Genomic DNA, 230,686 nt, shown 5'->3' with positions numbered 1-230,686 from the left:
GTCGGGCTCCTCCTTTATAACAGGCCGTCATTACATTTATAACAGTAGCCGGGTCTTCATGATAGAATAAGGGAACTAAACCTGTTTCCTTAAATATTAAAGCTATTTCGGGTCTTGAATATATTTTCATAATTTCTTTTATCTGCTAATTCGTCCGGAAATATCTCCTTCCATTAATTTAACCACCTCTTCTTTTGAAACTCTGTTGATATCGCCATATATAGAATGTTTTATACAGGAAGCAGCTGTTGCAAAATCTAAGGCTTGTTGATCTTCGTAATGCTGAAGCCCATACAATAAAGCTCCCATAAAACTATCTCCGGTTCCTACTCTATCTACAATTGGAAAAATATCATATTCTGTTGAATTTAATATCGTTTTTCCATTATACAAATTGGCTGACCATTTATGATGTGAAGCATTCATCTCAATGCGATTGGTAATTGCAATTTTTTCCAGTTTTGGAAACTTTTGGGTGAGTTCTTCAAAAAGTTCAAGGTTAGATGAATTCTGGGTTTGAATACCAAAAAACTGCTTGCAGGCATATCCGCCTGCTAACAGGACATTACTTTTTGAAACCAAGTTCGTCATTATCTCTTCAGGAATCACATCATATTGCCATAAGTTCCCTCTGTAATTTAAATCTGCAGATATGGATATTCCCATTTTTTCGGCAGTTTCCACGGCTTCTAAACATACCTCAGCTGCTGCTTTTGAAATGGCCGGAGTGATGCCAGACCAATGAAATTGATTGCAATTCTTTAAAATATCTTCCCAATCAAACCATTCACTCTTCACTTCAGCAAAAGAAGAATTAGCACGATCGTATATTACCTTGCTTCCTCTATTTACCGCTCCTTTTTCCAAAAAATAAAGACCCAAACGCTTGCCTCTAAAAACGATATTATCTGTCCCTACCTTACTTATTTTCAACTCTGCAAGCGATGCATTTCCAAAATCAGTATGAGGTACTACACTTACAAAATCAACCGACATTCCAAAGTTAGAAGCACTAATAGCTACATTAGCCTCGCTCCCCCCGTAAACAACATTGAAAGTGTGTGCCTGGGAAAACCTGAGATGATCCTCACAAGATAACCGCATTAATATCTCCCCAAATGTGACTAATTTTCGCTTCATTTAAATCTTATTTCTGGCTAACAGCCTCTGGGAAATTAAAATATTCCTTTGCATTATAATAGCATATATCCTGAATAATTTTTCCAATCCACTCTATATCTTCCGGCAATTCTTTCTTCTGAATATCATTTCCGAATAAATTACAAAGAATTCTTCTAAAATATTCGTGCCTCGGCATAGAAAGCAAACTTCGACTATCGGTAAGCATCCCCACAAAACAACTTATCAAGCCCATATTTGAGATGGTATTAAGGTGTTTCTCTATTCCGTCTTTCTGATCTAAAAACCACCATGCCGCACCATGCTGCACCTTCCCTTTTTGAGTATTTCCCATAAAATTTCCGGCCATAGTTGCCATCACTTCATTATCAGCCGGGTTTAGATTATACAGAATAGTTTTTGGTAAGGAATTTTCACTGTTTAATGAGTCTAAAAACTTTGCGAGAGGTTTCGCCTGTTCAAAATCTCCGATGCTATCAACACCGGCATTTAATCCTATTTTTTTCAACATACGAGTATTGGTATCCCTTAATGGTCCTAGATGCAATTGCATTGTCCAGTTTTTTGAGGCATACAGCTTACCCAAATGGAATAATAAACCTGACTTATAAACCTTAATTTGTATATCGTCTAACTTTTCATTCCTTAGTTTTTTCTTGAAAATGATATCTAAGCTTTCCGGTGTAAAATTTTCTGAAAAAGCACGATCCAGTCCATGATCAGATAATCTGCATCCATGCGCATGGAAATATTCAATTCTGCTTTCAATCGCCTTTAGCAACGAACTGAAATCGTCTATTTCAATACTTGTCTTTTCTGAAATTATCTTTAGATAGCTATTAAAATTGTCTTCCTCAATTCCTAATAAGCTATCTGGTCTAAAGGTGGGAAGGATCTTAACTTCAAAATTATCATCAGCAATTTGCTTGTGGTAATTTAGATCATCGGCCGGATCGTCGGTAGTGCACACCACTTCGACGTTCATTTTCTTCAATAAATTTCTTGCAGAAAATGCCGGCGTAGCAATGAGATCGTTGCACTGATTGTATATTTTTATGGCATTCGACTCATTTAGCGTTGTTGTTATTCCAAAATACCTCTGAAGTTCTAAATGCGTCCAATGATATAGTGGATTTCTTAAGGTATACGGAATGGTTGCAGCCCATTTTTCAAATTTTTCCTTAGCGGTGCTGGTGCCCGTAATGTACTTTTCCTGAATTCCCAAGGTTCGCATTGCCCTCCATTTATAGTGATCACCTTCTATCCAAAGTTCACTAAGGTTTGAAAACTTTCTATCATTTGCAATTTCCTCAACTGAAAGGTGACAGTGATAATCAATTATGGGTAAGGATTTCGCGTAATCATGATAAAGCTTTTGGGCATATTCTGTTTCCAACAGGAAATTATCGTCTATAAAGTTTTTCATTTTTTAATGTAATGCTAAGTAATAAGGTTTGTGGGCTTAATTTAAAATGAAGCTAGCATCTTTTAATTGTGGAACACCTAGTTCCACACTGCGTTTCCCTGGGCTGGACCCTCCAATATAAACTTTGAACTCCCCTTTTTCAAGTACTCTTTCCCCTTTATTATTAACGAGTTCCATCATGCTTGAGATGATCTCAAATTCTACACTCTTTGAAGATCCAGCTTCAAGTTCTACATTCTTTATTCCAACAAGTTGATATTTAGGAGCATCTACTGAAGTTTTTACATCTGAGATATATAGTTGTACTACTTCTTCCGCTTTAGATGAACCCGTATTCTTTAGATTGATCTTTGCCTTCAAAGATTTTCCTTTTTTAATCTTATTAGCCGAAAGTGCAATATCAGAATATTCAAAATCAGCATAGCTTAAACCATATCCAAAAGGATACATAGGAGCAACCTCCATATATTTATAGGTTCTGCCCTTCATACTATAATCTTCATATGGCGGAAGGTCCTCCAGAGATTTTGGAAAAGTAATAGGTAATCTTCCTGAAGGCGAAACCTTTCCAAAAACAATGTCGGCAACTGCATTTCCTCCTTCTTCCCCCGGATACCACACTAAAAGCACCGCATCTGCAAGTTCATGTACTTCTTCCAGATTCATTGGGCTTCCTCCGGTAATTACTGCCACTAATGGTTTATCTCCCGCCGCTGCTTTTAATTTTCTAAGATATTCTAGTTGATTTTCTGGTAGATTATAATCCAATCTATCCCCAAAAGTTGTAGATGCAATAGATTCTCCCTCCTCTCCTTCTAAAACTCCGGAAATCCCTAAAACAACAATAGTTGCATCGCTATTTCCCGCATTGGGAGAAGCCCAGTCCTGCGGATTGGCATTGGGTCGATCTAATAAAGTTCCCTGACGATACTGTAACTGACTCTGAGGCTCGATTCCTCCTGCAATACCTTCTAAGATGGTTACCAAATTAGAATTCACACCATGATAATTCCCTAGTAGAATTTCTATACTCGATGCATTTGGTCCCGTAATAAAATACTTAGAAAGGTTATTCTTTAAAGGCAAAACCCCATTATTCTTCAGCAGAACAATAGATTTTTGTGCAGTTTTTCTTGCCAATGCTCTATGCTTTGCGGTATTTAAATTCTCGGCGGAAAGCTTAGCATATGGATTTTGATCATCTGAATCAAAAAGTCCCAATTTGAATTTGGTTCTTAAAAGTACCGCCAATTGCTCATCGATTTCCTTTTCAGTTACGAGCCCATCATCTACTGCTTTAACCAAAGCAGAATAAGTATTCCCACAATTTAAATTCACACCGCTTTTAATTCCAAGAGCCGCGGCTTCTTCTGCCGTTGCAACCACTTTATGCCCTTCATAAAAATCTACAAGCGCCCAGCAATCACTTACTATATGCCCTTGAAAGTTCCATTTTTCTCGTAAAACATCTTTTATAAGATATTTGTTTGCACAGCAGGGCTCTCCGTTCGTACTATTATAGGCACACATAATTGTTTCAACATTAGCATCTACCAAAGCTTTAAAAGCAGGCAAATACGTTTCCCACAAATCTTTTTGCGAAGCCTCAGCATTAAATTCATGTCTTAGTTTCTCCGGGCCACTATGTACTGCATAGTGCTTGGCAGCTGCTGCTGTTTTTAAATATTTTGAATCATCTCCCTGCAAACCTCTTACAAAGGCAGCACCCAGTTGTGAGGTCAAATAAGGGTCTTCACCGTAGGTTTCCTGGCCTCGCCCCCATCGCGGATCTCTAAATATGTTGATATTAGGAGTCCAGAAAGTCAACCCACTATATTGTTTTCTATACCCATTTTTTACGGCAGTATTGTGCATGGCTCTGGCTTCATCGGAAATTACTGAAGCAACCTCATAGATCAGGTTTTCATCAAAAGTTGCTCCCATACCAATTGCTTGAGGAAAAACAGTGGCCACTCCAGAGCGACCTATGCCGTGTAACGCCTCATTCCACCAATTATATTCAGGTATCTCCAATCTTTCTATAGCCGGACTATTGTGCATCATCTGCAGCGCTTTTTCCTCTAGGCTAAGGCGACCTATTAAATCGATTATTCTATCATCCATATTTAACTTCATATCATTAAATGGATACTCATTCTTGCCTACGTCTTGAGCATTCAAAAAGTTAAAGGGAGCTATAAGAAATAACACTAAAATAGACCTTATTGCATGGATTTTCATAATATTTTATTTATATGATTGAGATATCGAAAAAAATCTATATCATTTTTCATGATTACACTAACAAATAAAGACTAAAATTAAATTAAACGCAACCGATTGCGCGTAAAATTTTGTTTAACTGGTTTTTTTGTCTAATTTCCCGTTCGCAATCGTTTGTAATAAACCCCGCTAAACTTATAAATGAACTTATGAGCTTAAAAAACATATTTCTTACTCTACTTATTGGATGTTTCCCTTTCATAATGTTTTCCGGCAACGGATACGATCTGTGGTTACGTTACGATAAAATAACTGATGTGCATCTTAAACAATCCTATTTAAATAATTTAAGTTCTGTATATAAATTTGGAGCCTCTCCTAGTCTGGATGTTGCTACAAAAGAGTTAGTAACAGGCTTTCATGGTTTTTTTGAAGCGCAAATAAGTAAAGCTGCTAAGATTGAGAAGAATGCTATTGTGTTAGGAACTAAAGAGAATTTACCACAGGAACTGCTATCAATTTTAAACTCCGATTTCGAAAAAATTAATGAGGAAGGCTATATTTTGAAGAAGGTTACTTACCAAGGGAAAAAGATTACAATTATAACTGCAAAGACCGATGTTGGGATAGTGTACGGCACATTCCGACTTTTAAAGGAAATTCAACTTCATCACGAGATTTCAGCACTCGATATTCAAGATTCTCCAAAGATTCAAAAAAGAGTACTCAACCATTGGGACAACCTGGACCGAACTGTGGAGCGTGGTTATGCCGGATTTTCGATATGGGATTGGCATCATTTACCCGATTTAATAAAAACTGAATACATCGATTATGCAAGGGCAAATGCCTCCATCGGTATAAATGGGACTGTACTTACAAACGTAAATGCCAATGCCTTGGTTTTAACAGAACAATATATTACAAAGGTGAAAGCGCTGGCTGATGTTTTTCGGCCATTCGGAATTCAAGTATATCTAACAGCTAGATTTTCTGCCCCTATGGAAATAGGTGGATTAAAAACCGCAGATCCTTTAGCCCCTGAAGTAAGAGCTTGGTGGAGTAAAAAAACAAATGAAATTTATGCTGAGATCCCCGATTTTGGAGGATTTGTTGTCAAAGCAAATTCAGAGGGACAACCCGGCCCAAGAAATTATGATAGAAGTCATGTAGATGGGGCAAATATGCTGGCAGATGCTTTAGCTCCACATAAGGGGATAGTGATGTGGCGTGCATTTGTATATTCTGAAGAGAATCCAGATGATCGTGCCAAGCAGGCCTATTCAGAATTTGTTCCTGTTGATGGCGATTTCAGAGAGAATGTTCTATTACAAGTAAAAAACGGAGCGATCGATTTTCAGCCAAGAGAACCCTTTCATCCTCTTTTTGGAGCAATGCCCGACACTAATATCATGATGGAATTCCAAATTACTCAAGAATATCTAGGGTTCAGTTCACATTTAGTTTTTCTTCCTAAAATGTGGGAAGAAGTTCTAAATGAAGACACCTTTACTCATGGTGAAAATGCAACAGTAGCCAAAGTTATAGACGGTTCCCTATCAAATAGGAAACTTACAGGAATGGCAGGGGTTGCAAATATTGGAACTGAAAAAAATTGGACTGGACACCCTTTTGGCCAGGCTAATTGGTATGGTTTCGGGCGACTCGCATGGGATCCTTATTTAGATTCAAAAACCATAACCAAAGATTGGTTACAAATGACTTTTACTAATGATGATGGATTTGTAACGCCAATGGCCGAGCTGATGATTGATTCCCGAGAAGCTGTTGTAAATTATATGACTCCCTTAGGGCTTCACCATATCATGGATGCAGGTCATCATTATGGGCCAGGCCCATGGATAAAAGATATGCCACGAGCAGATTGGACTTCAGTATATTACCATAAAGCCGATTCTCTCGGGATTGGATTTGACAGAACCGTTTCAGGAAGTGATGCCTTATCTCAATACGCACTTCAAATTCAGAAAAAATATGATTCTCCAGAAACAATCCCTCAAAAATACTTGCTTTGGTTCCATCATCTTCCATGGAATTACAAAATGGAAAACGGACAAAACCTCTGGATCAATTTAGCCTCAAAATATCAGGAAGGTGTAGAGGAAGTAGAAAAAATGAACACCACCTGGAGTAAAATGAAACCATTTGTGGATAATGAAAGGTTCAATAAAGTAGCGTCCCTTTTAAAAATTCAACTTAAAGAAGCGAAATGGTGGCGAGATGCTTGCTTGCTTTATTTTCAGCAATTCTCTAAAATGGAACTACCACAATTCATTCCAACCCCTGAACACAATTTAGAATATTACCAATCCCTCAAGTCGCCTTATGCCCCGGGAATAAAGCCGTCTTGGAATTAATTAATACTATGAAAAAAAATAAAACAGCAATAGTTACAGGAGGAAATGCCGGCCTAGGTTATGCCACTGCAAAAAAATTCTGTGATCAAGGTATTACAACTTATGTAATTGGACGTAATAAAGATAAAACAATCAAAGCCTGCCAAGAGTTAGGAGAGAATGCCAAACCATTTATTCTGGACTTAGATGATCTAGACAAAATACCGGATGCAATTTCGCAAATTGTAAAACAAACTGGCTCTATAGATATCTTGGTTAACAATGCCGGAATCAACATGAAAAAAGATTTTTTGGAAGTAACCTCAGAAGAGTTCCAGGCTATCATGCACACCAATGTAACCAGTGTGTTTGTAATGAGTCGCGAGGTTGCGAAAGTAATGAAGGAGAATGGTGAAGGGAGTATAATTAACATAAGCTCTATGGCTGCCCAGTATGGCATTCCTAAGGTAATAGCATATTCGGCGAGTAAAACTGCTATAGAGGGAATGACAAGAGCTATGGCAGTAGATCTAGCCGGTTATGGGATACGGGTTAATTGTGTAGCTCCCGGATTTATTAAAACAAATATGTCGAGTAAAGCACTAGATAGCGATCCAGAACGTAAGAATAAGGTTTTATCAAGAACCCCTATGGCGAAATTAGGTGACCCTGCCGATGTGGCCAACGCGGTTTACTATTATGCTTCAACTGACTCTAAATTCACAACCGGAACCATATTACCAATTGATGGCGGAAATTCAATAGGATTTTAAGATGAGCTATAAAATGAAACAAACCATGCGCTGGTATGGACCGAATGATATTCTCTCTTTAGAAGATCTAAAACAAGCCGGAATTACAGGTATTGTAACTGCTTTACATGAAATTCCGGTAGGAGAAGTATGGCCTGAAGCCGCTATTCTTGAAAGAAAACAACTCATAGAAAATACAGGCTTAGAATGGAGTGTTATAGAAAGTCTGCCGGTTCATGATGACATTAAGAAAAAGTCTGGCAACTACAAGCGCTTTATACAAAATTATAAGACAAGTCTTGAAAATGTTGCCAAATGCGGAATTAAGGTAGTAGCATATAACTTTATGCCCATATTAGATTGGGTAAGAACAGATCATTATTATAAAAATGAGCAGGGAGCCTATGTTTTGAAGTACGATCCTGTAGAATTTGCATTTTTCGATATATTTTTATTAAAGCGAAAAGCTGCAGAAGATGATTATACCGAACAAGTAATAAAAGAAGCTACAGAACTGGGTAAGGTACTTTCTGAAGAAGAAAAAGATGCACTATTTAGAAGGATCTTACTGGGATTACCGGGCAGCACTGTAAATTTTACTGCTGAAATTATCTTAGAACTATTAGAAAGCTATTCACATATAAACGATGAAAAACTGAGAGAAAATCTTATTTATTTTCTTTCTGAAGTTGCTCCGGTAGCCCAAGAAAATGGAGTAAAGTTAGCTATTCATCCAGACGACCCACCCTATTCTGTTCTGGGGCTACCAAGAGTGGTAAGCACAGCGTCAGACATCGCTCATATTTTAAGGAAAGTAAATATTGAAGCTAATGGAATTTGTTACTGTACCGGTTCGTTGGGTGCAAATCCTAAAAATGATCTTCTAAAGATATTTGAAGATTCCAAAGATCGAATTCACTTCCTTCATCTTAGAAATGTAAAAAAAGAAGAATCTGGTGTCTTTATGGAATCTGATCATTTAAATGGCGATGTTCCTATGGTAGAAGTAGTTTCAAAAATCCTTCAGTTCATGAATGATAAAAGCATAAGTCTTCCCATGCGGCCTGATCATGGCTACCTTCACACCGGAGAAGAGCACAAAAACTATTACCCCGGTTACTCCCTTATAGGCCGTTTAAAAGGCTTGGCCGAATTAAGAGGTCTAGAAGAAGGTTTATTGACTTCTGTACCACAATAAAAATTCACTAAACTAATTGTAATATGAAAAATCTTCACTTTAAACACAGTCTGCCCCTAGTTTTAATTTGTTTGTCCTTACTCACAGGATGTAAATCAAAATCAGAAAAAGAGGATACATTGTCTTCCGAAGAGAAAAATGTAGCTGTAAATAAGGAAAAAGGATTGAAAGATTACTACGCTAACTTTTTTTCGATGGGCGTAGCTGTTTCCCCTAGATCTCTGGAAGGACCGTCTGCCACCCTAATTTTAAAAGAGTATAATAGTGTTACCCCGGAAAACGTAATGAAAATGGGACCTATCCACCCTGAAAAAGACAGGTTCTACTGGGAAGATGCCGATAAAATTGTTGATTTTGCCCAGGCTAACAAAATTAAAATGAGAGGTCATGCTTTGGTTTGGCATCAACAAACAGGCGATTGGATATTTAAAGATGAAAACGGAAAAAAAGTAACAAAGGAGGAACTTTTAAAAAGAATGAAAACTCATATAGACTCGGTAGTTTCTCGTTATAAAGGAAAAATCTACGCTTGGGATGTAGTAAATGAAGCCATAGATGATAATCCGAATGAGTTCTTGAGAAACTCAGATTGGTATGAAATAGCAGGAGAAGATTTTTTGATAAAAGCATTTGAATATGCTCATGAAGCAGATCCCAACGCCAAACTTTTCTATAATGACTACAATGCAATTATTCCTGAAAAAAGAGATAGAATTTACAAACTACTTAAAAACCTGATCCATAAAGGAGTGCCTGTAGATGGTGTCGGAATTCAAGGGCATTGGTCGATATTCAGTCCTTCAGAAGAGGAGCTTCGTAAAGCTTTAGATATGTATTCATCATTGGGAATTGAGGTTCAAATTACAGAGTTAGATGTTTCCATCTACCCATGGGAAAAAGAACGACGTGCTTTGAAATCCGGAGAATCATCTGAGTTCACTGAAGAACTTCAACAGCAACAACTTGAAAAATATGATATGTTCTTCAAAGTGTTTAGAGATTATAAAGATGTATTAACCGGCGTGACTTTCTGGAATGTTTCTGATAAATATTCTTGGCTGGATACTTATCCTGTAGAAGGCAGAAAGAATTACCCCTTACTCTTTGATGAAGATCTAAAACCTAAAAAAGCCTACTGGAAAGTGGTAGATTTTGATGAGCAGAACAATTAGAAACATGCAATTTCCTGAACTGAAAAAGTTTGTAATAATGAAAACAAAAAAAAATAACAGCTTCAGAATTTGGGCAGGTATACTGATTGGAATTTATTTCCAAACTTCAGTTACAGCTCAAAATTCCTATATCTCCACTTCTCCTAATACTGAATATTTCCCTTTGGTCACACAATCGGCTGTCGCTACTATTTACATGGATAGTACAGATTTTAGCGGAGTTCTAAAAACGGCTGGAAACTTCAGAAAAGATATTGAAAGAGTTAGCGATCAAACTCCTTCCATTATTTTGAATTCTGAAGTAAATTCAACTTCCCCAATAATTATAGGAACCTTGGGGAAGAGTAAAATAATTCAGGATCTTGTAGAGAGAAATAAATTAGAAGTAAATGAGATTGAGGGGAAATGGGAGACTTTTTCTATTCAGATAGTAAAAAACCCTTATCCTAATGTAGCACAAGCATTAATAATTGTTGGAAGCGATAAACGGGGCACCATATTCGGGATGTACGATGTCTCTGCTGAAATTGGTGTTTCTCCGTGGTATTGGTGGGCCGATGTGCCTGTATCTAAGAATAAAGAACTTTACGTTACACCGGGAAAACATTCTAAGGGCACCCCAAAAGTGAAATACCGTGGAATTTTCATTAATGATGAAGCGCCGGCGCTTTCAGGATGGAGTTCAGAGAAATTTGGCGGATTTAATCATAAATTTTACGAACATGTTTTTGAATTAATTTTAAGACTGAAAGGCAACTACTTATGGCCAGCCATGTGGGGAAGTGCTTTTTATGATGATGATCCAAAAAACCCGTTTCTGGCTAACGAATATGGGGTAGTAATTGGGACTTCACACCACGAACCTTTAATGAGAGCGCATGATGAATGGCGAAGATTTGGGAATGGTGACTGGAATTATAATACCAACCCCGAAAACCTGAGAAAATTCTGGAAAGAAGGAATGAAGCGCATGGGTAACAATGAAAGCATTGTTACCGTTGGAATGCGTGGCGATGGCGATGAGCCTATGAGTGAAGGTACCGCTATTAGTCTTTTAGAAAATATAGTAAAAGATCAAAGAGAGATTATTGCGGAAGTAACAGGAAAACCAACTGAGGAAACCCCTCAGGTATGGGCTTTATATAAAGAAGTGCAGGATTATTACGATCAGGGAATGCGTGTTCCCGAGGATGTTACCCTTTTACTAGCGGATGATAACTGGGGAAATATTAGGAAATTACCAAATCCAAAAGAAAAACCAAGAGCAGGTGGCTACGGAATTTATTATCATTTTGATTATGTAGGAGGTCCCAGGAATTACAAATGGGTTAACACTACGCAAATTTCAAGGGTTTGGGAACAAATGAACCTTGCATATAATTATGATGCTAAGCGCTTATGGATCGTAAACGTAGGTGATATAAAACCTATGGAATTTCCAATTTCATTTTTTCTCGATTATGCGTGGAATCCCGAAGCAATTTCAGAATTGAATCTGGAAACTTATGCTATCAATTGGGCGAAACAACAGTTCGGAGAAGCCCATGCAACAGAAATTGCAGATTTGCTTCTTAGCTATACCAAATATAATAGTCGAAGAAAACCCGAACTACTTAGTCCTGAGACCTATAGTCTTACCAATTATAATGAAGCGGAAAAAATACTTACCGACTATAAGGACTTAGTAGCAAAAGCCGAAAAATTAAACGAACAATTGGCAGAAGATTATAAAGACGCCTTTTATCAGTTGGTTCTATTCCCTATTCAGGCCTCTGCAAACCTTAACGAGCTATATATTACTGCAGGGAGAAATAAGTTATATGCTAAACAAGGTCGCGCAGCAACAAATGAAACTGCTGAGAAAGTAAAAGAATTATTTCAAAGAGACTCGATCTTAACAGACTATTATCATCACGAATTGGCAGACGGTAAATGGAACCACATGATGTCCCAAACGCATATTGGATACACTTACTGGCAACAGCCAGAGCATAATAATATGCCGAAGGTTGAAAAAGTTATTCTTCCAGAAAAACCAGAAATGGGTGTGGCGGTAGAAGGTTCTACTCAAAGCTGGCCAAATGATTCAGTTGCTGCCAGCCTTCCTGTATTTGATCCTTATAATGATCAGAAGTATTATATAGAAATTTTCAATAAAGGCAAAAGTTCGTTCAATTATACTATAAAAAACAAAACAGCCTGGTTGAAAATTTCAGAAGAAAAAGGGAATATTGAAGATCAGGAAAAAATATGGCTACAAGTTGATTGGATGAAAGCTCCCAAGGGTTTAAAGGAAGTTCCTGTAATTATAAAAGGAGGGAATTCTACCGTTGCGGTCACTGTTAAAATCAATAATTTTAAAACAGATTCTATAAGAGGTTTTGTAGAAAGTAACGGCTATATTTCTATGGAAGCAGTTAATTATTCCAGGAATCTACAGGATAATAATCAAGGTTGGAAGAAAATCCCAAATTTGGGAAGGACTGCATCTGCCATGGCACCCTTACCCTCTTTGCCAATTAAACGAAAACCTGCTAAAACTAATGACTATTTAGTGTATGATTTTTTTACTACCAGTTCAGGAGAAATGAAAATTGATTTCTATTTATCACCAACTTTAGACTATCAAAATGAAGGCGGAATTGAATTTGCATATTCCATAGATAATAGTGACCCAAAAATTTTAAATTTAGTTAATGATTCTTCTGATAGCTGGGATACTGCTGTAAGCAATAATCTAAAAATTGTTAATTCTGAGTTCAAAATATCATCTTCTGGCAATCACAGTCTTAAAATATGGCCTATCGATTCAGGGGTAGTACTTCAAAAAATTGTTATTAAGAGTTCTGCAATAAAACCTTCGTATTTAGGTCCGCCTGAAAGTTATAAGGTAAAAGTTCGAGATTAATGTAATGTAAAGAAGGCTTAAGAATCAGAATCTTAAGCCTTCTTTTTTTTGTATAAATTACTTAAGTTGAAATTTTCAACTCCTTGTCTATTCCTGACTCAAGGCCATTACAGCTTTTGCATTTATGAATTCATGCATCCCAAATCCACCGTGTTCTTTACCAAAACCTGAGTTTTTAACTCCCCCAAATGGCATATTTGGCTGTGCGAGTCCGAAGGAATTTATAAATACCATTCCGGTATCAAAATACTTACTGGCCAATTCAAAAGCCTTTTTTTCATCTTGAGAAAAGATTCCACCACCAAGTCCAAACTGGCTATCATTAGCAATGCGCAAGGCATCTTGGTTATCTTTCGCCTTTATTAAAGAAGCTACAGGGCCAAATAGCTCATCATCATACGCAGGTTGTCCGGGACTTACGTTTCCTAATACTGTTGCCGGGTAATAATAACCTTTACCTTGAGGTAATTCCCCTCCACATAAGATCTCTGCTCCTTTTTTCACACTCTCTTCAACCTGTTCATGTAATTTCTCTCGCAAGTCTTTTCTGGCCATAGGCCCAATATCACTATCTTCTTTTGTTGGATCTCCATGCTTTATTTCTTTCATGGCTTCTACAAATCCGCTTTTAAACTTATCGTATACCTTTTCTGTAACTACGAAACGTTTTGCGGCGACACAGGTTTCCCCATTATTGTACACTCTCCCCTGCACACAAGTTTTTACGGCAAGTTCTACATCAGCATCATCCATAACAATGTAGGCGTCGTTAGAACCCAATTCTAAGACCGCTTTTTTCAATTCTTCTCCGGCTTTCTTTCCAACAATTTTTCCCGCTGCCGAGCTTCCTGTTAAGGTGACCCCTCTTACCAATTTACTTTCGATAATAGCGTTTGATTGGTCATGATCAATTCTAAGAACCGTAAATAAATTTTCAGGCAAACCAGCTTTTCTAAAGATTTCCTCCAAAAGCAGGGCCGAACCAGTTACATTTTCTGCATGTTTTAAAAGAATACCATTTCCGGCCATTAAGTTGGCAATGGCATAGCGTATTACCTGATAAGTAGGGAAATTCCAAGGTTGGATTCCGTAGATAACCCCCATAGGAGCATAGGTTATTACGCCCTTTCCACCATTGGGTAAAGTGCGCTTCTCATCTTTCAATTCATTAGGTCCATTTTCTGCGGTCCAGTTACAAATAGCAGCACAAAGCTCCACCTCCTGGATTCCCTGAGAAACTAATTTCCCCATTTCCTGAGTCATTAGTTCTGAAAGCTCCTTTTTATAGGAATCTAGCTGCTTCCCGATTGCTTTTATAATTTGTCCACGTTCTTCATGCGATTTTAAACGCCAATCTAAAAAAGCTTCATGACATTTCCTTACGGCCTGTTCTGCTTCTTCATTCGTCATTATAGGATAGCTCTTTATAGGCTCACCGGTTGCTGGATTAATTGTTTCTAATTCTTTTTTCTTTTCTGACATAATTCAATTTTTTACTTCAAAATAATTGACTGTTTCGGTTAAAAACAGCTTTTTTCGAAAGTATTACATTTCATGCAAGACAGCTCCCAATCTGGCGTTAAACCTATGGTAATGAAATTATAAAAGGATAATTTAAGTAGTAAAATGAAGACTTCTTTTATCTTATGTCGAGTATTATTTAAAATCCCACGCAACCTTTTAAGAATTTAAGGTCATAATTATATAAGATCTAAAACATGAAAAAAATCACACTTTTAATACTCGTTTCCTTAATAATCTCCTGCACTAAAGAAACAGAGGATGTAAATATGGAAAACTATGAAGGAAGATGGGAACTTGTAAAGATGACTGGAAGTGCCAGTTATACCGAAACCACAGGTGATAATATGGAGTGGCAAGAATACTATTTTTTTAATAATGACCAGACTTTTTCTAAAACAAGAATGCGGGGAGATAGTGTTACAACTGCCACAGGAACGTATGTCTTTTCAGAGGAACATGAATTTATGTCAAATGAAAATAACGAAGTTATTGCTGAATTGGTATATGACACAATAAACCCATTAATTGGAACATGTTATAACACCCGACTAATGGAACTTCTTTATATCTCTAATGGAAAAATGATAAGCACATGGCATCAATGCGATGGTCCTGGATTAGAGTATGAAAAGTAATGCGTTAAAATAATTATAGCTATTTTGGAAATCACTTTAAAAGACCTCAATAATTTAAAAATTAGAATGAATCAATATCGAACCTTTAATTACTTTAGAATAACCAAACTTTATTAAAATAATAAGTTTGTAAAACCTGTGTCAAAAAACCGCTGTAATTGAATCTAAAAAAGCTTATTTCTCTTTGTAAGAAACAGGATCGTAAGGCTCAGGAAGAAGTATACCGCACTTTTTCAGGAAAGTTCTTTATTCTGTGTTTGAAATATGCCAGTAGTTATGAGCAGGCAAAGGATTGTCTTCAGGATGGGTTCATAAAAATCTTTCAGAACATACATCAATTTAAAGGCTCTGGGTCTTTTGAGGGCTGGATGACCCGAATTATAATAAATACCGCACTAAAAGAATATCATAATAAACCCACATTTTTGAGAATTGAAGAAGCTTATACTGCTATTCCCGAAGTAGAATTTGAGGAAGAAGATATGAGTTTGGAGTTTTTAATTCAAATTATTCAAGAGTTACCAGATCGGTACCGATTAGTGTTCAATTTGTATACAATGGATGGATATACACATCAGGAAATTTCAGAAATGCTGAACATTTCTATAGGAACCTCTAAATCTAACCTTTCTCGCGCACGGCTTAAATTAAAGGAAAAAATTGAGTGCTGTGAGAAAAACAAAATGGAGAAAAGGTTATGAAGAAAACAAAAAATATAGACGACCTGTTCAGGGATAAATTCAGAGATGCTGAAACCCAACCACCCAGTGAGGTCTGGGAAAATATTTCGCAGAATTTACCCCAGAAAGAACGAGAAAGAAGATTACTTCCATTTTGGTTTAAATTGGCCGGAACTGCAGCTGCCTTATTATTGCTTTTTACTCTTTATAAGAATAAACAGAATAATGTCAAGGGTTCTGACTTCTATGTGATATCTTCTGAAAATAAACCTATACCAAATGCTCCTCATTTTACTTCAGCTCAATTCAGCAAGATCATGCTGGAAACAGAAAATTTTTTAATTTCTGCCATCAAACAGACTGAGATCGATCAATTAAAAAAGGATTTCCAAGAAGCTTATAGCAAGAACATCCCTTCAACTGAAATTAAAACTAAGAGAACATCAGGTTATTCTATTCAAAAAAATAATCCTATCACGACTATTTCAGAACAAGTGATTTCTGATAGTATTTCTCCGGCTAAAAATAGTAATGAGAACCGCTTAAATTCTAACAACATAGAGTCACCTGCTTTAGCAGCAACTATAGAAAAGGAACATGTTAAGAAAAAAAATGAAAAAGATCTATTAGCAGAAATTACCAATAATCAATTGAACGAAGATGAGGACGAGGAACAAAGCCCTTCCCTGAGTAAGCGATTCAGCATTGCCCCTACTGCAGCTGCTGTGTATTTTGACAATATCGGAAAAGGCAATTCTATAGATAAGAGTTTTGCCGATAACAACGGAAGTGGCGATATATCTATGGCCTATGGTGTAAATCTGGCCTATCAAATTTCAGAAAAAATAAAGATCCGTTCGGGTTTAAGCAAGGTCAATTTAAGTTATACCACACAGAATATCAGTTATGCTTCCGCCTTAAATTCCGAAGTAATTGAGGGTAGTATGCTTAGTTTTACGGGTCCTAGTGAAAATGGCGTATCTATTAATGGGAGTCTTAACCAGAACCTCAGCTTTTTGGAAGTGCCGGCCGAGCTTGAATATAATGTTCTAGATTCTAAATTTGGTATCAATCTAATTGGAGGAGTTAGTACTTTATTTTTAAATGAAAATTCGGTCTCCCTAAATTCTGCTAATTACACCACAAATTTGGGTGAAGCCAGCAACCTTAATAAAATTAGTTTTACCGGGAATCTTGGAGTAGGATTAAACTATAAGATTTCTCCACTATTTCAGTTCAATTTTGAGCCTATTTTTAAATATCAACTTAATACTTTTAGTAACACTTCAAATTTCAAACCCTATTATTTTGGAATCTATTCTGGTGTAAGCTTTAAGTTTTAAAAAAATAAATATTTAAGTTTTACGCAACCTTTTAGTTTTTCAAGCTCATATAAGTAAAATATATATTCACCCTAAAAAATGAAAATGATGAAAAAATTAGCGCTATTATTCCTATGCACTTTAACTTTAATAAGCTGTAACGTGGATGATGATGGACCTAGTATTGTGTATGAAGCTGCTGAAGTAATAGATGCAGATCTTCCAGAGGCTTTTGAAAATGGAAAAACCTATGAAATTGAAGTCACTTACAGGCTGCCCTCTGCCTGTCATGATCCTGCAGGAATTGAAGTTACCCGAGAAGGTACCACCGGGGAAAAACGCAGAAATATCTATGTTGTAGGAGTGGGATCGCGCGATGCTAACCTTACTAATTGCACTGATGAAGCAACAAATCTCGAACACACAACTTCCTTTTATATTACCATAGATGAGGCTGAACCTTATACTTTTAATCTTTGGATAGGTAAGAATGTAGACGATGAAAATCAGTACACCACCATTACAGTACCTGTAGAGGAAGGCATTTAGTTAGTTAGGAATATCTTTTAAGAGAAGGGAGTAAAGTTTATCGATGAGATAAGCTTTGCTCCCTTTCAGTTTAATGATACAATTGTTACTGTGAGCATAGGTTTATAAGATTAATTTTATAAGAGTATTTAAAAAATTCATTAAACAATCAACTATGAGAACTCTTGGAATGATTGGAGGAACTTCCTGGCACTCCACAATAATGTATTATCGTTTGATCAATGAACTGGTGGGAGAGAAAATTGGAACAGGCGCCAATCCACCATTAATAATCCATAGTATTAACATTCAACTAATGCGCGAGCAGAATAAGGAGAAGATCAACACTAAGTACCTTGAGGTATCGCAAAAACTACAAAATGCCGGAGCTGAAGCGATAGTGATATGTGCCAATACCCCACATATGGTTTACTCGTATGTACAACCTAAAATAAAGATTCCTATTTTACATATTGGGGATGCTGTAGGTAAGGAAGCTGCCAGGCTCAGCCTTAGTAAATTAGGCTTGTTAGGAAACAAGCCTACTATGACAGGTAGTTTTATTTCCGGTTTCCTTGAAAAAGAATACGGTATTGAAACAATTATTCCTATTGAAGAAAATATAGAACGATCCCACTATTATGTCTCACAGGAACTAACACAGGGAAAATTTACTGACGAAGCTAAAGATTTCTACCTTGAACAGATAAAATTACTACATGAAAGAGGAGCACAAGGCATCATATTAGGTTGTACCGAACTACCTATTTTAATTCAGCAGGGCCATATAGATATCCCTTTATTAGAATCTACCAACCTGCATGCACAATTAGCAGCAGATTTTATTCTCGGGAAAGAATAAGAAGTATATGTGCTCTTACTTTTTAAATAATAAAACCACCTCCAAGGTAAGAGGTGGTTTTCATTGTTATATTCTCGCGAAAAGATTAAATATTATACAAGCTCAGATTCATCTAAAACCTCTTCTTCTGAAGTTTCAGATGTTTTTGCAGTATGCCTCTCCTCTACGCTCTCTTCTTCCCCTGAAAAGTAAGGAAATACATCTATAATTGGAGATTCCGCTATTGCAGGAATTGTGTAATCACCCATGGTATTTTCCATCGCTTTTGTAGAATTCTCGTAGGCCTCTTTCACATCATTTGCTTGCACCAACATATACATGTTAGATTTTTTCTCCTTGCCGCTATTTTCGTCTAAAGCAATTAAAGACACCTTAGATTTAAACCATCTATCAGAATTTTCAAAAGGGTGTACCTCAGCCAGGTTAGCAACTTTTATATTGGTAATTAAAAACTCTTCACTAGTGTATGCCGCCATCTCTTCATTAATTCTGGCTTCTGCCTCTGTAAAGGAAATTGCATCTAGTAAATAAGTCTCTGTAGTAAGTTTTTGTTCTCCTGTATCATGTGTTTTTCTGTATTTCACTTTACACTCATACCAAGTTACGCTCATATCTATATTTTTTGGATGCCAAATATAAATTTTAAAAAAAGCATAGTCGATAATCCTGAAAATAGATATTCACAATCTGAATTTTCTATCTCATGGGAATAATCACAAAATTAAAATCTTAAATAAAAAGCTTTTCTTAATTGAATGTGACCATACTAATTATTGAGAGCGAAAATAAATCACCCTTAAACAATGTAAAACAAAAAGCCCACAACTCTCTTTGTAAGCTTTTTGTTTACTGATAAAGAGTGTTTATGCATCTTTAGCTTCTATTAGTATAACAAGTATTATTAAATATTACTCCTCTCGCCTTTTATATAAAAATCCTTTTTGCGTCTAATATAGATCAAACAATTGTAATTGGATTATAGCTTAATTATATATAAATATCTACACCCCACTAAAGGCTCCAAAACCTCCGTCTATAGAAATCACTGTTCCCGTTACAAACAAGGACTCATCACCCGCCAGCCAGTTTGCTACCCCTTGCAATTCTTCCGGTTTTCCGAAGCGCTTCATTGGAGTTTGAGTTATAATTGTATTCCCTCTATCGGTTAGAGTTCCATCTGAATTCAATAGAAGATCTTTATTTTGCTCTCCAATAAAAAATCCCGGAGCAATTGCATTAACCCTGATACCATCACCATATTTTTGAGCCATTTCTACAGCCAACCATTTTGTAAAATTATCTATTGATGCTTTTGCTGCACTATATCCCATCACCCTGGTTAATGATTTCTGCGCTGCCATTGATGAAATATTGATGATACTGCCTTTCTTATTTTCAATCATAGCTTTTCCAAAAACCGTGGTAGGTAATACCGTTCCTTTAAAATTAAGCTGGTTTACTTTATCAAAATCATCCATATCCAGGTCAAAAATACTTTGCTCCGGTGTAATAGTTGCGCCTTTCATATTACCTCCGGCTGCATTTACCAGAATATCAATACTGCCAAACTCCTTTTCAATAATTCCCCTGGTCATTATAAGCTTTTCCTTATCTAATACATCTGCAACCAAAGCGATGGCAGTCCCACCGGCTTTCCTTATTTCGGCTACGCGTTCCTGTACCGAGACTTGCCTTCTCCCTAAAATTCCAACCTTGACACCTCTTTCTGCCAGTCCTTTGGCTATTGCTCCTCCCAATACACCATTACCCCCGGTTATTACCGCTACCTTATTTTCCAAATTGTCCATCAATCGATTATTTTTAATTACAGGATTCTGATTATAACAACATTTATAAATTAAAGAAAATCTTCTCTAAGCGGGCTAAATACATCAATTAATATACCCGCTTCCATACATTCGGCCCCATGCTTCAGGTTTGGGTTTACAAAAAACGCATCTCCTTTTTGAAGGATTTCTTCCTTTCCGTCAATAGTGACTCTGAACTTACCTGATGCAACATACGATGCCTGACTATGAAAATGCTCATGCAGATACCCGATTGCGCCTTTTTCAAATTTCACCTTTACCATCATCAACTGAGCGTTATACCCGGTAATCTGTCGGGTTATGCCCTCCCCGGCTGGTTCCCAATTACTATCTTTTTCCTTAAAAAACCTCTTCCCTTCTATCATTTTAATGTTTTTCTTCCCATTCAGGATAATCAACCCTGAGTAACTTTTCAGCGTAATTATCTATATAGCTATAATTTATTCTACGTTCCTGTTCAATTTCATTTAGATGGGCTTTAACGATACCATCACGTCCCACAAACATTGGTTTTCCAGTGTTTATTTCATTAAACCGTCCCCATAGTGGGCCGCCGTTGGGATCATCTACAACTACCCTGTCATGACCTTCAGGAAGTGATTCATCCTTCACCCAGATCACTTTTTTACCCAATATTTTATTTTCTTCAAACCAATCTACAGCACTTCTAATAGAGGTTTTCACTTCATCAGCCGGATCTTTTAATTTAAGTAAATATTCCACGATCTCTGCGCTTTCCTTTCCGCTTAAAGAAGGTAATTCATAAGCCCTTGCTTTTGCCGGACTAAAATCATCCTTATCGTGTTGTGCACACCAAACTGTAAGTTTTCCATCAACCTCAACCTGGGTAGCCAGGATGATCTTTAATCCTTTATCTACGGCTTTTTGAGATTTCTCTTTGCTTTTATTATCCACAAACCTGTAAGGCTCATTATTCTCTGCAATATTCCTTAGAAGTTCCATCACTCCTATCATAGCGCCATCGTTGTAGGTAATATGTTCATAATAACCTTTTTTTATAGGGTAAAACTGGGGCCAGCCTCCATTTTCATATTGTGCTTCCAGTAAATAATCAATACCATTTAAAAAAGCCTTTTTATAGATCTCATTTCCGGTTGCTTTATAAACCTTAGCCAAATATCTCAACTGAGTATGTGTAGCTCCATTGTCTATTGTGGTACCTATTTTATTTGATTGTTCTTTTTTTAATTGCCGAATCTCCTCTCTGCTTAAAGGTTTGGCCATATCAATATTTTTCTGCCAACCACCGTTATTATGCTGATAAAGCAATACGTTATTGGCAATTTCCTGAGCATTTTTGCTCGAATACCATTGGTTAGGCTGGATTTGCGCCTTATGCCAGGTGATCTTTTTAGACTGGGCACAGACCAGTTGTATTCCTCCCAATAAAAGAAATATCATTAATACTATATGGTTTATTTTTTTAACACTTACATTTCTTTTCATTTCGATTTCAGTTATTTGAAAAATTCTTATTTATCACTTCCGGTTTAATATATTTTTTAAGTTCTAATTTTTTTCCTGCGATCTCCTGTAAGGCAAGACTTGCTATAATACTTGCGCCTTTTTCTGATAAATGCGTATCATCATGCCTGCCATCGGGTTCATAAGCATCTTCCCGGGGTTCCAGGTGCAAATGCAGTTTTTTAGAATCTTCCGGTCCATAGGCTATCTCTAATTTTTCCGTCATTAATTGCATATCTATAAAAGGAACCTCTAGGTACTCAGAGACCATTCTAGTTACTAAGGGGTATTCACCATGCGTGTCAACCAAAACTCCTTCCTCATTAAAATTCCTTCTTACTATAGAACTGAATAAAACAGGAGTAGCGCCTTTTTCTCTAGCTTCTTTGACAAATCTTTCCAGATTAGCCCGGTATTGCGTAAATGGGTTGGTAAATCTGGCTGAATCTTTCACTTTCTGATCATTGTGACCAAATTGAATAAACAAAAAATCCCCAGGTTTCAACTTACTTTTCACTTCTTCCCAACGACCTTCAGAAATAAAACTTCTGGTACTTCTGCCATTCACTGCGTGATTTTCAATGAGTATTTCTGAAGTCATAAATTCCGGAAGCATTTGTCCCCATCCGTGTTCCGGATTTCTTTCTGGATCTTTTTTATCAGACATGGTAGAATCACCAATTAAATATAAAGTGGGTTTTTCCTGAGCCAAAACGCTTAACGAGCAAAAGATAAACAGGTTTAAAAAGAAAGTTTTCATTACAAAAATTTTAATTTCCGAATTCGAAAGTCCCCAGATCTGGGGCTTCACCATTAAATGATAATCCTACATCAACGCCTTTGTCTATTAAATCACTCTCAGAAACCAAATGCATAAAAGTGACATCTGGCAAGCTACCATCTGATTTTCTGGGTAATAAGAGCTGTTCCACATCAAGGCTTTGAAAATCTTCTTCGGAAACCTGAACATTAAGCTGCCAGCTGTTATTTGAAATATTGGTTTGTGTGGCCAGGGTATTTCCTTTGGTACCTAAGGCAAGTGAGTTTTTAATAGTAAGTTTCGCTAAAGGATTTGTTGAACTAAAATTATAATTTGTTCCATTGGCAAAAGCAGAACAATTGTAAATAGTGACTTCTCCGCGATTGCTATTATGATCAAATCCATCGTAAAGGTTACCTACAGCAAGACAATTGGAATAGATTGCATTATGTTTTAATGTTTTATCGTCGCTACCACCAGTCTTAAAACCATTGCCATCTCCTCCCCCCTTGGTCCCGTCTCCAAGATAGCCATTTCTAAAAGCCCAGCAATTTTCATAAGTAGTGGTAATATCATCTGATCCGCGCAGGTATCCATCCCAGCCATCATCTAAATTATTCCATGCTCTACAACCAATAAATTTATTACCGGTTCCTGCGGTAAGTTTACAGGCGAATCCATCAGCATTTTCAATACTGGAATCGGCATTAAAAAAAGAATCGCAATTAAGAATCCGATTATTGGAAGCACCACTATCAATTTGCAAACCAGTATCAGCATTCCTGGAAAATGTACAGAATTCAATGAGATTATTGCTCCCTTCAATTTTCATCCCATTATCACCGGCACCGGAGATATCTATCCCTTTAATATGCCAATTTGAACCACTTAGAATAATTCCCTGATTTGAAGAGTTTTCACTCATTCCAGAAAAATCGAAAGCTGGTCTTTCCTGGAAATCATCTCCTATGAGGTATATTTTATTGTGGGCCTCTCCAGAATTACTTATTATAACTTTACTATTCAGTATATACATTCCTGCTTTAACCACAATAGAGTCTCCCGCTGAAGCATTTGAAATAGCATTGAATAATTCTGCAGTGGTAGCTACATAAATAGCCGATGATACTTCATGTTCGAGATCTGGATTAGATCCTGTTTCAGGAATTTCCGGTTTCAGGTCGGGACTGGATTCATCTGCACTGCAGGATGTTCCAATAATGGAAATTAGCAGTAGTACAAAAAGATATGTTTTTCTAATTTTCATTATATAATTTATTTTTTATTTCCTTCGACGCCCAGAACCAGTCATCGTCAAAAATATTCTTCAGCGTATATTTTTCAGTTTCCTGTTCTGTTAACTGATGGGACCATTCCACGCGAGTTTTAGTAGAAGCTCCGGGTCCGGAACTATTATATTCAGCATAATAAGTTGTTCTTTCCTTGTTCGGAAACATGTTATCTCCGGTCCAGGGATCCCAGCCTGCAGGAACAATATGCGCTCCCAGTTCAGAATGAATAAAAACAGTTCTGGCGTAAGAACGCCAGGGTCTTCCCAGGTAAACCTCATCTACATCACCAGCTGCTATAAGCTTACAATTGAAGAACACATAACCGAACTCCTGATTTTCTGGTGTGGCGGCCGCGGTGATAAAAGAATTCTTAAGACTTTTAATTGTACAGTTCTTGAATACCGCTGTAGCTTCCCCAAAAATGAAGTCGGTCGTACCTTCTATAAAACAATTAAGATAGAACTGTCTACTGCCTTCTTTGGCCGTATAAATAGTATCCTGGCACCCCATGATATTACAGTTTTTTGCGACGAATCGGTCACCTTCTACATGCAGCGCCACTGCCTGACCTTTTTCACACCATGAGTTCTTAATAGTGAGATTTTCAATTTTTATATCATTTCCCTGAACCAGTACCGTATAAGAAGTAAAAGTTGAGAATTTCTTTCCAGTTTGTGGATTCATCTTCCCGGAATAATCGTCATTTAGAATAACAACTCCCTCTTTACTTTCGCCAACCAATGTCAACTTATGTTTCCACGAGGGAATTTCAATTTTCTCATTGTAGGTTCCGTTTTTAATATGAATTCGCACTTCCCCGGGACCAAGATCACGGGTAGAATTAATGGCTTCCTGAATACTCTCAAAATCCCCTTTACTATCTTTTGAAACTGTAATTTCACGATAAGGTTGAGCCTTGAGTGATTTTTTTAAAGTTTTATCTAGAAAACTAAGCGTGAGGTCCAGGGTTTCATCAAACCAGGGATGCATTAGCCAGAAGGAATGCGGAGAATCCTGAATAGTATGTACTTCGTTATAAATACTGTGTTCATCGAGAATTTTCAGCATATCGTCCCTGCCCGCATGAAATCTTGGAAAAGAACTATTTATAAATAAAGTGGGAGGCGTGTTTTCATTTACATATTCCAGCGGGGAGGCTTCTTTCCATACATCATTTTTTTCTTCTTTTTCTCCCCCTAACCAGGTTGCAGCCATCCAGCCTTCTTCCGCATCGGGATGAATAAAAGAAACAATCCCATCAATATTCACGATGGCTTTTATCGATTTATCTGCAACTCCTAGTAAAGTCGCCAGCTGCGCACCTGCCGAAGCTCCTAAAACTGCAATTTCTGCAGTGTTTACTTGACATTTATCTGAATTTTCCCGCATCCATTTCAAAGCATCTATGAGGTCTTCTACTCCGGCAGGATACCTAGCTTCTGTTCCAAGACGGTAAGTTGCGGTCACCGCAACATATCCATTATTGGCAAGATGCTGCGCCATTACTCTTTGATTCTCTTTACTTCCGGTAAGCCATCCTCCACCATGAATTAATAAAACCGCAGGATACTTTTCTGCACCGGTATCTGGAATATACACATCGGCTTTTAAATCCTTCCCACTAACCGTCTTATAAACTACATTTTCCAGCGTCTTAATCTTACCAGATGTTAGAGTTTCAATAGGTTGAACAAAGGGATAATCTTTTTTCAGTTTTTCATAGGTAGTACTTATGCTATAAGGCTTTACTTCTCGTTTCTCCTGAGCCATTGCCCCAAGGTACGCAAGAAAAATACATAAGATTATATGTTGCTGAAATTTCATGGAAAAATTAATTTTTATTTAACCCCATTCTTGTTGAATTGTAATTGCTTCATTGCATCAAAAACCATCTGCGCAACTGCTTTTGCCCCTTCGGGCTGAAAATGAGTATTATCATTCTGCCCTTCAGGATAAGCTTCATATTTTGCAGGAGGCAGATTCATGAAATAATGTTCAGTCACATAGTCTTTGCCTTTTTTTGAGAAGTAATCCATACTTAACTGGTTAAGATCGATCAACATCACCTGCATTTCTACAGAAATATCCTTCACCGCCTGGTCATATTCGCCGTGTACATTTTGTAGGTGTTCATTTTCCCAGGGGTAATTCCTTGCAACCGGAGTAAGAATTATAGGATGGCCCCCTTTTTGCCTTGTCTGATTAACGAATAGTCTCAGAAATTCTTTATAACCTTCAATATTTACATAACGCTCCGGCTTACTTTCTGAAGCATCATTATGTCCGAATTGTATTAGCACTACATCATTCTTATTCAAATTTTCATAAACCGATCGCCATCTTCCTTCCTGAAAAAAAGTTCTGGTACTTCTTCCGCCTCTGGCAACATTTTTTACGAGAACGCTATCTGCCTTTACGAGACCTCTAATTTCTGAAAGACTGTCTGATACCATAAATTCCTGAAAAACCTGTCCCCAGCCGGTGAGTGGATACCTGGTTTTCATATAATCCTTTCCCTGATCATAATCTCCTGTATAATCGGCCATTGTGGAATCTCCTACCAGGTAAACCCTAACAGGTTTCTGCTGATTTGTAAACGCAATACATGCGAATCCCAAAAGTAGAACCAGGCTTATTTTCTTAATCATTTTCACAATTTTCTGTTTCCGATTCCAGGGCACCAAGATCCGGTGCTTTCCCAGAGTAACATTTTCCTATGATTTTGCCGGCATCCACTAATTTACTGTCCCTGGCAGGTCTCATAAAACCAACATCAGGCAGACTACCATCGCTTTTTCGGGGTGCAGACAATTCTGAAATTTCGGTAGATACAAAATCGTTGGTGGCTATGGTAAAATCCATTTCCCAACTATTATTTTCCACTTCTTCTTCCTCGGCATTATACTTTCCAAGTTCACCCAGCACAAGATTATTAATTACTACAATCTTGTCTAGACCATTTTTTTCTGAAAAGGCAAAATTCCTTCCGTTTCCGGTGGCAGAACAGTTAATTATGGAAACTGTACCTCGATTGCTGTTATGATCGAAACCATCGCTTGCATTACCGGCCACGATACATCTATAATAAGAAGCGTTATGTTTTCTAAGTTTATCATCGCTTCCACCGGTTTTAAAGCCATTCCCATCACCTTTTCCTTTAGTGCCGTCTTTTAAAAATCCATTCTTAAAACTCCAGCAATTGTCATAAGAAGTATGAATATTATTTGCTTCTCTTAGGTAACCGTCCCAACCGTCGTCTAAATTGTTCCATGCACGACAACCTATAAATTTATTACCCGAACCAACATCCATTTTTACCGCAAAACCATCGGCATTTTCCAATGAAGAATCTGCATTATAAAAAGAATCACAATTTAAAATAGTGTTATTTGAAGCACCATCATCCAGCTGCAGTCCGGTATCTGAACATTCAGAAAAGCTACAGAATTCTATATGATTGTTACTTCCTCGAATATGAAGCCCATTATCCCCGGCTTTGTAGAATTGCAGCCCCTTAATAAACCAGTTATCTGCCTTTAAAACCATTCCCTGGTTGGAGGAATCTTCTTTCATGGAAGAAAAATCAAGTTTGGGTCTTTCACCGGAAATATCCCCTACTAAATATATCTTGTTTTCTGAAGTTCCGGAGTCATTGATGTAAAAACGTTCGCTGACTTTATAATTTCCTTTATGTACAAATATGGAATCTCCCGGCTTTGCATTCGCTATCGCCTTTACAAGTTGCTCTGTAGTGCTAACTTCAATTAAATTAGCCTGCTTTTTCTTAGAATTATTAAGTCCAGATCTTTCCTTTATATCCGCTTCGGAAATACCGCTTTTTGAAAAATTGAGGTTTTTATTTTTTCCTGAAAGCTGAACAGCTGGTACATCGTATTTCTTATAGTCGATTTTATTCAGTTTTAGATCTTCAGTATTATGAATAATCATTGCCGGGCCCTGCTTCTGAAGGAGCCGTATATTTTTCATGGCAATATTCTTCGCATCAATAACCGTAATCCCTTCTTCAGTTTCAAATACAGAGTTTTTCAGCTGCACATTTTCGAGTTTCATTTCCGGCAGACCCATAAAAAAAGCAGCTTTATGAGAACCGGTAGCGGTAATATTCTTCATATAAATATTCCTGAAGACAGGTGTTTCAACCGTAACCGGCATGGGATTTTCATCACGAGCTTCATCTTCTGCCTTCTGATCCTGTTCAAGAATGGGTGAATTGCCATCGTAAAACATATTGAACCTGATGGCCTCTGTAGGGATATCAACCATGTTAATATTAGAGATATAAATATTTTCTACCACACCACCACGGCCGCGGGTACTTTTAAACCGAAGCCCCACATCGGTCCCCAGAAATGTACAATCTGAAACATGTACATTCTTAACTCCCCCGGACATTTCACTACCTATTACAAAACCACCATGCCCATGATAAACAATATTATTTTTTACTATCACGTTTTCTGTGGGCATTCCACGATCAAGTCCGTCCTTATTTTTACCTGATTTAAAACAGATCGCATCGTCTCCCACATCAAAACTATTATTATAGATCACAACATTTTTGCAGGATTCCAGATCGATCCCGTCTCCATTCTGGGAATACCAGGGATTTCTAACAGTTAAATTTCTAACCGTGATATCTTCGCTCATGAAAGGATGAATATTCCACGCAGGGGAATTTTGAAACGTTGGCCCATCCAGTAAAATCTTCTTACTCTTAACGATACTCACCATAACCGGGCGTAAAAAATCCTTAACTGAATCTAAATGCTCTTCTGAAATTTTATCGGGAACATTGAATCTGGTGGTACTGTTATACCCCAGCTTAGATTTTTCTGAAGGAAACCAGGTTTTTTCATCCTCGGAAAGAACACCTCCGGAATTTACCAGTTCTTTCCAATGATTATCGGTCATTTTTCCTTTCTGTACCGGTCTCCAGGCGTCACCATTCCCATCGATAATTCCGTTACCGGTTATGGCGATATTTTCAACTTCCCGTGCATTTAAAGGAGAAACGCAGCGCAGCGTATTTAAACCTTCAAAGCTGGTATTAACTAACGGATAATCATTGAAATCTTTGCTGAAGACTATATAAGCACCATCTTGCAGGTGTAAATTAATATTACTTCGAAAATGGATCGGCCCGGTGAGCCACATTCCTCTTGGAACCACTACTTTTCCGCCGCCATTTTCGGCTACATCGGCAATAGCTTTTTCAAAGACCATAGTGTTCTTTTGAATTCCATCGCCTATCGCTCCAAAATCCAGGATATTCACTTCATAATCTGGAAATTCAGGTTCAGCCACCTTTGGCATATCAAATTCGATATTCTCATAAAGAGAATGGAGATCTATACCTGTTTTTTGTTGAGCATAGAGCGCGGGAATTCCAGATAAAAAAAGGCAAATAAGCATTGCTAATCTTAAAATGTGTCTCATAACTATTAATTCTGATGAGTTATTTTGTAATTCTGAAATATGCAACATCGGCATAGCCTCCACGCTTCGCCTTCTGCGCGCTTACACTAAACAAACCAATTTTAGCTCCAATCCATTTTCCTGGTTGAGCCCTAAAAGTTTCGCCTATTTCTGTGAATGTTTTACCGTCCTGGCTGTAACTGAATTGGCACATGGCGTTCGGAGCACTTACCTCAACACGAAAAATGACTTCGTTGGAATTAATTCTTTTTTCAGCAATCACTTCTTCTTCTGTTCCGCCAATAGCACCTATCGCCTGAGTTTGCCTTATGAGAAATCCTTGTTTATCATGCGTAATCGTTAAAGTTGCATAATCCATTCCCATAACAGTGAGTCCGGCGCGCTTTCCTTCTTCAGCTTCTTCGGGGATAAGTCTGATTTTGGTAGTGGCTGTAAAATTGGGTGCAGGAAATTTTTGAAGCAGTAGATTTGGAGTCATCCATAAATTCTTATAATCTTCCTGAGCTTTTATTGAGAATAACCTCAAATAATCTTTCCCGGGTAATTTCGCATGCCATACCACTTCCGGATTAGCATTCCACTGCCACTGCAACCCTAAACTATCTGAAGTGAATTCATCGGTTTCAGCCGGAGTAAGGATGGAATATTCTTTTTCTATAGCGGGCTTTTTATAAGATTTTACCGGCTCTCCAATTCCATTTCCGTCCTTGTCCTCCCCCATTACCGGCCAGTCATTTTTCCAGCTCATTGGTTGCAAGTGAACAATTCTTCCATAAGCTTCTACATCCTGAAAATGATAAAACCAGTCTTCTCCTTTTGGAGTTTCCACCCAGGCGCCCTGATGCGGACCATTGATTTCAGTACTTCCCTGCTCCAGAACTACTTTTTCCTCATAAGGGCCATAAATATTCTTAGATCTTAAAACTAATTGCCAGCCTGTTGCAACTCCTCCAGCCGGAGCAAAAATATAATAGTAAGCATTTCGCTTATAAAATTTGGCTCCTTCCACCGTTGGATGATCATCGTGACCATCAAATACGTGTCTTCCTTCATCCAAAACTTTAGTGCCTTCTGTGTTCATTTTATTAACTGAAAGAAGACTTTTAACTCCTGCTCTGCTACCTGCATAAGCATGTACCAGGTAAGCTTTACCGTCGTCCTCCCATAAAGGTGACGGATCAATAAGGCCTTTTCCTTCCATTACGAGCACCGGTTTTTCCCAGTTTCCGAAGGGATTATCGGTTTTCACCATATAAATTCCATGATCAGGATCACCCCAGTAAATATATAATTGGTTTTTATGGGACCTTATACTTGGTGCCCAAACGCCATTTCCATGCTGAGGAATATTAAAAGTCTCTTCCGGAACCTGTTTTAATAAAGCATAGTTGACCAGTTTCCAGTTCACCATATCTTTTGAGTGCAGAATAGGCAAACCCGGAGCAGCGTTAAAACTGGAAGCAGTCATAAAATAATCATCTCCAACTCTTGCTACATCTGGGTCTGAATAGTCTGCATAAAGAATAGGATTGGTGTAAGTGCCATCGTTATTATCTGAAACCCAAACTTCTGACTTATAGGCAGGATTCTGAGCCGAAACACCTATTGCTAATAGAAATAAAAGGTTCAGGCAATATCTCATTCCTATATTATTTATCCAACTGTAAACTGGCAAGAATAAAAGGTCCGGTTCCTTTAGGATCGTTGCTTCTTATCTCTTCATTTACATAGTATTCGTAAGAAGCATCTCTGTAAGGATCGCCGCCAAGCCCGGCAACCGCACAAACCTGATTAAGGTTTACAATCCCATCTTCTTCAACAGTGATTAAATTCTTTAGAAGTCCGCCATATGCCTTTTCGGCAACTGTCATATATTTTTCAGGTAAATATCCTTTTTTCACCCCTTTGGCAAAAGTATAAGTGAACATGGAAGTTCCTGATGCTTCCAGATAATTTCCTTCCCTGTCCCCCTGGTCCAGCACCTGGTACCAAAGTCCCGAATCTTTATTCTGGTACTTCGTAACAGCTTCAGCAAACTGATTCAGGTATTTAATGATCTTTTCGCGGCCTGCATGATCTTCCGGAAGGTAATCTAAAACATCTACCATGGCCATTCCATACCATCCCATAGCACGCGACCAGAAATTTGGGGAAGTTCCTGTTTCCTTATTGGCCCATTTCTGCTCACGGCTCGAATCCCAGCCGTGGTACAGTAATCCTGTATTTTCATCTAATGTATGCTTCTGAATAAGATCAAATTGATGCACAATATCATCATAAGCTTTAGCTGCTGCTGCCTCCTGTTCCGTAAACATTTTGGTATAATGGGCATAAAAAGGTTCGGCCATATAAAGCCCGTCCAGCCACATTTGCTGGGTATATCTCTTCTTATGCCAGAAACCACCATCGGGAGTTCGTGGTTGTGTATCTATCTGACTTCTTAAAGTTTTCAGGGCAGTTAGAAAACGTTCTTCTTTCGTCTCGGGATAGAGATATAAAAGTACATTTCCTGAATTGAGCATATCCAGGTTCTGGTCGCTCAATTTATAAGTTCTAATCTCACCTTCAGCAGTTATTAGCGTATCAGCGAAATCATAGATATAATCGTAATATTCTTGTTTATTAGTTTGCTCATAAACTTCCTGTGCAGCCTTCAAAACGAGCCCATTTGTATAACTCCATTTTGGTTTCTCGCGGAAATCCAGTTTAGTCGCTTCAGGAAAACGATGCATTTCAGACATTAGCATTCTTTCAGACCATTTTAAGTCTTCAGGCACAGTTTTTTCTTGCGTGGTTTCAACTGATGCCTCATCTTTTTTATTTCCTGAATCTTTACAATTTGTAAATAACAATGGAATAAAAAATATAAGTAATAAGCGAAATGTACTTTTTTGAGATATTACCATTTATCTTAATTTAATGAGTTTTCTTTTTCCAATGTATTCAGTAGCTCATTAATGCTGGCTACAAAATCTTCCTGAGTAGTAATTCCATCCTTCTCCTGTTCCCAGGCTCCAAGGAAATAATAAGTAACTGTATTTGTTGTTGGTTTAAAGATCAATAAGTGATCATTTACGTCTTCTACCTGCTGAGTCACTTGATCTTTTTTGTAGAAAACTGCCATCCCGAGTTTATCGGTATCACTAACTAAAGTTTGCGCTCCGTACGTAGCAATATAACCCCATTTTTCCCCTTCCTTTTTCATTAGATCCACATCAGGAAATTTCACGATCCCTGTGGTGAGACCTTCAATCTCTTTGGAAGGTGTTAATTCAGCTTTCATATACCTGCCTTCCGGAAAAATGCTAAGTTCAGACTTAAGGTCTATGGTATCTTTCCCAGTATTCCATCCCTGATAACTGATCTCTACAGAAGAACTTTCTTCAGAATTATTAACCTTTGCTTGTGTATGGGCAACATTTCTGAAGTGTGCTACGGTATCATTCATATATCTTCCATAACCACCAATCCCCATAGATTTTCCGGCTTTCAGAATATCCTGACCCCACGGAGCGGCTTCGTGGTAGGAATCAAAACCATTCTGCCCTACGTAGGGAAGCACCAGTGTGTCTACCTTCTTTCCGAAAATATCAATGGCATTTCTCCAGTCTAGATAGAGCCTGTAACCAACACGGCTATTTTCCCAACCCGGACCTTCATATCGTATGTACCAGGAATGATCTGTATGCTCTTTCGGGACATCCAAACTATATACATTCTCAAATTCACCACCCATATATTCACGACCTTGCCATGAACCATTCTTTTTGATAGAAAGTTCTGCATAGGTTTTATTGCTAACCAATGAATCTTCCTGACTTTCCGCAATATCTTCTTTGGTGTTTTCTTTTTTTCCGTCGTTACAGGAAATAAGCAACATCATTAAAACCGGAATGATAATCTTTTTCATATGTCTAAAATTCTTGACCGTTAATGGTTGTATTTATAAATTTAATTGGCTCACAATTTTCAATTTTTACAGGGGTTTTGGTGGTCTTGATGCTAACATTTTTAAGCACAATGTTCTTCACAGGATCCTGCTCTCTTCCTTTTATCAAAATGCCATACTCTCCCCCATTTTCAACTGTAACGTTCTCCAGAAAAATATTTTTAATGCTGGGAATATAATCTCCCTCCTGGTTGTCATAAATTCCGTAATGAGTATTAATCTTTAGAACGGCTTCTTTTACCTGTCCTACTATAATATCTTTCACATATATATTTTCTACAAAACCTCCACGAATTGTATTGGTCTTGATACGAATAGCACGATCCAGATTAGGACTGTCCATTCTACAATTTCGAACAAACACATTACGTACCCCGGCAGAAATTTCACTTCCCATTACTACACCTCCATGACCATCTGCCATTTCACAGTTTTCAATTACTATATTCTCACTGGGGATCCCCACTCTTCTACCGTCATTATTTCTTCCAGATTTAATGGCGATACAATCATCGCCAGTGTCAAAAATTGAATTTTTAATATGTACGTTCTTAGAATATTCGGGATCGCAACCATCATTGTTTGGTCCATGACTTCTTACTGTAACACCATCTATTGTAATATTATTAGATTTTATGGGATGTAAAATCCAGAATGGGGCATTGGTAAAAGTTACGCCTTGCACTAAAATATTCTCACATTCAAAAGGCTCAAAGAAAGTTGGTCTTAAAAGATATCCCTCACCAAATTTTCGGTCTTTTATAGGAACTCCATCAGCAATCATTTTTCTTAAACGAGGTAGATTCTCTTCATCTGTTTGCTTAGGCATGCCTTCCTTATACCCGTATTCATCTTTGCCTACCCAATTCCACCAGTTTTCATTATTTGCCTGTCCATTGAACACTCCTTTTCCGGTAACTGCAATGTTTTTCTGGCCATAGGCATAAATCAAAGGGGAATAATTCATTAGCTCCATCCCCTCATAAGAGGTGTGTACCATTGGAAGATATGCTGATTTATCTTTAGTGAACAGGATTTCAGCCCCTTCTTCTACGTGAAAATTCACGTTAGATTTAAGATGAATGGGACCTGTTAGATATTTCCCGGAAGGCACTAAAACTTTTCCACCACCGCTTTCATTGCAAGCCGCTATAGCTTTTTTAAAGGCTTCGCTATTATTAAACTCAGCATCAGCTTTTGCCCCATAGTCCATAACATTAAAAGTGCGGTCTTGGAATTTAGGGACTATAATATTACTAATTATTAGATCGGCTTGATTCCACCCGCTGTTGGTATTGCCATTTTGCAAACCAGTCTTGCACGAATAAGAAAATAAGATTGCCAGTAAGGCAAATGAGTTGATTAATATTTTCAAAGTAGATGTTGTTCTCATATATAAATTGTAATCGATTGCACTAAAATAGGAAAGCTTTACCAGATTGCATAATTTTTTATTGAAAATTTATCATTCTCTTAAAAAGCATAGTGTTTAAATAAGGAATAGACAGATAATTGATCAGATTATTCTCCAATAACTTAGTTGCTTATTTGCTGTACCAGTCATCTACACCCCCGAAAATATTAAGAATCTTAAAAGTATCTGTTTGTTCTTTTGTTAGTTGTTTAGACCAATAGACCCTTTGGCCGGTTGATCCTGGCCCAGTAGAATTATATTCTGCATAGAAAGCTGTTTTCTCGGCATTAGGTTTATCCCAGTTGTGCCATCCCGCCGGATTTATAAGTGCCGCCATTTGTGTATTAATAAAAACGGTCTGGGCATACTCTCGCCATGGCCTTCCCAGATAAAAACTACTTTTAGGCGCATCCCCAGTAATCATACAATTAATAAAAACAAAGCCATATTTTGAAGATTGATTGGTAGAAGCAGCTGTTATATAATGCCCTCCTTTCTTACAGAAAATTTCACAATTTTCGAAAACTGCCGTGGACCAACCGAATATAAAATCGGTAGTTCCCTCAATATAGCAGTTTATATAGTACTGTCTACTGTCACTTCCATGCAAATAAAGGGTATCCTGATTACCAATAAATCGGCAATTTTTAAATACAACTTTGTCACCATCTACGCGTACAGCGACTGCCTGCCCAATAGGCCCTGCGCTATTTTCAAAAGTTATGTTTTCAGCTCTAAAATTGTCTCCAAAAATAAAAAAGGAACTGGATCCCGTAGTACCTAATTCTTCTCCATATTTATTGAGCTTTTGTGCATAATCATTATACGATAAAATAGTTTTCTCTGCACTCTCACCAATAATGGTGACATGTGTTTTTGAAGAAGGTAGAATTAGTTTTTCGTTATAAACACCATTCATTACCTTAATTCTTGTTTCATTTCTTCTAAAATCTGACACTGCGTTTATAGCTTCCTGCACAGTAGTAAAATCTCCACTTCCATCTTGAGCCACCTTAATGTGAAACTGCTCTTCTTGTATAAGCTGACTATCAAATAATTTTTTACCACTTGAATTATATGAAATAAGCAATAGCAAAAAAAAGGCAGGGTATTTAGAATTAAAAATGGTCATAACTATAAGTTGAAATTTATTAATTGAGCAATAAAGCCTATTTTTGCACTTAACTCAATGTAATCGATTACTTAAATTATTATTATTTTTTCACATCCCTGAAAAAAAATCCATATTTTTAAGAATAATAAGTTATAATTAACGTTTGACCCCATTTTTAATTCATATTTCGGATATTCTAAATTTGAAAATGGAATTTTCTTTTAGTTATCTAAACAAACTTACCTAATGAAAAAGGATAAAATAACTATTTATGATATTTCAAAAAAGCTAAATATAAGCGCTGCTACTGTTTCTCGAGCTCTTAATAATAATCCAAAAATAAGTGAGAAGACTCGTGCCTTGGTTGCTAAAACTGCAACTGAAATGAATTATAAACAAAATCGTTTAGCCCAGGCACTAAAAAATGGAAGAACGAATAATGTAGGGATAATCGTTCCATATATCAATAGAAGCTTTTTCTCTTCTATAATAAGAGGTATTGAAGAGGAGTTAAATCCTAATGGATATCATGTAATTATTTGTCAGTCTCATGAAGAGGAAGAAAATGAGATCCAGCAATTAAACACCTTATTAAATACACAAATTGATGGAATTTTCATGTCTGTTTCCAAGACTACGCAAACAACTGATCATATCAGGAAAGCCTTGGAAGAAAATACTCCCATCGTCTTCTTTGACAGGAAACTGGAATTCCCCGGAGTAAGCTCTGTGGTTCTTGATGATTTTAAAGCAGGCTTTATAGCAACCGAACATTTAATTAATGAAGGTTGCAATAGAATAGCACATCTATCTGGTGATATTAATCTTGAAATATATCGAAATAGATTTGAAGGCTATAAATCGGCACTTAAAGAATATAATATTGCTTATGATAAAAACCTGGTAATACAAACAAGTAGTAAAATTGAATCTGGAATTCAGGCTGTCACTCAACTGTGGGAACTTGAAAATAAGCCGGATGCCATATTTTCTGCCGGGGACTATGCAGCTCTAGGAGCCATTCAGGAACTTAAAAATAGAAAGATCAAGATTCCAGAAGATGTATGTGTTGTTGGTTTCAGTAATGAGCCTTTTACAAAGTATATGGAACTACCTATTACCTCTATTGATCAGACACCTCAAATGATGGGAAAAATAGCTGCGCAGGTATTTCTAGAGCAGGTTAAAGGAAATCAAACTATAAGTATTGAAAAGAAAGTTGTGCTAGCACCTGAACTTTTTATTCGAGAATCTTCTAATAGAAAACTATTGAAATTTAAATAATCACCTTTAATTTAAGCCTATAAAGTGGGAATAATAATTTCTACTCCTCGTTTTTGTGCAGATTTATAGGACGAATAAATGGTAAGAATAACATCGGTAGCCAAAGTACTGTTGCTTTCCGGCTCTTTACCTATTGAGATGGCTTCATAAAACGCTTCCATTTCATGCTGATAGCCGTTAAACCATGCTTCGTCTGGAGAAATATTAGACCAGCCTTCTTTTGTTCCGGTCTTTTCAACAACATAAACATCATTAAAAGCACTATCTACCGGATTATAGGTTTGCATAGCATTATTAGGGGTTAGATTACAAATAGTACGATGATTATTCGCATGCACTTCTAAGTAGTTTTTAACTCCTCCATGCAGCAGTTCACTAGCAGTTATGTCTGCTATAGTACCATCTTCAAAAACCACATGTGTAAACGCATAATCTTCAACATCTGTATAACCATCTCTTAAATGACCTTGATTTCTGAAATTCTCTAATCTGGTAATACTATGCGTTCGACAAGTAACCGATTTAGGCCGGATAGGCTTCCCGTTATTGATGTTCCCTTCTACATGTTTTAGATAAATTGCTCCTGTTAGGGGATGACAGCCTTTCCCCATTAGAGAGCCTCCTCCAGATAAATTCCATTTTCCATAAGCTTTGGAATGAGATCCTGAATGTGACTGCTGAGCCTGTATCCATAAAATTTGAGATCTAGTTTTCTCAATAAGCTCCTTTTCCTTTTGAATAGCAGGTGCGTATACCCAATTTTCAGCATAAAGAATCTTTCCTTCACTATTCTTTTCCGCTTCCAACATATGTTGAACGCTCTCCATTGCTTTTTTAAAACCATCTTCCTTATCAAAATTATCTCCTGAAAAATCTAACTTGCCATTCCCGAAATATCCCGTTAAAGGTTTTTCAATAATGACATGTTTATTTTGTTTCAGAATTTGAATTGCTAAGGGCTCATGAGTAACCGGCGGGGTACATAGATGCAGTACATCGGATGCATCTATCAGTTCATCCAGATTTGAAAAAGGTTTTAAGGAATTTTCGTGGCAAAACCGATTGCATTTATCAATAGTTTTTGAATAAACTCCAATAATTTCTACTTTAACTCCATACACCTTTCTAAGAGCATCCAAATGGAATTTAGCAGCAAAACCAGATCCTATAAGGCCCGTTCTAATATGTTTTTTGTAACTATTCATTGAAATTAAAGGGAAACCCCTCTTTTCCAAGGAATAAAATCATCCTGATTTAACTGATCTGCTTTAGATCTAATTTTCCCACTGGCTACACCAATTATATAATCGAATAATTCCTCTCCCATTTCGGGAATCGTCTTTTCCCCTTTTATAACATCTCCCGCATCTACATCAATTATATCTGGCATTCTACCTGCTAAAATTGAATTGGAGGACATCTTTATTACTGGAGCGATTGGATTTCCGGTAGGAGTTCCCAGTCCAGTGGTAAATACAACTATATTTGCCCCAGAACCCACCATACCAGTAGTACTTTCCACATCATTTCCAGGAGTACACAAAAGATTCAGACCTGGTTTGGTGACATATTCTCCATAGTCTAAAACTGCCTGAATTGGCGAGGTTCCACCTTTCTTAGCCGCACCCGCAGATTTCATAGCGTCGGTTATTAAACCATCTTTAATATTTCCTGGAGACGGATTCATATCAAACCCGGAACCTGCAGCTTCTGCGGCATTTTCGTAAGATTTCATAAGACCCATGAATTTCTCAGCAGTTTCATCATCTACACAACGATTTACCAATTCCTGCTCCACTCCGCATAACTCAGGAAATTCGGAAAGTATTGGTGAACCACCTAAAGCAGCTAACATGTCAGAAACATAACCCAAAGCAGGATTGGCTGAAATACCGGAGAAACCATCAGATCCACCGCACTCTAAACCAAGTTTCAGCTTAGATAAAGGCGCTGGTTCCCTTTTGATCTCATTTGCCTTTTTAATCCCTTCAAAAGAATCTTTAATAATGCTATTAAGCATTTCATCGACTGTACCCATTTGTTGCTGCTCGTAAATAAGCACCGGCTTTTTAATATCTGAATTGATCTTATTTAAAGCATTCTTAAAAATATCAATTTGCAAGTTTTGACATCCCAGACTGAGAACAGTTGCTCCTGCAACATTCGGATTATTCACATAACCCGCTAGTAATTTTGATAACATTACCGAATCCTGACGTATTCCTCCGCATCCACCCTGATGTGTAATGAATTTCACTTCAATATTATCAAAGACTGCGGTTTCTTCTTCTTCAATATCTATAACAGTATCCTCATTTCCAGAAATCAGATTTCTAAGTAATTGTCTTTGTTTTGGTGATTTATGGAATGAAAATTCCTTTTCAAATATATCCTTTAACAATTCTACATTCCTGTTCTCACAGAATACTAGTGGAAAAAATAACCAAACATTAGCTGTACCCACCTGTCCATCTGGCCTATGATAGCCAAGAAAAGATTGATTCTTATATTTGGAAACATTCGGAGCTTTCCAGGGAGTGGTTTCAGATTTGTTAAATGTAGAATTAGCTTCATGTTTAACATTTTCTGTAGTAAGCTTGCCACCTCTTTTAATTATCTCTGTTGCTTTTCCAACAAGCACCCCATACATGTAAATCTTATCGCCGGGAGCAAGATCTACCATGCTAATTTTATGTTTGGCCTGAGTATCTGAAAGAACTAAAACTTCCTCTCCTTCAAAATCAATCTTATCACCCTGCCATAGATCAACTAAAGCAATAGCAACATTGTCTTCGTTTTGGACTTTTATCAATTTACTTTTCATAATCAACATCTTAAATTATTCGTATTTCGAAAATACAGAATAGCCTTCCTCAATTCCTTTGGTATCTATTAATTCTAAGGCTTTAACTATTTTATCCTTTAATTCAGGAACCTTATTAAGATTCCTATCCCAAAAATCTTCCTTTGCAAGTACTTGCTCTGTAAGCTCGTTATAACTATTAAGTTCCCAGAACTTTTTCATTACCGAAACTACCTCATCACTATCATTTACAGGAAGACTATTTCCTTGCCATTTTCCATCATAAAAACGAATCAAACAAGCAAATGCAAAGGTAAGCCTTGAAGGTAATCGATTGTATCTTTCCTGAAAACCTAGTAGGCTCGGCAATACTCTGACCTTAAATTTTGAAATACTGTTCAAAGCTATACTGGCCAACTGATGCTTTATAAAGGGGTTTCTAAATCTATCAAAAACTTCATCTGCAAAAGTTTCTAATTCTCCAGATGGTAATGACAGCGTAGGATTAATTTCTTCAAAAACGGCCTTTCGAATAAAATCTCCAGTGAATGAATTATCTACAGTTTCTTTAACTGTTTCATTCCCAAAGAGAATAGAAAAAGGAACCATGGCAGTATGAGCACCATTTAAAATTCTAACCTTCCGGGTTCTATACGGTTGCATATCTTTAACTATAAGAATATTCTCATCGATCTTATCAAAAGGGATTTGAGCTTTTAATTTCTCTCCTCCTTCAATTACCCAAAGTAAGAACACTTCTGCAGAAACAATTAATTTATCTTCCAGTTCTAGCTGACTTTGATAAGATTCGATATCATCTTTTGGATACCCTGGAACAATTCTATCTACAAGCGTATTATGAAAACTACTGCTCTCATTTAACCATGTCTTAAATTCAGGTTCTAAACTCCATAATTCAGCATACTTAAGGATAATTTCTTTAAGCGTATCAGCATTATTATTAATCAGTTCACATGGAATTATAGTCAATCCTTTATCTGAAGCAGCATTAAAATATTTAAATCTCTCGTATAACAAAGCAGTCACTTTCGCGGGAAAACTTTTATGCGGAAAACCTTTTAAAGTATCAGATTTGTCGAAGGCTATTCCTGCTTCAGTAGTATTGGATATTAAGAATTGAAGTTCTTCTTCTTTAGCAAGATCTAAATATTCTTGATAATGTTTATAGGGATCGATCCCTTTTTGAATACAAGAAATAGTAACATTTTCCTGAATCTCTTTGCCCTTCTTAATTCCCTTCATAAATAAATTATAAAGACCATCCTGATGATTAAGCATATTAACAAGGCCGTCTGGTAGCGGTTGAATTACCGCCACGCCGGCATTAAATCCCGCTTCCTTATTAAGTTTATCAATTATATAGTCTACAAAGGCTCTCAGGAAATTTCCTTCCCCGTATTGTACAACCTTTATAGGAAGACGTTCGGTTATCCCTAAGTTTTCTCTGTTTAGTATTTTAGTTTCAATGTTTTCCATAATAAAAATTGTATTTATTCAAATAAACTTGGTAACCATAGACTGATAGCCGGAATAAAAGTCACTAACAGTAATACTATAAACATTACTAGATATAAAGGTAGTAATGGCTTCATTACTTTTTGAATGGTTGTTTTGGCAACTCCTACTCCAATAAATAATACTGCTCCTACGGGTGGCGTACACAAACCAACACATAAATTCATAACCATTACAATTCCGAAGTGAACAGGATCTATTCCCAGATTTACAACTACTGGCAAAAATATTGGTGTAAAAATTAATACTGCAGGTGTCATATCCATAAATGTGCCTACAAAAAGCAACAACAAATTGATGATTAATAATATCACATATTTATTATCACTTAAAGCAAGAAGCACCTCACTAACAGATTGCGGTATATTTTCGTAAGACATTACCCAAGACATACTCATGGATGTCGCTATAAGAAGCATAACTATAGCTGTGGTGCCTACTGAGCTTAAGAAAACCTTATGCAGAAGCTTCTTATTAAGCTCTCCATAGATAAAAGAAAGTATTAGGCAATATAAAACCGCTATCCCTGAAGCTTCTGTGGCTGTAAATATTCCAGAAACTATTCCTCCTATTACCACAACCAATAATAGTAAACTTGGAAGCGCTTTTAAAAATGTGGAAAGTACAATTCCAATGCTACTTGGCTTACCAGAAGGATATTTTTTCTTTTTAATCCATACTGCGGCTACAAGCATTAGTGCAAGTCCCATTAAAATTCCTGGCAGATATCCAGCTAGAAAAAGTGAAGCAATTGAGACCCCCCCACTAGCTAAAGAATAAACTATGAGAACATTCGAAGGAGGAATTACCAAACCAGTAGTAGATGAAGTTACGTTAATTGCAGCACCAAATTCTCTTGAATAATTTTCTTTTTCCATTGGTGGACCTAGAATCCCTCCAATAGCCGAAGCTGCGGCAACCGCCGATCCGGAAATAGCTCCAAATAACATAGCTGCGATCACATTTACATATACTAAACCGCCAGGGAGTGAACCAATGAGAGCTTTTGCAAAATTAATAAGTCGGTTTGCTATACCACCCTGATTCATTATTTGTCCGGCAAGAATGAAAAATGGTATTGCAAGAAGAGAAAAACTATCTAATCCTGTAGCCATTCTTTGTGCTACTGTGGTAAATGCAGCCAATGAATCTATAGTTGCCAGCATTGTAAACAAACAGGATAATCCAATAGACCATGCTACGGGAACTCCTATAGCTAAAAGGACTAAAAATGAAATCACCAATATCAAAATTTCTGAAATCATGATAAATATTTTTCAGGGTTTAAAATTTCATTGCTTTTATAAGCGATGATCAATATTCCGCTTAAAGGAATTACGGCGTAAACGATATATAAAGGAATTTCCAACGCTGCTGAGCTTTGTCCTAAGTCGTAGTTTACATAAACCAAATTTCCTCCACCTATAATTAAAACTGTAACGCAAAAGAAAATTATAAGAAGATCGATGCCAATTCTCAATCGTTTTCGATTTTGCTTATCAAGTCTTTCTTCAAGTAAGTTAATAGCTAAATGGTCTTGTTGTCCAGCTGCATAAGCAGCACCTAATATTCCTATCCAAATCAATAAATAGCGGGCAAGTTCTTCTGTTACAGAACTTGGAGAATGAAGCACGTATCTTGAGAAGACCTGCCACAAAACAGCGAGAACAATTGTACCCATGAGAAATACTAAAAAACTCCCCAAAATTTTATCTAAGCTTTTTTTCATAACTACTTTATATTCTGAATCTCTTGAATTATCGAACGCATATTTGAGTCTAAAGAAAATTCGTCATACATAGGTTTAACAAGTTTTCTAAATTCCTCCTTTTTAGCCTCTATTACAGTTACTCCCGCTTTTTTAATTTCCTCAAGCGCATGCAATTCTGCTTTACGCCATACTTCCTTTTCATATTCTGAAGATTCCATTGCGGACTCTTTTAACCATTTCTGTTCTTGCGGACTAAGCTGGTTCCATATTGGTGTTCCTATTACTAATTCATCTGGAAGGGCTGTATGTTCATCCAAAATCAAATATTTACACACTTCATAATGACGGGAAAGGTGAAAGCTGGGAAGGTTATTTTCCGCACCGTCTACAATCCCTTGTTGTAAAGCAGTATATAGTTCTCCCCATGCAATAGGAGTTGGTGAGCCTCCTAAGTTTTTAACCATATTGATAGCGGTTTGGCTTTCCATTACTCGCAATTTCAAACCTTTGAGATCATGAGGACCTTCTATTGGAGTTTTGCTATAAAAGCTTCTGCTACCAGCGTCATAAAAAGTTAAACCTTTAAGTCTTTTATCTATAGTCGAATTCAGGAAATCTTCTCCAATCTTTCCTTCAAGAACTTGAAAGCGATGCTCTCTATCTCTAAATAAAAAGGGTAAACCAAATACTTTTAACTCTGGTGCAAAATTCTCCATTACTCCGGTAGAAACTTTGGTCATTCCTAAACTACCAATTTGAAGGAGCTCTAAACATTCTCTTTCAGAACCTAATTGTTGATTAGGGTAGATATCAATTCTCATTCTACCATTCGACTTTTCATCGAGTCTTTTGGCCATAAATAGCATGGACTTATGAACGGGATGGGTAATATCTAAACTATGCCCAAGTTTTATCACTCTAATTTCTTCATTTACTTTGCAACCTAAAAAAAGAAGAAAAAAAGCACCTAGGAGTAGAAGGCTATATAATCTTTTATAGTTTTTCATTTGAGATCCTGTACTATATTAATGGCCTCAGATACTGTATTAGTGATGGCCTGATCATCAAAAGTTCCATCTTCTTTTTTGAGGAAGAGTTTAGAGCCTATCCCAACACAATGGACTCCGGCATCATACCATTCTTTTAAATTATCCTTTGTTGGACTTACTCCTCCTGTAGGCATAATGCTAGACCACGGCAGCGGACCTTTTACAGCCTTTACAAAAGAAGGTCCTCCAACCTGACTTCCAGGAAATATTTTGACCACTTCTGCCCCAAGTTCTTCTGCATAGGAAATTTCAGTTACAGAACCACATCCGGGCATCCATGCTACTTTTCGACGATTACAGGTCTTAGCCATTTCAGCATTTACAATAGGAGAAACAATGAAATTAGCACCTAACTGTAGATATAATGAAGTTGTTCCAGGGTCTAAAATAGAGCCCGCCCCAAGTATCATATTTTCAAATTTATCATTTACATACTTGCTTAGTTCTCCAAAAACTTCATGTGCAAATTCTCCCCTATTGGTAAATTCGAAAACTCTTGCACCACCTTCATAGCACGCTTTTATAACCTGCTTGCAAACTTCTAGGTCCCTGTGATAGAAAACAGGAACAATTCCTGTCGCCTTCATAGTTTCTGAAACCTGTATTCGTGTATATTTTGCCATATTATCTTTTTATTCTCCCTCCAGTATTACCATTCATGAATTCTAAAACATCTTCAACACTAACCAAATTCACATCGCCTAAAATAGTGTGTTTTAACCCGCAGGCCGCATTAGCAAACCTAAGTGCTTTTTTATCATCAAAATGGATCAAACCATAAATAAGCCCGGCAGCATAAGCATCTCCCGTCCCTATTCGATCTACAACCGAGGAAATTTCAATTTCTTCTGTAGTTATATATTCAGCCCCAGTCCAAGCTCTTCCGTAGATCTTTTGCCACGAAGCACTTACACCTGTTCTAAGTTTATCAAAAACTTTTTCTATTGAAGGACATTCCTCTATCAATTTTTTGCTAGCTTCAATAAAACTATCCTCTTCAACAGAGAAATCTGTACCTAAAATTTCATTGATCTCATTCACTCCACCTATGAAAATAGTCGAGTGGGATACAAGTTCTTTTAATACTTCATGACCATCTTTCCCATACTGCCATAAGTTGCTTCGATAGGCAGGATCTGCGGTAATTGTAATATTATTCTTTTTTGCAACTTCCAATCCTTTTTTCAAAGTGTTATATGCTTTCTCAGAAATGGCAGGTGTAATTCCTGTCCAGTGAAAATGGGTTACCCCTTCAAAAATTGATTCCCAATCAACATGTTTCGGTTCAATATTGGCGAAAGCACCGTGAAGTCTGTTATAAGTAATTCTACTAGGTCTTGCAGATGCTCCAACTTCCATAAAGTATAATCCCAGTGGATGTTCTACTTTAGAAATGCATGATACATCTATGCCTATTGAGCGCATAAAACTAATAGCTGCATCTCCCACAAAATCGTTTGAAACGGTAGAAACATGTTTGGAATAAAGGCCAAAATTAGAAAGAGATGCAGCAACATTCATTTCGGTACCGCCAAAATAGAAATCTAATGTATTAGCCTGAACCATTTTACGATTTTCTGATGGTGACAGGCGCATTAAGACCTCACCAAAAGTGACTATCGTTTTTGGATATGAATGATTATTTCCCATTAAAAGTTAAAATATTCTTTAGCATTATTATAACTAATATCGGAAATGATCTTGCCAACCAATTCCATATCATCAGGTAATTCCCCCACTTCCATTTCTTCACCAAATAAGTTACATAATACTCTTCTAAAATATTCATGCCTTGGGAAAGACAGGAAACTTCTAGAATCGGTAAGCATTCCAATAAAACAACTTACCATTCCCATATTTGATAAGGCATTTAATTGTTTGATTATTCCATCTTTTTGATCTAAAAACCACCATCCTGAACCAAACTGTACTTTACCTTTTACGCTACCATCGTTAAAGTTACCCACCATCGTAGCAAATATTTCATTATCTGCAGGGTTTAGGTTATAAAGTATCGTTTTAGTGAGTTTATCTTTGCTGTCGAGAGTATCCAGAAATGCCGATAGATTTTCTGCCTGACCATAATCTCCAATAGAATCCCATCCTGTATCCGGACCTAATTCCTTTAGCATTCTTTTATTATTATTTCTTAAAGCACCTAGGTGAAACTGTTGAACCCACCCAAATTCATGATAATTCTCACATAAGAATAATAATGAAGCTGCCTTGAACTTTTCAACTTCCAAGCCCGATAGTTCAGTTCCTTTTTGTTTCTTCTGGAAGATCGCTGCAATTTCACCTTCTTCAAAATCTTCAAAGGAGATAAAATTAAGTCCATGATCACATAGTTTACAGCCATTCTTATCAAAATATTCTATTCTATTACGAAGTGCTTTTTTAAATTCTTCATAAGAATTTATAGCTATTCCCGCTGCTTCGCCTAAAAGCTTTACATAATCGTTATATCCATCGGCATCTATTAAAATTGCTTTATCTGGACGAAAGGCGGTACTTACTTTAATATCGAAATCACTTTCAGCTAATTGCTTATGATATTCCAAAGTATCGGTAGGATCTTCAGTAGTACAAAGTGTTTGTACATTCATCTTCCTCAATAAGCCCCGACAACTGTTTTCTGGCTGTTGTAACTTCCTGTTTACCTCTTCGTAAATTCTTTCTGCCGATTCTTCATTTAGCAATTCATCAATTCCAAAGTAACGCTTCAATTCTAAATGCGTCCAATGATATAGCGGATTCCTTAACGTAAAAGGCACCGTTTTAGCCCATGCCATGAATTTCTCTTTATCAGAAGCATCACCGGTAATAAATTTTTCATCCACACCTAACGTTCTCATGGCACGCCATTTATAATGATCTCCCGCTAACCATACCTGAGAAATATTTTCAAAACTATGATCTTCCGCAATTGCCTTTGGAGATAAATGATTGTGATAATCTATAATTGGTTGATCTTTAGCGTATTTTATATATAGATCTTTTGCATACTCATTATACAAAAGAAAATCTTCGTGGATAAATTTTTTATTTTTCATTCTCTAATTTTCATTTTTTAATCCTTCTACTTCAGAATGGTATCTTATCTACCCATCCATCCTCCATCTACAGTAAGCACGGCACCGGTCATATAATTACTTGCCGGAGACGCAAGAAATATAATTGGGCCCTTAAAATCTTCTGGTTCCCCCCATCTTCCTGCAGGGATACGAGCTAGAATAGATTTGCTTCTATCTTCATCCTCTCGCAGAGCTACCGTATTATCTGTTGCAATATATCCGGGAGCAATGGCATTCACCTGAACTCCTTTTCCAGCCCACTCATTTGACAGAGCCATCGTTAGCTGCCCAATTGCGCCTTTTGATGCAGCATAACCCGGAACATTAATCCCCCCCTGAAAAGTTAAAAGTGACGCTGTGAAAATTACTTTACCATTGCCTCTTTTAATCATATCTTTTCCTAATTCACGAGTTAAGATAAATTGAGCATTTTGATTTACTTCGATCACCTTATCCCAATATTCATCAGAATGTTCTGCTGCGGGAGCTCTTAAAATAGTCCCGGCATTATTTACCAGAATATCAATGGTAGGATTTTCAGCTTTCACCTTTTTAATGAATGAGTGTAAAGACTCTCTATTAGAAAAATCGCACTGATATCCTCTGAACTTTCCACCTATCTTCTGAATGGCTTTCTCAATATCAGAACCCTCAGTTTCTAAAGTTGCAGAAACACCAATTATATCTGCTCCAGCTTCCGCCAGCGCTTCTGCCATCGCAAAGCCAATTCCGCGTTTACAACCGGTAATTAAAGCTGTTTTTCCTTTTAAATTAAACATGTCCATAAACCTATTATTTCAATTCGTCTACAGACACTTTATCCATATCTCCATAATCAAGATTTTCTCCTGCCATTCCCCATATAAAAGTATAATTGGAGGTTCCTGCTCCTGCATGGATAGACCATTCTGGGGAAAGCACTGCCTGATGATTCTTTAAAAAAATGTGCCGTGTCTCGTCTGGTTGTCCCATGAAGTGACTAATCGTTTGACCTTCCTCCAGATTGAAATAGAAATAAGCTTCCATTCTTCTTTCATGTGTGTGTGGAGGCATCGTATTCCAAACACTTCCCTCTACAAGCTCTGTCATTCCCATTTGCAACTGACAGGTTTTCACTATACTATTCACAATTAATTTATTGAGAATTCGCTTATTTGAATTTTTGGAATCTCCCAGATTCACAACTTCGGCATCTTCCTTTCCTACTTTTTTAGTTGGGTAGGCATGATGTGCTGGAGCGGAGTTCAGATAAAAATAAGGCTGTTCATTTCCAGATTTGTCGAAAATCACTTCCTTATTCCCCTGGCCTACATATAGTGCTTCTTTATGGCCAAGTTCATAAACCTTCCCATCAACAGTTACTTTTCCTGCGCCTCCTACATTAATAACTCCAAGTTCACGGCGATCCAGAAAGTTTTCAGATTTTAGATCATCTATAGTTTCAAGTTTTAAAGCTTTATTTACCGGCAATGCTCCACCAACTATAAAACGGTCGTACATTGAATAGGTAAAGTTTACTTCATTTTCTTTAAATAAATTCGGAATGAGAAAATGATCTCTTAATTCCCTCGTAGTATATCTTTTGACATCTTCTGGATGATGCGCATAGCGAAATTCTGAATGTGTCATTTTTTTAGGTTTTTAATGATTATGCAATCGATTACACGAATATAATAAAATTATTTAAATTTTATTGAATTGATATTTTTATGCATAAAATAAAAATGTATTCTTAATTATAAAATAGGAATTATATGTAATTATTTACAATATTAATTTATGTATCCAACGCTGATTTATAAAAAAGGCACGATATATACCGCACCTTTTTTATAAATTAATCTTAAAATTCTAATTTCACATAAATGGCAGAAATAGTGAATTCACCTATCTTACCATGCTATTTATGAACTATATAATTATCTCCAACGAGGATCACCAACGTTATTATCTTTCAAGCTTTGATTGGTTATGGTAAAATCTCCCGACGCTGGATCTACGAACCCAGGATCCAGTGAGAAATAGGTACTGGAGTTATCGTAGATGGTGTTAGATGCATCGTAGAAGCCTGGCGCATTCCAATAATTGTTCTTTACGAAATCAGGATCAGGATCTGTTTTACTCTGGTTTGAATAATAACCATCAGTTTCGGCTATAATAGTATTTTTAACCGTGATCTCATTAGTTTGAAATCTTACATATAAGATCCTTTTACCACTAGTAGAACATGCATACATTGTACAACTATCAATAGTTACATTTAAAGTTAAACCTGTCTGGGTGGATGTTCCAGAATCATCCAACCTTAAGAAGTCCCTACCCACAGCACAGTTGTAGAAAGTACTTGTTTTAAGAGTTACGTTAAGAACATCTGAGTTTCTGAAATCTATGAAATCTCCTCCACCAGTGAATATATTGTACACAATGCTATTTTCAACAGTAAGATCTTGAAGTATTGCACCTGTTTCATTTCCAGCAACAAAAGATGTTGCGTAATCATGCACTTCACATCCACTTATAAGTAGCGAACTGTAATTTCCGGCAGCGGTATATCTTATTACATCTTTTAGTGAGTCTGATCCTTCACCATTACCTTGTAAATTAAGATCGATTAATTCAACATCCTCTGCACCAGTAACGATTTCAAAATTTATATTTAATAATGGTTTGTTATAGTTTCTTAATCCTCGAATAGTAATAGATTTATCAAGTGTTATGGTTCCGGTTTGAGCAGTATAATCTCCACCTTCAAGAACTAAAATATCTCCACTATCTGCATCTGCTATCATTTGGAATAGATCATCTTCCGTGGTTACCAGTTTTCCCGTTCCTATATCAATACCGGTTGTAAACATTTTTACACCTCTTATTTTACTTCCATTGTATAAAGTAGCAGTATATTCGGTTTCTTGAGTAAGACCTGATATGGTTGCAACGCCAGCTGCCTTTTCCTCATCGGTTATGGTGTGAGTAATATCTCCCGGACTCACTTTAATTTCGGTAACCTCACTATTAGCAACCCATCTTAGAGTAGCTTCTAATGCTTTGATATCACTAGGTTCTCCTTCAATAAAAATCTGCTCAGTTAAAGTTTGTGCAGTAGTAGTAGCCCAGGATGAATCATCCAGTCCTCTATCGCTTACAGCTTTCACTCTAATAGAATAGAGTGTTTCACTTTCTACAGGAATTAAAACGGGTAGCTCTGTAGAAGCTACTTCAAGTGTTTTAACTATATTACTGAATTCAGGATCATCACTAAATTCAACTACATATGAACTTACATTATCATTTGCCGTCCAGCTTAATTCTACATTAACCTGATTTCTTACTTGGGCTTTAAGTCCAACAGGAGCAAACTCCCTTTCAATCGAAAGTTCGTCGATAAGTTCTTTATCATAATCACAACCTGTAACGCTAGCTGCAAGTAGAATAACTATCAGTAAACTCTTAAAGATGTTTCTTACTTTCATAATTTATTAAATTAATACTGTTTATGTTCTAGTAACCGTAATCATTTATCAATTTTCCATTACTGGCATCTATGAACACTTGCCATATTGGCCAAAATTGCTTGTTATCGGGATCTACTCCTGGCTTATAAATGGTATTGATGATTTCATCTAAAGGTTGATCCCAGTTGAAGGCAGAGTATTCTGGCCCAGGATTAGAGGTCTCCCCTCTATTTAACCCATATATATCTAAAGTGTATCCATCTTCCTTATATTTATAATAAAGGGTTGCAGGCACATCGGCATATTCTCCCGTTCTATTTTCTAGATTGGCTAATTTTTCTTTTTCTTTATCAAGGCTGTCACCAAGTAAATTCCATCTAATTAGATCCATCTTGCGATCCATCTCTCCGGTATATTCATATTTATATTCATCAACTATTGCTTTAAACATAGCGTCTTTTGAGGAACGAGCGTTTACATAAGCATCCACTTTTTCAGCTTGTTGATCTGCCGGAAAGGCTCTTCTACGAACTTCTTTAAGGTATGGAGCAGCCGCAGCCGGCCCTTCAAGTTCATTAGCAGCTTCTGCAGCAGTTAATAAAATTTCCGCATAACGCATGTATATTAGATTTACCCCATCATCGTTTGTTGATGTTACGAACCGGTTCATCCACTCATATCTATATTTCCCGAAATACCATGTATCTAGACCAACCAACTCCTGTTGAGCGACTCCTTCTACAGCTGTTCCCCACTGATAAGGGACACAGGTAACTTCTCTTCTAGTATCTTCTTCATCATAATCATAAAAAACAGTAGGTGTTGGTCCTGCAGTTCCCCCTCTCGCTTGAGCTGTAAATTGATCTGAACTACGGTGACGAACAGCAAATGAAAATAATACACGACCACGACCATCGGAGAAAGGAATTTCCCATAAAGATTCCCCACCTGCATTTATATTTTCTTGATTATATTTTTTCCAAAATCCTTCAAAAGTAGGTTCTAATGAAGCTTTACCACTACTTATAACGTCCCTACACTCATCTAATGCCAATTGATACATCCTTTCAACGGAAAGTTCGGGATCATTGCTTCTTCTTACACCGTCAGGATACTGCTGATAACCACTAGCAACCATCGCCAGTCTAGCTCTAAACCCTTTCACAAAAGCTTTATTTATTCTTTCTACTGTTGTAGTTGATGCAGACTCATTGGGCCAGGCTACCAAAGTTGCCGCTTCTCCTAAATCTTTAATTAATCTCTTGTAAATAGTATCACGACTAGTTTTTCCTAGATAGATTGTCTCTGTTGTGATAGGCTCAAATCTTGCGGGAACATCACCCCAAGCTTTCATTAGATCAGCATAATATATAGCTCTATAAGTAAGTGCGGCACCTAAAAGTTGTCCAAATTCTGTATCTGGCTCCGGTTTACCATACGTTCTCAAACCTCGTATTACTATATTAGCTCGCTCAATACCTTGATACATCATTGCCCAAGCATTATTTTCAGAATTCATTCTGGAATTATTAGGCTTTGCATCGTAATATACAAGATCAGCATCTGCTCCTCCTGAAGGGTCGGAACTATAATTATATTCAACATCGGTATTGAATCCATAATAGGGAATAAAACGACCTCTATAAGAATTGGTTTGACCAACAGGCTCTAAAATTCCATCTACCGCTCCTTTCGCTAAATCAACCGTTGAAAAAATAATTGATTCATCTAATGTAGACTTTGCCGGTGCTTCCAAAAAGTCTTTATCAAAATCCTCATCGCAAGACACCAAAAGGGCAATTATCATAAATGACGAACAGATTTTTATTAAGTTTTTCATTTTCATTTAATTTTTAAAAATTAAGATTTAATCCAAATACGACTTGTCTACTTCTAGGGAATGGAGAATAATCAACACCTGGAGTAAGAGGAGTCTTTCTTCTTGTAGACACTTCAGGATCTAATCCTGAATAATTAGTTAGCACAAATAAATTTGTTCCAGTTACATATAACCTCAGCTTTGTAATATTGGCTTTAGACATAAGAGTTTCGGGAAGTGTATATCCTAAAGTCATTGTGTTTAACCTAAGAAAAGAACCATCTTCTACAGCCCAATCACTAAAAACATAGTTATCCATATAAGGAGACCACATTGAAGTGTTCGCATTTGCAGCAGCTAATTGTTGAGGGTCTGTTATTAACATACCGGTATCTGGATTAAGATTGGTCCATCTACTTCCATCCTGCATAATTGTGCTTAAGTTCCTGTACTGCCCATTGTTATTAGCTGTGGTAAATTCAATTTTGTTTGCGTTATAAACATCATTTCCAACACTACCATTAAAAGCGGCAGAAAAATCGAAGCCATACGCATAAGCATTAATTACAAAACCGCCGGTAAAATCGGGATTGGCATCCCCGATTATTGTGTTATCATTTATGTCAACCACACCGTCGTTATTAATATCTTTAAGTTTTAAAGATCCCGGTCTCACATTTCCTATAACATCACTATTATCTACCACTCCCGATTTTAAGGTATACGTACTTGTCGCTGCATCATAATCGAAATCCGAAACCTCGTAACGTCCGTCATTCTTATAGCCATACATTACTCCAATTGGCTCACCAACTCTAACCACATAGTCGTTACCTATTTGAGTGGAGGCCCAATTTGTATTTTGTCCAAAATCTTCTAAATCACCTAGAGAATTGATCTTATTTTGGTTCGAAGAAGCATTTATAGAAAAACTCAAACCATAGTCTGGTTTAGTAACAGCGTTTATATTTAAAGATCCTTCGATACCTGTATTTTGAATTTCCCCGAGGTTTCTATATTGGCTGGCATAACCAGTTCCCGGAACAGGGAAATTAACTAGCAAATCTGTAGTTAAATTCTTGTAAACCTCAACTGTACCACTAAGCACTCTGTTAAATACCGAAAAATCTACCCCGGCATTCTGAGTGATAGTTGTTTCCCACTTTAAATCGGGGTTGGCTAATGTTCTTGATGCAGACCAGTATGTAGGAATATTATTTAAATAGGTAGTGGTATTAGACTCAAAGCTTTGAACAGTTTGCCCTGATGGAATGTTATTATTTCCTGCCTTACCGTAACTTAATCGTAATTTAAGGGCATTAAGCCAAGTACTATCCTTGAATAAATCTTCTTCATTAATTTTCCACGCTACTGCAGCAGAAGGAAAATACCCCCACCGATTATCACCCATAAATTTACTAGAACCATCTGCACGAAATGTAGCTGTTAGCAAATACTTACTTTTAAAATCATAATTAATACGGCCAAAAAAGGACAATAATTTATCATCTGGACTGTAAAAATTATCTACAGACTGCGGTGTTCCTTGAGTTGTCAACTTTACTGTTCTCTCAAAATCAAAATCTTTAGGAAAACCTTGTAATTCACTCGTTACTTCGTTATTATTATTAATGATCATCTCTTCTCCTAGAAGTATTTTTAGACTGTGATCTTCGCCCAGAAATTTTGTGAAGTCATAATTAAAAGTATTTGCATTTCTGAATGTTTCACGTTTTCGATCACTAAAAACTAATGAAGGTAAACCTTGATTGTCGGCAGATGGTCTATTGTTGGAATAATAAGTAGAACGGCCGTAATAACGGTAATCTTGATCTATACGATTATCGAGACCAAAATCTGATTGGAATGTTAGATTATCTAAAATGTCCCAAGAAAAGCTTCCTAACATATTGAAATTTTTTCTCAATTGCTGACGTTGGTTATCATCAACGGCTACGAATGGATTAACCAAATAGCTCGCAATAGCATCATCTGTACTTGTTGTGGTAAGACCAGAGATTGGTATAGGAGAATAACCAACACTATGTTTTAACCTTGAATCAGCTGAAGAAATCTCGTTTTGTTCATTGGTTCCTCCTCCATTAATTTCTGTATCAGAATATCTAACAGTAAACGATAAATTCACTTTATTTCCAGCCTTACTTTTTACTGCTAAGGCTAAATTATCTCTCTTGAAATCTGATCCAGCCATAATAGTATTCAGGTCGTAATGAGCATAATTAAAGCTGAAACTTGTCGTTTCAGACCCTCCTCTAATAGCTAAATCATGATTTTGAACTTTACCAACGTTACCGTAAATCTGCTTTTGCCAGTTATTACCTTCTTGACCTATATATTGATCATAATCTTGCCATAATCCAAACTTATTTTCATAAGAATCCAGATTCTCAGGATCATCTAATAATGCATACTCATACTGCCATTTAACAAAATCTTCTGGAGAAAGCACATCAATGGTATTAGCAATTTTCTGAAGTCCGTAGAATGAGTTAAAATTAACACTTAACTTACCACTCTTTGCATCCTTAGTAGTTATAATAATAACTCCATTAGCCCCTCTAGACCCATAAATGGCAGTAGATGAAGCATCTTTTAAAACCGAAATACTTTCGATATTGGTAGGACTTATATCCCCCATACTTCCAACGGGAAAACCATCAACAATAATTAATGGTGAACTATCTTGAGTAAGAGATCCTCCCCCTCGTATTCTAATATTAATTTCAGCATCTGGAGAACCCTCGGAAGATAACACTTGAACCCCCGGCAACCTCCCAGTTAAAGTTTCAGCCACACTCGATTTAGCTTGCTCGGTTAAATCATTTCCAGAAATAGAAACAACCGAACCCGTTAGATCTGATTTTTTAACAGAACCATATCCTACTACAACTACCTCATCAAGGGAATTAGAATCTACTAGTAGTTCAGCATTAACTGTGCCTCTACCATCCACATTTACTTCAAGAGTTTTAAACCCTACATAGCTAAATATCAGAACAGCATTAGGACTGGAAACTTCAATAGAATAATCACCATCAAAATTTGACATTGCTCCATTTGAGGTTCCTTTTTCAAGTACATTCACACCTAAAAGAGGTATATTATCTTCGGCACTGGTAATTGTCCCAGAAACTGTATAAGTTTCTTGAGCTAATACATTACCTGTAGTCAAGAAATTAAAGAGTAAACACAGTACCCAAAGGAACAATGATTTTTTTCTTAGTAATGTTTTATCATTCATGGTTCAATTTAAGTTAGTTAATAATTATTGTTCTGTTTAAAATCTGGAATCCAAAGATTCCTAATCAAAATGACATTCTTATAAGAATTTCATAATGTAATCGATTACGTAAATATATTTATTAATTATAAACTACAAAATTTTTAAAGGAAATTTTTATTGTTTTAGTATTTAAGAGAGGTATAAAACACCAAATTCGCTAATTTATTCTTCATATTTTCACAATTTGAAAATCAATAGTCCACTTAGAACACTTCATTTTTATAATAAATGCTGAAATTGTAATCGATAACATTCATAGAATACATAGAAATAAAAGACTTAAAAATAAGACTAGTAACAATTTAATCATGTAGCAGCTTACAAAGAAGAAAATGTAGAAATGTAGTACAGACCTCTCGTGTCAAATTAAACTTGCTCTAAGTTGAAGCTGTAAATTATCTGAGGATGTTATAAATATAATTATGCAATTATTACAATCTCCTCACCCCTATTAAAAGATCAACATTATATCTAACATTTGCTATGATAAAAAGGCCAATATTACTTAAGCTATTTTGATTTTAATTTTCCATCGATGGAGTATTAAAATATTAATCTATTTAGCAGAATTACCAAATATGTTTAAAAAAGTTTTACTGGGCATTATCATTAAATGAACTGAAGTTAAACTAAACCTAAAGTCTAAGCTTAGAATATATTCCATGGGGTCTTGGTATATTTTTTGGTCCATCGGCAGACATGGAACAACCGTATGACAATAAGACAAAAAAAGAAGGCTACGTTAGTATAAGTGGAGCACGTCAAAATAATCTCAAAAATGTTTCTCTGGAAATTCCCCGTGATGCGTTGGTAGTATTTACCGGGGTTTCTGGGTCAGGAAAATCCTCCCTTGCTTTTGGCACTTTGTATGCCGAAGCTCAGCGAAGGTATCTGGAATCTGTGTCGCCCTATGCAAGGCGACTTTTTCATCAAATGCCCATCCCAGAAGTTAATGAAATTGAAGGTTTACCTCCAGCAGTTGCATTACAGCAGCAACGAGGTTCAGGAACTACCCGATCCTCTGTAGGCTCTGTTACCACATTGTCAAACCTACTGCGCATGTTATATTCTCGGGCAGGAGATTATCCTGAAGGTCAATCTATATTATATGCAGATTCATTTTCAACGAATACCCCAGAAGGAGCCTGCCCAGAATGTCACGGACTAGGAAGAGTATACCAGGTAACAGAAAAAAGCATGGTTCCAGATGACACACTTACAATTAGGGAGAGAGCCATTGATGCTTGGCCAAAAGCATGGCAAGGAAAAAATCTGCGTGATATTTTAGTTACCCTGGGTTATGATATTGATATACCTTGGAAAGATCTTCCCCAAAAAGATAGGGACTGGATCTTATTTACAGATGAACAACCACAAGTACCGGTATACCGAGATTTAAATCGGGAAGAGGTCGCCCGTGCAATAAAAAACAAAATTGAACCTAGCTATAAAGGCACATTCACAGGTGCTAAAAAATACATTTTACACACTTTTGCAAATTCACCAAGCGCTTTAATGAAAAAGCGGGTATCTAATTATATGATTAGTAGCGAATGCCCAACATGCCACGGGAAACGTTTACGCCCGGAATCGCTTGCTGTTACATTTGCCGGATATGATATTGCTGATATTTCACGATTACCTTTAAAAAAGTTACTTTCTATTTTCACTCCTTATAGCGATGGCTCGGCACCGGGTTTAATTAAATTAGGCAAAAACCATAAGGAGAAAGCTATGGTTGCACAGAGGATAGCCGAAGATCTTGTAGCCAGAGTTAGTGTGCTCTTAGAATTAGGACTAGGCTACTTATCACTAGAGCGCAGCACACCTACCCTCTCACCTGGTGAGCATCAGCGTTTAAGACTTGCCACACAAGTTCGAAGTAATTTATTTGGAGTCGTATATGTTTTAGATGAACCTTCTGCCGGATTGCATCCTGCAGACACAGAAGCTTTATTGAAAACTTTAGATAGACTGAAAGCTAGCGGGAATTCGCTTTTCGTCGTTGAACATGAGTTAGAGGTGATTCGCCATGCAGATTGGTTAGTAGATGTAGGCCCTAATGCCGGTGAAGGTGGTGGAGATATTTTATATAGTGGCCCACCAAAAGGTTTAAAGAAAATTTCAAGATCTAAAACGAGAGAACATCTTTTTAATGATCTACCTTTTGAGAAGCCCATAGCCAGGGAGCCTTCTGGATGGCTTAAATTAAGCGGAGTTACCAGAAATAATTTAACCAACCTTGACGTCTCTTTTCCTTTAGGTACATTAACAAGTGTTACTGGAATATCCGGTTCCGGAAAAAGCAGTTTGGTGAGCCAAGTTTTGGTGGAACTAATGTCAACCAAATTAGGAAATGGAATATCTTCTGATGAAGAGGTAGTAGAAGATTACTTGCAAGAGGATGCCGTGGCAACATTGGGTGGTGAAATTACCGAAGGTTCAGAAAACATAAAACGCATGGTGGTGGTTAATCAAAAACCCATAGGAAGGACACCTCGCTCCAACCTTGCGACATACACGGGCTTATTTGATGTAGTGAGAAAGTTATTTGCTTCAACAAAATTAGCTAAATCCCGGAATTACAACGCTGGAAGATTTTCATTTAATGTGGGAAAAGGGCGTTGCCCTAACTGCGAGGGTGAAGGCTTTGTAATGGTAGAACTATTGTTTTTACCAAGTGTCTACGCTCCATGCCCCGTTTGTAACGGCACTCGTTATAACGACAAAACGTTGGAAGTGAAATATCATGAAAAAAATATAGCACAAGTTCTGAGCATGACGGTAAATGAAGCTGCAGATTTTTTTGAGAAAGAAGACCCAGTAAGGCGTTCGCTCAAAGTATTACAAGAAGTAGGTTTGGGATATTTACGTTTGGGGCAATCAGCAACAGAACTTTCTGGAGGGGAAGCACAGCGAATAAAGCTGGCTAAAGAGCTTCAGCGAGTTAATAGAGGTAATACACTTTATATTTTAGATGAGCCTACCACAGGCTTACATCCAACCGATGTAGAGAAACTGCAAAGTCAGCTGGGGAAATTAGTTGATGCGGGAAATACCGTAATTGTAGTAGAACACGATATGCAAATTATTGCCGGAAGTGATTGGGTAATCGATATAGGCCCTGGAGCTGGAGAAGAAGGTGGAAAAATAGTGGCAGAAGGTACACCGAGTGCAGTAGCAAAAAACAAACTCAGTAAAACAGCCATATATTTAGGGAGAACTTTAAATGGTCGTACATAATTTGTAAGAACATTTTACGATTAGGATTTATTCACTACTGAACAAATTTATCTAAACAGATGCTTTTTTTATAAAAATTCCAGAATAAAATCACACACAAATGGCTTAAGCACAAACAATTGATAGCGCTATTGTGCATAAATAAATTCTAAAAAACATGTATTGAATATGACTGTTTTTTATGATATGGTAGAAAATATCAAAAGCCCATACAATCTTTACAGATAAATGTTTTGAAGTTTTCGTCTATAACATTTATGGAGGATGGGATTCAGAATTTGAAGAATCCAGTGATGGTATAGATCGAAATGACTTTGGAATACTCCATCATCTGGTATAGTGCCTCAAATGACATGGAGCATTTTAGAAGATTTTGGTATGAAAATTTCAAAAAGAGATTGGACTTTAGACCCAATTATATTTACCGAGTATAAGTTCAATTATAAGATGTTTAGATAATAATAAAGGGCTTGCCACAACACCTGATTTTCTAGCCACAACGACAATAGACACAGGTTATTTAATATTTGTCTGGTAGGGTAAAGCCATTACTGAAAACATGTTATACTTTGCAACTAGAACTGACCTAAAATTTAAAAAAGAAATTGATGTGATAAAGAATGTTTTCAAACGTAAAATGAATTAAAAAATGCAATTCACCATCGGCTAAATACAAGCATGGGCTTTCCCGTTAAAAATGTTCTTTTAGAAACCGAGTAACCAACAACTATGTGGACGAAGCCTCCCTACTCCACGCTACTTGCGTTATTTTTGACCGCTAGCTGAAAAGCGAATCAACTTCAAAAAGGGTAAACTTATGACGAGACATGCCTAAGGAAATCAACACCGCAGTTTTCAAACTTTATTGAAGAGAAATAATACCTTTACAAGGAGAACTTTGAGAGTAAAAGAGAATGAACTTAACGATTGAAAATATTTTATTGATTGGCTCTATATTACTACTTATAAGTATTTTTGCCGGTAAGACTTCTTATAAATTTGGTGTTCCCACCTTATTGCTGTTTTTAGCAATTGGAATGTTAGCAGGATCTGATGGTATTGGAGGAATTCGTTTTGATGATCCAAAACTCGCTCAGTTTATTGGTATAGTTTCGCTTAATTTTATTCTATTTTCGGGAGGGCTAGACACCAACTGGACCTCTGTAAAACCCATCCTTTGGGAAGGAATTACCTTATCTACTTTAGGGGTTTTATTAACCGCCGTTTCTCTTGGAACTTTTGTATGGTTTGTTACTGATTTTACCATTTATGAAAGTTTGCTGTTAGGTTCAATAGTCTCTTCAACAGATGCTGCAGCGGTATTTTCAATTCTACGCTCAAAAAGTCTGGCATTAAAAAACAATCTAAGACCAACTTTAGAGTTGGAAAGCGGAAGTAATGATCCAATGGCATATGTATTAACTATTGCATTTTTGACTTTAGTGATCCATCAAGATCAAAGTTTTATCTCCATAATTCCCTTGTTTTTGCAACAAATGATCTTGGGTGGTGCTGTAGGGATTGCCTTCGGAATGCTTAGTAAATATATCATAAACAATATTAAACTAGATTTTGAAGGGCTTTATCCCGTTCTGGTTATCGCTTTAATGTTCATTTCCTTCTCTGTCGCAGATTTTGTTGGGGGTAACGGATTTCTAGCTATTTATATTTGTGCTGTTTACCTAGGTAATCAAGACCTGATACACAAGAAAACCATTTTGAAAATGTTTGATGGTTTGGCTTGGCTAATGCAAATTGTGCTCTTCCTCACTTTAGGTCTGCTTGTTTTTCCAACTCAAATCATTCCATATTTAGGTATTGGTCTTCTCATTTCTTTATTTCTGATAGTGATTGCCCGGCCCATAGGCGTATTTATAAGTCTAATGTTTTTCAAAATGAAATTGAGAAGAAGATTTTATATTTCTTGGGTTGGATTGCGTGGTGCCGTGCCAATTGTATTTGCAACGTATCCCCTGTTAGCTGGAATAGACAAAGCAAATATGATCTTTAACATCGTGTTCTTCATTTCGGTTACATCCATATTAATTCAAGGTACTACACTTTCAATAGTTGCAAAATGGTTGAATGTCGGTTTACCAGAAAAAGCAAAGAAATTAACAGCGACTGATTTGCTATTGGCTGAAAATCCAAAAGCAGAAATGAAAGAACTCTTAATAACTTCAGATTGCTTTGCCGTAAATAAGAAAATTGTGGAACTCGGTTTTCCTAAAAATGCCATAATAGCAATGATTAAAAGAGATGACAGTTATATAATTCCTAACGGACTTACAAAAATTGAATTACAAGACACGCTAATTGTCCTTGCTGACAGATCCGAAATTTTTGAGGAGGTGAACCAAATACTTAAACCGTAGAAAATATACTAGATCCTTGATTACCTATTTAGCGTAAGACACATGTGTGTGTTGCTAAAAAATTTACACTGATTAAGAAAAATTATGTGATGAGTAAAATTCATTTAAGTCTCCTATTTATTCTCATGAGTGTATTGCTATATTCTCAAAACATTATTGATAGAGAGGGCGCTATTGTACGGTCTGATATTTCCGAGAAAAACATATACCTGTTCTTTACAGGTCATGATCAAGTTGAAGGTTTTAAATATGTTTTAAATGTTTTAAATGAGCAAAATGTTAAAGGTTCATTTTTCCTAACCGGTGATTTTATACGGAACCATGCTGATTTGGTTAGAGACATTGTAAAAGATGGACATTTTGTTGGAGCACATTCAAATAAACATCTTTTGTACTGTGACTGGACTAAAAGAGATAGTCTTCTTCATACTGAAGATGAAATAAAAACAGATATTTCACAGAATCTTAATGCTTTAAAAAAGCTAGGAATTCACCCAAAATATTTTATGCCACCATATGAGTGGTACAATCAAAGGGTGGTAGAAATAGCCTCACAATTAAATCAAATAACGGTTAATTTTTCCCCCGGCACTCGTTCCAATGCTGATTATACAACACCTGATATGGCCAACTATATTTCAAGTGATGATATTTTAAAAAGCATATATAGCTATCAATCATTATTCTGCATGAATGGTTTTCACTTGCTAGTTCATCCTGGCACTAGTCCAAAAAGAAAAGATAAATTCTATTTACAACTAGATGAACTAATAACTAAATTAAAGCAGGAAGGCTACCAATTTTCGAAATTATAATTTTTTGAAAGCTTGAGCAAGATTTACGAAACATCGAATATTTTAAATAAATAGGAGAATAATGATTGTACCACAAAAAATATTGGACACAAGGTAGGTAGAATAATTCATAAAAATCCTCCTTCCAAAAATGGATACTACAAGCTATAAAGGTTATTTTCAGTAATTTGAGTGAACTATGGTAACATCTTTATTTCAGTGTAGTTTTAACTAGCTATTGATCTTTGTGATTATACGTGAGTTGTTTATACTTCGTTAATTAACAAAATTTTTAAACCTATACAATAGTCGATAGTTAATTTTACTCTTATAATTTGGGCTATGGAAGATCAATATAAAGATATTAAGGAAGATTCAGAAGATGCGATCAGAGAATTTATTTTAGATGATCATCCATGTGTTATGGCACAAAGTCTTGTTGCGGATGATAATTTGACTATTAGAGATTATAAAAATTTAGCTAATGATAACACTCCTTCTGAAATTCTTCAGGATCTTAAAATTTATATAGAAAGTATTGATGAAGAAGATAAGAAGTTTCAAACGTTTATTGCCACCTTTGAGAATGACGCTTATGAAAATGAGTTAGACTTTGAGAATGCACTATGGAAACTGCTAAGTGAACTAAATGAAATAGATTCTGAGCCCTGGGATGAAAATACAAGCTCAGATCCTTCCTCTTCAAAATTTAGTTTTAGTTTGCTAGGAAATTCCTTTTACATTGTTGGAATGCACCCTAATTCATCAAGAAAGGCACGAAGTACACCTTTTCCTATGATAGTTTTTAATTTGCATAGCCAATTTGAATTACTTAGAAATGCTGGAAGATATACCCGTGTTCGAGATATCATTAGAAGGCGAGACAAAGCTTTTCAAGGCTCAATTAACCCTATGCTCGAAGATTTTGGATCAAGTAGTGAGGCTCGACAATATAGTGGCCGAAAAGTAGAGGATAATTGGAAATGTCCATATAGTTTTAAACAAAATTAAATGTAATATTTAGAAGTTAAAGATATAATATCCATTAAATCAGGGCGAACAGTTACGGTTTTCCTCAGTTAGAATCTGATAATAAATGAGCATTACCTACCTATTAATTGGAACAGTAATTACAGTAATTACTATAGTCGATATGATCTCTACAATTCTATCCCCAAGAGGAGCTGGTCTTGTAGCAGATAGGGTTTCTAGAAGCATTTGGCGAATCTGTTTGATTGTCACTAATAAAAATGGAAGAAGAAAATTTCTTAATATGGTTGGCCCTGTTCTTCTTCTCATCATAGTACTAACTTGGATTTTGTTATTATGGATAGGTAATACTTTTATTGTCTATGCAGATGCTGAAGCCTTATGGTCTTCAAGTAATAACACTTACGGTACTGGGTTTATAGAAAAGATGTATTTCACTGCGTACGTTTTATCTTCTATGGGAAACGGAGACTATACCCCTGCTAATGATTTTTGGTTGTTATATACTGGCTTTATATCATACACAGGAGTTGTTTTCATCAGTTTAGGCATCTCTTTTTTAATACCCGTAGTAGATGCTATTACCTTAAAACGACAAGTTAGCCTACGCATACATCAATTGGGTAAAACCCCTAAGGAAATTATTGAACGCTATGAACAAAATAATTTTAAAGAGCTTCTTCAGGTAATAAGTGAACTTGAGCCTTCTTTATTAAAATTAGCCCAATATCATCTTGCCTATCCTGTTATTCATTATTTTCATTCCGAAAACTTATTTGAATCTTTATCTGTAAAATTTGTCACTCTCGATGAAACGATGTCTATAATGCTGTATAATATCCATCAGGATAGTATAGCCGACTTACAAGCATTAGAGAGAGCTTATGGTGCTACAACGTACTATCTCTCAACACTTGCAAGCGCATTTATAAAACCTGGTGATGATAAACCAAAACGTCCAGAGACCTCCTACCTAAAGAATGCTTCTCAAATTTCATCTCTAAGAGGTACAGGTTATGAAAAAGACCTCGAGAAACGTAGAAAGCTTCTCTTAGCATATATTCAAAATGATGGTTGGGAATGGAAAGATGTAGAAAATAATAAAGATTCTATCGTACTTAACTTTTAAAAACATAATTAAAAGTTAATACTATTGATACCCGAATGTAGAACATAAGAATTAATATTTAAAATATGGATAATATAAAACCATTCGACTGGTACCGAATTTTTATAGGTAGAGAAAATGATACTTTATTTTTATTAGAAATTGGGTTTAGAGTAACTTTTATATACTTATTCGCAGTACTTGTAATGCGATTTATGGGAAAGCGAGGAAATAGAAGCTTGTCCATGTTTGAAAATGTTTTGATCATCGCATTGGGATCGGCAATAGGGGATTCTATGTTTTATCCAAAAGTTCCACTGGTTTACGCCTGTGTAGTAATTTTAGTAATTGTAGGTATTTCGAGATATATCCAATATTTACAATTAAAAGCGAGGAGAATAAATACATTCTTAGATGGTAAACCAATTATTCTTATAAAAGATGGAGAAATTAAAAAAGAAGGATTGAAAGCATCTCGAGTAAGAAATGAAGAACTTTACGGAATGTTAAGAATTGGTGGAATACGTGACTTAGGAGAAGTAGAGTATGCTTTTCTAGAACGCTCAGGGGGCCTTAGTATTTTCAAATTTACGGATAATACTACTATTCCTAAATTAAATTTAATAAGTGAAGCTATTTCTGGTAAACCTAGACATTTTTAAATACTTAGTATTTTATTAAAATTAACCAAGGAACCGTTGAAAATTACATATTTAGACAATTACAAATGATCTCCAAACTATCTCTCATATTTTAAATTATAGTTTGTGGTCATTACAAAATAGGTTTATTAGCTAGCAAATTGGTATGAGCTATTACAAATTATTCCCCTGCAACAATCTACAATTTATGCCTAACAAAAAAACCCATCTTTTAAGGATGGGCATTTAATTAATAGATTTGGCTTTTATGATTTTGCTTTCTTATTAAGTCTGTCTTCAGCAAGATCATTTAATTTCTTATCAGCTCCATACTCTTCATCTAATGTTTTCTGTAACTTTTTAGCAATATCTTTATGACCTAACTCTTTTGCATAACGTACCGCCGTTCCATAACCTGAGATTTCATAATGCTCTACTCGTTGGGCTTCGGCAATCATACCAGCATGTTTAACATCTGTATCCTTTACTTCTTTCAAAAATCCTTCTGCCTCCTTAATGAGACCTTCCATTGCTTTACATTTTTCTCCTTTAGATTTAAAACCTAACTCCTTACATACTTCTTCAATTCGTTTTTTATGCTCTTCTGTTTCTTCTAAATGACTTTCAAAAGCTTTTTTCAATTTGCTGTCTTCGGCAGCTTTTATCATTTTTGGTAAAGCTTTAGTAAGTTGATCTTCCGCACTGTGCAAATCTTGCAATTGATGTTCAAATAATTCTTCGAGATTTTTCATAGTTATGTATTTAATTGGTTAAAATTTTATTTCATATTAAAGATATTCCAATATATACTCGGATAAATAATTTTATGCAAGGATTAACATAGGATGTTAAGCTATATATAAATAGAAAATCACCTAAAAACCAGATCTTATGGAAAGAGTATTATTCGTTTATCGAAAGCCTAGCTCCTTTAACTGATTTACCAATTTATCATACCTCTGGTTTCAGCCATCCCGAACTTTTAATTTATACTGACAGATATCCTAATTTTCCTGAAGTTGCAACATGGGGACTTGTCCCACAGTGGGTTAAGGATGAAGAACAACTTAAAAACAGTGAAATAATACATTAAATGGAAGAGGGAAAACCATTTTGGACAAACCTTCGTTTCGAGAATCTGCAAACATAATCGTTGTATTGTCTATGTCGACGGATTTTATGAACACCATAATTATAAAGGAAATACTTATCATTTTTTTGTTTTCAGGAAGGATAAAGAGCCATTAGCTTAAGCTGGCCTTTGGAGTAAGTGGAAGAATCCATATACCCGAGGAACACTAAATACATTTACTATAGTAACTACTAATGGCAAACCGATGATGGCTAAATTCATAATAATCCGAAGTTGAAAAAACCTAGAAATGCTAGTGATTTTTCCTAAAGAATTAGAAGATAATTGGGTCAATCCAATCAATGACGAACTAGATAAAAAGCAAATAAAAGAACTAAAAACAGAATTTCCTGAAGACGACACGAAAACTTTACGCCCCTAAAAACAAAAAAGCCCGTAAACAATTCGTTTACGGGTTTATCAGCGGAGAAAGAGGGAACGTAATAAACTTATTCACAACGTCATAGTGCAAACAACAAACACTCTATCAACCACTGAATTTGCTATAAAACTCAGTGTTTATAGTGCTTTTATAAAACAAAGAGCAATTAAGTCAGAAAAGAGCAAATTAAATTTTATTCGGTACAAGTTACGGTACAAGTTTTTATTTTCTTAGATTTGAATTTCAAATAAAAAAAATGGCTTCCGTAAAATTCCAGGTTCGGGGAAAAAGAAACCCGTCAAAAATTACTGCTAGATTAATAATTGACAAGGACAATGATTTTAGAAGATCCACTCCTATTTTGATTAACCCAAAGTATTTCAATAACAAGAGTGGAAAGGTGCGTCAAATTGCCGAGTTCACAGACAAGATCTCAGTCCAGGAAAGTTTAGATGAACTTAGGCGTTCTATAATACAAGAGTACAATAAAGCAGTTGCAGATGCGACTTATATCAATAGTGATTGGTTACAAAACTGTATCGATTCAAAATTTCAAGTTGTAAAGAAAACTGATCATAATATTCTTCCTAATTATTGTGAGCTTTATGTGGATAGACTAAAGCATAAGACTAATGATAAAACAGGAGAAGTGGGCGCTTCTAAAGCCACTATCACTAAATACAATACGATTAAAACCAAGATTGAAAATTTTGAGAAACACACTCGAAAGAAATATAGGCTAACCGATGTTAACTTAAAATTTCGAAATGTGTTCTTAAAGTATTTATTAGAAGAAGATAATTTAGCAAGGAATACCGCGGGCCGTTATCTGAAATTTTTAAAAACGATATGTCTGGATGCTCAAAAGTATGGTTATAATGTTAGCCCTGAGCTTCCTCTGGTTAAAGGATTTAAAGTAGAGGTAGAGAAAATTTATCTAACCTTTGACGAAATAGAAATAATAGCAAAGAAAGAATTCAAGGAAGAGAGTTATAGAGCAGCAAGAGATTGGTTAGTGATCGGCTGTTATATAGGCCAAAGGGTTAGTGACCTACTAAAACTGACAAGAGAAAATATTGTTGAGTATAATGGACGGAAATTCATTGAACTTGTTCAGCAAAAAACCAAAAAAAGAGTTACCATCTTAATTCATCCAAAAGTAGAGGAAATACTCCAGTCCAATGAATGGAATTTCCCACCTGTTTACAGTAAAAACATTGATAGTTCTAAATCCAAGTTCAATCTCTATATTAAACATGTAGCATTCAAAGCAGGTCTTGAAGAAAAGGTTGAAGGCTCCAAAATCCACGAGAAGAAAAATAGGAAGGAATCCGGTGTTTTTCCAAAGTGGCAATTAGTTACCTCACATATTTGTCGTAGATCTTTTGCTACTAATCATTATGGAGAACTACCCACGCCCCTACTAATTAATATTACCGGGCACAGTACGGAAAGAGAATTTTTAAATTATATAGGAAAAACACCAATTGACTACGCCGATCAAATGGCTAAGTATTGGAATTTAAATTAGAGTCATGAAACTTAGAAAATTACTACACTACATAAAAGATAGACAATACTGCTATGGGTTAGATTTCGATAGCCCGGAATATTTTAATCCTATGCTTACCGGCATTCGATATGAGGGTCAAATTGAAGCTGCTCAAGAATTTTACCAAGATGAACAGTATAAATTACTTAGAGAACATTTTTATTTGTATTATAAAATGGAGATTATCAGCAAACTATCTGATATTCAGTTGGAAGAAGAACAAGACATCCTTGGAAATTTAGGAATTTTTAAAGATTCTGAAGGGAAAAGAATTTATCTTAATGAATCAATTAATGAAATTCGTTCTCAGTACAATGAAAACAATTGGAATATACTTCTAAGTAAGGAAAGATTTTATGAAGAAATCTTTACAGATAAATGTTTTGAAACTTTAGTGATCAACATATATGGTGGATGGGATGTAGAATTTGAGAAATCCATTGATGGTATAGATCTAAATGATTTTGGACTAGTACATGAAAATATTTTAAATGCTCTGATAGATGCGACAGAAGAACTCGAGTTGCTCGTAAAAATTCTCTTCAGGCTCAAAATTCTGAATGAAGAATTAGAAGAAATTTTGAACTATCAAAATCAAAATAAATTCAAAAAAGAGCCTATATCCCTAAATCAAAGTTTTATTTTCTCTAAAGATCATAATGAAAATAGCATACCTGATTCTACAAAACGGGCTAAATGTTCTAATGCTAATTCTCTAACCACAAATCAGAAGATTTTACTTCTTCAAGAACTTGGAGGGTTAAAATCCATAGAAGGTGAAAATAGCATTAACGCACAAGCTGAAATAATCTCAAAATTGATTGATAAGAATCAGGACAATGTACGCGACTATTTAAAGAAATTAGATCAACCATATAATCAACAGAATCTTCAAATGAAGAAAGATATTAAACTAATTAAAGAAATAACCAGCAAGCTGTTATTCAATTAATTATATTAACTGTTGTTCTATCTGGGTAACCCTTTGGGTTACCCAATTTCATGAAACTAGATAGTTCGGGATAAGTTTGACCTGAAAATTAAATCAATATTCATGAAAAATGTGACTCAACTTTACAATGTAGATCCGGAAGATTTCAAAAATGAAATTCTTTTCGGAGTAGAAAAACAATTAGAAAAATTCGCTAAGAATTTTAAACCTAAAGAACCTGAAATTTGGATAGGCCGAAAAGAAGCTTCTGAAATTTTAGGTGTCACTTTCCCAACATTATTAGATTGGAATAAAAAGGGAATTCTTACTCCTTACAAGGTAGGAAATAGAGTTCGATATAAACGTTCAGAGATTGAACAGGTAATCTTAAACTCTAATAAAAATGCTTCGGAATAATTGAAGATTCCGAAGTATTTAATATTTGTCTTATATAATTCCTAATATTCCAAAAATATGAAATCATATATTAAATATTGCAAATACTGCAATAAACATTTATCCAGTCATAAAATTTTTGATGAACTAATTGAAGGTCTTTTAAACCTTAAAAGGAAAGACTCTGAAATTAATTACGCCATAATTTACTTTCCCCTTTCCAATAATATTAAGCAAAAATCAACTCCAGGATATCTAAATCTCTTTGAACATGCAAAATAATTATTTGAGAATAGGATCTGACTATTATAAAATAGTTGATATGCCGACAGTCAATAATGGAAAGATAAAAAGATTAATAAGATGGAGCAGACAAACTATCATTGATGATTTAGGAAAGGATGAATTAAATTCCATTCCTAAATATGATGGGTTTACCGTAATCCCTTCTCATGAAAATTATAAAAAAGAAGTGGCTAATTTCTATAATAAATATAGTTCGCTTAGTCATTCCATACCACCAAGAAATTCAAATATAGCGGACATTCAATCGACAATGAATTTCTTAGAACATATTTTTGGTGAACAAATAGAAGTTGGTCTGGACTACCTAGGTATTTTATGGCACAAGCCTGCACAAATTTTACCAATTCTCTGTTTAGTTAGTGAAGAAAGAAATACTGGTAAGACAACTTTTTTAAACTGGCTAAAATTACTTTTTGAAGATAATATGACTATAAACAAAAATGAAGATCTAAGAAGCCGTTTTAATTCCGACTGGACCACTAAGTTAATTATTGGAATTGACGAAGTTCTATTAGATCGTAGAGATGATACAGAGAGATTAAAAAATCTATCAACAACAAAAGATTTTAAAACAGAATCCAAAGGAAAAGATAAAGTTGAAAGTTCGTTTTTCGGAAAGTTCATTCTATGCTCAAATAATGAAACTAATTTTATTCTTATTGATGAGTTAGAGATAAGATTCTGGATTAGAAAAATCTCTCCTCTTCATAATGTAGATCCGAATTTATCAAGTAAACTGGAAAATGAAATTCCGTGGTTTGTCAATTATCTTTCCCGTAGGGAAATCAAACATCCTAAAAAAACGAGGATGTGGTTCACAAAAGACCAAATCTATACAGAGGCGTTAAATAATTTAATAAAAGGAACTAAATTTAATAATGAGAAAGAGTTGATACTTATTTTAGATGAGATGTTTGAAGACTATGAAGTAAATGAATTAAAATTCACTTTAGGTGATCTACAAGAAGTATTTGAAAAATCAAAAGTTAGAATAAGTAGAAATCAACTTAATAATATTCTATACGAAAGATGGAAACTTGAACCTAAAAAGAATTCTAGCTACAATTTATATCATAAGTCATATGACCCAATGAGTAAAAATTGGGTTGTTGAAAGTAGTAACAGAAAAGGAAGATATTTTTTATTCGAAAAGGAAAAAATACAATCAATGTTGAAATGTTGAATATATAGCTATAGTCTTATATTCAATATCTTATAAATTAATATTTTCAACCCCACTTCAACAAATGTTGAAGTGGGGTTGATTATTATAAAGCTCAATTTCAGTAATTTAATTATATCCTCAACATTTCAACAAACATAATAGAATATAATTGGAAAAATATTTTGAGCTTACTTTATATAAAAATCAAATTGTTTATTATTTTATATACTAATAAAGATTTTTGGATTATCCAGCTTTGTTAAGCTTTGTCGAGCAATTACCAACCATTGCCAGGGATTACCAACTATTGCTAAGTGTTGCCAGCGATTGCCAACTGTTGCCAGCGATTGCTAATAATTGAAAAACTCTTAATAAACTGAATAAAAACTCAGTATATACTTAGTTATTGAGTATAACCGTCCATAAATTTCATCTTCTTATATTTAAATGTTTCCTCAGATCAAACTCATTAATGTAAATAAAGTAAAATGGACAATCCCTTTGAAATAATCTTATCCAAATTAGAAAGTATCGAAAAACAATTAGAAGAACTAAAAAAAATAAAAAGTAAAAAATTAAATGATGAATTAATGACAATCGAAGAAATTGCAGATTATATAAATTATCAAAAGTCTTCTATATATGGTTTGGTTAAGAAACGAAAAATACCTTTTATAAAAGCAAGTGGTAAATTACATTTTCGAAAAAGTGAAATTGATAATTGGTTGAATCGCGGAAAAATAAAATCTAGAGCTGAAATTAAAAAAATGGCTGATATGTATATACTTAAGAATCCTCTTCCTTAATAAACCAGTCTAAGATAGTTTTCCCTATTTCCTGATTTAATTTATCTCCTTTTAAGACATTTATTTTACCTATCCCACACTCATGTTCCTTTTTATCAAATGGATAAAAGGAAGGCTTTAAACACTCCTTTTCTGAAGGATATAAGAGAACAGCCTTATAGGAATCCCAATAATCATTATAAACATACATTTGTCTTAGATCTTGTGTAGAAGGTTTAGAGTATTTAATATTCTTCCATTTTGTATCTATGATGTATGTTTGATTTCTCATTTCGATTACAACATCTGGTCTAATAGTAATACCCTGCCAAAACCCCTTAGTTCTTTGACCAAAAACATTTACATCATCTCTGGAATTAGCCTCTAATTTCAGTTTTATTAGAACATATTCTTCCCACAGTGAATTCATATCAAATAACAACCCAAGCATTTTCTCTTCACCTGAAGAGATATTAGGAGCATAATTTAATATGATAAATTTGGCAATCTCTAAAGCAGTCTTATATGGTAAGTTCTTTCTGTTATATTTTATTTTGGAGAAAGTAGAACTATCAATATGGCATTTACTGACATCTGGAAAATCCAACTGGATAGATTTACATTTAGAATACAAATAAGTTCCTTTTGAAAAGTTTTCAATTATTTCCATTGCGTAGAACAGAATCTGATGTATTAAATGATCTTTCTCATAAATTTGATAGCTAGTATAAAATCGTTCCTTGTGAATTAAGTTTTTCTGAATATGGCCTGAAAATTCAAGCTTACCTTTTAATGCTTTAACATTTTTAGTCTCACGGTAATATTGTTTTATTAATCCTTGTTTAATTAACAACTCAACTTCTCGTAAAAACCATTCAAAATATAAGTCTAACAGGTGAATATTTTGTCTATTCACATTGGCGCTACCTACTGGCTGAACCTTAAGCTTTTTTGTTGCTTTAAGCATATCAATAAGTACACTTTGCCAAAGATCTTTCTCTTCATTATAAGAATCTACTTTGGGAAGTATTTCTATAGTTAGTCCATCGACCTGAATAACACCAACATAATTTTTAAACTTTAGACCATTATATCTTAAATCAAAATAACAATCATTATGTAAAGCATTAAGCTTTGAGAAAGCTTCTAGATGATGTTTTTTAAAATTATCGCCTAACTTTAAAAACTGATGTTCAAAGACTTTTATTGATTTATTCGCTTGCTTCATTCTTTTAATTTAAAAGAAAATGAACGGCATCTTCAATATCTTCTATCTTTTTCAATTCAAAAGATGAATTTATTTCTGGTTGGTCGACTTTATTGAAGTTTGCAAATCTTACATTAGACTCCCTATGCTCTATAAAACCTTCGCCTAGAATCAAGGCTATTTTTTCATAGTCATGATAAAAATATTCTTGTAATAATGGAATAATTTTATTTTCGAATGCTAGTCTTAGTGCAACAGCATCTCCTGACTGAATCCCAATAAAATAAGAATGACCAATTGTATGGTCCCGATCCAGTAAAGCCTCTATTCTACCGTTGATCACTTTTAAAAGATGACTTAAATTGAATTGCTCAAACTCAATGTTCTCTAATAGTTCTGGTAACGGCATCACTTCTTCAAAGGCAAATCTTCTTCTTAAGGCAGTATCTAAAGATTCTACACTCCTATCGGCAGTATTCATAGTGCCAATTATATAGACATTTGGAGGCACAGAAAACGGCTCTTTTGAATACGGTAACTCAACAATTATTTCCTCATTTTCCCCTAACCTTTTATCCTCCTCCAATAAAGTGATAAGCTCTCCAAATATTCCTGAAACATTCCCTCTGTTGATTTCATCAATCACTAAAACAAATTTTTCGAGTGATGGTCTATTAATACCAATAGTTCTAGAACCATATGTTTTAAGCTTATTTAATATTCCCGGATAATATATTCCAACTCCAGTCGATTTAATTTCTCTTTTTCTATAATATGCATCTCTTAAAGTAGAGATACTTAATGTATGACTCGTTCCTCCACTTGCTTTTTTAAACTGAATAGAACTATCTGTAAAGCCTATAATTTTATAGTCTTTCCCTTCTGTTTTCAGGGGAAATTTTAAATTTTCATTTTCTTCCCATTCATCCTTCAAATTCCTGAAGGCTTCATCAAAAGATAGATCCACTGATTCACCGCTAGAATATTCTAACCAATTATCTTTAGCCCTCTCACATATTCTTTTAAAAATACCTGGAGATATATCGTATATCACTTTTTTGTCATCAGTGGTTTTTGGTTTAATACCTTCTACAAAATCTTCGTAACTAAATGATTGATGAAAAGTGGTAAAAACTATTTGCCCTTCTTGAAATAAACGATCATATTCATCAACAATCATTTTTCTCTTTTTCAAATCATTATAATTAGGAGGAACGTCAAAATCTGGATTGCCAATTTTAACGGCTATTTCTTTAGTTTTATAAGTTTTACCAGTTCCCGGAGGACCATATAATATACAGTTTAAAGGTAGGCCCAATTCCTTTTTAGGTTCCGCAATTATTTCATCCATAATTGCTAGAAGATGTTCATAATAGTTGTCATATTCTGAAAGTTTACTAGGATATCGTGTAATATCAGTCAAAGTTTTTAAAACTAAAAAAAGGCCGGCATTCCACTCCCCTTTCTTTTTCCATTCAACTTTTCTCTGCTTTTGAAAGGTCTTTCTTTCCTTATCAAAGTAGTAATCGGAAACTACCTTGCCATATCCAATTAAAGTGCTCCTGCCCTTTTTAGCAATGACGATATCTCCCACTTGAATATTATTAAGGAAATCGTCACATGCCGTAGCATCATTTTTTTTAGAATTATCTGTTTCCTCAAGTTCTTGTAACTTAGATCTTATCTCTTCTTTGGAGTTGAAATTCCTTAAATCACCAAGATAGTCCCAACCCAGACCCATTACACCTTTTTGATAGAACTCATCCCAAAATTCAGCGTTTTCACCAGGAGAGTAAATCCAGTATTTCCTACCAATATCTTGTTTTTCTTTTTTATAATCTTCCGTTGGTTCTCCTAAAGTGTTACTTTCAAAATGAATTGACTTATACTGATCAATTAGTTCATCTAACTGATATTGAAATTTGATAAAATCTATATCCTTTTCAACTTTAAAAATAGCTTTAACAAGTGAACTTCCATACCTGTCTGGTTTAGCTTCAAATTTTCTTTTAAAAAATTCACCTATTGTTTCTGCATTAGAAACATTCCACGTAAATGAGGAACTATTAGTTTCACTTTTGCCGTAAGTTAATATTAAAAGATTATGCTCTTTATAGAATAATAATCCTGGATAAATTCCATCCATAACTTTATTAGGTGGTTTGAGAAATGCTATCCATGGTATTCGAGCTGAATTACCAGCTCCGAAACTAATTGAAATATCTAAGCCCCTGTATTTAGATGGGTAATGTTTTGTTTTTAGATTAGAAGTCTTCGCCTGTTCTAAGAATTCTTGAACAAGATCTTTAATAGAAGTTTTACTTTCAATATGAAAACCATGATTTCTCAAAAGCTTAAAAGCCTTTGTATTTTCTCCACCCGTAAAACTTAACCGATCTAATTCATTCCCATTAGCATACTTATTGGCTAAACTTAAAACCAATTTAGGGGGATAACGCTTAGCATTATGAATTAGATCATATGTTGTTGACTGCTCTCCATTTTGCACTCCATTTTGATCAATTTCAGCTAAAGCTTTTTCAATATGAATTCTTTCAAGATTATCTGGAATCATTGGTGATTAGGTTGGTTTTGAAATGTCTTAGATGTATAATTCCTCTAATTTAGGAATAAATCTGAATAATAGTTAAAGACATGCATTATAAACATGTTTTGTATACAAGATTAATACTATGTAGTAATTTTTAATTCTTGAAGAAGGTCACGCTTTAATTTACCAAAAGGACGAAGGTGAAGCTTATCATCTTCATAATAAGTTCCAAAAACAATTCTATACATCTCCCTCTGCGAAATTTTAATATCATTTAACACACTAGAAGAAAGAATGGATAAATAATTATCTGAAAATGCTTCTTTTAGGCGAATAAGATCTTTTACCTCTGAAGTGTGCGCATTGTAAATATCCAAGATTTTGAACTCATTAAAGCTTTCTTTAATCCTGGGAGGTAATGTGTCCGGCTTTATCAAAACTTCCAACTCATCCTCTTTGGCTGAATATTCATATGAAAAATTAAATTCTTTTAAAATTTTATCATTATAGGGATGTAAATGAGTTTCCATACTAAAAGGAGTACTACCTTTTAAGTTTGAATTACAAGTGCTACAACAGGGTATTAAGTTGAAAAAGGACAAACGAAATAATGGATTATTACCTTTATCTATAAAATGATCAAATTGTGGTCTGATTACCTTTTTTCCTTTATCGTCAATTACCGTATTGGTATAATTTCTATTACAGTAAACACAAGTATTTATTCCTAAATCTAATGCTAATTCATAGGCTCCATATGGCTTCGTTTCCTTTTTAATGAACCAATCATAATTAAAAACCTGTTCTACCAATCTTTTTAATAAAGGTGATTCATTTATGAAATTGCTATGCTCTTTTGCAAGGTTATGGAGTTTTTCTGGAGTACCAATCAGAATATCATCTATATAGGGTATGATGTTTTGATTGAAAAATAGTTTACAATAATGATATTGAACTTTATTTTCAATGTTATCTAAAATTTTTGGTTTCAGATTTTCAAGGAATCGATCTTTAGCTCTTATTATCTTGCTATCATCTGGATCTATAAAAAGCATTATTCTTTCGGTTTTTCTGACAATTTCTTTTTTTCAGCTTCCAATTCAGTAATTTGTTTCTCTATTAGCTCTAATCTCGTATTTGACTTTGTTTTATTATCAAACATCTCAGAAAGCTTAGTTTTAACAATTGGCTCGTCAACTGTTTTAATTATTCTTAAACAATATTCTTTATTAAGATATTCGGGCGTTTCCTCATCATCTTTTATCCACATAATAGCCTCATGGATTTTCATTTTAGCAAAATCACCAATTAGACCATCTTCAATAAAAAAAGAATTAGCTAATAGATCCGTAATATTTGCACCAAATGATTTAGTTGGCCTGGAAGGATGATCTCGCTTTAAAACTATAGTTTCATCATCTTCTCGTATTAAGTAAATAATGTTATCATTGGGCACATCAGAGAGGGTAAGAGAATCGTGAGTAGTAAAAATTAACTGGACGGACGATCCAATCTTTTTAAAAAAATTTTGAGTAAATTCAAGGAAGCTTTTTAAAAATGATTTTTTCCATTTTGGATGAAATCCTAGATCAGCTTCATCCAAAAACAAAAGATAATTCTTGGAGAGTTTTTCTGTACGTAAATCCTCTATATTTCGTTTGAAATAGTCATATATTCTTGAGTAAAGGTTTAATAATGCAGTTTCGCCAGAACTTAATTCTCTCGTTGATGGTTGATAATTTAGAAGACCTTGAATTATATCAGGTTTGTCGAACAACTTTTCCCCATCTTTTTCCGTCCCAAGATAATACTTATGGATTTCATTAATAAACTCATCTTCTAACGCTACTAAAGAATTTAAAGTATCAGTGTCAATAACAACATGTTTTAGATCCCAATCGAAAAATGGTCTCTCATTTTCTGAAGGTTCATTATAATTATCAATAATTCTGAAAACTTCTTCGATTAATACCTTAGTTGGTTCAACTGGTAATACCCGAAATTGCTCCGACTGAAAGCGAATTACATGATTTTCCAGAAAGGCATACAAGAGATCCTTGGAGTTTACGTCGTTAAAATCGACATTCTCAAGTTTTTTTTCATCCAACTTTCCTTCCCTAAGAAAGTCATTTCCTCTCTCCATTTGAACCACCATAAGACAAAGAAAATCCATTAGGATATAATTTTTCATCAAATCCTTTTGCAATTGAAAAAGGCTATAACCTTCAGGTCGTGTGGCATTAATAGTATCTGCATCCTTCCGAATTTTTCTAAACAACTTATCCAAGTATTCTCGGAAGCCATATGGGGTATTATGGAAATTTATATTTTCCTCTGTCGCATCAATTTTATAACGAGTAAAAGTCAAAAGGTGATAATTATCATCTGGCAAACCGAAAGTTTTCCTAATAGAATCGCTAAACTCCGAAATTATGAATGCCCGTAACCTTCTACTATTCCTTTTTAGTAAATAACGATGTGGTATTATTTTTGAGGAGGCCTCATAAAACCGGTCGATATGTTCAAGATCCTCCTGTAGAGTTGCGTCATAACTTAGATCAACTCCCTTAACCGAACTCTTGAAATCTAAAAATGGTGAATAAAAGATAGTCTGTGCATCTATTTTTTGATCAATTTTATAATCAAAATTAGCTGTAAACTGAAAATCTCGATCATAGATATTTGTTTTAAAAACTATGTCTCTCCCTTCATGAAAAATAAGAATTCTAAATTCTGATCCATATCCACTGTGAAATAAGTCCAAGATATTCTTAAGGAAAGTGGTTTTTCCAGCGCCATTTGCCCCGACAATTGCAGAAACATTTAAAACAGTATCTGTAGCGAAAAAATCAGGTAAGTGATTCGCGTTTTCATTTCGGCTAAGTTGAATTCCATCTTCTGAAGAAACAGTATAAAAATGAGAACCACCAAAATTTATTATTTCTGAAGTTTTATTTTCAGAATCATGTTTTAATAATGCTACTAACTCCATTAATTATAATTCACCTTTAAATGCTTGATCTAACAAACTACTTTTTAGAGCTTTTAGATTATCTAGTTTTTGATTCAATTCAAGAGTCATATTAGTGTGAAGAAAATAGAATTTCTCAATCCGTTCAACAACTTTTTCCTGAATATCCATAGGAGGCAAGACCATCATTCTACTTTCAATATAACTCTTTGTAATATGAATCATTCCAACACCTCTTCCATTTTCTTCCTTTATTTTATCTGTATCTCTCTCTAAAAGGTAATACAGGTACTTTCTTGAAACCTTGTTCGAGGTAGGTACCATTTTCCAAATGTGGTAATGGTAAATTGATTTTGCGCCATCCCAAATTTTAGGACCAAAGGATGCAGACCATGCATAGAGTAAATCTCCCTCTTCACAGTATTTTGATTCGTCCAGTTCCATATCAGAATAATACCAACCTCTATTTGAAAAGAAGTTTCCAACTCTTAAAATTGGATACTTACCAGCATCCAACATCTCAGGCTTTTGATATGCTCGACCATTAATCACTGTTACAATTTCTTCTAATGGTTTGCTCTCGAATTCTTCTTCCAATTTCCCAAATTCTTCATCTAGGACACTGTTTATTAATGCTTGAGAATGTATAATATTCTCTTCCAGTAGAACAATGCCTTTGTTTAATTTTTCGAAAAGATAATCTATTTGAGTAACTATCCTTTTTTGTTCTTGAATTGACGGTAAGGGGAATACAATTTCACCAAGTTTTTTTCCATTAACATTTGGCTGAGCGGCACCCACTTCGTGACCTCTAATTTGTTGCCAATATGATGAACTTTGAAAATATAGATAAAGGTATTTAGGAAAAACATCTTTTTTTAATTGAATCCGAATTAGGTATGAGGCAAAAATGGATTTGTCTACTTCTTCAATAATGAATGATTTCCCAACTGTAGCTCCTGTTCTAGCAAAAATAATGTCATCAGTATGAAGCAAATATTTTTCAATTTCTTTTGGGTCAGAAATAGTACTAAAAGGCACTGTGCTCCAATTCACCTTGCTGTTCTGAATATCAGTGATTCTAAGATATCTATACTCACCTGTTTTGTGGGTTTTTCCAGTGTAACCATACTGAATCTTTGCGGCAACATCTTTTACCTTTATTTCTCGCCAACTACCCATTTATCAAAGATTCAATTTGGTTCATTAATTCGTTAAACTTCATATCATTCTGCTTAATAGAGGTGATTAATCTTTTAGGAGATAGATGTTCTATTTCAATTACCTTGTGAGGGTTCTTTGCACTTATATCAAAATCTTGTATCTCACTTACAGAAACCGTCCAATCGTGACACTCTTCATCAGTTTTGGCGTTGGTGCGATTTCTTTTTTCTGGATGCTTAAATAGATCTACAAATTCATTTATATGCTCATATGCTATGGGTTTGTTCTTAGTCAATTTATAAGGTGGAGTAACATCATAGTACCAAATTTTTGATGTGGCCCCATTTCTATCGAAAAACATAATATTAGTTTTAACACCGCTATATGGAAGAAAAACCCCACTAGGTAAACTAACTATTGTATGGACATTGAACTGCTCTAATAAATCTTGCTTCACTTTAGAAAAAGCATTGGTAGTCTGAAATAAAACACCTTCAGGAACAACAATAGCTGCTCTTCCTTCCAGTTTGAGCATTTTCATGAAATGCTGAAGGAAAAGAATTTCTGTAGCATTGCTTTCTACAGGAAAATTTTGTTGAATTTGCTTTTTTTCCTTGCCTCCAAAAGGCGGATTTGCTAGAATAACCGAATGCCTATCCTTTTCCTGGAAATCCCGAATATTTTGAGTAAGCGTATTTTCCTTATATACGTTTGGACTTTCAATCCCATGAAGTATCATGTTCATCATACCCATTACATATCCTAAGGAGGTCTTCTCACGTCCATAGAAAGTTTCAGTTTGTATTTTTTTCCATTCAGAGGCCGAATATCCAGATCGTTTTTTCTTTGTAGTCATATATTCAAAGGCTTCTACCAAAAAACCTGCACTTCCAACTGCACCGTCATAAATGCTATCCCCGACTTTTGGATCTACAGTCTCTACCATTGCTTTAATTATAGCTCTTGGAGTATAAAATTCTCCTGAATTCCCACCATCGGATCCCATACTTTTCAGTAGGTTTTCATAAATCTGAGATAATTCAAATAGTTCATCATTACTCTGAAAGTTTAAACTATCTATTATATCCAATATCTCTCTCAAAGTATGACCACTAGCTATTCTATTATCCAAGTATTCGAAAATAGCGCCTATCTTATATTTAATGGAATTTGGATCATTCGAAGAAAATTTAAAATCTTTTAGATATGGAAACAACGTTTTATTTACAAATTCCATCAAGTCAGAACCGGAACTAGCTTTTTTTATCCTGTTACCCTCATCGTCCTTAGGACAAGCCCATTGGTCCCATCTCAAGTCATATCGTAAAACATGTTCATATTTCTTACCTGTGAGCTCTGCGGCATCAGCTTTATTCTCCTCGTAATCATTAAGGAACTTCAGAAAAAGAATCCAGGAAATTTGTTCAGTATAATGCATTGCACCGCTAATCCCATCATCTCTTCTAAGAATATCTGTAATTCTATCTATTTTGTTTTGTATATCGCTCATTTATATTTTTGTCTTAATAAAGTTATAGATGTTTACTATATCATCGGATATTTCATCAGATGGTATTTGTGAAATAAGTTCAGACAACTTATTATAATTCACTCCGCCTTCATCTCCAGGAATTGAAGTGATAATATCTTTCAAATATAGTGGTTGTAACATCTTTTTTACATCTAAATTTCGCACACTATCATTGTCTCCACTTCTACCTTCGACTAAATGATCTACAGGGGCAATATGGTGGTTTACTTGTTCTAATTTATTATGCTTAGATAACATGGTATAACTTAAGAGATAATTTTCTATCTCTCGCCTTTTCCAACTCATAAGATAAGCCGTTTTATTTCCTGAACCTCTTAATGGAATTCTATTCTGTCTATTTCCAGGATTCGAATTAATGACCAGACCAGTATTGTTGACATCATTCACAGATAAATTATCCCTATCACAGATTAAAAAAATATTCTTTGTTAGAGGATTAGCATTTTGCTTTTTAAAAGCTTCTACCCAATCTAACTTAGAGCTACCAAATCTTTCAGCATAACTATTAAATCCAGAACTGCATTTTATATAATGAATATTCTTCTGCACATTCAAGTCAAAATTTGGAATTTTCCTTTTACACAATTCTATAAAAATGAACCAATCAAAATAATCCTCGACTAATGCTAAGTTTTGAATTTGACTTGCTATAGATAGCTTATAATTAGCTGAATCTGCCAGTGCTTCAAGTCTTTCAAGAACTCTATTCGCTACAATATCCTTATCTATTTTCCCTCCTTCAACGAGCTTAAGTGTAGAAAATTCGTTCAAAATTATTGAATCGGCTGAATGGGTCGTTGTAATAAGTCTCCCTTCAATTTTCTTTACAGAGTCCCAAACCTTTTTAATATTATCGTAATGGATATGGGAATCAATTTCATCTAACAGAAATAATGTTCCTGGGTCATCAAACAAGTCCAAAAGACTGTATATAGACATTAACTGAAATTCGCCATCAGAATATGAATCCAATTCAAGATCTTTAATTTCTATTTCTGTACTATTTAAATCAATAAATTGATTATTTACAGCCCAACTAAAAAAAGCAAAAAGCCGAGTAGCATTGGAAAATTCAATAGGAATAGAATCTGGTGATATAATTACGATTTGTTTTTCAATAGAATTCTCAAAGTCGTAATTATCATCGATATAGGTTTCTGCAAATTTTTGAAGAAAACTATGAAAAAAGGTATTTCTTATAGATCTGTAACTAGTATTTAAAGCTTCCTTCTCAAGTATATTTGCAATTCTATCTGTATAAGATTTAGGAATTCTGAATTCTAATTTCAGTTTTAAACTCCCTAGCTTACTACTGTTTAAAAAATTATGGATATAACCGTCCTTCTTTAAACCAACTGCAAAGAAAATTAGCAGCCTACTAAATCTGGAGTCAAAATAGACTGATTTAAATTTCGAGTCTATAATTTCATCATTAGTACTATCTTCGGAAGGTTCAAGACTGTATACTTTATTTTTGTTCTGATAATTTTTATAAATTTTAGAAAATGACTCATTTTGACCAGAAGAATATGAAATAATTCTACTTGGAGCACTTTGGGGAAACTGAAATACGCTTTCTAGGATAGATGACTTTCCTGAACCATTTCCACCTATCAGAATATTGATTTTTTTTTCGGATAAATCAATTGTAAATTCCTGATCTATCATTTTATGAGGCCTAACATTTACTTCCATTAACTAACTCTATAAATATTTTCTTGAAGACTATAATAAGCAGTAACCAATTTATTCATGTCACCGAATATCATCTTAGCATCTTTTGTTGATCCTAATTTTAATTTCACCAAATCACCAAGCCTTTCTCTTCCCAGCTCTTCCACACCAAATTTTTCATAATGTGAAATTACATACTCCAAGAACTCCTTAGCTTTTAGGTTTTCATATACTGTAAAGAACTGTTGATTCTTTCTGACATTCGCTGCCCTTTCCTTCCGAGTCATAAGCTCTGAACTAAAAGATATATGTGATAAGACATCAAAAAGATCACATTCAGGAGAGGCTATCATTTCACGTAATACATTTAATTGTTCCCTATCAAAACCAAGTTCTCCTAAATCCTTCATTAAAAATTTCCTAGTGTCGGGATTAGACCATATTTTTCTTAGTTGATCTTCGTTTTGATAAATAGCTGGAAGTTTCCCTACTAATTTTTCTAAAAACTCTCTTGCTGTTAAAGGTTTACCATTATCGTCAATATATCTTGTTTCAATATCAATCACCTTTAGTTTTCGTCCATTACTAAGTTCTATTATCAATTTTTCTTTAGGTTCATAATCTTCTGTTGGCTCTTTTACCTTCGGTTTTTTTCTCTTTTTCTTAATTTCATTATCGTCGCCATCTTCTTCACCAGTTTCATCTGTAATAACTTCCTCATCAGGTATACCGTCCCACTCGGAATCGTAAAATAAATCTGAAGCGCCTACAAAATCGATAATCGTGAAGAAATCTTTTCCTTCATAAATCCTCGTTCCTCTACCTATGATCTGCTTGAATTCAACCATAGACCCTATAGATGTAGTAAGCACTATATTTCTAACATTCCGTGCATCTACACCAGTAGTTAGCATTTTAGAAGAAGTAAGAATTACAGGTATATCCTTATCATTATCCTGAAAAGATTCGAGATGGATTCTCCCTATTTTACCTTCATCTGAAGTCACCCGAACGCAATAATAAGGATCAGTAACTGATTTGTGTTGATTAATACGGTCCCGTAAATCCAATGCGTGGTCTTGATTTGCGCAAAAGACAATAGTTTTATCCATTTTCCCTATATTATTCAAAATGGCTTTAGCTAATAAATCCGTTCGTTGAATAATTGTAATGGTTTTATCGAATTCCTTTAACTCATACCTATCTTTTGTTACTTCACCTTGGACAACTTTACTGTCACTTGTATGAATATATTCATCAATATTTGTTCTAACTCTCTTTAATTTATATGGCGTAAGGAAACCATCCGAAATACCATCTTTCAAAGAATATTCATATACCGGTTTACCAAAATATTTGTAGGTATCTACGTTATCTTCTCGCTTTGGAGTGGCGGTTAATCCTAAATGGACTGCAGGTTTAAAATGTTCCAAAATAGCTCGCCAGGATCCTTCTTCATTAGCACTACCCCTATGACATTCATCTATTACAATTAAGTCGAAGAAATCTGAAGGATATTCAGTGTAATAGCCTCCTATATCCTCCCGTTCCGCAATAGCCTGATAGATAGCAAAAAAAATGAATGCATTGGTTGGTACAACTCCATTCCTATTTCTAACTTCTTCTCCATCTATTTTTACTAGATCACTTTCATAAGGATTAAATGTATTTATTGCCTGATCTGCCAAAACATTACGATCAGCAAGAAATAAAATTCTCGGTCGTCGGGATTGGCCTTCTAGATTCCACTTAGCTTGTATAAGTTTATGAACGATTTGAAAGGATATAAAAGTTTTACCCGTACCAGTTGCCAGGGTTAAAAGTATACGCTTTTTATCTTCAGCAATACTTTCCATCACCTTATTCACAGCTATTTCCTGGTAATACCTCGGTCTCATAGGACCCGTTAGATGAAAAGGTATACTATGAAGCTTTTCTTTTAATTGAAAATTACTACTATTAAGACGTCTATATAATTCTTTTGGAGATGGAAATTTTTCAATGTACTCACCCTTACCTTTTCTCCTATCGAATTCATAAATTTGTTTACCGTTACTGGAGTAAACAAAATTAATTCGGAGTTTTTCGGCATAATCTAAAGCCTGCTGCAAACCTTTTGTAGGATGCTCACCTAACTTTTTCGCTTCAATCAGAGCTAAACTAGTATTGTTATATTTCAGTAGATAATCTAAAAAAAGTCTTTTACCTCGTCTGTTTCCTATAAGCTTCCTACCATCAGTAAAATAATATTCCCGAGTAATATTTTCGGAAGTCCAATCACTTTGAGCCAGATTAGGATCGATAAAATTTGCCCGAGTATCCGCCTCAGAAATATTTCTAGTCATATGTAGTTGGTTAGTTAGGATTCTCGCAATCGTTTAAAAGTAGAAATTTAATATCAACTAACCCATTAAACCCCTTGAAAAAACTGAACTGCAAAATCACAGAATTCCTTTATAACGTTCTTGTCTAATGCAAACTCTTTTCTATTACCTAGGTAATTTTTAGATTTTTCGGTTATCTCCTTTCCATCTTTCAATTCTACGACGGTAATACACTTAATATGTCTCTTTGAAACAAGAATGATATAAGCGTTTTTATAAGGGTAATTCTTGGGTAAATCTTTTAACTTAAATTCACCACTTGCGCGAAACTTAACTTCAATAAAGTAAACTTCTTTATCTTCTGGATTTTGGATTACAAAATCGGGCATCCTGCGTATAGCTTTGGAGACATCTGAATCTACTCCTTTAAGAAGGTCCATAATTCCTGGAATCGTATTTTCCATTCCATAGCGAAATACATTGTAATTAAGACTTAAAAATAGCTCCTGAATGAGAGTCTCCCCTATCCTACCTTTGATCATATTATATCTATAATTACGATCTTTTTTAGATAAACCGGACTCTTCCTCTGCTTCAGGTTCAAGAACGTCTACTTCAGTTGAGTTTTCAGATTTGTAACAGGTGTAGCATAGTCCACCATTAAATTTGGTGTAATCACCACATTCAATGCATTCTGGCATAAGTAGGTATAATTTTCAATATTTCTAGAGTACGGTAGGGCGCTTAAAACAGAAGTAAATGTAATAAAATTAAGCTTTCAATTGCCTAGAACTAATTTTATTTCTGATTTCATAATTATTAACCTTCGGTATTTAATCTGTATTAATTTCACCAAGAGCCTCGGCCTTATCCTTTCGACATTGTAAATATTGATTGGCACGTCCGGTTTTATATCAAATTTCAATTATCTGAGTTCCATTTTCAAATACATGGTCAATGCTCTCAACATAGAAAAGACCCGAAAGCAAACGAGCCTTGATAAACGGTATATCAATATTCTCTCCTACTCTAGGTACTTGAGACAGGTATTTCAAGTTCATCTCGAAATGATCGTCACGATCTGAAAAACAAATACGATAACATGTTTTTTCAAAAGAGAGGTTTTCTCCAGTTTTTGAAAATAATAAATCATGAATCTCCTTTAACATCTTTTTCACCTTGGAAAATTTAATGCCGGTATCTCTACTTATTGAAGTCATCGTAGGAAATTGAATATTTAAATCTTCATCAAAATAATCATGAGCACATAGTATTTCGGTAGCATCCTTGTACTTTGGATATTTAACAATCAGATATTGTAATTGATCCTGTAAATACAATAAATCTATCACCGCAGATTTATATGAAAAGTTTTCCATATTTAATCAAATTTAATATTTAATTAAAATACTTATTTTTAGACTAATACAAATTAATTCTCATGGGTAATATCACTTTCGGCAATCCGGATAATATAAAAGAAGGTTCAGTATTTAGTAACCGATACCAATTAATAGAAGCTGGTTTACACAGGTCATCTGTAAGAGGTATAGATAGTAATGCATCCGACGGTGCAGCGGCGATAGTAATGTCTGGAGGATATGAAGACGATTATGACTTAGGTGATGAAATACTTTATACTGGAGAAGGTGGTAACGATACCACAAGTGGTAAACAAGTGGCTCATCAGCACTGGGATTCACCAGGAAACGCCGGATTATTGAAAAGTTTAAAATCTCAATATCCTGTTAGAGTAATTAGAGGTTGGAAACATGCTTCTAAATTTTCGCCTAAGGAAGGTTATAAATTTGATGGCCTTTTTTACTTTACACATTCAGAAATTGTAACCGGTAAGAGTGGATATAAAATATGCCATTTTACTTTAAATAAAATTGGATCAGATATTCAAGGACCTGAAAAGGTCCAAATTGGAAACTTAGTACTACTCAAGTCAAATGGCAAAGCTGAAAAATGGTTTTCAATTGGTGTAGAAGCAGAAACTGCTCAATCGATTAATTCGGAAAGTAAAATGGCAGAGTTACTTCTTGGTAAAAAGCTATATGACAAAATTGATTTTGGTCCTGGGTTTGAAATTTTGGAGATAAGGAAGTATTTGGCCTAAATTTCTACTTATTTACTAATGAATTTCAAATAATATTTCCTTTATGAGATAAAAATAAATTAGTTTTTGGAAAAGAATAAAATTAACTTCCCATCCAAATTAACCTCGGCTTATAAACTTCTATCCCTACAAATATCATGAGCCTCAACTAAATTATTTCTTAAATATTAATTTCTCCAACCAAAAATTTAATGATTGATAGTTTTACCCTAAAGCAAATTGCTGACTGGCAACTAGATTTTTCAAATTCCAAAGTAAATTTACCCAGCGTTCAAAGAGGTTTTGTTTGGAAATTAAAACAAATAGAAGATTTATGGGATTCTATTTTAAGGGGCTATCCGATAGGTTCCTTCTTACTTTCGAAAACTGGAAATGAATATTATTTAATGGATGGTCAGCAAAGAGCCACATCGATTTTTTTAGGTCATTTTAACCCATATCATAAATCAAATACCACAAAATCTTGGAGTATCAGAGAAAATCTGCCCATGGTATGGATTGACTTAAAGCCACAGCAAGTTTCTTATTCAAGTAAATATTTAATTAGGGTGACCACAAACTCTCACCCCTGGGGATTTCAAGCTTCTAAAAATGATTCTAGGTTAACTGTATCTGACAGAAGGAAGGCTCTGGATTTGTTTTTAAGACATCCAGATAATAAAGGAGGATATACGACATTTGGAAATTCCACAGTTTACCCTTATGATAGCTATTATCCCCTCCCCTTGTGCTTTTTTTTAGAATCGCAAAATGTCGAAGAAATAATTTCTAAAGCGGACAAATATCTACCTTTTTATTTCTCAACAAAGCATGGAGATTTCGAAACCAAAGCAGAGTTCATTCACCTTTTAAATAATCAATTAAATCAGGAAATAAATGAAATTAGGCAAGTAGTTCAAGAAAGCTTGAAAATTACAATTCATTCTAATATTATAACAGAACAGGTTTTAAAAGAAGAAAATGAAACTAAAGATCCAACATTATTTGTTAGAATCAATTCGTCCGGAACTAGTCTTACTGGTGATGATTTAATTTATTCCATTTATAAAGCAATATTTCCTGAGTCAAAAAATTTGATTGAGGATATTGGCTTTAATTTTATTACTCCACCAAAAGTACTCTCTCATGTATCTCGTATGGTGGCATCAGAACTTGATGAAAACAATTATGTGAAGAAAATGAACGTACGAGATTTTCAAAGAAGATTGAAAAATGATCATTTTAGAAATAAACTAAACATATTAATTCAAAACAAAACCTTTAAAAAATTATTTGCTAATGGTTTTAATATCCTTTCCTTAAAAAACAATACTCAATTTAAAGGTGTGATGCCGCCAGTCATCATAAAACAGTTTGTAAGAAAAAATCAGGATTTATTTCTCTTTTTTATTTTTTGGTTACATAAGAACGAAACAAGTATAAATGAAAAATTAGAAATAAAAATAGTTGCGAAACTGTTTACTTGTTCATGGTTTGGATATGATAATAGTAGGGAGTTATGGAATGATAAGGTTTTGGAACCAAAATTTTGGGAAGAACCATTAGATGATTTAATGAGTTGGGACAGTAAAGACTTACTATTCCTAATAGATCCAGAGATTTTATATCTATACTATTTGCAACCTGAAGTTGAAAAAGCTTTTAACAAAGATCAACCAGGCAAGTGGAATATACAGGAAAACAAAATTGGTACTCGGATTACCAAGTTTTACCAAAATAAATTAGATGAAAATCAATCTGATTCTATTTCTGCAAACGAAAAATTCGAAAAATTTATAAGTAAACTTAGAGGAAATAAAGATTTAATATTATTTGCTCAGCGCGATTATATCAATTCCACGTTTAGCGATTATAATCAGATGAATGAAATTGATGATACGAATGTTCCTTGGGATTGGGATCATATTTATCCTAGTGAATGGGTTTATAGGAAAAGTAAGTGTAATAGGAGCATTAAAGATTGGAATAATTGTAATGGAAATTTCAGAGCAATTTCATTAGAATTAAATCGAAGTAGAGGAAACCTTCAATCACCAAAAGATATTAAAGAAAAGAAAGAGCAAAAATTTTCATTCATTTTACAATCAGATTGGAAGTATTGGCAGAAAATAGATGGTCGAATTTGGGATGATAATACTTCGAATCATTTCCATGCTATAACAACTCGTATGATAAATATTTATGAAAAATTCTGGAATGACTTAAAACTATATGAAGTCCTAGAATCAGACTAAAAATCTCAGTATACATCTAAACTACATTAATAGAAAGTAAAACTAGAGAATGCTATTTTCTTCGGCACAAATCACGGCCAAACAAGACATAAAAAAAACCGTAAACGCTTATAAATAAGTTGTTTACGGTTTTGTGTTGCGGAGAAAGAGGGATTCGAACCCCCGGAGGTGTGACCCTCAACAGTTTTCAAGACTGCCGCATTCGACCACTCTGCCATTTCTCCTGAGTGCCTCATCAAGTATTCCTTGAATGCGGGTGCAAATATAGAAAGCTTTTTGTATTACAAGAAATAAAATTGCGCTTTTTTTCATTTTTTTTCTGCAGTATAATTTCAGCTGAACTAAATCTACTCAATATCAAATAAATAGCATACTTCGCCCCACAATAGTTTTCTTCAAACTAAATTAAACATCCCATTTACTCCGAAATCTCGTATCTTGGGTCAATTATTAAACTATTATTTATCTATGAAAAAAGTTCTTTTATGCGCGCTAACCTTAAACTTAATAAGCTGTGGCGCTCATCAACCAAAAAATGTTGAAAATGCAGATGTTATGGATTTTGCCACCACCATCAATGCAGATGAATTGAAGGATCACCTTTATATCTTTGCCAGTGATGAATTTGAAGGTCGTGAGACTGGCGAACCGGGACAAAAGAAAGCTGCAGAATATCTTAAAACCGAATATAAAAAATTAGGAATTCCTTCTCCCCTGGGAGGCGATGATTACTATCAGGAAGTTCCTTCCTCTGCCTTCAGAGGGAGTGTAAAAGAATCGGAAAACGTATTAGCTTTTATTGAAGGGAGTGAATTTCCGAACGAGATCTTAGTAATTTCCTCTCATTACGATCATGTGGGAATGGATGACCAGGGAAACATATTTAATGGTGCCGATGATGATGGGTCTGGAACTGTAGCGGTATTGGAAATTGCTGAAGCTTTTATGACTGCTAAAGAAAAAGGATACGGACCAAAACGCTCCATTCTATTTTTAAACGTAACTGGAGAAGAAAAAGGTTTGATTGGTTCAAAATTCTATACCGATAATCCTGTATTCCCTTTAACTGAAACAGTGGCCAACCTGAATATTGATATGATTGGTCGTACAGATATTGCTCACGAAGCTGATGGCAACTATGTTTACCTTATTGGAAGTGATAAGCTAAGTACAGAGTTACATAATTTGAGTGAAGAAGTAAATGCCAAATATGTGAACCTAGCTTTAGATTACACCTATAATGACGAAAATGATCCCAACCGTTTTTATTACAGAAGTGACCATTATAACTTCGCTAAGAACAACATTCCAATCATTTTCTATTTTAATGGAGTTCACGCCGATTATCATAAAATGACAGATACTCCCGATAAGATTCGCTATGATCTATTAGAGAAACGTGCGAGATTGGTGTTCTTGACCGCCTGGGAAGTTGCAAATAGAGCAGAACGCCCTTTTGTGGATAAAGCAGAGTAAAACGCCTTACCATAGTATAAAAAAACTCCCGAAATTCTCGGGAGTTTTTTGTTATTCAAACTATTATTATTATTCCATAGTATCCAGTATCATATCGATATCTTCTTCGGTGGTATCGGGGTTGATGAAACAAAATCTTGAAATGGTCTCATACTCCCCATTGGTCATCCATTTTGTAGGAGTTACCAATGCAATTCCCGCGTTATGATTTCTATAGGTCCAATCTCTATAATCTTCCGGGGTCCATCCCTTTCTTTTATATAACACAACCGATAAACTTGATGGCCTCACAAGCTCTAAATACGGTCTATCTTCAATCTTTTTTGCAGCTATTTTAGCCAACTCAATACCTCGTTCTATAGAATCTCTGTATTTTTCGGTTCCGTGCATCGCTAAAGAGAACCATAAAGGCATCCCTCTTAGTCTTCTTGTAAGTTGAATTTGATAATCGGCTGGATTAAAACCTTGAGCACCTTCATCTTTGAAGATCTCCAGATAAGAACCTTTTTGAGAATGTGCATTTTTTGCCATTTCCAGATCCTTATAGATCACCGCTCCGCAATCATAAGGAGAAAAAAGCCATTTATGCGGGTCGATAGTAATACTATCTGCTTTTTCTATTCCATTGAACAAATGTCTTACTGATGGGGCAGCAAGTGCACCACCTCCATAAGCGCAATCTACATGGAACCAAACTTTTTCAGTCTCACACACCTCAGCAATAGAAGCCAGATCATCAATAATTCCGGCATTGGTGGTACCACCTGTAGCTACTACTGCAAAAAGGCATTTTCTATCGGCAGCAGACAACTTAGCTATTGCTGCTTTCAACTCTTTCCCGGTAAGGTTTTCTCCTTCACAAGTAATAATTTGAATATCTGCATCCATCACTTTTGCCATAGCCTGGATTGAACTATGCGCTCCATCGGAAGTTAGTAACAATCCTTTTTCTGCAATATGAGATACGTCTTTATTTCTCCATTCTTCTCTTGCCGCAACTAAAGCAGAAAGATTTGCTGCAGTTCCTCCACTGGTAAATACTCCAAAAGCGCCTTCCGGTAGGCCGGTAAGTGAAACCAACCATTTCATGGCCTGATTCTCGCAGAAGATCCCTCCTGCTCCTTCCATCCAGTAGGCACCATGAATACTAGAAGCCGATGTTACAAGATCGAACATGATTGCGGCTCTTGTGGGTGCTGCTGGTACAAATGCCAAATGCCTTGGATGATCTATTGGTACTGTAGCTTTCACTAGGACATCTCTAAACATCTTAAAGGCATTCTCTCCACCAATTCCTTTTGGGGTGACAGTTTCCCCCACCATCTTCAATAATTCCTCTTCTTTTTTAGGAGAACCAAGCTCCGGGGTGATATTTGAGATACGATCTATGGTATATTTCATGACATCTAAGGTCATTTCCACCAGATCCATATCTATAGTATGCATTTTATTTTTCTCCAAAAGTCAAAATTTTAAATTGTAATTCTAAAGGGTTTAGTTTTTCTATTAAGGAAGGAATTAAAGCTTCTCCATATTCCAAATACATTTCTGAAAAATTGGTCTGCCTCTCTTGCAGACTCTTATTCGGGAACAACTCATTTTGTAAATTGGTTATTCTGGAAACCTCATCTTTCAGTTTTCGTTTCTGGGCTTTTAAAAGTCGTTTCTCTAAATGCTCCAATCCTTTAAGCTGCTTTACCTCCTGTGCTTTTACAGCTCCAAGAAAGGACTCATCTGTTTTTTCAGCTAATTCGTACAAACTCTGAAATTGATCTTTCAAATATTTCTTCTGAGGGCTAAAATCTATATCGATATTTGATATTTTTCTAACCTTTCTATTTATAAGTTCATGTTGTTTCAAAAATAATTCAGCATGAGAAATATCCAGTTTTTCACGCTTCTCATTCTGTTTTGCTGTTTCGATCAATGCAGAATTCCTGAGCATTAAAATAGGGAAAGTTACTCCTGCCTTTTCGAACAATTCTTTTAGCTCAAACCAATAGGCCAATTCTCCACCACCTCCTATATAACACAAATTTGGCAGGATGACCTCTTGATATAAAGGGCGCATCATCACGTTAGGACTAAATCGTTCTGGGTGACCTTCCAATTCCTCTAGTACTTCTTCTCTAGACCATTCTATTTGTGTAGTATTCACATAGAATTTTCCATCCTGTTCAAGAATCCGCTCTCGTAAGCCATCGTTCAAATAGAACATATTGATTTCCCTGGGATTCACCTGCACTCCATATCCCAGATCTTCTAATTTAGAAGCCAGCGATGTCGTAGTATTAAAAGAAAGTTGCTCCAACAGGTCTTTTTGTACATAAGGAGCAAATTGCTGTTTCAAAGCTACATCCTGACCATTAACGATCACCAGTCCATAATCTTTAAACAGTTCGTTTGCTAGATATCTGGTGGCATCGGTTAAATTAGGATGCTCTAAATAAGCACTTTTGAATAGTCCTTTTAATTTTTCGGCGGTCTTCCCTCCTCCTATCTCTGCTGAAAAAAGCTCGAACACATCTTCTAAACCTTCAGTTTTAAGCTCTCCCACCGCAGTTTTTCCCGCTTCTTTTTCACTGCTGTTCCACTTGAATTTCTTTCCATTCAAATTGAAATAATTGATCTCTTCAAAATCATGATCCTCGGTAGCCATCCAATACACAGGCACAGAATGTGAATGTGGATATTTTTTATTCAATTCGGAAGCCAAGTTAATGGCGGAAACAATCTTGTATAAAAAGTATAACGGACCGGTAAATAAATTGAGCTGATGCCCGGTAGTTACCGTAAATGTATTTTCATTTGCTAGGGAATCAATATTATTTGCAACTGTATCAGAAACATTAATTCCGGAATATTGTCTTTTTAAAGCAGCTACCAGAACAGTTCTTTTTTCAACAGTAAAAGAAGACTTTTTTTCTGCAGTCTGAGCTTCAAAATTCTCTAACACAGGAAATCTATGATAGAAGGATTTTAACTCCTCTTTTTGTTCGATATAATCGGTAATTAGATTGGAAAAATAATTGGTTTCTTTATAGGAAAGACAGTCTGTTGGCATATAATTTCTATTAAAACACAAAGATACCGAAGATACGCATTTTATGCCCTAAATTTTAGTTAATTCAGGGTGGTGTGCTATCTTTACTATATTAATCTTGGTTTTAAAATTAATAATGAAAAAAATTACCTTTCTTTTTATTGTTTTCTTTCTTCTAATAGAAACAACATTTTCCCAAAATATTCAATCTCCTTCAGATTTTTTAGGTTACGAATTAGGAACACGATTTACCCGCCACGCCAATGTTGTGCGCTATTTTGAGTATGTTGCTGAGAATTCACCATTGGTAAACTATCAATCCTATGGTGAAACTAATGAAAACCGGCCACTTACTTATGCTATTGTTTCTTCAGAAGAAAATATGCAGAATTTAGAAGATATCAGAAAGGATCATTTAAAGACCGCGGGGTTATTGGAAAATTCTACCAATTCCACTTTACAAAAAGCTATTGTTTGGTTAAGTTATAATGTGCATGGTAATGAAGCCTCCAGTACCGAAGCAGCTATGCAAACACTTTATGAACTTGTAACTGCAAATAAAAATTACTTGGAGAATACGGTAATAATTATGGATCCATGTGTGAATCCTGATGGTCGTGACCGTTATGTTAACTGGTACAATCAGGTAAAATCGTCTCCTTATAATACTGCTCAAATTGCTTCAGAGCATAATGAACCTTGGCCCGGAGGAAGACCGAATCATTATTTATTCGACCTTAACAGGGATTGGGCTTGGGCTACGCAGGTAGAAACTCGTCAGCGATTAAAAGTCTACAATACTTGGATGCCGCAGATCCACGTCGATTTCCATGAGCAAGGCATTAACGATCCATATTATTTCGCCCCTGCGGCAGAACCATTTCATGAAATCATTACTCCTTTTCAACGTGATTTTCAAAAAGAAATCGGTAAGAATCATGCAAAGTATTTTGATGAAAATGGTTGGCTATATTTCACTGGAGAGCGTTTTGATCTATTATATCCAAGCTATGGAGATACGTATCCCACATATATGGGAGCTATTGGAATGACCTACGAGCAAGCAGGAAATGGAGATGCTGGCTTAGGCATTAATACCAACGAAGGCTTTGAGCTTACTTTAAAAGACAGGCTTGCTCATCATACCACCACCGGGATTTCTACCGTAGAAATCGCCTCTAAAAATGTTGAAAAATTAAGAACAGAATTCAAAAAATTCTTCAATAACAGTAGCAGCGATTCAAAAAGTTATGCCGTTAATGGCAGCCCAGATAAAATAGGCGCACTAAAGAGATTGTTAGACTTCCACGAGATAACTTATTCTACCTCAAAAAACCCTAAAATAAAAGGCTACAATTATACCGCTAACAACAACAGTGGCTTAGACGCATCTGAAAATACGCTGGTTATAAACAGCGATCAGCCTAAAGGAAAGATGATAAAGGTGCTATTTGAACCTGCTGCCAGACTTGTAGATTCTTTAACCTATGATATCACCGCATGGAGCATTCCTTACGCATACGGTCTGGATGCTGTAGCTAGCGACAAACCTATTTCAGAAAAAGCTATTTCCTCTACCACAGTACCGGCTAATACAGCTACCCCAAAAGCGGCCGGTTATATTTCAAAATGGGATAGTATGGAAGATGCAAAATTCCTTGCTGCTCTTTTAAAAGATAATTTCAAAGTACGATTCACTCAGACAGCCTTTGAAAATGCAAAGGAAAAATTTACTCCTGGAAGTTTAGTGATTACTAAAAGTGATAATAAGAATTTTCAAGATTTTGACGAGAAATTAGTAGCACTCGCCAATGAATATGGCCGCCAACTGCATTCGGCTAGCAGTAGTTTTGCCACTAGCGGACCGGATTTTGGTTCTTCAGAGATCAAGATCATTAATAAACCCAGAATAGGAGTATTACGAGGAAATGGCACCTCTTCTCTGAACTTTGGAGAAATCTGGTACTTTTTTGAACAAGAACTCAATTACCATGTCACCACAATTGATACCGATTATTTTAATGAAAAAGCTCTTTCTAATTTAGATGTAATAGTACTTCCTTCTGGATATTACAGTCGTATTTTAAGCGATGATAGCCTCCGCGAATTGAAAGATTGGGTAAGAAATGGAGGGAAAGTAATTGCTATTGGAAATGCTATCTCCAGTTTCGCAGGAAAAGATGGATTCAATTTGAAGGAAAACAAGCCGGACACTAAGGAAGACACTTCAAAAAATTCAAGCTTGATTCCCTATAATCAACGGGAACGAGAAGATATAAAAGAACTTATTACCGGCAGTATTATAAAAACTAAAGTAGACAACACTCACCCCCTGGCTTTTGGCTATAATAATTCCTATTACAGTTTGAAACTTAGCAATGACAGCTATAGTTATTTAACGGAAGGTTATAATGTGGCTTATCTAGAAGAGACGCCGGAAGTTGTTTCCGGATTTGCAGGAAGTAAGGCTATAAAAAATATCAAAAATTCTATGATATTTGGCGAAGAACCTATGGGAAGAGGGAGTTTTGTATACTTGGTAGATAACCCTTTGTTTAGGGCATTTTGGGAAAACGGGAAACTCTTCTTTGTAAATTCCATCTTCTTTGTCAATAATGACGATTATAAAATGTAACTCATCAATCTTTAATACCCTTATCAAATTATTTTTTTTATGAAATATATTAGATCGCTATTTTTCTTTTTCTTGATAAGCACCTTATCAGTTTCAGCACAAGAGAAGAACAAAAATTTCAACGTAGATTTTGAAACCTTCACTCTTGAAAATGGCCTGCGTGTTATTTTACATATAGATAGATCAGATCCCGTCGTAGCAGTTGCTCTTACCAGTCATGTAGGTTCTGCTCGCGAGAAGGAAGGAAGAACCGGCTTTGCTCATCTATTTGAGCACTTGTTATTCCTAGAATCGGAAAATCTCGGCAAAGGCGGACTCGATAAAATGAGTTCTCGTATTGGAGGTTCTGGCGCTAACGGCTCTACCAGTAGAGACAGAACCAATTATTTCCAGACCGTACCTAATGATGCCCTGGAGAAAATGATCTGGGCAGAGGCCGATAAATTAGGTTTCTTCATTAATACAGTTACCGAACCTATACTTGCAAAAGAAAAGCAGGTTGTAAAAAATGAAAAAAGGCAAAGCGTAGATAACCGTCCTTATGGGCATACCTTTTATGTTATAGATCAAAACCTGTATCCGCAAGGACATCCCTATAGCTGGCAAGTAATTGGTTCTTTGGAGGATCTTCAAAATGCCACACTGCAAGATGTGAAAGATTTTTATAATACCTGGTATGTGCCAAATAATGTGACTCTTACAATAGCAGGCGATTTTGATGTAGCTCAGGCCAAAGACTGGGTTCATAAATACTTTGATGAGATTAAACCCGGAAAAGAAATTGCTGTTTTAGAAAAGAAACCGGTAACCTTGAAAGCTTCAAAAAATCTCTATTTTGAAGATAACTTTGCGAATTTACCAGAACTCACCCTTACCTGGCCCTCTGTATATTCCTATCATGAAGATTCATACGCGTTAGAGATATTGGCAAAATATCTTTCTGAAGGAAAGAACGCGCCTTTGTATAAAAAACTTGTAGTTGAAAAGGAATTGACCGATGCCGTAGACATGTTCGATTATACTTCGGAACTAGCAGGACAATTCATGTTACAAATTCGTGCTTATGATAAGACCGATCTTGATAAAGTAAAATCTGCCATCGATGAAGCATTTCAGCAATTTGCAAAAGATGGAATTCCTGAAAAAGACTTAAAAAGGATTAAAGCCGGACAGGAAACTGAATTTTACAACAGTATTTCCAGCGTTCTTGGGAAAGGTTTTCAGTTGGCGCAATACCAGATATTTGCTAACGATCCAAATGAGATCAACAAAAATGTAGAAAAAATTTTTGAGGTTTCCTCTAAAGATGTTATGCGTGTATTCAAAAAATACATTCTGAACAAACCTTATATCGCTACCAGTTTTGTTCCTAAGGGTCAGCCAGAACTGGCTTTAGAGAATTCTGTACCTGCTGAAGTTGTAGAAGAAAAGATTGTAGAAGGAGCTGAAGATGAATTTGACACGTCTGCTGAAGTGGCCTACCAGAAAACACCTTCCAGTTTCGATAGATCTACAGAGCCTCCTTATTGGGGTACTCCAGAGTTAAAAACGCCTGAGGTCTGGCAAGCTAACCTTCCTTCAGGTCTAAAGATTTATGGAATTACTTCTAAGGAAGTGCCCTTAGTGCAATTCAGTTTAGAGATGAAAGGTGGGCTACTTTTAGAAGATCCAAACAAAGTAGGAGTTTCTAATTTGTTAGCGAATTTAATGACCAAAGGTACCGCTAAAAAAACACCGCAGGAATTAGAAGAGGCCATAGAACTTTTAGGCTCCAGCATTGAAGTGACCGCTACCGATGAAAAAATAATTATAAGTGGAAGCAGCCTGAGCAGAAATTATGAAAAGACGATGGATCTAGTACGAGAGATTTTATTAGAACCGCGATGGGATGAAACTGAGTTTAAATTGGCTAAACAAAAGGTAAGCAGTCAAATTCAGCAACAAAATGCAAATCCGAATAGTATTGCCACCAGCGAGTTCAAAAAGTTGATCTATGGCAATACTCATATTCTCTCTCACGACAATCTGGGTACCGAAAACTCCATTGAAAAGATAAGCCTCCAAGACCTTAAAGACTATTATCGCCTTAACCTATCTCCTATGCAGGCTAGCTTTTCTATAGTTGGCTATATAGATAGAAAGGCTACGACTTCTTCACTTAAGGCAATTTCTGCGAACTGGAAACCGGTTAATGTATTATTTCCCGATCTACCTACACCACAAGCCCCGAAAAGTTCGCAGGTGTATTTTTACGATGTGCCTGGAGCAAAACAATCGGTTCTTATGATTGGAGCACCCGCTTTAAAAGCAACTGACAAAGATTTTTATCCTGCAGAGGTGATGAATTACCGTTTAGGTGGAGGTGGATTTGCTTCCCAGCTCACTCAGCAGTTACGCGAAGGAAAAGGTTATACGTACGGGATAAGATCTAAATTCACCGGCAGTAATTTAGTAGGGCAATTTGTGATCTCCAGCGGAGTGCGCTCTAACATTACTTATGATGCCTTAAGCCTTATTAAAGAAATTTTAACCGAATATCCTGTGAATTTTGATAGTCAGGATCTTGAAGTCACCAAAAGTTTTATGATAAAAAGCAATGCCCGAAAGTTTGAAACTCTGAATTCAAAACTAAATATGCTTTCGGATATAAGTAACTATAATTTGGAGGCCGACTTCATCAAACAACGAGAAGAGACCGTTAACAAAATGACTATTGAAGACATTAAAGAACTGGCCAACACCTACATAAATCCAGAGAGGATATACTATTTAATAGTAGGAGATGCTGCCACCCAGCTCCAAAAGTTAGAGGGTCTAGGTTTTGGAAAACCTATCCTGTTGAATGAAGAATAGTTTTAGAAATTTTATTGAACTACCCGGCACCTATCTTTTTTTACTGACGCAGGTATGGAAACAGAACGTATTCAATAAAAAGTATCTTTTACCGGAAATCGGGTTATTTGAACCGTCTAATGACGGGAGTGTATCCAAAGAGGATATTAAAAAAATAACCGATTATTACGCATTGGGAGTCTCCGCAGTACTGGGGACTTCCTTTTGTGTTTTAAGAGGAAGCAAAATGAAGCTTCCCGAACGAAAAAGCTTAAGTTACTTAGGGGGCATCTCCGGTTTACTGGATGATCTTTTTGATGATACCACAAAAGAGGCCAGTAATTTGGAGGAACTCATCTTAAAGCCTAAAGAGATGCATCCAAATACCACTCATGAAGCATTACTCCTGCAATTGTATACGAAAGGGCTACAGTATGTCTCATGTTCAAAAAAAGTTCAGCAACAGGCTTTAAATGTCTTTAGTGCTCAGAAGGAAAGCTTAAAGCAGAAAGATGCTTCAATTTTCACTTCAGAATTGAAAAAACTCACGTTAAAGAAAGGAGGAACTTCTTTTTTGTATTACAGATATTGTCTTGAGAACTCCCCTAATGAGGCAGAAGAAAAACTGATCTATCATCTTGGCGGACTCATGCAATTGGGAAATGATATTTTTGATGTTTGGAAGGATCATCAAGATAAGATCACTACTCTAGCAACTAACACTAGTAATATTCAAGAATTGAGAAACTACTTCCATTCTCAATTGAATAAAACGTTTGAGTTAGCAGCATTTTGCGACTATCCGTCAAAAAATCGTGAAAAATTCTTAAGAATAATAAGCTTGGGCATTGCCCGTGTATTTGTTGGTCTCGACCAATTTGAAAGACTTCAACATTTAAGCAAAGGTGAATTTTGCATTGAAAAATTTAGTAGAAGAGAACTTATTTGTGATATGCAGAAACCGAAAAACCAGTTAAAGGCTATTCAATATTATTTCAAAATATTAAATGAGAACCACATTAGGCTGCCTCGGGCGAAGTAAATCTTTCTTTAAGAGTTTCAATATCTTCTTCACTAAAACCCTTTAGCTCAACCATGGTTCCTGCAGCAGCGCCCGATTTAATGATAAGATTATTTTTAGTGATCGTAATGCTATCTATTTCTTCGAAGGGATACCTTAGTTGCTCCACCCCTGCTTGACCAATTTCCAAAACATGATCATCCCATTTCACATAATCTTGATTACGACCTCTCTTAATGTTATAAATATGAAAAATTATATATCCTAATGAGAGCATTAAATATAACACTCCTAAGAATTTATTTTCTTCTGTAAAAAAATAACCAACACCCACAAAACCCCATAGTATTGCGAAAACTAAATTGTAATATTTCCTTCCGGGGTGAGACTTTTTAATTATTTGCGGCATAGATTACACATTGACTTCTATAAATCTATAAAATTCAATATGTATCTCTTTAATTAGACACTTCTAATTTTAAGCTCTTTTCTAACCGGTTTTGCAACATTTGCATTTACTGGAGTTCCATACAGGTCAAAATCTGCAGCCTCCGTTATTTTTATATCATAGAAGTCGCCAGTTTTCAAATAGATCTCGGTAGCATCTATCAATACTTCATTATCAACATCGGGAGAATCAAATTCGGTTCTACCAATAAAGTAATTCCCTTCTTTTCTATCGATTACCACTTTAAAGGTCTGCCCTATTTTCTCCTGATTTAGTTCCCAGGAGATCTGAGATTGGATTTCCATGATCTCGTTGGCTCTAGCCTGCTTCACTTCCTGTGGCACATCATCTTCAAGATTATATGCATGAGTATTTTCTTCATGAGAATAGGTAAAACAGCCCAGACGCTCAAAACGCATTTCCTTTACCCAGTCTCTCAGCTCTTCAAAATGTTCTTGAGTTTCACCTGGATACCCAACAATAAGCGTTGTTCTAATGGTCATTTCAGGAACGAATTTCCTGAAATCCTTTAAAAGATTGGTTGTTTTTGCATGAGTAGTACCGCGACGCATCGATTTTAAAAGATCATCTGAAATATGCTGTAACGGAATGTCTAGATAATTACAAACCTTTGGCTCTCTCTTCATTACATCCAAAACGTCCATTGGGAAACCGGTAGGAAATGCATAATGCAAACGTATCCACTCAATTCCATCAACCTTTACCAGATTTTCTAGTAACTCAGCAAGATTTCGTTTCTTATAAAGATCTAACCCATAATAGGTGAGGTCTTGAGCAATAAGTATCAATTCCTTTACTCCGTTTGCTGCAAGATTTTTAGCTTCGATAACCAAATTCTCAATTGGGGTAGATCTGTGTTTCCCTCTCATTAAAGGGATTGCACAAAAGGAACAAGGTCTATCGCAACCTTCAGCGATCTTTAAATACGCGTAATTTTTAGGTGTTGTAGTTAAACGCTCGCCTATCAATTCATGTTTATAATCGGCTTCCAATGCTTTTAGAAGTCCGGGTAACTCGGTAGTTCCAAAATACTGATCTACATCAGGAATCTCTTCCTGTAAATCTGGCTTATAACGCTCACTTAAACATCCGGTTACAAAAACCTTATCAACTTCCCCGTTCTGTTTTTTTTCAACATATTCCAAGATCGTATTTACCGATTGCTCCTTAGCATTATCGATAAATCCGCAGGTATTGATAACAACAATATTTCCATCTTCCTCGTGAACAACATCTTTCTTATTGGCCTTTAATTGCCCCATCAATACTTCACTATCATAGACATTCTTGCTGCAACCTAGGGTTACCACATTAATTCTATTCTTCTTTAAGGTCTTGGTTCTCATATGTTATCAATCTTTAAAAATCACATCTTGAAAATCATATTATAAATTGAACTTTATTTTAATCAAAGGAAAGTTCTAGATTTTCATTCCGCTTTAAGCGGGTGCAAAGATACAATCTAAAAATTGAACTAGAGAAGAAACGAGAAAGTTTGAAGAACCAAAGACTTATCCGAAATATTGGTGTAGTTGTAGCACCCATTCAGCTTCATAATAGCGTATAACACTAATAATTATTATTCCCAGAATAGCATAAGTCCAAGTGAAATAATCCCTTTTGAACATAAGACCGCCAACCACTGCAAAGGCAATAAATGGTAAAACAAGAATAAGATTAGGAATTGGCCAGGCACCATCAAATAGAATGGCAATTAGTTTCATTACCACATAAAATACACTGTAAAATAAGATGATCTTACATAGAATGGCCTTAAAGTTATCTTTTTGCATCTTACTTTTGGTAGTTTTCTGGTGATTTTCTTCTTTTTGAAACTTTTTCATAATTATATGCCCACTCATACAGTTGTGCCTCCTGCAATGGCTTTGCGAAAAAGGTAAGCCCCTCAGGAGCCTTATCTTGCGAATACCCCATTGGCACAGTAATAGCCGGATAGTGAGCTACGGCTGCAAAACCAGCATGATAATTATTAATAGAAAGTATTCCATCTAATTGATACTCTTTCATTGGAACATCGAAAAACCGTTTTCCATTCGCATATAGAGTATCTTTTATGGCAGTAAAGTCTTCAGCTGTAGCTGAATCTGCCACAACTCCTTTAAATAAAGACTGTCCGTAAGGAGCTCGCATCACTGAATCTTTATTATTATAAGATATGATATCGGCTACAGAATTATATTCCAAATCCCCTCCATATTTCTGAAAATATTCAGGAAGATCCTTTTTCATATCAAGATTGAGCAATCTTAAGAAATTAGGAAGATCGATCTCTTCCGCTTCAAAAACTATCACCTCTGCTCCCGCTGCTTTAAGATCTTCTAAAGCATTTACATATAAGCTATCCTCCATTAAACTTTTAAGGGCTCCAAAGCGCTTCCCTTTCAAGGACGATTCTTCTAATTCTGTGTAGTAATCTGAAATTTTAGCTTTTAATTTTACAGAAGCAGGATCTGAACTGTCTCTTCCAGACATAGCCGATAAAAGAATAGCATTATCTATTACAGATTTAGTAATAGGCCCCGGTGTATCCAACGTACTGGAAATAGGAATGATCCCACCTCTGCTAAGCAGACCGATACTTGGTTTTAAACCCACTACAGAATTCTGACTTGAAGGAGATAAGATAGAGCCAGATGTTTCAGATCCAACAGCAGCAACCGCAAAATTTGCAGCCACAGCAACGGCACTCCCAGAACTGGAACCACCGGTATCTAAAATTTTTCTGCCATATGGATTCAGCGTTTGCCCTCCTACTGCAGAGTAACCGCTAGGGCAATCTCCACAAAAGAAATACGCCCATTCACTTAAATTCGTTTTTCCAAGAATTAAAGCGCCATTGTCTTTTAGACGCTCTACAAGATAAGCATCTTTAGTACTATTATTCATTAACGCTACCGCACCGGCAGTAGTTGGTAAATCTTTTGTGTTGATATTATCTTTTAACAATATTGGCATCCCGAAGATGGGATGTTTAAGCATTTTATTCTTTAGTTGAATGTCCTTTTCTCGGGCCTGCTCTAGAACAAAAGGGTTAAGAGATATCACAGAATTTAAGCTTAGTTCATTCTCTCTATCATACTTCTGAATTCTCTTGAGGTAGAATAAGACCAATTCTTCATAGCTAAACTCCCCATTATACACAGACTTCTGAATACTCGGAATGTCTTTATCTATTACTAAAGGAAGTAAAGATGAGTATCGTGCTTCAGAAAAAGCATCTAATTCCTGCTGAAAAGGCTTCCAAAGAGAATCGTTTTCTATAAATTTAGAATCTAAAACTTTGAATTCCATTTCCTTAGAAGCAGCTGTGCTATCATTTTTCACCTCAGAGTTAACCAAAGTAGTTTTTTCCTTTTTACAAGAAAACATCAAAAGCACCGACAAGAGGAATAAACATTTTTTCATGAAGGCAGGTTTAGAAGGATTATTTTTTAAAGAAAGAATCTACAAATTCAAATTTATTGAAAACCTGTAAATCTTCTATTCCTTCACCTACTCCAATATATTTCACAGGGATCTTGAATTGATCGCTAATACCAATTACCACCCCACCTTTAGCTGTACCATCCAGTTTGGTAACCGCAAGAGAAGTAACCTCTGTAGCTGCTGTAAATTGCTTAGCCTGTTCAAAAGCGTTCTGGCCAGTAGAACCATCCAAAACCAATAATACTTCGTGAGGCGCGCTAGGAACCACTTTTTGCATTACACGTTTCACTTTGCTAAGCTCATTCATAAGGTTTACCTTATTATGCAATCTACCGGCAGTATCAATAATCACCACATCGGCATCCTGTTTTACCGCGCTTTCTACAGCATCAAAAGCAACAGAAGCAGGATCACTTCCCATTTGCTGCTTTACAATTGGCACTCCTGTTCTATCTGCCCAAATTTGAAGCTGATCTATTGCGGCTGCTCTAAAAGTATCTGCAGCACCTAGTAATACTTTTTTACCATCTTTTTTGAATTGATGCGCCAGTTTTCCAATAGTCGTGGTTTTCCCAACACCATTCACTCCCACCACCATGATTACATAAGGTTTGGAAACCGTGTTCCAATCTATTCCTGTATTAACTCCTTGCTCTGTTTCACTTTCTGAAAGTAAGCCTGCTATTTCTTCTCTTAAAATCCCATTAAGCTCGGCAGTACCAAGATATTTATCTCTCGCAACACGCTCCTCAATTCTCTTAATTATTTTTATAGTAGTAGTTACACCAACATCACTACTTACAAGAACTTCTTCAAGGTCATCTAAAACATCATCATCTACTTTAGATTTTCCGGCAACAGCCTTACTCATTTTGGATAGGAAGGTAGTACTTGACTTTTCTAATCCCTTATCTAAGGTTTCTTTCTTTTCCTTAGAAAATATTTTTTTAAATAAACTCATTATTTGGAAGGTTTGAATATTCAAAATCAAAATCTCAGATACCCAGATTTCAATTGAGTGTAAATATACACAAAAAGCAAAAGCCGTCCAGATGGCTCTGGACGGCTTTTAAAATATTTTTTGAAATAACTTACTTCTTACCTAAGAAGTCATTTACTTGCTCTGGGATCATGATGCTTTCAACGAATGTATATGCACCTGTCTTAGGAGACTTCACCATTTTAATAGCTTTAGTCAATCTCTTAGAACCTGTCTGTAATGTTGCTACTGATTTTTTTGCCATGACTTATACTTATTTAATTTCTTTATGAACCGTCATTTTCTTAAGGATAGGGTTAAATTTCTTTAACTCCATTCTATCTGGCGTGTTCTTTTTATTTTTTGTTGTAATATATCTTGAAGTACCTGGTCTTCCTGATTCCTTGTGCTCTGTACACTCTAAGATTACCTGTATTCTGTTACCTTTCTTTGCCATTTTACTATGTCTTAGTGGTTAAGGATTATTTATTCAAAAATCCCTTTTCTCTAGCTTCCTTAATTACAGCAGAGATACCTTTTTTATTGATGTTTTTTAATGCAGAAGCTGAAACTTTTAAAGTTACCCATCTGTCCTCTTCAGGAATATAAAAACGCTTCTTTAATAAGTTGATATTAAATTTACGCTTGGTTTTATTCATGGCGTGAGAAACATTGTTTCCTACCATTGCTCTCTTACCCGTTAGCTCACAAACTCTTGACATTGCTTAAATCTTTTTGTTATTTCAAAACAGGCTGCAAATTAACGATTTTTTTAAGTAACCGCCAACATAATTTTAAAAATATTTCAAGGAATTTTATTCTTCCTTTAAGCCGCCCTTTATTATTTTTATAATACTCAAATAGAGTAGTTGCGTTCTACCGTGTAACTAACTCCTTGTAAATCATTTCCAAAGCCTTATTTACAGCCTTTTTCACAACCTGCTCTCTTCGCTTACCCAATTCAAATTTCTCTGCATATACTTTTTCTGGGGTAGCAATCCCAATATAAACCGTTCCTACCTCAGCATCACTTTCACCTTTTTCAGGGCCTGCATTTCCGGTGGTAGAAATTGCATAATCCGACTTAAAAAGTTGCCTAGCGCTTACAGCCATCTCTTCTGCAACCTGCCTGCTTACTACAGAATATTTTTTTACGGTGGCTTTAGAAACCTTTAGAACTTCTTCTTTCACCTGCGTAGCATAGGAAACCATCCCTCCTTTAAAAAATTGAGATGACCCTGCATTAGAGGTTATTTCAGCAGCTAACAGCCCTCCTGTACAACTTTCTGCCACGGCTAAAGTGCTCTTTTTATCAATAAAGGCATTTTGCAGACTGAGTGATAGCTCTTCATCTTCCCCGGCAGTATCAGCAATAATATCTTTTAATAAGGGATAAATCTTTTCAAATTCCAGCTCGATAGAAGTTTTTAATTCTCCTTCATCATACCCCTTCCCAGACAAACGCAATCTTACCATTCCAAAATTTGGTAAATAGGCAAGTTTTATATGATGGGGTAAATTTCGCTCCCACTCTTCTAATCTAAGAGCAATTGCACTTTCACCTAAACCATAGGTTCTAATGGTTTTATGATGAATAAACGGACGATCGAATTCTTTCTTTAGTTTTGGCAACACTTCAATTTCCATAAGCGCTTTCATCTCAAAAGGCACTCCGGGCATGGCAATATAAACGACCTCATCTTTTTTAAACCATAGTCCCGGGGCAGTTCCATATTTATTGTGAAGTACAGCAGCTTTAGAGGGTACCATTGCCTGTTCCCTGTTTAAATTAGAAATGGGAGTATGCTTGATCCTCTTAAAAATCTCCTCAATATGTTCTAGAACGTCAGAATTAAGAATAAGTTGATCTTCAAAATATTCACAAAGTGTACGTTTAGTAACATCATCGTTCGTGGGACCCAATCCACCAGTTATAATAACAACATTGGCAGTGTTCGAAGCATTTTTAAGACTCTCTAAAATATGATCTTTCTCATCTTCAATAGAAGTTATTTGATGGACAGACACCCCTATTTTATTAAGCTCTTTTGCTATATAAGCCGAATTAGTGTCAACTATTTGCCCAATTAGAATCTCGTCTCCTATTGTAATAATTTCTGCAATCATTACAATCCGAAATCCTCTTTCAGTTCCTTTTCTGCCAGTGTTACTTTAGTAGAAATCTTTTCCTTAGCCTCCCTTGCTTTCCCTTCAGCTCCAGTACCTTTGGCCCATGCTTCAATAGTCAATATCTGCTCCATTAGCTCCAATCCGAATAATTGTAAATTTGGCTTCATTTTATGGGCAAATTGATAAGCTAAAGTAGGGTTACTATTGTCTATTGCTTCGGCCATAGATTTTACATCTGGCGGTATCTCCTCTAAAAAGGTCTCTATAATCACTTTTACAAAATCATCATCACCACCAGCCATCTCAATCACTTCGGTTAAGTTGTAGTTGCTCATCTATTTTACGTGTATTGAAAAAATTTGTTCTTCCTCTATAAATCCCGTTAACTGGTCGTTTACCTGCACCCTACCAACACCTTTGGGGGTTCCGGTAAAAATTACATCACCAATTTTTAAAGTAAAATACTGGGAGACGTAAGAAATGATCTCATCTATTTTCCACAACATCTCGCTGGTATTACCTTTTTGAACGGTCTCTTTGTTTTTAATCAAGCTAAAGTTAATATTATTTATATTGGATAGAGAGTTTTTATTAATCCATTTTTCTCCAATTACCGCAGCACCATCAAAGCCCTTCGCTTTTTCCCAAGACAATCCCCTTGTTTTTAGTTGCTCTTGAAGATCTCGGGCAGTAAAATCTATACCTAACCCTATTTCGTCATAATATTTATGTGCGAATTTTTCCTGAATATGCTTTCCAACTTTATTAATCTTTACCAAAACTTCCACTTCGTACTGAACATCATCGGAAAAATCAGGAATAAAGAAGGGTTGTTTTTTTAACAGGATAGAAGTATCAGGCTTCAAGAAAACTACTGGCTCTGTAGGCTTTTCATTTTTAAGTTCCGAGATATGCTCGCTGTAATTTCTTCCAATACAAATAAGTTTCATTGTAACTAATAAAAATTTAGTTTATAGGAATTAGCTCAATTTATTATTGAGTTTTCTTAATTTAATAGCTGTTAATACCTTTTTAGTATAAAGCGGGAAATCGGCATTTTGAATCCAGCCATAGTAACCTGGTTCATCTTCAAAGACCTTTTCTACATGTTTCCCCTTATATTTCCCAAAGGCGAAAACTTCATGTCCTTTTTTATCGAAAGCAATGAAACCAGCAAAATCGGCGAATTTTCTACGAGAACTATATTCACCTAACCAGGAAATATCATTTTCAAGATCATCGTATCTATCTAATTGCGATTTCAAAACTTCGTAAGTAGCATTGGTATCGGCGGCTGCCGAATGCGCTCCATCCAAATCTTTTCCGCAGTAGAATTTATAGGCTGCAGAAAGTGTTCTTTGTTCCTGCTTATGAAAAATGGTTTGCACATCTACAGAAACCACATTTTTCATTTCAAAATCTACCTCCACTCGCAATAATTCTTCTGCCAGAAGAGGAATATCAAACCTATTGGAATTATAACCTCCCAGATCGCAATTCTTGATCATCTCATGAATTTGCGGAGCCAGCTCTTTAAAAGTAGGTTCGTTAGCAACCTTTTCATTTGAAATTCCATGAATAGCTATCACTTCCTGCGGGATATTCATTTCAGGATTAACTAACCAGGTCTTGCTCTCTTTATTCCCGTTGGGGAAAATTTTCAGAATAGAGATTTCGACAATCCTGTCTTTAGATATATTGGTACCCGTAGTTTCCAGATCAAAAAAACAAATAGGTTTTTTGAGTTTTAACTCCATAGTGTTATGCTATTTTTAGTTGTAAATATAGTATAAATTGGTAGTTCTATTGTAAGGAGAGCCACGCATCCCCAATTATAGAAATAAAAAAGAGACATTGCTAATTAACTAGAATGCCTCTTTTTTAATTATTATTTTCAAGTTGTTATACCACTCTATCTTTATCAAAAGATTCTAAATATTGTGCCACGCGCTGTACAAATTGCCCACCTAGCGCTCCATTAACCACTCTGTGATCATAGCTATGGGACAAGAACATTTTGTAACGAATCCCTATAAAATCTCCTTCAGGAGTTTCAATTACAGCCGGAACTTTTCTAATAGCTCCCAAGGCTAGAATTGCAACTTGTGGCTGATTGATTATAGGTGTTCCCATAATACTTCCAAATGTTCCAACATTTGTTACAGTGTAAGTACCTCCCTGGATATCGTCGGGTTTCAATTTATTTTGTCTCGCTCTGTTTGCAAGGTCGTTCACCTCTTTTGCAAGTCCGACCAAATTTAATCTATCGGCATTTTTAATTACCGGAACAATTAAATTTCCATCAGGAAGTGCCGCAGCCATCCCTAAATTGATGTTTTTCTTTTTGATGATCTTGTCCCCATCTACAGAAATATTGATCATTGGGAAATCTTTTATGGCCTTTGCTACCGCCTCCATAAAGATGGGAGTAAAGGTTAGCTTTTCTCCTTCTCTTTTTTCAAAGGCTGCTTTGTGTTTGGATCTCCAGTTCCAAATAGTTGTAACATCTACTTCTATAAATGACTGTACATGAGCAGAAGTTTGCGCGCTTTGTACCATGTGGTGAGCAATCATTTTACCCATTCGACTCATTTCCACAATCTCATCTTCTCCATTTACACTAACAGGAGCTGGCGCTTGTTGCACAGCAGCCGGTGCCACAGGAGGAGCTTGCGGTTGCTGACCTTTATTAGTTACATATTCTAAAATATCATTCTTTGTAACACGGCCATCTTTCCCTGTTCCCTCTAGAGCCTCTAATTCACTCAAAGAAACGCCTTCTTTTTTTGCAATGTTCTTAACTAATGGAGAGTAGAATTTATTTGAATCGGAGAAATCTTCTCCGCTGGTTTGAGTGGTTTGTTTTGCAGTAGCTACAGTTTCCTCAACTTCTTCCACCAAAGCTTCAGAAGATGATTCTTGCTCCACCTCATATGTTGCGCCATCCCCATCAATCTCTATAATTGCTATTGTTTGCCCTACTTTTACAACATCGTCGGCCCCAAAAAGCTTTTCTATCAGTACACCATCAACCTCACTTGGAACTTCACTGTCAACTTTATCGGTAGCAATTTCCAATACAGCTTCATCTGCTTCAATGGTATCACCAACTTCTTTTAACCAACTTGTAATAGTCGCTTCTGCAACACTTTCACCCATTTTGGGCAATTTTAGTTCAAACTTTGCCATATTATTATCTCAAAGATGTTTTTTATAATTCTAATTGCGAAATTACTCAATTAAAAGCTTTATAAATATTAAATATTCAATAAAATTATTTTATTAAGCCAAATTACTTTGAATTTCAGAATACCCTATTTCGGTAAATTTACAATTTCAATAGCTCAAATAAAAGAATTGCCTTAGTTAAGCATGATAGTCCCTTACAATAAATCAACTTTTTAAGGAACTTTCAAAAGGGACTCTATTGGCTATACTTCTTCCTAAGGTCACCTCATCAGCATATTCCAACTCATCCCCCACAGAAATTCCTCTAGCAATTGTTGATGTTTTTATCTCTAAACCTTCTAGCTGCTTAAAAATATAGAAGTTGGTGGTATCCCCTTCTAAGGTGCTACTTAACGCAAAGATGATCTCTTCAATTTCTCCTTCTCGCACCTTATCTATCAATGATTTAATTTTGAGCTGCGAAGGTCCTATTCCGTCCATCGGACTTATTTTTCCTCCTAATACATGATATAAACCTCTGTACTGACCTGTGTTTTCTATAGCCATGACATCGCGAATATCTTCAACAACACACACTATCTCTTTAACACGTGTAGGATTGGCACATATTTCACATAGATCGGTATCGCTTATATTATGGCAATTCTTACAAAGTTTTATTTGGGTACGCAAATTAGAAAGTGCATCGGTAAGCTGAAGGGTTTGCATTTCAGGCTGCTTCAAAAGATGAAGCACAAGCCTTAGCGCAGTTCGTTTTCCAATACCGGGTAATTGAGACATTTCAAGCACCGCTTGTTCTAATAATTTTGATGAAAAATCCATGCTTCAAAATTACATTATTTTACCTGAAACAGCACCAAAATTAAGCATCACAATACTTATAGCACATTAAATCATTATTTGTATTTTGCCACGAAATTTTATTTCTATGCAACCAGTTTATATCCTCCTGCTTATTGCTGCTTATTTTGCAGCACTTATCATCATCTCTTATTTCACAGGAAAGAACTCTAATAATGACGCTTTTTTTAAGGCGAACAGGCAATCTCCCTGGTATGTAGTAGCATTTGGAATGATAGGCGCATCGCTAAGTGGAGTGACTTTCATCTCGGTACCGGGCTGGGTAGAGGCTAGCCAGTTTAGTTATATGCAAGTTGTGCTGGGATATATTTTGGGGTATGCTGTTATTGGAACTGTGCTACTCCCGCTTTATTACAAAATGAATCTTACTTCTATTTACACGTATTTAGAAAGTAGGTTTGGAAGATATTCATATAAAACCGGTGCTTCTTTCTTTCTTTTATCTCGTATAGTGGGAGCAAGTTTTCGATTGTTTCTAGTAGCCAATGTGCTGCAAATAATTTTATTTGACCAGTTAGGTGTTCCATTTTGGCTAACAGTTATTATGGCAATTGCACTTATCTGGTTATATACTTTTAAATCGGGTATAAAAACCATCGTTTATACCGACACTTTGCAAACCCTTTGCATGCTTATTGCTGTGGGAGTTAGTATTTATTATGTTTCAGCTGATCTGGGAATTCAGGGTGCCGATTTAATATCTCATATTTCTAATAGTGAATTGTCTAAAATTTTCTTTTTTGATGATATTAAAAGTGCCGATTATTTTTGGAAGCAATTCCTTTCTGGAGCATTTATAGCTATTGTAATGACAGGATTAGATCAGGATATGATGCAGAAAAATCTTACCTGCAGAAACTTAAAAGATGCCCAAAAGAACATGTTCTGGTTCACTATTGTACTTACAGTGGTTAATTTTTTCTTTATGGCCCTGGGAATTCTATTGATAGAGTATGCCAGACAAAATGGTATTACAGCTTCCAAAGATGAACTTTTCCCGGTAATTGCCACACAAAGCGGACTTGGTGTAGGAATAGCAATTTTCTTTATTTTAGGTCTAATCGCTGCAGCATATAGTAGTGCCGATAGTGCATTAACTTCTTTAACCACCTCCTTTAGTATCGACATTCTGGATATTGAAAAGCGTTATGAAAAACGTAAGCAGGAGGTCGTTAGAAAAAGAATACATGTTGCCGTCTCAATAGTACTTATTCTGGTAATAATAAGTTTTAAATATATTATTAAAGACGAAAGTGTGATCGCAAAATTGTTTGTATTTACAGGCTATACCTATGGGCCGCTATTAGGACTTTATAGCTTCGGGCTTTTCACAAAACTTCAGGTGAAAGATAAGATTGTGCCAATTATAGCAATACTTTCCCCTATATTATGCTACTTAATAAGCAATAATAGCGCAGCCTGGTTTGGCTTTGAATTCGGATTTTTTATTCTTATTCTGAACGGAGCAATTACTTTTCTTGGCTTAATACTGATTAGTAGAAAGCATCACTAAAGTACAGGCCGATTCAAAATGAATTTTATTAGCTCGTAAAAGTTTATATAACTCCGGGTTTTCGGTGCCCGGATTAAAGATCACTCGCTTAGGCTCTAAGGAAAGTATATAGTCATAATATTCCTTTTGGCGTTGTGCATTTAAATAAAGGGTAATAGTATCTATACCATCGAAATCTTTCTGTTCGTTGGTGATCTCTACTCCTTCCACCTCTCCATTTTTCAAGCCAACTGCAACAGCCGGGTGTTGAAAAGAAACCAATCTTTTAATAGCAATATTCGAATATCTGGAAGGGTTCATAGACGCCCCTAACACCAATGTTTTCTTTTTCATATCTAACAAAGTTACTATTTCTGTTTTTCTGTAACAAATAAAGAATTTTTTGGTCTTTAAAAAAACACAGGACTGTTGTAGCTCCCAATTGTGTTGTGATGGTACACAATATGGGAAGTTGCATCAAAAACCCACTCTTCTTTTCGGGAGGGTGGGTTTAAAAATAATAAAACATAACTGTAACAAATTAAATCGTTTGTCGTCTATTAAATATAAGGAATTGCCGGAAGGCTTTTTTTTGATCTAATTATTATGCATAACAAGATACCTTGCGTAAAAAATCAATTCATCACATTTAATTAACCATCAAATCAATCAAAAAATGAAACAGTTAATTCTAATTATTAGTTTATTCAGTCTTATCCCCGGATATGGCTTTCAGGCTCCAAAAGAAGTACTATTTGGACAGATCTCAGGAGTTGTTCTAGACAAAGACCTTCGAGAACCTATTCCTTTTGCAACCCTTATCATTAATGACCTAGACGGAAATTTAGTTTCCGGAAACAGTTCTGCTGATGATGGCACATTTACTATTAAAAATATTCCTAACGGAAAATATGTATTTCAGGCACAATTTATTGGTTACAAAACATTGAGTCAAAATATTGAGATAGATTCTAAAAATAACCGAATCGATTTGGGTGAGATCTTGCTAGAGGCAGACGTGGCTATGTTAGATGACGTTAACATTGTTGCCGAACGCTCTACAATCGAGCAGAAGATAGATCGAAAAGTAATAAACGTAGGAAAAGATCTCACAACAGCCGGAGCCTCGGCTTCCGATATCATGGCAAATCTGCCTACGCTTACAGTAGATCAGGATGGAAATATAGCCATGCGGGGAAATGATAATGTTCGCATATTAGTAGATGGAAAACCTAGTAATATTCCCGCTGCACAGCTATTAAAACAAATTCCTAGCTCTTCTATAAAAAGTATTGAACTCATTACAAATCCTTCAGCGAAATATAATCCGGAAGGAATGAGCGGGATAATCAATATCATTCTTCATAAGAATTCAAATATGGGATTCAATGGAAACCTCAACACTGGTGTTACCATCGCTACACATACCCGTGTAAATGGATCTATAGACATGAATTACCGAAAAGGCAAATTGAATTTCTTTACCAATGCCGGAACTAATTTTGGTAAGAGAAGACAGCGCGGACTAATAAAGAATGTAGAATCCGATTATGAGGAAAACATCTACTTTTTAAACGATAACAATTCTTATCTCTTTAAAGTAGGAGTAGATTATTATATAGATGACAAGAACACCGTTTCCTTCTATACAAATCAGAATCGTTATTGGGGAGAGCCGTTAGGACAGATCGATCTTGTTATTGATAGTGATCCCGATTCAAGTATTTATCAGGGATTTAATCTTGATAGTAAAAATGTATCCAGTACCTATAATTTCGACTATAAAAGAGAATTTGAAAAGGAAGGTCATAACATAGAATTAGAGATAGATCATAATATCGTAGATGGATCAGAACTGGCTGCTTTTACTTTTGAAGGTGGTGGCGCCCCTTTCCCTTCATACAATGATGATGTAACCGATGACAACTCTAATACTACTATTAACTTAGACTACGTAAACCCCCTAAGCGAGAAAATCAAGCTTGAACTGGGGGCTGAAGCGAGAATTAGAAATAGCAATAACACTTACCAGACCACAAATACCAATCTGGAGGATGCCGATTATGATTACGATAACAGCATTTATTCCTTCTATGCTACCTATGGCCAGAATTTCGAAAAATGGGCCTATCAATTAGGAGCTAGAGTTGAAGCGTATGATGTAACTGCGGTGCTAAACGGAATACAGGTTTTTGAAGATGATTATCTTACCGTTTACCCAACTGCTTATGTTTCTTATCAGCTATCTGAGAAGAAAACTCTTCAAATGAATTATGGAAGACGTGTAGACAGGCCGGGATTAAATCAGGTAAATCCAGTAAGGGAATTTAGCACTCCGCGTATAACAGGAGTTGGAAATCCTCAACTAGACCCTCAGTTCACACACTCGGTTGAACTTAATTACACTCAGAATTTTGAAAAGGGAAGTTTAACTGCAGGTACATTTTACCGCCTTATTAACAGTGAGATCAATCAAACTATCTTGGAAGATCCGGAAGATCCATCAAGACTACTCTTAACCTTTATAAATGGAGAAGATAACACCTCATACGGATTTGAAATTTCCGGTAGTTACAAACCTTTTAAATGGTGGAGTATCAACCCTAGCTTTGAGATCTATACGCAAACCACTCGTGGAATTGTAGGAGAAGCAGCGGTAGAAACCGACAACAATGCCTATAGTTTTAGAATAAACAACAGCTTTAAAGCTACCGATAAATTGACCTTTCAGTTATTTGGATATTATAGAAGTCCTTCCAAAGAACTTCAGTTCAAATCACAGGAATTCTACTTTGTAAATACCGGTGCTCGTTACAATTTATTGAATGATAAAGCTACGTTGAGTCTTAATTTTTCAGATGTTTTCAATACTCAAAAATTCAAGTTCAGCTCCGACCTGCCATATAAGCAAACAGGAGAATTTCAAGGAGAAAGCCAATCGATATACCTAGGCTTCTCTTACAGGTTTGGTGGAGGAAAGAACTCTGCATTAAAAAGAAAGAACCGTGACGATAATGAAAAAGACGGAGGAGGATTATTTTAATAGTTAATTGTTTTTTTAGCCAAAAAAAACCGCTGTTCAAAGTGAACAGCGGTTTTTTATATTAAAATGGAGTTTTTTACCATTCTATTATAGCACTACCCCATGTAAACCCGCTACCAAATGCAGCAAGCACCACCAGGTCTCCTTCTTTTATCTTTCCGTTCTCCCAAGCTTCGGTTAAAGCAATTGGAATAGAAGCAGCAGTTGTATTACCGTACTTCTGGATATTATTATAAACTTTATCATCACTTAGTTTGAATTTCTGCTGAATAAACTGAGAAATTCGAAGATTTGCCTGATGAGGTATTAACATATCAATATCTTTTACCTCTAGGCCATTTGCCTTTAAACCTTCCATGATCACCTCTGAAAAACGTGTAATAGCATGTTTAAATACAAACTGTCCATTCATATATGGATAGTAAGGAATATCATCCCCCTGTGGATTTTCTGCAATGATTTCTGGCACCCAATGATTAGTACTTGGCCCTTTTAAAGATAATTCTAGTGCATGTTTTCCTTCAGAATGCAGATGAGTAGAAAGAATTCCCTGCCCATTGTGATTGCTTCTTGTAAGCACTGCCGCTCCGGCACCATCACCAAAGATTACAGATACAGATCTCCCTCTGGTGGTAAAATCTAATCCTCCACTATGGTTTTCACTTCCTATTACAAGTATATTCTTATACATTCCTGTTTTAATGAACTGATCGGCTACTGATAAGGCGTAGATAAATCCGCTACACTGGTTTCTAACATCTAGAGCAGGACAGGTATTAATGTCTAATATTTCCTGTACCTGTACACCACATCCTGGAAAATAGTAATCTGGACTTAAGGTTGCAAAAACAATAAAATCGATATCATCTTTAGAAATATTGGCACGTTCAATAGCTATTTTGGCTGCTTTTGCACCCATGATTGAAGTTGTATTCCCATCTCCTTTTTTGATATGGTGACGCTCTTGAATTCCTGTTCTTTCCTGAATCCAGGCATCATTTGTGTCCATCAATTTAGAGAGATCATCATTGGTAACAACATTTTCCGGCACATAACTCCCTAGCCCGGCAATTTTGGATTGATACATATTTAAATAATTATGTAATTAAAAATATTCCTTATTAAATTTAATCATTTAATAATTTTTCGCCCCGCAATATATGAAATATTAACATTTTGTAACTTATTAAGGCTACTGGCTTTCTCTAATTTGAAAATGTTTTAAATAAGAAAAGTGCAACCCAAAATTGGGTTACACTTTTCTATCAACCTAACCAATAAATAAATCTTTATGTGTATTGTTTATAATTATCAACTTTTACTGTGGCCTTTAGATCGTGCAACAAATTATATAAGCCGAAGAATGTGCGGTTTATATAGAGGAAATGTTTGCTTCCTCTATTTCCATTCATCTTTCGCAGCTCGGTATCTTTGCTATATTTTTCACTTAAATCGGTAATATTATTCCAAAACGACTCATCTGCAAAATTGAAATTTTCTTCGTGAAACGGACTTGTAAAAAGACTGAGCATTTGATGGAACAATTCAGAAAAGAATTTAATTTCCTTCGGGCTGTCATCAGCTCTAAGAATTTCCAGTTCAAATAATTTTTCATTAAAAAAGTCCGGATCATTAATATTCTCCTTTTTGGCTAACTCAAAATAAGGCACATAAAAATCTTCCGGAACTTTCTTTATACATCCAAAATCTATAGCAATAAGATTTGCCTCTTTATCGATCAGGAAATTTCCCGGGTGCGGATCGGCGTGCACAGCCTTAAGCTCATGCATTTGATACATGTAGAAATCCCACAGCGCCTGCCCTACTTTATTCGCTTTTTCAGAATCGGTATTGTCAGCGGCAAACTCACTTAAGTGCACACCTTCCATCCAATCCATAGTAATTATACGTTCACTGGAAAGCTCTTTATAATAATTAGGGAATTTCAAATTCGGAATAAGCGAACAGGCTTTAGAAATTTCAAGACTTTGTTCAACTTCCAGTAAGTAATCGGTTTCTTCTAACAGCTTCCCTTCTACTTCTTTAAAATACTTTTCTGAATCTTTTCCCTGTAGATTGAACATTCTAATTGCTATGGGTTTTACCATTGCCAGATCTGAACTGATACTGTCTGCAACCCCCGGATATTGGATTTTCACAGCAAGATTCTTCCCATTTTTGGTTGCCTTATGCACCTGTCCGATGCTGGCAGCGTTTACCGATTGGGTTGCAAAAGTATCGTATAAAGATTCAGGGTAATTCCCATTATATTTTTTAAATGTCTTCCTTACTAAAGGTGCAGAAAGTGGTGGAACACTAAATTGTGCCAGAGAGAATTTCTCTACATACGCGCTTGGCAGCAAACTTTTTTCCATAGAAAGCATTTGAGCCACCTTTAAAGCACTTCCTTTCAAACTTTTTAATCCGTCATAAATATCTGACGCATTATTTTCATCCAACTCCTCTCGAGTAAAACTGCCATCGAAAGCCTTCTTACTATAATATTTGAGATAATTCCCACCTATTTTAACTCCGGTTTGAACCATTTTACTAGTTCTTCCTAATTTTCCGGTTGGTATTTTATCTATTGTCTTCATAGTGTTCTATATATAACCTCTCAGCACATTAATAATGTAGGGCACCAATGGTTGTGAGGTTTTTGAGGGGGCTTATTGCATTTTTTCTTTCCAAATAAACTTTCCAAAATCTACTATTCGCTCTAAAGGAGTATTATCAAATAGATCGAAAACTGTATTTACCGACTTCTCTATAGCAACATCGGTACTTTCGAACTTTGGAGAATTATCGTCTATCCAGAATTTCAGTATAAATAAAAGCTGTAACCAAGCTGCTTCCGAAAATATGGTTTCCGACTGTTTCAGGAAATTAACTGTTTTATCTTCATTTCCTTCTCTAATTAGCTCGGTGGCAAAGCTCTTCATACGTTTTCTCAAACCTTTTAACTGTTCCAGATTCTTCAGCATTCCTGCATCTTCCTTTAAGCTGAATAACACATAACTTCTATTTGCTGTTAGCAGCTCGAAAAATGTGTAATAAAAAGTGAGCAATTTTTCCCGAGTGGTAAAGCTTTCAAACTCTGGACTTTTTTCAAGTAACTCGATCGTTAAATTGTAAAAGCGATTCCATATATCTTTTCTTAACCCTTCGAAGCTTCCGAAGAAATCATAGAACTCGTCCTCACTTAATCCATTCTCTTTACAGAATTTATAGACACTTTTAGGAGTAGCTTCATGCTCCAGAACATATTCCATATAGAGACTAATAACCGAGTCTTTAGTTATAGGTTCTTTTTTCTTAGAGTTCTTTCCTGTTTTATTAGTTGCTTTAGCCATAATTCTTTCTTTCTGAGTCAAATATACAAACTGTTTAACTTTATTTAATTTTTATTAAACAAAAATATTTGTTAAACTTTATCCTGCTGCTTCATGATTCATTTAGACGACACTTATTAAGCATCATTACAGATGTCAGTTTGTCAGCAAACACGACTTGGTATTTTTTTTGACTATTAGAAATCAGAATTAATTAAACAACAACATATATGGCAACTGGAAATATCAATGTATCTGTAGAGAACATTTTTCCCCTTATAAAAAAGTTCCTTTACAGCGATCACGAAATCTTTTTACGTGAGTTAGTATCGAACGCAACCGACGCAACTCTTAAACTGAAGCATTTAACCAGTATAGGAGAAATTGGCGTAGAATATGGCAATCCTAAAATAGAAGTGAAAATAGATGAGGCAAATAAAACGCTTCATGTTATCGACCAAGGAATTGGGATGACCAAAGAAGAGGTTGAAAAATACATTAACGAAGTAGCTTTCTCGGGAGCAGAAGAGTTTCTTGAAAAGTACAAAGACTCTGCTAAAGACAGTGGAATTATTGGGCATTTCGGACTTGGTTTTTACTCGGCCTTTATGGTTGCAAATAAAGTAGAGATTATTACCAAATCATATAAAGATGAACCGGCAGCTCACTGGACCTGCGAAGGAACAACCGAATTCACTTTAGAGGAGGCTGATAAAAAAGAAAGAGGAACAGAGATCATCCTTCATATAAATGAAGAAGACGAGCAATTCCTGAAAGAAAGCAGAATTAGTGAACTATTGGTGAAGTATAATAAATTTATGCCTATCCCAATTAAATTTGGTACAACTGAAGAAACATTGGATCTACCGGAAGATGCTCCGGAAGATACAAAACCAGAAACCAAGACGGTTGATAATATAATAAATAATCCTTCTCCGGCCTGGACAAAACAACCTACCGAATTAGAGGATAAAGATTACAAAGACTTTTACAGAGAACTGTACCCTATGCAGTTTGAAGATCCATTATTCCATATTCATTTGAATGTTGATTATCCTTTCAATCTTACCGGAATTCTTTATTTCCCGAAGATGGGTCAGGATATGAACATCCAAAAGGATAAGATCCAGTTATATCAAAATCAGGTATATGTTACCGATAATGTAGAAGGTATTGTTCCTGAATTCTTAACCATGTTACGCGGGGTAATTGATTCTCCAGATATCCCTTTGAACGTTTCAAGATCTTACCTGCAAGCCGATGGAGCTGTTAAAAAAATATCAAGCTACATTACAAGAAAAGTAGCAGATAAGCTAAAATCTTTATTCACAAACAACCGAGAGGAATTCGAGAAAAAGTGGAATGATATTAAAATAGTGATCGAATACGGAATGCTTTCGGAGGATAAATTCTTCGAAAAAGCGGAAAAATTCGCTCTATATCCTACGACTACTAAAGAGTATTACACTTTTGAAGAGTTACAGGAAAAGATCAAGGACAATCAGACTGACAAAGATGGGAACCTGGTAATTTTATACGCTTCAAACGAAGATGCTCAACACAGTTATATTCAGGCAGCACAAGATGCAGGGTATAAAGTGTTACTGCTGGATTCGCCAATTGTAGCTCACCTTTTACAAAAACTGGAGACTAGCAAAGAGAAAATATCTTTTGTGCGTGTAGATAGCGATCATGTTGACAACCTCATCAAAAAAGAAGAGGACAAGATTTCGAAACTTTCCGAAGAAGAGAAGGAAAAATTAAAAGCTGATTTTGAAAAAGTAGTACCTAAAGGAACGTATACTGTTCAATTGGAAGCTATGGACAGCAACGCAGCGCCATTAATTATCACTCAGCCGGAATTTATGCGCAGAATGAAGGAAATGCAACAAACCGGTGGTGGCGGAATGTTTGGTATGGGCAATATGCCGGAAATGTATAACCTTGTGGTAAATACTAATCACGAGTTGATCTCTGAAATATTAAATACCAAAACCGAGAAAAAACAGGAACGCTTAATTAAACAATCGTTGGATTTAGCGCGCCTTTCTCAAAATCTGCTGAAAGGAGAAGAATTAACAGCCTTTATAAAACGCAGTTTTGAAATGGTGAAATAATTCCCCATTTCATAATAACTATAAACCCGCTTCTCACAAAATTGAAGCGGGTTTTTTATATTACTTCAACCGAGTTGTATCCTTCAAACTCAACAAATACATTTAATAAGCTTTTACAACCTACTTTTGAAAGCTTTCGTAACTTTATCCCTCTAATATTAAAAAGCGCCATGAAAAAATTCTTCTTAGCAATAGTTGTATTAACTTCTTTAAGCTGCAATCAAAATCAAAAAAAAGAAGCTCCTTCAAACGACATTATTATGAGTGAACCTGATGGAGGTATTGGAGATGGGGCGGTTTCTCCTGCAGTTGCATTTGCACAGGATATAGAACAAGCACACAATAAGGAACAGTGGAATACGCAGCGGGCAGTTTCTTTTAATATAGATTTAAGTTTTGGAGGAAAGAAACAACTAAAGGGAAAAATTACAAGTTTAACCAACTCCTCTCGTATTAGAATTGATCAAGAAGATGGTACTATTTTGGTATATGATGGTGAAGGAGTTTATTTATGCCCAAAAGACGCAGATAGCAATAGAGCCAGGTTTAACATGTTCACTTGGCAATACTTTTTTGCCCTTCCATTTAAATTAACCGATCCTGGAACAAATTGGGAAATTATGGAACCCTCAGTAATAGATAAGGATACTTTTTACAGAGGTAAACTCACATTTGATGATACTATTGGCGATGCTCCTGATGATTGGTACGTAGTTTATCAAGAAGCCAACTCTCGATTGTTGCACGCAGCTGCTTATATTGTAACTTTTGGCTCTAACAAAGAAAAAGCAGAAAAAAATCCGCACGCCATCGTTTATAGAGATTACAAAGTGATAGACGGGATTCCAGTTGCTACCAAATGGACATTCCATAATTGGAGTATGGATGAGGGAATACAAGATCAAATTGGTGAAGCTAGCATTTCTGATATTATATTCTTCAACGCTAAGAGCGAATTGTTTGACCGGCCTGAGAATTCTAAATCAATAGAAAAATAGAAAATTAATGTGAGAGGATTTCTGTACGAATATTTCTATAAATCACTTGATAAAAAGCAGCTGTATCGTATGGTTTCACAATAATGTCGTTCATTCCCGACTCATAGATATCCTCTCTTATTTCCTCAATTTCAACGGCTGTTAAAGCTATTACTGGTACTGTTGTATTATATGCTCTAATTTTCTTTGTGGCCTCGAGTCCTGATATTCCGGGCATATTTACATCCATTAAAATAAGATCAAATCTACCTTCCCTAGCTTTTGATACCGCATCTAGGCCGTTATCGCATATATCACATTCAAAAAACTTCTTTTCCAGAATTCTTTTAGTAACCACCTGGTTTATTCTATTGTCGTCAACAATTAAAACGCGCTTTCCAGCAACCTTGGTTTTTAATTCTATTTCCCTGCCTGAGGCTGAAACAGAGGTCTGTTCAGTACCGATCGATTTATTCTTCTCAAATTCAATAATAAAACTGAAGGAGGAACCTTTTCCTTCAGCACTTTCCAGATGAATTTCAGAATCAAAAAGCAACAATAATTTCTTTACGATAGGAAGGCCCAAGCCTGTTCCCTGGTAATTATAGTTGGCCGATTTAAGTTGGGAAAATTCCTCAAAAACAATTTGTTGCTTCTGCTCAGGAATTCCAAGGCCATCATCCTTTACTTCAATATATACCTTAACGGTATTAGGATACTCCTTAATTAAAGAAGCTTTTATCCAGATATTTCCCCTTTCCGTAAACTTCATGGCATTTCCAACCAAATTCATTAACACCTGTGAAAGACGCACAGGGTCGCCTAAAAGATTTTTAGAGATATTCGGGTCTATATGTAAATGGATGGTATTTTTATTTTGAAGTCGTGTGAATTCAAAAGATTTCACAATACTTCTCATTAGATCATTCAAGTTAAAAGGAAGACTTTCCAACTTAAGCAAATTGGATTCCATTTTATTCATTTGAAGAACATCGTTTATGAGAGCTAAAAGATAATCTGCCGAAAACTTTAAGGATTTTAAGTCGTTTTCATGTTTCAGTAATGATTTATCTTCTAATAAAATAGATGTTAGGCCTATAACTCCATATAAAGGAGTACGAAGCTCATGACTAATAGTTGAGAAGAAACGAGTTTTTAGAACCGACAATCTTTCTGCCTCTTCTTTGGCAGCCACCAATTCATTATTTTTTTCGCTTAATTCTAAAATAAGTTTTCTACGAGACCTGTTAATTCTATAAAAAAGGAAAAGAATAATAACCAAAACAACAGAAGAGATGACCATAAGGACCATTCTCTCATGAGACTTTTTAATGACCTCATCCTGTAGGAGCTGTTCATTTTTTGCAATTTCCAGATCTCGCTGATATTCACCTACATCAAACTTTACGCTCGCAGCCTGTATTTGCCTTAATTTCTCCTTTTCGAAGATCTGAGATTTATAAAAATTATATTTTTCCAGGGCATCATAAGCCTGTTCAAAATCACCTTGATCTGCCCAGAGCTTAGAATACCCGGAATAGACCAATGAGCCTTCTAATAAAAGAGAGTTATTTTCAACAAGGCTTATAGCTTTTTCATAAAAATCTTTAGCATTATTGAAGTTCTTCTTACCATGATAATATTTTCCTGTTAGGTAATTAAGCTGAGATTCTGCAGAAGGATTTGCCTGTTCACCAAAAAGCTCCCATCCTCTTTCTAAATATGGCCAAGCCTTATCAAACTTATTATTATCAATATAGGTCCATGCAATATTCACGGTTGGCATAAATAACTGCTCAGGTATCTTTGCCTTTATTGCAAGGTTAATAACCTTTTCATAGTAATCTATTCCAAGTTGAGTGGTTTCTTTATCTTCAGAATACACATTCCCAAGATTGTTATAAGCATATAATAAAATAGTATCATTTTGCAGTTTCAACGCATATCGAAGTGCATCTTCATAATGCTTTTTTGCACGAAGAGTATCATTAAGATCCTGATAGCTATTTCCTAAAATAGAATGACCACGATAACTGTAAAAAGCATTATTTTGCTTTTCTGCACGATCCAGCAAATCTATAGCTTGCTCTATGGCATCCTTGTATTCATATTTTTTCAAATATTCTACAGAAATACCATACAAGGAATCTAGATAATCTTTATTCAAATCTTTACTTTGAGAAAAAGAATTTCCGCAGCAAATAATGGTCAAAAGAATTAAAAAGTAATTTTTTTTCAAAGAAAATGATGGTTAATTTAAGTAAATATGGGGTGGGAAGTTACTCTATTTTAGACAATTACACAATACCATTTTAAATTATATAAATAATTAAAAGAACAGGCACTTTGATAAATCATTTTACTAAATTGAGATTTTCAACCTGTTCCACACCCTATTCCTTATATATTAACCACTTAGATTATGACATACCCCTGGCATCTTTATTTAATGGCTATCCTCTATTTTGTAGCCGGAGTCAATCATTTCATTAAGCCTAGAATGTATATGCGCATTATGCCCAGGTATTTACCAGCTCACAAAACCCTCGTTTTCCTTAGCGGACTTGCTGAAATGATTCTGGCAGTGGCATTATGTTTTCCAACTACCAAAAATTTAAGTGTGTATGGAATTATATTGATGCTTTTAGTATTTTTACTTGTTCATTTTTATATGCTCTCTTCAGAGAAAGCAGGCGCAGGAATCCCTAAATGGGTCTTACTGTTGCGCTTACCAATTCAGTTCATATTAATAGCCTGGGCATATTATTATTTAAAAATTTAGAAACATGCATTTGTTTGAAGAACATAAAGAGGGGATAGAGATAGATCTGCCAGATGCAAGTTTAGAATATTATCCTGCATTTTTATCTGATGATAAGGCTAATAGCTATTTCGATGTTTTTCTAAGGCAGTTAGACTGGCAACAGCATGACATTAAACTTTTTGGAAAGAGAATAGCCCAACCCAGGCTTACTGCCTTGTATGCTATAAATTCTAAAGAATATAAATATTCTAATCTTAGCCTGAAACCTCAGCTCTTTACCAGAGAATTAGAGGAAATTAACAAAAGCTTATTTGAAAGATTCCACTTAAAATTTACTCACTGTCTGGCAAACCTTTACAGAAATGAAAAAGATAGCATGGGTTGGCATGCTGATAACGAAAAAGAATTAGGTCCGGAGCCAATTATTGCTTCTTTAAGCCTAGGAGCGGTAAGAAAGTTTCAATTAAAACATTCCTTCAAGAAGGGATTAAAACATCAGTTAGAGCTTGAACATGGCAGTTTACTATTGATGAAGGGAACTACTCAAGACTATTGGAAGCACCAGTTACCTAAAACGGCACGCCCCCACTCCCCCCGCATAAATCTCACCTTTAGGAACATTTTATAAAACGTTTAGTTCTCTCACAAATAGCTTTGCAATATGAAGCTATCGAATTTTACAAATAGAGAAATAGATCGGATTATAGAAATGGCCTGGGAAGACAGAACTACTTTCGAAGCTATTTATCACCAGTTTAAAATTACTGAAGACAAAGTTATTGAAATGATGCGCTTATAACTTAAGCCGTCGAATTTCAGACTTTGGCGGTAGAGAGTACAAGGCAGAAAAACCAAGCATATCCAACTTCGACAAAATGACATCGGCCGCTTTAAAAGCAGCCGACAACGTTTTATTAGCAATAATAAGATTTCTAAAAGATCATGAATTTATTTGTAGATCTCATTTAATACCGAAGCAAGGCGAATTCCTCCTTTTTGGAGTTGCTCTCCTACAACAGGAAACCAATCGTACATGTATTGATAACCTAACTTTTCTCCAACTTCAACCGAATTATATACCTTTTCACTAAGCGCTTTAGATTCGTACATCCAGTCTTCAAAAGATCCCGAGATAAGTTCCGCTTTTTGCTCTTTTGATAATTTCTTGGTGTTGTTAGCCAGTTCTGAAAAACTCATATCGTAGGAGTCAATCATTTCGCTATCCCAAACCCTATGAAGGTTTGATCCCTCATTATACCATCGTACCTGAATATCGTTCCCGCCTTTATCTTCCCCTCTTCCAGTGTGCAGCGGCTGGTGAAGATCTCCCATAAAATGTACCAGCAACTTCAAATAAAATTCTTTATCCTCCTTACTGGAATCTTTATCTTTTAGGACACTTAAACACTTTCTTAAAGCCATTAATAAATCCCCTTTTGGATTTGCTGTTTCTTGGGTATAAGTAGTTTCCCCTTCTTTTAAATTTACATAATGCCATGGGCTGTACTCTCTAAAACGCTCATCACTTTTTATTTCATCAGCGTATGTAGATATAAAAGCCAGACTTCTGCCATTCAATATCTTATCGATTTCTTTTTTAGCCTTTTTACTTAAATGAATTTCAGCAATTTGACCTGTAGTACGGTGCCCGGTTTGGCCCCAATCATTAAGTGCATATGCTCCCATATTTAGAGTTAAAAATAGTACAGCACTAAATAGTATTCTTTTCATGGATTTTAATTTTCACAAATATAAAGAACCTCCCCATAAAACAAGTTAAGATTAGGTTTTGAAATAAAATTTTAAAAACATATCTTTATGATATCATTTTAATATCACATTTAATTCAAACATCATGGCTTTAAACGAAAAAACATCTAGCCCTCCAAATGGGTACTTAGCGCTCTTCTTAATTTTTGTTTTATTCATAGGAAGTATTGCAGGCATATTAACATTTAAAAATTTCTGGCTTATCCTCATCTTAGTACTCTCCTTATTTTTAGCTTTTGGATTGATCCTTGTTAATCCTAATGAATCCCGTGTTCTACTTTTATTTGGAGATTATAAAGGCACGGTTAAAAAGAATGGTCTGTTTTGGGTGAATCCGCTATATATCAAAAAGAAGGTATCTCTTAGAGCGCGAAATTTTGACAGTGAACGTTTAAAAGTAAATGACAAGCTTGGGAACCCTGTGATGATAAGCACCATTCTTGTGTGGAAAGTACGAGACACTTACAAAGCCTCTTTCGATGTGAATAATTTTGAGAATTTTGTAGTGGTACAAACTGATGCGGCCGTGAGAAAATTGGCCAGTATGTATCCTTATGATAATTTTGCCGATGAAGGCTTAGATGAAGATATTACGCTACGCTCAAGTGTAAACGAAGTAAGTGAAGCTTTAGAAAAGGAACTGGAAGAACGCCTAAACATTGCTGGAATTGAAGTTTTAGAAGCACGAATTGGCTATTTGGCCTATGCGAATGAAATTGCTAGTGCCATGTTAAAACGCCAGCAAGCCACGGCTATTGTTGCAGCCCGCCATAAAATTGTGGAAGGAGCTGTTAGTATGGTGGAAATGGCCTTAACCGAACTAAGCGAAAAAGAAATTGTTGATCTCGATGGAGAGCGAAGAGCAGCAATGGTTAGTAATTTGATGGTTGTACTTTGCAGCGATAAAGATGTTGCTCCCGTTGTAAACACCGGAACATTAAATCATTAAAAAACAACTAAAAAAAGAATAGAATCTTAAAAAGAAAAGATCATGAAGAAAGCACTTTATTTCAGTTTCCTATTCCTTTTCTCCTACCTAAATTATGCCCAGGAAACAACTTATACTGAAACAGAACTTTCTATCAATGAAATGATAGATGGAACTTTAGTTATCCCAAATACTACAATTGCTCCCAACCTGGTGATCTTTATACAAGGTTCTGGTCCAACCGATAGAAATGGAAACCAGATGATGATGAAAAATGACGGCATTAAGAAAATCGCTCATCAGCTGGGAGAACATGGTATAGCTTCTTATAGATTTGATAAGCGCATCTTCAAAATGAACAAGTTTAGAATTAAAGAAGAAGATCTTAGATTTGAAGATTTTGTTACCGATGTTAATTCAATATTAGAATATTTTAATGCTAATGATCAATTTGCCAAACTCATTCTGGCAGGTCACAGTGAAGGCTCCTTAATTGGAATGCTGGCAGCAGCGCAAGGCGCAGAAGCTTTTATTTCTTTAGCAGGAGCCGGAGAAAGTATCGACAAGATAATTGTAGCACAAATCGCCAAACAATCTAAAGAGCTTTCTGAAAACGCTGCACAGGCATTTAAAGAAATAGACAGCACGGGGAAAAGCGTGAATTACAATCCTTTATTAGCATCTATATTCAGGCCCAGCGTTCAACCTTATATGAAGTCGTGGATGAAATATGACCCTGCCATCGAGATCAAGAAATTAGATATCCCGGTGCTAATTATTAACGGCACCGCAGACATTCAGGTAGAGGTTAAAGATGCCCAATTACTAAAGGCAGCTAAACCCGAAGCTCAATTGGATATTATAGAGAACATGAATCACATCTTTAGAAATGTGGGAGAAGACTTACTACAAAATACAAAGACTTATAATGAAGCCCATAGACCTTTACATGAAGACCTTATTCCGGTTCTAACCAACTTTATACAATCATTAGAATAAGAAATAATGAGCAAGAAGAAAGCCTTTGCCCTGCGGCTAAATGAAGATATGTTGAAAGCTATTGAAAAATGGGCTTCCGATGAATTCAGAAGCACCAATGGACAGATGGAATATATTATAGCAAAAGCATTAAAAGATGCAAAGAGAACCCCAAAACAAAATAAAGAAGAGTAAACTGATGGATTATAAAATAGTATTTTCAGATATAGATGGCACCTTACTTAATAGCCACAGGAAACTTTCCCCTTCTACTATTTCAGAAATAAAAAAATTAAAAAACAAAGTTCCTTTTATTCTGATTTCAGCAAGAATGCCCGCAGCCATGCAGCATCTGCAAAAAGAATTAGATCTTGAGCATCATCCTATTATTTGCTATAACGGAGGATTAATCCTTCATGAACAAAAAGTGCTTAGCTCTACAGAGATACCCATTGAGATTATGGCAGAACTTATAGAATGGAATAATAAATTGAATTGCCATTTAAGCTTTTACAATCGTAATGAATGGTACGTTCCAACTATGGACAAATGGGCTCTTAGGGAAGAGAACAACACCAAAGTAACTCCTACAATCAAATCTAACAAAGAGGTTATTAAAACCTGGAAGCCAACAAATAAGGGTGCTCATAAAATAATGGCTATGGGCGAAGAAGATCATATAGAGCAAATCTATAATTTCCTTTACGCCAACTTTAAAAATAATCTTCATTTATATAGATCAAAATCTACTTACCTTGAAATAGCGCCCAAAAGTATTTCTAAATTAACAGCCATTGAAACCTTAATAAATTCTCATTTTAATTATTCTTTAGAAGAAACTGTCGCCTTCGGGGATAATTATAATGACGTGGAAATGCTTAAAAATGTAGGCTACGGAATAGCTGTTGGCAATGCTCGAGAAGAAGCGAAAGAGGTTGCTAAATTAGTTGTAGCATTAAATACTGAAGACGGGGTAGCTAAAAGTTTGAACGAAATTTTCAAATTTTAGTATCAGGCACTTTGTTAAGCTAAGTATAGTTTGAGAAAAATTGTATTTTGCCGCACAAATTTAAAGATCCCATGGAGAATACCCCTGTTTTTACAAATGATGCCATTGTTTTAGGAATATTAATGATAGCCTTAGGCTTCGTATTCTACACCTCTTCTAAAGAAACTGGCTTCTGGAAAAAATTCTATGCTGTTGTACCCGCACTATTAATGTGCTACCTCATCCCGGCAATTTTTAATTCGTTAGGTATTATTTCAGATGATATTTCACAATTATATTTTATAGCAAGTCGGTATCTACTTCCCGCCTCATTGGTACTCATGACCCTTAGTATAGACCTAAAAGCCATTTTCAATTTAGGTCCCAAAGCACTAATAATGTTCTTTACGGGGACTGTTGGAATTATAATTGGAGGTCCTTTGGCTATATTGCTAATTTCTACAGTTTCACCAGAAACTGTTGGTGGTATAGGTCCTGATGCTGTTTGGCGCGGTCTCTCAACCTTAGCAGGTAGCTGGATTGGCGGTGGTGCAAATCAGGCTGCCATGCTGGAAATATACGAATACAATCCAGATCTTTACGGAGGGATGGTATTGGTGGATATTGTAATTGCAAATCTTTGGATGGCTATTTTATTAGTGGGAATAGGCAAGTCTGATAGAATTGATAATTGGCTGAAAGCTGACAACTCTACTATTACCGATTTAAAAAACAAAGTTGCGACATATGCCGAAAGTGTTACCCGAAACCCTTCATTGGCAGATTTAATGATCATGTTAGCCTTAGCTTTTGGAGCTGTAGGAATTGCACATTGGGGAGCCGATGGAATTTCAACTTTCTTACTAAATAATTTTGAGGTTTTTAATGATAGTAAAAGTTCTTTATCCTCTTTTGCCTCTTCCTTCTTCTGGATGATATCTATAGCTACCGCCATTGGAATCTTGCTGTCTTTCACCAAATTCAAATCTTATGAAGGTGCCGGAGCAAGTAAAATTGGAAGTGTTTTCATTTATATCCTTGTAGCCACTATTGGAATGAAGGTAGACCTCAGCATGGTTTTCGACAATCCTGGTTTAATAGCCATTGGTCTTGTTTGGATGACAATTCATGCCGGGTTATTAATTTTGGTAGCTAAATTGGTAAAAGCCCCTTATTTCTTTCTTGCCGTGGGAAGCCAAGCCAATGTTGGAGGAGCCGCCAGTGCTCCGGTAGTAGCCGCAGCCTTTCACCCCTCTTTAGCTACCGTAGGAGTGCTCTTAGCAGTATTTGGTTATGTGGTAGGAACCTATGGTGCAATTTTGTGCACAATTTTAATGCAATTAGCAGCTACCAGTTAGTAAAAATTAGAAATTTATATGATATTTGCCACCCATCATTCCAAAATGAATTCATGAAAAAATTAAGTGTTTTATTGCTTTTAGTATTAAGCATTACTGCTTGCTCTGAAAAGGAAAGCAATTTATTGGTTAAAGGTTCTGTAAAAGGTTTAAAAAAAGGCACGCTCTACCTGCAAAAGATCGAGGACACGGCATTGATTAATGTAGACTCGGTGGTGATTAGCGGTGATGCTAGCTTCATTCTGGAAGATTATATTAAGAGTCCGCAAATTATGTATCTCTACTTAGATAAAGTGGACAACGTACAGTATGACGACAGAATTGAATTTTTTGCTGAAGAAGGGGAAGTAACAATAAATACTACCTTGAAAAATTTTCAGGTAGATGCTAAGGTTATAGGCTCAAGTAATCAGGAAAAGTTGAAAGAATACCGCAATATGATGCAGCGTTTTAATGATAAGAACTTAGAGCTTATTCAAAAAAACTTTGAAGCCCAAAGGGATAATGACGAAGAGCTTATTCTTGAAACTAATAAGCAATATGATGGTCTTTTAAAGAGAAAATACCTTTACACTGTAAACTACGCTATTTTGAATAAAGACCTTGAAATAGCACCTTACTTAGCAATGTCTGAAGTATTCGATGCCAATATTAAATATTTAGATACTATTTACAATTCTCTAACTCCCCAAGTTCAAAAATCTAAATACGGAAAAGACCTGAAAGATTTTTTAAAGGAAAGAAGAAAGAACGAGAAGCTTGTTGAAGAAGTAGAAGAACAAGAGTAGACCATATTTAAACCCAATTATTCCCAAGCTTTAATATTTTGTTGGGCTAACATAAAAAGAGGTTTTCCTAAATTTGAGAAAAACCTCTTTTTATGTTTTTAAATCAACCCGATCAACAAACAAAATACGATCTTATTTGTGTAGGTGGTGGTATTATGAGCGCTACCTTATCTTTAATGCTCAAATTGATTGACCCTGAAATCAAAATACTTATTTTAGAACGATTAGATGAAGTAGCACAGGAAAGTTCGGCCGCATGGAATAATGCAGGAACGGGCCATTCGGCACTTTGTGAACTAAATTATACGCCATTACAGAAAGATGGCTCTATAGATGTTTCTAAGGCTATAGAGATCTTTGAGCAATTTGAACACTCTAAAGAATTTTGGGCATATTTGTTGAAGCAAAAATTATTATCAAATCCCGAAGCTTTTATTCAATCTGTACCCCATCATAGTTGGGTAAAAGGAAAAGAAGATGTGGCTTTTTTAAAGAAAAGATTTGATACGCTACGATCACACTTCATGTTTAAAACCATGAAATTTTCTGAAGATTATGGTACTCTGGAAAAATGGTTTCCGCTCATTATGCAAAATCGCTCTAAAAACGAAGTAATGGCAGCAACCAGAATGGAAATTGGAACCGAGGTAAACTTTGGAAATCTTACAAAATCCTATTTTAAAATACTGGAAGATCATTTTAACACTCCTGTTCTTATGAACAGAGAGGTACTCGATATCGACCCTTCCCCTAATGTGGAATGGATGGCTGAAGTAAAAGATCTAGCCAGCAACAATAAGGAATACTATGATGCCCATCATGTTTTTATTGGCGCTGGAGGAGGTGCACTACCGCTTTTACAAAAGGTGGAAATTGAAGAAAAGGATGGATATGGCGGTTTTCCGGTTAGCGGACAATGGCTTTACTGCAAAAACCCAGAAGTAATTGCAAAACACCATGCGAAAGTTTATAGCAAAGCAGGGCCTGATGCCCCTCCAATGTCTACCCCTCATCTGGACAGCAGAATGATTAATGGCAAGCAGGAACTTCTTTTCGGTCCCTTTGCCGGCTTTAGCACAAAATTTTTAAAAGAAGGTTCTTTACTTGACCTCCCTAAATCTATCAATTTTGATAACCTCCCATCTATGTGGGGTGTTTTCTGGCATAATTTACCACTTACTAAATATCTTCTTGAGCAAATTAGCATGGATCATGAAGATAGAATGAATGAACTACGGGAATTTATAATTGATGCGAATTCAGACGATTGGGAATTAAAAGTTGCCGGACAACGTGTTCAAATTATAAAGAAAGATGAAGAAGAAGGCGGAGTCCTCGAATTTGGAACAGATGTAGTTCACTCTAAAGATGGCTCCATCACCGCATTATTAGGAGCCTCTCCCGGTGCTTCCACAGCTGTACATATCATGTTGGAAGTAATACAGACTGCCTTTCCGGAAAAATTGGAAAAACTAGAGTGGCAGAAAAAATTATCGACTATGATACCTTTTTGGAACAAGAAAATAGAAGATGATGTAGAGCAATTTAGTAAAGTCCAGGAAAACTGCTCTAAACTATTGAAGTTAGACGCACTTCACTAAACCCTAACTATTATAAAGCAAAAAGCTTCTCCAAATGGAGAAGCTTTTAATATTGAGCCGATGGAGGGACTCGAACCCACGACCTGCTGATTACAAATCAGCTGCTCTAGCCAGCTGAGCTACATCGGCATCGAATATATTTTACAATTCATTGATCTTAGCTACCAATTCTTGCGCTTTGGTCTCTAATTCCTTTTCAATAGATTTGAAATGTTTTTTATTGTTCTCAACCTGTTTTTGGTTGATCTTAGCCATTAAAGTATCAAAGCTAGTAATTGCTTCATCTACTATAGCTTCAGTTTTCTTAGGATCTTGTTTTGGGTTTGCTAATTGATGGATATATGCAGCCTCAATAATATCTCCCATTACATAATTCACATCCCTCTTTAACAATCTTATACTTGCCATTCTTTCTTAAATTTAGGCTGCGAATTTAATCTATTTTTTAATATTATAATATACTTTTTAATTTTTTTTCTTCTCTTCCAGAAAAATAAATATGCACTACCCGCTCTTAATATTATATAGTATTAAATTACAGCCAAGCATTCAACTCAATTCTTTTAAATGTTTTAGGGCAAGACTGGTATGTTGGGAAGCATTGAGGTTATTATAACGAAATTGGAGTTTTCCTTCTTTATCAAATACAAAGGTTTCACGTCCGGGAATCAATCCTAATAGAGCCGATTTTACTCCAAATGCTTTTCTGGCCTGTTTATGTTCATCAGATAAAAAGATGAAAGGCAAACTATATTTTTCTACAAATTTTGAATGGGAAGCTTCAGAATCGGAACTAATGGCAATAACCTCTGCACCCAAATCTTTAAAATCCTGGTATTTATCTCTAAACCCACAAGCCTCCTTAGTGCATCCCGGGGTAAAATTCTTTGGGTAAAAATAAATCACCACTGGTTTTATATTCTTAAACTGATCTAGCTGAAAGTCATTTCCATCTTTATCTTTCAACTGTAATGCAGGAATAGTATCTCCTATTTCTAAAGACATTTATTTTCCATTATAGGTTACAAAATTTCGAGGTGTCTCATATAAGGTGACCGACAGATCCAGTTCGGGTTTCAATTTAGGTTTTAACTTGTTCCAGATAACAACTGCAATATTTTCGGCTGTGGGATTGAGATCTTTAAATTCTTTTACTTCAATATTTAAATTTTTATGATCAAAAGCCACTTCTACTTCGTTATAAATAAGATCTTTTAAAACCTTGAGGTCCATTACAAAACCTGTTTCCTGATCGATCTCTCCCGTTACCGATACGGTAAGATCATAATTATGACCGTGAAAATTAGGGTTACTGCACTTTCCGAAGATCAATTCATTTTTAGCAAGGTCCCAATCCTTTCTAAATAATCTATGCGCGGCATTAAAGTGTGCTTTTCTATGAACGGTTACTCTCATATTTGTATGGATTGATAATATTTATCAAAAATGATCTTGAACCATTCGGTATATTTTTCAGGGTGAGATTGCATATCTTCTTCTACAGCCTCCAACGTCATCCATTTCCAACTTGCAGCCTCATTAGGGTTTAGAGCAGGTTCATCATTATAATTCCCAATAAGGATATGATCAAATTCATGCTCGGTCAATCCATTATCAAAAGGAGCTTTATAAATAAAGGAGATGGTATCATTTAAATCTACACTAAAACCCATTTCTTCCTGCAAGCGTCGTTTTCCTGCCTCAATATTCGTCTCCCCTTCTCGTTGATGACTACAGCAAGTATTGGTCCATAGCCCGGGAGAATGATATTTATCTAAAGCACGCTGTTGGAGCATTAGTTCATTCTTGTCGTTAAAAACAAATACCGAAAATGCACGATGTAAAAGCCCTTTTTCATGCGCTTCCATCTTGGGCATCAAGCCTATTTGCTCATCATTTTCGTTAACAAGGATTACTTTTTCTTCTGTCATAGCATTAATTGAAATTCAAAAATACGAAATAGGCTTACCAAATCATAGCAAAACAAGGAGCTTCCAAGCAATTGTTTTTGTCGAAAATATAAACTGCAATCCCAAATACTATTCTCTTTTCTGAAACAAATATTTTATCTTTGCACACTTAAATAAAACGATGAAATTTACCGACGAGATTAAACGAAGAAGAACATTTGGCATCATTTCACACCCCGATGCTGGTAAGACAACTTTAACAGAGAAATTACTATTATTTGGGGGCGCCATTCACGAAGCAGGAGCGGTAAAATCTAATAAGATCAAAAAAGGAGCGACCAGTGACTTTATGGAAATAGAACGTCAGCGTGGTATTTCTGTTGCTACATCGGTGCTTGCTTTTGAATATAATGGTGTAAAAATTAATATCCTTGATACTCCGGGGCATAAGGATTTTGCTGAAGACACCTTTAGAACCCTTACGGCTGTAGACAGTGTTATAGTAGTAATTGATGTTGCAAAAGGTGTAGAGGAACAAACCGAAAAGTTAGTAGAGGTTTGTAGAATGCGAAACATCCCGATGATAGTTTTTGTAAACAAACTGGATAGAGAAGGAAAAGATGCATTTGAATTATTAGATGAAATTGAGCAAAAATTAAAGTTAAGCGTTACACCACTTAGTTTCCCTATTGGAATGGGATACGATTTTAAAGGGATCTACAACATCTGGGAGAAGAACGTGAACCTTTTTACGGGTGATTCCAGAAAAGATATTGAAGATACCGTTGAGATCTCTGATCTGGCTTCTGAGGAATTGGATAAACTTATTGGCGAAAAAGCTGCAGACAACCTTAGAGATGAACTGGAATTAGTTCATGGTGTATATCCTGAATTTGATAAAACAGCCTATCTTGAAGGGGATTTACAACCGGTTTTCTTTGGTTCTGCATTAAACAATTTTGGAGTTAGGGAATTATTAGACTGTTTTGTAAGCATCGCTCCTACTCCACGCCCAAAAGATAGTGAGACGAGAACCGTAAAACCTGACGAAAAGGAGTTTACAGGATTTGTATTTAAAATACATGCCAACATGGATCCTAAGCATCGTGACCGATTGGCATTCATAAAGATTGTATCGGGAGTCTTTGAGCGTAATAAACCTTATTTACATGTTAGACATGGGAAAAATCTAAAATTCTCTAGTCCTAACGCCTTTTTTGCAGAAAAGAAAGAAGTTGTAGATATCTCTTATCCAGGAGATATTGTTGGCTTACATGACACAGGAAACTTTAAAATTGGTGATACCCTTACTGAAGGAGAAGTGCTGAATTACCGAGGAATTCCAAGTTTCTCACCAGAACACTTCAGATACATCAACAATGCTGATCCTATGAAATCTAAACAATTAGAAAAAGGAGTAGACCAGTTGATGGATGAAGGGGTAGCACAGTTATTCACACTGGAAATGAACAACCGTAAGGTAATTGGAACTGTGGGCGCCCTTCAATTTGAAGTTATACAATATAGACTTGAACATGAATATGGCGCAAAATGCACCTATGAAAACCTAAATGTATATAAGGCTACTTGGGTAGAAGCAAAAGACCCAAAGAGTGAAGAATTCAAAGATTTCAAAAGGGTAAAAGCAAAATTCCTGGCGAAAGATAAAAGAGGTCAATTAGTATTTTTTGCCGATTCTCAATTCTCATTACAAATGACACAGCAAAAATATCCTTCTATCAAATTCCATTCCACCTCAGAATTCTAATGGTTGAAATAAAAAACCCCGAAGTTAGCTTCGGGGTTTTTTATTTTTTAAGCCTGTCCCGTCGGACCGAAATTTAAGGGAATAGGCGCTTGCTCATAATCCTTGATCTCTCCATGAGCTTTTTCAAAACGCTGTACATTTTCACCTAAAGCCTTTAATAATCGCTTAGCGTGTTGTGGTGTAAGAATTATACGTGATTTCACCTTGCTCTTTGGTGTGCCAGGCATAATACTCACAAAATCCACTACAAATTCTGAAACTGAATGATTGATAATAGCCAGATTCGAATAGGTCCCTTCTGCTACTTTCTCGTCTAACTCTATATTTATCTGTCCTTGTTTGGGGTTTTTCTCGTCGCTCATAATTCTAATAAAATGGTTATAAAAAAAATCTGCTTTAAAGTTAGCCAAAAGCCTTCTCTAAAGCAGATTATATTGACAGTTAATTTTCAAGGCCGACAAAAGCCGACCTGAAAATCAATCTTTTTTAATTATAATTCACTTCCTGCTTTTTTTCAAGCATTTCATTGAACTCTTCTTTAGATCCTACAATAATATCATCATAAGCTCTCATACCTGTACCTGCAGGGATCTTATGTCCTACAATTACATTCTCTTTAAGACCTTCTAGGTAATCTATCTTACCGTTTACAGCTGCCTCATTCAATACTTTTGTAGTTTCCTGGAAGGAAGCCGCAGAGATGAACGATTTAGTTTGTAACGATGCTCTTGTAATACCTTGTAAGATAGGAGTTGCTGTTGCAGGAATTGCTTCTCTTGCAGTAACAAGTGCCTTATCTTCTCTTCTTAATGAGGAGTTCTCGTCTCTAAGTTCACGCATAGATACAATTTGTCCCGGTTTAAGATTTTTAGAGTCTCCAGCATCATCAACCACTTTTAATCCGAAGATCTTATCGTTTTCTTCGATGAAATCAGATTTATGGATCAATTGGTTTTCAAGGAAAATAGTATCTCCAGAATCTACAATTCTAACTTTACGCATCATTTGACGAACTACTACCTCAAAGTGCTTATCGTTAATTTTCACCCCTTGTAATCGGTATACTTCCTGAACTTCATTCACTAAATACTGCTGAACAGCATTTGGCCCTTTAATGCTCAAGATGTCTTCCGGAGTGATAGAACCATCAGATAAAGGCATACCCGCACGTACATAATCGTTCTCCTGAACAAGGATCTGATTAGATAGTTTTACAAGGTACTTTTTAACTTCACCTAACTTAGATTCTACAATGATCTCACGGTTACCTCTTTTGATCTTCCCGAAAGAAACAACACCATCGATCTCACTTACTACAGCCGGGTTAGAAGGATTACGCGCTTCGAAAAGCTCGGTTACACGTGGAAGACCTCCTGTAATATCCCCTGCTTTAGAAGATTTACGTGGAATTTTAACCAAGATCTTACCAACCTTGATCTTTTCATCCTTATCTACCATTAAGTGAGCACCAACCGGAAGGTTATAAGAACGAATTACTTCGTCTTTTTTACCTAAAATCAATAAGGTTGGGATAAGCTTTTTGTTCTTAGATTCAGAAATAACTTTTTCCTGGAATCCTGTTTGCTCATCTATTTCAACTTGGTATGTAAGACCTTGCTCGATGTTCTCATATTTGATCTTACCGGCAAATTCTGAAATAATAACTCCGTTATATGGATCCCACTGGCAAATAACATCATCTGGTTTAACAGTGTCACCATCATTTATAAAGATTTGAGAACCATAAGGAATATTGTTTGTACTAAGTACTACTCCGGTTTTCTTGTCTTTTACTTTTAATTCTGAAGTTCTTGAAATTACGATATCGGTTATACTTCCATCAGGACCTTCACCTTTAACAACTTTTAGATCTTCAATTTCTGCAACACCACCGAATTTAACAATCAATTTGTTCTCTTCAGAAATGTTCCCTGCAATACCCCCAACGTGGAAGGTACGAAGTGTAAGCTGAGTTCCTGGTTCCCCAATAGATTGAGCAGCAACAACCCCTACAGCTTCCCCTCTTTGAACCAGTTTCCCAGTTGCAAGGTTTCTACCGTAACACTTAACACAGATTCCTTTTTTAGCTTCACAGGTAAGTGCAGATCTTACTTCAACACTCTCTATAGGAGCATTTTCAATTTTCTTCACTACATCTTCCATAATCACATTACCGGAAGCTACCAATAACTCTTCAGTTAATGGGTGGAAAACATCGTTTAAGGCAATACGCCCTAATATACGTTCTCCAAGAGATTCTACAATCTCATCATTTTTCTTAAGAGGCGTAACCTCTACTCCTCGTAATGTTCCACAGTCTTCTTCGTTTATAATAACGTCCTGAGAAACATCTACCAAACGACGCGTTAAGTAACCTGCATCGGCAGTTTTAAGTGCGGTATCGGCAAGACCTTTACGAGCACCGTGAGTAGAAATAAAGTATTCAAGAATTGAAAGACCTTCTTTAAAGTTAGATAAAATCGGGTTTTCAATAATTTCACCTCCACCAGAGTTAGATTTCTTAGGCTTAGCCATCAATCCACGCATACCGGTTAACTGACGGATCTGTTCTTTAGATCCACGAGCTCCAGAATCAAGCATCATGTACACAGAGTTGAATCCTTGATTGTCTTCGCGAATTCTCTTCATTGCTAACTCGGTAAGACCGGCGTTAGTTGAAGTCCATATATCAATTACCTGATTGTAACGTTCGTTGTTGGTAATAAGACCCATATTATAGTTTCCTATAATTCCCTCAACCTGTTCGTTAGCCTCATCGATCATAGATTGCTTTTCAGCAGGAATAATAATATCCCCTAAACTAAATGACAATCCACCGGTGTATGCAAAACGATATCCTAGAGATTTAATGTTATCTAAGAATTCTGCAGTTTCAGGTACACTAGTAGCCTTTAACACATTTGAGATAATTTCTCTAAGAGATTTCTTAGTTAATACCTCATTTATAAATCCTGCTGCTTCTGGTACAGATTCGTTAAATAAAACTCTACCAACAGTAGTTTCAATAATTTGCTTAGTTAGAACTCCTTCTTCATTGAAGTCGTTAGTTCTTATCTTAATAACAGCATTTAAGTCAACTCTCTTCTCATTAAAAGCAATGATAACTTCTTCTGCAGAATAGAAAGTAAGACCTTCTCCTTTAATTTTGATTTCAGCTGTAGACACTCGAGGTTTGGTCATGTAGTACAGACCAAGCACCATATCCTGAGATGGAACCGTAATTGGAGATCCATTTGCAGGGTTCAAAATGTTGTGAGAACCTAACATTAATAACTGCGCTTCCAGAATTGCTTCTGGCCCAAGTGGCAAGTGTACCGCCATCTGGTCACCATCAAAATCGGCGTTGAATGCCGTAGTTGCTAATGGATGCAATTGAATAGCTTTCCCTTCAATAAGTTTTGGTTGGAAAGCTTGGATTCCTAAACGGTGAAGCGTAGGAGCCCTGTTAAGTAATACTGGATGTCCTTTTAATACATTTTCTAAAATATCCCAAACAACCGGTTCTTTTTTATCTATTATTTTCTTAGCAGATTTTACAGTTTTCACAATTCCTCTTTCGATCAATTTTCTGATCACGAAAGGCTTGTAAAGTTCAGCTGCCATATCTTTTGGAAGACCACATTCAAACATCTTCAATTCCGGTCCAACAACAATTACCGAACGAGCAGAATAATCTACACGTTTACCAAGTAAGTTCTGACGGAAACGTCCCTGCTTACCTTTCAAGGAATCAGAAAGTGATTTCAATGGACGGTTTGAATCAGTTTTAACTGCAGATGATTTTCTTGTGTTATCGAATAACGAATCTACAGATTCCTGTAACATACGTTTTTCGTTACGCAAGATTACTTCCGGAGCTTTAATCTCCATCAATCTCTTCAAACGGTTATTACGGATAATAACTCTTCTGTAAAGGTCGTTCAAATCGGAAGTTGCAAAACGTCCACCATCCAAAGGCACTAAAGGTCTAAGTTCTGGAGGAGTAATTGGCACTACCTTCATGATCATCCATTCAGGAAGATTCTCTCTGTTCTTATTTGCATCACGGAAAGCCTCAACAACCTGAAGTCTTTTTAAAGCTTCCGTTTTACGTTGTTTTGAAGTTTCGTTATTTGCTTTGTGTCTTAAATCATAAGAAAGTTCGTTAAGATCGATTCTTCTTAAGAGCTCAATAAGACATTCTGCACCCATTTTAGCGATAAACTTGTTTGGGTCGTTATCTTCAAGATAAAGGTTTTCTTGCGGAAGAGAATCTAGGATATCCAAGTATTCTTCTTCAGTTAAGAAATCCATTTTCTTAAGTTGTTCTCCTTCTGCATTCTTAGCGATTCCTGCTTGTATAACCACATATCTTTCATAATATATGATCATATCCAATTTCTTGGAAGGAAGCCCTAATAAATACCCTATTTTGTTTGGCAAAGAACGGAAATACCAGATATGTGCTACAGGAACAACTAGGTTGATATGCCCAACACGGTCTCTACGTACTTTCTTTTCTGTTACTTCTACCCCACATCTATCACATACAATACCTTTGTATCTGATTCTTTTATATTTCCCACAGGCACATTCGTAATCCTTAACAGGACCAAAAATACGCTCACAGAATAACCCGTCACGCTCAGGCTTGTGCGTACGATAATTGATAGTTTCCGGTTTAAGCACTTCCCCACGAGATTCCGCTAAGATGGACTCTGGTGAAGCTAAACCTATAGAGATCTTATTAAACCTCTGTTCTGTATTCTTTTCATTACTTCTAGCCATAATAAATGCTATCTAATTATTGTGAAAATCCTGCCTCTAAAGTTGGATACCTTTCGGCATCCAACTTTAGAGGCAGTATATTATTCTTCTAATCTAATATCCAATCCTAAACCTTTCAGTTCGTGCATTAACACGTTGAAAGATTCTGGTAAACCAGGCTCTGGCATAGGTTCACCTTTTACGATAGCTTCGTAAGTCTTGGCTCTACCTATCACATCATCAGATTTTACCGTTAAGATCTCACGTAAGGTTGCAGAAGCACCGTATGCCTCTAATGCCCAAACTTCCATCTCTCCAAAACGCTGACCTCCAAATTGCGCTTTACCACCAAGTGGTTGCTGCGTAATTAATGAGTATGGTCCAATAGATCTGGCGTGCATCTTATCGTCGATCATATGTCCTAATTTCAACATATAAATAACTCCAACAGTTGCAGGTTGATCGAATCTATCTCCGGTTCCACCGTCATAAAGGTGAGTATGACCAAATCGTGGCACCCCAGCTTCATCGGTAAGTTCATTAATTTGATCTAAAGTAGCACCATCAAAAATTGGCGTTGCATACTTTCTACCAAGTTTTTGACCTGCCCATCCTAATACGGTCTCATAAATCTGACCGATGTTCATACGGGAAGGTACCCCAAGTGGGTTAAGAACGATATCTACAGGAGTTCCATCTTCTAAGAAAGGCATATCTTCCTGACGTACGATACGAGCAACAATACCTTTGTTACCGTGACGACCTGCCATTTTATCACCTACTTTCAGTTTTCTCTTCTTAGCAACATATATTTTTGCTAATTTGATGATACCTGCAGGTAATTCATCTCCAACAGAAATAGTGAATTTCTCTCTTCTTAAATTCCCTTGAAGATCATTCTCCTTAATCTTATAGTTATGGATAAGATCGGCAACAAGCTTATTCAAGTTGTCATCAGTAGTCCAAGTACCTTGCGTTAAGTGTGTATAATCGTCTACAGAGTTTAACATTTTAAGGGTGTATTTCTTACCTTTTGGCATTACTTCTTCCCCTAAATCATTTTGAACTCCCTGAGCAGTTTTTCCACCTACTATAGCAAATAACTTATCTACAAGATTAGCTTTTAAGATAGCAAATTTAGCATCGTACTTTTTCTCTAAAGCAGTAACATCTTCTTTATCCTGAACACGTTTTCTCTTATCTTTTACAGCTCTTGCAAAAAGTTTCTTATTAATAACTACACCTCTTAAAGAAGGATGTGCTTTTAATGAAGCATCTTTTACATCACCTGCTTTGTCTCCAAAGATAGCTCTAAGTAATTTCTCCTCTGGTGTTGGATCACTTTCTCCTTTAGGAGTGATCTTACCAATAAGAATATCACCAGGCTTTACTTCAGCTCCAATACGGATCATTCCGTTCTCATCAAGATCTTTTGTAGCTTCTTCAGAAACGTTTGGAATATCATTAGTCAATTCTTCGTTACCTAATTTGGTATCACGAACTTCTAACGAATATTCATCTATGTGAATAGAAGTAAAGACATCTTCTCTTACTACTCTCTCAGAAATTACAATTGCATCCTCAAAGTTATATCCTTTCCAAGGCATGAAAGCAACTTTCATGTTTCTACCTAAAGCAAGTTCCCCTGCTTCTGTAGCATATCCCTGACAAAGAACCTGACCTTTAGAAACTCTATCTCCTACACTTACAATTGGTCTTAAGTTAATAGAAGTTCCCTGGTTGGTCTTTCTAAACTTAATAAGATCGTAAGTTTTAGAATCTGTATCAAAACTTACCATACGCTCGTCTTCTGTACGATCGTATTTAATGGTGATTTTTTGAGCATCTACATATTCTACTTCTCCATCTCCTTCAGCATTAATCAATACACGAGAATCGGTAGCTACTTGTCTTTCAAGACCAGTTCCAACAATTGGAGATTCTGCTCTTAATAAAGGTACTGCCTGACGCATCATGTTCGATCCCATCAAAGCTCTGTTCGCATCATCATGCTCCAAGAAAGGAATTAATGAAGCTGAAATAGATGAGATTTGGTTTGGTGCAACGTCAATATAGTGAACCTCTTTTGGATCTACTACCGGGAAGTCACCTTCCATACGTGCAATAACCTTATCAGTATCTATAGTTCCATCTTCTTGTAATGGAATGTTTGCTTGTGCAATTTTCTTATCTTCTTCTTCCTCAGCACTTAAATAAATAGGTGTTTGAGAGAAATCGATCTTAGCATCAGTTACAGTTCTATAAGGAGTCTCGATGAATCCCATGCTGTTCACTTTTGCAAAAACAGAAAGAGAAGAGATAAGTCCAATGTTCGGTCCCTCCGGAGTTTCAATAGGACATAATCTTCCGTAGTGAGTATAGTGAACATCACGTACTTCGAATCCTGCTCTTTCTCTTGAAAGTCCACCTGGCCCAAGTGCAGATAATCTACGCTTGTGCGTAATCTCGGCTAATGGATTTGTTTGATCCATAAACTGAGATAACTGGTTAGTACCAAAGAAAGAATTAATAACAGAAGACAAGGTCTTTGCATTAATCAAATCTATTGGAGTAAACACCTCGTTATCACGTACATTCATTCTCTCACGAATAGTTCGAGCCATACGAGCTAGACCAACACCAAATTGTTGAGATAATTGTTCTCCAACAGTTCTAACACGACGGTTAGATAAGTGATCGATGTCATCGATCTCTGCTTTAGAGTTAATTAACTCAATTAAATATTTTACTATAGTAATGATATCTTCCTTGGTAAGCACTTGCTTATCCATTCCTATATCCAAACCAAGCTTTTTATTCATTCTGTAACGACCAACTTCACCTAAACTGTAACGTTGATCTGAGAAGAATAATTTATCTATAATTCCACGTGCTGTTTCCTCATCTGGCGGTTCAGCATTACGCAATTGACGGTAGATATGCTCAACAGCTTCTTTTTCAGAGTTTGTTGGATCTTTTTGCAATGTATTATGAATAATTGCATAATCTCCAGTTGAGTTATCTTCCTTATGAAGAAGGATGGTTTTAGTTCCTGTTTCTAGAATCTCTTCAACATGATCTTTGTCTAATTCTGTATCACGATCTAATACAATCTCGTTACGCTCGATAGAAACAACCTCTCCGGTATCTTCATCAACGAAATCTTCATACCAGGTATTTAACACTCTGGCAGCCAATTTACGGCCAAGATATTTTTTAAGTCCTGTTTTAGAAACTTTAACTTCCTCAGCAAGGTCGAAGATCTCAAGGATATCCTTATCTCTTTCAAAACCGATAGCACGGAAAAGTGTAGTAACAGGTAATTTTTTCTTTCTATCGATATACGCGTACATCACGTTATTGATATCAGTAGCAAATTCTATCCAGGATCCTTTAAAAGGAATTACTCTGGCAGAATATAATTTAGTTCCATTTGCATGGAAGGATTGTCCAAAGAAAACCCCAGGCGAACGGTGTAACTGCGAAACCACTACACGCTCTGCACCATTGATACAAAAAGTTCCGCTAGGAGTCATATAAGGGATAGTTCCCAAATATACGTCCTGTACGATAGTTTCAAAATCTTCGTGTTCTGGATCGGTACAATATAATTTTAAGCGAGCTTTAAGCGGTACGCTATAAGTTAAACCACGCTCAATACATTCCTGAATGGAATATCTTGGTGGGTCCACAAAGTAATCTAAGAATTCTAAAACGAATTGATTACGAGTGTCTGTAATAGGAAAGTTTTCCATGAAGGTATTATAGAGACCCTCATCTCCCCTTTCTTCTGATTTTGTTTCTAGTTGAAAGAAATCCTGAAAGGACTTGATTTGAACATCCAAAAAGTCCGGATAATCAGGTTTGTTCTTTACAGAAGAGAAATTCAATCTTTCAGTTTGCGTTGCTAACATCAATGGACGGAATTATAATTTATATAAAAAAGTGGGTGCGTTATAAACCTAAAACTTTATATACGCAAAAGGGTTTAGACCTTCAGGAGCTAGTCCTGAGGCCTAAACCTAAATAATATTGCTTGTTAAGCTTATTTAAGCTCAACCTCAGCTCCTGCTTCTTCTAATTGTGCTTTTAACGCTTCAGCTTCATCTTTAGCAACTCCTTCTTTTACTGGTTTTGGAGCTCCGTCTACTAATTCCTTAGCATCTTTAAGTCCAAGACCTGTAAGTTCTTTTACAAGTTTAACTACAGCAAGTTTAGAACCACCTGCAGCTTTAAGGATTACATCAAATTCAGTTTGCTCTTCAGCAGCGTCTTCACCACCACCAGCAGGACCAGCCATAGCTACCGCAGCAGCTGCAGGCTCGATACCGTATTCTTCTTTTAATATATCAGCTAACTCATTAACTTCTTTTACTGTAAGGTTAACTAATTGTTCTGCGAAATCTTTTAAATCTGCCATTTTCTATCGTTTTAAAATGTTCTTTATTATATAATTGTTAAAAAGTGCGTACGTGCTTATCCTTCTTTTTCAGAAAGAGTTTTAAGAATTCCTGCGATTTTACCTCCACCTGACTTAAGCGCTGAAACAACGTTTTTAGCAGGAGATTGTAACAATCCGATGATATCTCCAATAACTTCCTCTTTAGATTTGATGTTAACTAAAGCATCTAGATACTCGTCTCCAACATAGATAGCTTCTTCTACAAAAGCTCCTTTTAATAGAGGGATTGGTGATTTTTTTCTGAATTCTTTGATAACTTTAGCTGGAGCATTTCCAGTTTCAGAAATCATAATAGATGTATTACCTTTTAAAACTGAAGGAAGTTCTCCGAATTCTTTATCAGAAGCTTCCATAGCTTTTGCAAGTAATGTATTTTTAACTACCGCCAACTTTACATTTGCTTTAAAACAAGCGCGACGTAAGTTTGAAGTACTCGAAGCGTTTAAGCCTGAGATATCAGCAAGGTAAATAATAGAATTATTTGTTAACTGCGCAGTTAGATCTTCAATTACTAATGATTTTTCTTCTCTTGTCATAATCTATAATATTATTGCTCAGTGAACCTTTTAGTATCAATTTCAACCCCTGGGCTCATAGTAGTAGAGATGAAGATACTCTTAATGTATACACCTTTAGCTGCCACCGGTTTCAATTTAACCAACGTAGTTAATAATTCTCTTGCGTTTCCAGCAATCTTGTCTGCATCAAAAGATGCTTTTCCAATTCCTGCATGAACAATACCAGTTTTATCAACTTTAAAGTCAATTTTACCAGCTTTTACATCAGATACTGCTTTTGCAACATCCATAGTAACTGTTCCGGTCTTTGGGTTAGGCATAAGACCTCTTGGTCCTAATACTCTACCTAATGGACCTAATTTTCCCATAACGCTAGGCATGGTAATAATTACGTCTACATCAGTCCATCCACCTTTAATTTTATCTAAATACTCATCAAGACCAACGTAATCTGCACCCGCTTGTTTAGCTTCCTCTTCCTTATCTGGAGTAACTAAAGCCAATACTTTTACATCTTTACCTGTTCCGTGTGGTAAGGTAACCACACCTCTAACCATTTGATTAGCTTTACGTGGATCTACGTTCAAACGAACCGCTAAATCTACAGAAGCATCAAAATTTTCGTTGGAAATCTCCTTTATTAAAGCAGAAGCTTCACTTACCGAATACTGTTTCCCGTTTTCGATTTTAGATTGAGCCTCTTTTTGCTTTTTAGTTAATTTTGCCATTTTTAATTTCTATTTTTGATTAAAACGGCGCTTGCCCTTTAACAGTTACACCCATAGAGCGAGCTGTTCCCGCTACCATCTTCATAGCTGATTCAATAGTAAATGCATTTAAATCCTGCATTTTATCTTCAGCAATTGCTTTAATCTGATCCCAAGTTACACTAGCAATCTTCTTACGATTGGGCTCACCTGATCCTTTTTTCTGTTTAGATGCTTCTAATATCTGAACTGCAGCTGGTGGAGTTTTAATTACAAAATCAAAAGACTTATCTTTATATACTGTAATTGCAACCGGTAATACTTTACCTGGCTTATCTTGAGTTCTAGCGTTAAATTGCTTACAGAACTCCATTATATTTACTCCGGCAGCACCTAAAGCAGGTCCTACTGGTGGTGATGGGTTAGCAGCACCTCCACGAACTTGTAGTTTTACAACTTTACTTACTTCTTTTGCCATTTTTATAATTTTTAGGTAATAGTTTTACTAGTGGAAGCCATTAAAACTATCAAAATATATGTAACAGTATTACTATTATACTTTTTCAACTTGCATATAACTTAACTCTAACGGTGTTTTTCTTCCAAAAATCTTAACCATTACCTCAAGCTTACGCTTTTCTTCATTAATTTTCTCAACAGTTCCATTAAACCCATTGAAAGGACCATCAATTACTTTGATAGTTTCTCCAACAGTATAAGGAATTGCAACATTATCAGCTTTTACAGATAATTCATCAACCTTACCTAACATACGGTTAACTTCAGATCTTCTTAACGGCACAGGATCTCCTCCTTTAGTTTCTCCTAAGAAACCAATAACACCATTAATAGACTTAATAACGTGAGGAATTTCCCCTCCTATATTCGCTAATATCATTACATATCCAGGAAAGTAAACTCTCTCTTTAGAAATCTTCTTACCATTTCTAATCTGGATCACTTTTTCAGTAGGAACTAAAACTTCTCCTACAAAATCTTCCATCCCTAAATGAGAGATCTCACGTTCAATATATTCCTTAACCTTATTCTCCTGACCGCTTACAGCACGAACCACATACCATTTTTTATCCTTTACTTCTGCCATAGCTTTCAATTTAAGATTTTATCCATTCAAAATATTTCTCGATAACAGAACTAAAAACGGTGTCTACACCCCAAATAGCTAAAGAAAATATAATTGAAAAAACAGCTACAAGCACTGTAAGTCTTTGAGCTTCCGCCCAAGTTGGCCACGTTACATGGTTTCTCAACTCATTATAAGACTCTGAAATATAATTGACGATTCCTGCCATTGTGTTACCTATTTGGTCGGTTTGATATACAACATATTTATGCAATATTCAATCCGTTGTTTCTTTCTCCTAAAAAAAATCATTCTTTACAAAATGATTTTTTTAAAGCACGGGTTGAGAGACTCGAACTCCCGACACCTGGTTTTGGAGACCAGTGCTCTACCAACTGAGCTAAACCCGTATATAATAAACCTAATAAATTAAGTTTACCTATTAATATAAGCTAAGGTATCCTGATCAAACAGGATACCTTACTACTTATACAATATAATTAGTCTACGATCTCAGTTACCTGACCAGCTCCTACAGTTCTACCACCTTCACGGATAGCAAAACGAAGACCTACGTTCATAGCGATAGGCTGGATCAATTCAACATGAATAGTAATGTTATCTCCAGGCATAACCATCTCTACTCCTTCTGGTAAAGAAATAGTCCCAGTTACGTCAGTTGTACGTACGTAGAACTGTGGACGATAGTTATTATGGAATGGAGTATGACGTCCACCTTCTTCTTTTTTAAGGATGTAAACCTCAGCTTTAAACTTAGCGTGTGGAGTTACAGATCCTGGCTTAGTGATAACCATACCACGAGAAATTTGAGTTTTCTCAATACCTCTCAATAAGATACCTACGTTATCTCCAGCTTCACCTCTATCTAATATTTTACGGAACATTTCAACTCCAGTAATAGTAGAAGTTAATTTTCCAGCCCCCATACCAATAATCTCTACAGGATCTCCAGTGTTTGCAACACCAGTTTCAATACGACCAGTTGCAACAGTACCACGACCAGTAATAGAGAATACATCTTCGATAGGCATTAAGAAAGGCTTATCAACATCACGTGTTGGTAATTCGATCCAAGCATCTACAGATTCCATTAATTCTAATACAGTATCAACCCATTTTTGCTCACCATTAAGTGCACCAAGAGCTGAACCAGAAATAACAGGACCATTATCTCCATCATACTCGTAGAAAGAAAGTAAATCTCTTACTTCCATTTCAACTAGTTCTAATAATTCTTCATCATCAACCATATCCACTTTATTCAAGAATACAACGATTCTTGGGATACCAACCTGGCGTCCTAAAAGGATGTGTTCACGAGTTTGTGGCATTGGACCATCAGTAGCCGCAACCACCAAAATAGCACCGTCCATTTGAGCAGCACCAGTAACCATGTTCTTCACATAATCCGCGTGACCTGGACAGTCAACGTGTGCATAGTGACGATTTGCAGTAGAGTATTCTACGTGAGAAGAGTTAATTGTAATACCTCTTTCTTTTTCTTCCGGAGCGTTGTCAATTTGATCAAAAGACTTAGCTTCTGAATAACCAGCATCAGCCATTACTTTAGTTATAGCTGCTGTTAAAGTTGTTTTTCCGTGATCTACGTGTCCAATCGTACCGATGTTTAAGTGCGGTTTGGAACGATCATAAGTTTCCTTTGCCATAATTAATACTTATTTAATCTTAGTTATATATTAGTGTTCAATTTTATACAAAATTAAGAGCCAACGACGAGAATTGAACTCGTGACCTCTTCCTTACCAAGGAAACGCTCTACCCCTGAGCTACGTCGGCAAAAAAAACTATCTCCAACAAGAACGCATCTTGCGGAGATAAGCGTAAACAACAAACGAACTTGCTGTTTAACTTAGAGCGAGAGACCGGGTTCGAACCGGCGACATTCAGCTTGGAAGGCTGACGCTCTACCAACTGAGCTACTCTCGCAAGGTTATAAAAATCTATTTTATTCAAATTTTAAAGCGAACTTCAAAATTTTAGTGGGGAGAGCAGGATTCGAACCTGCGAAGACGTAGTCAGCAGATTTACAGTCTGCCCTCGTTGGCCGCTTGAGTATCTCCCCAATAATTAAAACCTTTTCAATATTTCACAGAACCACTGTTATATTCATAATGAATAAATGGCTTGTTTTTTTGAAGGTGCAAATCAAATAAAAAATTTACTAATTTCCAAAGCTTTTTATTCAAAATTTCAAGAGCCGATGGAGGGACTCGAACCCACGACCTGCTGATTACAAATCAGCTGCTCTAGCCAGCTGAGCTACATCGGCCTTTCACTTTTTCAACATAAAAAAGTCCGCTATTTCTAACGGACTGCAAATGTATGTTTCTTTATTCGTTCTACAAAATAATTTTGCAAAAAAAATCATTAAACATGGGCATTCATTTTTTCTTTCTTTTTCAAAATTTGCCGCTGTAAAGAGCTAACACATTCATCCACACACTCTTCAAATTTTTTACAGGTCTTTTTAACCATTAATTCACCTCCAGGAATACTTAATAAAATTTCGGTAGTTTTATTTGCCTTATCACTAGTATTTTGAACTTTTAAGAAAACATCGGCGAAAATTATCTTATCGTAGAAGTGTTCTAACTTATCTAATTTAACCTGAATAAAATCTATTAATTTCTGGTCTGCATTAAAATTTACTGATTGCACATTTACTTTCATCTCCTAAAAAATTTAATTAAACAATAAATTATGGTCAATGCTTTGTTTGGCGAGGGTGCGCATTTCTATATACTTTACCTAGCTCTGAAATACTATTATGTGTATAAACCTGAGTTGCTGCCAAACTGGAATGCCCTAACAACTCCTTTACAGCATTTAAATCTGCACCATGACTCAACAAATGAGTAGCGAAGGAATGCCTTAGAATATGAGGGCTCGTCTTCACCTTACTGGATGCTTCACTAAAGTAATTATTTATAATCCTATAAACAAGAGTTTCATATATTTTATCGCCCTTTTCAGTTATAAACAAAAATGCATCACCTTCTCTAGCCTTCTCTTTCCTATAAATCAAATATCCGGCTAACACATCACACACTTCATCTAATAACGGCAACAATCTTTCTTTATTTCTTTTCCCCAACACCTTAAGCATCCTATTAGACATATCAAGATCTTGAAGCTTTAAACCTACCAACTCTGCCCGACGCATCCCCGTGGCATAAAAAAGCATTATAATAGCTAAATCTCTGGATGTTTTGAAGTCTAAAGGCTGCAAAGCCGCCAGTACCGACGACACCTCTTTTTCAGAAAAAGGAATCTGAACACTTTTTTTGGTCTTCAAAGCTTTATGCGAAGCAAGAGGATTCGATTGAATCTGCCCCGTTCGAAGTAAGAATTTATAGTACGCCTTTAAAGAAGCGACCTTCCTATTTACACTCCTATTACTTATTCCGGAGTTCACCAGAACAACTATCCAATTTCTTATTTCAGAATATGAAATCGAGGCAAGATCACCCTCCTTTACTTCCTCTCCCAGAAATAAAATAAAGGCACTTAAATCTGCCTTATACGCATTTACGGTATTAGGAGAATACTTTTTCTCAAGCAGAAGATAATCTAGAAAGGAATTTACAGACATAAAAAAACTGTTGGTAAAAACAAAGTTATAAAACTTTGATCTACCAACAGTATCTTATTACATCCTTATAAAAAGGATTATTTTGGAGTTATAGACTTTAAGAAAAATCTAAATTTCCGACAGGGTCAAAAATCATTTCAATTGAGACACTTAAGAATGCCTTATTGAAGAGATTTAAATTTCTTCCTGATCTCTTAAGTGCTGAATGTATTGAGCTTTCTGAACTTGAGCTCTACGCTCTACAGAAGGTTTAGAAAACGCTTGTCTGCTTCTCAACTGACGCATGGTCCCTGTTCTGTCAAATTTTCTTTTAAAACGCTTTAGCGCTCTATCGATATTTTCTCCGTCTTTAACTGGTATAATTAACATAGTGTCACCTCCTCTCTTTAGAATTGAGGTGCAAAGATAATTCAATTCAATTACCCTGCAACCTTTATTTAAAATAATATTTAATTTATTTATTCATATAATTTCCAAAACCTAAATTACTCTGCTGCAGGCTTATACTCTTTTTTATCAATTACCATTTTAGCTATAATCTCACGTAAGATTTCTGAAGTACCACCCCCAATTGGCCCTAAGCGGCTATCTCTAAGCAATCTGGCCATTGGGTATTCTTCCATGTAGCCATATCCTCCTAGCAATTGCAAACAGTCGTAAATAACTTTATCGGCCATTTTTGTAGATAGCAATTTAGACATACTTGCCTCTTTTACTACATACACTCCGTTTATCATTCTTTTTACAATAGAATAATTGAACTCTTTACACATTTCCACCTCACTTGCCATCTCAGCAACATTATGACGCAAGGCCTGGAATTTATCAATGGTCTTCCCAAAGGCGGTACGCTCTCCCATATATTTAATCGCATAATCCAGCGCATATTCTGCGCGGGCATGGGCATTCACCCCCATTATAAGACGCTCCAAAGCAAAGTGCTGCATTATATATGAAAAGCCTTTATCCTCTTCTCCCATCAGGTTCTCTAAAGGGATCTCTACATTATTAAACGCAATTTCCGCAGTATCGGAAGCTCTCCAACCCAATTTATCCAACTTAGTTGAAGATATTCCCGGAGTATCTTTATCTACCAGAAATATGCTCATTCCCTTATTTCCCTTTTCGGGACTGGTTTTGGCCGCGACAACGAAATAATCAGCATAAACACCATTAGTAATAAAGGTCTTTGAACCATTTATAATGTACTTATCGCCTTTTTTAACAGCCGAAGTGCGCATTCCGGCAACATCAGATCCTCCAAAAGGCTCGGTAATACAAAGACAGCCTATTTTTTCACCCGCAATACTTGGGGCGAGATAATTTTGCTTTATAACTTCACTACCTTCAGTATTTAAATGCGTCATAGCCAAATAAGAATGTGCCCACATAGCAGCTGCAAATCCACCTGAATTTATTTTCTGTAATTCTTCAAGAAAAATAACAGTATAGAAAAGATCTAAATTCAAACCACCGTATTGTTCAGGATAGGTAAGTCCAAAATATCCCATTTCTCCAAACTTCTCCCAGATAAATCTTTCAATAGTACCTGTTTTCTCCCATTTATCAATATGAGGCACAACCTCTTTCTGCAAAAATTCCTGAAAACTTTTTCTGAAAAGCTCATGCTCTTCTGTAAAATACATATTATTCATATTAGTTAATTCTATAAGTTTGATTAAGACATGTTGAAAACCTTACTTTTAAAGCTTTTCCCTGAAAGAGTAATATACAATTAGTTATATATCATATAATGAAATAAACTCTCTTTACTTTTTCAAATTCTTATTTATGGTCAAATATAACGCAATTCTATCTATTTTTTCTGAAGGAAAATCCTTAATTTTTGCCAATTCTTCAAAGCTGGAAATCTTTTCGTGAAGTAACCTATAATCTACGATTTCTCTAGCCAGCTCATAATCAATATATGGAATTGAAGCCAGCTGCAAAATACTTGCTTCATTAATATCTAACAGTTCTATTTGCTGTGGAGTTTTAACACTATAGTTTTTAAGTAATTCTAAACGCACTTGGCTGTTAAGCCCATAAACATCCTTGAGCTGAATATCATCAATAAACCCACCCATTTTTGATCGATATTTAATTATTCTCGTAGCAAGCACCTCTCCTACTCCTCTAATCTCCATCAAATCAGCTTGAGTAGCTGTATTAATATCTTTTTTAGAAACACTTGAATTATTCAATAGACTTTGCTTGGATCCAGACCTTACCTCGTTACGGGTAACCCATTCCGGGAATTTAAAAAAGGGAGCTATTGTATTCAATAAAGAATCGGAAACACCTGTAACCATTTGAAAATCCTTAGCTGAATTCACCCATTTATTATGAGCCCTATACTCCAGTAATCTATCTATTTCAGCAACAGACATTCCAAGGCGATACCCTTTATAATCGGTAATATAGTTAGGATTGAAAGGGTATATTTCTGGAATTCTTTTAGCTTCAGCAGCTAACTTTAAAGAATCTACCTGAGATTGAAACTTCTGCAGACTAGCATTGGAAAGGCTACTGGTTGTTTTACCAGATTCAAAATCAACAAAGAAATATACCAATTGAAGGAGCACTATAATAGCTACCAATAAAAAAATCCCATTTTGTTCACTTCTAGAGAAAACAAAATGGGATTTAAGATTTTTCATTTATTTCAATTCATTAGCGAGCCTGAGCTTGTTTTTTAAACAATTCTCCTGCTTTTAATTTTCTCATATAATCACGTAGATCGGTTCTCACTTCACCAGACATTATGTAAAGACCAATAATGTTAGGGAAAGACATCGCCAGAATCATCATATCGGAAAAGTCTAATACAGCTCCTAAACTTACTGAGGCCCCAACAACAACAAACACAAGGAACAAAGCTTTATATATCATTTCAGTTTTCTTGCTCTTTCCAAACAAATAAGTCCAAGCTCTCATTCCGTAATATGACCACGAGATCATTGTAGAGAATGCAAATAAGAAAACAGCAGCTGCTAATACATATGGGAACCAAGAGATCACACTTCCAAAAGCATCAGATGTCAACTGCGCTCCGGCAATTCCATTAACTTCGTGCTTCCCTGTAAAGATCAAAACCAAAGCGGTAAGAGTACAAACTACTACCGTATCAATAAAAGGCTCTAATAAAGCTACAAAACCTTCAGAAGGTGGATGATTCGTTTTAGCAGCACTATGCGCAATGGCTGCAGACCCAACCCCAGCTTCATTCGAGAATGCTGCACGTTGGAAACCTACTATTAACACCCCTATGACACCCCCTTTTAAAGCGCTCGGACTAAAAGCCCCATCAAAGATCGCCGTAAAAGCTGGTCCTATATTGTCTATATTAATAAACACTACTGCCAAACAAGCCAAGATATAGATTCCAGCCATTAGTGGCACGATTCTCCCTGTTACTTTAGCAATACTATTAATACCTCCAATAATCACGATACCAACTAAAACAGCAGTAACTATCCCGAATAAGAATCCGTTTCCAACAAGAAATGGAAATTGCCCTTGTAATTGTTCGAAAGACTGGTTAGCCTGGAACATGTTACCTCCTCCAAAAGAAGCCCCTATTGCTAACACAGCAAATAATCCCGCCAGTACTTTACCTAGCCCTTTCTGATTTCTCTTTTCAAGACCATATCTCAAATAGTTCATTGGTCCTCCAAATACACGACCTTCACTATTGATAAATCTGTATTTCACACCTAAAGTACATTCTACAAATTTTGAAGACATCCCCAGTAAACCAGCAACAATCATCCAGAAAGTAGCTCCTGCACCCCCTAAAGAGATCGCTACAGCAACCCTTGCAATATTTCCTAAACCTACAGTTCCTGAAACTGCGGTAGCCAAGGCCTGGAAATGCGTTACCTGCCCTGGAGCATCCGGATCATCATATTTCCCACGTGCTAATTCAAGAGAATGTTTGAACCCACGTAAGTTTATGAAGCCCATTCTAAATGTAAAGAACAATGCTCCCAATAATAACCACACTACAATAAATGGAATATCCTTGGTTTGAGGATCTCCGTTAGGGTGAGTTAATGGAATTTTTTCGTCGTATTCTATCTGAGCTAAATTGTGCGCTCCTGCTTCAATAACATCTTCAACATTCTCAGAGTTATAGATCACTTCACCTTGCTTGGCAAGATATTTAAGCGTACCGTTCGCAGGGGCATAAGTATTAAGATCTTCCCCTTTGTCTGAAGAAACTACCGCAATTAGATCACCTTTTTTAACTTTAGTTCCTTCTTTTACAACCCATTGTTTTAAAACAAATCTATCCTCAGTATCTGTAGTCCATCCCGGGGTAGAAACATTTTTCACATCGGCATACACTACAGGATCATACACTCCAATTGCAGAGAATGGATCCCAGAATAAGATAGACCCCATACTAGAAACTATAGGAGCAAATGTTCCGTTAAAATGTTCAGTGATGGCTTCTGCATCAATTTTATAAGACCTTGTTGTAGATTCGCCCTGACTATCGGTAATAACAACAGCATAAGGTATTCCTTCTACTAAACCTTCTGCTCTTTCAGACTTTAAAGAAGTAGACTGATTAGACCATTTGTATGTATAAGGGGGAGTCCCGCCAGAGACCTGAAGATCGATAAAGCCATCGTTAATTAAGTTGGAAGGGTTCCCAATATCAGCTTTAACATCCAGCTCTTGAGCGAATAATGAAACTATTGAAAATGTAAAGAACAATGAAAGTAAGTACTTTCTCATAAATTAATTTTAATTGTTAGTTGAAGGTTATTTTTTCAGCTCAGCAAGAAACTAAAAAAATAGGCTTTTTCAAATTTTTACAAGTTAAATGTTAAAGATATACTAAACATTCTTTCAGAGAATGCTTGTTATTCTTTCTGATTCAGAAATAAGATTCACAGATAGGCAACTTTAAAGATCGAAAACAGAAGTTCGCTTTGTGTAGATCATGTCCTTAATTCTCAACCAGAATGCAAGAGTAAGATATAAACCAAAGCCCACTCCCAAGGTTGCAAAAGATAAGTAGATAAAGAAAAGCCGAATACTTTTGGCTCTTATCCCCAATTTATCGGCCAAACGAGAGGACACGTAAAAACCGTTCCTTTCAAAATAGTGCCTTATAGCGTATACTAGCTTTAACATGTTTCAAATATATAAAAATATTAAATTGTTCCCTGCAAGAGCTTACTACCTAAATTACAACTCAAACAGGCATTTTTATCGCAATATTCATGTTTTAAATGGAGTAGCGCCTGAGATTTCAAAGAACTACCTGCTGTATTTGGACGAAGTTTATCAAAGGCTTCAATAATTGTATTCTTTTCAGCACTAATTTCCTCCATTAAATTAAGAATTTCGGATACATCTCCTCTTCCCGTTTTTTGCAAATAACAAAATTGCAAAGGAGCAATAGTGTTTATTATAAGCAGGTCAATAAAACTCCTGCTTAACTTTTTTGATCGTTCAGAATGCCTTTTCCCAAAACTATAGTGTGATTTCCAATATTTAGATGTTTCTACCTCCAGTATCTTATATATAAGTGCTGGGGTCTTTAAGGAAATTATTTCTGAAAACAGTTTAGGAATCTTACAATATAAACTGGCTAATTGAGAAAGGCGAATACTCGGGAAATTATCGGGCCGCAGGCGGAAGTATTTGGCTGCTTCTACATGCGTATTCTGCAACTTATATTTATTTCTCAAAAACATATATTCCTTTTGAAGTTGTTGTAAATAGCTATCTTCTGTATCATTTTGAAGCAAGCCAATCTGTCCAAAAAAGAGTGCCTCCAGTTTAAAATTGGAACTTCCACATTTTTGCATGATCTTAAAATCAAAACTTTGAGCCATGCTTAAAAACGCACTACCATTCACATTAAGCCCAAAATTTTTGGCGATCATTTTAAACAGCACTTCCTCCCAGTTGTTACCTGACTTTTCAAGCATATCGAAAATAAGATGAGATTTTTCCTGAAGCCGCTCCAAGTACAAGCGCTCTAACCAATTATCGAGGTCAAAATCATTAAAATGCGGAAAATCGTTTTCACAGTTGATCCACTTTTTAGGAGTGACCAATAGCAACTTCCTGTAATTTTCCAGACAATTCTCTAAAACTAGATTTCTTAATTCAAGTGTAGGTATCACAGAATTATCATTCCTAAACACCTCCAGATCATGCTCCCAAACCACGTGTAATATCACATTGTCATAAGCTGCATCTATTTCATGATTATGCAAATACCAATCAGAAGATCTCAAATGAATTTCCACATTTCCTGCCCATAACTGTTCCCCAATTCTAATTCGGGAATTGAAGAAATCGGGGCCGGAATTAAAATTATGTATTCCTGAGTCTAAAATAACAACGGGCAATGAAGATACTGTTTGAGCATTGCCAAAATCAAATTTTTTGAATTTCCAGATGTAGTGTAAGAAATCCTCCTGCATTGCATGAAAGTAGAAAAATTCCCGTTACAAAAAACATCCCAACAAACTATAAATGAACGGATAACGCATTGTTATTACCAAAATTAAATAGGTGGCTAATTGGGTAATTTAACGGCTACTTTCTCAATAAATTCATCCACCCATAAACGGTACATTTTTCCGCTTGGATGCAATCCATCTGGGGCCACCAGTTCTCTATCCTGCTTTGCTTTTTTTGAAATGGGAGTAATATTGTAAAAGTCTAATTCAAATTCGGTTGCCAGTCTTTTACAAACAGTATTAAATTCTTCGATCTCCTTACTAATTTCCGCTTCATTTGAAGCTCCAAAAGGAGTTACTCCGTAATCAGGGATACTTACCACAAAAACTCCATCTTTTCCTGATTTAGAATAGCTGATAGCCTGAGTGAAAATAATTCTCAAATCTTCTTCATACCCCTCAATAGATTTATTTTGAAACTGATTATTTACACCGATAAGCACTGAAACCAGATCAAATTTTTCTTCATTCAAATTCGCTTCCATAGCATCTAAGAGATTTGCCGTGGTCCATCCCGTTTTTGCTATTATTCTAGGAGCATTGACAGGAAGGCCCTTTTCGTTAAGCCTGCTAACTAATTGAACAGGCCACCGCTCCTGCTGGTCAACACTTTCACCAATTGTATATGAATCGCCTAGCGATAAAAAACTTGCCTTCGCTTCATCTACATTCTTAATTGCATCAGAAGGACTACTGCATCCAAATAGCGCTAAAAGCATTAATCCTGTAATTAAATATCGTTTCATAAAGTTGAATAATTAATGGAAATTAAGTCTATTCTTCTAAATAAAAAATGGAGTTAAGAATATATTGGCAATAAAAAAAGCCCCGAAATTTCAAGAATTCCGAGGCTTTAAAATTATTTTGGACAGACTATTCAATATAGCCCATTTTCTTCATCCAATCATCATTGAACATTTTTCCTACATACCTGCTTCCATGATCATGAAACAATACTACTACCACATCATCTTTCGTAAAATGTTCCTTTAACTGAAGTAATCCTTTTACAGCTGCACCAGCGCTATTCCCTAAGAACATTCCTTCCTCTTTTGCTAAACGGCGGGTGTAAATAGCAGCATCCTTATCGGTTACTTTGGTGAAACCATCTATAATATCGAAATTCACATTCTTAGGAAGAATATCTTCCCCTATTCCTTCTGTAACATATGGATAGATCTCATTCTCATCAAATATCCCCGTTTCGTGATATTTTTTAAAGACTGAGCCATAAGTATCTATTCCCCAAATCTTAATATCGGGATTTTGTTCCTTCAAATATTTCCCTACCCCAGAAATAGTTCCTCCTGTTCCTACACCCACTACAAAATGAGTGATCTTTCCATCGGTTTGTTTCCATATTTCCGGACCTGTGCTTTCGTAATGTGCCTTAGCATTAGAAAGGTTATCGTATTGATTAACATACCAGGAGTTTGGAGTTTCTTCTGCCAAACGTTTTGAGGTAGAATAATATGAACGTGGATCTTCCGGTGGAACATCGGTAGGGCAAACTACCACTTCGCTTCCCACTGCTCGTAAAATATCCATTTTCTCTTTACTTTGTTTATCACTAAGCACACAAACCATTTTGTATCCTTTTATGATAGCGACCAAAGCAAGTCCCATTCCGGTATTCCCGGAAGTTCCTTCTATAATAGTACCACCTGGCTTTAAAAGTCCAGCAGTCTCAGCATCTTCGATCATTTTCACCGCCATTCTATCCTTTACCGAGTTACCAGGGTTAAAGGTTTCATATTTGGCAAGTACCAATGCATCGATCTCTTCAGTCAATTTATTCATTTTCACCATTGGAGTGTTTCCAATAGTTCCTAATATATTTTCAGCGTAATCCATAGTTTATTTTTCAAAGCGCAAAGGTAATTCTAACTTAAAACCTTTCCAAGCAAATACAATGTTTGTAATCTATTGATATAAAATAGCGGAGATTAGTCGAATTTCATGGCTTTCACCGGAGAGATCTTAGTAATAATTACAGAAGGAATTAATAGCATTAAAAAACATAAGATCAAAGTTCCAATATTAACTCCCAGTATATACTCCCAACCAATGTAAACCGGTACTTCAGTAACATAATAGGTCTCCGGATTTAATGGAAAGAGTTTGAAATATTTCTGAATGAATAATAAACCTAAACCTATTAAATTACCCCAAAATAGGCCGGACAAGATTAGATAGGCAGCATTATATAAAAATATCTTTCTGATGCTCCAGTCTCCCCCACCTAAGGCTTTTAAAACTCCTATCATTTGTGTTCTTTCTAATATAAGTACCAGCAAGGCGGTAATCATATTGATTCCCGCAACGAGTATCATTATTCCAATGATAAGCGCAATATTAAAATCGAATAGAGAAAGCCACTCAAATATATTAGCATATTTTTGCTTGATGGTCATACTGTCCAGAAAAGAATCGGTGCTGTCGTAGATCTCCCCACCTTTTTGGTCCAATTCATCAAAATCGTCTATAAAAACTTCAAATCCGCCCACCTCATCTTTCTTCCATTTATTTAAGCGTTGAATATGGCGAATATCGGCAAGCATATAAAGTTCATCAAACTCTTGAAATCCGGAATTGTAAATTCCCTTTATCTTATAAACTCTTAATAATGGCACTTCGTTATAGCCTTCTTTCGGAAAATAGGTTACTACTTTATCGCCTAAACCTAAATTTAGACGCTGTGCCATATACTGCGACATAAGCACGTCTTCGTTTAAATTCTTACTAAAATCGGGTAATTCACCCTCTACCAGAAAGTCATCGAAATTCTTCCATTGAAAATCAGGCCCCACACCTTTCACTATAACTCCTTCAAAATCGGTTTCCGTACGAATGATTCCCGCTTTTGTAGCTACTGCCTGCACATGGTTCACCCCGGCAACATCCTTGAATTCCGGATAAAAATCCTGATCTATAGACACGGGCACGAGAGAGACCTGTGAGCTGTTATTATCATAGTTTTCAATGGTGACATGCCCATTAAAAGCGGCAATCTTCTCCCTAATTTTTACCTGCAAACCCATTCCTGTAGCAAAAGAAACCAACATCATAATTACCCCTATTGCAATTGCAGCAATTGCAATTTTTATTATTGGGGCAGATATGCTACTTTTATATTTCTTAGTACTGATTAGCCTTTTGGCAATAAAAAATTCGAAATTCAAAATATGCTTATGGTTTATAGATTCTTCAAAAATACATTTTTATTTGCAGCTGTAACGATAGTTTCCTGCGGAACAGGCACCAGCCAAAATCAACAACAAGAAACTTCCAAAATTCAGGCCACTGCTGTAAAAGAAGCCAAACCAATTTTAGTGGGAGCTAACAGAACTGAAGCATATCTACCTCTTTTAAAAGGAAAAAGAGTGGGGATTGTAGGAAACCAAAGTACATTGATCTTTAAAAATTCCAAGAATGACGCTTCGCCACAACATTCCACCCATTTGGTTGATTCTTTAATTAGTCTTGGTGTAGATGTGAAACAAGGCTTTGCTCCAGAGCATGGTTTTCGAGGAACTGCTGATGCCGGTGAGCATGTTACCGATGGAAAAGATCCTAACACAGGTTTATCAATTATTTCTTTATATGGCGAAAACAGAAAGCCTAAGTCAGAACAATTAAAAGATATCGACATTCTTATTTTCGATCTTCAGGATGTAGGAGCCCGATTTTACACGTATATATCTTCTTTACATTATGTGATGGAGGCCTGCGCAGAGAACAAGGTACCGCTTCTAATATTAGACAGACCAAACCCTAACGGTCATTATACTGATGGACCGATTTTGGACCCTGAATACAAAAGCTTTGTAGGGATGCATCCAATTCCGGTAGTGCACGGGTTAACCATGGGAGAATATGCCCAAATGATCAATGGGCAAAAATGGCTTAAAGATGGGGTGCAATGCGATTTAAGAGTTATTGCAATGGAGAATTATTCGCATGACATGCCGTATAGCCTTCCAATTAAACCTTCTCCAAACTTACCAAATGACAATTCTATCAATCTTTACCCAAGCTTATGCTTTTTTGAAGGTACCAATGTAAATGCCGGACGAGGAACAGAAAATCAATTTCAAGTGTTTGGATCTCCTTATTTGGATAAGGAATTTTTCGATTACGCATACACGCCACAATCCAGGGACGGCGCAAAAAATCCGAAGCATTTAAAAGAAGAATGCTATGGAATGGATCTTACAAAGACAAACAGACTAGACAAGATTAACTTACAGTGGTTGTTAGATGCTTATGCGCATACTGAAGATAAATCTAAATTCTTTAATGCGTTCTTCAAGAAATTAGCGGGTGGAGCACAACTGCAACAACAAATTGAAAACGGACTTTCTGCGGAAGAGATTACCGCGAGCTGGCAAGAAGGACTTTCGAAGTACAATGAAATGAGAAAAGATTATCTATTATATAATTAGTATTCAAGATACTTCCAGAAAACAATTTTCTATCAGCGTTATTTCTTATTCTAGAAATAACGCTGATTTTTTAAGGTACACCTCAGAATTCTCATAAGCCAGGATATCTTGTTTCCATTGTTTCAATTTCTACTTATCATTTTTCTTGAGACAAATACAATAGTTCAAATAGGCATATAAGCTCTTATTTCCTTCAACAATTTCCGATTCTTTAAAATTGCGTTCTAAGTTGCGTTCAACCCTATTGAACTTCGTAAGATAGAGATCTATATTCAGTTCCATTAAAGCCACCTTTTGCTTCATCTCTAAATAATTCTTTTGCTTTTTATTCAGCATTCCTTCCCCTATTTTCAAATACTTATCAGCCATTTTCAGAAAATCGGTTTTGATATTTTCATTAAGATATAGGCTATAATCAATATATTTTTGAGCCATTCTTATTCCGGTAACATAATTTTGGTGTCTGTAATAATTTACGGCTTCCTTCCTCATAAAGCTAGTATTCACTGCATATTTTTCAAGCACCCTGTGTACAGAATTTTTATCCATATAGCCCACGAACTCGTATACAATTTCACCGTTTCCATCAATTATAAGCATAAGAGGAATCGCATTTACCCCATATTTCATTTTCACCTTAGAGGCGATATCCAGATTTACTTTTAGTGGAACATATGACTGTAAGAGCTCTTTGGTCTTAGAATCCTTCCAGGTTTCAGATTCCATACGTTTACAGGGCCCGCACCAAACAGCCCAAAAATCTACTAAAATCAATTTATCTGTAGAAATTGCGAGTTTTTGAGCATCCTCAAAGGAGGTTAACCAGTTATTTGAAAAAGTCTGAAGACTGAGAAGTAAGAAGAAAAGCGTAATAATTTTTTTCATGATGGCCAGATTTATAACTGTAATTTAAAGTTATAAATTGGCATAAACAAAAAGCTAGAGTTTAATCCTTCTTTTCATCTCTTCCACAATATTATAAGCAGCCGGGCAAATAGCGGTGTTTTTAAGGGTGATATTCGTAATTTTATGAAAGTCCTTCCTGTCGGTATGAGGATACTCTCTACAGGCTTTTGGTCGTACATCGTAGATAGAACAATAATTATCGGCACCTAGAAAAGTACAAGGCACCTGTTGTAGTACATAGTCGTTATCCTCATCTACTCGTAAATACGTATCTATAAAAACACTAGGCTTCAATCTAAAATGTTTTGAGATACGTTCTACATCTTTATTGGTAAATAATGGACCGGTAGTTTTACAACAATTCGCACAATTTAAACAATTGGTACGCTCAAACTCCTCTTCATGCAATTCCTGCATTTGAGAGTCTAAATGTTTTGGTGGTTTCTTTCTAAGTTTTGCAAAGAACTTTTTATTTTCCTTATGCTTATCTTTGGCCTTTTCAGGGAGATCTTTCAATATTTCTTCCATACGGCAAAGATATGAAGAAGCAAGATACAAACAAGGAGGTGGATGTTTTTGGAAAAGCCATTTCCGCATATTTTCATTATAAAGATGAAACCGAAATTATAGTACATTCCCCAGATTTTGATGACGATACCATCCCAGTTCCCTATCTATTTAGGGAGTATAAAGAGATGCCTGCCCTCGAGAAAGAAGCGCTTAAAAATTCGTACGGAAAAGTATTGGATATAGGTTGTGGTGCCGGTAGTCATGCTCTTTATCTACAAGAAATCAAAAAATTAGACGTTAAAGCCGTAGATATTTCCCCGGGAGCTATTGAAATTTGCAAAGAACGGGGGATAAGAAATACTGAAAATATAGACTATTTCAAGCTGAAGAATGAAAAGTTCGACACTATTCTATTATTAATGAACGGTACAGGAATTATAGAAAAGATGAACCAGTTAGACCGCTTTTTTCAACATACTAAAAGTCTTTTGAAGGAAAACGGACAGGTTTTGATCGATTCATCTGATCTAAGTTATTTACTTGATCCCGACGAAGATGGCGGAATTTGGGTGGACCCAAATGAACCTTATTACGGAGAACTGGAGTTTAGCATGAGTTATAAGGGAGAAACCTCTTCCTCTTTTAACTGGTTATATTTAGATTTTAATTCTTTAGAACTTGCAGCAGCAAAAAATGGTTTTTCATGTACCCTTGTAAAAAAAGGTAAACATTACGATTATCTCGCGCAATTAAAACTAGCCTAAGTTTTTAAGCGTATATAGTAACATCACCTAACATCTTAAAGAACCATTTAAAAAATCCATATAAATTCTATTTTTCATGAAAATCCAAAAATTACTAGTTGCCTTTTTGTTGATATCACTTTCCATTGGATGTTCTACAGATTCCACTTCTGATGGATCATCAGAACCAACTATCGACAAAAGCGGAAATTTAAAAGCCTTAGGAGCCTCTGCGGAAGAATTGTTAAGCGACATTAAGTTTACATCTATTACAATAGAAATGGTATATGTTACAGGCTTTAAACCTTCACAAAAAACCATAGATAATTTAAAAAGCTTTTTAAATACCAGAACCTTCAAACCAGACGGGGTTACCATTTCAACCCGAGCGATTGCTTCCTCAAGCCTTGCTCCTTTTACTATTCAGGAAATCGCCAATATTGAAAAAGAGGAACGTCTGGTATATAATGCCGGAGATGAAATAGCTGTCTTTATCTATTTTGCTGATGGTAGTAACGAAGACGATACAGATAATAAAGTTGTATTAGGATCGGCCTACAGAAATACTTCCATGGTAATTTATTCAAAGACCATAGAAAATGTTGCTGCACGCGCCAATGCTCCTGAAAAAAGTACCATAGAAAGTACGGTGGTAAACCATGAATTCGGGCATTTATTTGGGCTGGTAGATGTTGGAAGTCCCATGCAAACAGACCATAAAGATAGTCCCGAAGGGTCGCATTGTAATGTTGATGGATGTTTGATGACTGCAAATGTACAAATTGGGGGTCCTTTGATAGATATGATAGGAAGCACGGTACCTGACCTTGATTCTTTCTGCATTCAGGATTTACAGGCGAATGGAGGTAAATAGAACCCCTACCTAAAAATAAAAAACCGGAGACTGAGTAAATCAGTTTCCGGTTTTTTTATTGACTTCTAGAATAGCATCTAATATACTTTCTCTCCATTCACATAGGTTTGTAATACTTTTATTCCTGAGATTTCAGTTTCAGGTACTTTCATAATATCCTTATCCAGAATAATAAAATCTGCAAATTTCCCCTGCTCTATACTACCTTTTTCATTTTCTTCAAAATTGCTGTAAGCTGCCCAAATTGTCATGCCTTTTAAAGTTTCCTCACGACTTAAAGCCTGCTCTTTCATATATCCACCTTGTGGATAATCTTGTAAATCCTGTCTAGCCACTGCGGAATGAAACGTATAGAACGGACTTACTTCTTCAACCGGAAAATCAGTTCCTAGTGCAACAATTCCTGCCTGGTCCAATAGTTTTTTATAGGCGTAAGCGCCTTTAATCCTTTTAGCTCCCAATCTATCCTCTGCCCAATACATATCGCTCGTGGCATGTGTAGGCTGAACCGATGGAATAATATTTTTATTGAAATATTTGAAATCTGCAGAATCGATTACCTGGGCATGCTCAACTCTCCACCTTCTATCAGTATCATCCTTAAGTAGTTCTGTATAAGTCTTTAGAACTACCGCATTGGCAGAATCTCCAATAGCATGAGTATTAAGTTGAAATTTTGAAGCAGCTACACGTTCTGCAGTTTTTGCAAAATCGGCTACAGGAGACAATAATGCCCCATAATGGTTTGCTTTATCTGAATAAGCTGCTTTTAAAGCCGCTCCTCTAGAACCAAGTGCTCCGTCGCCATAGAATTTAACAGACCTCACATTTAAACGTTCTGTTTTATAAGGCACCTTATCAAGATAATAATCTAAGTTTTGGGGAGTATTACTTATCATGGTGTACAACCTAATTTTCAAACTCCCTTCTTTTTGTAAGCTATCCATTAGTTCAATGGTACTTCTATCTACCCCGGCATCAACCACAGTAGTAAGACCATAGCTAAAACTAATCTTTTGTGCTTCTAGTAAAGCTTCACTTTGTTCTTCTAAAGAAGGTTCATCCTGAGAGTTCTCTATTAAAGACATGGGGTTATCGATAATAATTCCAGTGAGTTTTCCATTCTTCTTTTCGATCATCCCACCCGATGCGGGAGTGTTTGCTGTTATTCCAGCCTTGTCCAAAGCGGCCTGATTTACCAGTAGTGCATGACCATCAATCCTTCCTACTGAAATAGGGGTTTCGGGAAACAATTTATCTAAAGTGTCTTTAGTGGGAAACTCCTTGTTTTCCCAATCATTTTGATCCCAGCCTCTACCTGTAATATAATCTACATTTCTTTCTTTCTGAAATTCAACTATTCGGGCAACCACTTCGTTGAAGCTTCGGGTTCCGGTAAGGTCTACCTTCTGCTGTTGAAGCCCCATTCTATAGAAATGAGCATGGGCATCAATAAAGCCGGGAAGCACTGTTTTTCCTTTAGCATCCATTTCTTCATTAAACTCATATTTATCACGCAATTCTTCAACATTACCCACTTCCAGGAATTTACCATCGGTAACCACAAAAGCAGTGGCCTTGCTAAAGCTAGTATTCACGGTATAAGCATTGGCATTAAAGACCAAAAGATCGGCCTTTACAAGTTTCTTATTGGTATTACATGAAATAAGTATTACACTGCAAAGCGCAGTAAAAATGAGTTTCTTGAGCATATTATCAATTTTAGTTTGAGGCTGAACCTCTTAAATTTTTATAAAAATAAAAAATGCGCCCTGAAACTCAGGACGCATTGAACTTTATTTTTGAATAATTGCTTATCTCAATCCAACCGATTCTAATAAAGCAATTCTAATGCTAGGATTAGCAGCTGCTGCCAGAGCAACCGATATCATTAAACCGATGGCTGCGTAAGAGAAATCTTTAAAGATCATTCTACCTGCTTTTTTGCGGTGTTTTTTACCCTTCTTATTTCTAGCCAAACTTATAGCTATTTCTCTACCTCCAATAATCCCTAAAAACACCCAGGTTGTACTCATTGGCACCGTGCTTATAAATAGCTTATAGATAAGAAGCACTACATAAGTAAGATCTACTAAAGTAGCAGCCCGGATATCTGAAATACGCGCTTTTTCACTTACTACTTTTTGTATTTTATCACCTCGTAAATAGAACAACAATCCTAAACCTAAAAAGATGGTCACAGCAAATATTATAAATTGCACTAAAGTTTGTTGTCTTGGCAAGAAAACGGCAATATTTGCACCATCCTGCATTACCCAAACTCCCCATAAGGATCCACTCACTAACCATTGTACTACGTTCCAACTATTATGGAATTTTCGGCTTTTGAAGAATTTCCTAATAACATTATAAGAGAAATACCATACTGCAAAAGACAATATGAATGCCATTACATATCCCGATAAACTCTTTCCAATTACAGAAGTAATCCCCGAAGTATCTGCACTAAATACACTTAAAATAAGAAAAGTGGTAGACACCGGCATACGCAAACGAGTAAGTATAAGCAGTACTAAAGGCGCTATAATTTGAAAAAAGCTGAAATTTTGAGGATGTGGATAATTGGTAGAGCCATCAGGTTTTAATAAGCGCTGGTATGTAACATCCCCATCAAAATATAACCAGCTAAAGGTTACTGTTAACAGAAAGATACCTCCAATATAAAGCCATAAAACCCACCAACGTTTGTTTTTATTACTTTCAATAAAGGTTCCTAAAGACTGGATGCTATCGTTAGCTACTGTTGCGTATGCCGCAAAAAAGAAACCAAGCCACATAGCTGCCTGATTGTTACCGGTAAAGATTCCCGCAAGGACAATCCCAATAATTACAATGGAGAGGAAGGTTTTTTCCTGTACCATGAAGTCAAGGATATTCAAATAAGGCCTTGTCCTATCGCTACGTTTGTATTTTGCCATCTAATAAAAATGTATATTTAATATCAATATGCTCTGGGTATCTTTATGTATAAAAAATACCGCTGCAATATTAGTTTCTTTTAAGTTTAAATTAATGTTTCCAATGTTGTTTTATTGTTAAGAAAACTTAATTTAAACCTTGCTATAAGACACTAACAATAAGCTTTTTACATATTATTAAAGTAAACAAAATGAATTTAAAATATACCCAATAGCCTCGACGAACTTAAGTTGGGAAGCCCTAAATTCGTGAGTATTATTTTGACTTTTCTACTGGATATACCGTAAAAATATAGTGTGTGTTCTAAATTAGCAGTAATATATAGATTATCCTGCCTGATTTACATCTTTACTTATAAAATCAATAAAAACGATACTAGCTGGATGCTACACTAAAAATATAGCATCATGCATGAATAGAAATTTCAAAAAAACCTCTAGCAATTAATTATTAGAAGAACAATTAGTGCATCAAAAGAAAATAAATTTAAACCCCTTATCAGTTCTTAATTTTCACTTCTACATTTTTATTTTCTATGGTAGATAACAATTTCAATTTGCCATTTTCAAAAAGTTCATCTAGGGAACTCAAATTGGTATTAAAGTCTTCCAACGTGTAATTTTTATAATCTACAAATCGAATTCCCTCGACCATTCTGGGATTGTAAGCTTCTCTAAAGCGAATTCCTCCTTCATTCACGTGAAATTTGTAGGCTAAATAATCAATTGTAAAATTGTCTTTATGAATCCAATACATGAATTCATCATGATGATCGGCTCCGCCCCCATCTTGCTGGAAAGTGATCTTTAATTGATAATAAGGCTCCCCTTTTATTGCTGCTTCGCCGGCAAGTTTCTTATTCACCGCGCGATCGTTAAGGCCATAAGGAAGATGTGCAAAATAGTGAACCGAATTCAGACTACCGCTGTATTTCACAATCATAGAATCTGGAACATTTATCAAACTATCGTTCCTAAACCTTTGAAAGCCGGTATTATTAATAACATCTCTCATGGTTCCAAGAGAATCTTCTACAATCTTTTCAAGCTGAAATTCCCCTCCATTTCTCTCGCTTCTATATACATTGTCACGAAATTCAAAACGAATATCAGCCTTTTTATAAGTATCGCCTCCGGCATTTTCAATTGTTTTATCAATGATATCTTCTGCGCTAATTTGATCTTTTTTCTCCTGACAGGAAGTTAAAATCAGGGCAACAAACAGAGTAATAAGGTATTTCATATAATTTTCAGTATTGCGTCAAATATAAACATTTATGAATAATACAAATAGTCTGCTTTAACCATAATTAATTACTGCGACCTTTGCATAAATATTGATTTTTTTGATGCAAAAAAATCTAATTCATCATTTTAGCAATAGAAATTGTCTATTTCTAAAATTTACAAATACATTATGTTTAAATGTTAATAAAGTCTGTTATTTTTGCTCTTCTATGAAGAACAACATCAACATAAAGAACCGCAAGGCCAAATTTGAATATGAACTTCTCGATAAATATGTGGCTGGTATCAAATTAGCCGGAACCGAGATAAAAGCTATTCGAATGGGAAAAGCATCTATTACCGAGAGTTTTTGTGAATTTCAAAATCACGAGCTCTTTGTGATAAATATGCATGTTGAAGAATATTCTCATGCGTCACATTTTAATCACAATCCAAAAAGTGAACGAAAGTTGTTAATGCAACGACGGGAACTTAAAAAGTTGGAGAAAGAGGTTAAAAATTCAGGATTAACAATAATCCCTTTACGCCTTTTCATAAATGAACGAGGAATAGCAAAACTTCAAATTGCCTTAGCTAGAGGTAAAAAGCTTTACGATAAAAGGGATGCCATTAAAGATCGTGACAGTAAACGCCGCCTGGATCGCATAAAAAAAGATTATAACTAATACCTCTCCTGTACATATATTAGCTATTTTGCTGTAATAAACAACAGCTGTATGTCCAGAAAATTTTGGCTTTTTATTTCTTTTTCATTTTTCTTTCACCTTAGTTTTTCACAAATAACCGGAAAGGTTGCGAATGCCGAAAATGAAGCATTGCCTTACGTGAATATTTACACAGAAGACGGAGTTCACGGCACTACAAGTAATGAGGAAGGTATTTACCAATTAAAAATAAACCAACCGGGCACTTATCAACTTGTTTTTCAATATTTGGGATATGTTACTTTAAGAAAACAGGTGGATATCAAGAAATTTCCTTTTGTGTTAGACGTTCAACTTAAAGCCGAAACCACCAATTTTGAGGAAGTTACTCTCAACTCTAAGGACAATCCCGCTAATAGAATTATTAGAAATGCTATAGAATTCCGAAAGGAAAATCTGGCGCGCATAGAGCAATACACAGCCAATTACTACTCCAGAGGGCTTTGGAGAATAAAAAATGCGCCGGAGAAAATTCTTGGTCAGGATTTAGGAGACCTTGGTGGCGGACTCGATTCTACCCGTAGCGGGATTATCTATTTAAGCGAAACCGTCTCAGAAATCGCTTTTAAAGCCCCCAACGATTTTAAAGAGAAAGTAATTGCCTCCAAGGTAAGTGGAAATGATAATGGCTTTAGTCTGAACTCAGCCAGAGAATCTGATTTTTCATTTTATGATAACACTATAGATATCAATGCAGAGATCGTTTCTCCCATTGCTGAATATGCTTTCAATTATTACAATTACAAGTTAGAAGGTGTTTTTTATGATGATGCGGGACACCTCATCAATAAAATCGAAGTTATCCCGAAAAGACCTAAAGACAGGGTTTTCTGGGGAATCATTTATATAGTTGAAGATTCCTGGCAAATATTTGGTGTAGAATTGAAGACGACGGGACAGGCTATACAAGTAGCACCAATTGAAAACCTCATCTTCACACAGAATTACAAATATTCTGAAACCTACAATTTCTGGATCAAGATCTCACAGACGGTAGATTTTAGTTTTTCGATGTTCGGAATTGGAGGAGACGGAAGGTTTACCGCTGTGTACAGCAATTATAACTTCCGCCCGCAATTAAATGAAACTTCATTTTCGCGCGAGATAATGAGCTTTGCCGAAGCCTCCAACAAAAAAGACTCTCTCTATTGGAGAACACTTCGGCCGGTTCCTCTAACCTCGGAAGAACTTAATGATTATATTAAAAAGGATAGTCTGCAGGAAATAAGAAGTTCTAAGAAATACCTTGATTCTGTCGATGCGGCAGGCAATAAATTCACTTTAGCAAGCATATTATTCGGTTATAATTATAGCAAGACCTATAGAAAGCAAAATTTCAACATCAGCTCTCCTATTTTTGGGTCTCATTTCAATACCGTTCAAGGATGGAATCCAAATGTAAACATTAGTTATCGTCAGGATCAGGACGAGAACTACGGAAAATACTGGCGATTATTCAGCTCGCTAAATTATGGGTTTGATGAGGACAGACTTAGAATAAAAGGAGGATTTCAAAAGCGATTTAATAATTTATCAAGACCTACCCTCACCGTTCGAGGCGGAGTTGAAACAGCTCAAATTAATTCCACACAACCAATTTCTGAGCGTATAAATGATATTACTTCGCTCTTTTTTGAAAGAAACTACCTTAAACTTTACGAACGTACATTTGCCGAAATAGCCTATCAGCAGGAAGTTTTAAATGGAGTGACCCTTTTAACCGATTTCAGCTACCAGGACAGAAATGCGTTATTTAATACTACCGATCAAACTTGGAATAATCAAGAGGATATTCGTTATTCTTCAAATGATCCATTACAGCCTTCAGATTTCACTTCTGCCCCTTTTGAAGATCATCATATATTTAAGTTCAATTTTACCACCAAAATAAACTTCGCTCAGCAGTACATGAGCTACCCCGATAGAAAGATCATTTCGCCCTCTAATAAATATCCAACGCTGTACCTTAGCTATGAAAAAGGTCTGGGTTCAAACATTGCAGCTTATAATTTCGATCAACTAAAAGCAGCTGTTACTCAAGATCTAAGTTTGGGAAACAAAGGAACTTTCAGCTATACTTTTAAAGGCGGAACCTTTTTAACGGGAGAAGCTTCTTATATAGACTACCAACATTTCAATGGGAATCAAACCAGGATTGGAACGGGAAATTACACCAACAAATTCCACTTACTTCCCTATTATGCTTTAAGTACCAATAGCAATTATTTTGAAGGGCATATGGAACAGGATTTTAAAGGCTGGATATTAGGAAAGATCCCGGGAGTAAATCAGCTGAATTACAACCTTATTCTGGGAGCACACTTCTTATCTACTGAAAACAACAAACCCTATTCTGAAGTTTCTATAGGAATTGATAATCTGGGATTTGGAAAATACCGTTTACTTCGCTTAGATTATGTTCGGTCTAATTTTAATGGTAAGAAAGAAGGCGCATTTATCTTCGGGCTTAAATTTCTAAATATTTTAGACTAAGACAAGTTCTTTTTAATTTTTATCTTCTAAGAGTGGTACAAAACGGAAATCACCGAATTCCTTTTTTTCGAACTCCAGTTTAGACTTTCTAATAAAGAGCGTCATTACCTGAACCTCATCACCTACGGGAATCACTAACCTTCCTCCTACTTTTAGCTGTGCCAATAAAGGGTTAGGCACAAATGGCGCACCGGCCGTAACAATTATCTTATCGTACGGCGCATATTCCCTCAGCCCTTTATACCCATCACCAAAACTTAAATGCTTTGGGCGGTATCCTATTTTAGATAAGAAGAGTTTTGTTTTCTTATAAAGTTCACGTTGGCGTTCTATACTATAAACCTTCGCCCCCATTTCGCAAAGCACTGCCGTTTGATATCCGCTGCCGGTACCAATTTCCAGGACTACGTCCCCTTTCTGGATTTGCAATAATTCGGTTTGAAAACCTACAGTGTAAGGTTGAGAAATAGTTTGATCGGCCGCAATGGGAAAAGCCTTATCCTGATAGGCATGATCTTCAAAGCTGCTATCCATAAAAAGATGTCGTGGTATGGTTTTAATTGCCTCCAACACCCGTGGATCCTTCACACCTTTTGTCTCTACAATAGCTGCCAATTGCTGTCTTTTTCCCTTATGTCTAAATGTATCGTTTAGCACCCTCTTTGCGTTTAGGGGGTAAAAATAAACAAACAATTGCAAGGCTTCAAGCTAAGTTTTAATTATTATTTAACGCTTAGCGTAACTCATTTACAACCAAAATGCTATTGGCTTTGTCCCAAGAAACGCTATTTTTGTGCAAAACATAAAAAAATGCTCAAAGCCGGTGTATTTGGTGCAGGTCACCTTGGAAAGATCCATTTGAAATTACTTCAGGAATCTTCTAAATACGAATTAATAGGATTTTTTGACCCAAATAAGGAAATAGCTTCGGCCATTGAAAAGGAATTTGGATACAAAAGCTTCTCCACCAGGCAGGAATTAATAGACGCTGTAGATATGATTGATGTAGTTACTCCTACAATCAATCATTTTGAAGTGGCCAAAGAAGTAATCACCTCCGGAAAACATCTATTTGTTGAAAAGCCCATCACCTCTACTTATAAAGAAGCTGAAGAACTGATAGCTCTTGCCAAGAAACACGGGGTGAAAGGACAAGTTGGGCATGTAGAACGATTTAACCCTGCATTTAGAGCGGTAGCTAATAAAATTGAACAGCCTATGTTCATTGAAGCGCATAGACTAGCCGAATTCAATCCGCGAGGAACAGATGTTCCTGTGGTGCTGGACCTAATGATACATGACATCGATGTTATTCTAAGCGTTGTAAAATCGAAGGTGAAGAATATCTACGCCAGTGGTGTTTCAGTAATTAGCGAAACGCCAGATATTGCTAACGCTCGTATCCAATTCGAGAACGGTTGTGTGGCAAACCTAACTGCAAGCCGAATTTCATTGAAGAACATGCGAAAAGCACGATTCTTTCAGCGAGATGCCTACATCTCGGTAGATTTTCTGGAACGCCAGTGTGAAGTGGTTAAAATGAAAGATGTGCCTGAGCATCCAGACGATTTTGCCATGATCCTTCAAAATGCTGAAGGCGTTAAGAAACAGATCTATTTTGATAATCCCAAAGTAGAAGAACACAATGCCATACTTGACGAATTGGAAACCTTTGCCGATGCTATTAACAATAACACTACTCCTATCGTTTCTCTGGAACAGGGAGCAGAGGCACTTCGAGTAGCCAATCAGGTAATAGAAAGTTTTAAAGATTAAATTCCTATTAAAAGGAATTACATATTAATACACGGTCTGTTTCATCAAGGAATCAAGACCTCTAAAAATTATATCATATGAAGAATATAGCAGTAATAGGAGCCGGAACCATGGGGAATGGAATTGCTCATACCTTTGCACAGTTTGGTTATAAAGTACACCTTATAGATATTTCAAAAGAAAGTTTGCAAAAAGGTTTAGACACCATTACAAAGAATCTTGATAGAATGGTGGCTAAGGAAAAGATCTCTGAAGCTGATAAGAAAGAGACACTTGCTAACATAAAGACCTTTATCGACATTCCTTCGGGGGTGAAAAATGTAGATCTTATTGTGGAAGCAGCTACAGAGAATGTAAACCTCAAGCTTAAGATCTTTGAACAACTGGATAATAACTGTGGGAAAGATGTAATTTTGGCTTCCAACACCTCATCTATTTCTATCACTCAAATTGCTGCCGCTGTATCTAACCCCGAGCGAGTGATTGGTATGCACTTTATGAACCCCGTACCTGTTATGAAACTAGTAGAGATCATTCGTGGTTATAATACTTCAGATAAGGTGACCAATACCATCATGAAACTTTCAGAAAAACTGAACAAAGTTCCGGTGGAAGTAAATGATTATCCAGGATTTGTGGCTAACAGAATTTTAATGCCAATGATAAATGAGGCTATAGAGACCCTTTACAATGGTGTTGCAGGTGTTTATGAGATAGACACGGTGATGAAGCTGGGAATGGCGCACCCAATGGGACCACTTCAACTAGCCGATTTTATTGGACTAGATGTTTGCCACTCTATTTTAGAAGTGATGTACAACGGTTTCAAAAATCCAAAATATGCACCATGCCCATTGCTTACTAATATGGTGAGAGCAGGAAAACTAGGAGTAAAATCTGGAGAAGGTTTCTACGATTACTCAGAGAATAGAAAGGCTGAAGTGATAGCCGCTCAATTCAAAAAATAGCGAAGTGCTACGGGATACAGTTAAAAACCAAATAGCTGTATCCCTAATAATAATTTTATTGGACCATTCATTTTGGCTAAAATACATCCATTTAAAGCCGTAAGACCTCCCAAAGATAAAGCTGGTCTCGTGGCATCTCGTCCGTATGAGGATTACAGTATAGGTGAACTCACTGCAGAATTGGAATACAATCCTTATTCCTTCTTACATATTATTAATCCCGGTTATAAATTTCAGCATGAAATAACGGGAGAAAAGCGGTTTGAGCTGGTAAGAAACAGGTATCTAGAATTCAAGGAGGAAGAAACCCTGATCCAGGACGAGGAACCCTGCTATTATTTTTATAAGATCATTACCCGAAATAAAACTTTTTCCGGGATCATTGCTGCTGCTAGTGTTCAGGATTATGAAGAGAATTTCATCAAAAAGCATGAAGATACCATCGCTGCCAGAGAAACTCTATTTAAAGATTATCTAAAAGTAGTTGGATTCAATACAGAACCCGTTCTTTTAACCTATCCAGATTCAGAAGTAATTAATGAGGCCATACAAAACGCGATGTTAGATGCTCCGGAGTATGAATTTTCTACACATAATAAGGAAACCCATTATTTATGGAAGATATGTGAACCGGAAGTGGTTGATAACATTCGGCAGGAATTTGCATCCATGCAGGAACTATACATTGCCGATGGACATCATCGTAGTGCCTCATCTTTTTTACTTGCTCAAGAATCGAAAGAGGCGAATCCTCATCACACCGGAGACGAGCCTTATAATTATTTTATGAGTTTCCTGATTGCTGAAAGCGAACTGAAGATCTATGAATACAGCAGGCTGGTAACCGATTTGAATGGCTGGAGCAAAGAAGAATTTTTAATGCAATTGGACGAGTGGTTTAGAATTGAGAACCGAGGTATGGAAGTATATTCTCCTTCTAATAAACATCATTTTAATATGTACCTTGATGGGGAGTTCTATTCGCTCTATCTAAGAATGACCAATTATAAATTCGATAATTCCCTTAGCTCACTGGATACTTATATTCTCTATGAAAAATTACTAAAACCAATCTTAGGGATCCATGACCTTAGAAATGACAGTCGTATTTCCTATATTCACGGGAAGAACGATCTTATTAAGATAAAAACAAAAGTAGACAGTAAAGAATTTGCCGTAGGTTTTGGAATGCTCCCACTAACGATAAAAGAAATAAAAGAGGTTGCCGATGAAGGTCTTACCATGCCCCCAAAAAGCACCTATATAGAGCCTAAACTTAGAAGCGGACTTACCATTTATGAGTTTTAATTTTATTTAAACCGAAGTATTTTTCACTTCCTCTTATATAGAACCGCCTAAGTTCTAAGCGTTTTTCCTAAATTTACCACATGAGCATTGCAGACAACTTAAAAAAATACAAGGCTGAATTACCTGAAAATGTGCAGCTTGTTGCTATTTCAAAAACCAAACCCAAAGAAGATCTTTTAGAAGCCTACAATGCAGGACAACGTATTTTTGGTGAGAACAAGATCCAGGAAATGACCGATAAATGGGAAACCCTTCCTAAGGACATCAACTGGCACATGGTTGGACACGTCCAGCGCAACAAGGTAAAATATATGGCTCCTTATGTTGGCCTGATTCATGCTGTAGATAGTTTAAAATTACTGAAGGAAATAAACAAGGAAGCCCAAAAGAACGAGCGCAGCATTAAATGTTTGCTTCAAATAAAGATTGCTGAAGAAGAATCCAAATTCGGAATAAGTGCTGAAGAAGCCAAAGAAATATTATCATCAGACACCTATAAGAATTTTGAGAATGTTGAGGTAGTAGGCCTTATGGGGATGGCTACTTTTACGGAGGATGATACTCAGGTAAAGAAAGAATTTTCTTATCTTAAATCGATTTTCGACACTTTAAAAGAAACTTACCCTAAGTTGAAGACCCTCTCGATGGGAATGAGTGGAGATTATAAAATTGCCGTAGCTTGTGGAAGTAATATGGTACGAATTGGAAGCGCGATCTTTGGAGAACGAAATTATAACTAATTAGGAGAGAAAAATACTTGTACGCAATATTAGACATAGAGACCACCGGTGGAAAATATAATGAAGAAGGCATTACCGAGATTGCCATTTATAAGTTTGACGGAAATAAAGTTGTAGATCAGTTTATAAGTCTTGTTAACCCAGAGCAACCCATACAACCTTTTGTAATTGGCCTTACCGGAATAAATAATGAAATGCTTCGCAATGCCCCCAAATTTTATGAGGTGGCAAAACGCATTGTAGAAATCACTACCGATTGTATAGTAGTAGCTCATAATTCAAAATTCGATCACAGGATCTTGAGGTTAGAATTTAGAAGATTGGGTTTCGACTTTGAACGAAAAACCCTTTGTACGGTTGAATTATCAAAAAAACTGATTCCCGGACAGGCATCGTACAGCTTAGGGAAATTAGTGCGTGCACTAGGAATTCCTTTAAGCGACAGGCATAGAGCCAGCGGAGATGCACAGGCTACCGTGAAACTTTTTAAAATGCTTTTGGTAAAAGATACTGAAAAGAACATTTTAAAGGCAACAGTTCGCAACGAGCCTTCCAAACAAATAGATACAAAACTTGTACAGATATTAGACGACTTGCCTTCTATTACCGGAGTGTATTACCTACACAACGAACAGGGAGAGATCATTTATATAGGTAAGAGTAAGAATATCAGAAAAAGGATTAATCAGCATTTTACCAACGAGCATCACAAAGCCAAGGAAATGCAAAAGGAAGTAGCTTCGGTTAGTTTTGAATCTACTGGAAATGAATTGATCGCCTTACTCAAGGAGAATGAAGAGATAAAAAGCAATAAGCCAAAATACAATAAGGCCTTACGAAAATCCATCTTCAATTACGCCTTATACCAATTTGTAGACGAAGAGGGTTATATCAATTTAAAGATCGGCAAAGCCGATGCCCGAAAAAGGAACATTACCACTTTCACCAATTTACAACAGGCTAAGAATGTGATGCATAATATTGTAGAGTCACATCAGCTTTGCCAGCGCTTAACCGGCTTGCATACCGGTACTGGAAACTGCTTCAGCTATACTATTAAATCCTGTAATGGTGCATGTATAGGTAGTGAAGCTCCTATTGAATACAACCAAAGAGTTCAGGAACTTATTGATAAACTTAGCCTTAAAGATCAGAATATGATCGTTATAGATCGGGGTCGCGAAATAGATGAAAAGAGTGCCCTACTGGTAGAAGAAGGGATCTTTAAAGGCATTGGGTACATCAATTTGAACCATCAAATAAATAATATCGATATAGTGCGCTCTATCATTACTCCCATGAAGCACGATCGAGATGCTCAACACATCATTCAAAGTTATCTCAGAAAAAATAAAAAACTTAAAATCATCCAATTCTCACTACATGAATAAATTTTTACTGCTCCTCTTCTGTCTTTGCGCCACCACCACCTTCGCACAACAAAAGTTCAACACTAAAGATCTAAAAGTAACCCAGGAAGAACTTATCGCAACCATATACGAAAAAGACTCTACAGCAAACGCCTTTTACATCTATGAAAATGGATATAGTAGGTTCGACCAAAATGCCGATTACAATTTAGTTACCGATTATGAAGCGAAACTAAAGATCCTGAATAAAGAGGGGTATAAAAATGCCACCGTGAAGATCTTTTTAAACAAAAGCGGTGATAGAAAAGAAAAGCTTTCGGATATAAAAGCCACGACTTACACGCTAAGCAACGGGCATATACAAACCACAAAATTAATCCCTTCGCAAATCTTCACCGAAGAGAATGAGCGTTACGATGAGGTAAGTTTCACCTTTCCTGCACTTAGTCCCGGGGCGGTACTTGTTTACTCGTACACCAAAGAATCGCCTTTCATCTTTAATTTTGAGACCTGGTGGTTTCAGGAAGATATTCCTAAGGTTTATAGCCGTTTTGAAACCAAGATCCCTGCTAACTACAATTACAACATAAAAAAAATAGGATCAACAAAACTGTATACCAACGATCAAAAATTAGAAAAAGAATGTATGTCTTTCTCTCAAAGGGCGACCAGAGCCGATTGTGTTCATTCAGAATATATCATTAAAGACATCCCTGCTTTTATTGAAGAAGACTTCCTTACTTCCAGATATAATTTTATGGATAGAATCGAGTATGAGCTTATAGAAGTAACTCAATTAGACGGATACATTAGAAAGTACACCAAAGACTGGAAAGATGTAGACAAGGAAATTGAGAGAGATGAGAGTTTAGGAAGACAATTAAAAAAAACTTCCAGGGCAGAAGACCTTTTGCCCCAAGCAATTAGCAGCCAGCCTAAAAGCCTGGAAAAAGCGAAAGAGATCTTTAATTTTGTAAAGAGCAATTATAAATGGAATGGAGAATATCACATTTTTAGAGATGTGAACTTAAAAGATCTGCTAAAGGATAAGTCGGGAAATATCTCGGCCATCAACATACTCCTGCACAATATATATGAAGAACAGGGTTTCAAAGTGTTACCTGTATTAAGTTCTACCAGAGGGAATGGAGTGCTAACCCAGTTATTTCCAGTTTTGAGTGAATTCAATTACCTGATATTACAGCTGGAATTAGATGGAGAAACATATTTACTGGATGCTTCTGAAAAATATACCGCTTTTGGTGATATCCCCTTCAGAGCTCTTAACTCGTATGCGCGTTTATTAGATTTTGATAATGAAAGTAAATGGATAGACCTGGAACCTGGAGGAAGATCCAGCATTACCATTCAAGATTCTATCGTGGTGCACGCCGATGGAACTGCCAGCGGACGTTCTGAACAAGTATTTTCCGGATACAATGCAGTGAAAGTTAGAAACCAGCTGGATGAAACATCACAGGAAAAAATCTTTAATGAGGTATCCAATCCCAACGAACATGCTAAATCTTCCCATATCTCCTACAAGAACAGAGAACTTATCTCTGAACCTGTAACTGTTGAATATGATCTAAAGAACGACTCCCAAAAACTAAGTGATCTAATCTATTTTAATCCTTTTAGTTTTAGGTTTTTTGATAAGAATCCTTTCCAATTAAAAGAACGCACCTACCCTATAGATCTTGGGTATGCACGTTCATATTTATATGCTATACAAATTACGATTCCTGAAAACCATAGCATTGTTGAGATCCCGGAAAATCAGCTTTTAAAATTACCTGAAAATAGCGGTTCTCTATATTTTATTGTACAAAAGGCGAATGAATCTACTATAAATGTGCAGTGTAGGGTAAGTCTTTCAAAAGCTTCGTACGCTCCCGGATATTACCCTTATTTAAAGGAATTCATGAGCAATTTAATGACCATTCAGAACGGATCTTTCATAGTTATCAAGGAAAATAGTTAAATTTGAACTTAATACTTTTCATTCTTGAATAAACCCGATAAAACATATTCAAAAGCTCCATGGAGAGCCAAGCTTTACGAGGTTATCTACGAAGCCGACACTCCTATGGGGAAGCTCTTTGATATTGTTTTACTAATAGTGATCGTTTTTAGTATCATTTTAGTGATGCTGGAAAGCATCGCACACCTTAATGCCAAGTATTACGAAGAATTCTATATTGCTGAATGGGCCATCACCATTTTCTTCAGCGTAGAATATATACTGCGCATCATTACTATACATAAACCCAAAAAATACATTTTCAGCTTTTACGGGATCGTAGATTTCCTTTCTACCATTCCATCGTATATCGCCTATTTTGCGGGAGGAAACAATATGTGGCTTGCCATTAGAGCACTTAGATTGTTAAGAGTGTTTAGAATATTGAAGGTTACCAGATATATTGGCGAGTCTAATAGATTGATAGGGGCGCTTAAAAATAGCAGAGCCAAGATCATTGTGTTCTTATATGCAGTAATAATTATCTGTATCATCATGGGGACGGTTATGTACCTGGTAGAAGGACCCGAACACGGCTACACTAGCATCCCTTTAAGTATTTACTGGTGTATTGTGACCTTGACCACGGTAGGGTTTGGAGATATCCATCCCGTAACACCACTGGGGCAGTTTATAGCTTCTTTTATTATGATAATTGGATATGGCGTAATAGCTGTTCCCACCGGAATTGTGAGTGCAGAGATCTCTAAGAGCGATAGAAATACCGTGCATACTAATACTCAGGTATGTCCTGTTTGTCATGAAAGCACACATACCGACCATGCTGGTTTTTGCCATAACTGCGGAAATAAATTAAATGAAAAATAAATTCCTTATCTGCATTGCAGGCCCGACAGCAATAGGAAAAACAGCTTTATCTATCAAGCTGGCAAATGCTTTTCATACTGAAATTATCTCGGCCGATTCCAGGCAGTTCTTCAAAGAAATGCAAATTGGTACCGCAGCTCCTTCAAAATCAGAATTAGCGGAAGCACCTCATCATTTTATTCATCATCTCTCTATTGAGGATGATTATTCGGTGGGCGATTTTGAAAAGGAAGCACTTCAAAAGGTGGAAGATCTCTTTAAAAAACACGATGTTCTAATTCTTGTAGGTGGTAGCGGACTCTACATAAAAGCTCTTCTTGAAGGCTTAGATGAATTTCCTGAAGTTGCCCCGGAAATACGCTTTGGTTTGAATGAGAGGCTGGAGCTTGAAGGTCTTCCGGTACTGCAACAACAGTTAAAAGAACTAGACCCACAATATTATACGCAAATAGACATCAACAATCCTCATCGGGTAATTCGGGCTTTAGAAATTAGCCTGGCCTCGGGGAAACCTTTTTCGTCTTTTTTGAATAAACCCAGCAAAGAAAGAAATTTTAAAACTATACAAATAGGATTAACAGCAGACCGTGAAGATATTTACGATAGAATAAATAGACGCGTAGATATTATGATGGATGAAGGCCTTATGGAAGAAGCACAGGCACTTTACCCAAAACGCAAGCTTAATGCCCTGAATACTGTAGGATATAAAGAAATTTTCGCCTTTTTTGAAGGAAGAACCGACCTGGAAACTGCCGTGGAAGAGATCAAAAAGAATACTAGGCGATTTGCGAAAAGACAACTTACCTGGTTTCGAAAAGATAAAAGTATTACCTGGTTCGACTACACCACTCCGACGTCAAAAATTACCGATTTTATTGAAGAAGAAATCTCCCGGTACGAAGCATAGAATTCATTTTTTAACGAATAATCACCCTCAGTATCTTATTCCCAATATTGGTATAAACATGCAGCACATACACAGCTTGTTGTAAATCGCTAAGATCCATTTTGTATTCGAAAAAATTTGCGGGATACGTTTTGGTTTGAATATATCTGCCACGGAAATCGTATACCTCTACTTTTTCAATTATTACTCCGTCAGAAACTGAGTAGCTAAACCTGCCATCGGTGGGATTAGGATAGATAAAGATATATGGAATTTCAGGTTCTCCTGTTACCCCACAATCTCCTGCAACTTCTACTTTCACCTGAACAGATGCCGAATTACCGCTTGCATCTACGGCAGTTAATAGTACTATATTTTCACCCAATTCCTTACAGCTAAAACTGGTTTTATCAAGACTTAAAGTAACATCTCCACAGTTATCTAAAGTGCCATTATCCAGCATTTCTGGAGTAATATTCACAGTTCCAAACTCATCCAATTCTACACTAATCTCTTTTGAAAGAATTGTAGGCGCCAGTGTATCTACCACACTAACTTCCACCTCACAGGATCCCTGCACACTTGCGTTAGAATAACTTAAAGTTACAGTTGTCCCCCCAAGATCGTTACAGGTAAAATTAGATCGGCTTACAGTATACTGCAGATCATCTGGTTTTTCAGTGAAGAGTTCTTCGGCATTCAGACTTGCATTTCCAGATTCATCCAACTCTAATTGAATGGCATCTTTACAAACTACATTGGTTGTGCTTTGTGTAATCACTTCAATTACAACGGTGGCAATTTCAGAATCCAGATTTCCATCATTGGCCACATAGGTAAAACTATCGGTACCCACGAACCCGGCATTGGGAGTATAAGTAAAAGAACCATCGGTATTAAAAGAGAAGGAACCATTTCCGGTAGCCGATCTCGCAAAAGAGGTCAGAGTATCTCCATTGGCATCGGTGTCGTTAGCAAGCACACCCGGCGCACTTACGTTTAAGGTTTGATTTTGCGTAATTTGAAAAGCATCGTCTACAGAAACCGGAGCCACATTTTCATTTGATGGGTCCAGTACATTTATAGTAACCGTAGCTACATTAGAAGTCCCTGAAATACCATCGGTAGCGGTATAGGTAAAACTATCTACACCGGTAAAGCCGGTATCGGGTATATAAACAAACCCACCGTCGGGATAAAAAATCAAGTTTCCGTTTATCGTGGTTCGTTGAATAACCGCCGTAAAAGCATCTCCATTGGCATCGGTATCATTAGCAAGCACACCGGGAGCATCTACGCTTAAAGTTTCTTCCTTAAAAGTATTATAAGCATCGGCATTGGTAACCGGAGGAACATTTTCCTGAGGTTCTTCTTGTAATACCACCATGAAGGAACAACTGGCGGTATTTCCACCTGCATCGGTTGCAGTTAGCACTACAGGATAATCTCCTTCTGCCGTAATTATAGAATCTGGTGCGGGGCTTTGCGTGTAACGTAAATTGGTATCACAATTATCGGACGCCGGTAAAAAGCTCGAAAAATCTGGCACAGTATAACCTTGAGTAATTTCAAAACCAGCAGTGATATTATCGGGACATTCAAAGGTTGGAGTTATATTATCCACAATAGTTATAGAAAAACTACAGTTTTCGGTGTTTCCTAAATCATCCTCGGCCTGGAAGGTTACTGTAGAAGTTCCAACCGGAAATTCACTGCCCGACGTTAAACCTGCAGTTTGTGTTACCGTTACTGAACCGGAATTATCGGTAGCTGTAGCATCAGCAAATGTTACAATGGCACTACATTTATCTCCATCTATATTTTGGGTAATATTAGCCGGACAAGAAATTACAGGAGCTTCTGTATCTGCTCCTTCTTTTACCTCTACTGTAAAGCTGCATTCTGCAACTAGACCAGCTGCATCGGTTACTTTAAATGTATTTGTTGTAACCCCTATCGGAAATTCACTACCGGAAGACAATCCTGCGGTTTGTTGAAGTGTAGTTCCGGAGCAATTATCGCTAACACTCGGAGCGGCAAAAGTCACCACTTTTCCCGGCTCTCCAAAATCAACGGTTTCTGAAATATTGGAAGGACAGATTATTAGTGGGACTTCATTGTCTATGATGGTCACCGTAAAACTACATTCGGCTTTTAGCCCAGCTTCATCCTCGGCCTGAAACGTTACTGTAGAAGTTCCAACCGGAAATTCACTGCCCGACGTTAAACCTGCAGTTTGTGTTACCGTTACTGAACCGGAATTATCGGTAGCTGTAGCATCAGCAAATGTTACAATGGCACTACATTTATCTCCATCTATATTTTGGGTAATATTAGCCGGACAAGAAATTACAGGAGCTTCTGTATCTAGAGTATTTTCTTCAACAGTAACTTCGAATTCATAGAAAGAAGAGTTTCCGCAAATATCAGTGGCTTTAAACTTCACAGTTGTAGTTCCAATTGGAAACTGACTTCCCGAAGCATACCCATCGGTAATAGTAAGTGTTACAGGACCAGAATCAGTAAATGTAGGTTCTGCATAAGAAACTACAGCATAATTTTCACCCTCATCATTGGGAATCGTGATATCTTCAGGAAAAGTAACCAGTACAGGTTTAACGGAATCATAACCCGGACTTCTCTTATACACCTCGAGATAAAAATTAAAATTAGCATTCATATTAAAATAAAAAGGTGCCCTCCCTTTAGTTCCTGATACAATGGCATCGTTTACGTAAAGTTTTCCGCAAGGGTCTATAGCCATATCAATTGCCCAATCAATTTTTAAAGATATCTTATCTAAATACGTACGATTAGAGTTGTAGACATTTATTTTGAACACATCGTCCTCTATTCCCTCTTTCACGTCATCAAAAACGTCTAATAGTTCTTCAGGATTATTTGCTGCTTCTAGAATAGTTGTAATGTTTACCTTATCACCAAAGTCTGAGATAAAAATATTATCGTAATTATCTATAACTATACTACCTGGTGATCCTATTTCATCAATATTTCCCGCAATTTCATCAATTTTGAATGGATTATTATCTACATCTAGCTTAACTACTTGTACTCTTCCATTACCACTTCCCAATTCCGCTATATAAATATTTTTTGAACTATCTACTGCCAGCCTGTAGGGAAAGTTCAATGGAACACCCTCTACTTTATCAAATTGAGTTAATAAATTATCCTTATAACTCCCATTTACATCTTTAAAAAAAATCTTAATACGACTAGGCTCTGGAACATTTTGCTCATCGCCTATATAATGATCTGCCACATATAAATTATCATCCTTATCGAAGGTTAACCCTACTGGGCCTTTAAACTGATTAGATCCAGTACCATAAGTACCATCACCTAATAACTCCGATGACAAGTACGCACCTGTAGATGAATAAACTCTTATAAAACGCCTATTGCTTTCATTAGTGGCGACATAAAATTTACCATCGCTATTAATAGCAAAATCCATTGGAGAACTTAATCTATTATCTTCATTTGGAATAAAGTCGATTAAACCACCTGTAGCATCTACTCTTTTAATACCATTTCCAAAAGTCAGGACGAAAACTTCTCCCTCATTATTAGTATCAACAGCTAGAATTACTTTATTAAGCTTCGCATCTAAATCGAAAATATCTGTGAACTGGACATTTATAAATTCCAAATCCATTCCATCTTCATATGTATAAGTGGGAGCCTGTCCAAAACTATAAGTAGAGAAAAGTAGCGCAAGCCAAAGTATGAACAGAACACGGTAGCTTCTCCTGGCGAAAGGGGAAGATATGTATTGCGCTAAATTAGGGGTAATAGTGCTACTCATTTAGTTAACCGCTTGGGGTGCAAATATAAGGTAGTTTCTCAAGAAACATGCCTATCTTACTGGGTAACATTCAAATACAAAAAGACCGTATAAAGATTAGAACTTATATTAACCCACACAGGTTAAGCGCATTAGCTGCACTTATATGTAGACTTTTGTTCTATTCTTTATACAGTCTCGTTCTAGAAACTGAAATTCTATATGTTAAGCTTCGCTTTCTTTATTCTTTACCACAAGTCTAAAGCCTTCCCCGTGAATGTTCAGGATCTCAACATTCTCGTCTACTTTAAGGTACTTACGCAATTTGGCGATATACACGTCCATACTTCTTGAAGTAAAGTAGTTATCGTCTCTCCATATCTTGGTAAGTGCCAGTTCACGCGGCATTAAATCGTTTTCATGAAGGGCAAGCAAACGCAATAATTCATTCTCTTTTGGAGAAAGTTTAATTGGCTCGTCCCCATTATAGGTTAAAAATCTCAATTTAGAGTTCAGGTGGAAACCACCTATCTCAAATTCAAATTGCTTACTGTCGGCAACACTATCGGTAGCTTTGCGCTGCATAATGGCCTTAATCTTCATTAAAAGCACTTCACTATCAAAAGGTTTGTTCAGGTAATCATCGGCCCCTACTTTATAACCTTTCAACACATCTTCTTTCATTGCCTTGGCAGTTAAAAAGATAATTGGCACATCTTCATTCTTATCGCGAATTTCCTTTGCCAGGGTGAAACCGTCTTTATAAGGCATCATCACATCCAGGATACAAAGATCAAAATCGTCTTTCTTGAATTTTTCGAATCCTTCCATTCCATTCTTAGCGTGCGTAACCTCATAGTCGTTCATCGCTAGATAATCCTTCAATACCGTTCCGAAGTTCGGATCGTCTTCAACTAGTAAAATTTTCTTGTTTTCAGTTTCCATATACTATGTTATTAGTGGTAATTTAATTATAAAGGTACTTCCTTTTCCTTTCTCACTTTCTACATTAATGGTAGCGTGATGATCGTCCAGGATGCGTTTTACATATGCAAGACCAAGACCATGGCCTTTCACATTATGAATATCTCCGGTATGTTCCCGGTAGAATTTTTGAAATATTTTCTTTTGAACAGATTTGCTCATTCCTGTTCCCTGATCTCTTATTTTAAGAACGATATAATTACGTACGTTCTCGGTATAGATATCAATTTTTGGTTCATCTTCTGAATATTTTACGGCATTGTCCAGAATATTCACCATTACATTGGTAAGATGATCCTGATTGGCCAGAATAGAAGATTTCAATGCCCCAAAATGAGTTTTAATATAACCATTTCTGTCTTCAACGATCAATTCTATATGAGTAATAGAATCTTCTATGATCTCGTGTAAATGAAGGCGTTCCTTCTTAAGGTCCAGCTCATTCTTTTCCAGTTTCGAAATTTGTAGTACATTTTCTACCTGGGCATGCATGCGTTTATTCTCTTCCCGAATCATATTCAAGTACCGGGTAACTTTTTCCTGATCGCAAATGATCTTTGGGTTCTTAATAGCATCTAAAGCCAAATTGATAGTAGCGATAGGCGTTTTGAACTCATGCGTCATATTATTGATAAAATCTGTCTTTATTTGTGAGATCTGGCGTTGCTTGATAAGTTGAGACAAGGCACTGGAATATGCTATTACAATAATAAGGGTGAATATAATGGACATGGCCGCCATTAAGGTTACCGATGATAAAACTACTTTCTTCTTTCCGGTAAAGTTCACCAATAACTGATAGTTACTGTTCCCTGCAAGATCTACAAATAAAGGCACCCCGTAGGTTGCAGGATAATCTACAGAGAAATTATCTGAATGTACTTTTGTTGCCAGTGAATTGCTGTATACTCCAAATTCAAACTCGGTATTTAGGTTATAATTTTCCAACTCCCTGGTAAGTAAAGTAGCAATTGTTTCTTCCGTCAAACGTTTATGAATAGGAATTCTGGAGGAATATTCAGAAATATAAGCGCTAAGCATCTCTTTCTCGGCATCCTTCATTCCCATTAACTTATTAATCCGTTCCTGAGAGGTTAACTTTCTATTAGATGCTTCTTCATTTCCAAAAAGCTGATTCATCTTCTTATTGATCAAAATGGCAAATTGAATACTATCCTGAGCGGTGATAAGAAAATCTGATGAAGCTTTATAATCTTCTTCCGGAATAAGATCTTTACTGTTTTTCAGGGAATTCTTGTCTAATTTGTAATATTTAGCGAGACTGATATCGTTTAAAGTAGTATCGGCATTTCCCGCGGCATTAAATTCGAACCAGAAATTCTCCAATTCCTTATTTTGCAATTCTTTGGAGACGTTAATAAGAACCTGTTTTGCATTGAAAGAAAATTGCTCCTCCTTATCATCCACGGTACTTTTTATCCAGTAACCTTGCACAAAAATTATTCCTATAAGCGATAGGCTCATAAGCACAATAAGAAGTAGGAAAAGCTTTTTATTCATCCCCCAAAAGTAATATTTTAACATTTAGAGATTAATCGATTTAACCAAATGTTAACAAAACACCACCTAAACTTTATCAGCTTTTAAGAGAATTTCATGCAGATTTCTTACTTGTTCCTTTGTATCGTCCAAATTAATATTGATTAGCTCGAAAGTTGCCAGTTCTCTTTTCCGGGAATCCGGCCACTGGTGCTGCATTCTGGCTTCAATTTCCTCGAGCGAGGAACCATCTCTTTTTTGAAGTCGGGAAATTCTTAGCTGGTATGGAGAGGTTACAAGAATTACCTCATCACATTTTTTATGCCCACCAGATTCAAAAAGTATAGCTGCTTCATACAATACATAAGCTGCAGTTTGCCGTTGTTTCCATTCTTCAAAATCTTTAGCAACGGCAGGGTGTACAATTGCATTCAATTTTTGCAATAAAGAAGGCGTATTAAATACTTTCCCTGCAATGTATTTTCTGTTAAGATCGTCATCTAAATAAGCTTCTTCTCCAAAAAGTTGAATAAGTTGCTCTCTCACTTCCGGCGATCGATTCATTATGGCTTTTCCGGCATCATCAGCAATGTAAAGAGGCACGCCTAAATCGCGAAACATGTGCGCCACGGTGGTTTTTCCACTTCCTATACCTCCAGTAAGCCCTACTACCCTCATCGCTTAATTACAAATTGAATTTTCTTTTTATTTAACCGAACATTGTTCACCAGGGCTGGTTGTTGCACAATTTCAGCCAGCACATAACCATCACTATCTAAAGCATCCTTAAAATTGGCGATCACTCTAAACTGATTGGCCTTGATATTATCAAATTCATTTAAACTTACCTGATAATATACTTTCACCTGCTTAGGAAAGATCACCACATTGGTGTTAGCAGGCACATTTACCAGTTCTATTGGGATATCTACCTGTCCTTCGGTGAATTTATCGGTTTTTGAAGCGTAATTTATTTCATTTTGAAAAAGAGTGACACCACCAAGACCTGAGGTGTCCAGTTTTACTTTCCCTTTAATATCTTTGCTAATATTTTGAAGCTTAAGTGCCTTGGTATAAATATAGCTTAAGGTATCTAAGATGTTTTCCGGACCGCTGACCCTTACCGAATCTGGGCTTAATTGTATGCCACCCAAAGCCGAATACCCCACCGCATAACCCAATTCAATATTTGGCTGCACTTTTATTTTTTTAACTGCCCGCTGCTGAAAATGGATCTTTAGTTCATTTTGCAGGAAATTGGCATCGTTATAATCTACATTAAGCTGAGATAAAATTGCTGCCTTTTGCTTCTCAAGATCATATAGCAACATCCCGTCCAGCTGGATCGCATCACTTATATCTATAGTTACCACGGGAGGAAATAGCTTATTCCATGCAATATTGAAACCCTTTTCGCGTATTCTCACCTCCAGCTTATCAGGATTATTCGCCAGGATGATCTTGTCTTTATCAACGTTCACATATTGCAAAGGGAGCTCCAAAGATTCTGTATAATCTTTAGAGAACTGAACGATAACCCAAATAAAGGCTGAAAAACCTAAGAAAAATAGAAATGTCTTTAACGGCCCTTTTTTTATCAAGGGTTTATATATTTTGATCTTGTCTTGCATGTTCAAAGAATAATTGGGGAAACGCTTCCTGGGGTTTTGCCTTTTGTACCTTCAGTTTCCAAACCGAATTTAAAAATCCGTAGCCATAGCCAAGAAACTGAATAAAAGTAGCCATTATCGCTGCAAACCCAATATATAAACTTTTATTCTTAATACCGGCATCTATTCCAATTACCACAAAATAAAAGATATAGCAGCCTATTAATAGCGTATTTCCTACTATAGTTAATAACAAAGCAAGTATTAAGCCTAAACTAAACAAGGTAGGAAACCAATAGGTGAGCTTCCCCGAGCCCGGGTGCCAGTCATTCAAAATAGGGCGCACCATGCCAAACTTATTTACCTGGATATAGAACTTGTTCCAGTCTATCCTGCGTTTATGAAACACTACCGCTTTCGGGATAAGCACGGTATCAAATCCTAATTTTTGCAGACGTAAGGAAAGATCGGGATCTTCTCCCGGATGAATAAGTCCAAAGCCACCGGAGGCTTCAAAGGCTTTCTTTGATAATCCCATATTGAAACTTCTGGGCTGGAATTTATCTACCGCCTGCTCTTTTCCGCGAATCCCTCCTGTAGTAAAAAGGGAAGTCATAGAATAATTGATCGCTTTTTGCAGGGGTGTAAAACTATTGTGAGCCGCATCGGGACCACCAAAACAATCACAGAATCTAGCCGCTAAAAATGAATCTACTTCCTCTAAATAATTTTCGGGAAGGATAACATCCGAATCGAGAATAAGAAAATAGTTTCCCTGTGCCTTTCTCATTCCATAGTTACGGGAGTCACCGGGACCTGAATTCGGTTTGAAATAATAGCTTATTTGCAAGAGCCCCTGAAATTCCTTCACTATTTCTTCTGAAGATAAGGTAGAACCATCTTCAATTATAACCACTTCAAAAGCCCTGCTAAACTTTAGATCCAGCATACTGGAAAGTAATTCCCTAATTTCATCAGGCCTGTTATACACCGGAATTACAAAAGAATAGTTAAGCTGCATAGTGTTTGGTTAGTTGGGTATAGAAATTTAAAAAGGCCGAAAAGCACTTAATTTGTCCATCCTGAAACTTTAAAAGTTCTAGCCTGACAATTATAACTACTTTTCAGCCTCAATAGTATGTTTATACTGGCAGATGTGTACTGCCAACAGTTTTATTCGTTATCCTTCATGAATGTTTCCATCACTTCCTGGCTTACTCCCATGTTTGAGAAACCTCCATCGTTGTATAGATTTTGAAGTGTCACTCTCTTGGTAAGATCAGAGAATAAAGAAATGGTATAGTTCGCACAATCCATAGCCGTTGCATTCCCTAGGGGCGACATTTTATCGGCATAAGCTATAAATCCGTCAAAACCTTTTACTCCTTGTCCGGCAGTTGTTGGAGTTGGCGATTGTGAAATGGTGTTCACTCTTACTTTTTTATCTTTTCCGAAGAAATATCCAAAACTACGGGCGATAGACTCCAAATATGCTTTGTTATCGGCCATATCATTATAATCTGGAAACACACGTTGCGCCGCCATATATGTAAGCGCTACAATACTTCCCCATTCATTCATGGCATCCTGCTTGTAAAGAGATTGCATGGTCTTGTGAAAAGAAACCGCAGAAACATCCCAGCCTTTCTGAGTGTAATCGTAGTTCATATCGGTATAATGATTTCCTTTTCTCACGTTCACAGACATCCCGATAGAGTGCAATACAAAATCAAGTTTCCCGCCAAGAATTTCTTGCGCCTTCTCTACTAAATTATCCAGATCTTCTACTTTTGTAGCATCTGCAGGAATGATCTCAGAACCTGTCTTTTCAGCAAGTTGCTTGATACTTCCCATTCTCATAGCAATTGGAGCGTTGGTAAGTACGAAAGTTCCTCCTTCTTCGTGAACACGTTCAGCTGTTTTCCAAGCGATAGAATTTTCATCTAAGGCTCCAAAAATAATTCCTCTTTTTCCTTTTAGTAGATTGTATGACATGTGTATGATTTTTTATAGTTGTATTAAGCTGGTAAATATAACAAACTTGATTTAATTAAGTAGTGATTTTGCATGCGCCATCGCCGATTCGCTAAGGGTATTTCCACCAAGCATCATTGCCAGTTCCTGAATACGTTCTTCGGGCTGTAACTCTTTTATATTGGTCTTGGTTTCATCTGCCACATCTTCCTTATATATCTTGAAGTGTTTACTTCCTTTCCCTGCAATTTGTGGTAAGTGAGTTATTGCAATCACCTGCATAGAATGCCCCATATTTTGAAGTATTCCTCCCATTTTCTGAGCGATATCTCCCGAAACCCCGGTGTCGATCTCATCAAAGATAATGGTTGGCAATTTGCTTTGGGTTGCCAAAATACTTTTTACTGCCAGCATAATACGCGAAAGTTCACCTCCCGAAGCAGCTTTTTTAAGTTCGGTGAAATCTCCTCCTTTATTGGCAGATAAATACCAAAGTAATTGATCCTGCCCATTTGCCAGAAATTCCTTTTGCAATTTTAGATCGATCTTTAATCGGGCATTTGGCATTCCCAGCTCGGTAACTATTTTTTCAACTTCCTTAATAAAACCGGGAATTACTATTGCTCTGTTATCATGTAGTTTTTTAGAAACAGCTTCCAGGACTTCTTTTTGATGAACGATCTCTTTGTTCACCTTTTCCATGTCGGCTTCGGCATTTTCGGTAAGCGCCACTTTCGCACTTAATTCATTTTGAATAGCAAGCAGCTCTGCCACACTTTCTGCAGAATGTTTCTTTTGAAGATTATATACCACCTGTAATCTGGCATTCACCTGTTCTAATTCTTCCGGATTGGCTTCTACCCTGTCTAAAGATGTTTCTAATTCCTGGGCTATATCATCCAGTTCGATGATCACGCTATCTACCCTATCTTTCAAACCGGCATAATTGGCCGAAAACCCGGCAATCTTATTCAAATTATTTCGGGCATCTTTGAGTTGAGATAAGGCTCCAATTTCCTCCTTCTGAATAATATCTATAGCTCCCCCTAAATGTTCGGTAAGAGTCTCCACATTGCTAAGTTCTTCATACCGCTCTTCAAGATCTGGCAGCATATCAGCTTTTAGTTTGGCTGCGTCAAGTTCATTCAAAAGAAACACATTATAATCATGCTCTTTAATGGCTTGTGCCTGCGCTTCTTTTAGTTCAGTAAGTTTATGCTGAAGTTTCTTGTAGGTCCTCAATCCTTTCTGATACTCTGCGATTACCTCCTGATTCTTGGCAAGAGTATCTATTACCTGAAACTGATATTGATTCTCCCCTAAACTCAGGGTTTGGTGTTGCCCGTGTATATCTATTAAGAAATCTCCCAACTTCACCAATACAGGTAAGGTAACGGGAGTGTCGTTTATAAAGGCTCGTGATTTCCCGGAAGAGAGGATCTCTCTTCTTATAATAGTATTCTTCTCGTAATCCAGATCTTCCTTTTCAAAAAAGGATTCTAATCGGTAATTAGAGATATCAAAAACTCCTTCTATTATGCACTTGTTCTTTGAATTTCGAATAGCACTATAATCGGCACGCTTTCCAAGAAGCAAGCCCAATGCACCCAACATAATAGATTTTCCGGCACCGGTCTCCCCGGTAATAATAGTAAAACCCTTTTGAAGATGTATTTGAATATCTTCTATAAGGGCGTAGTTTTTAATGGATAAAGCTGTTAGCAATGTGTTATAGATTTGTTGCTAAAGATACAAGAGAATTTGTTCCCAATCAAAAGGGAAAGTATCAGAATTGAATCTTGCGCCAATTTTCTGCATATAGCGGTGCCATGCGATTCAAAGCATCTGTGAGTTCTGTTACACGCACCGAAGGACCGGCACTAAAAATTTGTTCGATCTCTTGGGCTTTGGCATCAAAAAACACCCTCATTAAAAGTGAATTTGGGCGGGTATCGTTTAGTTTGTTCAAACCTACTAAAGAAGTTGCAATAAGTTGCTTTCCTGTCTTCGCATCCTTATGCATAATATCTAAACCTAACCTGTGGTACTTATACAAGGCGGTTCTATATTCCACGAATGCATTCGACAGTAAATTCTGGTTAAGCATATACCTGGAACGCATTCCATCTGCGGCTTTCCAGCCTACAGAATTTCCTTGTTGTGCAGTATTTACAATCCTGTTAGCAGCCTCATAAAAAGCAGTGCCACCTTCCTGTTTGAAGGTATCGGCATCCAAACCTAAAATAGTATATACGTAAAAAGAAATTACAGAAACAAGATTGTTACTATAGGAGTTCTCGCTATAATTTAAAGGCTCGAATTCTCTGTAAGTAAAATTAAATTGCTCGTCGTTAAAGTTAAAAACCGGACTAACAAACGAGGAGCCAAATACAGGTCGAGAAGACTGCACCTGAATGCTTCCTGAAAAAGACTCATTCTCAAAACTAGTGATATTTATAAAAATGCTGCAGTTTATACGCTCATTCGATCTATAATCTACTGAAGTCCAATTGGTTTTGTTCACAAATTCGGACAAGGATTGCTGCAAGGTCTTAAAAACACTTAAATTGGTTCTTCCTGTTTGTTCAGCATTTACAACTACCTCACAATTCAACTCCTGAGCTGAAACTGACAGCCCAACGAACAATACCAGTATAAGTACAAATTTATTCATGCAACAGATTTATTACTTCATGTAAAATATCGACAGCTACATCCGATTTGGGTTTTAACCCATACGACATAACATCTTCCTTAGTAATGATGCTTATTTTATTGGTGTCCTTTTTAAATCCGGCTCCTTTGTCATTCATAGAATTAAGCACTATGAAATCCAGATTCTTACGCTCTAGTTTCCCCTTAGCATGTTCCAGCTCATTGTTAGTCTCTAAAGCGAAACCTATCAATTTTTGATGTTTTTTGATCTTCCCTAAAGACCCAAGGATATCTGGTGTAGGCGTGAGCTCTATAGTTAACGAAGTTTCCTTTTTCTTCATTTTTTGAGAAGCCACGGTTTTGGGCTTATAATCGGAGACTGCTGCAGCTGCGATCACTACATCTACTTCTTCAAAAACCTCATGTACAGCCTCATACATTTGTTGAGCGCTGGTAACTCGAACTAACTGCACCATAGAATTTTCAAGCTGTAAATGCGTAGGTCCGGAAATCAAAACCACCTCAGCGCCTAATTTCGCTGCTTCCTTGGCAAGTTCAAAACCCATTTTTCCACTGGAATGATTTCCTATGAAACGCACAGGGTCTATAGCTTCGTATGTTGGCCCCGCAGTAATAAGAATTTTCTTATTACGCAAGGGTAATTTATCCAGAAGCTCGCTTTCAATAAAGCTGATAATATTTTCAGGTTCTGCCATTCTCCCTTCTCCTACCAGTCCGCTGGCAAGTTCGCCCGATTCGGCAGGGATAATGATATTTCCAAAAGTTGTTAGGGTTTCCAGGCTTGCTCTGGTAGCGGGATGTTTATACATGTCCAGATCCATCGCAGGAGCAATGTATACAGGGCATTTAGCCGACAAATAAGTAGCCAGCAAAATATTATTACTGGCTCCTGTTGCCATTTTTGATAAGGTATTAGCCGTAGCAGGAGCTATAAGCATAAAATCGGCCCAAAGGCCGAGTTCTACGTGATTGTTCCATGTGGCATTATCATCTTCCTGTGTAAAAGAAGAGATCACCTCATTTTTTGAAAGTGTGGAAAGTGTGAGCGGAGTTACAAACTCCTTTGCCGCCGGCGTCATTACAACACGTACCTGAGCTCCGGCTTTTACAAACAATCTTACCAAGGGGGCCGTTTTATACGCAGCAATACCGGCAGTTACGCCCAATAGTACCTTTTTACCCTCTAGTACACTCATGGTTTATACTTCTTCTGAAGCTTCGTTGGTATGACGATAGTAAACCTTGTCTTCTAACCATTCCTGAACTGCCAAAGAATGTGGCTTTGGTAATTTTTCGTAGAATTTAGAAACTTCAATTTGTTCTTTATTCTCAAAAACTTCATCCAAACTATCATTATAGGTAGCGAATTCATCCAACTTCTCTAAAAGCTCTTTTTTGATCTCAGAATTAATTTGAGTTGCTCTTTTAGAAATAACCGAAATAGCCTCATAGATATTATCTGTAGGCGCATCTACCTTATTCTTATCGATAGTGGTAGTGTTTATCGGTGCGTTAATCTTTTTTAAATCCATCATCTGTCGTAATTAAAAATTTTGAAGTCTTGTATCTAAATCCTGAAAATCGGTTTGCAACTGGTTGTAGTAAACACTCCCTTCCGGATAATATTTTTGATAATTATTGTAAAAACCTTTAGCGGTCTCCAAACGTTCTTTCATTAAATATTGATAGCTATTAATAGCTAATTTATATGCTGAATCGAACCTGTAATAAAAAGCTGCTTCTCTAAATGGAGAACCAGGGTATTCGGTAATAAAATTATTAAACGCCACTATAGCCGATTTGTAATTGGTGGTATGGTGGTATTGCTTTGCAATTTCATAGGCCTTTTTCTCCAACTTCACTCTTAAATCTGCAGCAAGTACATTGGCTTCTTCAAGATACTCGCCGTTAGGATAGGCATCTATATATTTTTGTAATTCATCTATTGCTTTTACGGTCTCTGTTTGATCTAGGTCGTACCTGGGAGACAGAAAGTAGTAACTTTTAGCGCTTTTAAAAGCCGCCTCTTCTACTTTATCACTATTAGGATATGATTGAGTAAACCTTTCAAATTGATACCCCGCATTATAGCTATCCTTTAATTCAAAATAGGAATCTGCATAAAGAAAAGCGAGTTTCTCTCCTTGCGGCTTTCCTCTATATTGAGGTACAATTTGCTCCAATAACCTTAAAGCCTTTCTGAATTTAGCTTTACTGTTCTCTTCTTTGGCTTGGTTATAAAGTTTTTCTGCCATGGTATATTTCACTCCCGGCTCTTCACTTTTCAACACTTTTTGATACTCACCACATGAAGTTAGCACCAAAAACAACCCTAATAACAATAATCCTTTTTTCTTCATTTGTAAAAACATCTGGCAAAAGTACTCTTTTCTATTCTATTATAAAAACTTCATTTGCAGCAAAAATGGACTGCATTTAACACGCATTTAAAACTTTTCAATAAAGTTTTTTAAATCATTTACAAGGCTGCCGGAAGCGGCCACAAGCGGCAAACGCACCTTATTTTCAACCAATCCTTTCAAAGCTAATAAAGCTTTTATTCCTGCGGGGTTCCCTTCAGCAAAAATAAGGTCTATTGAAGGAGCTATTTTATAATGTAATTTATAAGCTTCTTTAACATTGCCCGCCAATCCTAAACGCACCATTTCTGAAAATTCAGAAGGAAATCCCTGCCCAATAACTGATATTACACCGTGACCACCAGCAAGTATCATGGGTAAGGTAACCATATCGTCCCCTGAAATTACAAGAAACTCCTCAGGGAGAACAGCTGTAAGACGCATAGCCTGCACTATGTCTCCCGCCGCTTCCTTTATTCCAATAATGTTAGGACAATCTTTTGCTATTCTCAACACTGTAGCCGGTAAAATGTTGGAAGCCGTTCTTCCAGGAACATTGTATATTATAATAGGTTTAGGGGATGCTTCGGCAAGCATTTTATAATGCTGATAGATTCCTTCTTGTGTAGGCTTGTTATAATAAGGCGATACCGAAAGTACCGCTGCAAATGCTGAAAGGTCTGTACTTTTTAATTCTTCTACTACTGCATGGGTATTATTTCCTCCAATTCCCAATACTAATGGCAACTTGCCGTTATTTGCTTCTATTACTGTGGAAATCACTAATTTCTTCTCTTCTGAAGAAAGCGTAGCGGTTTCTCCGGTAGTTCCTAGAACAACCAGGTAATCTATGCCGTTTTCAATTTGATTCTTTACCAAACCTGAAAGCGCATTTACATCTACCGAAAGATCATCGTTAAAAGGCGTAATTAACGCCACTCCTGTTCCGGTTAATTTATTCATGCTGTGATAATTTTAACTTTTTAATATAATTGATCAATTCGTCTACAAAAACCTGAGCATTATCTTCAGATTTTATTATCCAATCCAATAAGGCTTCATTCTTCTGAAATCTTCCCACCTTGATACCCGCGTTGCAATAAGCGGTCAACAAATGTACGGCAGTATTGTTTTCGTCGGTAAAAGTAATAAGTAAATCAATGTCCTGCTTCGTAAAATCGCTCAATTCAGAATTATTTATTTCCGCAGTAAGACTGATATCTTTTAAACTGAACAACATTCCCTTATATCCTTCTACATCTATCGATTTTTCAGTGTACATCGCTATTTTCAGATCATCTTCCTGCAAGTCCAGTTGCTCCCCTACCTGCTTTAAGACCTCCAGATATTTATAATTTTTAATATCAAGGATAATTGCAATGGTTTTAATAGACGAAACGCTAGTTTCCCTGTATTTATTCTCTGCCAACCGAGCAATTTTTCTCTTGAAAGCAGCAAGTTTTATGCCTTTAAAAATCATAGTTAAATAATGAATAACTTTTGGGTTAAGAATAACGCGAATCTCAGGAAAGTAAGTGTAGGCTACACAACATTTAGCAAACGTAACTTTTTTTCTTTTGTAATGAAAAATAACATTACAAAAAACGCACTTCCCAGACGAATAACACTTTGAGCGATCTCCACGCTTATATCCTTAAAATAGAACAAACTCATATCCTTTAGAACATCAGAAAAAATGATACAGAGTGCCAAGGAAATGAAATACATCGATTTGGTGGAATAGGAATTTAAATAATATACAAAAGCGGTAATTCCCAAGATCATCAAATTCAAATAGAAAAGCGAATAAAAGTAATATTCGAGCGGAGTCCTTAAATATACCTTGATCTCAAAGAGATGTTGCCACATGAAATATGCATTGATCCCCAGAATAATTAAAAGGTAGCCAAACATATAATAATTGGCATTCTTGATCTTAATATGTTTAGAACTTTCTATAATTATCGCGGTGTAGGCTATAGAAAAGAACACAAGCGACAATTCCACGAACCATTTCCCGCTAAAAAGGCGAGCTACATAGGCTAAAATATTGCACACCTGAAATAATAACATAAGACCATTAAAGCCGTGTCGTTTTTTAAGTAGGAAAAAGAAGAAAATGAGGAAATATAAGATATAAGTAAGATTTTCCAGAAGGAAAAGATCAGAAACTATGGCATAAAAATTCACACAAACTACAAGAAGAATGCATGAAATTGGGAGTAATTTTATATTCATATAGATATTAAGGCGAGTAAATATATAAAATTGAAATAATTGAACTATTCATTCCTCTTAAATTTACAATAGAAAGTTCACTTTAAGAAACAGGCATGCCTTTTCAAAATCTCTTTATCTTTGTCACATCTTAAAAACTCCATTGTTAATAATGAGTATAAAAAACATCTTATCGGCTATCATGATGCTGGGTGTACTGTCTTGCACAACTACAAAATATCAAACTGCAGAAATTACAGGCACAAGAATCCCTATAAATAATAGCATTACAGCCGACACCAGCATTCAAAATTTCATCAAACCATATTCTGAACATCTGAATGAAACGCTGGACACTCCATTGGCCTATAACCCCACTAATTTGGATAAAAGTGAAGGCGAATTAAATACAGCCATAGGAAACTTAATGGCTGATATTATTATGGAACAGGTGAACCCCATATTTCACAGCCGTACCGGAAAAGATATCGACTTCGTACTTCTTAATCATGGCGGAATTAGGGCCAGTATTGGAAAAGGAAATGTTACAAGCCGTACCGCTTATCAGCTAATGCCTTTTGAAAATGAAATCGTGGTAGTAGAGCTGTCCGGTCAAAAAACCAGAGAACTGCTTACCTATCTTGAGAATTCTAAAACTGCCCACCCCGTAAGTGGTATTCAGCTTAAAGTTGATAAAAATTACAAGGTGATTTCAGCAAAGGTAAAAGGCAAAGAAATTGAGACCAACAGGAATTACCTGGTTGCTACTTCCGATTATTTACAGACCGGAGGAGACAATATGATTTTTTTCAAAGAACCGGTAAAATTGTACCGTACCGACTATAAATTAAGAAATACCATTATCGATTATTTCACTAAAATCGATACTATTAGCACTGCTATTGATAACCGATATATCCAAATACCCTAAGACATGAAAAGAAGGAATTTTATTCAGCAAACCGCAGCAGCAGGAGCGCTTATCGGGTTAGGTGGGCTTAGCATGTCTTTTAAAGAGAACACCCGTAAGCATATCACTATACTACACACCAATGATGTGCACAGCCACATTGAAGCATTTGGACCCAACGATCCAAAAAACCCCAATATGGGTGGAGTTGCAAGACGCGCCACTTTGGTGCAGCAAATAAGAAATGAGAATCCCAACACCCTGTTATTAGATGCGGGCGATATCTTTCAGGGAACTCCATATTTCAACTTTTATGGAGGAGAACTGGAATTCAAATTGATGAGTAAACTAAAATATGACGCTGCTACTATTGGTAATCACGATTTCGACAACGGGATAGACGGACTCTACGCTCAGTTGCCGCACGCCGATTTCCCTTTTATAATTTCAAATTACGATTTCAGCAATACCATTATGGATGGGCATACCCAACCTCATAAAATCTTTGTTAAAGACGGAATTAAAATTGGTGTTTTTGGACTAGGAGTAGAATTGCAAGGCCTGGTTACCGATTCCCTTTATAAGGAAACGAAATATCTGGATCCGGTAGAAGTTGCTACCGATATGGCCCGTATTCTAAAAGAGGAACAAAAATGTGATCTGGTAATCTGCCTCTCACATTTAGGTTATAACTATAGCTATGAAGATAAAATTTGTGATGTGGAGCTGGCCAGATTAACAAAAGACATCGACCTTATTATTGGTGGTCACACCCACACTTTCTTAGAAAGACCGGAAGTACACACCAATAAAGCGGGTAAAAGCGTACTGGTAAACCAAGTAGGCTGCTACGGCGTATACTTGGGTAGAATTGACTTTTACTTAGATCATGAGAATAAGATAGAATCAAAAGGAGTAAGTATTGCAGTATAATACCCCTCCTTTTATTTTCTGAAAATCTTATTATTGCACCATTTCCAAGAATTGGTCTTCGCTCAGAATAGTGGTTCCCACTTTTTCGGCTTTAGCTAATTTACTTGGTCCCATATTGTCTCCTGCAACCAGATAATTGGTTTTTGAAGAAATGGAACTGGAAACTTTTCCGCCATTATCCTCTATCAACTTTTTTAGCTCTGTTCTAGAAACTTTCGAAAACACTCCGGAAATCACAAAGGTATTTCCCTGAAGTTTATCGGTTTGATTTGCCAACTTATCTGCCGATATCTCCAGTTGTAATCCATATCCCTTTAAGCGCTGAATAAGCTGCTGGCTTTCTTCCAAATCGAAGAAACTCCGCACACTTTGCGCAATACGCTCCCCTATTTCATCTACATTTACAAGCTGCTCTCCTGAAGCTGCAGCTAAGGCATCGATATTCTTATAGTGTTTGGCCAGTTTTTTAGCAACCGTCTCCCCAACATATCGTATTCCCAAAGCGAATAAAACCCGTTCAAAAGGGATCTCCAAAGATTTCTGAACCCCTAAAATGAGATTTTCAGCAGACTTTTCTGCCATGCGCTCCAAGGGAAGTAATTGCTCTTTTTTAAGCTCGTACAAGTCGGCATAATTCTCAATCAAACCTGCACTCACCAGTAAAGCTACTGTTTCTCCTCCAAGACCTTCAATATCCATAGCCTTTCGAGAAATAAAATGCTGAATCCTTCCTATAATTTGAGGAGGACACCCAACGGCATTTGGACAATAATGCAACGCCTCACCTTCATTTCTTACTAAAGGCGTATCACATTCGGGGCAATTGGCTATAAATTGCGTTGGTATAGAATTAGGAGAGCGCTTAGTAAAGTCTACCCCTACTATTTTTGGAATGATCTCCCCTCCTTTTTCAACAAAAACCACATCTTCTTCCCGTATATCAAGTTTTTCTATTTGATCGGCATTATGCAAAGAGGCTCTTTTTACAATGGTTCCTGCTAATTGTACTGGTTCTAAGTTCGCAACCGGAGTAATAGCACCTGTTCTACCAACCTGGTAGGTGATTTTGTGTAAACGAGTAGCCTCCTGCTCTGCCTTGAATTTATAAGCAATGGCCCAACGAGGTGACTTAGCCGTAAAACCTAATTCTTCTTGCTGCCGAAAGCTATTTACCTTCACAACAACCCCATCTGTTTCATATGGAAGATCGTGACGGTGTTTATCCCAATATTCGATAAATTCGAATACCTCTTTCATACTTTTAACAAGCTTAGCCTCCCCTGGAACCTTAAAGCCCCAGTTTCTTGCGGCTTCCAAGCTTTCAAATTGAGAGCTCACTCCAAGTTTCTCGCCCACTAAACTATATAATAAACATTCTAAAGGTCTTTTAGAAACCTCAGCACTATCTTGTAATTTCAAACTTCCGGAAGCTGTATTTCTAGGATTAGAATAAGGTTCTTCCCCAAGATCAACACGTTCCGCATTCATTTTCGCAAAACCTTCATAAGGCAGAACGATCTCTCCCCGAATGGCAAATTTTTCAGGATAATCTCCATTTAGCTGAAGCGGAACAGAACGAATGGTCTTTACATTATTGGTTACATTATCACCTTGGGTTCCATCACCTCGCGTGACTGCTCTTTCCAATTTCCCATGCTCATAGGTTAGGCTAATTGAAGCTCCGTCATATTTCAATTCGCACACATAATTCACTTCCCCATCAACCAGTTTCAACAGTCGCTTTTCCCAATCTTCCAATTCTTCTTTTGAATAAGAATTAGACAGGGAATACATAGGAAATTCATGCACCACCGTTTCAAAGTTCTTAGTAATTGCACCTCCCACGCGTTGAGAAGGGGAATTTGCATCAAAGAATTCAGGGTGCTTTTCTTCCAGCTCCTGTAGTTCTTTCAGCTTCATATCAAAATCAAAATCGCTTATTACAGGCGCATCCAGAATGTAATAATTCCTATTATGCTCTCGTAACTCTTCTCTTAGCTGATTTATTTTTTCTTCAATATTCATTTAAAAATTGTATTCTGAATTATATGGATTCTAATTGATTTGTTTTAACTGATCTTCTTCAAAAAGAAAATTATAAGCTTTTCCCCTATGATTAAATTCTATGCTGAAATTTGACGAATACGCACTATCTCCGGTAGGAAACCAGGACTTCAAATTCTTATTGATAGTAATTATCAAACCTTCATCATCCCCTATGGCACAAAATTCCTCAAAATTACCATCATATTGTTCTAATCCGGCAGTTTCCAAGATTTCAAACTTTTCTTTAATATTAGAGGTTGCTAAGCCAATTTCACTTATACCCAAAATACTCTCCCCTGAAAAAATTGCAGAACTGGGCTTATTAGAATTTCTACGGGAAATGAATTCGACTATGTTCTTATCGGCGTCATAAAAATAAATCGATTTTGCGTTCCAGTTGCTAAAATTTATAATCTCCTGATTGTTGTTCTTAAGAATTTGAACATTATCCTTAAGCCAGTTTAAAGCTTTCTCTTCTTGCTTATCCGGAATATGAAATGCAATATGATAGGGAGTAAAATCTTGATTTTCTACAAACTTCAATACGGAATAGCCTGTTTGGATCTCAAAAGAAGACTCTTTATAATTTTGAATTTCAAACCCTAAAAGGTCTCTATAAAATTTTAATTGGTCCCGTATATTCCCTGCCCCTATTTCAAGTCTTTCAATTTTCATTATATATCCAGTGTTAAATCATTTCAACTAACCAGCTTTTTATAAGCGTACACCTATCGACTTCCTTTAAGCATGCGGTAGTTCCCAAAGATATCTTTCCTTAGCTCCTTCGAAAATCCCTTTAGCTTTAGCATTTCTGCGGTTTCATCGCTTAGGTATTGATTGATCTCAAAATACAAACTTCCTTTTTCACGAAGCCCGTTCACAGCTAGATTTGTGATTTTTTTATAAAACAAGAGGGGATTAGTATCTTCTACATAAAGCGCCAACTCGGGTTCATTTTCCAAAACGTTTCGCTGCATTTCCTTTTTCTCCAGTTCCCGCACATAGGGAGGGTTAGAAACTATGATATCATATTTTTCTAAAAGCTGTTCTACATTGAGAACGTCCTGCTCTATAAAACCCACCTCCACAATATTCTGGGCCGCATTTACTTTTGCTGTTTCTAAAGCTTCAGGTGAAACATCCATAGCCCACACTTGTGCTTCAGGGAGATGTTTCGCTAAACTTATGGCAATACAACCACTCCCGGTTCCTATATCCAGGATCTTTATTTCTGAACTCTTAGGATTATTTCTGATATCATCCAGGATCCATTGCACCAACCCCTCCGTTTCCGGTCTTGGGATCAAAACATTCTTATTCACTTTAAATTGCAAACCAAAAAACTCTGTGACTCCGGTGATGTATTGAATAGGCTCATGTTCCTCTAATCTGGATAAGGCATTTTCAAACTGCTTCAACTCCTCCTGCGAGAGCTCTTTCTCTGGGGCTAAAGCTACCTGCAACCGACTCATTCCAAGAAAAAAACCGGTTAGAATATTGAAAAAAGAAAGAACTTCCTCAGGTGGATACTCCGTTTGGAGCTGAGTGATAAAATTATTTTTGAACTGTGATAATAACAATTGAAAGGAATTAAACTTATTAATACTGAATAGAAAATACTATAGATCTTTAATCATCCACATGGTACAGCTATAATGTCCTGTATCCCCCATAGGCTTATCTAAAGATTTAAATCCTGTACGAGCATATAATTTTCTGGCACTTTCCATATACGGAAGCGTTTCTAGATAACAGCTTTTAAAATTTTCCGATTTCGCATATTCCAGACAGGTGTTCATCATTTTAGCACCTACTCCCCGACCTCTTGCTTCGGGTAAAAAGTACATTTTTTGAAGTTCGCACACAGCAGTTTCTTCACCTGCCAGCGGCGCTATCCCGCAACCACCAATCAATTTACCTTCCTCTTCAACTACAAAATACTGCATTCTGGGATTATCATAAGTCTCATACATCTCATCTAAGGCTGTATCTTCATAGGCTGTACCAACTTTGGGTACTCCCATTTCTATGAGAACTTCCCGAATTAATTTAGCAACCTGCTGGTTATCTACGGGTTGAATCTCGCGTATCGTAAAACTGTTCATTCTTACTAATTAATCCTATTTTTGTGCTGTGAATATACACGAAAAATATATAAAACGCTGTATCCAACTAGCCGAAAACGGACTGGGAAACACCTACCCGAACCCCTTGGTTGGTAGTGTTTTGGTTTATAATGACAAAATAATTGGAGAGGGCTGGCACAAGAAAGCGGGTGAGCCACACGCAGAGGTCAATGCTATAAATGCAGTTAAAGATACCTCGCTTCTTAAAAAGGCAACTATCTATGTTAGTTTAGAGCCTTGCAGCCACTATGGGAAAACTCCCCCGTGCAGCGATCTTATAATTGCCAGCGGAATTAAAAAGGTAGTCATTGGTAGTGTAGATCCCTTTGCTAAAGTGGCGGGTAAAGGAATAAAGAAATTACTGGAAGCGGGATGCGAAGTTCAGGTGGGAATTCTGGAAAAAGAATGCCATACGTTGAATAAACGCTTCTTCACCTATCATTTAGAAAAACGACCTTATATAATTTTAAAATGGGCTAAGAGTAAAGATGGATATCTTGCTCCGGAAATCTCAAAAGAAGATGTAGCCAAAAGACAAGCTGTCTGGATAACTAACAAGTATTCTAAACAGTTGGTGCATAAATGGCGAAGTGAAGAACAGGCTATTTTAGTTGGCACTAATACTGCAATTGCCGACAACCCACAGTTAAACACTCGACTTTGGAAAGGTGTAAATCCTACACGCATTGCAATAGACAGAACACATAGAATCCCTAAAGATTCCAACCTATTTGACGGAAGCGTAAACACAATAATTTTTTGTGAAGAAAATCCTGCTCAATCTCAGCATAACATCATATACCAACCTATAGATTTCACTAAAGAACTGCCCTTTCAAATTTGTGAAGCACTTTACACACAAGAGATTCAATCGGTAATAATTGAAGGCGGAAGTAAAACACTACAAAGCTTTATTGATAAAGGACTTTGGGATGAAGCAAGAGTTTTCACAGGAAGCATCTCTTTTAATTCCGGGACAAAAGCTCCGCAACTCCCAGAAAAACCAGTATTCACCCAATCAATTTTAAACGATACTTTAGAGTTCTATGACAAAAATTAAGACCTTGATATTCGATTTTGGAGATGTATTTGTCAATTTAGATAAAGTGGCGACGCTTAGGGCAATGCAGGATCTTGAGATCTCCCAACTATCTGAAGAATTACTTCTTCATAATTTGGAATATGAAAAAGGATTAATAAGTTCTAAAAATTTCCTTTCTAAATACACCAGCAGTTTTTCTAAAGTAAATGAACATCAAATCGTCACTGCCTGGAATTCCATTTTAATCGATTTCCCGAAATACAGGTTCGATTTCCTCAAAAAGCTTTCCGAAGAAAAGAAGTATAAATTGATCTTGTTAAGCAATACCAACGAAATTCATATTGATTGGATCAAGGAAAATGTGCCTTTCTTCGAGGAATTCAAAACTTGTTTTGATGCATTTTATCTTTCCCATGAGATCAACTTACGAAAGCCCGATGCAGAGATATATGAATTTGTACTAAATAAGCATCATCTCAAACCGGAAGAATGCTTATTTATAGATGACACTAAAGAGAATACCAATGCCGCCGAGAAATTAGGAATTAAGACATGGAACATACATCCAAAGCACGAAGACGTTATCGATCTATTCACAGTTAAAAAGCAGATGTTTTGATATACTTACTACTAAGCATCCTTTCTTCCAGTGTCATTTTTGTAATCTTCAAGCTGTTTGCTAAGTTCAAGATAAACACCTTGCAAGCTATTATTTTCAATTATTTCATAGCCTGCTCGGTTGGTTTTCTAGGATTTATCAAGGAAACAGATATCACTCAAATCCCCGGAAAAGATTGGTTTCCCGGCACCCTGATCTTAGGCATACTGTTTATCCTAGTATTTTATCTGGCTGCTATCACAACGCAAAGAAGCGGTCTTTCAGTCGTGTCGGTTGCTACCAAAATGTCGGTTGCCATCCCTATATTATTTGGAATATTCTATTTTCAGGAAAGCACCGGCGTTTTAAAGATAGTAGGAATTATATTCGCCTTAGCGGCAGTATACTTAACTTCCTTAAAACGCAGAGACGGAATTGCCATTAGAAAAAGAAATCTTATCTACCCTATCTTGGTATTTCTGGGCAGTGGAATAATTGACACCCTTATAAAATTCTTGGAAGCCTCATATGTTAGTAAAACCGAGGTCGCCCTCTTTTCTTCTACAATATTTGCTATTGCAGGAGTTATTGGTATTGGTGTGCTTATCGTTCAAAGCATACAAGGCAAAGCAACTATTAGTCTAAAAAATATTTTGGGAGGTATTGCCTTGGGTATTCCTAATTATTTTTCAATATATTTTTTGGTAATGGCGTTAAGAGGCGGAAAATTTGACAGCTCTACTATCTTCACCATTAATAATGTTGCCATAGTTTTAGTTTCCACACTTCTAGGAATTCTTATCTTTAAAGAACGACTAATACCGAAGAACTGGATTGGCATCGCCCTGGCGATTATCAGTATTCTTTTAGTGGCGAACAGCGTAATTTAATCAGTTTTGAAAGACACCTATAAACGCATCTTAAAACCTTCTGAAGAAGTCTTATTTAAAGACAAGAATTCTAAGTTTTTTGGATATGCTTTTCCAATTACTTCGGAAGAGGAAGCTAAAGAACATCTTGAAGAGCTCAGGAAAAAACACCACCAGGCCAGACATTGGTGCTACGCCTGGCAAATAGGTAAAGAAGAACATCAATTTAGAGCAAACGATGATGGCGAACCCTCAAACTCGGCTGGGATGCCCATCTACGGACAAATCCAGTCTTTTGACGTCACTAACATCTTAATAGTTGTGGTACGTTATTTTGGAGGCGTTAAACTAGGTGTTGGCGGTTTGATCAATGCCTATAAGACCGCCGCTCAAATGGCATTGGAAGCTAGCAAGATAGTTACGCGCACTATTGACGAGAAGTTTGAGATCAGTTTCAATTATCCCGAAATGAATATTGTGATGAGAATTATTAAGGAACACAACCTCAATATAATTGAACAAAAATTAGAACTGGATTGCAAGATCTATATTTCGGTAAGAAAAAAAGATGCCGAAGCTATTTTTGAAAAATTCAAATCTATTTATAAAGTCGAAATAAAAAAAATCGAGGACTAAAGACTTAATTTTTCCAACACATAATCTGGACATTTCATTGGTCTCTTTGTAACAGCGTTCATAAATACCAGCACTGTAGATGCGGTTGTTAGTAACTCTTCCTGCCGATTATAAATACTATATTCAAACTCTATTTTTATTCTAGGAACCTCTTTTAATCTCGTTTCGATTTTAAGTGTATCATCAAATTTTGCAGGTTTAATAAATTTGAACTGCATTTCATAAACCGGTAACATCACCCCTTCCTTTTCCATTGAAGCATAAGAGATCCCTAACTGCTCCAGCCAGTCTATTCGGGCTATTTCAAGGTATTGCGCATAATTTCCATGGTGAACTACCCCCATTTGATCGGTTTCTGCATATCTAACTTTAACATAGGTGTGGTGTGTTTTCATAGAAATTTACAAGGATAATTTACAGAGGTTTTGTACATTCATACCCCGGAAGTAAGTATGCATTTTTTTTTGTTAAAATTCAACAGCAAAACGGTTTTTTTTTCAGATAATTTGTTCACATATTTGTTCTGCCGAAAATATTAGGAAATCTATTTCCCAATTTGTTTAAGACCAACTACTAATCAATAAATAACCTTTCAAGAAGCATGTCAAAAACTGCGCAATCAGTTTGGAATAGCTGTCTAGCTTTTATCAAAGATAACATTACACCTCAAGCATATAAAACATGGTTTGAGCCGATACAAGCAGTAAAACTTACCGATTGTGCCTTAAGCATTCAGGTGCCCTCTAAGTTCTTTTACGAATGGCTGGAGGAGCATTATGTAAAGTTACTAAAGGTTTCTCTTACCAGAGAATTGGGTGAAAAAGCCAAATTGGTTTACGTGATAAAAATGGAAAACACCTATGGGAATAAACTCCCGTTCACCGAAAAAATTCCTAGCACACAACGTAGCCACATGGCTTCTCAGGAAGTGGATGTTCCTATCAAAAACAAGAACCCCGAGCTTAGAAATCCATTTATTATTCCCGGTATCAGGAATGTTAAGATAGAATCTCAACTTAACCCTAATTACAATTTTGATAATTTCCTGGAAGGAGACTCCAACCGCTTGGCAAGATCTGCAGGGTTAGCAGTTTCCAACAAACCCGGAGGAACTTCTTTTAATCCTTTATTGGTATTTGGTGGAGTTGGTTTAGGAAAGACCCATTTAGCACACGCCATTGGGGTTGACATAAAAGATAAGTATCCTGAAAAAACTGTTCTTTATATTTCTGCAGAAAAATTCACGCAGCAGTATATTGAATCGGTTAAAAAGAACAATAGAAATGATTTTATACATTTCTATCAAATTATAGATGTTCTTATCGTGGATGATATTCAGTTGCTATCAGGTAAAGCTGGTACGCAGGATGTATTCTTCCATATTTTCAATCATTTACATCAAAACGGAAAACAAGTTATTTTAACCAGTGATAAAGCTCCTGTAGATATGCAGGATATTGAACAACGCTTACTTTCCAGGTTTAAATGGGGACTTTCAGCCGAATTGCAACATCCCGATTTTGAAACACGTGTTTCCATTATAAAGAATAAATTATATCGTGATGGTGTTGAAATGCCGGAAGATATTATTGAATTCCTGGCAAATAACATAAAGACAAATATTAGAGAGTTAGAGGGTGCAATTATCTCACTTATCGCCCATTCTTCTTTCAATAAAAAAGATATTACACTTGAGCTAGCGAAGAAGATCGTAGATAATTATGTAAAGAATACCAAGCGTGAGGTTTCTATAGATTATATCCAGAAAATAGTAAGTGATTATTTCCAAATGGATGTAGAAACTTTGCAGTCTAAAACACGTAAACGACATATAGTACAAGCCAGACAACTTGCCATGTTCTTTGCCAAGAAGTTCACAAAAGCTTCTTTAGCAAGCATAGGTAGCCAGATTGGAAAGCGTGATCATGCGACGGTTTTACATGCCTGTAAAACAGTTGATAACCTCGCCGCAACAGATAAGCAGTTCAAGAAATTTGTAGAGGACCTCAACAAAAAACTGACATTATAAAAGCTACTTCATTATGAAAACCCGAGTTTTAATGGTGTGTTTGGGAAATATTTGCCGATCGCCACTAGCAGAAGGAATTCTAAAATCGAAGATCAATACAGAACATTTTCATGTAGACTCTGCCGGAACAGGAGATTACCACATTGGAGACCTCCCCGACACCCGATCTATTGCAGTAGGTAAGCGCTATGGAATAGATATTACCAGTCAGCGAGGAAGGCAATTTTCTGTTAAAGATTTTGACGAGTTTGATCACATTTATGTGATGGATAATTTTAATTATAACGATGTAATTTCCTTAGCGAGAAATGAAAATGATAAACAAAAAGTTAATCTTATACTTAATGAGATCTTTCCTGAAGAGAATGTAGATGTACCAGACCCATATCATGGCGGAGATCACGGTTTTGAGAACGTATATGTTATGCTGGATGAAGCCTGCGAGATAATTGCACAAAAATTAAGCCCTCACTAATAGGTTACCAGATTTCAACTCATATCGTATGCCAATCACTAACTTCAACTATTCCGGAAAACTTTATTTAATCCCTACCACGTTGGGCACATCCAATTCTTTCGACGTGATGCCCGCAATGGTTAAAAATATAATTGGCAAAATAGATCACTATATTGTAGAGAACGAAAAGACCGCTCGAAAATCTATAAAACAGGTTGACCCCAATAAGCAACAGTCAAGCCTTAAATTGAATTCTTTAAACAAATTCACAAATCCCGCTGATCTCCCGAGTTTTTTAGATCCTTGTAAAGAAGGTCTGGATGTCGGTTTATTAAGTGAAGCAGGCTGTCCCGGAGTTGCTGATCCCGGTGCTGAAGTAGTAAAACTGGCCCATCAAATGGGAATACAAGTGGTGCCTTTAGTGGGTCCTTCCTCCATTTTACTGGCTTTGATGGGAAGCGGAATGAACGGCCAGAGTTTCACCTTTCACGGGTACCTCCCTATAGATAAAAAAGAGCGAAAGCACGAACTGAAGATGCTGGAAAGAATTTCTGCAGAGCGCAACCAGGCGCAACTCTTTATAGAAACACCTTATAGAAATAATCAACTCCTGGAAGACATGAAACAAATTCTCCATCCTTCCACGCAGTTATGTATTGCATGCGACCTTACCCTGCCTTCAGAATACATTATCACCAAATCTATTTCCGATTGGGCTAAAACAAAAGTAGACCTTCATAAAAGGCCTACTATGTTTATTATTCAAAAAGATATCTAAGCGTTGGCCACAATGGCTTTAGCTCGTCTATTTGGTTGTACAAAGGAAGTATCATACCCTCCAAAACGCTTCATGTAATGCGCAATACTGGTTCCAAATGCATCGCTAAATGCAGTTGCACCCCAACTTCTCAAGTATTTTTTTACACTTCCTGGTCCTGCAAGATGTGCTGCAGCTAAAATCCCCGATTCTGTGATTACCACACCGTTGATTTTCTTACCTTCAAATCTTTTAATGTCTCTAATTAAAATCCATTTGTTTCTTGAAGCATTGGCGTAGAATGCAGCTTCCTGCAGTTCTGGTGAATCCAAGAAATTCTCACTATTATAAATACCAATTAATTTAAGGGTACCCTTCCCGAATTGATATTTCCCCATATAACCATATTCATTAATGCTTTGGTAATCGCCACCAGATTCTTTAAAAGCCACAGCTTCTTTAAAACCTATATAGGATTTCCCTAATTTAGGCAATGCCTTAGGAGTTTTAACTACATCTACCGGAGTATTCTCCATAGTTTGTGCTGTATACTCAAAAGTTTCATTGGGGTGTGTCGCATAGACCTCTAAGTTTGCCGCATCTTTAGTTGAAAAACTAAAAAAGACAGATCCTGCTAAAATGGGTAGAATTGAAAATTTTGCAACCTTCTTTCTCATATTGTTTTGATTCTGGAAAGTTAATGGTCGATAACAAGGACCCCTTCCAATTTCGCCGCGCAAAGATACAATAAATTTTATTAATTTGATTTACAGACTGTTAAACAATTCTAAAGATATATTTTGCATTAAAAAAGCCTATAAATTCCTTAATTAAAGAAACTTATAGGCTTTTCTATAAATGATAGTAATATTTTTTTTCTATCTATTTATCCCCTGTTGGTTTATCCAACGCACATATGCCTGTTTATTACGATTGTGTTGCGCTAAATTTTCTGCGAATTTATGATATCCAAAGTTCTCTACATCTGCAACAAAGTAGAAATAATCATGATCTTCATAATCAAGTACCGCATCTATAGAGGAAATATCCGGCATTGCAATTGGCCCTGGCGGCAGATCTTTATATAAATAAGTATTATAAGGAGAATCCAAGGTGAGATCTTTATATAAAACTCTTTTGATAATAGTATCAAAATCGCCTGTTTTATGCTTGATAGCGAAAATAACCGTTGGATCGGCATCTAGTTTCCAGCCATTTTTATAACGATTCATATAAACCCCGGCAACCTTTGCTCGCTCGTCTACCTTTGCTGTTTCCTTTTGAACTATTGAAGCTACCACCGCGACTTCTCTGGGAGTCAGGCCAATTTTTTGAGCTTTCGCCAGACGCTCTGCTGTCCAGAATCGCTTATATTCTTTCAACATTCTATCTCTAAATCCTTCAGCAGAAGTATTCCAGAAAAATTCATATTGATTTGGCACATACATGGAAAGCGCATTTTTTTCATCCAGATCATTTTCAGCTAAAAATGTAGGATCTTTCATCACCATTACTATCGAGCTGCTGTCGGCTTCAATTTGAGATGCAATTCTCCCTGCCAGATCCTCTAACCTGTCTTGGTTATTGAATATCACGCGAACGGGACGATTACCGCTACGCAGGGTATTTACAATCTCGTTATTATTCATATTTTTTTTGAGAATGTATTTTCCGGCTTTTACACTTGCAGCATAGCCTTTTTTATCGGCTATTACATCTAAAGAAGATATATCTTTCAGGAAAGGCTTTAAGCTGTCGCGAACCGTATTGTAATTGGCCCCTGTAGGAATATATACCGTTACAGTTTCTGTTTCGAATTTAGTATTGGAAGAAAAAATACTGTTATAAATAGAATAGCTAAAAATGCCAAGCCCCACTACACCAAGGATGGCAATTATAAATAGAATTTTTTTAATATACATTATTGATTAGTTGATAGAGAATCTCGTCTTTAAATATTCCGTTTACCAGGATCCAGTCTTTCTTGATCCCTACTTTTTCAAAATTATTATTTTCAAATAGCTTTATACTCGCTAAATTATCGGTAGTTACTCCGGCGTATACCTGATGAAGGCCAAGGTGAGTAAAACAATAATCACAGACCAGAGAAAGCGCTTGCGCGCCATAGCCCTTTCCTCGGTTTTCATCATTCACAATCAAAATTCCTAAGGCAGCTCGCCTGTCTTTAGGTTCAAGATCAAAAATATCGATAAGGCCTATAGGAGCATCTTCCATAGTACAAATTACGAGTCGTAACTGCTTCACGTCAAAAATATCTCTATGAGAATTCTGAATGTATTTTTTAATAAGGAACCTTGAATAAGGAACGCGTGTTGCGCTTATTTCCCAAAATTCCTCGGTATTTTCTACTTCAACTATGAAATCGAGGTCTTCTGGCTCTAACGCCCTTAAATATACTTTATCTCCCTCTAGAGTTAACATTCTATTTGACCTTTAAAAACATACTCGGTTGGACCTGTAAGCCAGATATTCTTGTAACCACCCTCGCTTTTCTCAAATGAAACTTCTAATTTTCCACCGGGCGTTTCAAGAGTTACGTTGTTAGCATCTGTTTTAGCAATAGCATTAGAAACAATGGCAACCGCTGTTACACCTGTTCCGCAGGAATATGTCTCATCTTCCACTCCTCTCTCATAGGTACGAACCAGAAATGAATTTTCTCCTGTTTGTTGAACAAAATTAACGTTGGTTCCTCCCTGATGTGCATATTTTTCGGAATAGCGAATCTTAGCGCCTTCTTTCTTTACATCTATATCTCCCACCTCATCAGAAAAAACAATGTGATGAGGAGAACCAGTATCCAGAAATAACTCATTTTCATTGATATCATCTACTTCAAGATCCTGCATTTTAAGGCTAACTGAACCATTAGTAATAGTTGCTTCATGAAAACCATCTACCGCATTAAAAACAGCTTCATCTTCAATAATTCCCAAAAATTTCGCAAAAGCCACCAGGCATCTTCCACCATTTCCACACATGCTGCTCTGATTACCATCTGCATTATAATAGACCATCACAAAATTTTCATTCACATTAGAAGAATCTTCAAGCAAGATAAGCCCATCTGCCCCTATGCCAAATCTTCTATGACAGAGTTTATGGATTAGGTTGGTATCATTTTTGGGGAAAATATCCATACGGTTATCAACCATTATAAAATCGTTTCCAGTACCGTGAAATTTATAAAAATCAAGTTTCATTCTTCTTTAATTGAATATCACAAAGGTACAACAATCTACCTGAATTTTGCGTTGTTAACAGGTGGTTAAAGATTATTAGATAAATATTGAAAGCTTTAATTTTAAGTCATTTATTTTGAAAAATTAAAACAAAATGAAAAGAGTAGCAACATTTTTAGGAGCTTCTATTCTAGGAGGAGTTATTACATTGGGGTCTTATAAACTGATAATGGATGAGAAGGTTCCTTATCAAGAACAAGAAATTATCACTACTTCAAAATCTGATTTTTTACCCGTCTCTTATGATTCCAGCGTGTATGGCACTAATGCCGATTTCACAGAAGCTGCCGAGAAAACCGTTCATGCCGTTGTACACGTAAAGAACGTAGCGGTATTTGAAAAACCTAGAAGTATTTGGGAATATTATTCCCGGGGAGGCAATAGCGGCAAAGCTTTGCAAGGCGCAGGCTCTGGTGTAATTATTAGTCCCGATGGTTATATTGTTACCAACAATCATGTAATTGCGGGTGCTAGTGAACTAGAGGTTACCCTAAATAATAATAAAACCTTTCAAGCCAAAGTAATAGGCACAGATTCCAAAGCGGATATTGCTCTTATCAAGATCGATAGCGAGAATCTAGAATATATTCCTTTTGGAAATTCAAACAACATTAAATTAGGCGAATGGGTACTGGCAGTGGGAAATCCATTTAATCTAACTTCTACCGTAACAGCAGGAATTGTAAGTGCAAAAGCACGTGACTTAAATGCTTCAGATAATACTCCACAATCTTTCATTCAAACTGATGCCGCTATAAACCCAGGAAATAGCGGGGGAGCTTTGGTTAATATAAACGGGGAACTTATTGGAATTAATACTGCTATAACCTCACAAACAGGAAGTTATATTGGCTATGGTTTTGCCGTACCCTCCAATAATGCCCGTAAAATAGTGGAAGACATTATGGAATATGGAAATGTGCAACAGGGCGTATTAGGCATAAGCGGTAGTGATGTGAACGACAGAATCATGAAAGAATTCAACCTAGAAGTATCACAAGGAGTATTTGTGGGCGATATAGATTCTGGAAGTGGGGCCGCAAAAGCAGGAATTCAAAAAGGAGATGTAATTAGGCAAATTGACAATATCGAAATTAGAAAAATGTCTGATCTTACAGGATATATTGGCTCTAAAAGGCCAGATGACACGGTGCTTGTAACAGCTATCAGAAATGGCATAGAAAAGCAGATAAAAGTAAAATTAACAAAATATGAAACTTTTGCTATCCAAGCCATAGGATTGGAGGTTGCCAATGCTTCTAAAGACTATCTCAAAAAATTCCAAACTACAAATGGGGTGATTATTAGTCGATCTCTACTGGGTGACGAGCAATCTAAAGCTTTGGTTGGAGTCATCATTACGAAAATTGACAACCAGAAAGTTTCTAATGTTGCGGAGGTGAAAAGCATAATTAATTCTAAAGACCCTTCTGAACAACTGAGCGTGACTTTTGTAAATTATCAGGGGGAAGAACAAACCTATATCTGGAGGTAAGTTTCTCTACATAATTTGAACAACCCGCAGTAAATTCTACTGCGGGTTATTTTTTTTAAAAATACTTCACGAAAACGTTTGAAATCTATACTTTTGCAGCGTTTTAATCACAACACAACTTAACAAAAAACACGAAATGGACTTTAACGAAGTTTACGAAAAGGAACTTGCCTTTCAAGCCGACCGCAGGCGTGCATCGGTAGAATTTATTAAAATAGTTAGCGATTTATGGTATGATAAATCTATTGAATTGGTGCTTTTTAGAAATCAACTAATCAACCGTAATGTAAGTGACATTTTAAATCTTCATGAATACGCGGGAGAGTTTGTTCAGAAGCCAATATCAATTTTCGATTCTGTTGAAATTGCGCAGGCAATTAAAGACTTAGATCTTCCACCTGCAAAATTGGACATAGGTAAACTTACGTATGAATATCACTTAGAAGATGTAGATTACTCTAATGCTAAAGCATTTTTAGCAACCAAACTTAAAGATGCTAAAGAATATAAAGAAGTTACTCCAAAAGATGTAGTGCTTTACGGGTTTGGTAGAATTGGTAGACTACTTGCCAGAGAATTGATGACGCGTACAGGAAAGGGAAATCAACTAAGACTTCGTGCTATTGTTACCCGCGGAAAAGTAGATGCTACTGTTTTGGAGAAAAGGGCGTCTTTATTAAGAAGCGATTCTGTTCATGGCGATTTTTCGGGTACAGTTTGTATCGATGAAAAAAATTCAGCATTAATAATAAACGGAACTACTGTACATATAATTTCAGCGAACAATCCTGAAGATATTGATTATACTCAATACGGAATAGAAAATGCTTTGATTATGGACAATACCGGAGCATTTAGAGATAAAGAAGAATTGAGTCGACATTTATCTTCTGTAGGCGCTTCCAAAGTATTAATTACAGCCCCGGCAAAGGGAGTTCCCAATATTGTACATGGGGTAAACCACAGAGAATACAACCCCGATACGGAAAATATTTTCTCGGCAGCTTCTTGTACCACTAACGCCATTGCTCCTGTTTTAAAAGCAGTAGAAGAATCTTTAGGGGTGGTTCAGGGGCATCTGGAAACTATACATGCATATACCAACGACCAGAACTTGGTAGATAATATGCACAGTAAATATCGTCGTGGCCGTGCCGCAGGCCTGAACATGGTAATTACAGAAACAGGTGCAGGTAAAGCCGTAGCTAAAACACTACCGGTTTTAGAAGGAAAACTTACAAGCAACGCTATTAGAGTTCCGGTTCCTAATGGATCTTTAGCCATATTAAATCTGGAAGTTCAAAAATCTACCACACTTAACGGCATCAATAAAATAATGAAGAAATATGCTCTGGAAGGAGAAATGGTAGAGCAAATAAAATATTCTATTGATAATGAACTTGTATCAACAGACATCATAGGCTCCTCTGCTCCTTCCATATATGATAGTAAGGCAACTATAGTTACCGAAAATGGAAAGAACATCATTCTTTACATTTGGTATGATAATGAATACGGGTATAGCCAACAAGTAATTAGATTGGCTAAATATCTTGCAAAAGTAAGACGCTATACGTACTACTAGAATACATAACATATTATAAGGAAGCCTGTTGCAATAGTAACAGGCTTTTTTTTTGTGACTTTCTTAACCCTTTGAAAATGAAATTTAATTCATATTAGCTAAAATTTCATAGCATGCCCGCAATTAAAAGAAAGGTCTATAAAAAGAAGAGAGACACGTTCCCCATAATTCTCTTGGTAATATTAATTGCCTTCCGGCTTTATTTACCGGTATTAGTTAAGAACTATGTAAACAAAGTACTGGCAAATATACCGGGCTATTATGGACAAGTAGAGGATATAGACATTTCACTTTTCCGAGGAGCATATACGATAAACAACCTTTATCTTAATAAGGTTACTGCTAAGAGTCAGGTTCCTTTTTTAAATTTTCCGGTAACCGACATCTCAATAGAATGGAAATCACTTTTTCACGGTAAAATTGTAAGCGAAATAGAGATGGTTAGCCCCCAACTAACCTATGTGTTTGAAGACCATGAGCAAACACCAAATGAAGGGGAAGCAAATGTAGATGACTGGACAAAGGCGCTAACCAGCTTAGTACCTATAGATGTGAACCATTTTGAAGTGCATGATGGAAAATTAGGTTTTGTTGAATTACAAACAGAACCCAACATAGATCTTTATATCGATAAATTAGAACTCACTGCCGACAACCTGAGAAATGTACGCCAAGATAAACTAGTACTCCCCTCACCCATAAAAGCATCTGGGATTTCTATTGGAAAAGGAGAAGTTAAACTAGATGGAGATGTAAATATTATAAAAGAGATCCCAGATATGGACATTTCCTTCTCACTGGAAGGAGCAGATGCTACTGCTTTAAACGATTTCACAAGACACTACGCAGGAATTGATTTTGAAAAAGGAAGGTTTGGTCTTTATAGTGAGTTGGCTATCGCCGATGGTTATTTGAAAGGATATATGAAGCCGCTTCTCAAGGATTCAAAATTAATAGGCAAAGATGATGGATTTTTAGGAGTGCTGTGGGAAGGTTTTGTGGGCTTTTTTAAATTTATTCTGAAAAATCAAGGTACAGATACGCTGGCCACTAAAGTCCCAATTGAAGGAGACCTCAATAAAGTTGAAGCCGGCATATTGCCAACTATCTTTAATATATTTGAAAATGCATGGATAAAAGCCTTTACAGGGCAAGTAGATGAGGACATAGAATTTAAAGATGCTTTTAAAGAGAAGGAGAAGAACCTATCTAGAGAAGAAAAAAAGGAGTTAAGAAAAGAAAAGCGAGAAGCGCGTAAGAAAGAACGAGAAAATGAAAAAGAGGGGTCTTAACCCCTTATGGTAAAACATTTCATCACTACACCACTTTCCTTAAAGTTTTGAACTAGAGTACTGCAACATAAAAACTGAAAAATTAACTATATTAAAGCTAATAATTGGCAATAAGTTTTTTTCTGAGGCGTTGTCTAATTAATTTAACCAAAAAGCAGCCAAATGAACAAAGCATTATTATTTAGCATTTTATGCATTTCCTACATTACCCAAATTGCAGCACAAGATTACAATAGTGGTGAAAGTCCTATTGAAGAAGAATTTACCAATTTAATTGAAAGTTCCAATGATTATCAAGGTTATAAAGTTGTAGACTATAACGATTTGCTTCAACTAAAAAAGAAGACCTTTGAATTTATTGCTACGCTTAACAACGAACTTACTACACAGCAAAACACAATCGATCAGCAAAGTGATAAAATTGCCGATCTCAATTCCAATCTTGAAGAGACTCAAAAAAACCTAGCTGAAGTAACGGCAGATAAAGACGCTATTACATTTCTTGGCATGCCTTTCAGTAAAGGGACCTATATGGCATTAATGTGGGGGATTATAGCTGCATTGATACTTGCTTTATTATTTTTTATCTACAGATTCAAAAAAGGACATTCTCAAACTGCAGAAGCGAGACACAACTTAGAAGCTACCGAAAAGGAATTTGAAGCTTTTAGAGCAAAATCTCTTGAAAAAGAGCAACGTTTAGGTCGTTTACTACAAGATGAGCGCAACAAATCTAGCGATAGATAAGCACATTTTATAAGAATAATTATTGAAGAGATATTTCGCATCTTTGCAAAACAAAACTTTCTATAAAATGCGCATCGATATAATTACCGTGGTACCTGAAATTCTTAGCAGTCCTTTTGAGGTTTCAATTTTAAAAAGGGCAATTGAAAAAGGTCTGGTAGAGATCCATCTTCATAATTTAAGAGATTACGTAACCGATAATTATAAACAGATTGATGATTATCAGTTTGGAGGAGGCGCAGGCATGGTCATGATGGTAGAGCCAATAGACAAATGCATCACCAAATTAAAGTCCGAACGCGATTACGATGAAATTATCTACATGACTCCTGATGGAGAGACCCTCAACCAAAAAATGGCCAATACCCTTTCTTTAAAGGAAAACATCATTATACTTTGCGGACATTACAAAGGGGTAGATCAAAGAGTTCGAGATCATTTTATCACAAAAGAAATCTCTATAGGAGATTATGTGCTATCTGGTGGAGAATTGGGTGCAGCCGTACTTTGTGATTCAATAATCAGGTTAATCCCAGGTGTGTTAGGGAATGAAACCTCTGCTCTAACTGATTCTTTTCAAGATAATTTACTAGCTCCACCGGTCTACACCAGGCCTGCCGAATATAAGGGCTGGAAAGTTCCGGAGATTTTAACCTCCGGTAATTTCCCCAAAATTGAAAGCTGGAGAGAAGAACAATCTTATTTGAGGACTAAAACCCTGAGACCCGACCTATTAAATGATGAAGAATAGCAATTAAACTCTTGTTTATAATATTTAATTTCATAATTTTGCAGGCTCAAACCAACCTCTGGCGAAAACCGTGAATGTTGCTTTGACATATCTATTTAATATATATAATATGGAATCCTTAGTTAAATTCGTACAAGACGAATTCGTAGTAAAAAAAGATTTTCCTGAATTTTCAGCCGGTGACACTATCACTGTGTATTATGAAATTAAGGAAGGGGCTAAAACTCGTACTCAGTTTTTTAGAGGAGTTGTAATCCAAGTTAAAGGATCTGGACTTTCTAGAACTTTTACTATTAGAAAAATGAGTGGAACTGTTGGAGTAGAACGTATTTTCCCAATTAACCTTCCTGCGCTTCAAAAAGTTGAAGTTAACAAGAAAGGTAAAGTTAGAAGAGCACGTATCTACTACTTTAGAGGACTTACTGGTAAGAAAGCTCGTATTAAAGAGCAAAGAAGATAATCTCTTCTTCTTACAAGAAATTAAAAGCTCCAAATTGGAGCTTTTTTTATTTCAAAAATTCAAAAACCCTGCATATAAAGGCTTTGTACGCCCCATCACATAAGCATCTAATTATTTAAAAATTAAATAGTTAAAAAACTTGACTGTTTAAATATTTCATTGTAAATTTAAGTGTATTTAAAATTTGCAAGAGATGACAAAAGGATTCTCATTCGCTATTTAAATATTGTAAAGCATTGTTCTTTGCATATGTTTTTATCTTCTATACAGCGTTATTTTGCACAGCAAAAGTAGCTTGAAAGATAAAAACGTTTTTGATATAATTTGAACGCGTTGGTGAGCAAATTATATCAAGTGAAATAACGCACGCGGTAAGTTGTGGTAATTAACTTATTCAGACTTCCAAGTCCAGCGGTAAAACGTTATTTCGTTTGAAGCCATTTCAATATACAAGGTATGTTGAAATGGCTTTTTTTATTGCTTTTATTACCAGCTTATCGAAGGATTAGCCATCTTCAGACTATGATAAAATTTTTAAAAATACTATCTTCGCAAGGCTAAGTACTTTACATCCTAAATTACTTAATCATAAATATTTTAATCCGACATTTTTAATTGGAATTTCAATTTGAAATCCCTTTAATAAGTAATGTCAAAAAATAAATTCAAACAATGACAGAGCATTCAAAAATTTATTATACTAAAACCGATGAAGCCCCTATGTTGGCTACGTTTTCATTTCTTCCAATGGTGAGAAATTTTACAAAATCATCAAATATAGATATAGAAGCTAAAGACATTTCCCTAGCAGGAAGAATTCTAGCAAGCTTTCCTGAATATTTAACAGACGATCAAAAAGTAACCGACTCCCTTAAGGAACTAGGCGAATTGGTAAACAAACAAGACGCTAATATCATTAAACTTCCAAACATTAGTGCTTCTGCACCACAGCTGGAAGCTGCTATAAAGGAACTTCAGGATAAAGGATATAACTTACCCAATTATCCCGATGAACCTAAGACAGACGAGGAAAAGAAAATTAAACAGCAGTATGATAAGGTAAAAGGAAGTGCCGTTAATCCTGTGCTACGTGAAGGAAACTCTGATAGAAGAGCTCCAAAAGCTGTTAAGAATTATGCAAAACAGAACCCACATTCTATGGGAGCTTGGAGCGAAGATTCAAAAACACATGTTGCTACCATGAGTCAGGGTGATTTCTATTCTAATGAAAAATCTTTGACACTTGATAAAGCCAATACTTTAAAAATTGAACTTGAAGATAAAAACGGAGCTAAAACTGTACTTAAAGATAATTTAAAAGTGCTAAAAGGCGAAATTATCGATGCTACAGTAATGAATAAGAAAGCTCTTATGAAATTCTTAGAAGAGCAGGTTACTGATGCAAAAGATAAAGGAATTCTCTTTTCTCTTCATATGAAAGCTACAATGATGAAGGTATCTGATCCAATTATTTTCGGGCATGCCGTAGAAGTTTTCTTTAAAGACCTTTTTACTAAACATGGTAAAGCTCTGGAAGAAGCTGGTGTTAATGTAAAAAGCGGACTTGGAGATCTAATAAATACCTTACCTAATCTATCACCAGAATTACGCACTGAAGTAGAAGCCGATCTTAAAGCGGGATTTGAAAACGGTCCTTCTCTTGCTATGGTAGATTCAGATAAAGGTATTACCAATCTTCACGTACCAAGTGATGTTATTATTGATGCCTCAATGCCGGCAATGATAAGAACCTCAGGAAAAATGTGGAATTCCGAAGGAAAATTACAAGATACCAAAGCAGTTATCCCAGATAGTAGTTACGCTGGAATATACCAAGCTACAATAGATTTTTGTAAGAAGAATGGAGCATTCGACCCTACTACAATGGGAACTGTTCCTAACGTAGGTTTAATGGCTCAAAAAGCCGAAGAATATGGATCGCACGATAAGACTTTCGAAATTGAGAAAACTGGTACTGTAAGAGTATTAGATACTGAAGGTAATGTTCTATCAGAACATGCTGTTGAATCTGGAGATATTTGGAGAATGTGTCAAGCTAAAGATGCACCAATCCAAGATTGGGTAAAATTAGCAGTAAGCAGAGCTAAATCTTCAGGAATGCCTGCAGTATTTTGGCTGGATAAAAATAGAAGCCATGATGCTGAAATTATTAAAAAGGTAACAAAATATTTATCAGAACTTGATACTACTGGATTGGACATACAAATCATGTCTCCTGCAGATGCTACTCAGTTCACATTAAAAAGAGTGAAAGAAGGAAAAGATACTATTTCTGTAACCGGAAATGTATTGCGTGATTACTTAACTGATCTTTTTCCTATTTTAGAATTAGGAACCAGTGCTAAAATGTTATCCATAGTGCCATTAATGAATGGTGGTGGACTATTTGAAACAGGCGCCGGTGGATCTGCTCCAAAACATATTCAGCAATTTATTGAAGAAGGACATCTTAGATGGGATTCATTAGGAGAATTTTTAGCCCTTGCGGTCTCTTTAGAACATTTAGGTGAAAAATTCAAAAATGAAAAAGCGCTTGTTTTAGCTGAATGTTTAGATGAAGCTACAGAGCAGTTTCTTAAGAATGACAGATCACCATCAAGAAAGGTGAATGAACTGGACAATAGAGGTAGTCATTTTTATCTTGCATTATACTGGGCCCAGGCTCTAGCGAAACAAGATAAGAATCCAGAATTGAAGAAAGAATTCACAGCACTGGCGGATAAATTAGCATCCAACGAAGAAAAAATTCTGCAAGACCTAATTAATGCTCAGGGAAAACCGGTTAATATAGGTGGTTATTACTATCCAAATGAAGATTTAGTAAGTAAAGCCATGAGACCTAGCACTACATTAAATGATATTTTAGCCAGCTAATTTTATTGTTGTAGATGAATTTAAAAGCCTCGATGAATTTCATCGGGGCTTTTTAGTTATTTTTGTTTTGAGCACCATTAAATACAATCACATCCTTAAAAGTAAAATTTGAAAAATTTGATCTCGGTAATTATTCCAACCTTTAATCGTGCGCATATAATAAAGGAGACATTGCATTCAGTTTTAACTCAAACCTATACCAACTGGGAATGTATTATAATTGATGATGGGTCAAATGACGACACTTTTAATACGGTAAATACTTTTGTAGGATCGGATAAACGTTTTCAATATTTTACACGTCCTGAAACCAAACCGAAAGGAGCTGCCTCATGCAGAAATTTTGGAATTGAAAAGGCAAAGGGGAGTTTCCTTCAATTTTTAGATTCTGATGACATTATTGCACCAAATAAATTTGAAGTTCAGCTTCAAGCCATCTACCAGTACAAAGACACTATAGCAACATGTAAATGGGCACGTCTTGATTCAGGGATGGTGAAAGATAAAAAATATGAAAGTCTACCCAGTTATAGATCATTTAATCACCCGCCCGACCTTCTAAAAGTATTCGGAAAAAGTTTCACCTATTTTCCTCTTCATACTTACCTCACACCCTCTAGTTTAATAAAAGAAATAGGCATATGGAATGAAGAACTTACTGTGAACGATGATGGCGAATTCTTTACTAGGGCAATTCTTAATGCGAAGAAAATATATTTTGTTCCAAACACTTATGCTACATATAGGTCTGGATCAGGAAATAGATTAAGCCAGTTAGAAAAACCAGTCCAAATTCAGCAATTCATAAAAAGCTGGGAATCTATAGAGAAAACGATTTTCAATAAAACTGGAATTAAAAACCATTCATATGTAAAATATGCCAAAGCGAATTTATACGATAGAATAAAATCCAGCCATCCTTCCCTAATAAAATATAACAAGTTCTTTTTTAAAGGCAAAAGGGGAACGTTACTTAGCCTGTATCTAAAATTGATAAATAGATTGGTATGGCGAACAAAGTCAAAGGGGTAAAAAAATTATCTAACTACAAATTATATATTTACTTTAAAATAAAAGATTGAAAAAAATTATTTGCTTTTTATTTCTTCTCAGCACTATTCCCCTTCAAGCCCAAGATGAATACTCCATTAATGGCGTTATTAAAAACGCAGCTAATAACGAAACTCTGTACGGAGTAAATATTTTAATAAAGGAGCTAAATTCAGGAGTGGTCACTAATGAATACGGTTTCTATTCTTTACGCCTACCCGCCGGAAAACATACATTGACCATATCGTATGTTGGCTTTCAGGAACAGAACATTCACATCGAACTGAATAAAAATAGCAGCTATAACTTCTCACTGGTTGAAACTTCTGAAGAATTAGAAGAAATAATAATTACCGACAACACGGAAAAGCTCAATATTAAGAAGCCGGAAATGAGCGTAAATAGATTAGACATCAATACAATTCAAAAATTACCGGTTGTATTTGGAGAGGTAGATGTGGTTAAATCGCTATTATTACTCCCGGGAGTTTCGAATGCGGGTGAAGGTTCATCAGGTTTCAATGTAAGAGGCGGAGCTGTAGATCAAAATTTAATCCTTTTAGATGAAGCTACTATTTATAATTCCTCGCATTTGTTTGGTCTATTCTCTGTTTTCAATCCCGATGCCATTAAAAATTTAAAATTATATAAAGGTGGAGTCCCTTCAAAATATGGAGGACGCGTTTCTTCGGTGTTAGAAATTTTTCAGAAAGATGGAAACAGCAAGGAGTTCAAAGCCAATGGTGGAATTGGAATAATTTCCAGTCGATTATTGGCAGAAGGCCCAATTATTAAAGATAAGGGTTCATTTTTAATAGGAGGAAGAAGCTCTTACGCTCATCTCTTTTTAAAACTTACAGACAATAAAAACTCGGCCTATTTTTACGATCTTAATACCAAGTTAAGTTATAGAATTGATAATAGAAATACTTTTTTATTTTCAGGATACTTTGGTCGGGATGTGTTTAATATTAATGAGAGCTTCAAGAATACGTATGGAAATGCAGTTCTCAACCTTAGATGGAATCACGTATTATCTGATAACATTTTTACCAATCTCTCAGTGATCTATAGTGATTATTATTACGGGCTTACCTTAGATTTCGTAGAATTCAACTGGAATAGCGGGATTAAGAACCTGAATTTCAAATATGGATTAAATCATTATATAAACGATAATCTCAGTTTCGATTACGGAATTCAAAATACCTATTATGAGTTTAATCCAGGAGAAATTGAGCCAAGCACACCTATCTCGGGAATACTCGCAAATAAACTGACTAAGAAATATGCATTTGAGTCTGGAGCATACTTATCAGCTGAACAGAAAATTAGCAATACATTATCTGCTGAATATGGTTTACGACTCAGTAATTTCTTCAGGTTGGGGCAGGCAGAACTTAATTTATACCCCAACGATAAGCCCGTGATTTTTAATTCAGATTTTCTGATCTATGAAAATGCTGAGCCTATTTCCAGCAAAACACTTTCAAAGAGCAAGATCGAAAAACACTTTTGGGCCTTGGAACCAAGACTTGCCTTAGCTTATAGATTTAATGAGTATCAGTCTCTCAAGGCAAGTTATAACAGAATGAATCAATACCTTCATTTAATAACAAATACGAGTTCACCTACCCCTCTGGATATATGGGCCCCTAGTGGAAAGTACATTAATCCGCAGGTATTGGATCAAGTTGCCCTAGGCTATTTTCAAAATTTTAAGGAAGATAAGTACTCCATGGAAGTAGAAGCCTTTTATAAACATATAACTGACAGAATCGATTACATTGATGGAGCTAATTTAATTGCAAATAATGCCATCGAACAAGTAATATTACCAGGAAAAGCTAGAGCTTACGGCCTGGAATTACTTTTTAAAAAGAATACAGGACGGTTTACAGGATGGTTTTCTTATACACTGTCTAAGTCTGAACAAAAAACTCCGGGACGATCGGCCCTAGAAACTGGTATTAATAATGGAAACTGGTACAATACGGCATATGACAAAACCCATGATATTTCCATTACTGCAAGCTATGATATTAATAATTATTGGCAAATAAACTCTAATTTCATTTATCAAACAGGATTACCAACTACCTATCCAAATGGGCAATATAGATTCGAAAACTTAGTGATCCCTGTGTACTCTCAACGAAATAGTGAACGTTTACCAGCATATCATAGATTAGATATATCTGCCACATATATTCCAAAAAAGAACAAAACAAGAAACTACAAATCTTCATGGAATTTTGGAATATATAATTTGTATGGAAGAAAAAATGCGGTGTCATTAAGCTTCAGAAATAATGATGATACCGGAAATAATGAAGCAGTTAGATTATCACTTTTTGGAGTAATCCCTTCCATTACTTATAACTTTAAGTTTTAGATCATGAAAAAAAAATTACTTATACTTTTTAGCTTTATAAGCATTACCGCCCTCTATTCCTGTGAAGAAGTTGTAGATATAGCGTTACCGGAGTCAGATCCAAGGCTCGTAATAGAAGCCTCATTAATTTGGAAAAAAGGAAGCTTAGGAAATAATCAGACTATCCACTTAACAACCACAACCTCTTTTTATAATTCAGATATTCCCCCAGTGGAAGGAGCGCAGGTAGAAGTAAGTAATGCTTCAGGAGATATATTTATATTTACTGAGACTGAGCCGGGAATTTACACTACAGCTGCTTTCATCCCTCAATTAAATGAAACCTATCAGCTAAAGGTTATGTACGAAGGAGAAATTTATACTGCTAATGAAACCATGGTATCGGTTGTAGATATCGAAGAAATTGAACAATCGAACAGTGGGGGCTTAAATGGAAATGATATCGAATTAAAAGCATATTATACAGATCCTGTAGCAGCCAAGAACTATTATTTATTCAGGTTTTATTTTGATGATCTTTCCATACAAATCTATGAAGATAAATTCACCAACGGGAATCGCACTTTCGCCTATTTTTCTAATGAAGATCTAAAAAGTGGTAACGATGTTGGATTCGAAATCCAGGGAATCTCACAACAATTTTATGAATATCTTTATATCTTGAGAGCCCAAACGGGCGACAACAATGGAGGGCCTTTTCAAACACAACCCACTATAGTTAGAGGGAATATTGTTAACATCACTAACCAAAACAACTTTGCTTTTGGATATTTTAGGCTCTCTCAATCCCAAGAGAAAACATATACCATACAGTAATTCAAACATAATGAAACACACCAATAAAGAATTATTAGGAAAAGGGATAAAATATCTTGCTGGAGCCCTACCATTAACTCTTATAGGCCCATCTGTGCTATATAGTGCTTTCAACAATCAAAACCACCCGTTATACATTGTTGTACTAATAGTTGGTGCACTAGCCTGCATAGGCGCAATATTTTTAATGTATAAAGGAATTAACACCCTTATAAAATCCTTATTTGATTAATTAGTCGTCCCCCTTCTGCTATCGCCTTTCTGCGCTATAGGATAGCCAGCTTCTATCCCAGTTCGAGTGCTGGATTTAGAAGAAGATAGTATGCCAAGAGAAGCAGCCTTAGTGGGCTGTTTCTTTTATATGCCGTATCCTGGGGGAGCTTTGCATTTAAAAAGCTCTTAAAAACAAAAAACCCCTTCATCG

At 36.1% G+C, this 230,686-nt stretch carries 197 protein-coding genes, 7 tRNA genes and 1 pseudogene (1 of these 205 cut by a window edge); 77 read left to right on the top strand and 128 right to left on the bottom strand.

Annotation, left to right across the window (positions count from 1 at the left end; all coding sequences use genetic code 11):
• The 4 genes in view from L1I30_RS05410 to L1I30_RS05395 are tightly spaced (at most 36 nt apart) and all read right to left on the bottom strand, a layout consistent with a single transcriptional unit that may run on beyond the window.
• Positions 1-130, bottom strand: partial view of a bifunctional 4-hydroxy-2-oxoglutarate aldolase/2-dehydro-3-deoxy-phosphogluconate aldolase gene (locus L1I30_RS05410; protein WP_236133245.1) — the 5' end (the start) only. It extends 542 nt beyond the left edge of the window; only the first 130 of its 672 coding nucleotides appear in the window; its start codon is at positions 128-130; the stop codon falls past the left edge of the window.
• A gap of 8 nt (positions 131-138) precedes the next feature.
• Positions 139-1,140, bottom strand: a complete 1,002-nt coding sequence (locus tag L1I30_RS05405; RefSeq protein ID WP_236133244.1) for a sugar kinase — start codon at positions 1,138-1,140, stop codon at positions 139-141.
• Between the two features lie 7 nt (positions 1,141-1,147).
• Positions 1,148-2,566, bottom strand: a complete 1,419-nt coding sequence (gene uxaC / locus L1I30_RS05400) for a glucuronate isomerase (protein WP_236133243.1) — start codon at positions 2,564-2,566, stop codon at positions 1,148-1,150.
• Positions 2,567-2,602: 36 nt separating this feature from the next.
• Positions 2,603-4,807 carry a glycoside hydrolase family 3 N-terminal domain-containing protein gene (locus L1I30_RS05395; RefSeq protein WP_236133242.1) on the bottom strand — a complete coding sequence of 735 codons (2,205 nt, stop codon included), beginning with the start codon at positions 4,805-4,807 and terminating at the stop codon, positions 2,603-2,605.
• A 191-nt stretch (positions 4,808-4,998) separates the two neighbouring features.
• Here L1I30_RS05395 and L1I30_RS05390 point away from each other — a divergent pair, with 191 nt between their 5' ends.
• The 5 genes from L1I30_RS05390 to L1I30_RS05370 are packed head-to-tail and all read left to right on the top strand — an operon-like array spanning position 4,999 to position 13,176.
• Entirely contained in the window at positions 4,999-7,167 is a 2,169-nt protein-coding gene (locus L1I30_RS05390) for an alpha-glucuronidase family glycosyl hydrolase (RefSeq protein ID WP_236133241.1), read from the top strand.
• 8 nt (positions 7,168-7,175) lie between these two features.
• The gene (locus L1I30_RS05385; RefSeq protein ID WP_236133240.1) at positions 7,176-7,919 is read left to right on the top strand and encodes an SDR family NAD(P)-dependent oxidoreductase; all 744 of its coding nucleotides are present in this window, start codon (positions 7,176-7,178) and stop codon (positions 7,917-7,919) included.
• 1 nt (position 7,920) lies between these two features.
• Positions 7,921-9,096 (top strand): mannonate dehydratase, encoded by a 1,176-nt coding sequence (gene uxuA, locus L1I30_RS05380; protein WP_236133239.1) that lies wholly within the window; start codon positions 7,921-7,923, stop codon positions 9,094-9,096.
• 23 nt (positions 9,097-9,119) lie between these two features.
• Positions 9,120-10,268: an endo-1,4-beta-xylanase gene (locus L1I30_RS05375; RefSeq protein ID WP_236133238.1), complete on the top strand. Its 1,149-nt coding sequence runs from the start codon at positions 9,120-9,122 to the stop codon at positions 10,266-10,268.
• Between the two features lie 37 nt (positions 10,269-10,305).
• Positions 10,306-13,176 carry a glycosyl hydrolase 115 family protein gene (locus L1I30_RS05370; RefSeq protein WP_236133237.1) on the top strand — a complete coding sequence of 957 codons (2,871 nt, stop codon included), beginning with the start codon at positions 10,306-10,308 and terminating at the stop codon, positions 13,174-13,176.
• Between the two features lie 87 nt (positions 13,177-13,263).
• Here L1I30_RS05370 and L1I30_RS05365 read toward each other — a convergent pair whose 3' ends face one another.
• Positions 13,264-14,658, bottom strand: a complete 1,395-nt coding sequence (locus L1I30_RS05365; protein WP_236133236.1) for an NAD-dependent succinate-semialdehyde dehydrogenase — start codon at positions 14,656-14,658, stop codon at positions 13,264-13,266.
• A 308-nt stretch (positions 14,659-14,966) separates the two neighbouring features.
• Here L1I30_RS05365 and L1I30_RS05360 point away from each other — a divergent pair, with 308 nt between their 5' ends.
• The 5 genes from L1I30_RS05360 (at position 14,967) to L1I30_RS05340 (ending at position 18,727) form a co-directional block, all read left to right on the top strand.
• Positions 14,967-15,335 (top strand): hypothetical protein, encoded by a 369-nt coding sequence (locus L1I30_RS05360; RefSeq protein ID WP_236133235.1) that lies wholly within the window; start codon positions 14,967-14,969, stop codon positions 15,333-15,335.
• A gap of 158 nt (positions 15,336-15,493) precedes the next feature.
• Positions 15,494-16,036 (top strand): RNA polymerase sigma factor, encoded by a 543-nt coding sequence (locus L1I30_RS05355; RefSeq protein ID WP_236133234.1) that lies wholly within the window; start codon positions 15,494-15,496, stop codon positions 16,034-16,036.
• Positions 16,033-17,358: a hypothetical protein gene (locus tag L1I30_RS05350; RefSeq protein WP_236133233.1), complete on the top strand. Its 1,326-nt coding sequence runs from the start codon at positions 16,033-16,035 to the stop codon at positions 17,356-17,358. The genes L1I30_RS05355 and L1I30_RS05350 overlap by 4 nt, the downstream gene beginning before the upstream one ends.
• 84 nt (positions 17,359-17,442) lie before the next feature.
• Positions 17,443-17,886 carry a hypothetical protein gene (locus tag L1I30_RS05345; protein ID WP_236133232.1) on the top strand — a complete coding sequence of 148 codons (444 nt, stop codon included), beginning with the start codon at positions 17,443-17,445 and terminating at the stop codon, positions 17,884-17,886.
• Between the two features lie 154 nt (positions 17,887-18,040).
• Positions 18,041-18,727: an aspartate/glutamate racemase family protein gene (locus tag L1I30_RS05340; protein WP_236133231.1), complete on the top strand. Its 687-nt coding sequence runs from the start codon at positions 18,041-18,043 to the stop codon at positions 18,725-18,727.
• A gap of 92 nt (positions 18,728-18,819) precedes the next feature.
• Here the strand turns inward: L1I30_RS05340 and L1I30_RS05335 are convergent, their stop codons facing one another.
• From L1I30_RS05335 to L1I30_RS05270, 14 genes are all read right to left on the bottom strand, one after another.
• Positions 18,820-19,338, bottom strand: a complete 519-nt coding sequence (locus L1I30_RS05335; RefSeq protein WP_236133230.1) for a DUF4494 domain-containing protein — start codon at positions 19,336-19,338, stop codon at positions 18,820-18,822.
• A 390-nt stretch (positions 19,339-19,728) separates the two neighbouring features.
• Positions 19,729-20,535, bottom strand: coding sequence for an SDR family oxidoreductase (locus L1I30_RS05330; RefSeq protein ID WP_236133229.1), 807 nt, complete (start codon positions 20,533-20,535; stop codon positions 19,729-19,731).
• A gap of 50 nt (positions 20,536-20,585) precedes the next feature.
• Positions 20,586-20,921, bottom strand: coding sequence for a cupin domain-containing protein (locus L1I30_RS05325; RefSeq protein WP_236133228.1), 336 nt, complete (start codon positions 20,919-20,921; stop codon positions 20,586-20,588).
• A gap of 1 nt (position 20,922) precedes the next feature.
• Positions 20,923-22,023 (bottom strand): pectate lyase, encoded by a 1,101-nt coding sequence (pelA, locus tag L1I30_RS05320; protein ID WP_236133227.1) that lies wholly within the window; start codon positions 22,021-22,023, stop codon positions 20,923-20,925.
• A 7-nt stretch (positions 22,024-22,030) separates the two neighbouring features.
• The gene (locus L1I30_RS05315) at positions 22,031-22,801 is read right to left on the bottom strand and encodes a rhamnogalacturonan acetylesterase (RefSeq protein WP_236133226.1); all 771 of its coding nucleotides are present in this window, start codon (positions 22,799-22,801) and stop codon (positions 22,031-22,033) included.
• Positions 22,802-22,811: 10 nt separating this feature from the next.
• Positions 22,812-24,068: a right-handed parallel beta-helix repeat-containing protein gene (locus L1I30_RS05310; RefSeq protein WP_236133225.1), complete on the bottom strand. Its 1,257-nt coding sequence runs from the start codon at positions 24,066-24,068 to the stop codon at positions 22,812-22,814.
• Entirely contained in the window at positions 24,058-25,917 is a 1,860-nt protein-coding gene (locus tag L1I30_RS05305) for a pectinesterase family protein (RefSeq protein WP_236133224.1), read from the bottom strand. The genes L1I30_RS05310 and L1I30_RS05305 overlap by 11 nt, the downstream gene beginning before the upstream one ends.
• Before the next feature lie 14 nt (positions 25,918-25,931).
• Positions 25,932-26,741: a rhamnogalacturonan acetylesterase gene (locus L1I30_RS05300; protein WP_236133223.1), complete on the bottom strand. Its 810-nt coding sequence runs from the start codon at positions 26,739-26,741 to the stop codon at positions 25,932-25,934.
• A complete protein-coding gene (locus L1I30_RS05295; RefSeq protein WP_236133222.1) occupies positions 26,734-29,550 on the bottom strand; it encodes a right-handed parallel beta-helix repeat-containing protein in 2,817 nt (938 codons plus the stop codon). The genes L1I30_RS05300 and L1I30_RS05295 overlap by 8 nt, the downstream gene beginning before the upstream one ends.
• 19 nt (positions 29,551-29,569) lie before the next feature.
• Complete coding sequence (locus L1I30_RS05290; protein WP_236133221.1) at positions 29,570-31,192, bottom strand: glycoside hydrolase family 43 protein; 1,623 nt, start codon at positions 31,190-31,192, stop codon at positions 29,570-29,572.
• Positions 31,193-31,199: 7 nt separating this feature from the next.
• Positions 31,200-32,456, bottom strand: coding sequence for a glycoside hydrolase family 88/105 protein (locus L1I30_RS05285; protein WP_236133220.1), 1,257 nt, complete (start codon positions 32,454-32,456; stop codon positions 31,200-31,202).
• 5 nt (positions 32,457-32,461) lie between these two features.
• The gene (locus L1I30_RS05280; protein WP_236133219.1) at positions 32,462-33,460 is read right to left on the bottom strand and encodes a DUF4861 family protein; all 999 of its coding nucleotides are present in this window, start codon (positions 33,458-33,460) and stop codon (positions 32,462-32,464) included.
• Between the two features lie 4 nt (positions 33,461-33,464).
• Positions 33,465-34,892, bottom strand: a complete 1,428-nt coding sequence (locus L1I30_RS05275; RefSeq protein ID WP_236133218.1) for a glycoside hydrolase family 28 protein — start codon at positions 34,890-34,892, stop codon at positions 33,465-33,467.
• A 151-nt stretch (positions 34,893-35,043) separates the two neighbouring features.
• Positions 35,044-36,045, bottom strand: a complete 1,002-nt coding sequence (locus L1I30_RS05270) for a pectinesterase family protein (protein ID WP_236133217.1) — start codon at positions 36,043-36,045, stop codon at positions 35,044-35,046.
• A gap of 228 nt (positions 36,046-36,273) precedes the next feature.
• On the opposite strand from L1I30_RS05270, the gene L1I30_RS05265 reads away from it, so the two are divergent.
• Complete coding sequence (locus tag L1I30_RS05265; RefSeq protein WP_236133216.1) at positions 36,274-37,311, top strand: LacI family DNA-binding transcriptional regulator; 1,038 nt, start codon at positions 36,274-36,276, stop codon at positions 37,309-37,311.
• A gap of 17 nt (positions 37,312-37,328) precedes the next feature.
• Here L1I30_RS05265 and L1I30_RS05260 read toward each other — a convergent pair whose 3' ends face one another.
• The 14 genes from L1I30_RS05260 to L1I30_RS05195 all read right to left on the bottom strand — a co-directional run bounded on the left by L1I30_RS05260 (position 37,329) and on the right by L1I30_RS05195 (position 55,948).
• Positions 37,329-38,516 carry a Gfo/Idh/MocA family protein gene (locus L1I30_RS05260; RefSeq protein WP_236133215.1) on the bottom strand — a complete coding sequence of 396 codons (1,188 nt, stop codon included), beginning with the start codon at positions 38,514-38,516 and terminating at the stop codon, positions 37,329-37,331.
• 5 nt (positions 38,517-38,521) lie between these two features.
• Positions 38,522-40,135, bottom strand: a complete 1,614-nt coding sequence (locus L1I30_RS05255) for a UxaA family hydrolase (protein WP_236133214.1) — start codon at positions 40,133-40,135, stop codon at positions 38,522-38,524.
• A 15-nt stretch (positions 40,136-40,150) separates the two neighbouring features.
• Complete coding sequence (locus tag L1I30_RS05250; RefSeq protein WP_236133213.1) at positions 40,151-41,611, bottom strand: tagaturonate reductase; 1,461 nt, start codon at positions 41,609-41,611, stop codon at positions 40,151-40,153.
• Between the two features lie 14 nt (positions 41,612-41,625).
• Entirely contained in the window at positions 41,626-42,915 is a 1,290-nt protein-coding gene (locus L1I30_RS05245) for a TRAP transporter large permease (protein WP_236133212.1), read from the bottom strand.
• Entirely contained in the window at positions 42,912-43,379 is a 468-nt protein-coding gene (locus L1I30_RS05240) for a TRAP transporter small permease (protein ID WP_236133211.1), read from the bottom strand. Before L1I30_RS05240 ends, L1I30_RS05245 begins: the two co-directional genes overlap by 4 nt.
• Before the next feature lie 2 nt (positions 43,380-43,381).
• Positions 43,382-44,368, bottom strand: a complete 987-nt coding sequence (locus L1I30_RS05235; RefSeq protein WP_236133210.1) for a TRAP transporter substrate-binding protein — start codon at positions 44,366-44,368, stop codon at positions 43,382-43,384.
• Positions 44,365-45,033 carry a bifunctional 4-hydroxy-2-oxoglutarate aldolase/2-dehydro-3-deoxy-phosphogluconate aldolase gene (locus L1I30_RS05230; RefSeq protein WP_236133209.1) on the bottom strand — a complete coding sequence of 223 codons (669 nt, stop codon included), beginning with the start codon at positions 45,031-45,033 and terminating at the stop codon, positions 44,365-44,367. Before L1I30_RS05230 ends, L1I30_RS05235 begins: the two co-directional genes overlap by 4 nt.
• A gap of 1 nt (position 45,034) precedes the next feature.
• Positions 45,035-46,060: a sugar kinase gene (locus L1I30_RS05225; RefSeq protein WP_236133208.1), complete on the bottom strand. Its 1,026-nt coding sequence runs from the start codon at positions 46,058-46,060 to the stop codon at positions 45,035-45,037.
• Positions 46,060-47,463, bottom strand: coding sequence for a glucuronate isomerase (gene uxaC, locus L1I30_RS05220; RefSeq protein ID WP_236133207.1), 1,404 nt, complete (start codon positions 47,461-47,463; stop codon positions 46,060-46,062). Before uxaC (L1I30_RS05220) ends, L1I30_RS05225 begins: the two co-directional genes overlap by 1 nt.
• Before the next feature lie 44 nt (positions 47,464-47,507).
• Positions 47,508-48,269: an SDR family oxidoreductase gene (locus L1I30_RS05215; RefSeq protein WP_236133206.1), complete on the bottom strand. Its 762-nt coding sequence runs from the start codon at positions 48,267-48,269 to the stop codon at positions 47,508-47,510.
• A 7-nt stretch (positions 48,270-48,276) separates the two neighbouring features.
• Positions 48,277-49,113, bottom strand: a complete 837-nt coding sequence (gene kduI, locus L1I30_RS05210) for a 5-dehydro-4-deoxy-D-glucuronate isomerase (RefSeq protein ID WP_236133205.1) — start codon at positions 49,111-49,113, stop codon at positions 48,277-48,279.
• A 290-nt stretch (positions 49,114-49,403) separates the two neighbouring features.
• A complete protein-coding gene (locus L1I30_RS05205) occupies positions 49,404-50,954 on the bottom strand; it encodes a DUF5123 domain-containing protein (RefSeq protein WP_236133204.1) in 1,551 nt (516 codons plus the stop codon).
• 28 nt (positions 50,955-50,982) lie between these two features.
• Positions 50,983-52,776: a RagB/SusD family nutrient uptake outer membrane protein gene (locus L1I30_RS05200; RefSeq protein WP_236133203.1), complete on the bottom strand. Its 1,794-nt coding sequence runs from the start codon at positions 52,774-52,776 to the stop codon at positions 50,983-50,985.
• A 13-nt stretch (positions 52,777-52,789) separates the two neighbouring features.
• The gene (locus L1I30_RS05195) at positions 52,790-55,948 is read right to left on the bottom strand and encodes a SusC/RagA family TonB-linked outer membrane protein (RefSeq protein ID WP_236133202.1); all 3,159 of its coding nucleotides are present in this window, start codon (positions 55,946-55,948) and stop codon (positions 52,790-52,792) included.
• An 810-nt stretch (positions 55,949-56,758) separates the two neighbouring features.
• Here L1I30_RS05195 and uvrA point away from each other — a divergent pair.
• The 6 genes from uvrA (at position 56,759) to L1I30_RS05165 (ending at position 65,231) form a co-directional block, all read left to right on the top strand.
• Positions 56,759-59,302, top strand: coding sequence for an excinuclease ABC subunit UvrA (uvrA, locus tag L1I30_RS05190; RefSeq protein ID WP_236133201.1), 2,544 nt, complete (start codon positions 56,759-56,761; stop codon positions 59,300-59,302).
• Between the two features lie 914 nt (positions 59,303-60,216).
• Positions 60,217-61,677, top strand: a complete 1,461-nt coding sequence (locus L1I30_RS05185) for a potassium/proton antiporter (RefSeq protein ID WP_236133200.1) — start codon at positions 60,217-60,219, stop codon at positions 61,675-61,677.
• A gap of 89 nt (positions 61,678-61,766) precedes the next feature.
• Entirely contained in the window at positions 61,767-62,492 is a 726-nt protein-coding gene (locus tag L1I30_RS05180) for a polysaccharide deacetylase family protein (protein WP_236133199.1), read from the top strand.
• 321 nt (positions 62,493-62,813) lie between these two features.
• On the top strand, positions 62,814-63,482 hold the full coding sequence (gene gntA / locus L1I30_RS05175; protein WP_236133198.1) for a guanitoxin biosynthesis heme-dependent pre-guanitoxin N-hydroxylase GntA: 669 nt from the start codon (positions 62,814-62,816) through the stop codon (positions 63,480-63,482).
• Between the two features lie 85 nt (positions 63,483-63,567).
• Positions 63,568-64,590: a hypothetical protein gene (locus L1I30_RS05170; protein WP_236133197.1), complete on the top strand. Its 1,023-nt coding sequence runs from the start codon at positions 63,568-63,570 to the stop codon at positions 64,588-64,590.
• A 65-nt stretch (positions 64,591-64,655) separates the two neighbouring features.
• A complete protein-coding gene (locus tag L1I30_RS05165) occupies positions 64,656-65,231 on the top strand; it encodes a DUF421 domain-containing protein (protein WP_236133196.1) in 576 nt (191 codons plus the stop codon).
• Between the two features lie 245 nt (positions 65,232-65,476).
• Here L1I30_RS05165 and L1I30_RS05160 read toward each other — a convergent pair whose 3' ends face one another.
• The gene (locus L1I30_RS05160; protein WP_236133195.1) at positions 65,477-65,962 is read right to left on the bottom strand and encodes a YciE/YciF ferroxidase family protein; all 486 of its coding nucleotides are present in this window, start codon (positions 65,960-65,962) and stop codon (positions 65,477-65,479) included.
• Between the two features lie 336 nt (positions 65,963-66,298).
• On the opposite strand from L1I30_RS05160, the gene L1I30_RS14335 reads away from it, so the two are divergent.
• The 6 genes from L1I30_RS14335 to L1I30_RS05135 all read left to right on the top strand — a co-directional run bounded on the left by L1I30_RS14335 (position 66,299) and on the right by L1I30_RS05135 (position 71,880).
• Complete coding sequence (locus L1I30_RS14335) at positions 66,299-66,463, top strand: SOS response-associated peptidase family protein (protein ID WP_308444051.1); 165 nt, start codon at positions 66,299-66,301, stop codon at positions 66,461-66,463.
• A gap of 517 nt (positions 66,464-66,980) precedes the next feature.
• A complete protein-coding gene (locus L1I30_RS05155; protein ID WP_236133194.1) occupies positions 66,981-68,255 on the top strand; it encodes a phage integrase SAM-like domain-containing protein in 1,275 nt (424 codons plus the stop codon).
• A 4-nt stretch (positions 68,256-68,259) separates the two neighbouring features.
• Positions 68,260-69,228 (top strand): hypothetical protein, encoded by a 969-nt coding sequence (locus L1I30_RS05150; protein ID WP_236133193.1) that lies wholly within the window; start codon positions 68,260-68,262, stop codon positions 69,226-69,228.
• Positions 69,229-69,330: 102 nt separating this feature from the next.
• The gene (locus L1I30_RS05145) at positions 69,331-69,624 is read left to right on the top strand and encodes a helix-turn-helix domain-containing protein (protein WP_236133192.1); all 294 of its coding nucleotides are present in this window, start codon (positions 69,331-69,333) and stop codon (positions 69,622-69,624) included.
• Between the two features lie 250 nt (positions 69,625-69,874).
• Positions 69,875-71,092: a primase-helicase family protein gene (locus L1I30_RS05140; RefSeq protein ID WP_236133191.1), complete on the top strand. Its 1,218-nt coding sequence runs from the start codon at positions 69,875-69,877 to the stop codon at positions 71,090-71,092.
• A gap of 470 nt (positions 71,093-71,562) precedes the next feature.
• Entirely contained in the window at positions 71,563-71,880 is a 318-nt protein-coding gene (locus L1I30_RS05135; protein WP_236133190.1) for a helix-turn-helix domain-containing protein, read from the top strand.
• On the opposite strand, the gene L1I30_RS05130 is transcribed toward L1I30_RS05135, so the two are convergent.
• The 10 genes from L1I30_RS05130 to L1I30_RS05085 form a co-directional block, all read right to left on the bottom strand.
• The gene (locus L1I30_RS05130; protein WP_236133189.1) at positions 71,861-73,087 is read right to left on the bottom strand and encodes an McrC family protein; all 1,227 of its coding nucleotides are present in this window, start codon (positions 73,085-73,087) and stop codon (positions 71,861-71,863) included. The two genes, L1I30_RS05135 and L1I30_RS05130, sit on opposite strands and share 20 nt — an antisense overlap.
• A gap of 4 nt (positions 73,088-73,091) precedes the next feature.
• The gene (locus tag L1I30_RS05125; protein WP_236133188.1) at positions 73,092-75,641 is read right to left on the bottom strand and encodes an McrB family protein; all 2,550 of its coding nucleotides are present in this window, start codon (positions 75,639-75,641) and stop codon (positions 73,092-73,094) included.
• A gap of 116 nt (positions 75,642-75,757) precedes the next feature.
• Positions 75,758-76,672: a hypothetical protein gene (locus L1I30_RS05120; RefSeq protein WP_236133187.1), complete on the bottom strand. Its 915-nt coding sequence runs from the start codon at positions 76,670-76,672 to the stop codon at positions 75,758-75,760.
• Complete coding sequence (locus tag L1I30_RS05115) at positions 76,672-78,609, bottom strand: AAA family ATPase (protein WP_236133186.1); 1,938 nt, start codon at positions 78,607-78,609, stop codon at positions 76,672-76,674. Before L1I30_RS05115 ends, L1I30_RS05120 begins: the two co-directional genes overlap by 1 nt.
• A gap of 3 nt (positions 78,610-78,612) precedes the next feature.
• Entirely contained in the window at positions 78,613-79,770 is a 1,158-nt protein-coding gene (locus L1I30_RS05110; RefSeq protein ID WP_236133185.1) for a restriction endonuclease subunit S, read from the bottom strand.
• Entirely contained in the window at positions 79,763-81,262 is a 1,500-nt protein-coding gene (locus L1I30_RS05105) for a class I SAM-dependent DNA methyltransferase (protein WP_236133184.1), read from the bottom strand. The genes L1I30_RS05110 and L1I30_RS05105 overlap by 8 nt, the downstream gene beginning before the upstream one ends.
• Positions 81,263-82,999, bottom strand: a complete 1,737-nt coding sequence (locus tag L1I30_RS05100) for an AAA family ATPase (RefSeq protein WP_236133183.1) — start codon at positions 82,997-82,999, stop codon at positions 81,263-81,265.
• Complete coding sequence (gene hsdR, locus L1I30_RS05095; protein ID WP_236133182.1) at positions 82,999-85,323, bottom strand: EcoAI/FtnUII family type I restriction enzme subunit R; 2,325 nt, start codon at positions 85,321-85,323, stop codon at positions 82,999-83,001. Before hsdR ends, L1I30_RS05100 begins: the two co-directional genes overlap by 1 nt.
• Positions 85,324-85,388: 65 nt before the next feature.
• Positions 85,389-86,003: a hypothetical protein gene (locus L1I30_RS05090; protein ID WP_236133181.1), complete on the bottom strand. Its 615-nt coding sequence runs from the start codon at positions 86,001-86,003 to the stop codon at positions 85,389-85,391.
• A gap of 213 nt (positions 86,004-86,216) precedes the next feature.
• Positions 86,217-86,681, bottom strand: a complete 465-nt coding sequence (locus tag L1I30_RS05085) for a hypothetical protein (RefSeq protein WP_236133180.1) — start codon at positions 86,679-86,681, stop codon at positions 86,217-86,219.
• Between the two features lie 62 nt (positions 86,682-86,743).
• On the opposite strand from L1I30_RS05085, the gene L1I30_RS05080 reads away from it, so the two are divergent.
• Both L1I30_RS05080 and L1I30_RS05075 read left to right on the top strand, forming a co-directional pair.
• Positions 86,744-87,424, top strand: coding sequence for a YDG/SRA domain-containing protein (locus tag L1I30_RS05080; protein WP_236133179.1), 681 nt, complete (start codon positions 86,744-86,746; stop codon positions 87,422-87,424).
• Between the two features lie 191 nt (positions 87,425-87,615).
• Positions 87,616-89,658, top strand: a complete 2,043-nt coding sequence (locus L1I30_RS05075) for a DUF262 domain-containing protein (protein WP_236133178.1) — start codon at positions 87,616-87,618, stop codon at positions 89,656-89,658.
• Between the two features lie 139 nt (positions 89,659-89,797).
• Here L1I30_RS05075 and L1I30_RS05070 read toward each other — a convergent pair.
• Positions 89,798-89,882: transfer RNA gene (locus L1I30_RS05070), tRNA-Ser, on the bottom strand.
• A 244-nt stretch (positions 89,883-90,126) separates the two neighbouring features.
• Here L1I30_RS05070 and L1I30_RS05065 point away from each other — a divergent pair.
• Positions 90,127-91,134, top strand: coding sequence for a M28 family metallopeptidase (locus L1I30_RS05065; protein WP_236133177.1), 1,008 nt, complete (start codon positions 90,127-90,129; stop codon positions 91,132-91,134).
• 69 nt (positions 91,135-91,203) lie between these two features.
• Here L1I30_RS05065 and L1I30_RS05060 read toward each other — a convergent pair whose 3' ends face one another.
• Together L1I30_RS05060 and bshC are read right to left on the bottom strand one after the other, a co-directional pair.
• On the bottom strand, positions 91,204-92,580 hold the full coding sequence (locus tag L1I30_RS05060; RefSeq protein WP_236133584.1) for a pyridoxal phosphate-dependent decarboxylase family protein: 1,377 nt from the start codon (positions 92,578-92,580) through the stop codon (positions 91,204-91,206).
• Between the two features lies 1 nt (position 92,581).
• Entirely contained in the window at positions 92,582-94,198 is a 1,617-nt protein-coding gene (gene bshC / locus L1I30_RS05055) for a bacillithiol biosynthesis cysteine-adding enzyme BshC (RefSeq protein ID WP_236133176.1), read from the bottom strand.
• Positions 94,199-94,313: 115 nt separating this feature from the next.
• On the opposite strand from bshC, the gene L1I30_RS05050 reads away from it, so the two are divergent.
• Genes L1I30_RS05050 through L1I30_RS05040 form a run of 3 tightly spaced genes read left to right on the top strand, consistent with a single transcriptional unit; the run spans position 94,314 to position 100,686 of the window.
• Positions 94,314-96,812: a M14 family metallopeptidase gene (locus L1I30_RS05050; RefSeq protein WP_236133175.1), complete on the top strand. Its 2,499-nt coding sequence runs from the start codon at positions 94,314-94,316 to the stop codon at positions 96,810-96,812.
• Between the two features lie 39 nt (positions 96,813-96,851).
• The gene (locus tag L1I30_RS05045; protein ID WP_236133174.1) at positions 96,852-99,665 is read left to right on the top strand and encodes a M16 family metallopeptidase; all 2,814 of its coding nucleotides are present in this window, start codon (positions 96,852-96,854) and stop codon (positions 99,663-99,665) included.
• Positions 99,655-100,686, top strand: coding sequence for a hypothetical protein (locus L1I30_RS05040; RefSeq protein WP_236133173.1), 1,032 nt, complete (start codon positions 99,655-99,657; stop codon positions 100,684-100,686). Before L1I30_RS05045 ends, L1I30_RS05040 begins: the two co-directional genes overlap by 11 nt.
• On the opposite strand, the gene L1I30_RS05035 is transcribed toward L1I30_RS05040, so the two are convergent.
• From L1I30_RS05035 to recR, 14 genes are all read right to left on the bottom strand, one after another.
• The gene (locus tag L1I30_RS05035) at positions 100,664-101,074 is read right to left on the bottom strand and encodes a YcxB family protein (RefSeq protein WP_236133172.1); all 411 of its coding nucleotides are present in this window, start codon (positions 101,072-101,074) and stop codon (positions 100,664-100,666) included. The two genes, L1I30_RS05040 and L1I30_RS05035, sit on opposite strands and share 23 nt — an antisense overlap.
• A 53-nt stretch (positions 101,075-101,127) precedes the next feature.
• Complete coding sequence (gene rimO, locus L1I30_RS05030) at positions 101,128-102,480, bottom strand: 30S ribosomal protein S12 methylthiotransferase RimO (RefSeq protein WP_236133171.1); 1,353 nt, start codon at positions 102,478-102,480, stop codon at positions 101,128-101,130.
• Positions 102,481-102,645: 165 nt separating this feature from the next.
• Positions 102,646-102,927 carry a hypothetical protein gene (locus L1I30_RS05025; protein WP_236133170.1) on the bottom strand — a complete coding sequence of 94 codons (282 nt, stop codon included), beginning with the start codon at positions 102,925-102,927 and terminating at the stop codon, positions 102,646-102,648.
• Position 102,928: 1 nt separating this feature from the next.
• Entirely contained in the window at positions 102,929-104,560 is a 1,632-nt protein-coding gene (locus L1I30_RS05020; RefSeq protein ID WP_236133169.1) for an amidase family protein, read from the bottom strand.
• A gap of 19 nt (positions 104,561-104,579) precedes the next feature.
• Entirely contained in the window at positions 104,580-105,542 is a 963-nt protein-coding gene (gene ftsY / locus L1I30_RS05015; protein ID WP_236133168.1) for a signal recognition particle-docking protein FtsY, read from the bottom strand.
• A 130-nt stretch (positions 105,543-105,672) separates the two neighbouring features.
• Positions 105,673-105,825 carry a DUF4295 domain-containing protein gene (locus tag L1I30_RS05010; protein WP_236133167.1) on the bottom strand — a complete coding sequence of 51 codons (153 nt, stop codon included), beginning with the start codon at positions 105,823-105,825 and terminating at the stop codon, positions 105,673-105,675.
• 9 nt (positions 105,826-105,834) lie between these two features.
• Positions 105,835-106,017: a 50S ribosomal protein L33 gene (rpmG, locus tag L1I30_RS05005; protein ID WP_034890814.1), complete on the bottom strand. Its 183-nt coding sequence runs from the start codon at positions 106,015-106,017 to the stop codon at positions 105,835-105,837.
• A gap of 25 nt (positions 106,018-106,042) precedes the next feature.
• Positions 106,043-106,282, bottom strand: a complete 240-nt coding sequence (rpmB, locus tag L1I30_RS05000; protein ID WP_236133166.1) for a 50S ribosomal protein L28 — start codon at positions 106,280-106,282, stop codon at positions 106,043-106,045.
• A gap of 154 nt (positions 106,283-106,436) precedes the next feature.
• Entirely contained in the window at positions 106,437-107,687 is a 1,251-nt protein-coding gene (locus L1I30_RS04995) for a competence/damage-inducible protein A (RefSeq protein WP_236133165.1), read from the bottom strand.
• Positions 107,687-108,025, bottom strand: a complete 339-nt coding sequence (locus L1I30_RS04990; RefSeq protein WP_236133164.1) for an Hpt domain-containing protein — start codon at positions 108,023-108,025, stop codon at positions 107,687-107,689. The genes L1I30_RS04995 and L1I30_RS04990 overlap by 1 nt, the downstream gene beginning before the upstream one ends.
• Positions 108,026-108,640, bottom strand: coding sequence for a fumarylacetoacetate hydrolase family protein (locus L1I30_RS04985; protein ID WP_236133163.1), 615 nt, complete (start codon positions 108,638-108,640; stop codon positions 108,026-108,028). It abuts the gene before it with no gap.
• A gap of 30 nt (positions 108,641-108,670) precedes the next feature.
• Positions 108,671-109,447 carry a 3'-5' exonuclease gene (locus L1I30_RS04980; RefSeq protein WP_236133162.1) on the bottom strand — a complete coding sequence of 259 codons (777 nt, stop codon included), beginning with the start codon at positions 109,445-109,447 and terminating at the stop codon, positions 108,671-108,673.
• 145 nt (positions 109,448-109,592) lie between these two features.
• Positions 109,593-110,879, bottom strand: a complete 1,287-nt coding sequence (locus tag L1I30_RS04975) for a dihydrolipoamide acetyltransferase family protein (RefSeq protein ID WP_236133161.1) — start codon at positions 110,877-110,879, stop codon at positions 109,593-109,595.
• A 204-nt stretch (positions 110,880-111,083) separates the two neighbouring features.
• Positions 111,084-111,701, bottom strand: coding sequence for a recombination mediator RecR (gene recR, locus L1I30_RS04970; protein WP_236133160.1), 618 nt, complete (start codon positions 111,699-111,701; stop codon positions 111,084-111,086).
• 106 nt (positions 111,702-111,807) lie between these two features.
• Here recR and L1I30_RS04965 point away from each other — a divergent pair, with 106 nt between their 5' ends.
• Entirely contained in the window at positions 111,808-113,253 is a 1,446-nt protein-coding gene (locus tag L1I30_RS04965; protein ID WP_236133159.1) for a sodium:solute symporter, read from the top strand.
• Here the strand turns inward: L1I30_RS04965 and L1I30_RS04960 are convergent.
• Positions 113,224-113,586: a CoA-binding protein gene (locus L1I30_RS04960; RefSeq protein WP_236133158.1), complete on the bottom strand. Its 363-nt coding sequence runs from the start codon at positions 113,584-113,586 to the stop codon at positions 113,224-113,226. The genes L1I30_RS04965 and L1I30_RS04960 overlap by 30 nt on opposite strands.
• A gap of 322 nt (positions 113,587-113,908) precedes the next feature.
• Between L1I30_RS04960 and L1I30_RS04955 the strand changes: the two genes are divergently transcribed.
• Positions 113,909-116,275 (top strand): TonB-dependent receptor, encoded by a 2,367-nt coding sequence (locus L1I30_RS04955; RefSeq protein ID WP_236133157.1) that lies wholly within the window; start codon positions 113,909-113,911, stop codon positions 116,273-116,275.
• 76 nt (positions 116,276-116,351) lie between these two features.
• Here the strand turns inward: L1I30_RS04955 and L1I30_RS04950 are convergent, their stop codons facing one another.
• From L1I30_RS04950 to L1I30_RS04940, 3 genes are all read right to left on the bottom strand, one after another.
• Complete coding sequence (locus L1I30_RS04950) at positions 116,352-117,362, bottom strand: 3-oxoacyl-ACP synthase III family protein (protein WP_236133156.1); 1,011 nt, start codon at positions 117,360-117,362, stop codon at positions 116,352-116,354.
• 202 nt (positions 117,363-117,564) lie between these two features.
• A complete protein-coding gene (locus L1I30_RS04945) occupies positions 117,565-118,872 on the bottom strand; it encodes an ABC1 kinase family protein (protein ID WP_236133155.1) in 1,308 nt (435 codons plus the stop codon).
• A gap of 72 nt (positions 118,873-118,944) precedes the next feature.
• Complete coding sequence (locus L1I30_RS04940; RefSeq protein ID WP_236133154.1) at positions 118,945-119,628, bottom strand: TetR/AcrR family transcriptional regulator; 684 nt, start codon at positions 119,626-119,628, stop codon at positions 118,945-118,947.
• Positions 119,629-119,837: 209 nt separating this feature from the next.
• Here L1I30_RS04940 and htpG point away from each other — a divergent pair, with 209 nt between their 5' ends.
• Both htpG and L1I30_RS04930 read left to right on the top strand, forming a co-directional pair.
• Positions 119,838-121,724 (top strand): molecular chaperone HtpG, encoded by a 1,887-nt coding sequence (gene htpG, locus L1I30_RS04935; protein ID WP_236133153.1) that lies wholly within the window; start codon positions 119,838-119,840, stop codon positions 121,722-121,724.
• Between the two features lie 170 nt (positions 121,725-121,894).
• A complete protein-coding gene (locus tag L1I30_RS04930; RefSeq protein ID WP_236133152.1) occupies positions 121,895-122,722 on the top strand; it encodes a hypothetical protein in 828 nt (275 codons plus the stop codon).
• Between the two features lie 4 nt (positions 122,723-122,726).
• On the opposite strand, the gene L1I30_RS04925 is transcribed toward L1I30_RS04930, so the two are convergent.
• Positions 122,727-124,868, bottom strand: a complete 2,142-nt coding sequence (locus L1I30_RS04925) for a tetratricopeptide repeat-containing hybrid sensor histidine kinase/response regulator (RefSeq protein WP_236133151.1) — start codon at positions 124,866-124,868, stop codon at positions 122,727-122,729.
• Positions 124,869-125,123: 255 nt separating this feature from the next.
• Here L1I30_RS04925 and L1I30_RS04920 point away from each other — a divergent pair, with 255 nt between their 5' ends.
• The 3 genes and pseudogenes from L1I30_RS04920 to L1I30_RS04910 all read left to right on the top strand — a co-directional run bounded on the left by L1I30_RS04920 (position 125,124) and on the right by L1I30_RS04910 (position 126,411).
• Positions 125,124-125,483, top strand: a complete 360-nt coding sequence (locus tag L1I30_RS04920) for a DoxX family protein (protein ID WP_236133150.1) — start codon at positions 125,124-125,126, stop codon at positions 125,481-125,483.
• 4 nt (positions 125,484-125,487) lie between these two features.
• Positions 125,488-126,093: an alpha-ketoglutarate-dependent dioxygenase AlkB family protein gene (locus L1I30_RS04915; protein WP_236133149.1), complete on the top strand. Its 606-nt coding sequence runs from the start codon at positions 125,488-125,490 to the stop codon at positions 126,091-126,093.
• Between the two features lie 33 nt (positions 126,094-126,126).
• Positions 126,127-126,411: pseudogene (locus tag L1I30_RS04910) on the top strand (TIGR03643 family protein).
• A 2-nt stretch (positions 126,412-126,413) separates the two neighbouring features.
• Here L1I30_RS04910 and L1I30_RS04905 read toward each other — a convergent pair.
• Positions 126,414-127,196, bottom strand: coding sequence for a S1/P1 nuclease (locus L1I30_RS04905; RefSeq protein ID WP_236133148.1), 783 nt, complete (start codon positions 127,194-127,196; stop codon positions 126,414-126,416).
• Between the two features lie 124 nt (positions 127,197-127,320).
• Between L1I30_RS04905 and L1I30_RS04900 the strand changes: the two genes are divergently transcribed.
• The 7 genes from L1I30_RS04900 to mqo all read left to right on the top strand — a co-directional run bounded on the left by L1I30_RS04900 (position 127,321) and on the right by mqo (position 133,876).
• Positions 127,321-128,184, top strand: a complete 864-nt coding sequence (locus L1I30_RS04900) for an SPFH domain-containing protein (protein WP_236133147.1) — start codon at positions 127,321-127,323, stop codon at positions 128,182-128,184.
• Between the two features lie 42 nt (positions 128,185-128,226).
• Positions 128,227-129,162 (top strand): alpha/beta hydrolase, encoded by a 936-nt coding sequence (locus L1I30_RS04895; protein ID WP_236133146.1) that lies wholly within the window; start codon positions 128,227-128,229, stop codon positions 129,160-129,162.
• Between the two features lie 6 nt (positions 129,163-129,168).
• Positions 129,169-129,336: a type II toxin-antitoxin system antitoxin gene (locus tag L1I30_RS04890; RefSeq protein ID WP_236133145.1), complete on the top strand. Its 168-nt coding sequence runs from the start codon at positions 129,169-129,171 to the stop codon at positions 129,334-129,336.
• A gap of 4 nt (positions 129,337-129,340) precedes the next feature.
• Positions 129,341-130,150, top strand: coding sequence for a Cof-type HAD-IIB family hydrolase (locus tag L1I30_RS04885; RefSeq protein WP_236133144.1), 810 nt, complete (start codon positions 129,341-129,343; stop codon positions 130,148-130,150).
• A 71-nt stretch (positions 130,151-130,221) separates the two neighbouring features.
• Complete coding sequence (locus L1I30_RS04880; RefSeq protein ID WP_236133583.1) at positions 130,222-131,487, top strand: DUF819 family protein; 1,266 nt, start codon at positions 130,222-130,224, stop codon at positions 131,485-131,487.
• A 53-nt stretch (positions 131,488-131,540) separates the two neighbouring features.
• A complete protein-coding gene (locus L1I30_RS04875; protein ID WP_236133143.1) occupies positions 131,541-132,275 on the top strand; it encodes a DUF4369 domain-containing protein in 735 nt (244 codons plus the stop codon).
• Between the two features lie 92 nt (positions 132,276-132,367).
• The gene (gene mqo, locus L1I30_RS04870) at positions 132,368-133,876 is read left to right on the top strand and encodes a malate dehydrogenase (quinone) (protein ID WP_236133142.1); all 1,509 of its coding nucleotides are present in this window, start codon (positions 132,368-132,370) and stop codon (positions 133,874-133,876) included.
• A gap of 55 nt (positions 133,877-133,931) precedes the next feature.
• On the opposite strand, the gene L1I30_RS04865 is transcribed toward mqo, so the two are convergent.
• The 5 genes from L1I30_RS04865 to idi form a co-directional block, all read right to left on the bottom strand.
• A tRNA-Thr gene (locus L1I30_RS04865) sits at positions 133,932-134,005 on the bottom strand.
• A 12-nt stretch (positions 134,006-134,017) separates the two neighbouring features.
• A complete protein-coding gene (locus tag L1I30_RS04860) occupies positions 134,018-134,284 on the bottom strand; it encodes a hypothetical protein (RefSeq protein WP_236133141.1) in 267 nt (88 codons plus the stop codon).
• A gap of 141 nt (positions 134,285-134,425) precedes the next feature.
• Positions 134,426-134,881 (bottom strand): peroxiredoxin, encoded by a 456-nt coding sequence (locus L1I30_RS04855; protein ID WP_236133140.1) that lies wholly within the window; start codon positions 134,879-134,881, stop codon positions 134,426-134,428.
• Positions 134,882-135,292 carry a 6-pyruvoyl trahydropterin synthase family protein gene (locus tag L1I30_RS04850; RefSeq protein WP_236133139.1) on the bottom strand — a complete coding sequence of 137 codons (411 nt, stop codon included), beginning with the start codon at positions 135,290-135,292 and terminating at the stop codon, positions 134,882-134,884. It lies immediately after the preceding gene.
• The gene (gene idi, locus L1I30_RS04845; protein ID WP_236133138.1) at positions 135,289-135,807 is read right to left on the bottom strand and encodes an isopentenyl-diphosphate Delta-isomerase; all 519 of its coding nucleotides are present in this window, start codon (positions 135,805-135,807) and stop codon (positions 135,289-135,291) included. Before idi ends, L1I30_RS04850 begins: the two co-directional genes overlap by 4 nt.
• A gap of 160 nt (positions 135,808-135,967) precedes the next feature.
• On the opposite strand from idi, the gene L1I30_RS04840 reads away from it, so the two are divergent.
• Positions 135,968-137,554, top strand: a complete 1,587-nt coding sequence (locus L1I30_RS04840; RefSeq protein WP_236133137.1) for a peptide chain release factor 3 — start codon at positions 135,968-135,970, stop codon at positions 137,552-137,554.
• 47 nt (positions 137,555-137,601) lie between these two features.
• Here the strand turns inward: L1I30_RS04840 and L1I30_RS04835 are convergent, their stop codons facing one another.
• From L1I30_RS04835 to L1I30_RS04710, 26 genes are all read right to left on the bottom strand, one after another.
• Positions 137,602-137,916: a DUF3467 domain-containing protein gene (locus L1I30_RS04835; protein WP_236133136.1), complete on the bottom strand. Its 315-nt coding sequence runs from the start codon at positions 137,914-137,916 to the stop codon at positions 137,602-137,604.
• A 124-nt stretch (positions 137,917-138,040) separates the two neighbouring features.
• Positions 138,041-142,342, bottom strand: coding sequence for a DNA-directed RNA polymerase subunit beta' (gene rpoC, locus L1I30_RS04830; RefSeq protein WP_236133135.1), 4,302 nt, complete (start codon positions 142,340-142,342; stop codon positions 138,041-138,043).
• Between the two features lie 80 nt (positions 142,343-142,422).
• Complete coding sequence (rpoB, locus tag L1I30_RS04825; RefSeq protein ID WP_236133134.1) at positions 142,423-146,235, bottom strand: DNA-directed RNA polymerase subunit beta; 3,813 nt, start codon at positions 146,233-146,235, stop codon at positions 142,423-142,425.
• Positions 146,236-146,366: 131 nt separating this feature from the next.
• Entirely contained in the window at positions 146,367-146,741 is a 375-nt protein-coding gene (gene rplL / locus L1I30_RS04820) for a 50S ribosomal protein L7/L12 (RefSeq protein WP_236133133.1), read from the bottom strand.
• 56 nt (positions 146,742-146,797) lie between these two features.
• The gene (gene rplJ, locus L1I30_RS04815) at positions 146,798-147,319 is read right to left on the bottom strand and encodes a 50S ribosomal protein L10 (RefSeq protein WP_236133132.1); all 522 of its coding nucleotides are present in this window, start codon (positions 147,317-147,319) and stop codon (positions 146,798-146,800) included.
• 11 nt (positions 147,320-147,330) lie between these two features.
• A complete protein-coding gene (gene rplA, locus L1I30_RS04810; protein ID WP_236133131.1) occupies positions 147,331-148,029 on the bottom strand; it encodes a 50S ribosomal protein L1 in 699 nt (232 codons plus the stop codon).
• Positions 148,030-148,048: 19 nt separating this feature from the next.
• Complete coding sequence (gene rplK, locus L1I30_RS04805; RefSeq protein ID WP_236133130.1) at positions 148,049-148,486, bottom strand: 50S ribosomal protein L11; 438 nt, start codon at positions 148,484-148,486, stop codon at positions 148,049-148,051.
• 75 nt (positions 148,487-148,561) lie between these two features.
• Positions 148,562-149,113, bottom strand: coding sequence for a transcription termination/antitermination protein NusG (gene nusG, locus L1I30_RS04800; RefSeq protein WP_236133129.1), 552 nt, complete (start codon positions 149,111-149,113; stop codon positions 148,562-148,564).
• A gap of 10 nt (positions 149,114-149,123) precedes the next feature.
• Entirely contained in the window at positions 149,124-149,321 is a 198-nt protein-coding gene (gene secE / locus L1I30_RS04795) for a preprotein translocase subunit SecE (protein ID WP_236133128.1), read from the bottom strand.
• 108 nt (positions 149,322-149,429) lie between these two features.
• Positions 149,430-149,502 (bottom strand) — tRNA-Trp (locus L1I30_RS04790).
• 90 nt (positions 149,503-149,592) lie between these two features.
• On the bottom strand, positions 149,593-150,780 hold the full coding sequence (gene tuf / locus L1I30_RS04785; protein ID WP_236133127.1) for an elongation factor Tu: 1,188 nt from the start codon (positions 150,778-150,780) through the stop codon (positions 149,593-149,595).
• Between the two features lie 58 nt (positions 150,781-150,838).
• A tRNA-Thr gene (locus L1I30_RS04780) sits at positions 150,839-150,910 on the bottom strand.
• Positions 150,911-150,987: 77 nt separating this feature from the next.
• Positions 150,988-151,060: transfer RNA gene (locus L1I30_RS04775), tRNA-Gly, on the bottom strand.
• Between the two features lie 54 nt (positions 151,061-151,114).
• Positions 151,115-151,196: transfer RNA gene (locus L1I30_RS04770), tRNA-Tyr, on the bottom strand.
• Between the two features lie 133 nt (positions 151,197-151,329).
• A tRNA-Thr gene (locus L1I30_RS04765) sits at positions 151,330-151,403 on the bottom strand.
• Positions 151,404-151,501: 98 nt separating this feature from the next.
• Positions 151,502-151,804, bottom strand: coding sequence for a ribosome hibernation-promoting factor, HPF/YfiA family (gene hpf / locus L1I30_RS04760; RefSeq protein WP_236133126.1), 303 nt, complete (start codon positions 151,802-151,804; stop codon positions 151,502-151,504).
• 34 nt (positions 151,805-151,838) lie between these two features.
• Positions 151,839-152,726: a tyrosine-type recombinase/integrase gene (locus tag L1I30_RS04755; RefSeq protein WP_236133125.1), complete on the bottom strand. Its 888-nt coding sequence runs from the start codon at positions 152,724-152,726 to the stop codon at positions 151,839-151,841.
• A gap of 174 nt (positions 152,727-152,900) precedes the next feature.
• The gene (rpsU, locus tag L1I30_RS04750; protein ID WP_236133124.1) at positions 152,901-153,095 is read right to left on the bottom strand and encodes a 30S ribosomal protein S21; all 195 of its coding nucleotides are present in this window, start codon (positions 153,093-153,095) and stop codon (positions 152,901-152,903) included.
• Between the two features lie 116 nt (positions 153,096-153,211).
• Complete coding sequence (locus L1I30_RS04745) at positions 153,212-154,381, bottom strand: acyl-CoA dehydrogenase family protein (protein ID WP_236133123.1); 1,170 nt, start codon at positions 154,379-154,381, stop codon at positions 153,212-153,214.
• Between the two features lie 114 nt (positions 154,382-154,495).
• Positions 154,496-155,386 carry a ComEA family DNA-binding protein gene (locus tag L1I30_RS04740; RefSeq protein ID WP_236133122.1) on the bottom strand — a complete coding sequence of 297 codons (891 nt, stop codon included), beginning with the start codon at positions 155,384-155,386 and terminating at the stop codon, positions 154,496-154,498.
• 13 nt (positions 155,387-155,399) lie between these two features.
• Positions 155,400-157,472, bottom strand: coding sequence for an amino acid carrier protein (locus L1I30_RS04735; RefSeq protein ID WP_236133121.1), 2,073 nt, complete (start codon positions 157,470-157,472; stop codon positions 155,400-155,402).
• A 171-nt stretch (positions 157,473-157,643) separates the two neighbouring features.
• Complete coding sequence (locus L1I30_RS04730) at positions 157,644-157,874, bottom strand: PspC domain-containing protein (RefSeq protein ID WP_236133120.1); 231 nt, start codon at positions 157,872-157,874, stop codon at positions 157,644-157,646.
• Positions 157,875-157,894: 20 nt separating this feature from the next.
• Entirely contained in the window at positions 157,895-159,178 is a 1,284-nt protein-coding gene (locus L1I30_RS04725; RefSeq protein ID WP_236133119.1) for a DUF2851 family protein, read from the bottom strand.
• A gap of 95 nt (positions 159,179-159,273) precedes the next feature.
• Positions 159,274-159,963 (bottom strand): SGNH/GDSL hydrolase family protein, encoded by a 690-nt coding sequence (locus L1I30_RS04720; RefSeq protein ID WP_236133118.1) that lies wholly within the window; start codon positions 159,961-159,963, stop codon positions 159,274-159,276.
• A 127-nt stretch (positions 159,964-160,090) separates the two neighbouring features.
• On the bottom strand, positions 160,091-161,071 hold the full coding sequence (locus tag L1I30_RS04715; protein WP_236133117.1) for a PLP-dependent cysteine synthase family protein: 981 nt from the start codon (positions 161,069-161,071) through the stop codon (positions 160,091-160,093).
• A gap of 92 nt (positions 161,072-161,163) precedes the next feature.
• Positions 161,164-162,399: an ABC transporter permease gene (locus L1I30_RS04710; protein WP_236133116.1), complete on the bottom strand. Its 1,236-nt coding sequence runs from the start codon at positions 162,397-162,399 to the stop codon at positions 161,164-161,166.
• Positions 162,400-162,408: 9 nt separating this feature from the next.
• On the opposite strand from L1I30_RS04710, the gene L1I30_RS04705 reads away from it, so the two are divergent.
• Positions 162,409-163,662, top strand: coding sequence for an exo-beta-N-acetylmuramidase NamZ family protein (locus L1I30_RS04705; RefSeq protein ID WP_236133115.1), 1,254 nt, complete (start codon positions 162,409-162,411; stop codon positions 163,660-163,662).
• A 129-nt stretch (positions 163,663-163,791) separates the two neighbouring features.
• Here L1I30_RS04705 and L1I30_RS04700 read toward each other — a convergent pair whose 3' ends face one another.
• Both L1I30_RS04700 and L1I30_RS04695 read right to left on the bottom strand, forming a co-directional pair.
• On the bottom strand, positions 163,792-164,547 hold the full coding sequence (locus tag L1I30_RS04700) for a thioredoxin family protein (protein ID WP_236133114.1): 756 nt from the start codon (positions 164,545-164,547) through the stop codon (positions 163,792-163,794).
• Positions 164,548-164,601: 54 nt separating this feature from the next.
• Complete coding sequence (locus L1I30_RS04695; RefSeq protein WP_236133113.1) at positions 164,602-165,096, bottom strand: YkgJ family cysteine cluster protein; 495 nt, start codon at positions 165,094-165,096, stop codon at positions 164,602-164,604.
• Between the two features lie 11 nt (positions 165,097-165,107).
• Between L1I30_RS04695 and L1I30_RS04690 the strand changes: the two genes are divergently transcribed.
• Together L1I30_RS04690 and L1I30_RS04685 are read left to right on the top strand one after the other, a co-directional pair.
• The gene (locus tag L1I30_RS04690) at positions 165,108-165,842 is read left to right on the top strand and encodes a class I SAM-dependent methyltransferase (protein ID WP_236133112.1); all 735 of its coding nucleotides are present in this window, start codon (positions 165,108-165,110) and stop codon (positions 165,840-165,842) included.
• A gap of 76 nt (positions 165,843-165,918) precedes the next feature.
• Positions 165,919-166,695 (top strand): hypothetical protein, encoded by a 777-nt coding sequence (locus L1I30_RS04685; protein WP_236133111.1) that lies wholly within the window; start codon positions 165,919-165,921, stop codon positions 166,693-166,695.
• 77 nt (positions 166,696-166,772) lie between these two features.
• Here L1I30_RS04685 and L1I30_RS04680 read toward each other — a convergent pair whose 3' ends face one another.
• From L1I30_RS04680 to L1I30_RS04670, 3 genes are all read right to left on the bottom strand, one after another.
• A complete protein-coding gene (locus tag L1I30_RS04680; RefSeq protein ID WP_236133110.1) occupies positions 166,773-168,407 on the bottom strand; it encodes an amidohydrolase in 1,635 nt (544 codons plus the stop codon).
• Positions 168,408-168,509: 102 nt separating this feature from the next.
• Positions 168,510-169,634 carry a hypothetical protein gene (locus L1I30_RS04675; protein WP_236133109.1) on the bottom strand — a complete coding sequence of 375 codons (1,125 nt, stop codon included), beginning with the start codon at positions 169,632-169,634 and terminating at the stop codon, positions 168,510-168,512.
• A 499-nt stretch (positions 169,635-170,133) separates the two neighbouring features.
• On the bottom strand, positions 170,134-170,877 hold the full coding sequence (locus tag L1I30_RS04670) for a DUF6503 family protein (RefSeq protein ID WP_236133108.1): 744 nt from the start codon (positions 170,875-170,877) through the stop codon (positions 170,134-170,136).
• Positions 170,878-171,091: 214 nt separating this feature from the next.
• On the opposite strand from L1I30_RS04670, the gene smpB reads away from it, so the two are divergent.
• On the top strand, positions 171,092-171,547 hold the full coding sequence (gene smpB / locus L1I30_RS04665) for an SsrA-binding protein SmpB (RefSeq protein ID WP_236133107.1): 456 nt from the start codon (positions 171,092-171,094) through the stop codon (positions 171,545-171,547).
• A gap of 51 nt (positions 171,548-171,598) precedes the next feature.
• Positions 171,599-174,079, top strand: coding sequence for a DUF5686 and carboxypeptidase regulatory-like domain-containing protein (locus tag L1I30_RS04660; RefSeq protein ID WP_236133106.1), 2,481 nt, complete (start codon positions 171,599-171,601; stop codon positions 174,077-174,079).
• Positions 174,080-174,091: 12 nt separating this feature from the next.
• On the opposite strand, the gene L1I30_RS04655 is transcribed toward L1I30_RS04660, so the two are convergent.
• Entirely contained in the window at positions 174,092-174,736 is a 645-nt protein-coding gene (locus tag L1I30_RS04655) for a protein-L-isoaspartate(D-aspartate) O-methyltransferase (protein WP_236133105.1), read from the bottom strand.
• 153 nt (positions 174,737-174,889) lie between these two features.
• On the opposite strand from L1I30_RS04655, the gene L1I30_RS04650 reads away from it, so the two are divergent.
• The 8 genes from L1I30_RS04650 to miaA all read left to right on the top strand — a co-directional run bounded on the left by L1I30_RS04650 (position 174,890) and on the right by miaA (position 184,002).
• Positions 174,890-175,855, top strand: a complete 966-nt coding sequence (locus L1I30_RS04650) for a Gfo/Idh/MocA family protein (RefSeq protein ID WP_236133104.1) — start codon at positions 174,890-174,892, stop codon at positions 175,853-175,855.
• Between the two features lie 77 nt (positions 175,856-175,932).
• Positions 175,933-176,823 (top strand): 3-hydroxyacyl-CoA dehydrogenase family protein, encoded by an 891-nt coding sequence (locus tag L1I30_RS04645; RefSeq protein WP_236133103.1) that lies wholly within the window; start codon positions 175,933-175,935, stop codon positions 176,821-176,823.
• 72 nt (positions 176,824-176,895) lie between these two features.
• The gene (locus tag L1I30_RS04640) at positions 176,896-178,131 is read left to right on the top strand and encodes a DUF1015 domain-containing protein (protein ID WP_236133102.1); all 1,236 of its coding nucleotides are present in this window, start codon (positions 176,896-176,898) and stop codon (positions 178,129-178,131) included.
• An 80-nt stretch (positions 178,132-178,211) separates the two neighbouring features.
• The gene (locus tag L1I30_RS04635) at positions 178,212-178,871 is read left to right on the top strand and encodes a YggS family pyridoxal phosphate-dependent enzyme (protein WP_236133101.1); all 660 of its coding nucleotides are present in this window, start codon (positions 178,212-178,214) and stop codon (positions 178,869-178,871) included.
• A 17-nt stretch (positions 178,872-178,888) separates the two neighbouring features.
• Positions 178,889-180,262, top strand: a complete 1,374-nt coding sequence (locus L1I30_RS04630; RefSeq protein ID WP_236133100.1) for an exonuclease domain-containing protein — start codon at positions 178,889-178,891, stop codon at positions 180,260-180,262.
• Positions 180,255-182,225, top strand: coding sequence for a DUF3858 domain-containing protein (locus L1I30_RS04625; protein WP_236133099.1), 1,971 nt, complete (start codon positions 180,255-180,257; stop codon positions 182,223-182,225). Before L1I30_RS04630 ends, L1I30_RS04625 begins: the two co-directional genes overlap by 8 nt.
• Positions 182,226-182,249: 24 nt before the next feature.
• The gene (locus tag L1I30_RS04620) at positions 182,250-183,092 is read left to right on the top strand and encodes an ion transporter (protein WP_236133098.1); all 843 of its coding nucleotides are present in this window, start codon (positions 182,250-182,252) and stop codon (positions 183,090-183,092) included.
• A complete protein-coding gene (gene miaA / locus L1I30_RS04615; protein WP_236133097.1) occupies positions 183,082-184,002 on the top strand; it encodes a tRNA (adenosine(37)-N6)-dimethylallyltransferase MiaA in 921 nt (306 codons plus the stop codon). The genes L1I30_RS04620 and miaA overlap by 11 nt, the downstream gene beginning before the upstream one ends.
• 10 nt (positions 184,003-184,012) lie before the next feature.
• Here the strand turns inward: miaA and L1I30_RS04610 are convergent, their stop codons facing one another.
• The 15 genes from L1I30_RS04610 to L1I30_RS04540 all read right to left on the bottom strand — a co-directional run bounded on the left by L1I30_RS04610 (position 184,013) and on the right by L1I30_RS04540 (position 201,131).
• Positions 184,013-187,810: an HYR domain-containing protein gene (locus tag L1I30_RS04610; RefSeq protein ID WP_236133096.1), complete on the bottom strand. Its 3,798-nt coding sequence runs from the start codon at positions 187,808-187,810 to the stop codon at positions 184,013-184,015.
• Between the two features lie 204 nt (positions 187,811-188,014).
• Positions 188,015-188,734 (bottom strand): response regulator transcription factor, encoded by a 720-nt coding sequence (locus tag L1I30_RS04605; protein WP_236133095.1) that lies wholly within the window; start codon positions 188,732-188,734, stop codon positions 188,015-188,017.
• A 3-nt stretch (positions 188,735-188,737) separates the two neighbouring features.
• On the bottom strand, positions 188,738-190,294 hold the full coding sequence (locus L1I30_RS04600; protein ID WP_236133094.1) for a sensor histidine kinase: 1,557 nt from the start codon (positions 190,292-190,294) through the stop codon (positions 188,738-188,740).
• A gap of 66 nt (positions 190,295-190,360) precedes the next feature.
• Positions 190,361-190,951 (bottom strand): dephospho-CoA kinase, encoded by a 591-nt coding sequence (coaE, locus tag L1I30_RS04595; protein WP_236133093.1) that lies wholly within the window; start codon positions 190,949-190,951, stop codon positions 190,361-190,363.
• Positions 190,948-191,904 (bottom strand): CdaR family protein, encoded by a 957-nt coding sequence (locus tag L1I30_RS04590; protein ID WP_236133092.1) that lies wholly within the window; start codon positions 191,902-191,904, stop codon positions 190,948-190,950. The genes coaE and L1I30_RS04590 overlap by 4 nt, the downstream gene beginning before the upstream one ends.
• Entirely contained in the window at positions 191,879-192,904 is a 1,026-nt protein-coding gene (locus L1I30_RS04585) for a glycosyltransferase family 2 protein (RefSeq protein ID WP_236133091.1), read from the bottom strand. Before L1I30_RS04585 ends, L1I30_RS04590 begins: the two co-directional genes overlap by 26 nt.
• Before the next feature lie 152 nt (positions 192,905-193,056).
• Complete coding sequence (locus L1I30_RS04580) at positions 193,057-193,878, bottom strand: enoyl-ACP reductase FabI (RefSeq protein ID WP_236133090.1); 822 nt, start codon at positions 193,876-193,878, stop codon at positions 193,057-193,059.
• A gap of 51 nt (positions 193,879-193,929) precedes the next feature.
• Positions 193,930-195,582: a DNA repair protein RecN gene (gene recN / locus L1I30_RS04575; protein ID WP_236133089.1), complete on the bottom strand. Its 1,653-nt coding sequence runs from the start codon at positions 195,580-195,582 to the stop codon at positions 193,930-193,932.
• A 61-nt stretch (positions 195,583-195,643) separates the two neighbouring features.
• Complete coding sequence (gene porD / locus L1I30_RS04570) at positions 195,644-196,531, bottom strand: type IX secretion system protein PorD (protein WP_236133088.1); 888 nt, start codon at positions 196,529-196,531, stop codon at positions 195,644-195,646.
• Complete coding sequence (gene coaBC, locus L1I30_RS04565) at positions 196,524-197,729, bottom strand: bifunctional phosphopantothenoylcysteine decarboxylase/phosphopantothenate--cysteine ligase CoaBC (RefSeq protein ID WP_236133087.1); 1,206 nt, start codon at positions 197,727-197,729, stop codon at positions 196,524-196,526. Before coaBC ends, porD begins: the two co-directional genes overlap by 8 nt.
• Positions 197,730-197,732: 3 nt before the next feature.
• Entirely contained in the window at positions 197,733-198,065 is a 333-nt protein-coding gene (locus L1I30_RS04560) for a DNA-directed RNA polymerase subunit omega (RefSeq protein WP_236133582.1), read from the bottom strand.
• 12 nt (positions 198,066-198,077) lie between these two features.
• On the bottom strand, positions 198,078-198,905 hold the full coding sequence (locus L1I30_RS04555) for an outer membrane protein assembly factor BamD (protein ID WP_373314915.1): 828 nt from the start codon (positions 198,903-198,905) through the stop codon (positions 198,078-198,080).
• A gap of 75 nt (positions 198,906-198,980) precedes the next feature.
• Positions 198,981-199,856, bottom strand: coding sequence for a 4-hydroxy-tetrahydrodipicolinate synthase (gene dapA, locus L1I30_RS04550; protein ID WP_236133085.1), 876 nt, complete (start codon positions 199,854-199,856; stop codon positions 198,981-198,983).
• Entirely contained in the window at positions 199,849-200,373 is a 525-nt protein-coding gene (locus L1I30_RS04545) for a DUF6913 domain-containing protein (protein WP_236133084.1), read from the bottom strand. The genes dapA and L1I30_RS04545 overlap by 8 nt, the downstream gene beginning before the upstream one ends.
• 62 nt (positions 200,374-200,435) lie before the next feature.
• Positions 200,436-201,131, bottom strand: a complete 696-nt coding sequence (locus L1I30_RS04540) for a hypothetical protein (RefSeq protein WP_236133083.1) — start codon at positions 201,129-201,131, stop codon at positions 200,436-200,438.
• Positions 201,132-201,282: 151 nt separating this feature from the next.
• Here L1I30_RS04540 and L1I30_RS04535 point away from each other — a divergent pair, with 151 nt between their 5' ends.
• Together L1I30_RS04535 and L1I30_RS04530 are read left to right on the top strand one after the other, a co-directional pair.
• On the top strand, positions 201,283-202,041 hold the full coding sequence (locus L1I30_RS04535) for a 5'-nucleotidase C-terminal domain-containing protein (protein ID WP_236133082.1): 759 nt from the start codon (positions 201,283-201,285) through the stop codon (positions 202,039-202,041).
• A gap of 3 nt (positions 202,042-202,044) precedes the next feature.
• On the top strand, positions 202,045-202,953 hold the full coding sequence (locus tag L1I30_RS04530) for a bifunctional metallophosphatase/5'-nucleotidase (protein WP_236133081.1): 909 nt from the start codon (positions 202,045-202,047) through the stop codon (positions 202,951-202,953).
• Between the two features lie 30 nt (positions 202,954-202,983).
• Here L1I30_RS04530 and ligA read toward each other — a convergent pair whose 3' ends face one another.
• Genes ligA through L1I30_RS04510 form a run of 4 tightly spaced genes read right to left on the bottom strand, consistent with a single transcriptional unit; the run spans position 202,984 to position 207,104 of the window.
• Positions 202,984-204,978: an NAD-dependent DNA ligase LigA gene (gene ligA / locus L1I30_RS04525; RefSeq protein ID WP_236133080.1), complete on the bottom strand. Its 1,995-nt coding sequence runs from the start codon at positions 204,976-204,978 to the stop codon at positions 202,984-202,986.
• Positions 204,979-205,008: 30 nt separating this feature from the next.
• On the bottom strand, positions 205,009-205,674 hold the full coding sequence (locus L1I30_RS04520) for a VOC family protein (protein WP_236133079.1): 666 nt from the start codon (positions 205,672-205,674) through the stop codon (positions 205,009-205,011).
• Between the two features lie 53 nt (positions 205,675-205,727).
• Complete coding sequence (prmC, locus tag L1I30_RS04515) at positions 205,728-206,579, bottom strand: peptide chain release factor N(5)-glutamine methyltransferase (protein ID WP_236133078.1); 852 nt, start codon at positions 206,577-206,579, stop codon at positions 205,728-205,730.
• A gap of 39 nt (positions 206,580-206,618) precedes the next feature.
• Positions 206,619-207,104: a GNAT family N-acetyltransferase gene (locus tag L1I30_RS04510; protein WP_236133077.1), complete on the bottom strand. Its 486-nt coding sequence runs from the start codon at positions 207,102-207,104 to the stop codon at positions 206,619-206,621.
• A 28-nt stretch (positions 207,105-207,132) separates the two neighbouring features.
• Between L1I30_RS04510 and ribD the strand changes: the two genes are divergently transcribed.
• From ribD to L1I30_RS04490, 4 genes are read left to right on the top strand one after another with little or no spacing between them, the layout of a single operon-like run.
• Entirely contained in the window at positions 207,133-208,185 is a 1,053-nt protein-coding gene (gene ribD / locus L1I30_RS04505; RefSeq protein WP_236133076.1) for a bifunctional diaminohydroxyphosphoribosylaminopyrimidine deaminase/5-amino-6-(5-phosphoribosylamino)uracil reductase RibD, read from the top strand.
• On the top strand, positions 208,172-208,786 hold the full coding sequence (locus tag L1I30_RS04500) for an HAD family hydrolase (RefSeq protein WP_236133075.1): 615 nt from the start codon (positions 208,172-208,174) through the stop codon (positions 208,784-208,786). The genes ribD and L1I30_RS04500 overlap by 14 nt, the downstream gene beginning before the upstream one ends.
• Positions 208,783-209,655 (top strand): EamA family transporter, encoded by an 873-nt coding sequence (locus L1I30_RS04495; RefSeq protein ID WP_236133074.1) that lies wholly within the window; start codon positions 208,783-208,785, stop codon positions 209,653-209,655. The genes L1I30_RS04500 and L1I30_RS04495 overlap by 4 nt, the downstream gene beginning before the upstream one ends.
• Positions 209,656-209,661: 6 nt before the next feature.
• On the top strand, positions 209,662-210,270 hold the full coding sequence (locus tag L1I30_RS04490) for an IMPACT family protein (protein ID WP_236133073.1): 609 nt from the start codon (positions 209,662-209,664) through the stop codon (positions 210,268-210,270).
• Here L1I30_RS04490 and L1I30_RS04485 read toward each other — a convergent pair.
• On the bottom strand, positions 210,267-210,665 hold the full coding sequence (locus L1I30_RS04485) for an acyl-CoA thioesterase (protein WP_236133072.1): 399 nt from the start codon (positions 210,663-210,665) through the stop codon (positions 210,267-210,269). The two genes, L1I30_RS04490 and L1I30_RS04485, sit on opposite strands and share 4 nt — an antisense overlap.
• A gap of 206 nt (positions 210,666-210,871) precedes the next feature.
• Between L1I30_RS04485 and dnaA the strand changes: the two genes are divergently transcribed.
• Genes dnaA through L1I30_RS04470 form a run of 3 tightly spaced genes read left to right on the top strand, consistent with a single transcriptional unit; the run spans position 210,872 to position 213,534 of the window.
• Entirely contained in the window at positions 210,872-212,299 is a 1,428-nt protein-coding gene (dnaA, locus tag L1I30_RS04480) for a chromosomal replication initiator protein DnaA (RefSeq protein WP_236133071.1), read from the top strand.
• Positions 212,300-212,312: 13 nt separating this feature from the next.
• A complete protein-coding gene (locus tag L1I30_RS04475; protein ID WP_236133070.1) occupies positions 212,313-212,774 on the top strand; it encodes a low molecular weight protein-tyrosine-phosphatase in 462 nt (153 codons plus the stop codon).
• Positions 212,775-212,802: 28 nt separating this feature from the next.
• On the top strand, positions 212,803-213,534 hold the full coding sequence (locus L1I30_RS04470; RefSeq protein WP_236133069.1) for an SAM-dependent methyltransferase: 732 nt from the start codon (positions 212,803-212,805) through the stop codon (positions 213,532-213,534).
• Here the strand turns inward: L1I30_RS04470 and L1I30_RS04465 are convergent.
• From L1I30_RS04465 to dapF, 4 genes are all read right to left on the bottom strand, one after another.
• Positions 213,531-214,190: a peptidoglycan-binding protein LysM gene (locus tag L1I30_RS04465; RefSeq protein WP_236133068.1), complete on the bottom strand. Its 660-nt coding sequence runs from the start codon at positions 214,188-214,190 to the stop codon at positions 213,531-213,533. The genes L1I30_RS04470 and L1I30_RS04465 overlap by 4 nt on opposite strands.
• 201 nt (positions 214,191-214,391) lie before the next feature.
• Positions 214,392-215,435 (bottom strand): endolytic transglycosylase MltG, encoded by a 1,044-nt coding sequence (gene mltG, locus L1I30_RS04460; RefSeq protein WP_236133067.1) that lies wholly within the window; start codon positions 215,433-215,435, stop codon positions 214,392-214,394.
• Complete coding sequence (locus L1I30_RS04455; RefSeq protein ID WP_236133066.1) at positions 215,425-215,955, bottom strand: GNAT family N-acetyltransferase; 531 nt, start codon at positions 215,953-215,955, stop codon at positions 215,425-215,427. Before L1I30_RS04455 ends, mltG begins: the two co-directional genes overlap by 11 nt.
• Complete coding sequence (gene dapF / locus L1I30_RS04450) at positions 215,949-216,737, bottom strand: diaminopimelate epimerase (RefSeq protein ID WP_236133065.1); 789 nt, start codon at positions 216,735-216,737, stop codon at positions 215,949-215,951. Before dapF ends, L1I30_RS04455 begins: the two co-directional genes overlap by 7 nt.
• A 133-nt stretch (positions 216,738-216,870) precedes the next feature.
• On the opposite strand from dapF, the gene L1I30_RS04445 reads away from it, so the two are divergent.
• The 11 genes from L1I30_RS04445 (at position 216,871) to L1I30_RS04395 (ending at position 230,494) form a co-directional block, all read left to right on the top strand.
• Positions 216,871-218,271, top strand: a complete 1,401-nt coding sequence (locus L1I30_RS04445; RefSeq protein WP_236133064.1) for a S1C family serine protease — start codon at positions 216,871-216,873, stop codon at positions 218,269-218,271.
• 136 nt (positions 218,272-218,407) lie between these two features.
• Entirely contained in the window at positions 218,408-219,856 is a 1,449-nt protein-coding gene (locus L1I30_RS04440; protein ID WP_236133063.1) for a glyceraldehyde-3-phosphate dehydrogenase, read from the top strand.
• 113 nt (positions 219,857-219,969) lie between these two features.
• The gene (locus L1I30_RS04435; protein ID WP_236133062.1) at positions 219,970-221,148 is read left to right on the top strand and encodes a DUF748 domain-containing protein; all 1,179 of its coding nucleotides are present in this window, start codon (positions 219,970-219,972) and stop codon (positions 221,146-221,148) included.
• 162 nt (positions 221,149-221,310) lie between these two features.
• Positions 221,311-221,895: a hypothetical protein gene (locus L1I30_RS04430; protein ID WP_236133061.1), complete on the top strand. Its 585-nt coding sequence runs from the start codon at positions 221,311-221,313 to the stop codon at positions 221,893-221,895.
• A 67-nt stretch (positions 221,896-221,962) separates the two neighbouring features.
• Positions 221,963-222,646 carry a tRNA (guanosine(37)-N1)-methyltransferase TrmD gene (gene trmD / locus L1I30_RS04425; RefSeq protein ID WP_236133060.1) on the top strand — a complete coding sequence of 228 codons (684 nt, stop codon included), beginning with the start codon at positions 221,963-221,965 and terminating at the stop codon, positions 222,644-222,646.
• Positions 222,647-222,755: 109 nt separating this feature from the next.
• A complete protein-coding gene (rplS, locus tag L1I30_RS04420) occupies positions 222,756-223,106 on the top strand; it encodes a 50S ribosomal protein L19 (RefSeq protein WP_236133059.1) in 351 nt (116 codons plus the stop codon).
• Between the two features lie 672 nt (positions 223,107-223,778).
• On the top strand, positions 223,779-226,001 hold the full coding sequence (locus tag L1I30_RS04415; protein WP_236133058.1) for an NADP-dependent isocitrate dehydrogenase: 2,223 nt from the start codon (positions 223,779-223,781) through the stop codon (positions 225,999-226,001).
• A 108-nt stretch (positions 226,002-226,109) separates the two neighbouring features.
• Positions 226,110-227,033, top strand: coding sequence for a glycosyltransferase family 2 protein (locus tag L1I30_RS04410; RefSeq protein WP_236133057.1), 924 nt, complete (start codon positions 226,110-226,112; stop codon positions 227,031-227,033).
• 46 nt (positions 227,034-227,079) lie between these two features.
• Positions 227,080-229,446 (top strand): TonB-dependent receptor, encoded by a 2,367-nt coding sequence (locus L1I30_RS04405; protein ID WP_236133056.1) that lies wholly within the window; start codon positions 227,080-227,082, stop codon positions 229,444-229,446.
• A gap of 3 nt (positions 229,447-229,449) precedes the next feature.
• Complete coding sequence (locus L1I30_RS04400; RefSeq protein WP_236133055.1) at positions 229,450-230,262, top strand: DUF4249 domain-containing protein; 813 nt, start codon at positions 229,450-229,452, stop codon at positions 230,260-230,262.
• A 10-nt stretch (positions 230,263-230,272) separates the two neighbouring features.
• A complete protein-coding gene (locus L1I30_RS04395; protein ID WP_236133054.1) occupies positions 230,273-230,494 on the top strand; it encodes a DUF6095 family protein in 222 nt (73 codons plus the stop codon).
• The last annotated feature ends 192 nt before the right edge of the window (positions 230,495-230,686 follow it).

The organism is Gillisia lutea, assembly GCF_021568705.1.
GTDB classification, from domain to species: domain Bacteria; phylum Bacteroidota; class Bacteroidia; order Flavobacteriales; family Flavobacteriaceae; genus Gillisia; species Gillisia lutea.
The sequence above is the reverse complement of the archived record's forward strand: the minus strand, read 5'-3'. Positions and strand labels throughout refer to the sequence as shown.

Coding starts and splice junctions, on each gene's coding strand:
- L1I30_RS04905 (WP_236133148.1), bottom strand. CDS start 127,196: ATGAAAAGAATACTATTTAGTGCTGTACTATTTTTAACTCTAAATATG.
- L1I30_RS04880 (WP_236133583.1), top strand. CDS start 130,222: ATGGAGAATACCCCTGTTTTTACAAATGATGCCATTGTTTTAGGAATA.
- L1I30_RS04885 (WP_236133144.1), top strand. CDS start 129,341: ATGGATTATAAAATAGTATTTTCAGATATAGATGGCACCTTACTTAAT.
- L1I30_RS05290 (WP_236133221.1), bottom strand. CDS start 31,192: ATGAGATATTGCCTGAACCTTTTATTTCTATTAGCAATAGGTGTTTCG.
- L1I30_RS04755 (WP_236133125.1), bottom strand. CDS start 152,726: ATGTCTGTAAATTCCTTTCTAGATTATCTTCTGCTTGAGAAAAAGTAT.
- L1I30_RS04975 (WP_236133161.1), bottom strand. CDS start 110,879: ATGGCAAAGTTTGAACTAAAATTGCCCAAAATGGGTGAAAGTGTTGCA.
- bshC (WP_236133176.1), bottom strand. CDS start 94,198: ATGCCAACAGACTGTCTTTCCTATAAAGAAACCAATTATTTTTCCAAT.
- L1I30_RS04965 (WP_236133159.1), top strand. CDS start 111,808: ATGCAACCAGTTTATATCCTCCTGCTTATTGCTGCTTATTTTGCAGCA.
- L1I30_RS04930 (WP_236133152.1), top strand. CDS start 121,895: ATGAAAAAATTCTTCTTAGCAATAGTTGTATTAACTTCTTTAAGCTGC.
- L1I30_RS05205 (WP_236133204.1), bottom strand. CDS start 50,954: ATGAAAGTAAGAAACATCTTTAAGAGTTTACTGATAGTTATTCTACTT.
- L1I30_RS04415 (WP_236133058.1), top strand. CDS start 223,779: ATGACAGAGCATTCAAAAATTTATTATACTAAAACCGATGAAGCCCCT.
- trmD (WP_236133060.1), top strand. CDS start 221,963: ATGCGCATCGATATAATTACCGTGGTACCTGAAATTCTTAGCAGTCCT.
- L1I30_RS05060 (WP_236133584.1), bottom strand. CDS start 92,580: ATGCATACTATAGATATGGATCTGGTGGAAATGACCTTAGATGTCATG.
- L1I30_RS04875 (WP_236133143.1), top strand. CDS start 131,541: ATGAAAAAATTAAGTGTTTTATTGCTTTTAGTATTAAGCATTACTGCT.
- L1I30_RS05105 (WP_236133184.1), bottom strand. CDS start 81,262: ATGAGCGATATACAAAACAAAATAGATAGAATTACAGATATTCTTAGA.
- rplA (WP_236133131.1), bottom strand. CDS start 148,029: ATGGCAAAATTAACTAAAAAGCAAAAAGAGGCTCAATCTAAAATCGAA.
- nusG (WP_236133129.1), bottom strand. CDS start 149,113: ATGGCAGAAGTAAAGGATAAAAAATGGTATGTGGTTCGTGCTGTAAGC.
- L1I30_RS05245 (WP_236133212.1), bottom strand. CDS start 42,915: ATGATTTCAGAAATTTTGATATTGGTGATTTCATTTTTAGTCCTTTTA.
- L1I30_RS04690 (WP_236133112.1), top strand. CDS start 165,108: ATGAAGAAGCAAGATACAAACAAGGAGGTGGATGTTTTTGGAAAAGCC.
- L1I30_RS04440 (WP_236133063.1), top strand. CDS start 218,408: ATGGACTTTAACGAAGTTTACGAAAAGGAACTTGCCTTTCAAGCCGAC.
- L1I30_RS04395 (WP_236133054.1), top strand. CDS start 230,273: ATGAAACACACCAATAAAGAATTATTAGGAAAAGGGATAAAATATCTT.
- L1I30_RS05165 (WP_236133196.1), top strand. CDS start 64,656: ATGGATAATATAAAACCATTCGACTGGTACCGAATTTTTATAGGTAGA.
- L1I30_RS04435 (WP_236133062.1), top strand. CDS start 219,970: ATGCCCGCAATTAAAAGAAAGGTCTATAAAAAGAAGAGAGACACGTTC.
- L1I30_RS05260 (WP_236133215.1), bottom strand. CDS start 38,516: ATGAATAGTTACAAAAAACATATTAGAACGGGCCTTATAGGATCTGGT.
- L1I30_RS04580 (WP_236133090.1), bottom strand. CDS start 193,878: ATGTCATACAATCTACTAAAAGGAAAAAGAGGAATTATTTTTGGAGCC.
- L1I30_RS05160 (WP_236133195.1), bottom strand. CDS start 65,962: ATGAAAAATCTCGAAGAATTATTTGAACATCAATTGCAAGATTTGCAC.
- L1I30_RS04645 (WP_236133103.1), top strand. CDS start 175,933: ATGAAGAATATAGCAGTAATAGGAGCCGGAACCATGGGGAATGGAATT.
- L1I30_RS04465 (WP_236133068.1), bottom strand. CDS start 214,190: ATGAGAAAGAAGGTTGCAAAATTTTCAATTCTACCCATTTTAGCAGGA.
- L1I30_RS05270 (WP_236133217.1), bottom strand. CDS start 36,045: ATGACCATTTTTAATTCTAAATACCCTGCCTTTTTTTTGCTATTGCTT.
- L1I30_RS05045 (WP_236133174.1), top strand. CDS start 96,852: ATGAAATATATTAGATCGCTATTTTTCTTTTTCTTGATAAGCACCTTA.
- L1I30_RS05090 (WP_236133181.1), bottom strand. CDS start 86,003: ATGCCAGAATGCATTGAATGTGGTGATTACACCAAATTTAATGGTGGA.
- L1I30_RS04605 (WP_236133095.1), bottom strand. CDS start 188,734: ATGGAAACTGAAAACAAGAAAATTTTACTAGTTGAAGACGATCCGAAC.
- coaBC (WP_236133087.1), bottom strand. CDS start 197,729: ATGAGTGTACTAGAGGGTAAAAAGGTACTATTGGGCGTAACTGCCGGT.
- L1I30_RS04835 (WP_236133136.1), bottom strand. CDS start 137,916: ATGAGCGACGAGAAAAACCCCAAACAAGGACAGATAAATATAGAGTTA.
- L1I30_RS04445 (WP_236133064.1), top strand. CDS start 216,871: ATGAAAAGAGTAGCAACATTTTTAGGAGCTTCTATTCTAGGAGGAGTT.
- L1I30_RS05295 (WP_236133222.1), bottom strand. CDS start 29,550: ATGAGACACATTTTAAGATTAGCAATGCTTATTTGCCTTTTTTTATCT.
- L1I30_RS05155 (WP_236133194.1), top strand. CDS start 66,981: ATGGCTTCCGTAAAATTCCAGGTTCGGGGAAAAAGAAACCCGTCAAAA.
- L1I30_RS05050 (WP_236133175.1), top strand. CDS start 94,314: ATGAAAAAAATTACCTTTCTTTTTATTGTTTTCTTTCTTCTAATAGAA.
- L1I30_RS05075 (WP_236133178.1), top strand. CDS start 87,616: ATGATTGATAGTTTTACCCTAAAGCAAATTGCTGACTGGCAACTAGAT.
- L1I30_RS05265 (WP_236133216.1), top strand. CDS start 36,274: ATGAAAAAGGATAAAATAACTATTTATGATATTTCAAAAAAGCTAAAT.
- L1I30_RS05025 (WP_236133170.1), bottom strand. CDS start 102,927: ATGCAAAAAGATAACTTTAAGGCCATTCTATGTAAGATCATCTTATTT.
- L1I30_RS04995 (WP_236133165.1), bottom strand. CDS start 107,687: ATGATTGCAGAAATTATTACAATAGGAGACGAGATTCTAATTGGGCAA.
- L1I30_RS05335 (WP_236133230.1), bottom strand. CDS start 19,338: ATGAGCGTAACTTGGTATGAGTGTAAAGTGAAATACAGAAAAACACAT.
- L1I30_RS04625 (WP_236133099.1), top strand. CDS start 180,255: ATGAATAAATTTTTACTGCTCCTCTTCTGTCTTTGCGCCACCACCACC.
- L1I30_RS05035 (WP_236133172.1), bottom strand. CDS start 101,074: ATGCCGCAAATAATTAAAAAGTCTCACCCCGGAAGGAAATATTACAAT.
- L1I30_RS04535 (WP_236133082.1), top strand. CDS start 201,283: ATGAGTATAAAAAACATCTTATCGGCTATCATGATGCTGGGTGTACTG.
- L1I30_RS04590 (WP_236133092.1), bottom strand. CDS start 191,904: ATGCAAGACAAGATCAAAATATATAAACCCTTGATAAAAAAAGGGCCG.
- L1I30_RS05350 (WP_236133233.1), top strand. CDS start 16,033: ATGAAGAAAACAAAAAATATAGACGACCTGTTCAGGGATAAATTCAGA.
- L1I30_RS05365 (WP_236133236.1), bottom strand. CDS start 14,658: ATGTCAGAAAAGAAAAAAGAATTAGAAACAATTAATCCAGCAACCGGT.
- L1I30_RS05100 (WP_236133183.1), bottom strand. CDS start 82,999: ATGGAAGTAAATGTTAGGCCTCATAAAATGATAGATCAGGAATTTACA.
- L1I30_RS04585 (WP_236133091.1), bottom strand. CDS start 192,904: ATGCAGCTTAACTATTCTTTTGTAATTCCGGTGTATAACAGGCCTGAT.
- L1I30_RS04990 (WP_236133164.1), bottom strand. CDS start 108,025: ATGAGCAACTACAACTTAACCGAAGTGATTGAGATGGCTGGTGGTGAT.
- L1I30_RS04735 (WP_236133121.1), bottom strand. CDS start 157,472: ATGAGAAAGTACTTACTTTCATTGTTCTTTACATTTTCAATAGTTTCA.
- L1I30_RS04500 (WP_236133075.1), top strand. CDS start 208,172: ATGACAAAAATTAAGACCTTGATATTCGATTTTGGAGATGTATTTGTC.
- L1I30_RS05230 (WP_236133209.1), bottom strand. CDS start 45,033: ATGGCAAAATATACACGAATACAGGTTTCAGAAACTATGAAGGCGACA.
- L1I30_RS04895 (WP_236133146.1), top strand. CDS start 128,227: ATGAAGAAAGCACTTTATTTCAGTTTCCTATTCCTTTTCTCCTACCTA.
- L1I30_RS05330 (WP_236133229.1), bottom strand. CDS start 20,535: ATGGACAATTTGGAAAATAAGGTAGCGGTAATAACCGGGGGTAATGGT.
- L1I30_RS05345 (WP_236133232.1), top strand. CDS start 17,443: ATGATGAAAAAATTAGCGCTATTATTCCTATGCACTTTAACTTTAATA.
- L1I30_RS05315 (WP_236133226.1), bottom strand. CDS start 22,801: ATGAAAACTTTCTTTTTAAACCTGTTTATCTTTTGCTCGTTAAGCGTT.
- L1I30_RS04555 (WP_373314915.1), bottom strand. CDS start 198,905: ATGTTTTTACAAATGAAGAAAAAAGGATTATTGTTATTAGGGTTGTTT.
- L1I30_RS04945 (WP_236133155.1), bottom strand. CDS start 118,872: ATGAAGACAATAGATAAAATACCAACCGGAAAATTAGGAAGAACTAGT.
- L1I30_RS05120 (WP_236133187.1), bottom strand. CDS start 76,672: ATGCTTTTTATAGATCCAGATGATAGCAAGATAATAAGAGCTAAAGAT.
- L1I30_RS05325 (WP_236133228.1), bottom strand. CDS start 20,921: ATGATAGAAGGGAAGAGGTTTTTTAAGGAAAAAGATAGTAATTGGGAA.
- L1I30_RS04485 (WP_236133072.1), bottom strand. CDS start 210,665: ATGAAAACACACCACACCTATGTTAAAGTTAGATATGCAGAAACCGAT.
- rplJ (WP_236133132.1), bottom strand. CDS start 147,319: ATGACAAGAGAAGAAAAATCATTAGTAATTGAAGATCTAACTGCGCAG.
- L1I30_RS04685 (WP_236133111.1), top strand. CDS start 165,919: ATGAAAATCCAAAAATTACTAGTTGCCTTTTTGTTGATATCACTTTCC.
- L1I30_RS05275 (WP_236133218.1), bottom strand. CDS start 34,892: ATGAGAACAACATCTACTTTGAAAATATTAATCAACTCATTTGCCTTA.
- L1I30_RS05010 (WP_236133167.1), bottom strand. CDS start 105,825: ATGGCAAAAAAATCAGTAGCAACATTACAGACAGGTTCTAAGAGATTG.
- smpB (WP_236133107.1), top strand. CDS start 171,092: ATGAAGAACAACATCAACATAAAGAACCGCAAGGCCAAATTTGAATAT.
- hpf (WP_236133126.1), bottom strand. CDS start 151,804: ATGAAAGTAAATGTGCAATCAGTAAATTTTAATGCAGACCAGAAATTA.
- L1I30_RS05140 (WP_236133191.1), top strand. CDS start 69,875: ATGCAAAATAATTATTTGAGAATAGGATCTGACTATTATAAAATAGTT.
- L1I30_RS04660 (WP_236133106.1), top strand. CDS start 171,599: ATGTCCAGAAAATTTTGGCTTTTTATTTCTTTTTCATTTTTCTTTCAC.
- L1I30_RS05130 (WP_236133189.1), bottom strand. CDS start 73,087: ATGAAGCAAGCGAATAAATCAATAAAAGTCTTTGAACATCAGTTTTTA.
- L1I30_RS05240 (WP_236133211.1), bottom strand. CDS start 43,379: ATGAAAAAAAGCTTAGATAAAATTTTGGGGAGTTTTTTAGTATTTCTC.
- gntA (WP_236133198.1), top strand. CDS start 62,814: ATGGAAGATCAATATAAAGATATTAAGGAAGATTCAGAAGATGCGATC.
- L1I30_RS04890 (WP_236133145.1), top strand. CDS start 129,169: ATGAGCAAGAAGAAAGCCTTTGCCCTGCGGCTAAATGAAGATATGTTG.
- L1I30_RS04985 (WP_236133163.1), bottom strand. CDS start 108,640: ATGAAACTTATTTGTATTGGAAGAAATTACAGCGAGCATATCTCGGAA.
- htpG (WP_236133153.1), top strand. CDS start 119,838: ATGGCAACTGGAAATATCAATGTATCTGTAGAGAACATTTTTCCCCTT.
- L1I30_RS04900 (WP_236133147.1), top strand. CDS start 127,321: ATGGCTTTAAACGAAAAAACATCTAGCCCTCCAAATGGGTACTTAGCG.
- L1I30_RS05200 (WP_236133203.1), bottom strand. CDS start 52,776: ATGAAAAACTTAATAAAAATCTGTTCGTCATTTATGATAATTGCCCTT.
- kduI (WP_236133205.1), bottom strand. CDS start 49,113: ATGACACATTCAGAATTTCGCTATGCGCATCATCCAGAAGATGTCAAA.
- uvrA (WP_236133201.1), top strand. CDS start 56,759: ATGGAACAACCGTATGACAATAAGACAAAAAAAGAAGGCTACGTTAGT.
- L1I30_RS04455 (WP_236133066.1), bottom strand. CDS start 215,955: ATGTTAACTCTAGAGGGAGATAAAGTATATTTAAGGGCGTTAGAGCCA.
- L1I30_RS05280 (WP_236133219.1), bottom strand. CDS start 33,460: ATGAAAAAGATTATCATTCCGGTTTTAATGATGTTGCTTATTTCCTGT.
- L1I30_RS04475 (WP_236133070.1), top strand. CDS start 212,313: ATGAAAACCCGAGTTTTAATGGTGTGTTTGGGAAATATTTGCCGATCG.
- dnaA (WP_236133071.1), top strand. CDS start 210,872: ATGTCAAAAACTGCGCAATCAGTTTGGAATAGCTGTCTAGCTTTTATC.
- L1I30_RS04955 (WP_236133157.1), top strand. CDS start 113,909: ATGAAACAGTTAATTCTAATTATTAGTTTATTCAGTCTTATCCCCGGA.
- L1I30_RS04855 (WP_236133140.1), bottom strand. CDS start 134,881: ATGTCTTTAGAAATAGGAGATACTATTCCTGCATTACAGTTGAAAGAT.
- recR (WP_236133160.1), bottom strand. CDS start 111,701: ATGGATTTTTCATCAAAATTATTAGAACAAGCGGTGCTTGAAATGTCT.
- L1I30_RS04510 (WP_236133077.1), bottom strand. CDS start 207,104: ATGAACAGTTTTACGATACGCGAGATTCAACCCGTAGATAACCAGCAG.
- idi (WP_236133138.1), bottom strand. CDS start 135,807: ATGACAGAAGAAAAAGTAATCCTTGTTAACGAAAATGATGAGCAAATA.
- rpmB (WP_236133166.1), bottom strand. CDS start 106,282: ATGTCAAGAGTTTGTGAGCTAACGGGTAAGAGAGCAATGGTAGGAAAC.
- L1I30_RS04635 (WP_236133101.1), top strand. CDS start 178,212: ATGAGCATTGCAGACAACTTAAAAAAATACAAGGCTGAATTACCTGAA.
- L1I30_RS05405 (WP_236133244.1), bottom strand. CDS start 1,140: ATGAAGCGAAAATTAGTCACATTTGGGGAGATATTAATGCGGTTATCT.
- L1I30_RS04730 (WP_236133120.1), bottom strand. CDS start 157,874: ATGTTAAAGCTAGTATACGCTATAAGGCACTATTTTGAAAGGAACGGT.
- L1I30_RS05305 (WP_236133224.1), bottom strand. CDS start 25,917: ATGAAATTTCAGCAACATATAATCTTATGTATTTTTCTTGCGTACCTT.
- L1I30_RS04725 (WP_236133119.1), bottom strand. CDS start 159,178: ATGCAGGAGGATTTCTTACACTACATCTGGAAATTCAAAAAATTTGAT.
- L1I30_RS05085 (WP_236133180.1), bottom strand. CDS start 86,681: ATGGAAAACTTTTCATATAAATCTGCGGTGATAGATTTATTGTATTTA.
- L1I30_RS04745 (WP_236133123.1), bottom strand. CDS start 154,381: ATGAATAATATGTATTTTACAGAAGAGCATGAGCTTTTCAGAAAAAGT.
- L1I30_RS05080 (WP_236133179.1), top strand. CDS start 86,744: ATGGGTAATATCACTTTCGGCAATCCGGATAATATAAAAGAAGGTTCA.
- porD (WP_236133088.1), bottom strand. CDS start 196,531: ATGAATAAATTTGTACTTATACTGGTATTGTTCGTTGGGCTGTCAGTT.
- L1I30_RS04700 (WP_236133114.1), bottom strand. CDS start 164,547: ATGAAAAAAATTATTACGCTTTTCTTCTTACTTCTCAGTCTTCAGACT.
- L1I30_RS04915 (WP_236133149.1), top strand. CDS start 125,488: ATGCATTTGTTTGAAGAACATAAAGAGGGGATAGAGATAGATCTGCCA.
- L1I30_RS04695 (WP_236133113.1), bottom strand. CDS start 165,096: ATGGAAGAAATATTGAAAGATCTCCCTGAAAAGGCCAAAGATAAGCAT.
- L1I30_RS04520 (WP_236133079.1), bottom strand. CDS start 205,674: ATGAAAATTGAAAGACTTGAAATAGGGGCAGGGAATATACGGGACCAA.
- L1I30_RS05310 (WP_236133225.1), bottom strand. CDS start 24,068: ATGAAAATTAGAAAAACATATCTTTTTGTACTACTGCTAATTTCCATT.
- L1I30_RS04860 (WP_236133141.1), bottom strand. CDS start 134,284: ATGGCAAGTATAAGATTGTTAAAGAGGGATGTGAATTATGTAATGGGA.
- L1I30_RS04430 (WP_236133061.1), top strand. CDS start 221,311: ATGAACAAAGCATTATTATTTAGCATTTTATGCATTTCCTACATTACC.
- secE (WP_236133128.1), bottom strand. CDS start 149,321: ATGGCAGGAATCGTCAATTATATTTCAGAGTCTTATAATGAGTTGAGA.
- L1I30_RS04670 (WP_236133108.1), bottom strand. CDS start 170,877: ATGAAATACCTTATTACTCTGTTTGTTGCCCTGATTTTAACTTCCTGT.
- L1I30_RS05250 (WP_236133213.1), bottom strand. CDS start 41,611: ATGGAAAACATTGAAACTAAAATACTAAACAGAGAAAACTTAGGGATA.
- L1I30_RS05135 (WP_236133190.1), top strand. CDS start 71,563: ATGGACAATCCCTTTGAAATAATCTTATCCAAATTAGAAAGTATCGAA.
- L1I30_RS04675 (WP_236133109.1), bottom strand. CDS start 169,634: ATGGCAAAATACAAACGTAGCGATAGGACAAGGCCTTATTTGAATATC.
- L1I30_RS04400 (WP_236133055.1), top strand. CDS start 229,450: ATGAAAAAAAAATTACTTATACTTTTTAGCTTTATAAGCATTACCGCC.
- L1I30_RS05215 (WP_236133206.1), bottom strand. CDS start 48,269: ATGGACATGTTTAATTTAAAAGGAAAAACAGCTTTAATTACCGGTTGT.
- L1I30_RS05040 (WP_236133173.1), top strand. CDS start 99,655: ATGAAGAATAGTTTTAGAAATTTTATTGAACTACCCGGCACCTATCTT.
- pelA (WP_236133227.1), bottom strand. CDS start 22,023: ATGAAAAGAAATGTAAGTGTTAAAAAAATAAACCATATAGTATTAATG.
- rplS (WP_236133059.1), top strand. CDS start 222,756: ATGGAATCCTTAGTTAAATTCGTACAAGACGAATTCGTAGTAAAAAAA.
- L1I30_RS04920 (WP_236133150.1), top strand. CDS start 125,124: ATGACATACCCCTGGCATCTTTATTTAATGGCTATCCTCTATTTTGTA.
- L1I30_RS05125 (WP_236133188.1), bottom strand. CDS start 75,641: ATGATTCCAGATAATCTTGAAAGAATTCATATTGAAAAAGCTTTAGCT.
- L1I30_RS05385 (WP_236133240.1), top strand. CDS start 7,176: ATGAAAAAAAATAAAACAGCAATAGTTACAGGAGGAAATGCCGGCCTA.
- L1I30_RS05340 (WP_236133231.1), top strand. CDS start 18,041: ATGAGAACTCTTGGAATGATTGGAGGAACTTCCTGGCACTCCACAATA.
- L1I30_RS04530 (WP_236133081.1), top strand. CDS start 202,045: ATGAAAAGAAGGAATTTTATTCAGCAAACCGCAGCAGCAGGAGCGCTT.
- L1I30_RS05020 (WP_236133169.1), bottom strand. CDS start 104,560: ATGAAAAAATGTTTATTCCTCTTGTCGGTGCTTTTGATGTTTTCTTGT.
- L1I30_RS04650 (WP_236133104.1), top strand. CDS start 174,890: ATGCTCAAAGCCGGTGTATTTGGTGCAGGTCACCTTGGAAAGATCCAT.
- L1I30_RS04940 (WP_236133154.1), bottom strand. CDS start 119,628: ATGGCTAAAGCAACTAATAAAACAGGAAAGAACTCTAAGAAAAAAGAA.
- dapF (WP_236133065.1), bottom strand. CDS start 216,737: ATGAAACTTGATTTTTATAAATTTCACGGTACTGGAAACGATTTTATA.
- L1I30_RS04840 (WP_236133137.1), top strand. CDS start 135,968: ATGAAATTTACCGACGAGATTAAACGAAGAAGAACATTTGGCATCATT.
- rpoB (WP_236133134.1), bottom strand. CDS start 146,235: ATGTTAGCAACGCAAACTGAAAGATTGAATTTCTCTTCTGTAAAGAAC.
- L1I30_RS05370 (WP_236133237.1), top strand. CDS start 10,306: ATGAAAACAAAAAAAAATAACAGCTTCAGAATTTGGGCAGGTATACTG.
- L1I30_RS04850 (WP_236133139.1), bottom strand. CDS start 135,292: ATGAGAGTAACCGTTCATAGAAAAGCACACTTTAATGCCGCGCATAGA.
- rplL (WP_236133133.1), bottom strand. CDS start 146,741: ATGGCAGATTTAAAAGATTTCGCAGAACAATTAGTTAACCTTACAGTA.
- rpoC (WP_236133135.1), bottom strand. CDS start 142,342: ATGGCTAGAAGTAATGAAAAGAATACAGAACAGAGGTTTAATAAGATC.
- L1I30_RS05180 (WP_236133199.1), top strand. CDS start 61,767: ATGAGTAAAATTCATTTAAGTCTCCTATTTATTCTCATGAGTGTATTG.
- L1I30_RS05150 (WP_236133193.1), top strand. CDS start 68,260: ATGAAACTTAGAAAATTACTACACTACATAAAAGATAGACAATACTGC.
- L1I30_RS05065 (WP_236133177.1), top strand. CDS start 90,127: ATGAAAAAAGTTCTTTTATGCGCGCTAACCTTAAACTTAATAAGCTGT.
- ftsY (WP_236133168.1), bottom strand. CDS start 105,542: ATGAGTTTATTTAAAAAAATATTTTCTAAGGAAAAGAAAGAAACCTTA.
- L1I30_RS04540 (WP_236133083.1), bottom strand. CDS start 201,131: ATGAATATAAAATTACTCCCAATTTCATGCATTCTTCTTGTAGTTTGT.
- L1I30_RS05360 (WP_236133235.1), top strand. CDS start 14,967: ATGGAAAACTATGAAGGAAGATGGGAACTTGTAAAGATGACTGGAAGT.
- tuf (WP_236133127.1), bottom strand. CDS start 150,780: ATGGCAAAGGAAACTTATGATCGTTCCAAACCGCACTTAAACATCGGT.
- rpmG (WP_034890814.1), bottom strand. CDS start 106,017: ATGGCAAAGAAAGGTAACAGAATACAGGTAATCTTAGAGTGTACAGAG.
- L1I30_RS04980 (WP_236133162.1), bottom strand. CDS start 109,447: ATGGAGTTAAAACTCAAAAAACCTATTTGTTTTTTTGATCTGGAAACT.
- L1I30_RS04715 (WP_236133117.1), bottom strand. CDS start 161,071: ATGGATTACGCTGAAAATATATTAGGAACTATTGGAAACACTCCAATG.
- L1I30_RS04740 (WP_236133122.1), bottom strand. CDS start 155,386: ATGAAAAATCTTAAATCCCATTTTGTTTTCTCTAGAAGTGAACAAAAT.
- L1I30_RS04705 (WP_236133115.1), top strand. CDS start 162,409: ATGGTTTATAGATTCTTCAAAAATACATTTTTATTTGCAGCTGTAACG.
- L1I30_RS05170 (WP_236133197.1), top strand. CDS start 63,568: ATGAGCATTACCTACCTATTAATTGGAACAGTAATTACAGTAATTACT.
- L1I30_RS05235 (WP_236133210.1), bottom strand. CDS start 44,368: ATGAAAAACTATAAAAGATTATATAGCCTTCTACTCCTAGGTGCTTTT.
- L1I30_RS04610 (WP_236133096.1), bottom strand. CDS start 187,810: ATGAGTAGCACTATTACCCCTAATTTAGCGCAATACATATCTTCCCCT.
- L1I30_RS05255 (WP_236133214.1), bottom strand. CDS start 40,135: ATGAAAAGTAAATTGATAAAAGTCCAAAACGAAGACAATGTTGCTATT.
- rpsU (WP_236133124.1), bottom strand. CDS start 153,095: ATGTTAATTATACCAGTTAAAGACGGAGAAAATATCGATAGAGCGCTA.
- L1I30_RS04680 (WP_236133110.1), bottom strand. CDS start 168,407: ATGCTCAAGAAACTCATTTTTACTGCGCTTTGCAGTGTAATACTTATT.
- L1I30_RS04560 (WP_236133582.1), bottom strand. CDS start 198,065: ATGGATTTAAAAAAGATTAACGCACCGATAAACACTACCACTATCGAT.
- miaA (WP_236133097.1), top strand. CDS start 183,082: ATGAAAAATAAATTCCTTATCTGCATTGCAGGCCCGACAGCAATAGGA.
- mltG (WP_236133067.1), bottom strand. CDS start 215,435: ATGTATATTAAAAAAATTCTATTTATAATTGCCATCCTTGGTGTAGTG.
- hsdR (WP_236133182.1), bottom strand. CDS start 85,323: ATGACTAGAAATATTTCTGAGGCGGATACTCGGGCAAATTTTATCGAT.
- uxuA (WP_236133239.1), top strand. CDS start 7,921: ATGAGCTATAAAATGAAACAAACCATGCGCTGGTATGGACCGAATGAT.
- coaE (WP_236133093.1), bottom strand. CDS start 190,951: ATGAGGGTAGTAGGGCTTACTGGAGGTATAGGAAGTGGAAAAACCACC.
- L1I30_RS05395 (WP_236133242.1), bottom strand. CDS start 4,807: ATGAAAATCCATGCAATAAGGTCTATTTTAGTGTTATTTCTTATAGCT.
- L1I30_RS04545 (WP_236133084.1), bottom strand. CDS start 200,373: ATGATTTTTAAAGGCATAAAACTTGCTGCTTTCAAGAGAAAAATTGCT.
- ligA (WP_236133080.1), bottom strand. CDS start 204,978: ATGAATATTGAAGAAAAAATAAATCAGCTAAGAGAAGAGTTACGAGAG.
- mqo (WP_236133142.1), top strand. CDS start 132,368: ATGTTTTTAAATCAACCCGATCAACAAACAAAATACGATCTTATTTGT.
- L1I30_RS05110 (WP_236133185.1), bottom strand. CDS start 79,770: ATGGGTAGTTGGCGAGAAATAAAGGTAAAAGATGTTGCCGCAAAGATT.
- uxaC (WP_236133207.1), bottom strand. CDS start 47,463: ATGAAAAATAAAAAATTTATCCACGAAGATTTTCTTTTGTATAATGAG.
- L1I30_RS05185 (WP_236133200.1), top strand. CDS start 60,217: ATGAACTTAACGATTGAAAATATTTTATTGATTGGCTCTATATTACTA.
- L1I30_RS05115 (WP_236133186.1), bottom strand. CDS start 78,609: ATGGAGTTAGTAGCATTATTAAAACATGATTCTGAAAATAAAACTTCA.
- L1I30_RS05285 (WP_236133220.1), bottom strand. CDS start 32,456: ATGGTAATATCTCAAAAAAGTACATTTCGCTTATTACTTATATTTTTT.
- L1I30_RS04960 (WP_236133158.1), bottom strand. CDS start 113,586: ATGAAAAAGAAAACATTGGTGTTAGGGGCGTCTATGAACCCTTCCAGA.
- L1I30_RS04720 (WP_236133118.1), bottom strand. CDS start 159,963: ATGAAACGATATTTAATTACAGGATTAATGCTTTTAGCGCTATTTGGA.
- rimO (WP_236133171.1), bottom strand. CDS start 102,480: ATGAGAACCAAGACCTTAAAGAAGAATAGAATTAATGTGGTAACCCTA.
- L1I30_RS04950 (WP_236133156.1), bottom strand. CDS start 117,362: ATGTATCAATCCAAAATTGCCGGGCTAGGGAGTTATGTGCCGGAAAAT.
- L1I30_RS04470 (WP_236133069.1), top strand. CDS start 212,803: ATGCCAATCACTAACTTCAACTATTCCGGAAAACTTTATTTAATCCCT.
- dapA (WP_236133085.1), bottom strand. CDS start 199,856: ATGAATAAATTAACCGGAACAGGAGTGGCGTTAATTACGCCTTTTAAC.
- L1I30_RS05225 (WP_236133208.1), bottom strand. CDS start 46,060: ATGGGAAATAATCATTCATATCCAAAAACGATAGTCACTTTTGGTGAG.
- uxaC (WP_236133243.1), bottom strand. CDS start 2,566: ATGAAAAACTTTATAGACGATAATTTCCTGTTGGAAACAGAATATGCC.
- rplK (WP_236133130.1), bottom strand. CDS start 148,486: ATGGCAAAAGAAGTAAGTAAAGTTGTAAAACTACAAGTTCGTGGAGGT.
- L1I30_RS04600 (WP_236133094.1), bottom strand. CDS start 190,294: ATGAATAAAAAGCTTTTCCTACTTCTTATTGTGCTTATGAGCCTATCG.
- L1I30_RS05145 (WP_236133192.1), top strand. CDS start 69,331: ATGAAAAATGTGACTCAACTTTACAATGTAGATCCGGAAGATTTCAAA.
- L1I30_RS05375 (WP_236133238.1), top strand. CDS start 9,120: ATGAAAAATCTTCACTTTAAACACAGTCTGCCCCTAGTTTTAATTTGT.
- L1I30_RS05390 (WP_236133241.1), top strand. CDS start 4,999: ATGAGCTTAAAAAACATATTTCTTACTCTACTTATTGGATGTTTCCCT.
- L1I30_RS05300 (WP_236133223.1), bottom strand. CDS start 26,741: ATGATTAAGAAAATAAGCCTGGTTCTACTTTTGGGATTCGCATGTATT.